A 226,193-nucleotide genomic window follows, 5' to 3' on the forward strand; every position below is an offset into this window, starting at 1 on the left:
CTCTTAATTCAATCACTTTTTGCTCTATGAACGGCAAAGGGCGTCTGGTTTTATATTTTGGCCCCCGCTTCTGCGGCAGCAGATCCAAAGGTTTTCCGCTCTGCTTATAGCGATTATAATACTTTAAGAAGCTTTTTCTGCACGTGTCGTTTGCTGTGTAAAAATCCATTGCTTTTTTATGCATTGGATGGGTCTTATTTTTTACCTGCTCATATTCTTTTATCAGAAAACGATACTTCTCTAAATAGTTCCTCTCTAATGTTGAATCTTGACTGTTATTTCTCATCGCAACAAAATTTATTAAAGTTAAATTTTGTTACCGAATTATCTAACCTTTACAGAAATGACAAGATTGGGGCGAATTATTAGGCTGAAAATCTGTTGAACTAAATTACTTAATCCTAACCAATTTCCCTTTCCCAACCACTTCATCAAGATAATTTGCAGAAGAACTTTTCTTATCATGCATAAAAAAAGGAATCGTATCTTTTTTGATTTGATCTTTTGAAATGCTGATAATTAAATCAGTATTAATGAAATTATCCAATAATATTACGTTGCCATATGAAATTTTCCCTTTCGGCATGAACTTATTATCAAAAATAAAAACGCTATCCTTAAAAGTAATTTTATCTTTTAGAATATAAGCATTGTCATCTTCAATTAAATAATTATAGCGGCCAGCAAGTTTGTCTGTTTTTTGGTTGAAGTTGATAAAAAACAAGGTTAGTAGTAAGGCAAAATATTTCATAAAGGTCAACTGTATTGATTCATAAACTGCTGCACAACTGCATCTGTATTCTCATGGCGTTTTTTTCTTTCTAAAACAATCGGTGGAGCAGCTCTTTCTAAACAATCTTTTACTGCGCAAGTTTCGCAAGTTACACCAACAATCCGTTTTACCAAAGGTTTTCCATCAATGAGTTTGAATTTCTTTTTCATTGTCGGATTAATCAAAATTCCAACAGAAATACTTCGAATAGTATCATGCAAAAAAGGATCTTTTGTAGCCGATGAAAAAACTAAATATTCGTTTCCGCTATTGGCATAACTCGAAATTTGAGCATCAAAAAAATGAGGTTTATTTTGTTTGATGGCTTCGTCAATTGTTTTTACCGAAACCCATCTTCTGCAATAATGCTCGTTCGTTTCGTTGGCGTGCGGCTCCTGCTGGTGCGTAATGTGTAATTCTTTATTTATCTGATAAAAATCAGAGCCGATTTTATGCGATAATCGTAAGAAGAATAAGTTTTTCAGCTGGAAATCTTTCGGTAACAAATTGGTCAATCGCTGATAAAAAGATTCAGGCGACACTTCAAAACTTTCAATTAATTGAACAAATTCTTCCGGTTTTGGGTTTTCGTTTTCCAAAAAAGAATTGATTTTATCTACCACTAATTTTCTAGGCAATATTAGAGCGCCAGCAAAATAAGAAGCGTAAAAATTATTTAAAACCTGATCGAAATTTTCAAACTTAATCCAGCTGAAAGTCAGCAGACGATCAGAAATTTTCAAATAATTATAGGCTATTTCTTTTGCTAAAATAAAGGCTTTCTGTGGAGCATCAATTTCGGTTGAAAGCAATAAAGTTTTGCTTTTCGGAACATAAATCGAACGTAAATCGCCCAATGCTTCCTGATCTGTAAAGGCGATTTCTTTGATGTTGTATTCGTGTTCTTCTTTTAAAATCGCTTCGAGTTCTTCAATGCTTATTTTCGAATCCAGATTAATCTGAAAGGATTTCGAAAACGCAATTACTTTCTCTTCTAAATCTTCAAAATAATTGCTGTGCGCTTCCTGATACGAACGCAAAGCTGCCAAAAAGAAACTTTCACGACTGAGATTATAATGTTGCGCAATTTCGATTATCGTACTAATAAACGCATTGACTTTGGCAGGAGCATTGGCAATGATGTCAATTAAATCAGCTTCTTGGATTCCGAAAAGCTCTAGCGGAATCTCTTTTAAAATTCCAGATTTTAAGATTTCCCCAATTGGAGAAAGATTATTGTCAAGTTTTAATGATACCATTTGGTCATAAGTCACGTCCAAATGTTTGCACAAAAGCAAAATTTTATCCGCTTTGGGGTATTTTTTTCCTTTTTCAATTTCATTTAAATATGATTTTGAAAGATTGGTCAGTTTGGCCAAGCCAAAAAGTGACAGGTTTTTTTGCATGCGAACCTGTTTCATTTTTAGCCCAAAAATCAGCTTTATATAGTCTTTTTCGATATCCATAATCCAAATGTAAGTATTCTAAAAATAATCGCCAAAAAAATATTTTTTAAATTTAGCGAACGTTCGCTTGTTTTGTAAAAAACTTTTTTATAACATTGTATCGTTGAAACTTGTTAATTATGAATTAGTTATGATTGAGTTGTTTTTGACGAAATGAAAAGCGTAAACAGAAAATCTGTTTTTTAAAATTTAAAATTAAAATCTGCAGCTATGAAAAACCAATTAGAGATCACTGAAATGGCTATAGAATTCCTAGCCGACAAAAAGCTTGCTTATCCAAAAATCTGGACAGAAGAAGCAACTGCGTTTATTATCGAATTACACAAAAAATTCGAATCGCAAAGAAAATTACTGCTTTTACAGAGAGAACAGAAACAAGTCACTTTTGATCAGGGAATTATGCCGGTTTTTATTCCAGAAACCAAAAGCATCAGAGAAAGTAATTGGACAGCTGGAGAAATTCCGAAAGATTTACTGGACAGAAGAGTGGAAATTACCGGGCCAGTTGACCGAAAAATGATTATTAATGCTTTGAATTCGGGTGCCAAAACTTTTATGGCCGATTTTGAAGATAGTACTTCACCAACTTGGCAAAACCTGATGGATGGACAAATGAATTTGATTGATGCCGTTAATAAAACCATCACGTTTACCGATTTGGTGAAACAGAAATCATATCACTTAAATGAAAAAATCGCAACGCTTATTGTTCGTCCAAGAGGTTTGCATCTGCCAGAAAAACATGTTTTGATTGAAGGAAATGAACTTTCGGGTTCTTTGGTAGATTTTGGTTTGTATGTTTTTCATAATCATAAACGACTTTTGGAAAACAATTCTGGACCCTATTTCTACATTCCGAAATTAGAACATTATCTGGAAGCAAGATGGTGGGATACTGTAATTGATTTTACAGAAGATTATTTGAATCTGAAACGAGGAACCATAAAAGTGACGGTTTTAATTGAAACCATAACGGCAAGTTTTCAGTTGGATGAAATCATTTATGAATTGAAAGAACATATTGTGGGCTTAAACTGCGGACGTTGGGATTATATTTTCTCTTACATTAAAAAGTTTAGAAAAAATCCAAAATTCATTGTTCCAGATCGTGATCAGGTAAATATGACTTCGCCTTTTATGAATGCGTATTCAAATCTGGTAATTCAGAGATGCCATAAAAGAGGAATTCATGCGATTGGTGGAATGGCAGCTCAAATTCCGATTAAAAATAATGAAGAAGCCAATGCGATCGCTTTCGCAAAAGTGAGAACCGATAAAGAGCGTGAAGTTCGAAACGGCCACGACGGAACCTGGGTAGCGCATCCGGATTTAGTTGCAATAGCAAAAGAAGTTTTTGATAAAGGAATGCCGTCTCCAAATCAGATTCATGTAAAACGAGAACATCGAAGAATCACAGAAGCCGACTTGATCGAACCGCCAATTGGATTAATCACAGAAAATGGTGTTCGAAAAAATATCAATGTAGCCGTTTTGTATTTGGCTTCATGGCTAAACGGACAAGGCGCGGCTGCTTTGCATAATTTGATGGAAGATGCAGCAACGGCTGAAATTTCAAGATCGCAATTGTGGCAATGGCTTCAGAATAAAGTGATTTTGGATAATGGGCGAAAATTAGATTTGGCGTATTACCATGAATTGGCTTTAGATGAATTTAGAAAAATCAAGGAAGAATTAGGAGAAGAAAATCACGAAAAACAACAGTTTCCTTTAGCTGAAAAATTGCTGGAAAGATTGGTTGTAAATCTGCATTTTGTGGATTTCCTAACGATTCCGTGCTATAAATATTTGTGAAAAATTAAAAATTGAGAATTAAAAATTAAATTTTTCACCCAGATTTGGCTGATAACGCAGATTTTTAATTCTCAATTTTTAATTTTTAATTGAAAGCTTACTAACCACTTTAACTATACTATTTATGAAAACAACAGAAGACAGAATTCAGGAATTGATTAACGATTGGATCACGAACCCGAGATGGAAAGGCGTTGAACGTCCTTACACTGCGAGTGAAGTTGTGACGCTTCAAGGGTCTTATAAAATTGAGCATTCTATTGCCAAAATGGGTGCCGAAAAATTATGGAGAAAGTTAAAAAGTCAGGATTATGTTGCGGGTTTGGGAGCGTTGACTGGAAATCAGGCGATTCAGGAAGTCGATGCAGGTTTAGAAGCAATTTATTTAAGCGGATGGCAGGTTGCGGCCGATGCAAATCTGGCGGGAGAAATGTATCCTGACCAATCGCTTTATCCTGTAAACAGCGTTCCGATGGTGGTAAAAAAGATCAACAACGCTTTATTGCGCGCCGATCAGATTCAGACTGTAAATAATATTGAAAATAAAAAAGATTATTTAGTTCCGATTGTGGCTGATGCTGAAGCAGGTTTTGGCGGAAACTTAAATGCTTTCGAATTAATGAAATCCATGATTGAAGCCGGAGCTTCTGGAGTGCATTTTGAAGATCAGTTAAGTTCTGCTAAAAAATGCGGACACTTGGGCGGAAAGGTTTTGGTACCAACACAAGAAGCAATCAATAAATTAATTGCAGCACGACTGGCTTCAGATGTTATGGGAGTTCCAACCTTGATCGTTGCCAGAACAGATGCTGATGCAGCTAATTTGCTAACAAGTGATGCCGACCCAAGAGACAGGAAATTTTTAACAGGAGAAAAAACAAGCGAAGGTTTCTTCTATGTGAAAAACGGAATCGAGCAGGGAATTGCTAGAGGTTTAAGCTACGCGCCATATGCCGATTTAATTTGGATGGAAACCAGTAATCCGGATTTAGATTATGCAAGAAAGTTTGCAAAAGCAATGAAAAAAGAATTCCCGGATAAGATGCTGGCGTATAATTGTTCTCCATCTTTCAATTGGGCGGCAAAATTATCAGTTGCCGAAATGGAAACGTTTAGAGAAGATTTAGCCGAAATGGGATATGCTTTCCAATTCATCACTTTAGCTGGATTCCATGCTTTAAATACAAGTATGTTTGAATTGTCTAAAGCCTATAAAGAGCGCGGAATGGCAGGTTATTCTGAGTTGCAGGAAAGAGAATTCGCATTACAACAAAACGGATTCAGAGCGGTAAAACATCAAGCTTTCGTAGGAACTTCTTATTTTGATGCCGTTCAAAATACCGTTATGTTAGGAAAATCAGCCATAACAGCAATGGAACATTCTACAGAGGTTGAGCAATTTTAAGTTTTTTTAACCATTAAGATATTAAGAAAGTTAAGCTTTATATTCTTAAAAATAAGACAGGTTAAGTCTCGCTTGATGAATCTTAATGTCTTAATGGTTTATTTTTACTTCTTCAAAAGGCGAGCTTTCATTTTGCTAAAGAATTCTGGTGTTACGCCAATGAAAGAGGCGATTTGTTTTTGAGGAACTTTGTGAACCAATGATCCATATTTTTTAGTGAATTTCTCAAAACGTTCTTCGGCAGGTAAACTCAAATTGTCCATTAATCTTTGTTGATTTGCAACTAGTGAATTCTCAATTAGAATCCTGAAAAAACGTTCCAGCTTCGGAATTTCAAGATACAATTGTTCTTGATTTTCTTTGGATAACGAAACGACTTCAGCTTCTTCTAAAACTTCAATAAAAAGCTGTCCCGGTTTTTGTGAAAAATAGCTGTACATATCACTCATCCACCAGCCTTCACAGGCAAAAGATAAAACATGTTCAACAATATTATCATTGATATTGAAGCTTCTTAAAATCCCTGAGTTTACAAAATACGAATGCTTGCAGACTTCGCCAGCATTCAATAAAAGCGTTTTAGCTTTGTAAGTGTTCGTTTCCAGTTTAGATAAAAAAAGCGCCTGTTCTTCTGGTGTCAGAGAAACGTGTTTAGCAATGTTTTCAAGAATTAATGCCATTATTTTTTATCGTCTATTAAAGTAAATGAAGTTGCTTTAAATCTGTCTCCTTTGATCTCTCCTGTAACTAAAGCTTTGCTGATGGCATTGCAGAAACCTTTTTCAGCGTGAGCATCTCCATGATCGTGAATCGTAGTTCCGTCAACGAAATACGATTTTCCGTCAATACGAACGGCTAAATCACAGCTTTTGCCTTTCATTCCGAATTGACATTCTCCGCAAGAAGCTTCAACGACTGTTGGTTTGTCAAATTTCTTTTTATCTTGTGCCTGTACTGCGATCCCAACAAAAAGGAAAGTCGCTAAAAGTATGTTTTTCATAGTTAAGAATTTACAGTTATTAATTTTGCCGTTTCTTTGGCACGCTCTGTTATTTCGTTAATTGGAGTCGAAAGTGAGTCGTGGCTTAAAACTACTCCCATTCTGCGGTAGGGTCTTGAAGTTGGTTTTCCAAAGATTCTGAAATCGGTTTTAGGTAAAGCAGCTACTTTTTCGATTCCAGTAAAAGTTGGATTTGCAGAATCTTCTGATGCTAAAATTACGGCACTTGCTCCAGCTTTTTCTAAATTGATTTCGAAAATTGGAAGACTTAAAATGGCGCGTAAATGTAATTCAAATTCGTTGAAATTCTGAGTTCCGGCCAAAGTAACCATTCCGGTATCGTGCGGACGCGGAGAAAGTTCAGAGAAATAAACCCCTTCATTAGTTAAGAAAAATTCGACACCAAAAAGTCCTGCGCCACCAAGTGCTTCAGTAATTTTTTCGGCCATATCTTGAGCTTCGTATAAATCTTTTTCTGAAACCAAAGCCGGTTGCCAGCTTTCCTGATAATCGCCACGTTCTTGTCTGTGTCCAATTGGAGCGCAAAACAAAGTTGGATTGTTATTTTGTGTAATCGTCAAAAGCGTAATTTCTGAATGAAAATCAACAAAAGCTTCTACGATCACTTCAATAACATCACCACGCGAACCTGCAACGGCATATTGCCATGCTTTTTCTATATCACTTTCGGTTTTGATGGTTGATTGTCCTTTTCCTGATGAAGACATTAAAGGTTTTACAACGCATGGAATTCCAACTTCCTGAACTGCTTTTTGCAGTTCTTCAGCAGAAGTAGCGTATTCGTATTTTGCTGTACGTAATCCAAGTTCTTTTGCAGCTAAATCACGAATGGCCTTACGATTCATCGTAAAGTTTGCCGCTTTCGCTGAAGGAACAACCGTGATTCCTTGTTTTTCGTAATCGTAAAAACGTTCGGTGCGAATGGCTTCTATTTCGGGAACGATAAAGTCAGGTTTATGTTTGGCTACGATTCGGTCAAGTGCTTCGCCGTCAAGCATATTGATGACTTCAAAACCGTGTGCGACTTGCATGGCTGGCGCATTTTCGTAACTGTCAACTGCGATTATAGTTTGTCCGATTCGTTGTGCGGCAATGACAAATTCTTTGCCTAATTCGCCTGAACCTAGGAGTAGTATTTTCATTTTGGAATGTTGTATTGTTTGAGTAGTAAAAGTAGATAAAAATGTTTTTAACCGCAAAGTTCGCAAAGAATTACGCGAAGAACGCTATATTTTTGTTTTTAAGTTAAAAAAGAGCACAAAGACTTTCTCTCGCAGATTTTGCAGATTCGGCAGATTTAATTTTGTAATTGATTTTAGTTTTAAGACAAAGTCACCATACAGTTTGTCATTTCGACGAAGGAGAAATCTCCACGAGTAGCTCTACAAAGATTGGCTTATTGGAACGGAGTTACTTGCGAAGATTTCTCCTTCGTCGAAATGACAAGATTGTGGAAATAACAGATTATTTAACCGCAAAGTCCGCAAAGAATTACGCAAAGAACGCAAAGTTTCGCTTTTAAAGTAAAAGAAAAGGTTCGCAAAGATTTTAAAATAATCTTTGCGAACTTTGCGTATTCCTTTGCGTCTTTGCGGTTAAAAAACTTTGCGGTAAAAATTAATGAAAATGATCTTCTTCAATCTCAAATTCAGCATCTTTTTCCCAGATTTCCATTTCGCAGGGTTTGCAGTTGAATTTTAGTTTATACTCCAATTCTCCCTGTTTCAATACTAATGGTTCTTTTACCTTAACACCTACAATATCTTTTTGGTGTATCGGACATTTTTTCAATTCGTATTTGATGCAATATTTAGTTGTCATTACGCGGGATTTTCCTGGATCCCATTGTAATTCGAATGCTTTTTCGATTTCGGTAACACCGTGACGTTCGTAGAATTTACGAGCGGTTTTGTTTGAAACGTTGTACATAAAATCCAGTTTCGTTTCTGGATAAGGATGTGACGTTTTTACTAATTGGTGCTCTTCACGAACATAATTTGCTAAACGAATTTCTGATAATTGTTCGAAAACATTTCTTCTCATTTCGTTGATTTTTGAAATAGGAAGGAACCAGTTTTTAGAGAACATTACATTAATTTCATCGGCGCTATAAGGCGTAAAACCTGTTTTTGCCAATTGAACTTTAATATTTTCTTCGATCGATTCGCCTGTTTTCGTTTTTTCTTTCGGATGCTCTAGTTTTACTGTACTTACATTTCCGTCTTCGTCGGTTGCGATTAATTCAAAACCGTTTTCATTTTCGGTAAGCAATAAAGTAGTTCCGATTTTACGGATGGCACTGTCTTCTCTTTCTACAATTTTGATGAAAGCAGCATCGTTATTTCTGTAAATAAAAGTTCCGTCTTTGATTTCTTTTAAAACGTTTGGATAAACTTTTCCGTTTTCGGCTTTGTTTACATAGATTCCGTCAGCTTCGTTATTTTCGTTGATGAAGCAAAGTCCGTCACCATTGTTTAATAATTCGCCGTTTTCGATTTCGTAAGCACCACCAACAGTTCGAATTAATTTACCAATATATTGCCCTTTAGATTTTGGGCTTTCCCAAGAACCAATACTATTGTGTCTGTCGTTTACAAAATAATCGGTATAGCCACGATTGAAAGTTCTACTCAAAGTAGAGTCGAAAGTATACGTACATCTTCCAGAAGAAGCTTTCGTGTATTTATCGCTTCCCTCTAAAAAGCTATCTAATTTTTGACGTAAATAAGAAACGTTGTTTTTAACGTAAGCTACATCTTTTAAACGTCCTTCAATTTTGAAAGAAACGATTCCAGCTTCGATCAAATTCGGAATCTGATCTGAAACATCTAAATCTTTAATTGAAAGCAAGTGACTGTTTCTGATTAAAGTTTCACCGTTTCCGTCAATTAAGTTATAAGGTAAACGACAGTTTTGTGCGCAAGAGCCACGGTTAGCGCTACGTTCTCCGTTTGCCACACTCATATAGCAGTTTCCGCTAAATGATACGCATAAAGCTCCCGTTACGAAGAATTCTAATTCAACATCAGCGTAATCGTAGATTTCTTTAATTTGATGTAGGTTCAATTCACGCGCTAAAACCACACGTTTGATGCCAGCATCTTTAAGGAATTTTATTTTTTCTTTGTCACGATTGTTGGCTTGTGTGCTGGCGTGAAGTACGATAGGAGGCAAGTCCATTTCCATAATAGCCATGTCCTGAATAATCAAGGCATCGACACCAATATCGTACAATTCCCAGATCATGGCACGACAAGTTTCTAATTCGTTATCATATAAAATAGTATTGATAACGACAAAAACCTGAGCATTAAATAGGTGCGCATATTTTACAAGTTCAGCAACATCTGCGATAGAGTTGTTGGCGTTTGAACGTGCTCCAAATTGAGGTGCACCAATATATACAGCATCGGCACCACTATTTATGGCTGCCATTCCTCCAATTAAATCTCTAGCAGGAGCTAATATTTCGATTTTCTTCTTCATTTCTAAAACTTTAGACTTTTGTGGTATTCCCGAAAAAAAGTGTGCAAAGGTCTAATAAATTATTTGAGTTTGCTAGTGATGAAGCGATTTTTTTGAAATTGTTAACTTAATATGGAATGAAGATAAATGAAATTTTTAATTTGAGAATTGAGAATATGATTAATCTAATGGAAAATTATATCCGATTGCAAATACTCCAGTCGATTGTTTTGCCGCTGGATGAAAGTATCCTGAAATCCCGATTTCAAAATTATTATGTCTGCCAACTGCCAATCCAATACTGAAAGGAATATGTAATAAAACTGTGCTTTTATTGAAATCAACATTTGGTGTAAAAGTTTCGAATTTGCCCATCGAAGTTCCAATGCCTCCTTCTATAAATGGAGCAACCCATGGAATAGGAGCGCAAAATCGAACTTTTCCTCCCATTAAAAAAGCATTTGTGGTTACTTTATACTGCGGTTGATTTTGTATATTTTGATTTTTGTCAACAGATTCAAAAATGGCACCAGCGTAAGGTCTTACGCTTAACCACGATTTTAGTCCTATAATGTATTCGCCTTGAAGATAAAGTCCACCTCCCATAACATCAACTTCATCTTGACTTCCATAATCTTCAATGTAATAAGAACTGCTAGATCCATAACCTATTGAGGCTTTTATGAAATTGCCAGTTGTTTGTGCTTGTGTTATTGAAGAAAGTAAAATTGCAAATAGTAAAATGATATACCAGCGTAAAGTTAATGTCATATGATTTTTAGTTTTTAATTGGTTGTGACGAATGTAAGATTTATTCTCAGTTTAACAAACAAAAAAACTGCCCAATCCGAAGACCGAGCAGTTCTCAAAAAAAAAGCATGAATCGATCGATTAATTTGCTCTCATTTTAATTTGTGATAAAGTATTTTGAATACTGTTTAGCTGTTTTGAAACAATATATACCTGATCGTGTTCTAGATGATTTTCTTCGAGTGCCATTTTATATTTTTCGATAGCGGCTTCTTCACCAGTGATGCAGGCATTTATGATAGCTTCTGTGTCACCACCGGTAAAGGCAGATTTTATATCAATCCAAGTACGGTGTAAAGCCCCAAGCGGACCTCCGCCAGAAGTATCTGTCGATTTTCCTAGTTTGTTGATTTGATTTTGTAACTCAACAATAAATAAAGCTCTTTCGCGGGCGTATTCAAGAAAATCGGTTTTCATTGCTGGATTTTCTACATGTTCCGCTGCATTTGTATATCCTAATTTTCCATCTTCAAGAATTGAAATTAATCCTTCTAAAGTTTTAATGGTTTCTGTTGTGGTTTCTTCTGCATGTGTCATGACCTATAATTTTTAAAAATTAATATGTTACAAAGTTTGTAATTATAACATGCTTTGTTTTACAGGATTACATTTGAAGTTTTATAATATTGTGGAATGGGAATTTTGAAAAGATTTTTTTGTTTGCCACGAATTTTTCAAATTTTGCCAATTTTAAATGCTCAAAAATTTTCTTTTGTAGAATGATGTTTCTTGTGTGCCGTTTGCGTGAGGGATAGGAGCGGTATCCTTTTATGGCGGGGTTCGCCATAAAAGATATAGCGGATAGCCTCCCGATAGCTATCGGGATGGGGACACGCCAAAAAAAACAGCTTAAAGTATAAAAGTGATGAAACTTTTGAACCTTAAGCTGTTTTAGTAAAACTTAGAATATGTTTATGCAGTCAAAGCTTCTTTGATTCTGCGTAATGCTTCTTTTAAAATATCGTTGCTTGTTGCATAAGAGAAACGAATACAGTTTGGATTTCCGAAAGCATCTCCTGTTACGGTTGCAACGTTTGCTTCAGCTAAAAGGTACATAGAAACGTCGCTTGCATCTTTGATTTCGTGTCCTTTTAAAGTTTTTCCGAAGAAAGAAGAAACGTCTGGGAATACGTAGAATGCTCCTTCTGGAACGTTAATTTTGATGCCTGGGATTTCTTGTAATAATCCAACCACTAAATCTCTACGACCGTGGAAAGCTTGAACCATTTCGTTTAATACGCTTGGATCAGCATCTACAGCAGTAATTGTAGCTCTTTGTGCCACAGAATTTGCGCCAGATGTTACTTGTCCTTGGATCTTTGTACACGCTTTTGCGATAAATTCAGGAGCTCCGATATAACCAATTCTGTATCCTGTCATTGCGAATGCTTTTGCAACTCCGTTTACAGTGATCGTTCTATCTAACATTCCTGGGATTGAACCGATACTGCAGAAAGTTCCTGAGAAATTAATGTGCTCGTAAATTTCATCTGAAACTACATAAATATTTGGGTGTTTTTCTAAAACTTTAGCTAAGGCTGTTAATTCTTCTCTGCTGTAAACAGACCCTGAAGGGTTACATGGAGAAGAGAACCACATCATTTTTGTTTTTGGTGTGATTGCAGCTTCTAATTGTTCTGGTGTCATTTTGAAATCGGTTTCGACAGAAGTTGGAACTTCAACTGGAACTCCGCCAGAAAGTTTTACGATTTCGAAATAAGAAACCCAGTATGGTGCCGGTAAAATAACCTCGTCACCGTCGTTTAACATTACTTGCGCAATGTTGTATAAAGATTGTTTTGCTCCTGTAGAAACTACAATTTGAGATGGTTTATAATCTAAGTTATTATCTCTTTTGAATTTTCTGCAAATTGCCTCTCTCAATTCAAGGTAACCTTCTACTGGAGAATAAGTGCTATAATTTTCGTTAACTGCTTTAATTACTGCTTCTTTGATAAAATCAGGTGTATTGAAATCTGGTTCACCTAAACTTAAGCTGATAATGTCTTTTCCTTGTGCTTTTAATTCGCGAGCTAAAGCAGCCATTGCTAATGTTTGCGAAGTCGCTAAGTTGTTGATTCTGTCCGAAAGAATATGATTCATTATGAAATTTTTGAATGTCCTTAATTTGCTGTGTTGATTAAGGAAGGTTAATTATTAATAGATTTCTTTTTAGTTCTTAAACTGCTAATTCTGGCTTCATTCCCAATTCGCGTAAATGCTTAAAGTGAGCAATAACAGCACTTCGCATTGTTTTATATTCGTAATAAGGCAAATTGCATTCTTTTGCTGTTTCTTTTACAATTTGAGCAATTTTACCGTAATGAATATGACTGATATTTGGGAAAATATGATGTTCAATCTGATGATTTAAACCACCTGTGTACCAATTTACAATTGCGTTTTTTGGAGCAAAATTGGTCGTTGTATATAATTGGTGAACTGCCCAAGTGTTGTCCATTTCTCCTAATTCATTTGGAGTTGGATTTGTTGTATGATCAACAACGTGAGCTAATTGAAATACTATACTTAAGATTAAACCTGCAGTATAATGCATTACAAAAAATCCTAAAAGCACTTTCCACCAAGTGATTCCAATAAGAATTGGAAGAACAATCCAGATCGAAAGATAAATGATTTTAGTAATGATTAAAGTGGTCCAAAGAATTTTTGGGCTTTTTGGCTCTCCATAAGATAATTTTCTTTTAAGGTAGTTACGCATCTGTTTGAAATCGGTTGTAAGTGCCCAATTGAAAGTCAATAATCCATATAAGAAAACAGAATAGTAATGCTGAAAACGGTGAAAACGATGCCATTCAGCATGTTTTGTAAAACGAATAATACGGCCCGCATCTAAATCTTCGTCGTGTCCAGGAATATTGGTATAAGTGTGGTGAAGCACATTATGCTGTACTTGCCAGTTGTATACATTTCCTGCTAGAACGTAAATGGTTCCGCCCATAAATTTATTGATCCAATTTTTAGTCGAATAAGAACCGTGATTTCCGTCGTGCATTACGTTCATTCCGACACCTGCCATTCCAATTCCGATTACGATTGACAAAAGCAGCATTACCCAAAACGGCATGTCAAGCGTAAGGATTAAAAAGTACGGAGTTAAAAAAACAGCAAATAGAATAACAGCTTTTAAATGTAATTGCCAGTTTCCGGTTTTTTTGATATTATTTTCTTTAAAGTAATTGTTAACGCGAGAGTTAAGCGTTCTAAAAAACTTTAAATTGTCTTGCCGTGCAAAAGTTGGAGCAGTGTTATTCATAATTAATTTAAATAGATTTCAAAGGTAATTATTATAAATTTTCAATTTGCAAAATTGAGTTAAATATTTCAATCGTAAAGTAGTACTTTTGTTAAAAAATTATAGCAATGGATGAGATATTGAAATATTTTCCCAATTTGACTGATCTTCAAATCGAACAATTTCAAAAATTAGACTTTTTATACCACGATTGGAATGAAAAAATCAATGTGATTTCGCGTAAAGACATTGATTCATTATATACAAAACACATTTTGCATTCATTAGGAATTGCCAAGGTCATGAAATTCGAACCTGGAGCAACAGTTTTAGATGTTGGAACAGGCGGAGGTTTTCCTGGAATTCCATTAGCGATTCTTTTTCCTGAAACCCGTTTTTATTTAATTGATGTTATTGCAAAAAAAATAAGAGTAGTTCAAGGTGTGGTTGATGCATTAGAACTAAAGAACGTAAAAGCAGAACAAAAACGTGCTGAATTGGTAAAAGGAGATTTTGATTTTATTGTTAGCCGTGCCGTTACTAATATGCCAGATTTTGTTTCATGGATTAAAGATAAAATCAAGAAGCAGCACAAACACATGTTAAAAAATGGAATTCTATATTTGAAAGGCGGTGATTTAACCGAAGAGTTAAAGGATTTTCCAAGCGCTACTTTATATGATTTGGATGAATTTTTTGAAGATGAATTTTTTGAAACCAAAAAAGTAGTCCATCTTCCTTTAAAATTTAAACCTTAAACTAAAATAACCCGAGTAGAACTTTCTAAACGGGTTATTTTTTTGAACACAACTAAAGTTAAAATTATGAAGCTTTTTTTGGAAGATTTAAAAAGCTGTTCGCCTTGTGATCTAAATTATCAATGAAACCATGAATTGCATTCTCTGACGCTTCAACTGAATATTGGAATGTTTCATCAAAGAAAAACTCTCTAGAGATTACCGGCTCATTTGATGAATCGTATACTGCTTCGTCGCTTTCGTCCAAAACATCATTTCTATACGGATTAGGATGAGAATGGGTTAAGTTTATAATAGTTTGGGCAAACCAATGGTCGAAGTTTTTCTTTTTTGGCGTAATATGACGCGCTAACAATACCAATCCGACAAGATCATTTTGTAAAAAGTAAGAGCCTTTGCGGTATCGTACATCGATCATTCTCACATTCATTAATGCAATCCATAGAGCGCCGTTGATAGAGCCAGTTGCTGGGATTTCGAATTCGGTGTCAAATAATAAAGGATTGGTCTGTTCGCGATTGTTGATAGAGCACCAAAGTGCTTCAATTCTTTTTTGCGTATCGTTTGTAGCTTGGCTATAACCTGTAAAACGCCAGTAAATCCATTCTAATAACGCAGCGGTCAAGCCAATAGAACCTTTATGATTGATTTGCATTAAAGCATTTTCAAGCTCTTCATTCCCTTCAATAGGGTCTAAAAGTTTGTTTATTTTCTTTTTTGTCCATTTATAATCAATGGCATGTCCAATGCTTTTAGATTCCATAATGACTTTGGGAACATTGTTTAAATTTCTCATACTTATGCTGTTAATTTATTTAGATCTTTTAATGTTGTTTAATATTGAAACAAATTTAGGCTGATGAGTTTTTTTTGAAGGTAACAATAAGTTTTTTAAATATTAAAATAAGACATTTTGTTTTTTTAAAGTCCTGATTTTTAAATAAATAAGAAAAGTATTACAAAAATATTTACAGAAGTCACGTGTAATAAAAATTTTAAGTCCTATTCTGAAAGAAATGACAGATAAAGGTGAAATCAAAATAATAGGAGAAGTAATTTTTCTATAAAAAGAAAACGCGTCTAATTTCTTTGAAAGTAGACGCGTTTTTATATTCTAAATCTGAACTCTAAAATCAGATTATCCCAAGAAAGGGTATCTGTAATCTTCTGGAGTTACAAAAGTTTCTTTAATAGTTCTTGGAGAAGCCCAACGCAATAAGTTTAATGCCGAACCTGCTTTATCATTAGTTCCAGAAGCTCTTGCTCCACCAAATGGCTGCATTCCTACAACAGCTCCAGTTGGTTTGTCATTGATATAGAAGTTACCAGCAGAGTTTTGTAATTTTGTTGTAGCTACTTCAATAGCGTAGCGATCTTGGCTAAATACAGCTCCTGTTAAAGCATACTCAGAAGTAGTATCAACTAATTCAAGAGTTTCTTCCCATTTAGCATCTTCATAAACATAAATTGTGATAACTGGCCCAAACAACTCAGTTTCCATTGTAGTGTATTTTGGGTTTGTTGTTACAATAACCGTAGGCTCAATAAAATATCCAACAGATTTATCATAATTTCCTCCAACGATGATTTCTGCTTCAGCATCTTTTTTAGCTTGATCGATATAACTTGCTAATTTGTCAAAAGAACCTTCGTGGATAACCGCTGTAATGAAGTTTCCAAAATCTTCTGGAGAACCCATTTTCATAGATTTTACATCAGCAATCAATTGTTCTTTTACAGCTGGCCATAAACTTTGTGGAATATAAGCTCTAGAAGCAGCAGAACATTTTTGTCCTTGGAATTCGAAAGCTCCACGAGTAATTCCCGTTACCACTTGTTTTACGTTTGCGCTTGGGTGAGCAATGATAAAATCTTTACCTCCAGTTTCACCAACGATTCTTGGGTACGTTTTGTAATTGTGGATGTTTGCACCAATTTTAGCCCAAATATCTTTAAATACGTGAGTTGATCCTGTAAAGTGAACACCAGCAAAATCGCGGCTAGCCAAAACAGTATCAGTAATCATTAAAGCGTCTCCGAAAACTACGTTGATAACTCCATCAGGAACTCCAGCTTCTTTGAAAACGTCGATAATGACTTTTGCAGAGAATACTTGGCTATCACTTGGTTTCCAAACCACAACGTTACCCATCATTGCAGCACTTGCAGGAAGGTTAGCAGCGATAGCAGTAAAGTTGAATGGAGTAATAGCGTAAACAAACCCTTCTAATGGTCTGTATTCTACACGGTTCCAAACAGAAGAATCTGATTTTGGCTGATCGTTGTAGATTTGAGTCATGAACTCAACATTATAACGTAAGAAGTCAATTAATTCACAAGAAGAATCAATTTCTGCTTGATGGATATTTTTAGACTGCCCAATCATTGTAGCAGCGTTGATACGAGCTCTGTATGGTCCAGCGATAAGTTCAGCAGCTTTTAAGAAAATAGCAGCACGCTGTTCCCATGCCATGTTTGCCCATTTTTTTCTTGCTTCAAGAGCATTGGCAATGGCTTTTTCGATATGTTGTTTTTCAGCTAAATGGTATTTTCCAACAACGTGTTTGTGGTCGTGTGGAGCTGTAATGTTTCTTGTATTTCCAGTTCTAATTTCTTCGTTTCCAATATATAAAGGAACGTCAATTTGAGAATTCCACATTGTGGTATAAGCAGCTTGAACAGCAGCTTTTTCTGGTGAGTTTGGTGCGTAGCTCTTTACAGGCTCGTTTACCGCTTTTGGTACATGAAAAAATCCTTTAAGCATGTTATTTAAATTTGTGAATTAGACAATTTAAAGTTAGACGATTTGTTTTGTTACGAATAATCTAACGCTGCACAAAAGTACAAAGGATAAATTAATAAATTGACAATTTTATGATTAAGATAACGATAAAAGCTATAGATGTAAACTATATCTTAATTTAGTGCAAAAGGAGCACACATTCTAAAAGTAGGAACAATAACTTTGAATGTCTTTGTTGTAGTAAAATTGATCATATTGAAATGACCTTTCATTGCGCCATAAGGAGACGATAATAAACAGCCAGAACTGTAAGTGTGGTTTTCGCCAGGTTTTAGAACTGGTTTTTTGCCTATTACACCTTCACCATCTACAACTTCTAAATCATTTAGAGAATCAAAAATTTCCCAATGGCGAGAAGTTAACTGTACAGAATCTTTACTATGATTTTCTATGGTAACTACGTAGCTAAAAGCAAAATGAATCTTGTAGTTTTTGAAGTATGTGCCTTCAAAACTAGTCAAAACAGATATTTTTATGCCTCGTGTAATTTGAGAAACCATACTAACGCCGTATATATGTGAGTGTTATAGAGGCAAAGCTACAAAAAAAAATCGTTTAATCTAAAACCTTAACATTGTTTTAATTGACTATATTGATAGAGTTTGCATTTCCTTTTCCGATTACACGCTGATAACGGTCAGTAGCTTCTTTGTAATAAACCAAGATGGTGTACTCGTTTTCAGTCTGATAAAAGTTTCCGTCAATGGCATTTTCAAAATCAACAACGCCTTTTTTATCGGCAACGGTATACTGAAAATTAGTAAAACCTTGCTTAATCATAATGGCTTTTTCAAAAACTCCTTTGTCGTTATTATAGTCCATTTTATATTCTGGCGAAAGACTGTAGTTATTAAACATTCCAGAAATATAAATGTCTTTGTTCATTCTAAAAGCAGGAGCAGAGAGGCTGAAATAAACCCAAGCATAATCGGCTTCAATATCGTTGTTAGAACCGTTGATGTTCTTTACAACAAAGTTTCCGTTTACATCTTCATAATTGGTATAAATCTGATTTCCTCTTGCGGCGTTAGTATACAGAAACGAATTGTAAATATCATTGTTAGAGCCTACTTTGGCTACATTATTACTAGCCGCCCTAATGTCTTTATTTTCAAAATATAAAAACTCATTTCCGCCCCAAAATTGGGTTTCTTTGTCGTATTTGTAAACTAGCTGATTGCCAATTGTATACTGAGGAGCAATATTTTTTATCTCAGTATGGAAATTTCCGTTTTGCAATAAAAGCACTTTCACATTTTGCAACGGGGTTTGAAATACAATATCATTAGATAAAATAGCAAAATCCAAATTCTGTTTGTAGTCAATATTGCTGAGGTTACGGCTTCTTTTTACTTGAACTCCAACTGTACAATGGTTTTCATATAAAATAAATTTTCTCGAAAAAACAACTTCTCGATCTTCATTCAGAATTCGCAACATATAATTTCCCGAAAGCTTCAATAATTGTGTAAACTGATTAGGGAAAGAAAGCCTATAATGTGTATAAACCTGCAGCGTATTGAATGAATTGGAAAAATCGGTAATTCTCTGATTATCCATTCCAAGAATATAGTCCGTTTTTGGAATTTGCGTTGGAATCCAATTATAATCGCAATGAAGAACTTCAAAATAATAATTGGCTTCATTGCCAAACAAATCATCAAATTGAAAGGTAAATGCAGAGCCTAATTCAAAAATTGGCGGGACATTACTGCCATTTTGAATGAAAGAAGCAGTTTTAATATTATATGGAGGGTCGATTTCTTTTTCCTGAGCTTTCGCTAAAGTGAAAATAAAAAGAAAAATAAAGCTTGTATATAAAAATTTCGGCATCTTTAAACGTTGTAAGATTGTAAATATAACAATTTTATATAACGAAAAAGATGCCGTTCTATTGGATTTAACGATTAATTTCCTAAAATATACTCTAAGTTGCCTTCAATTTCATCATTGATATAACTTTCTTCTAAAAGCGAGTCAGACAATAATTTTTTGTTTTCCTGCAGTTTGATGATTTTTTCTTCAACTGTATTTTTAGAAATAAAACGAATCACATTTACTTTATTCAATTGCCCAATTCTGTGTGCACGTGCTACACCTTGTTTTTCTGCAAAAGGATTCCACCAAGGGTCCAAGAATAAAACATAAGAAGCCTTTGTAATATTCAAACCAACTCCACCCGCTTTAAGCGAAATAAAGAATAATAGCGGATTTTCTTTTTCCTGAAACATTTTAACCTGCTGTTCTCTCTTATCTGCAGGAGTTTCGCCTGTAATTTCACAGAAATCTATTTTGTTTTTCTTACACCAATCGGTATAAAAATTTAAATTGGTAACAAACGAACTGAAAATGATGACTTTCTGTTTTGCTTTTACTAAGTTTTCAAGATAATTGGTAACCGCAATATATTTCCCAGAATCAACTTCAGATTCCTGATCGACCATTTTTGGATGGTTACTCAATTGTCTCAGCTTCATCAAAGTGTTAATGATGTTGATTTTGTCTGGACCAGAACCGTCAGTTTTAAGCAAGAAATTACGAGCTTTAGATTTTTCTTTCTCATATAATTTCTCCTGTTCAGGATCCATGTCGCAGTAATAAATCTGTTCTGTCAATTCTGGCAAATCTTTTAAAACCTGTTCTTTAGTTCTTCTTAAAATATAAGGAGCGATTAGATTTTTTAATTCAGCCAAAACTTCTTCATTTTGCTTTTTCTCAATCGGATTTTTGAAATTTTCCATAAAGAAAGCATAACTTCCTAAAATATCGGGATTGATAAACTGCATTTGCGACCATAAATCGTCAAGCGAATTTTCAATCGGCGTACCACTCAAAGCAATTTTATGACCTGTGCTGATTTTATTTATGGCTTTAAAAATCTTAGAGTTTTTGTTTTTGATGTATTGACTTTCGTCCAAAATCAGATAGCGGAAATCGTATTTTTCTAAAATAGAAATATCTCGATGAATGATGCTGTAGCTTGTAAAAATCAAATCGGTCGAATTGATTCTGCTCGCTAGCATTTTTCTGTCATTACCCACATATTGCATTTTCGAAAAGTGCGGCGTGAATTTGCCAGCTTCATTAAACCAGTTAAAAACCAATGAAGACGGAAGAACAATTAAAGCCTTAAGCGGTTCTCTTTCGACAATAGTTTCATTGGCAAACAAATCAAAATTGGTGGTTTTGGTTGTGAAGCCTAATTGTTCTTGTACAGAAACCAAAACAGATAAGGTTTGCAACGTTTTTCCAAGTCCCATATCATCAGCCAAACAAGCACCCATATTGGAATTGAAATGTCCTAAAAGCCATTTTACACCCTCAATTTGATAAGGTCTCAAAGTTGCTTTTATTAAGTCAGAACCAGTAAATTCGGCTTGATGGATTTGATCTAAATCACTGTCAATTTCAGAAATTCCGTCTAAAGTTGTAAAATTGCTTTTACGCAACAAAAGGACGCCATTTTCTGTTTTTGCTAATTTTGCGAGCGAACCGTATTTGCTGAACCATTCTAGCGGAATCAAAAAGTAGTTTCCGTCTGGCAATGCAAAAAGTCTTTCTTTGCTTTTTATGTTGGGAATAATTTCGCTGAAATTGATTTTATAATTTCCAACGGTAATTATTATTCTAATGTCGAACCAATCACCAGCTGTTTCTTTTGAAGCAGAAATGGTATAGTTTTCCGTGACAATTTCTTTGCTTTCCAGTTTTAGGTTGTCAATAGTAAAACCTAAATTTTTCAGTTCTTCTTTATGGTCAATAATCAGCTGAATGTTGATAAAAGGATCTGTGTTTTCTGCCTCTGAATTTAATCCAAACAACTCGTTTTTGATTTTGGTTAAACCAATTTCATTCAATTTTTCGATATATAAACTTTCTTCAGAACTTCTTTTAAACTGAATGATTTTGGGTTCATTGGCAACACTAAAATCTACAAAAGAATGTGTTTTTTTAGTTTTGCTCGCATCAAATGAATATCCGTTATAATCAAAATAAAGATTAAGATAATAACAGTTTTTAAAGAAATCATGAATAGGCTGAATTGTGCAGGAAATGATTTTGTCACGAAGTTCAATCTCAAAACCTGTCGCTTCAATATCAATTTTCTTTGCGATTTGCGGAATAAAGCTTTTAAAGTAATCATCAACTAATTTTGATGGTATTTCAATAGATTTTTTCTTTAAAAAAGGCATCAGTTTTTTGGAGTTTAACTCTTTTAGCTGTCCCAGTTTTTTATTGATAATAAGCCATCCTGGTTCGTCTAAAAGGATGTCAACTTTGCTGTCCATTGGAGAGAAAATTGTTTCATTTTCCTTTAAAGATAAAGTATAGGTAATGCCCTCGGAATGTTTGTCAAACTGAATCTGAGGCTCAAAATCAAGCGGGTCGATGCTGACTCTTGAACGGTAAAAATCTTTTTCAGGTCCAAGATTCAAAGACAGAGGAAATTGTTCTTTTACAATTAAATCGTAAAATGAACTTAAATTGAATTTAAGATGTTGACGAATGGCAAATTCAATTTTTGAATCTTTCTGTAAGTCAGCAATTGTTTTAGCGGACTTAATTTTAGCGCCAAATTTTTTAAAAATAAATTCAGGTTTAAGAGAATCGCAAGCTGTTAATATTCTTTTTGAATTGGAATCTAAATTATCAAAAGTGATTCCGAAACTTTCAAGTACATCAGGACTTGCTTTTTTGTCTAAATATTTGATTTCACTAGTATTCTCAACGATGTAGGCGGTTGGAATATAGACATTCAGATTTTTTTCCAAACTGATGTCAAAACAGAACTGAAATGATTTTGTAGGTTCCAAGATTTAGGGATTTGGTTAGGCTTGTAATTTAGATTTGGGCAAAAAAATAAAAGGAGTTTTCAAATTATTACTATTTTGAAAACTCCTTTTAAATGAACTTATAACTTATATGGTGAAAAAAATTAGTTTTCCTGTTTAAAGCAAAGCGGAATAATCTCGCCTTTTGCTAAACAGTATTTTTCAACCAATTCTGGTGCAATTTTGTTAGTGTAATCTTCTTCAATCACAATAAAACCAATACTCCTTAATTTATCGAAATAATCGCGTCCGTAAACACGAACGTGATCGTATTGTCCGAAGATTTTAGCGCGTTCTTTCTGATCTGTAATCGAATCATCTGCAAAAGTAACTTCGCGAGATAAATCTTGAGGAATTTGAAGAATCGCCATTCCGCCTGGTTTTAAAACTCTGTATAATTCCTGCATTGCTTTTGTGTCGTCTGGAATGTGTTCTAAAACGTGATTGCACAAAATAACGTCATATTCGTTGTCTTTGAAAGGCAAATTACAAATGTCTGCTTTTACATCGGCCAATGGCGAAAGTAAATCAGTTGTGGTGTAATCTAAGTTTTTCTGTTTGCGGAATCTTTTATAAAAAGCTTGTTCGGGAGCAAAATGCAATACTTTTTTAGGCGCTGTAAAAAAATCAGTTTGATCGTTTAAATATAGCCAAAGTAAACGATGTCTCTCTAAAGAAAGGGTGCTTGGCGAAAGCACATTATTACGTTGTTTTCCGTATCCATAAGGCAGGAACGATTTAAAGCTTTTTCCATCAATTGGATCTGTAAATTTATCTCCTTTTAAGGAGAAAGCTAAAATTGGTCGCGCCACGTAACTCAAACGAATTAATAATGGACGCGGGATGGTGTTAAGGACTAATTTAAAAAGTTTTTTCACAGGTTTGATTCGGGGTTGTATTTATACGATTAACGGAATTTGTCTGAATTCGTCTTCTTCATTGCTCTCAATTCCAAGAGCTTTATAGATGTATTTAAAAGTCGATAATAACTCAGGTTTTCCATCAACTAAGGCAACGTCATGCTCAAAATGCGCACTTGGTTTTCCGTCAGCAGTCAGGATTGTCCAGCCGTCTTTTAGTTGTTTGATATTTCTAGTTCCCATGTTGATCATAGGTTCAATTGCTACAACCATTCCTTCAACAAAAAGCTTTCCGCGTCCGCGTTTTCCGTAATTTGGCATTTCTGGCTCTTCGTGCATTTTTTGCCCAACACCATGTCCAACCAATTCACGAACTACTCCGTAACCGTGAGCTTCAGTATATTTTTGAATCGCATTTCCAACATCTTCTACGCGATTTCCTGCTTTAAATTCTCTAATTCCAACGTAAAGAGATTCTTTAGTTACCTGCAAAAGTTTTTTTACTTCAGGAGCAACTTCTCCAATTTCGAAACTGTAAGCATGGTCTCCATGGAAACCATTTTTAAAAGCGCCACAGTCAACCGAAATAACATCACCGTTTTTAAGAGGAATATTATTAGGAATACCGTGAACAACCTGAGCGTTTGGACTCATACAAAGCGAATTCGGGAAATCATACAATCCAAGGAAACTTGGAACTGCACCGTGATCACGAATAAATTCTTCGGCTAATTTGTCAAGATATAATGTTGTAACTCCTTCTTTAATTTCAGAAGCAATCATTCCTAATGTTTTTGATACGATTAAAGCACTTTCGCGCATTAATTCGATTTCCTCTCTAGTTTTCTGGATAATCATATTTTTCCCATTTTCAGTTGGCAAAAGTACAATTTTTAATTAAAATTTTTCGCCACGAATTCACGAATTATCTCAAAACAAAATTTTTAAAAAAGATATTTCACAAATCAATTAATTAATTTTTGAAGAAAATTCGTGAATTGCTTCGGCAGTCACTTCTTTCGAGTCGTGGCTATCAAAACAATCAATAGAGTTAACGTGTTTCAGAAAAAAGCCATAAATTAGTAATACAAACGCTTATAATTATGGAAACTATTATAAATCGAGATATTGCCAAAGTAAAAGCGCTGAAGAAAATGAAGCGAAATGCTTTGGGGCTTTTGGGCGTCGCAGTGTTGTTATTTATAATTGCTATTTACTTTAAAATTCCGATGCTTCAGGCTTTTAGTGAAGCCGCGATGGTGGGCGGAATCGCCGATTGGTTTGCTGTCGTGGCATTATTTCGCCATCCAATGGGAATACCGATTTGGCATACGGCAATTATTCCGACTAAGAAAAATGAAATTGGAGAGAACTTAGGAAATTTTGTATCTGAAGAGTTTTTAGATAGAGAAAAATTAGAAATAAAATTAGACGAATTCAATTTTGCAACTAAAGCTTCAGATTGGCTTTCGAAAGAAGAAAATGCAAATAAAATTGCCAATGCAGTTGCTGTAAATGTAATTCCGGGAATTTTACGAACGATAAAGGATGAAGATGTCAGAAGGTTTATTCAGGTTCAGTTTGCGGCAAAAATTGAAGGAATAAATTTTGGAGATTGGGTGGCGCTGGCATTAGAACCTTTGCAAAAAGGTAATTTGAAAAATCAGATGCTAACGAATCTTTTGGAAGTTATGAGCACCGAATTGACTAATAATAAAGATTTAATTAGACAAAAAGTTAAAGCTTCGACTCCGCTTCTAAGCTTTGGATTGGCTGATAAAAGTATTACAGAAGGGGTTTTTAATGGTTTGCAGGACTTTCTAAATGAAGCTAAAAAGCCAGAAAGTGCGGTGCGCTTAAAAATTGACGAGTACATTTTTAATTTCTTGGAAAAAGTAAAAAACTCAGAAGAAATGAGGGTTAAAATTAACGATGTGATTTTGGGTTTTGTGGGAAAAAAAGAAGTGCAGGATTATATCAATAGCATTTGGGATGAAATTAAATCGTCGATTACCAATGATTTAAATAAAGGTGATGATTCTTCAATTAAAAATAATATTGCAGGATTGATTCAGACTTTTGGAAATGGAATTAAAGAAGACCCTATTATGATTGACAAAATAAATGGTTTTATTAAAAACGATTTACTTTCGATGCTTTTAAACAACAAAAAAGTAATTGGAGATTTGATTTCGTCAACCGTAAAAAGCTGGGATGGAAAAGAAGTTTCTGAAAAGCTGGAATTAGAAATAGGAAAGGATCTTCAATATATCAGAATCAACGGAACTTTGGTTGGAGGAGTGATTGGACTTGTGATTTATGGCGTTGAGCAGATTTATCATTATTTTATTATTTGAGAAGCGCAATCTTGTCATTTCGACGAAGGAGAAATCTCCACAAGTAGCTCCACAACGAGAAGTCAATCTTTGTAGAGTTTCTCGCGGAGATTTCTCCTTCGTCGAAATGACAAAAACAGGCGTAAAAAAAGAGGCAAATTTTTAAAATTTGCCTCTTTTTTATGAAGAAAAATATTTTCTATAATAATGAATGACAAGTCATTGCATTTGGCTGCTGAATTCCCATCAATTCTAAAATAGTTGGAGCAATGTCGCCTAAAACACCATCTTGAATGCTTTTCAGCTGTTTGTCAACTAAAATAATCGGCACTGGGTTTGTCGTGTGCGCTGTATTTGGAGAACCATCAGGATTGATCATCGTTTCACAGTTTCCGTGGTCAGCAATTACGATTGTAGTGTAATCGTTAGCAAGCGCAGCGTCGATTACTTTTTTTGCGCAAGCGTCAACCGCTTCACAAGCTTTAATTGCCGCTTCCATAATTCCTGTGTGACCAACCATATCTCCGTTTGCGAAGTTTAAGCAAACGAAATCAACTTCACCTTTATTCAATTCAGGAACAAGAGCGTCAGCCAATTCGTAAGCGCTCATTTCTGGTTTCAAATCATAAGTTGCCACTTTTGGAGAGTTTCTTAAGATTCTTTCTTCACCTTCAAAAGGAGTTTCTCTACCTCCAGAGAAGAAGAAAGTTACGTGAGGATATTTCTCAGTTTCAGCGATTCTGATTTGTTTTTTGCCTGCTTTTTCTAAAACCTCACCAAGAGTTTCGGTGATATTATCTTTATTGTAAACTACTTTTACGTTTTGGTACGTTTCGTCGTAGTTTGTCAATGTTACATAATATAGGTTTAGTTTGTGCATGTTCTGCTCATGGAAATCTTGCTGAGAAAGGGCTTCAGTAAGTTCACGCCCTCTGTCAGTTCTAAAGTTAAAGAAGATTACAACATCGCCTTCAACAATAGTGGCAAGAGGTTTTGCATTTTCGTCCACGATAACTACAGGTTCGATAAATTCGTCAGTGACATCTTTTTCGTAGCTAGACAAAACACTTGCAACAGCATTTGTTGATGGAGTTCCAACACCGTTTACAACTAAGTCGTAAGCTAATTTTACTCGTTCCCAACGTTTGTCGCGATCCATTGCGTAGTAACGTCCAACGATAGAAGCGATTTTTACAGGAGTATTTTTAATATATTCTTCTAAATCGTGGATATATTTTGCTCCGGATTTCGGATCAACGTCACGTCCGTCTGTAAAAGCGTGAACATAAACCTGATCTAAACCGTATTCTTGTGAAGCATCAATTAATCCGCGAAGGTGAGAAGTATGTGAGTGAACACCACCATCTGAAACTAATCCTAAAAAGTGTACTTTTTTATTGTTGTCTTTAGCATATGTAAAAGCGTCAATTAAAACTTGCTCTTTTGCTAAAGTTTTGTGTTCTACAGCTAAATTTATTTTGGCTAAATCTTGGTATACAATTCTTCCTGCGCCTAGATTCATGTGTCCAACCTCGCTATTTCCCATTTGCCCTTCCGGAAGACCAACATTTAATCCGTCAGTTCTAAGCTGTGCGCTTGGGTAATTTTTATAAAGACTGTTTATAAAAGGAACATTTGCATTGTCTATTGCAGATACTTTAGGGTCAGGAGATTTTCCCCAACCATCCAAAATCATAAGGATAACTTTTTTGTTCATTGCATTTTTGTTTTCTACAAATATAAGGCATTTCTAAAGTTTGAAACCTGAGGAATGTTACATTTATATTTAATAAAATGAACTATAAAAAAAAATATTGATTTAATTGAAGAAGCCTTTATTTTTTAAAATTAATTCACGCTAAGCTCTTTTTCTGATCTTATTTTTGACAGCATTGTAGTCAATAAAGTATTTTACGCTAACAGAAAAGATATGTTTTAAGGCATCATTGTTTAATAGTCCTGCTACATTGTGTCTGAAATCTTTATCAATAACTCGTTCAAAATTAGAGGCATTGTTTCTGTATAAAGCAGAAATCTGGCTTCCTGGCGCGAACCACCAAGAATAAGACAAATCGGCGTTCCAAGAATAAAAGCTTGAATTTTTATTGGTAGTATATTGTGGATACGGACTAAGGTCTCCATTCGAATTTAAAGCCAGAATGTCTTTATTATCAGCATAAGACCAATATTGGCGGACAGCGAGATTTATAGTCATGGCGCTATTTATAGCATATTTGCCTCCTAAAGTGTTGGAATAGGTAATTACATTTCTATTAGCAAAAACAATATCATTTGGAGTGGCTTTATTGTCATCGCCATCAACCTGATCGATATAGCCTTTGTTATTGTTTTTTCTAATATAACTAAAGAAATAAGTCAGCAATAATTTATCGCTGAAACGATATCTTGGACCAATATCAAATCCGTATGTAATACGATCAGATTCATCAAACACATTAAAAGTTCCATTGAGATCAATTGCAAATTTGTGGTTGTAATTGGTTGAAATACTACCCCAAGTTTCTATTTTTCTCGGAATTGTTACATATCTGTTTTCTGCGCGCGGTTCATAATAATCATTAATTTCTAATGGGTAAAAAGTAATGCCAGTTCCGTAATAATTATTTTTTACTGTTGTTAAATTTAAATTCGCATTAATATTATTGTCTTGTAATTTTCCAGATTCTTTATTGAATTCGGTATACATATTATAGTTAATTCTAAACGTATTGAATTTTTTCGTCGGATTTAGAATTCTGTAATTTGCATTTCCATAAAAGTTGTAATAATTCGTATAGAAATTAATGCCCAGATCATTAGGGTCGTAATCTTTAGTTACAAAATCAGAACCTACGCTATATCTATAATTTCCGCTCGTTTCGGCCAAAGTTATTGTCGAAAAAACACCGCTTTTATCTTTGATGTCATTTATTAAACTGTATTTTACATTTCCGAATAGACTATAAGTATTGGCTTTTGTGTTTAAATCCCAAGCCAGACCTGTTACGTTGGCGTCTCTAGAATGTCCGTTGCGGCTAACATTTGTATTAATAAAAGTAACCGACGAATTTTTCCTGAAACGCTGGTCTAAAACCAAAACATTATAATTGGTGAGCGGTTCTACAATTACACGTCTTGTTTCTCCGCTTTCAGTATTTTTTATGGTAGCAAAAGTTTTTTCTGTAACGGCATTTAAAACACCAATTCCAAGTCCGTTTTTTGTTCTCCCTGATAATTTTAAGGCATTAACCAAATTTACAGCTGCGGGTAATTCTGTAATTTCTTCGTTTTCATTTAATGAAGGATCTATGGATGGTGCGCCTCCAATTCTTCGGGAATAAAATATATTTCCTTTGCTGAACAAATCTGTTCCTTCCGTAAAAAAGGCTCTATTTTCATTAAATTGCTGTTCAAAAGGCCCGAGGTTTAAAATCTGATCGTCATATTTTGTCTGTCCAAAATCTGGAATTAAAATGGCATCAATTGTAAAAGCATCAGTTATACCATATTTAATATCCATTCCTCCTTTAATTGTTCCATATGTTTTTTGTCCGTCGGCGGCATTTAGATAATACGATGCATAAGGCATAAAAAACAGTCGAGTAGGAGGTTTAATGTTTTGAATTCCTTCCAGAGTTCCGGCCTGTTGTGTAAAGGTTCCAATCTTTCTGTCAACAAAATTCCAAGTATATTTATAACGGTCACGTTTAATTTCCCTGAAAAAGTTGATTCCCCAGATTTGTTTATTTTCTCCAGAAAAACGCAGTGCCGAGTACGGAATTTTCATCTCAACAATCCATCCGTTATCTGCTATAGCTGCTTTACTGATCCAGACGGCATCCCAAGAATAATCTTCGCCATTTGCATCGGTCATAATGCAATCGCCTTGAACATCGGCTGCAGATACATAAAACATAAAATCTTGCTGGCCGTCATTAAAACCATTTATAAAAACACCAAATAGATCTGCGGTTCCAAAATTATCTCGCTGAGAGATTTCCTTTAAAATTTTTGAAGGTTCGTCATCATACATCATCGCGCCAATATAAACCGCATCATTATTATATATGACTTTAACTTCAGTTCGTTTTTCATATGGAATAGCTTTTCCGTTGTCTGGTTCGAGCATGATAAAGTCAGTAGCAACTGGTACACTTTCCCATGCAGATTCATCTAGTTTTCCGTCAATAGATATGGTATGTGAAGTTACTTGCGCCTGAATTGACTTTTTTTGGGCATAACTCCACATAGAGAATAGTAGAAAACAGAAGAATGTGATTTTTTTCATTGGTTTTTTGATGCGGAATAAAGTGCAAATATATTTTTTTATAGTAGCAATAGACTCAATTTTGTTCTACTTGTTACAGTTTAGGTTTCTAGATTGTTCATTTTTGTTTTACTTTTTTTAAGAAATGGCTTAAAATCTTGTGATTTTTAACAGAAGATAAAATCTTACAGAAAAAGCAAATTTGTGTTAATAATGTTAAAATTTCAGTAAAAAAGCCTTGAAAATCAGGCTTATATTTTGCGAGGCGTGATTTTTTTATATTTTTGCGATACCCAAATTTTTTGTTTAACCTAAAGAAATTCAATGATTTACAAAATTTATCCGTTATTTGTGTTTTTGCTATTGTCTTTTGGAAAAGATTCAAAAAACACAGCCGATCTTAAAAAAAATGCCATTGTAAAGTCGATTGCTAAAGTCGAAAAAGTTACAGTAGATTCTAAAATCGAAAGCGTTTATAACTCATTAAATTCAAACAACTTTAAAATGCCTGAGCTTAAAACTTTCTCAGAAGCTTTAAAAGGATTTTATTTGTTGAAAGAAAGAGGAGTGATCAAGAAAAATATCTTAACCTTAATTGATTTCAGTTTGTCATCAAACACTAAACGTTTGTGGGTGATTGATCTAACTAGCAATACCATTTTGTTTAATTCGCTTGTAGCTCACGGTAGAAATACTGGTGAAGAATTTGCTTCAGCATTTTCAAATCTCAATTCATCATTTAAAAGCAGTTTAGGTTTTTATGCAACTGGTGAAATTTATCAAGGAAAACATGGTGCTTCATTGCGTTTAGATGGTTTAGAGAATGGCGTAAATGACAATGCTCGTGAAAGAGGCGTTGTAATGCATGGTGCAGATTATGTGTCTGAATCTTTTATAAGAAATCATAAAAGATTAGGCAGAAGCCAAGGCTGTCCAGCAGTTCCAGTTGAATTGACAAACGAAATTATTCAATTAATAAAAGATAAATCGTGTTTGTATATCTACCATCCTTCAAGGAATTTTGCGATGGAAGAAAGGCTAATTTCTTAATTGCTTATATAAATCCGAATCTAAATCATAAATATCAGCTCTAAAAATGAGCTGATTTTTTTTGCTCCATGCTGTCCAATACCACTGATACAAAGCATATTTTTTGGTAATCTTGAAACTCATTGTGGTTTTACTCGCAATAATAGTGTCAATTCTATCTTGTGGCCAGTTTCCGTCAACATCTAATATATGTTGGGCAAGTTCAAGTGGGTTTTCGACACGAACACATCCAGAACTCATAGAACGGTTGTTGCGTCCAAAAATATTGCGGTGATTGGTATCGTGTAAATAAACACTATGGTGATTTGGAAATAAAATTTTCATTAGTCCTAACGAATTATCATAACCAGGACTTTGTACATAACGATAATTGTTTGGTTTGTTTTCATTCCAAGCCATTGGAGAGACTACCTTTCCAGCAGTATCATAAATAGTAATGTTTTTATTGGCTAGATAATTTCGATTTCTTTTCATAGCCGGAACCACATCTTCTTTTAAAATTGTCGGAGGAACGGTCCAAGTCGGATTAAAAACAACCGTTTTTAAAAAAGAAGTAATAATAGGTGTTCTTCTTTTGCTTGTTCCAACCACAATATTTCTAACTAAAGTTGTGTCCTTATTTTCAACAACATTTAAGCTGTAATCTGGAATATTTATAATGAAATAATTTTCAGCCAATTCTGACGGATACCATCTCCAACGCTCTAAATTGGCAATAATCTGTTTTTTTCTATCTTCTTTAGAATAGTTTAAAGCCCGAATAGTTCCAGCTCCGATAATTCCGTCAGAAGCTAAACCGTGCCTTTCTTGGAATCTTTTAACTGCTTCAAAAGTTTTGTGGTTGTAAATATTGTTAAGGCTGTCTTTTCCTGACATATCATTCCAATACAAGAGCCTTTTTTTAATGTTTGTTAAAGCGGGATTGGTATCGTTTAAAACAATTTTATCAGTTGCTTCAATGGTGTTTATATTGTCCTCTGGAAAAGTATTGATGATTTCCAGTGCTTTTAGTAACTCTTTATAAGTTTGTGTTTTAGGCTGAATATTTTCGACAATACTGTCTAATTTATTTTTGTTGAATCCTTTAATTAAAACAGAATTCACATCAAATTCTTTTTCGTCCAAATCCCAATTGGTATACAATTTCTTAGGATCTAGCTTTCCTTTATAGATATGGTTTAGAAATTTTTCAAAATTAAAAGTCAGCAAAATATCATACTTAGCTAAATCTTTATCGTTTAACGAAGCGACTTTACTTTCGAATTTTTTTAGTTGAGATATTTTATAATCTTCTGGTTCTAAGCCAAGTTCTTCAGATTTTTCTAATTGCGATAAAACAAAAGTCCTCTTTTTAAGATTTCCCCATACGGTTTGATTCTCAGATGCGGCGTAAAACTGTTTTAAGGTTTCATTTTTATAAGTTCCTATTAATGCTGTGTCTATTTCAACTGTTCTCTCGTCAGTAAGTATAATTGCTGGCACCTTTTTTTTGACAATAGGTGCGGGTTTCGGGTCTTCTTTTTTACAGCCCAGAAAAAGGCATATTACTACTAATGAGTAAAGTTTTTTCATTTTATAATTTTTTAAACATCAAATATGTTCTTCAACATCTTTAATCTCAAATGTTTCACCAAGTATTTGGTATTCATCTTTTGATGGGTTCCAAAACAGCCATCCCTCGAATCTGAGCTTGATTTTGAGCGGCAAATATAGGGTTGATTTTTTCAAATAACGAAATAATTCCTGTTAAATTTTTTATCCTCAAATAAACCAAAATGACGGGTAGATTCTAGATCGTCTCCTTTAAAGACGCAACTTTCTATAGGTTTTCCTTTTCTTGAAATAGTTTGACAAACGGCATAAGTTTCTTTTGATTGAATTTCTCTGGTTGTATCATGATTTTTTGAAAAAATATTGCTTTTATAACTTTTTAATTTTAAATAAGTTATAAAAAAATGTCGATTTTTATTGATTTTTTTTGTCCAAAAGCTTGTTTTGAACTGAACTTTCTTTTTATATTTGCACAACCAATGCGAAAGTAGCTCAGTTGGTAGAGCTCCAGCCTTCCAAGCTGGTTGTCGCGAGTTCGAGCCTCGTCTTTCGCTCTAAAAAGTAAACACGTTTTACTTATGTGAAAATAAATTTTTTGATTTTTATTTTGTTTTAAAAATTAAATTTTTTAGTTTTGCACCCGGTTAATGCGAAAGTAGCTCAGTTGGTAGAGCTCCAGCCTTCCAAGCTGGTTGTCGCGAGTTCGAGCCTCGTCTTTCGCTCTTCAAAAGCCTCAAACATTGTTTGAGGCTTTTTTTTTGAACAAAATGTAAATTCTAATATTTTTAAATTCCAAATCCCAATTTTCACATTTAGTTACTTTTTTATTTTGGAATTTGGAATTTAAAAATTGGGATTTTATTTCAAATCGCTCAAATCGCTTTCCGGTTCTAGTTCGATTGGGGCTTGGTTTTGTCTGAACAAACGAGCTTTTAGATCTCCTTTCAAAGTAATTTTTTCTCCTTTAACTTCTAGCCAGCTTCCTTCTCTTAAGCCTAAAACTGGAATTGAATTGAAAGCATGAAATTCTTTGATTCTTGTTTCGCGAGTTTCTCCCATGTGCTTAGATTGTAAGTCAGCATCTAGGTAATGCGGATTTAAGTTAAAAGGGATTAATCCTAAAGTTTGAAAACTCGGTGGATAAATAATAGGCATGTCGTTAGTAGTCTGCATTGACAAACCGCAAATATTGCTTCCTGCACTTGAGCCTAGATAAGGAGTGCCGTTTTTTACAGTTTCAGAAAGCAGTTGCATAATATTGTTTTTATAAAGCTGAGTAACCAGTAAAAAAGTATTGCCTCCTCCCGTAAAAATTCCCTCAGCATTTTTTATTGCATCTTGTGGATTCTCAAATTCATGAATTCCTTTAACATTGATATTGATTGTGCTAAAAGCCTCCGAAGCTTTTTGAGTATATTCATCGTGTGAAATACCGCTTGGGCGTGCATAAGGAATGAATAAAATTGTTTTGCAATTTTTAAAATGTGTTTTTAAAGTAGGTAAAAGATATTCTAAGTAGTTGCCTCCGTGCAAAGTAGAAGTGCTTGCAATGATAATGCTTTTCATGATTTTTAAACTCAAATTTTGTTTGTTAAAGGTATTAAAAACTCTGTTTTTGTTTGAATTTTTAATATTTTAATTAACATATTTTTACCATGTCGTTAATATTAAATTTGGAGTGACTTAAGATATTTTTACCGTTTTAAGAATATTTTTAAATTATTTTATTTTGTTTCAGAAAATTACTTGTTTTTTAATTGTTGTGGCAGGTCAGGTTTGCTGGTCGCAAAATCAGGATCGTTCTGTTTTTAATGGTAAAGTGGTTTCGAATACCTCTGATTTGGAAGGTATTTATGTAATCAATGCGCAAACAGAAGAAACTGTGACAACAGATGCTTCTGGATCTTTTTCGATCTTGGCAAAAGCAGATGATGTTTTGGTTTTCTCTTCAATAAGTTTTAAAGAAAAAAGAGTTTTGCTGAAACAAGAAGATTTTTCAAATCTTAATTTTTCTGTCAATCTTACTATGGTTATGTATCAGCTGCAAGAGGTTGTTGTAAAGCGATACGATAATATTAATGCTGAAAGTTTAGGGATAGTGCCTTTGGGGCAAAAGAAATACACTGCAGCGGAGCGTAAGTTGCAGACAGCGACTGCGCTAAATGCTACAGCAGATGCTGGTATGATGGCTGGAGGTTCTATTTCTGCAGATCCGCTGCTGAATTTTTTCTCGGGAAGAACTGCGATGCTTAAGAAAGAGGTTGCTGTTGAGAAGAAAGAATTTTTTATGAAACTTCTTGAAAACATGTTTAGTCTGGAGCATTTTATCGATCGATTAAAAATTCCGGCAGATTATGTAAAAGGCTTTGAATATTATGCTGTGGAAAATGACAAATTTACTGCCATTTTGAATTCAAAAAATAAAACTTCTACAGAATTTCTTTTAGGAGAATTGGCTGTAAAATATAAAGAAATGATTGCTGGTGAGAATAAGTAGTATTATATCGATTATTGTTCTTCTTTTTGTTCAGATAAGTTTTGGGCAAAAAAATGATGTTAAACTTTTAGTGGGAAAAGTGCAAGAGCAATCTAGTCCTGTTGAAGGAGTAAATATTATAAATAATGCTACTCAAGCAACTGCTGTTTCTGATTCTGATGGTAATTTTTCTATTGCCGTACGGGAAGGAGATGTTTTGGTTTTTTCTGCTGTAAACTTAGATCCTGTAAGGATTAGAATTGCTCAAGAACATTTGGCTAATACTTCTTTAGTTGTAAAAATGACTGCAAAAGAAGTGGAGCTGAAAGAGGTGGTTGTTAATGAAAATGCTAATATAACAGCCGAAAATCTTGGGATTATTCCGTACGGACAAAAAAAATACACGCCAGCAGAACGAAAAGTTTATACTGCGACTTCAACATCTATTGATAAACTATTAAATAAGATTTCGGGACGGACTGCAATGTTGAAAAAAGAAGTTAATGTAGAGAAAAAAGAAGCTCTTTTTAGAAAACTAGAATATCTTTTTGAGGAGAATTATTATACCGATAGATTGAAAATTCCTGTCGATGATATTAAAGGATTTCAATTATTTTGTGTGGATGATGCTGATTTTGCTGTATCTTTGAATAGTAAAAACAAAACAATGAGTATGTTTTTAATCACAGATCTAGCAAGAAAATATCTAACAATTCTCGAAAATGAAAAATAAATTAGGAGTACTCGTTGTCTGCTTATTTTGTCAATTTGTATTAGGACAAAACGGTTTCAGGAAACCATTACACGGTCAGGTTGTAAACGATTTTTTAGCCATTGAAAGTGGTTATGTAATGAATATTAATGCGAATGTTAGAACATTTATTGGTTCTGGCGGTTTGTTTGATATCATGGCACAACCTAAAGATACTTTGTTATTTTCTGGCTTGACATTTCAATCAAAAAAAGTGGTTTTGACTGAGAAAGATTGTGCTGAGGTTCTTTTGAAAATAAAGCTTGATTTGGTTAACAATCAGCTTAAAGAAGTTGTGGTTCATAAAGAATTAAAAGTAAAAGCATTGCAAGGCGGTTCTCAGAAATACGTCGATATGCAGTTTGAAGACGATAAACAGTCTACCGCAAAAAATAATGCTATGCTTTCTGATCAAACTATAAAATACGGAACTGATTTTGTTCGCATCTTTAAAGATGTCAAAAAACTTTTGAGCAAAAAAGAAGAAGTAAAAGAGGAGGAAATCACGGATATTGCTTTTGTAGAATATGCTAAAGATAACTTTACAAAAGATTTTTATTCTAAAACACTCAATCTTAAAGATGATGAAGTAGAATTGTTTTTGATGTATTGCTCAAATGATCCGCATTCGAAAGAATTAGTAGATCCAGATCAGAAATTCCAGTTGATGGATTTCATGATTAATAAGAATAAAGAATTTAAGAAAGCTGAGGCTGCCCAAAAATGAAAAAAAGAATAATTTATCCTTTGCTAGGAGTTTTGTTTGTATTGACTTCGGCATTTGCTTTTCATAAATTTTATGTAGGGGTTTTTCAAGTAAATTATGCTGCTGAAAAAAAGATGCTGCAGATTACTTCCCGAATTTTTATTGATGATTTAAATAATGCAATGGAGAAGAAGTATCACAAAAAGACATTTGTGGGTACGAGCAAAGAAACTCCGGCAGATGTTGAATTATTAAAAAAATATCTATCTGAACATTTTACAATTAAAGTAAATGGACAGCAAAAAGACATAACTTTTTTATCTAAAGAAGTCGAAACTGATGATGTTTTGGTTTGTTATTCAAGAATTAAGGATATAGATAAATTTAAAACCCTTGAAATTTCAAATACTATTTTAGTTGATTGGAACTCAGAACAGCAAAACATTACACATATTTCAGCATTTGATACCAAAAGAAGTGTTCTTTTTACAGAATCTTCAAGGAAAGAATTGTTAAAATATTAAAGTATTGATAAAATTAATGTTTTAATTACTATTTTCACAGCCTAAAGAAATTACCATTAAATTTTTATGAAAAAACTTTCATTATTATTGCTTTTTCCTGCAATGTTAGTGGCGCAGGATAAACCAGTAACAGCCCCTGCCAAACAACAAGGAAAGTACGACACAAACAAGTTTAGCCAAATGTATGATTTACTGGCGACACCAAATATGTTTCGTACAGCTTCTGGAGCTCCAGGACCTGCTTATTACCAACAACAAGCAGATTACAAAATCGATGTTGAATTGGACGATAAAAATTCAAAATTAAGCGGTTCCGAAACCATTACCTATACTAATAATTCACCAGATAGTCTGGAATATTTATGGGTGCAATTAGATCAAAATCAAGCGAAAGCAAATACGCAGACTTCATTAGCAGAAAGTGATAAAATTAGTCAAGTTTTACCGCTTGATGGTTTTTCTTCTAAATATTTGAAAAAAGATTTAGAGCGCGGTTTTAATATTGAGCAAGTTAAAGACGCTAAAGGAAGTCCAATGTCTTATACGATCAATGAAACCATGATGCGTATTAATTTGACTTCGCCTTTAAAACCAGGAGAAAAAATTTCATTCTCTATCAAATGGTGGTACAATATCAATAACTACAGAAAAGAGGGCGGTCGTTCTGGATATGAATTATTCGAGAAAGACGGCAATAAATTATACGTGATTGCTCAATTCTACCCAAGAATGGCGGTTTACAATGATGTTGAAGGATGGCAGAACATGCAGTTCTGGGGAAGCGGAGAGTTTGCTCTTCCTTTCGGAAACTTTGATGTAAACATTACAGTTCCTGCAGATCACGTAATCGACGCAACTGGAGAATTGATGAACAGAAGCGAAGTATTTACAGCTGAACAGGTAAAAAGATACGAACAAGCACAAAAGTCATTTGATAAACCTGTAGTTATTGTAACGCAGGCAGAAGCGGAAGCAGCTGAAAAAGGTTTCTCTGAAAAGAAGAAAACTTGGAAATTCAGCGCTAAAAATGTTCGTGATTTTGGAATTGCCTCTTCAAGAAAATTCATTTACGATGCAATGGCTGTGAAAATTGGAAACAGAACTGTTATGGCAGAGTCTGTTTATCCAAAAGAAGCAAACCCGCTTTGGGGAGAAACTTCTACAATGGTTGTGGCTCATACTTTAAAAAGCTATTCTTCTCATACTTTTGATTATCCTTATCCAAAAGCAGTTTCAGTTTCTGCAGAAGATCAAGGTATGGAATATCCAATGATTTGTTGGAATTATGGACGTCCTGACGAAAATGGAGTAACTAGCAAAGAAGTTAAAAACGGAATGATTGGTGTTATTATCCACGAAGTTGGACACACTTTCTTCCCAATGATTGTAAACTCTGACGAGCGCCAATGGACTTGGATGGATGAAGGTTTGAATTCATTTTTAGAATATTTGGCTGAACAGGAATTAGATTCAAATTTCCCTTCAAGAAGAGGACCTGCAAAAAATATTGTTCCTTACATGAGCGGTGATCAAAAGTTCTTGGAGCCAATTATGTCAAACTCTGAAACGATTCACCAATTCGGGAATAATGCGTACGGAAAACCAGCTACAGGTCTTAATATTTTAAGAGAAGTAGTTATGGGAAGAGAATTGTTTGATCATGCATTCAGAACGTATGCAAACAGATGGAAGTTTAAGCATCCAACTCCAGAAGATTTCTTTAGAACAATGGAAGATGCTTCTGCAGTAGATTTAGATTGGTTCTGGAGAGGTTGGTTCTACTCAACAGATTTCGTAGATATCGGAATTAAAGACGTAAAACAATATTACGTTTCAGATACTCCAACTACAGATATCAAAGACGTAAAGGTTAGAAAAGGACGTTTTGGATTCGAAAAAGGACCTTTTGTTTACTTAGTCGCTGGAGATAATGCAGAAGTGAGCGATTCTAAGAAAAAAGCTCTAAAAGTGCAAGATTTCAAACCTTTAGCAGATTATGTAGATCAGACTTTTACAGCTGAAGAAAAAGCAAGTATCAAATCTCCTAAGTATTTCTACGAAGTAGAATTTAACAAACCAGGCGGAATGATTATGCCGATTTTAGTTGAGATTACTTACGAAGATGGTTCTAAAGATAATTACAAATATCCAGCGCAAATCTGGAGAAAAAGTAATGATACGGCTAGAAAAGTATATGCTACAACAAAAGCAATTAAGAGTATTCAAATTGACCCGCAATTGCTAACGGCTGATATTGATGTAACCAATAACTCTTGGCCAAAAGCAGAAACAAAGTCAAAATTTGACTAAATAAATTAAAAACTTATAAAAAGCTCATCAGGTTTATAAATGCTTGATGAGCTTTTTTATTTTAATTAAATGCATTTTCAAGGACTTTTTAAGTTAATTTTAAAACTCTAAGCTGCAAAATTTAATATCTTTGCCACTACAAAATTAAAAGTTATGTTTGGTATAGGAGGAGGAGAATTAGTTTTTATACTGTTTATAGTACTAATGCTTTTTGGTTCAGATAAAGTGCCAGAAATTGCACGTACAATGGGTAAAGCTATGGCTCAATTAAAAAATGCAACCAATGATATTAAAAGTGAAATTCAGAAAGGAGCAGAGGCAAATGGTCTTGATTCTAAATCGCTGAATGATATTACTGGAAATATCAATGCAGAAATTAATAATGCAAAATCGAATTTACTTGGAGATACAGGAAATCTTTTAGGAGATACTGCCACTGAAATCGAAAAAGTAAAAGAAGATATTGACACTCTTTCTGGACCTATAAAACGCCAAATGTAATGCTTGAAAAAATACAGGAATTAGATAAAGATCTTTTAATCTTTCTTAACGGATTAGGTTCTGAAACATACGATAAATTATGGCTTATTATTACCAATCAGCTGTATTGGACGCCATTTTTCTTATTGCTATTCTATCTTATTTATAAAAAAATTGGAGGAAAACAAACCCTGTATTTATTACTTTTTGTAGCTGTTTTAATTGCTTTTACAGATCAGACCTGTAATTTGTTCAAACATACTTTTCAGCGGTTACGACCATGTAATGATCCTGAAGTAAACTCCATCATTCGAGTGGTTCAAGTTAGAAAATCATATAGCTTTTTCTCTGGGCATGCAGCTAATACTATGGCGGTTGCGACTTTCTTATTTTTGATTCTAAAGCGCTATTTCAAATATTTTGGTTTGCTGTTTTTGTGGCCTTTAATCTTTGCTTACAGCCGAATTTATTTAGGATTGCATTATCCAGGTGATATCCTTACAGGATATTTCTTTGGAGCTCTTTTCGGATTTTTACTTTATTTAGTTTATAGAAAACTAAAACCGCAGTATTTTCCGGGATAGTTTGTTTTTAAGATGCTAAGTTGCTAAGGCTCTGAGATGCTAAGATACTAAGGTTTTAAAGATATTATTATAAATTGCCTCCAGCTAGAGCTGGAGGTTTTTTTATAGGTTAAATAAAAAGGCTTTAGCCAAAAAATACAATTGTGTATTTGGCTAAGCCTTTTTTTGCTTTTAAAACAATTATCTCCAACTAAAGTTGAAGGCAAACTCACATAGTTTCAAAAACTTAAAACCTTAGCTTAGTATCTTAGCAACTCAGAATCTTTACATAAACTAATTCAAGATTGTTTTTTCACTCCATTCCAATCCATTTGGAAGCTGTTGTTTGCTAAATTCAATATGAATCACTCTTCTGCGTTCGTTGTTTGTAGTTTTATTGGAAGCGTGAAACAATAACGGTTTCATAATCATAATGCCACCTTTTTCGACTTCACAAATTGTTTCTTTTTCTTTTTCGAAATCAAGATTTTCAATTCGCAAAATTCCTTTTGAATGTGAATTATTGATCACTTTTAAAGCGCCATTGTTTTTAGTAGTTTTGTCAATATGAATTCTAATTGTAAAATTGTTTTCTAATATTTCTGTAGGTGGCTGAACTGCAAATTGATTTTGTTTTACCGTCCAGTTTTCAAAATTTTCTATTTCAATTTTTTGATCAACAGAAATCGTTAAATCTTGATGATAGGCTACAAACCAATTTGATTTTTCTGGTTTGTCAAAATAAATTGATTTTGTTATAAAAAAGCCTTTACCGAAAATAGACTCTATAATGTTCTGTAGCTTTTCATTAAAAATAAAAGGAAGAGTTTCTGGAACTTCTTTATGGAATTGTCTAATGGCAAACAAATCTTCAGATTTTCTAAAAGTCGAATTATCAGAATCATTTTTGGTTTTATTGTCAATCAATGAAATTAGATTTTCAATTTCATTTTCTGTAAAAACATTATTAATTATTGAAAATCCTTCGCTATCAATTTGTTTTGAGTGAATCATTATAAAATGTTTAAAATCTGAATAGAACTTTAGAATTTAAAAAATTATAGAACACGACTAACCGTCAATCCATCACGAATTGGCAATAAAACAGTCTCTACTCTAGGATCATCTTTTAAAAGCTGATTGTACTCTAAAAGCACTTTTGTACTGACATCATTTGGATGTACTGGTTCCAGAATTTTTCCGCTCCATAAAACATTATCTGATAAAATGATGCCTCCTTTATTCATTTTTGGAACAATCATTTCCCAATAATTGAGGTAATTTTCCTTATCTGCATCAATAAAAACCAAATCAAATTTTAAGTCTAAATCTGGAATAATGTTTACGGCTTCCCCTAAATGCTGAAAAATTTGTTTTCCCCAAGGCGATGCGTCAAAATACTTTCGCTGAAAATCGACTAATTCTTCTTTGATATCAATTGTATGAAGTTGCCCATTGTCTTGCATTCCTTCACATAGGCACAAGGCAGCATAACCCGTATACGTTCCAATTTCGAGAATATTGACCGGTCGAATCAGTTTTGAAAGCATACTTAAAACACGGCCTTGAAAATGTCCGCTTAGCATTCTTGGCAAGAGTATTTTCTGATAGGTTTCTTTATTTAGTTTCGCCAATAATTCTGGTTCGTTTTCAGAATGCTGTTCGATGTAGTCTTCTAATTCTTGAGATATAAAATGCATGTTGTAGTATCTTGTAATTTGAAGACAAAAATACAAAAATATCTGCTTGCGAATTGGCATAAAAAAAACCATCCGTTTTGCGAATGGCTTCTGTTTGGATTACTATGAATTTTATTTTTTCAAAGCTTCATTTACTTCTTTAGCTGTTTTTACGGTTCCGTCTTTTGCAGCTTTTGCGGCATTTTCTACTTTCTCAGCTCCTTTTTTAGCTGCTGCTTCTACATCATTAGCCGCTTTTTTAGTAGCATCTTTTACATCGTTTGCTGCATTTTCTGTAGCATCTTTTGCTTTAGTAGCAGCGCTTTCTGCTTTACTTACTGCGCTGTCTTTTACTTCTTTAATATCTGTTGTTAAAGAATCAACCTTGTTGCCAAGCGTTAATTCGTCTTCCGCAGGTTTGTTTTCTTTTTTCTCGCATGATTGAACAGCGAATGCTAATAAAGCAATTACAGCTAAACTCAAAATTTGTTTTTTCATAATTTCAATTTTTTTTAGGTTGATAAAACTTAAAGGTTAAATGGCTGAAAAATAAAATTACAAATTTTAAAATGATTGAGCTCTTTGTAAGATTATTTTTCTTTTAAGAGCTAGACAATTCTTGTGCCAAAATTTTGAAATTATGATGTTGAGCATTAATTTTTTTAGAAGAAAAATATTAGTTTTTGTATAAACTGAAATTAATAACAATATCGTCTTTTACTTTAATTAATCCAGCCATTTTTACTGGTGGTTCCAAATCGATATCAGAGAATTTCAAACTAAGAGTTCCTTGAATTTTGTCGTCAGTGTTGTATAGAATGAAGTCTTTGTATTTTAGTGTTTTATCAGTTATGAAGAAATTTAACCTGCATTTGTAATTTTTTCCAATTGGCTTAATGTCACTTATGCAAACTGTGCTGTTGGGGAATTTTTTCACTTTTACTGTTCCTTGTAAATCTTTCGTCATTATTTTATTGCCACAATCAAAGTTTGACATTTTGATGTCGGTATTAAAAGTATTTTTTTTAATTGAATTTACGTAAACAGTATCCTTTACAGTAAAAGTGTTTGAGCAATTGTATTTACCCACAGTTGATAGACCTGTGATTTCTATTTTTATTTTATTTATTGCCACAGCTGTATCTTCTGGAAAAAAAGTGGGTTTAGCACTTCCTAAGAAAAAGAAAACTACTAAACCCATAATTAAGATTGAAAATCTTGTTTTCATTTGTTTTTATATTAGAATGCAATTGTTGCTTCGAATACTAAACCTTCAAATTTACCACCATAAAAATTGTTTAGATTTCCTGTAGCAGGATCTCCAGTAAATTGTGAATAATCTTTATATTTTTGATTAACGTAGTTTAATTTCGCTAAAATGTTTTTAGTCATAAACCAGCCAGCGCTTGCTTCAAATTTATCTACGGTAACCTTTTTAGCGTCAGCATTCGATAATTTTCCAGATACGGTATTGTATTTTCCTCCAATATAGAATTGTTCAGTGTTTCCAAATCTGTAAATAAGTTCTGAAGCATATTGATTAGCAGTACGTTTATCATCACTTCCAGCTTTATCTCCCCCTGAAGCCAATTCGATTGTTCCGAAGAATTCAAGTCCTTTGTATTTTACAAAAGGGTTAATCATATATGTAGTAGCCCAATTTTTGAAATTAGGGTTGAACGTTGCCTCTGGAGTAGATGTTTTACTGAAACTAGTAGGAACATCAGAAGTAGTTGTAGAAATAACAGTACCATTAGCATCGGTCTTCGTAATAGTATTTTTATAAGCGTTATTATTCAATATACCCCAATAACCAAATCCTGATCTGTTAGCTGCATATATGTTTGCGTTACCAAGATTTGCATTATGGTAATAAGAACCAGTCAATCTTACTCTTAAATCTTCATTAAGCTGTTTATCATAACCCAATTTAGCTAAGATTGAAGGACTATGTGTGGTGTTTGTGTTAGGTCCAGTAGTATAAAAAACTTGTTCATTACTTTGATTTAAATTACCGTTTGTAACACCTAACATGCTAACCAATCCATTTCTGTTGTAGTAAACCTCCATACCCATTTCTGTAGTGAAAGAATACATGATGTTGTTTCCAACAAATGCATTTCTGATTGTATTACCATTATCAGAACCTCTAAAGTGAGCGTCACCAAAATTGTTCTCCATTTGTCCAATTTTAATGGTAGCATATTTCATAAAATCAGCCAAGAAGTCTTTTTTGATGAAGTCTAGCTTGTCAATTTGTAAGTATCCACCTTTTACATAAGAATCATTGTGATGTCTAGAAGCTAAATAAACATCTAAGTTTACTCTTACTCCATCAAATAATTGAGCTCCAATATACATATCAGCAGCAGGAAGAGTAAAATTGTTTTCAGTATTCATTAAACGATATCCTGTAATTGATCTAGTGGTAGTACCCGTAGCTGTAGTAGTTGTGGTCGTAATGTTATTAGGCTGGTCGTTGAATGAATTTGTTGCTTGGAAATCCATGTTGAATGCACCACCAAGGTCAATACTAAGACCTTTAAATTCTCTAGTATCTTTTTGTACATCGAAAACGTTGATACCGTCTTTTCCTCTAGAGATTTGGTTTTGCATGTTTCCAAAACTGACCTGTGCCTGAACAGCAAATGTGCTGATTAATGTGACGAATAGAATATAAATTTTCTTCATGGCGTTTATAAATTAAAGTTTAAATTGAATTTTATAGTTAGGTCTTGACCTGTTCTTATTGTTCCAAGCATTGCTGTTGGAGATTTCATTCCGAAATCTGTAAAAGTGATTTTGTTGGTTCCCTGAAGGTTTAAACCCTCTTTTGTAACCGTTGTTTTTACAGAAGTTTTGTAAACTTTGCTAACTCCAGCAATGGTGTAAGTTCCTGTAAGTTCCCAAGTTGTTTCATTTACTTTTTCAGCAGATTTTAAAACATATTTAATGTTTTTGTTTTTGTCCGTTTTCAAAGTTTCGTAAGCCACTTTATCCATGCTTTTTTTCTCGCTTTTTACACTTTCTGCTAAAAGAGTTACTGTCAAAGCGTCGATGTCTGTTAGTTTTCCGTTAGCAATATTTAAAGTTGCTGTTCCAGTTCCAGAAGTTGATTTCATTTCCCAGTCGTGAAGCGTCGAAGTACCCGCAACAGAAAAAGTTGATTTACTATCTAAAGTGTAAGATTTTTGTGCTGTTGCAAAAGAGCTGATTCCTAAAAATGCTGTTACAACGGCGAAAAGTTTTAATGTATTAGTTTTCATTTTTGTCATGTTTGTATTATAAAAAATAAGTTAATAATAGGCCAGTTTCTCTTTAGTACTAAGAATGTTGTTTTAACTTGAATCAAAGATCCTTCTATAAATCAGCTTTATACATGATAAAAATCATTGTTAAAATTTTATTAAATAGATATTTAATAACTACAACGTTTTCATTTTCTATAGAATTGATCATTTTAAGTAAAATGAGAGATTTAATTTTGTTGAATTGATTTTTTTAACATTTAATTCCAAGACTTAAAATGTTAAAAAAGGATGTTTTTTAACATCAAGATTTAGCTTAAGATGATATTGAAGATTACAGTTAGATCTTTTCCTGCTTTTACAACACCCAAAGCAGCTTTCGGAGGTGTCATTTCAAAATCGCCAAAAGTGATTTGATTTGAACCTTGCAAAATGAAGCTTCCTTTGTTAGTAGTTATTTTTACCTGAGTTTTGTATTCTTTGCTCACTCCTGCAATAGTGTAAATGCCAGTTAGGTTCCAAGTTGTTTCATCAACCTTTTCTGCAGATTTTAAAACATATTCAATGTATTTGTGTGTTTCGGTATCCATGGCTTCATAAGCCACTTTGTCCATGCTTTCCTTGTAGCTTTTTAAACTTTCTGCCAATAAGGAAACAGTCAAACTATTTATTCCAGCTAGTTTAGAATCTTTGACCATTAGATTGGCAGTTCCTGTTCCTTCTGTAGATTTCATTACCCAGTCGTGTACAGTAGAAGTTCCTGCTACTTCAAAAGTTGAATTTGCAGCTACTATATAATTTTTTTGAGCATTTGTTTGTAATGAAATTGTTGTAAAAATTACGGTAAGTAAAAAGGATTGAATTGTTTTCATGTTGATAGGGTATAGGTTAATCATTTAAATAAGGGAGCTTTAAAATTCAATTAGTGGTTAGAGAATGAAAACTATCCTTATTTCTTAGACCAAAATTATCGCGCGCGTGAAGAAAAAGAAATGATAAAAATCATGGCTAAAGCTTTATTAAATTGCTATAGTAAAGAGTGTAAAGTCTTGTTATTGCTAAGGATTTAATTTTTATAAAATGAAAGTTAGGGCTAACTGTTTGCTTGTTAGTTCGTTGTGTTTCTTTGTAAAAAGTATCGATATTATTTTTTGACCAGCTTTTTTTGAGTTTTAATTAAGAATGAATGTAAAAACCAAACAAAAAATGACAAAAGTGATTAACTTTGCAGCATGCAAATGGAGAAAAAAGACATACGAGCCTTATCAAAAGAACAGCTTCGCAATTTTTTTGTTGAAAATGGAGATAAAGCTTTTCGAGGGAATCAGGTTTATGAGTGGTTATGGAGCAAAGGCGCTCACAGTTTTGAAGACATGACAAACGTAGCAAAAGCTACAAGATCTATGCTTGAAAACAATTTTGTAATCAATCATATTAAGGTTGATACCATGCAGAAGAGTAGTGACGGAACCGTAAAAAATGCCGTTCGACTTCATGACGGACTTGTAGTTGAATCGGTTTTAATTCCGACAGAAACAAGAACTACTGCCTGTGTTTCTAGTCAAGTTGGGTGCAGTTTAGATTGTAATTTCTGTGCAACAGCACGATTAAAAAGAATGCGAAATCTAGAACCGGGCGAAATTTACGATCAGGTTCTGGCTATCGATAAAGAAAGCCGTTTGTATTATAATCACCCGCTTTCCAATATCGTTTTTATGGGAATGGGAGAGCCTTTAATGAATTATAATAATGTCATTAAAGCAATTGACATGATTACTTCAGAAGAAGGTTTAGGAATGTCTCCAAAACGAATTATGGTTTCGACTTCTGGAATTCCGAAAATGATCAAAAAAATGGCAGATGACGATGTGAAGTTTAAACTAGCAGTTTCATTGCATTCAGCTATAGACGAAACCCGTGCCCGAATTATGCCTTTCAGTAAAAACTTCCCTTTAAAAGATTTACGAGAAGCTTTAGAATATTGGTATAAAAAAACAAAAAGTAAGGTTTCATACGAATATGTAGTTTGGAAAGGAATTAATGACGATAAAGCTTCGGTTGATGCATTGGTGAAATTCTGTAAATATGTACCTTGTAAAGTCAATTTAATTGAATACAATCCGATTGACGATGGCGAATTTCAGCAAGCTTCAGAAGAATCAATTATGGCTTATATAAAAGCTCTAGAAAATATTGGCGTAGTGGTGAAAGTGAGAAGAAGCAGAGGAAAAGACATTGACGCCGCTTGCGGGCAGCTAGCCAACAAAGAAGCATAAAATATTTACCAGAATATACTCCGCTAGGAGTATATGATAGGTAGAAAAAAAAAATATTGACAATCGTACATATGTCCCATAGGGACATTTCGTAGGTTTTTAAACAAAAAAGCATTAACAACAAGATTTATCATGTTCTTAATGCTTTTTTTTTGGACAAAAAGGATGCTTATTTTTTCAAATCTATTTCTTCTGTAACTCCATCTTTTGTTACTGTTGCAAGAGTATCGCATTCTCCGCTTCCATAATCAATAATTGCTGAAGCGCCATTTTTGGTAATAGAAACAATCCCTTTAACTGCAATAGATTTTCTGCACGCGGCATTAAATTCTAAAGGAGTTGTGATTTCTGCTGAAAAAGTATCTCCGTTAGGAAAAGTTGTCGAACCGCTTCCGGTAACAACAAAAACATTATCATCCCAATCAAACCAAGTATCATAACCAGAAGTCATTTCTTTTACCAAACTACCTTTTCTGGTATACACTTTTCCATCATCAAAAGTAATTGTTAAATCTATCGAAGCCGTTGACACTGGGTGAGGCGTTACCAATATATTGGTTTCTTTAATCGTTCTCACAATGCTTTTACTTCCTTGAAGTTTTCTGCCATTATGATAAAACCCTTCAAATGTATAGCTGATGGTTTGGGTAGAAGAGCTAAAATCGTTTGAAAAAGACACAACCATTTTTCCTTTTACGGTATTTCCGTTATTCAGTGTACATCCTTCAACACCAAAATCTACGGTTTTTGTCCAAGTATTATTGGTTAAAACGGTAGTGATTGTGGCACAGCTTGGAAGGAAACTTTTTATTGGTCCACTAGGTTTTGAATTTATGTTAAGCTGAGCACTAAATTGATCTTCAGCAATATTCGTAACGTCTTCTACAGAGGCATCAATTTTAGCATTAGCTATAATTTCGTCATTTGTAATCGCAGCTGATGATCCGTCATTTGTTTTTTCATCAGAATTACAGCTAATGAAAAAAGACAATGTAATTATACATGTTCCAATTAATAAAAATTTTGTTTTCATAAATAAATAGTTTTGGGTTCTTTTTTAGTTAATGAATTCAAATCAGTATTAGTTAGAGCTATTTTTGGAGGGTGTTTTTAGATTATGATGTAAAATATTAAAATCCTAACCTAAAATACACAACGTATTTTTATTTAAAATAGTATATTTGAAACCTAAATGAATATTACGTCTCAAATAAAGCAGCCTATTTTTAACGAGATGGAACTTTTCGAGAAAAAGTTCCATGAATCGATGACTTCGAAGGTGGCATTATTAAACCGAATCACTTATTATATCGTAAACCGCAAGGGAAAACAAATGCGTCCGATGTTTGTTTTTCTTACTGCAAAAATGGTTTCTGGCGGTACTGTAAACGAAAGAACCTATCGCGGTGCTTCGGTAATTGAGCTCATTCACACAGCGACTTTAGTACACGATGACGTGGTTGACGACAGTAATCGCCGTCGCGGATTTTTCTCAATCAATGCGCTTTGGAAAAACAAAATCGCTGTTTTGGTTGGAGATTATTTATTGTCTAAAGGTTTACTGCTTTCTATAGATAATGGCGATTTCGATTTGTTGAGAATCATTTCTGTTGCCGTTCGTGAAATGAGCGAAGGAGAATTGCTTCAAATAGAAAAAGCCAGACGACTTGATATTACTGAAGATGTTTACTACGAAATCATAAGAAAAAAAACCGCAACGCTTATTGCAGCTTGTTGTGCGCTTGGTGCAAAAGCCGTAATAGAAGATGATATTCAGGTAGAAAACATGCGAAAGTTCGGTGAGCTGATCGGAATGGCATTTCAAATCAAAGACGATTTATTTGATTACAGCGAAGAAGCCATAGGAAAACCAACAGGAATCGATATTAAGGAGCAAAAAATGACTTTGCCTTTAATTCACGTTTTAAATACTTGCACTCCGCAAGAAAAAAAGTGGCTAATAAACTCCATCAAAAACCACAACAAAGACAAAAAACGCGTAAAAGAAGTTATTGCCTTTGTAAAAAACAATAATGGTTTGGCTTATGCCGAAAACAAAATGGTGCAATTCCAACAGGAAGCACTTTCTCTTCTAGAAAATTATCCAAATTCTGAGTTCAAAGCGGCACTTACCTTAATGGTAAATTATGTTATTGAAAGAAAAAAATAATCTTTTTAATTAGATAATCAAAAAAAATGTCAATTAGATAATTGGTTTACTTTGTTGTAAATCAGTTAAATGTGCTATTGGTTGGAATTTGGAATTTATTTTTTTTAAAAAAATTTAGACCTCATGCAACCATTTCAAATCGACAATCGTCTATGCTAATAGAAGTCTGTTTCTAAAACCAAAACCAAACCGAAAAGCTTATTAATGAAAATTATTTCGTTACATCAAGAAGAAACCAAAATCATAAAGTTGGCTGTCGAGAACAATCGTCAGGCACAGCAGCAGATTTACGGTAAATATTCTTCAAAAATGTTGAGCGTTTGTCGACAGTATATAAAAGACATTCAGTTAGCAGAAGATGTAATGATAACGGCTTTCATGAAAGTGTTTACAAATTTGAAAAACTTTGAGCACAAAGGAAGTTTTGAAGGCTGGATTCGAAGGATTATGGTTAACGAATGCATTTCGTATTTAAGAGTTCAGAAAAAAGTAAAATTTGCTGAAGATGAATTTTTTGTAGAAGAAAGTTTTAATGAGATCGATAGTCAATTTACAGTAGAACAGATTCAGTATTTAATTGATGCTTTGCCAGATGGGTACAAAATGGTTTTCAATTTATATGCAATTGAAGGATACAAACACAATGAAATTGCTAAGATGTTAGGCATTAATGAAGGAACATCAAAATCGCAATTATCGCATGCTAGAAAAATGCTGCAAACACAAATTACTATTTTAAAAAGACAAGATAATGGAACCGAATAATTTTGAAAAGGATTTCCGTGAAAAACTAAATCAACGCGAAATTGAACCAAGCAACAACGCCTGGGATCGATTGGATGCGATGTTGAGTGTAGCAGAAGAGAAAAAGCCAAAGAAAAACAGGAAATGGCTGTATATCGCAGCAAGTGTTGTGGGGCTTTTATTGGTTGGGACTTTGTTTTTCAATCAAAATAAAAAATCAGTTGCAACGCCAGAAACAGTAATTGTAGAAAAAGAAACGGAATCCAAAAACGAACGAATTGCAGAGCCTATTGTAAAAAATACTGATTCAGTAAAAACAGAAACTGTAATTGCTGAAAAAACTTCAGAAGAAATAGTAAATAAAGAAGAAAGAACTAATCCCAAAGCTTCGGGACAAATCTCAAATAAAACCATTAAAAATGCATCAAATCAAGTAGCGGAGTCTTCAATCATCATCAAAAACAATCAAGAAAAACAATCAGTTAACAATCAAACTCAAATTGCGGAAACTTCAAAAAAGGAAAATGTTGATCAGCTATTAGAAACAGCCGAAAATAAAGTTATAGCTCAAAATCAGACCAAAAAAGCAAAAGTAAAAATAAATGCCAACGATTTGCTGAATCAAGTAGATGGAGAACTGGAACTTTCTTTTAGAGAAAAAGTAATCACCAAAGTGAACAAAAATCTTCAAGAAGTTAAAGTCGCTTTGTCTAATAGAAATCAACAAGAGTGAAAATTCACAATTCACCATTTATAATTAATAATTAAAAAATCATCATCAATCAAATATTCAATCAATTTAAAACAATCAATCATGAGAAATTTTACCATTTATCTTATACTTTTCTTCTTTTTAATAGTAAGTAAAGTAGTAGGGCAAGAGACATTTGAATCTGAAGCAAAAAGGATTGCTAATAAAATCGAAAAAATTACCAAAGAGGAAAAAGAAGCTCTAAAAGAAGAGGTTGAAGCTGTAAATGTTCAGTTATCTGAAGGGAAAATTACCCAAGAACAAGCCGACAAGCGCAAAAAAGAACTGGCGGAAGCAAGAGCTGTAATCATTGAGGAAAAGGTGACTCTGGCCCAAAATGAGTTAAATGATTTGGTTCAGAAAAAAGTAGACGGAAAAATAAAAGAAGATTCCGCAAAGGTGTACATGATTCGCTGGAAGTCATATAGCCATCATAAAGATTCTATTCGCAGTGAAAAGAGAACAACATCTCAATTCGTATTTGCAATGGGATTAAATAATATGATGGTCGACGGAAAACTTCAGGACTCAAATTATAAATTTATGGGATCGCATTTTTACGAGTGGGGATTTACATATAATTCAAGACTGATGAAAAATGATAATCTGCTTCATGCCAAATACGGACTTTCGTTAATGTACAACAATATACGTCCAACAAATAACAAAAGTTTTGTGGTAGATGGCGAACAGACAAATCTGGTTGAAAATCCAGTGCATTTAACTGAGTCTCGTTTTAGAAATGTGTATCTGGTTGCGCCTGTGCACTTAGAATTTGATTTTACAAGACCAATAGAACGCGACGGGAAAACGTATTTTAAAACTCATAAAAGTTTCCGTTTCGGAATTGGGGGGTATGCGGGAATTAACGTAAAATCAAAACAGATTTTAAAATTTGAAGAAGAAGATTTAAAGTACAAAACCACTATAAAAGGCGATTACAATGTAAATAATTTTATTTACGGTCTGAGTTCGTATATCGGTTATAGAGAATTGAGTTTATACTTTAAATACGATTTAAACCCATTATTTCAGAATAATCTAGTAAAAGAGAATAACATTTCGTTAGGACTTCGTGTAGATTTGAACTAAAATTACTGGTCGTTTAGTTAGTGAAAAAAGCATCTATTTTTGAGATGCTTTTTTGGTTTAAAATGACTAAAATTCCAACAAGATTTGCGTATTTTTGCTAGCTCTCAACTTTTAAAATTTTAATATACTTTGATTTCACAAAGCACCATTGACGCTGTTTTCGAAACTGCTCGAGTAGAGGAGGTTATTGGCGATTTTGTCAATTTAAAACGTGCAGGAAGTAATTTTAAAGGTTTAAGTCCATTCTCAGATGAACGTTCGCCTTCGTTCATGGTTTCGCCCGCAAAAGGAATTTGGAAAGATTTTAGTTCTGGAAAAGGAGGAAATTCTGTAGCCTTCTTGATGGAGCATTCTCATTTTACTTATCCAGAAGCCATTCGTTATTTAGCTAAAAAGTACAATATCGAAATTGAAGAAACCGAACAGACAGAAGCAGAAAAAGCCAATACCGATATTCGAGAAAGTATGTATTTGGTTTCCGAATTTGCGGCAAAGTATTTTCAAGATGTTTTGTTGAATTCTGAAGAAGGAAAAGCCATCGGTTTGTCGTATTTCAAAGAAAGAGGATTTACCAACGAGACTATTAAAAAGTTTAATCTGGGATATTCTCCAGAAACTTGGGATGCTTTTACCAAAGAAGCGTTAGGAAAAGGCTATAAATTAGAATTTTTAGAAAGTACAGGTTTAACCATTCCAAGAGAAGACCGTCCTTTTGACCGATTTAAAGGGCGTGTAATGTTCCCGATTCAAAGTATGTCGGGACGTGTTCTAGGTTTTGGAGGGCGTATTTTAACCAATGATAAGAAAGCGGCAAAATATCTCAATTCGCCAGAAAGTGACATTTACCATAAAAGTAAAGTGCTGTACGGAATTTATCATGCAAAACAATCTATAGCCAAACAAAATAATTGTTATTTGGTTGAAGGTTATACTGATGTAATTCAGTTTAATCAGGCTGGAATCGAAAACGTTGTGGCATCCTCTGGAACAGCATTAACTCCAGATCAGATTCGCTTGATCAATCGTCTGACGCGAAATATTACAGTTCTTTTTGATGGAGATGCAGCTGGTTTAAGAGCTTCTATCAGAGGAATCGATTTGATTTTGGAAGAAGGAATGAACGTACGAGTTTGTTCTTTTCCTGACGGAGAAGATCCAGACAGTTTTGCCCGTAAAAATTCGCATGACGATTTAGTTGCCTACTTAGAAAGCAATAGTAAAGATTTTATACAATTTAAGGCTTCGATTTTGATGGGCGAAGCTAAAAACGACCCAATAAAAAAGGCTGAGCTGATTCGTGATATGGTTGGAAGTATTTCCAAAATACCAGACCGTATTCAGCGTGAAGTTTATATTCAGGAATGTGCCCGAATTATGGATATTTCGGAGCAGGTCTTGACGAGTACTTTAGCACAGCTGATTCAGAAAGATATAGCTGACGCCAATAAAAAGCAGAAGCAGGAACAAAGACCTTTTGAGGTGGTTAGAAATCAGCCTCCGCAAGCGGGGACATTTTCAGGAGGAGATCCAGAAGATCCTAGAACAGGTCCGCCAGAAGGTTATGATTATCCAGGAGATCCAGGATATTATCCGCAAGGGCAAACTCAAAAAGTAGATATTTTATATGGTTTTGAAAGGAAAATCATTGAGATTTTACTATTATATGGCAGTGTTGTAGAGAGTTTTGAGGATGTGTACTTAAAGGCAGACGAAGAAGGGAATGTAAAAGAAGTTTCGGAGAAGAGACAATATAAAGTTTTTGAAAAAATATATTTGAGTCTTCAAGAAGATGAGGTAGAACTGTCGAATACCTTGTTTCAGAATATTTACAATAACATTATTTCTTTTTACAATCAGAATGAGACTTTTAGTTTAGATAAATATTTGATGCATCTTGAGCCTGAATTTGCACAAGAGGTGACCAATATTTTAATGGAAGATGAAAGGCTGACCATTCATAATTGGGAAGGGCAGAATATTTTTCCAAAACATAAAAGCGAAACCATAGAACAGAATGTTTCTGATACGATATTTTCTATGAGATGGTATTTGGTGTCTGGAATTATCGCAGAATTAAAGAATTCTCTTTTGACCAATCCGCAAGAAGATAATTCAGAAATTTTAAGTATGGTGATCGATTATTCTAAACTGCTGAATAATTTTTCGAAAAAATTAGGCCGAGTAGTGGTGCCTTATCACTAAAAAGAGAAAAACTCTATCTAATCTGATTAATCAAAAAAGATAGAGTTTTTATAAAGTTTTGATTAGTTTAAATTTTAAGCTAATCGATTTTGTAATTAAATAATTTCTAAAGTCTTAGCTTTGTTTACTAAGTCAACTAAATTAGTAACATTTAATTTTGTTAATAATCTTAGCTTGTAAGTACTGATCGTTTTTTCGTTCAGATTTAAGATTTTAGAGATTTCATTGTTTTTCTTACCATCACTTAAGTAACGTAAAACCTCGATTTCTCGGTTAGAAAGTTTTCTGTACAGACGCTCGCTTTTACTTTGTTTAGCGATAAGTGCCATGTTTTTGCGTACTGTTTCGTTGATGATAATTTTTCCTTCGTGTACTTTAATAATAGAATGACCTAATGTTTCAAGTTTTTCTGTTTTGTGTACATACCCAGAAACTCCTGCTTTAATTGCATTTGGAGCATACATTTGCTCAGCAAGATCACTGAAAATAACAATTTTTGTTTTTGGGAAATTTTTCAGGATTGATTTAATTTCGAAGATACTTGAAAGACCTTCTAATTCTAAATCTAAGATTAGAATATCGATTTCCTTCGTTTGAAGAATATCTCTAACCATTGAAAAATTGCCTACGTTGGCAACAATTGAAATTTGATCGTGGTCTTTGAAATAAGACTTAACGCCAAAGTGCGTCACAGGATGATTGTCTGCTAGACATACTTTAATCATAATTTTTACCTTTTTTAGAATTGTTCATGTTTTTGGAACGGTAAAATTAATAAATAAATTCTGTAATAACTCGCAGAGAATGTTAAAATGTGTTATTTTAACGTTTTTGGTATCAAACAAACTGGAATTGGATCCATTTTATGCTTGTTGCTGGTGTTTAATCGTTTATAAATTTCAAAGACAGATTTTTCTCTCCCTTCAAAGTCAGATGCCGTCTTTCCTGACTCCGCGGCCAACATTGCCCATTCTAGTTCATCATAACTTGCTCCCAATTGGTCTTCATCGGTACGATTATCGCCAAATAATCCATCAGTAGGTGCAGCTGTTAAAATTGATTGCGGAATTTGCAAAAATTCTCCTAAAGCGTATACATCAGATTTCATTAAATCAGCAATCGGACTCAAATCTACGCCGCCATCTCCATATTTTGTGTAAAAACCAACGCCAAAATCTTCTACTTTGTTTCCGGTTCCAGCAACCAATAAACCATGAAGTCCCGCTAAATAATATAAAGATGTCATTCTAAGACGAGCACGAGTATTAGCTAAAGCTAAATTTACTTTTGCAGTATCTTCTGTTGATGGAACAGCGCTTTTGAAAGATTCAAAAACTCCTGTCAAATCAGTTTGAACCTCAGAAACATTCGGGAAACGTCTCTTAAGCTGTTCAATATGTTCTTTCGCTCTATTAACTTGACTTTCTGCCTGATGAATTGGCATTTCGACGCATAAAACTTTCAGTCCTGTCTGTGCGCATAAAGTTGAAGTTACTGCAGAATCTACACCTCCCGAGATTCCAATTACAAAACCGTTTACTTTTGCATTAGTAGCGTAATTTTTTAACCACTCTACAATGTGCGTATTTACCTTTTCTGTCTGAATTGTGCTTTTTTTAGCCATAATAGTTTAAGTTTTAAGATGCAGGGATGTATATTTGCAGAATTATTTTGAGTACGCAACTGCTTAAAATTCTGATAACACAAATCTAATTAAAATAAAATGAAAATTTATCGCTTTGCAGTGGTTCTGTGCCTGTTTTTTTTGTCTTGCAACCAAAAAAGTAAGGTTGAAAAAGAAGTAGAAGAAATTCCTGTTGATATTAAAGTAGAACGATTTGATAAGGTGTTTTTTGAAACTAAACCGCAAGATCTTCCAAAAATAAAAAAAGAGTATCCGTATTTCTTTCCTGGTAATGACGATAATGTTTGGATTCAGAAAATGAATGATCCGATCTGGAGAGAAGTTTACGAAGAAGTTCAGAAAAAATACAGTAATTTTGAACCTGTTCGCCAAGAGTTTAATGAGCTTTTTCAGCATGTAAAATATTATTTTCCTAAAACAAGAATTCCGAAGGTAATTACTGTTATTGGAGAAATGGATTATAATGCGAAATCAATTTATGCAGACAGTCTCGTAGTTGTAGCTTTGGAATTATATTTAGGGAAAAACCATAAATTTTATGAGTTTCCAAATTACTTAAAAGAGAACTTTGAAGAAAGACAAATTATGCCAGATGTGGTTTCTAGTTTTTCGTATCGAAATATTCCAAATTCTATAGATAAGAGTTTTGTCGCTCAAATGATTTTTGAAGGGAAGCAGCTTTACGCAAAAGATTTAATGATTCCTGAATATACAGACGCTGAAAAAATAGGCTATACGCCGGAGCAAATAAAATGGTGTGAAGAAAATGAAGCCTATATGTGGCGCTATTTTATAGAAAATGAAATGCTTTACAATGAAGATCCGAAATTGAAGGCACGATTTATAGCTCCAGCACCTTTTTCTAAATTCTTTTTGGAAATTGATAACGATTCTCCAGGACGAGTGGGAGCTTGGATTGGCTGGCAGATGGTACGTTCTTACATGAAAAATAATAGTGATGTTTCTTTGGCTGAGTTATTTAAGCTTGAGCCAAAAGAAATCTTCGAAAAATCAAAATATAAACCTAAGAAATAATGGCAAATATAAACTCAGAGATTAAATTTAATATAGAATTGGACGAAAACCGCGTTCCGGAAAAACTAACATGGAGTGCGCAGGACGGTGGAGTTCAAGCTGAAGAAGCAAAAGCAATAATGCTGTCAATTTGGGATAGCAAAGCAAAAGAAACCATGCGTATCGATTTGTGGACAAAAGATATGCCGGTAGACGAAATGAAAATTTTCTTCCACCAGACTTTAGTGGCTATGTCTGACACTTTCAAGCGTGCAACAGATGATGAAAAAATGTCTGATACCATGAAAGATTTCTGCGATTACTTTGCAGAGAAACTAGAACTTACGAAATAGTTAATTTTCAAATATAAGAAATCCCAAATTCCAATTGTAAGCTTGGAATTTGGGATTTTTTTATGATGAGTTTGTTTTTAATTTGGAATTTAAATTTTAAAATCCCGAGTTGTTTTTAAAAACTTCCTGATTCACTTGGTCAATATAAGATAAAAGCTCTTCTTTTCCGATTGATTCTGCAGATGAGGTTACAAAATATTGCGGCATTTCGGCCCAGTTGTTGGCGAACATTTGTTTTTTGTAAGCTGCGATATGCGAATCTATTTTAGTCTTGCCAATTTTATCCGCTTTCGTAAAAATAATGCAGAATGGAATTTCGCTTTCGCCCATATAAGACATAAATTCAATGTCAATATTCTGCGCTTCGTGACGAATGTCAATTAAAACAAAAGCACATACTAATTGTTCTCTGTTTTCGAAATAATCTGTAATGAACTTCTGGAAAACTGATTTTGTTTTTTTTGAAACCTTAGCGTATCCGTAACCTGGTAAATCGACCAAAAACCAATTGTTGTTGATTTTGAAGTGGTTGATTAATTGTGTTTTTCCTGGTCTTGCAGAAGTTTTTGCTAAGTTTTTATTGTTGGTAAGCATATTGATTAAAGATGACTTACCTACGTTTGATCTTCCTATAAAAGCATATTCTGGCAAAAAATCCTTCGGACATTTTGATGCGTCAGAATTGCTGACAATAAATTCGGCGGTATTAATTTTCATATTCCTTTGTTTTAAAACCTCCTAAAAAATAAATTTTAACGGCTATAATTTCTTTTCAATAAGCCATTTTTCAAGAATTTCATTAAATTCCTGAGGATGCTCCATCATTGCTGCGTGACCGCATTTGTCAATCCAGTATAAAGTTGAATTGGGTAGTAATTTGTCAAATTCTTCTGCCACATTTGGAGGTGTTACAGAATCATTTCTTCCCCAAATAATGCAAGTTTCAACGTCCATTTTTGGCAAATCTTTAGCCATATTATGGCGGATTGCACTTTTTGCAATGGTTAAAGTTTTAATTAATTTGATGCGATCGTTAGCCGTAGCGTAAACTTCATCAATCAATTCAGGAGTTGCAATTTTTGGGTCATAGAATACAGCTTCAGCTTTTGTTTTGATGTATTCATAATCGCCTCTTCGTGGGTAACTGTCTCCCATTGCGCTTTCGTAAAGTCCAGAACTTCCTGTGATTACAAGTCCGGCAACTTTTTCTGGATAAAGTTTTGTGTGATACAAAGCAATGTGTCCGCCTAGCGAATTTCCTAGAAGAATAACTTTGTCAAAACCTTTAAAAGTGATAAAGTCCTTTACGTATTTCGCAAAACTTTTTACGTTCGTTTTTAAAATGCTTTGAGTATATATTGGCAAATCTGGGATAACAACTTTATATCCTTTCGTTGGGAAATATTGTGCTACACCATCAAAGTTACTAAGACCTCCCATTAAACCATGCAGAATAACGATCGGAGTTCCTTCTCCAGCTTCAAAATAGCTGTATTTGCCTTCTTTTTTATAGTGTTTGTCCATCTAATCTAATGCCAATTTCAATTTCGACAAATATAGGGTTAATTCAACAAAAATGAATTTTTGATGCCATTTTTTAACTAGATAATTTGAGTAGAATTTGTAAATGGTTAAAAATCAGTAATTAAATGCATATTTCGCAAAATATTCAAATGTTAAGAAACATGCATTATAATCAATTTTTTAAGAAAATTAGCGCATTATTTTTTTGAATGATTAGCGTATTTGAGAATCCGTTAATTAATAGTTAAGGTATTGATTGATTGTTGATTATGAAAAGTGGTAGTAAAGTGGTTAAACTTATTAACAAAGTGGTATAAAGTGGTAAAATGTGGTAATATTTTTTATATTTTTGCTGTATAACATGTTAACTAGTTTTTTTGAACACAATTGTTGGAACATATGAGTGTAAAGTCGATGCTAAAGGAAGGCTAATGATGCCTGCTCCTTTAAAAAAGCAATTGACTGCTTCTCTTCAAGACGGATTTGTTTTGAAGCGCTCTGTTTTTCAGCCGTGTTTAGAGTTGTATCCTATGGTAGAATGGGATGCGATGATGAAAAAAATCAATAAGCTTAATCGCTTTGTAAAAAAGAACAACGATTTCATTAGAAGGTTTACTGCTGGTGTTAAAGTGGTTGAGGTTGATGCATTGGGAAGATTACTTGTGCCAAAAGACTTAGTGACTTTTGCAAGCATTTCTAAAGATGTGGTTTTTTCATCTGCAGTTAATATAGTTGAGATTTGGGATAAAGATTTATACGAAAAATCAATAAGCGGCGAAGATATGGATTTTGCAGATTTAGCCGAAGAAGTAATGGGAAATATTAATGACGACGAAGATGGAATATCATAATCCGGTTTTGCTTCATCCAACAGTAGATGGTTTAAATATTAAACCTGATGGTGTGTATGTAGATGTTACGTTTGGAGGCGGTGGTCATTCAAAAGAGATTTTAAGAAGATTGGGGCCAAACGGAAGGCTGTTTGCATTTGATCAAGACGAAGACGCGCTTGCAAATGCATTGCCAGACGAAAGGTTTACTTTGATAAATGAGAATTTTAGATTCATAAAAAGATTTTTACGTTTTCACGGAGTAAAAGCGGTAGACGGAATCTTGGCAGATTTGGGAGTTTCATCACATCAGTTTGATGTTCCTGAAAGAGGTTTTTCAACAAGATTTGATGCCGAGTTAGATATGCGGATGAGTCAAAGAAATGATTTAAATGCTTATCGAGTGGTTAACGAATATGAAGAACAGGATTTACGTCGTGTTTTTTTTGATTATGGGGAGTTGAAAAATGCACCGGTTTTAGCAAGAACAATCGTTGAGGCAAGAAAAGATTATCCAATCAAAACAACCGAAGAATTGAAAGAAGTTTTGAAAAGATTCTTGCCAGAAAAAGTTCGAAATAAAGTATTGGCTCAGATTTATCAGGCAATCAGAATCGAAGTTAACCAAGAAATGGATGTTCTAAAAGAATTTATAGAGCAGTCATTGGAGATTTTAAAACCAGGAGGAAGATTTTCGGTAATCTCGTATCATTCTTTAGAAGATCGTTTGGTAAAAAGATTTATTAAAAACGGAATGTTTGAAGGAGAGCCAGAAAGAGATTTTTACGGAAACTTTTCAGTTCCATTTAAAACTATCGGAAAACTGATTGTTCCAGATGATGAAGAAATCAAGATTAATAATAGAGCGAGAAGTGCCAAATTAAGAATCGCAGAAAAGCTATAATATATATTAAGGTAGGAAATAATGAAAAGTGGCGTATTTAGCATATTAAAAGCAAGATTCCTGATCCATGAAGATGCAGTAAAAAATTGGCGATTTATTGTCTTTATAATTTTGCTGGCCATTTTGATGATTGCCAATACACAGCGTTACGAACAAAAGGTTTTTGAAATCGCAAAATTAAATAATGAAGTAAAAGAATTGAGATCTGAATTTGTAGATCGACGTTCAGAATTGATGAAGTTAAAAATGGAGTCAACCATCTCGGATAAAATGTTAGAAAAACAAATTTTTCCGTCGACGGTTCCTCCAGTAAAAATAGAAGTTACAAAAGAAGAAGAAAAAAGTTTCTTTAAAAGAATATGGCAGTAGACGATAAACATATATCCTACAGAATTTACCTCGTAGCAGTTTTCATCTTTTTGATGGCAATTGCTATTGTTGTTAAATTAACCAATATTCAATGGGTTGAAGGAGATTATTACAGAAAACTGGCTAAACAACGTACGGTGAGAAACTTTGTGATTCCTGCCAATAAAGGAAATATTTACTCTGCTGACGGAAGTTTGCTGGCAACATCGATCCCGAATTATGAAATTCGTTTTGATGCCAAAGCGCCAAAAACAGAAACTTTCGAAAAGTATGTAAAACCATTGTCAGATTCTTTGGCAACAGTTTTAGATAAGCCAAGTAGCTATTTTCAGAAAGAACTGCGAAAAGCGCGCGAAAATAAAAACCGTTATTATTTGATAGCTCGTAAGCTGAGCTATACCGAATATGTAAAAATAAAAAGTTTTCCATTATTCAATCTAGGAGCTTTTAAAGGAGGGATTATTGTTGAGCAAGAAACAGTTAGAAAGCATCCGATAGGGAAAATTGCTGAAAGAACGATTGGTTATGATCGAATTGATCCTGCGACTGGAGTAGAAGTAGGAAAAGGAATTGAGTGGGCTTTCAAAAGTTATCTTAACGGAAAAGACGGCAAAATTCTAAAGCAGAAGATTGCAAAAGGGCAGTGGAAACCAATTCGTGATGTTAATGAAGTAGATCCAATTGATGGTTACGATGTGATATCAACTATAGATGTTTTCATTCAGGATATTGCACATCATGCTTTGTTGAAACAATTAGAAGATTACGAAGCAGATCATGGTTGTGTGGTAGTAATGGAGACACAAACAGGTCATGTAAAAGCAATTTCAAATTTAGGAAGAGCAGAAGACGGATCGTATTATGAAACGACAAATTATGCTATTGCAGAATCTCATGAACCTGGATCAACTTTCAAGCTAGTTGACTTAATGGCGATTTTAGAAGATAAAGTGGCAGATACAAGTACGGTTTATGACAGCCATAACGGTGTAGTCAAATATTATGGAAGATCGGTTCGTGACTCGCATAATGGAGGTTATGGAAAAGTTTCATTAGCGCGTGGATTTGAACTTTCTTCAAACACTGTAATGGTTCAAGCGGTTTATGATAATTACAAAAATAACCCTTCAAAGTTTGTTAATCATATCAACAGTTATGGATTAAACAAGACATTGGGATTGCATTTTAAAGGAGAAGGAAGGCCATATATTCCTCAGCCAGGAGACAAACATTGGTCAGGAACTACGCTTCCGTGGATGGCATTTGGTTATAACGTTTCGGTTACACCAATGCAAACTTTGGCATTGTATAATTCAATTGCAAATGATGGTGTGATGGTAAAACCGCAGTTTGTATCTGAAATTAAGGAATGGAACAAGACCATCAAGAAATTTGATGTTGAAGTTATAAATCCGAAAGTTTGTTCGCCAGAAACATTAAAGAAAGTGAAGGCGGTATTGCTTAATGTGGTAAAGAAAGGGACAGGTTCTAAATTGTATTCGAAGGATTTTTCGATGGCAGGAAAGACAGGAACAGCTCAAATGAATTATGGAGGGAAAGAAGGAAAATCAGCCTTGTATTATGCTTCTTCCTTTGTGGGATATTTTCCGGCTGATCACCCGAAATATTCTTGTATTGTGGTAGTTCATAAGCCGAATACGGCTAAGAATAATTATTATGGAGCTGACGTTGCAGGACCAGTTTTTAAAAGAATCGCTCAAAAGATTTTTACAGATGCGCCTTCGACAAATAAGATTAAAAAATTAGATACTAGAATTCCAAAACAGGATGCTAGTTATGATAAATATACGGCTGAGGCTAATAAAAAATTGAATCAGATTCCGAATTTAAAAGGAATGCCAGGAATGGACGCGATTGCTTTGCTGGAAAATTTAGGTTTGAAAGTAAAAGTAAATGGAATAGGGAAAGTAAAAAATCAATCGATTCAAGCTGGAACTAGTATAAGCAAAAACACAACAATTGTATTAGAATTATCGTGAAAGTATTAAAAGACATATTATATAAAGTAGCTATTGAATCTGTAAAAGGGTCAACAGATGTGGCTATTCAGAAAATTGAATTTGATTCACGTAAAGTTGAAACAAATGATGTTTTTGTGGCAATCAGAGGTTCGCTTTCAGATGGACATAATTATATAGAGAAAGCAATCGAGCTTGGAGCCAAAGCAATTATTTGCGATACGCTTCCTGCAAATACGGCTAATGATGTAACGTATATTCAGGTAAAAGATACCAATGCGGCTTTGGCTTTTATGGCGGCTAATTATTTTGGAGATCCTTCTGCAAAACTAAAATTGGTTGGCGTAACAGGTACAAACGGAAAAACGACAATTGCGTCATTGTTATTTCAATTGTTTGAAAAAGCGGGTTTTAAAGTTGGCTTGTTGTCTACTGTCAAAATTGTAGTTGATAAAACCGAATATCCTGCAACGCATACAACGCCAGATTCTCTGACTATTAACCATTATTTAAATGAAATGGTTGAAGCTGGAGTTACACATTGTTTTATGGAGGTAAGTTCGCACGGAATTCACCAGAAACGTACAGAAGCTTTGCATTTTGTAGGTGGAATTTTCACGAATCTTTCGCATGATCATTTAGATTACCACCCAACGTTTGCTGAATATAGAGATGTTAAAAAATCATTTTTTGACTCACTTCCAAAATCAGCATTTGTATTGTCAAACATTGATGATAAAAATGGTTCGGTAATGCTTCAGAATACCGTCGCTAAAAAATTGACTTATGCTTTAAAATCATATGCAGATTATAGAGCTCAGATTTTAGAAAGCCAATTGTCTGGATTATTATTAAAAATTAATGACAATGAAGTTTGGGTAAAACTGATTGGTACTTTCAACGCATATAATGTTTTAGCTATTTACGGAACAGCTGTAGAGTTAGGGATTGATAGTTTAGAAGCGTTACGATTACTGTCTGATTTAGAGAGTGTTTCGGGTCGTTTTCAGTACATTGTTTCAGATGGTGGGATTACGGCTGTTGTAGATTATGCACATACGCCAGATGCATTGGAAAATGTTTTGAAAACGATAAATGATATTCGCACTAAAAACGAACAGTTGATTACTGTAGTAGGCTGCGGAGGAAATCGCGATAAAACAAAACGTCCGATTATGGCAAAAATTGCTTCAGATTTGAGTGATAAAGCGGTTTTGACTTCGGATAATCCAAGAAATGAAGATCCAGAAGTTATTCTGGATGAAATGGAACAGGGAGTTGAGGCACACAACTATAAAAAAATGCTGAGAATTACAGATAGAAAACAGGCAATTAAAACAGCTTGTCAATTGGCTCAAGCAAAAGATATCATTCTAATCGCAGGAAAAGGACACGAAACTTATCAGGAAATAAGCGGTGTTCGTCATCATTTTGATGATATGGAAACGGTAAAAGAAATTTTAGAACAACTAAATAAATAAGAAAAAGGAAATTCCAAATCCCAATAAACTTTGGATTTTGGGTTTTAAAAAATTGGAATTTAATTCGAGATTGGAATTTAAAAAAATAAGAAAATATGCTGTACTATTTATTTGAATATTTTGATAAAACATTGGATCTTCCTGGAACAGGAGTTTTCCAGTATATCACATTTAGGTCAGCTTTGGCATTTATGCTTTCGTTGCTTCTGTCTACCATTTACGGTAAAAGAGTAATTAACTTTTTGCGTCGCCAGCAAGTAGGTGAAACAGTTCGAGAGCTAGGTCTTGCAGGTCAGAATGAGAAAGCAGGTACTCCAACAATGGGTGGACTGATTATCATTTTCGCGACACTAGTTCCTGTTTTGTTATTTGCAAGACTGCACAACATCTACATTGTTTTGCTGATTGTAACAACATTGTGGATGGGAACAATTGGTTTTGTTGATGATTATATCAAAATATTCAAAAAAGATAAGCAAGGTTTAAAAGGAATTTTTAAAGTTATTGGTCAAGTTGGTCTTGGGATTATTGTTGGTGCAGTTCTTTATTTTAATCCTGCCGTTACAGTAAGAACAGATACAGGCCGTACAGATGTATTTAAAACTGCAGCAAATTCGACAGTTATTGTGCCTGCTGGAGTTGAAGAAAAGTCTACAGCAACTACAATTCCTTTCGTAAAAAATAACGAATTTGATTATGCCGAAGTATTGTCTTTCATGGGAGATGGCTATGAGAAATGGGCTTGGTTAGTATTTATTCCAGTGGTAATTTTTATTATCACCGCAGTTTCAAACGGAGCAAATTTAACAGATGGAATCGATGGACTCGCCGCAGGGACCTCGGCAATTTCCGTCCTCGCGCTCGGGATATTCACATTCGTCTCAGGTAATATCATATTCTCAAATTATCTGAATATTATGTATATCCCCAATTCGGGAGAAATGACAGTCTTTATATCGGCCTTTGTAGGAGCATTGATTGGATTTCTTTGGTACAACTCATTCCCAGCATCGGTTTTTATGGGAGATACAGGAAGTTTAACTATTGGGGGAATCATCGCAGTCTTGGCAATTGCAGTTCGTAAAGAAATATTGATTGTTTTATTCTGTGGAATTTTCTTGGCAGAAAGTGCTTCAGTAATTATTCAGGTAACTTATTTTAAATATACGAAGAAGCGTTTTGGCGAAGGACGAAGAATTTTCCTGATGTCTCCGCTTCATCATCATTATCAGAAAAAGGGATATCACGAAAGTAAAATCGTGACCCGTTTCTGGATTGTTGCCGTAATGTTAGCCATATTGTCAATCATTACTTTAAAACTGAGATAAACTCAATTAAAAATTCAGAATTAAAAATTAAAGTTTACAATACGTTCTTATTAAAATGAAAGAAAATATTATTCAAGACAAATCATTTGATTTTGCTGTTAGAATTGTCAAACTGTACAAGTATCTAACTGAGATAAAAAAAGAGTTTGTTTTGAGTAAGCAAGTTCTGAGATCGGGAACTTCAATAGGAGCAAATATTGAAGAATCAATCGGAGGACGTTCTGATAAAGAGTTTTTATTCAAGCTTGAAATTTCATATAAAGAAGCAAGAGAAACAATTTATTGGTTGAAATTGTTAAAAGCAACAGATTATATTTCTGCAAACGAATTTAGCAGTATTCACTTAGAAGCTAATGAGATTTGCAAAATATTGGCGAAAATTATACTAACCTTAAAAGGAAAATAGAGTTAATTAAAAATTTAGATTAAGTGATTTTTAATTTTTAATTCTCAATTTTTAATTAAAAAAATATATGAGATTAGTTGTATTAGGAGGAGGAGAAAGCGGAGTAGGAACCGCGATCCTCGGTAAGAAACAAGGATATGATGTTTTTGTATCCGATTTTGGAAAAATAAAAGAGAGTTATAAAGAAGTTCTTATCATTAATAAAATAGCCTGGGAAGAGGAGCAGCATACAGAAGATTTAATTCTAAATGCAGATGTGGTGATGAAAAGCCCAGGAATTCCAGATAAATCTCCGATAGTAAAAAAGCTGGTTGCAGCGGGAGTAAAGGTGATTTCGGAAATCGAATTTGCAATACCTTACACAGAAGCAATGACCATCGGGATTACGGGAAGTAATGGTAAAACGACCACCACAATGCTCACGCATCACTTGCTTAAATATGCAGGATTGAATGTAGGATTGGGCGGAAATATTGGAAAAAGTTTCGCGTGGCAGGTTGCAGAAAACAAATATGACGCATACGTTCTTGAATTAAGCAGTTTTCAGTTAGACGGAATAATAAATTACAGACCCGATATTGCGATAATAACCAATATTAGTCCAGACCATTTAGATCGATATGAGTATAAATATGAAAATTATATCAATTCGAAATTCCGAATAACGATGAACCAGACTGAAAACGATTATCTCATTTACGATGCAGATGATGAAGCAAGTACAGAATGGTTAAAAAAGAACAAAACAAAAGCAAAATTAATTCCTTTTTCATTGACGAAAAAATTTGATGAAGGGGCTTCTATAAATAACAACAAAATGGAAATAAAGATCAACCAAGAAGAGTTTACAATGGATACAGAACACATTGCGTTAGAAGGAAAACATAATATGAAAAACGCCATGGCAGCAAGCTCTGTAGCTAAATTGATGCAAATTAGAAATGCAACGATTCGTGAAAGTCTATCTAATTTCCAAGGTGTTGAGCACCGTTTAGAAAAAGTATTAAAAATACAGAACGTTCAATATATCAACGATTCAAAAGCAACAAACGTAAATGCTACTTTCTTTGCTTTGGATAGTATGAATGCGCCAACAGTATGGATTGTTGGAGGTGTTGATAAAGGAAATGACTACAACGAATTAATGTCATTAGTGCGTGAAAAAGTAAAAGCTATTATTTGTCTTGGAATCGATAACCGCAAAATTATCGATGCTTTTGGAAACGTTGTTGATATTATGGTTGAAGTAAATAATATGAACGATGCCGTAAAAACGGCTCAAAGATTAACAGAAAAAGGCGATGTTGTTTTATTGTCTCCAGCCTGCGCAAGTTTTGATTTATTCGAAAACTACGAAGACCGTGGAAAACAATTCAAACAAGCGGTACACAATTTATAATTTTAGATTTTAGAGTTCAGATTTTAGATTGTTCCTAATCTTTGAATTAAAATAAGTTCTTTTTGATTATGACGACAGATGAAATGAAAATGAGGACCAAAAAGTTCTCTTTAATGATAATTGAATTGGCTGAAAAAATGCCAAGTACAAATGTGATTAGATCAATAACTAATCAAATAGTAAGAAGTGGGACATCTGTTGGAGCAAATTATAGAGCAGTTTGTCGAGCCAGAAGCGATAGAGAATTTATTGCTAAAATGAATATAGTCTTAGAAGAAGCAGATGAAACTTTGTTTTGGTTGGAGATTATTAAAGAAAAAATGTGGATTGCAAAAGAAGAATTGGAGACAATGCTAAAGGAAGCAAATGAATTAACAGCCATTTTTGTCAGCAGTTTAAAAACAGTAAATAAAAGAATCAACAAATAAAATCGAAGGTTTTGGAAAATAATCTAAAATCTAAAATCAGAAATCTACAATGAAGGAACTGGTAAATAAACTAAAAGGAGATAGAGTAATATGGTCATTCGTGGCCCTATTGGCGTTGTTTTCGTTTATGCCTGTTTTTAGTGCGAGTAGTAATTTAGCCTATATAGGTCATGGGACTGGGAATACATTGGGGTATTTGATAAAACATCTGGCTCACGTTTGTATCGGTTTCTTGATTATTTATTGGGTTCATAAAGTGCCGTATCATTATTTCAGAGCAATTTCAAAAATTGCGCTTCCAGTGGTTTGGTTATTATTACTGTACACTTTGTTGAAAGGGACTGTAATTGCGGGAGCAAATGCAAGCCGTTGGATTCAGGTGCCGTTCATTGGAATTACGTTTCAGACTTCGACTTTAGCGGCAAGCGTATTGTTTATTTACGTTGCACGTTATTTGTCGAAAACCAAAGAAGAAAATGAGCCGTTCCAAACCTCGTTTATTCAGCTTTGGATTCCTGTATTTATCACTTTGGCATTAATATTACCAGCCAATTTTTCAACCACAGCGTTGATATTTTCAATGGTAATGATGCTTACGTTCATTGGTAAATATCCTTTAAAATATATTGCTTTTATCATCGGATCGGGAATTGCAATGTTGGCTTTTTTCCTTTTGGTAGCAAAAGCATTTCCAGATTCAAGATTCTTCAGCAGGGTTTCAACGTGGGAAAGTCGTATTATGAACTTTACAACAGATAAGCCAGATGAAGATGATTATCAGATTGAAAAAGCAAAAATTGCAATTGCATCAGGAAGATTAGGCGGATTAGGGCCAGGAAAAAGTGTTCAGAAAAATTTCTTGCCACAATCATCTTCAGATTTTATCTATGCAATTGTAGTAGAAGAATATGGTTTAGTTGGCGGAGTTGCAATATTGGTTCTTTACTTGTTATTGTTGTTCCGATTTGTGATCGCTTCGCATAAAGCCAATACATTATTTGGAAAACTAGTCGTCGTCGGTCTCGGATTCCCGATGATATTTCAAGCGATGATTAATATGGCGGTTGCAGTAGAATTATTGCCGGTGACAGGGCAGACGCTTCCGCTAATAAGTTCTGGAGGTAGTTCTATCTGGATGACTTGTTTCTCTCTTGGAATTATCATCAGCGTAACCAAAAAAGAAGAAGAAATTGCTGAAGAACAAGAAGAAAAAGCAAGAAGAAAAGAAGCGCTTCAAAGATTAATAGATAAAGAATTGGCAGAAGATGATTTGCCGGTTGATGAAAAAGAAGAGATTTACGAAGAAGAAGCTTTGTATTCCATTGAAGATAATTCAAGAAATCCGATGAATGCGGTTTTTAACAAATAAGATTAGAATATAAAAAGTTTTTAAAAAGTTGTAATTTTTAGAAAGATGACAAAGTATAAATTCATACTTAGCGGAGGAGGAACAGGAGGGCATATCTATCCTGCAATTGCGATTGCAAATGAATTAAAATTACAATTTCCTGATGCAGAATTTCTTTTTGTAGGTGCCAAAGATAAAATGGAAATGCAAAAGGTGCCTCAGGCAGGTTACGAAATAAAAGGTCTGTGGATCGCAGGATTACAACGAAAATTGACTTTACAAAACTTAATGTTTCCGCTAAAATTGGCAAGCAGTTTATTGGAGTCAAAAAGAATAATTAAAAAGTTCAAGCCAAATGTAGTAATTGGTACGGGAGGTTTCGCCAGCGGACCTTTATTACAAGCGGCAGGTTCGGCAGGAATACCAACGGTTGTTCAAGAGCAAAATTCTTATCCAGGAATTACAAACAAATTGTTGAGCAAAAAAGCAAATGCAATTTGTGTAGCGTATCAAAATTTGGAGCGTTTTTTCCCAAAAGAGAAAATTGTTTTAACTGGAAATCCAGTTCGTCAGGATTTAATTGATATCGAAAGCAAACGTGACGAAGCAATCGTTTTTTATGGTTTAGATCCGAATAAGAAAACATTACTGGTCTTAGGTGGAAGTTTAGGGGCAAGAAGAATTAATCAGTTAATCGAAAAAGAATTGCAAAATTTTCTTTCTCAAGATGTACAGGTAATCTGGCAATGCGGGAAATTATATTTTGAAGAATATAAAAAATACAATCAGCCGAATGTAAAAGTGGTTGATTTTATTGAAAGAATGGATTTCGTTTACGCAGCATCAGATGTCATAATTTCACGTGCAGGCGCTTCGTCGGTGTCAGAATTATGCCTTGTTGGAAAACCAGTGATTTTTATTCCGTCACCTAATGTAGCTGAGGATCACCAAACTAAAAATGCGCAGGCAATTGTAGATGCAAAAGGTGCGATTTTGTTGAAAGAATCTGAGCTTGACAGCCAGTTTAGCATTGTTTTTGAAGCGCTGCTGAAAGATCACGGAAAACAAAAACAGCTAAGTGATAATATTAAAAAACTGGCCAAACCAAAAGCTACACAAGATATTGTAGCGGAGATTGTGAAGTTAATTAAAAAGTAAAATATAGGCGAGGGCTTAAAGCCTATAGCTTAATGCTTAAAGCAAATAAAAATGAATTTAAATCAAATACAAAACGTTTATTTTATTGGTATCGGCGGTATCGGAATGAGTGCCCTGGCTCGTTATTTCAAGTTTATTGGAAAGAAAGTTTCAGGCTACGATAAAACACCTTCTATGCTGACTAATGAATTGATTGAAAGTGGTATTGATATTCATTTTGAAGATGATATAAACTTAATTCCAAAAGATTATTATGTAGAGAACACATTGGTGATTTATACGCCAGCGGTTCCAAAAACACATTCTGAGTGGAATTATTTTATTGAAAGAAATTACGAGGTTAAAAAACGTGCTGAAGTTTTAGGAATCATTACTAAAGATACTTTCTGCTTTGCAGTTGCTGGAACACACGGAAAAACAACAACATCAAGTATTCTTGGGCATATTTTATTTCAAAGCGGTGCAGATGTAACAGCTTTTATTGGAGGAATTGTAGAAAACTATAATTCAAATCTAATAGGAAGCGGAAAAACTGTGACAGTTGTAGAAGCAGATGAATTTGATAGATCATTCCTGCATTTGCATCCCAATATTGCTTGTGTTACTTCTATGGATGCTGATCATTTGGATATCTATGGAACTAGCGATGCTATTCAGGCTTCGTTTAGAGAATTTGCCGCCAAAGTTGAAGATAAAAATAATCTCTTTATAACCAAAGAATTGCCTTTAGACGGTGTTCAATGTGCTATAAATGAAGATGCTGTATATAAGGCTTATAATGTTCGTATTGAAGATGGGGCTTATGTTTTTGACGTGCAAACGCCATCAGAAATCATGAAGGATTTACGTTTCGGACTGCCTGGAAAACACAATTTAATGAATGGATTGATGGCTATTGCGATGGCTAAAACTTACGGCACCCCGACCGATTCTATTGCAAAAGCCATTGCTTCATTCAACGGAATTAGAAGACGTTTTTCGTATCAGATTAAGAGCGAAAATTTAGTGTATATTGATGATTATGCGCATCATCCAACAGAAATAAATGCTGTTCATCAGGCAGTTAGGGAATTGTATCCAGGGCGTAAAGTTTTGGCAATTTTCCAACCGCATTTATTCAGCAGAACAAGAGATTTTGTTGACGGATTTGCAGAAAGCTTATCGCAGTTTGATGAAGTGTTTCTGATGGATATTTACCCTGCTAGAGAGCTTCCGATGGAAGGAGTGACTTCTGAGTGGCTTTTGGGTAAAATGACAAATTCGAACAAAAAAATTGTTGCAAAAGAAGATTTATTAGGTGAAATCAAAGCCAGTGATGCACCTATTATTGTAACAATTGGAGCTGGTGATCTGGGAGAAATGGTTCCTTCAATTAAAAAGATTTTAAATGAAAATATTTAATTGGACAAATATAAGATTAGTACTTATTTTCGGACTGGTTTTGTTTTTATATTCCTTCGCACAGCATCGAAATGGCGATAGAAAATTGAAAAAATCGATGGTCGTTTTTGTAGGAGAAAATACGCTTTTTGTGAAGCCAGAAACGGTTAATAAATTGTTGATAGAAAATAAAAGAGACGCTTCCAGTATTAGAAAAGATGAACTAGATTTGAATAAGATAGAGAAAACCCTCGATACGCAAGACATGATTGAGAAGTCAAATGTTTTTGTAAGTATTGATGGAGTTCTAAAAGCAGTAGTAAAACAGAAGACGCCCATAGCAAGAGTTTATGATGGCGGCGCTTCTTTTTATATTGACTATGAGGGTAATAAAATGCCCTTGTCGGACAATTTCACTGCGCGAGTTCCTCTTGTTTCAGGGGCAATAAATGAAAAAAATAACGAAGATTTAGCAGCTTTATTTCGCACAATTTATGACGATGCGTTTTTGAAAAAAAACATCATTGCTATAGAGATTATGCCGAATGGAAGCTTAAAAATGTTTAATCGTAACTATGATTACTTCATAGATTTTGGCAGAACGATGAATGTTGATAAGAAATTTAGAAACTATAAAGCCTTCTTTCAAAAAGCAGTTTTAGATAGTTCGTTATACAAATACAAAAAAATTGACCTTAGGTTTACGGAACAAGTAGTTTGCACTAAATAATAGAAAATGGAAAAAGATAACATTGCAGTAGGTCTAGATATTGGAACAACCAAAATCGTTGCCATGATTGGCAAAAAAAATGAATATGGTAAGTTGGAGATTTTGGGCATTGGCAAATCCAAAAGCTTGGGTGTTGCCAGAGGAGTAGTAAACAACATTACGCAGACGATACAATCGATACAGCAAGCGATTCTCGAAGCAGAAAATAATTCAGGATATAAAATAAAAGATGTGGTTGTGGGTATTGCCGGACAGCACATCAGGAGTATCCAACATACCGATTACATCAGCAGAAACAATCCAGAAGAAGTAATTGGCGAAAAAGATATTCAGCTCCTAATCGATCAGGTGAATAAACTGGCGATGTTACCGGGAGAAGAAATTATTCACGTTTTACCGCAAGAATTCAAAATCGATGGGCAATCTGAAATAAAAGAACCAATCGGAATGTACGGTGGAAGATTAGAATCTAGTTTTCACGTTGTAGTTGGTCAGGCTTCTTCAATCAGAAACGTTGGAAGATGTATCCAGAGTTCAGGAATTGAATTATCTGGATTGACATTAGAACCATTAGCTTCGGCTGATGCTGTTTTAAGCCAAGAAGAAAAAGAAGCTGGTGTTGCGCTTATCGATATCGGGGGCGGAACAACAGATTTGGCTATTTTCAAAGATGGCATCATTCGTCATACTGCAGTAATTCCTTTTGGAGGAAATGTAATTACAGATGATATCAAAGAAGGCTGTTCAATTATTGAAAAACAAGCTGAGCTTTTAAAAATAAAATTCGGATCTGCTTGGCCAGGAGAAAATAAAGACAATGAGATCGTTTCTATCCCAGGTTTAAGAGGAAGAGAACCAAAAGAGATTTCGCTTAAAAACTTATCTAAAATCATCCATGCAAGAGTTGTGGAAATTGTAGAACAGGTTTTTGCAGAGATTAAAGCTTATGGACATGAAGATCCTCGTAAAAAATTAATCGCTGGAATTGTATTAACAGGTGGAGGTGCACAATTAAAGCATATCAAACAGCTGGTAGAATACATTACAGGAATGGATACTAGAATTGGTTATCCGAACGAGCATTTGGCAGGAAACTCTAGTGAAGAAATCTCTAGCCCGTTATTTGCAACGGCAGTAGGATTAGTAATGAACAGTATAGAAAACAGTTCGCAAAGTGCTGTTAGAATGGAACTGGTTAAAGAACAGCCAAAAGTTGTTTACAGAACTGCTCCTCCAGTACAGCGATACGAAGTTGAAGAAAACTACGTTGAGAAAGTAGAAACCATTGAAGAGCCTAGAGAAACCGTAAGTCAAAAGGTGCCTAAAAATGAATCTACTGAAACCAAAATAAGAAGATCATTTTTTGATCGATATGTCGACAAAATCAAAGAATTTTTAGACAACGCAGAATAATAAAAAGAGAAGGATTATTTCTTGCCCCAAGTCAAGAAGTAAAAAATGTACTTAATAAGAATTTCAAAAAACCAAAAAGATGATGAGCAACTCAGAATTTGGAAGTATTTCATTTGATTTACCAAAAAATCAATCAAATGTAATCAAAGTAATAGGTGTAGGTGGGGGCGGAAGTAACGCAATAAACCACATGTTCAAACAAGGTATTAAAGGCGTAGATTTTATCGTTTGTAATACCGATTCGCAAGCGCTTCAAAATAGTTCAGTACCCAATAAGATTCAGTTAGGAGTTAATTTAACTGAAGGATTAGGAGCAGGAGCAAACCCAGACGTTGGACAGCAGTCGGCTATCGAAAGTATTTCGGATATTGAAAAAATGTTGGATAAAAATACTAAGATGGTGTTTATCACTGCTGGTATGGGTGGAGGAACTGGAACTGGTGCAGCTCCCGTGATTGCTCAATTAGCAAAAGAAAGAGAAATATTAACAGTTGGTATCGTGACAATTCCTTTTCAGTTTGAAGGAAAAGTGCGTCAAGAGCAAGCAGTTATTGGAATCGAGAAATTGCGTAAGCAGGTAGATTCTTTAATTGTAATCAACAATAATAAATTAAGAGAAGTATACGGAAATCTTGGTTTTAAAGCAGGATTCTCTAAAGCGGATGAAGTTTTGGCAACTGCCTCTAGAGGTATTGCCGAAGTAATTACGCACCACTATACTCAAAATATCGATTTACGTGACGCAAAAACTGTTTTAGCAAACAGCGGAACTGCGATTATGGGATCTTCTGTAGCAGAAGGCGAAAACAGAGCTAAAGATGCTATTGTTTCAGCATTAGATTCTCCATTGTTAAATGACAATAAAATTACGGGTGCCAAAAACGTATTGTTGCTTATCGTTTCTGGAACCAATGAGATTACTTTGGATGAAATTGGAGAAATCAACGATCACATTCAAGCTGAAGCGGGTTACAATGCTAATATTATCATGGGAGTTGGTGAAGACGAAACTCTTGGTGAAGCCATTGCTGTAACTATTATCGCTACAGGATTTGATGTAGAACAACAAAATGAAATTGTAAATACAGAACCAAAGAAAATCATTCATACGTTAGAAGATGAGCAGAGAAGTGTTCATAATTTAACGAATAAACCACTTGCTTCTTTCGACTTAACTGTTGATACACCGACAGCGAAAGTGGAAGATAAAGTTGTTTTTGATTTGATGGATGATGACGAAACTTTTACTCCAACTGCACAAGCTGTTGCTCCAGCAATCAATCAGGAAGAGTTGGTGGTGATGTCTGAGTTTATCAAAAATCTAGATGTTACTTTCGAAATCGTTTCGCCAATTACAGATATCGATTTTACAATTTCATCTCCAGAAACACCAGCTGTTCAGCAAGTGCAACAGCCAGTGCAGCAGCAAAGAGTTTTTGAAAGAGAAGAACAAACAACTTTCTCTTTTGATCTTCCGTTGTTTAAACAAGAGCCAGTAAGAAGAGAGCCAGTTGTTGAAGATAACAGAGTGCTGTTTGAATTGACAAATGAAACTCGTGATATTAAAGTAAACGATCCAGTCCAATTTGTTCCTGTAACTGAAGTTTCAGATAACGGAATCATTAAATACTCTCTAGAAGAGTACATGGAAGTTGAAAATGATTTATTGGCTTCTAAACCAGTTGAAAAAGTAGTTGAAGATACAATTCCTGAGGAATTAAACATTACGTTGAAACCAAGAGTAGATTTTGCAAGTCAGCCAGATATTACGACAACTTCTGAAGTTTCTCCTTTAGAATTGACTATTGAAGAAACATTGCGTTTAAGAGCAGAAGAAAGAAGAAAGAAACTAAAAGAATTTAACTACAAATTCCATAACAATGTTTCTAGAATCGATGAGTTGGAAAAAGAGCCAGCTTACAAAAGATTAGGAATAGATTTGTCTAATTCTCAGTCTAATAATACAAATTCTAGAATCTCTGTTGGAACAGACAGTAATAATGATTTACAATTACGTTCAAACAATTCATTTTTGCACGATAACGTAGATTAATTTTTAGAATCATAATATTGGGTAACCCGAAAATTGGATTTAATTTTCGGGTTATTTTTTTTATCTTCGCACAGAATTTCAAAATTTGACTTCCTAAATAGGTTTTTAAAGTGAATCTGATTGTCACCCTGAGCGAAGTCGAAGGGTCAAATTAATACATCAATTAATAAGCGTTAGCTTATTCTAATAAAATATAAACATGAGTTTACAAACACTAATCATGGACGAAATCAAAAACGCCATGAAAGCAAAAGATACAGTAGCTTTAGAAGCTTTAAGAGCTGTTAAATCTGAATTATTGTTGGCTTCAACAGCTTCAGGATCTAAAGAAGATTTATCTGAAGAAGATGAGATTAAATTACTTCAAAGATTGGTTAAAACCCGTAAAGAAAGCGCAAGAATCTTTACAGAGCAAAATCGTCCAGATTTAGCTGAACCAGAATTGGCTCAAGTTGCTGTAATCGAGAAGTTTTTACCAGCTCAATTAAGCGAGGAAGAAGTAGAAGCTGTAGTGGCAAAAATCATTGCTGAAACAGGAGCTTCTGGAATTGCTTCAATGGGTAAAGTAATGGGGTTAGCCTCTGCTCAATTAGGTGGAACTGCTGAAGGAAAAACCATTTCTACAATTGTGAAAAAATTACTTTCGTAAATATATTTTTAGATTTTAGACTGTAGATTTTAGATTCCAATCAGCAATCTAAAATCTATAATCTAAAATCATAAATAAACTGACCTCGTAGTTCAACTGGATAGAATATCAGATTTCGGCTCTGAGGGTTGGGGGTTCGAACCCCTCCGGGGTCACTTAAAAAATGAAAAGCCTGCAAAGTGTATACTTTGCAGGTTTTTTTATGGTTTGAAAATTTAGCGGATTTTTTTTAGTTTTGAAAATGCCTCTATTTACAGGGAATTTTGGTTCGAAGCCCATCGTGGATCTATAAAGGTTTACGATTCTCTTTCAACTTTTAAAGCTAATGTAGTTTTGAACTTAAACTAATGATGAGGTAGCATATCCATTATGCAAATCGACTAACCAGTTGTAGTAGCTGTCAAGTGTAGTTAATTTAGTTGTAACTCAATTTGATTTTTGTTGCTCCATTTTTTTTATAACACTTTAATATGTCTTTCAGTGTTTCTAAATCTTCCACTATAGCTCCACTACTTAAATATTTATTATCGTATGGATAACCATACATTGGATGATTTTCATATTCTTGTTCTTTAGCTTTAATCTTCTTCATTTCATTTGCATCAGAAGAAAACGCATATTCTGGTTTTATTGGATTGTATTTTACCTTTTCGTAATATTTTGGATTTGTATTAATTTTTAAAATTAATTTATTGATTACAGCTTCGAATGTGGTTATGTTTTTCCAATACTTATCTGGTGATTCTTCATTATCCATATAATCATAATCTTGAAATGTTGAGAGATCAATCTTTAGAATTTTTTCTACTTGAGCAACCATGCTTTTATCTCCAAAACCTCCAATTTGTTCAAAGAAGAATGATAATCTTGGAGGAAAATTATCTTTGCATTTTGTTTTCACATTAGCTTCAATTGAATAATCCATTCCAAGATTTATAAAACTAAAATTAATAAAGATTACTGCTATTATTATAAATTTCCTCATTGTTTTTTTTGGTTTTTCCTGTACATAACATTCTCGTACTACAAATGGTTTGAGATTAAATTAAGGCTTTTTTCGAATTTGGCACTCGAGAAATAGCTCTATTCATCTTCTTGTTCTTTAATTTCGTTCCATCGTTTTTCAAGTTCATTCAATTTCGTTAAGAACTCATCATCTTCAAGATAGAATATTTTTGGATTAGCTTCCTCAGGCTTTATTATGCACATAATAAGTTGTCCTAATCTAAAATCAGGATTTGAAAGCCACAGATTTTCAAGTTTTTCAATAATGGGTTTTATTCTGTTTTTATCTCGCATATTTTAAATTTCTGTTATACTTGCCAGTTTATGAAATGGCTTATAACGTTTTGACTCTACAAGAGGTTTACGGGCTATGAAAATGATTTTTTTTCGGTTTAACTAAAATATAACTAAAAACAAATAATCCCACTAAATCCTAAAATCGATTGAAAGAACTGTTATCTATTGATTTTTTAGTACAATTTTAAATTTTCAGCCACCATTTCATTGTTTTTATTTTTTCAGTTTGGATGTCATTCAATTTTTTAGCATCAAATTCAGTCAATGTATTTTTGAGTGATTCGAGTCCATAATTTTCTTTTAGCCAAAAAGGGAATTCTTTAACACTTTTGTTCCAATTTTCGATTGTAGATTTTAGGATAGTACTTAAATCATTTTGTGTTTTTGGCTTTAGCTTAATTAATATTATTCCAGCATATTTTTGGTCGGTATATTGAGTGCTTGGTCTATCTACATTTTCGAATATTTTAATTATGGCACTTACAATTATTTCATCCATAACGTTATCCAATCTATCAATAAGTTTTCTTATTCTTAAATCTCCTATTTTATCCATTAAGTCAATAGACAAATAAAATTCTTTTTGAAAATCATCTGTTGTTTTTGGTATGTTCATCTTGTTTAAGCTTGTTGCTAACTTATATGATCCGACATTCTACTTTTGGCTACACCTGATAAATCTAAGTATTTTCTTCTTTTCAAAAATAAGCTTTTTTAATTCATTACTTAGGAGGGATTTAGATTTACACTCGAACCTCACAAAATTAGACTTCATATAAAATTTTTAAATCGTCTAACAAATGGTTCGAATTCTGTACCGTCAAGGTCACTATAAAAGCGCATTCTTTTGATTATTAAAAGAATGCGCTTTTTAAATTATTATATTCCTGCAGTTTTCCCACAAACTTACAATTTACTTAGCCTGTTTTTTAGAATTTCTAATGATATAATAAACCGAAAATAAAAAGACAATACCGTAAATAACTGCCATTGCTGGATTCTCAAATTTTAAACTCTTAAAATCAAATTGCTTATATAAAGTTACGCCTAAAATGATGGCTACTATCCAAAAAACATGTTATAGGTTGGTTTTTATTTTCCATGGTTTTAAGTTTTATAGTTAATAATCTTCAAATGATTTGTCATCATCCCATTTCTTTTGGCTTAAATATTTTCCGCAGGAATCGTAAAGCTTTATTACTGCCTTTTTGGGATTTCTATTATATTGAAAAATCCATATTTCGTTTTCAATAATTTTAATTCTACAAAACTTTTTAGTGTCGCAGGCATCCATTGAACAAATGTATACGGATTTTTTCTTAAAAATTTTATTGCCATTTTCATCAATTACTTGATCAATGATAATGATTTTTTTATGACGCAACTTCCAAAAAATAAATTTCCGATCTTTCTCTGTTCTTTCTGATTTAAGTGTTGCATTTTTAAGAGAACATTTATGTGTTTTGAAAGTTACACTTTCATCTTCATTAGGTAATTTATTAGCGTTTGCCGTTTGAAATGAAATGATGCTAAATAAAATTAATATTCTAAGCATTAGTTGTAATTTACAATTTATCCTGTTCGGCTCTTAATAAATCGAAAATACTCTCGCTCTTAAAGTTCTCCATAAATAAATTAATTAGAGGTACAGTTGGGCTTTTGGGATATTTTTTCATGAATCGGTTAAATTCTTGAATGTTTTCTGGGTAAATATATTTTTCATCCGTCGCTCTTTCGGCAGTTGGAGTATTGTCTTGACCAACTAAATAATCCATTTGGTAATTTTTGTATTCGTCTTTTACAGATGAAATTAATTTTGAATCAGGATATTTGGTCATGAAATTTTCCCAAGAAATTACTCTGTCGCCTAGATCTTTAAATGAAATAACAAGTCCCGCATCTGCAGAATAAAGCGTTTTGTTTTCTTCACTTTTCAAGTACAGATACTCTTTGTAATCGCTCGTTACGTAATCTTTAAAAATTCTATAGTAAAAATCATGCACAGGCTCTATTTCTACATAACCTTCGCCAATTTCCCAAAACTCTAATTGATGCTTATTAAGTTTTTCACCTAAAAGCTTTACAGCTTTTTTATCAGCTTCATCTTCATTGTAAAATTTATCCAATATTCCAGATTCTTTTTCGGCTATCTGTCCCAACAAAGTATTGTTTTCTTCAATATACTTTTCGTATAGTGCGTTTCCAGCTTCTTTATTGGGTAATGTTTTTAATTTGAGAACAATTTCATTTTTGTTTTTAGAAAATTGCTCTAATAAATCAGAATTTGATTGTGCAGTTTGTGTAGAACTTTCGACTTTGGTGCTGTCTTTCTTTGTTGTCTCTTTGTTTTGAACGCTTTTATTATCTGTTTGTTTACATGAAGAAAGTAAAATTACGCAAGTAATTACTGTGAAGAATTTTCTCATTTTATATGTTGAATTTTTAAACTTTAGAAATGCTTTTTAAATGAAAAGGACAAAAAAGATAAAATTCTTCCTTGTCCTTTATTTTTTTAGAATTGATTTAGGATTTAAAGAACACTAGAAAGCGGCTTAAATTCGTTCATTCCGCTAAATTCTTTATACTCTGAATATATTTCAACACCAAGAATTTTCCATTTTCTAGTTCCTCCAATCTGATATTCAAAAGTTTTTTCCCTTTCCGTTTTATTGATATTAATATAGAGTGTAGACCATTCTGTACCACCTATAAATCCAGTTCTCTGAATTAATGCTGAACGAGCATTTTCACCATCACAAATTATATTCAATTGAAATTTTGTGCATAAGTCGTCTTCAAGAGTAATTTTTGAAAGATAAGTATTGCGATTTGAAGATTGTTTTTCGATTTCCCTATTTTCAAATTCAAATTTTTTATCTTTTTCTTCATTACTTGGCCTTGTGATAAAAGATAAAGCAAAAAAAGAAAAGAGAATGGCAACCGACAAACCCACTTTTGCACGAATCTCAGCTGCTTTTTTTGCGCAAAAAACAAGAAGTCCTAAAAACAGTATAACGTTTAATATTCCCCAGATTAATTCTAACATGATTTTTATTTTTGGTATATCAAAAGTACATTTTTATTTTAAAAATAAGAGAATACTTATGTTTAATTGTTCGTCAATAATGCAGTATTATTGTGGAAACTAACTGTTTATTTCCTAGAAAACAAATTCTCAACAACCCAAGCAGGGCCAATTAATAAAAACTGAAGATCTTTTAAGAAAGAAGGCTTTTTGCCTTCAATATTATGTCCGTAAAATTGTCCGATCCAAGCAATAACAAAAACGCCTATTGAGAATGCCCACAACGGAACAATTTGCCCGATATAATAATTGATAACCAAACAGATTCCGGAAAATACAGCGATTTTTAGCGCCATAGAAATCGATAATCTGATATAGAAAACCAGAACAAGAAGCAGAACCACGAAAGCCCAGTTTTCAATAATTGGAGCATTTAATTGTAAAGTATTTGCGATAATCGTGCTCGGAATACTCATAAGTAAACCTACGATAGAAAAGAAAATGGCAGGTACGCAAATGTAATGTATCGCTTTGTTGGTTGGGTTCTGATGACTTACGGCATATTCTGCAAACCATTGGTCTAATGTTCTCATTTTTGTGGTTTTAAGGTTAGATGCGTAAATCTAATGAAATTTCTTTTAGGTTGTTTGAGAATCAACTTTCTGGTTGTACTGAAAAACATTATCCCAAAGTTCATCAATTGCAATAAGCGCTTCATTAATCGGAATCACATTCCATTTTCCATTAGTTTCTATTCCGAGACCAATGCTTTTTAATTTTAATAAAGCGTCGTTTACGTCAAAATCCAAATCAGTATTTAGTTTGGTTTTAAACCAAGATTCAATTTGATGGTCCAGTTCTTCGGCCGTTAAAGAATCTTCGCTTTCGTGTAAAAATGTATAAGCTAGAATTGTTTCTTTTAAAGCTTCTTCTTCCGAAGAATTTAATAAAGAATAAAACGCACCGCTATTGTTCCCGACATTTTTGAAATACAAACTGTCAGAAAGTGTTTTAGAATACCTGATTTTCTTATTTATGAAGTTGTTGTATTGACGGAAACAATAGGCTCCTAAAATCCCAAGAGCAATTAAACCTTGATTTAAAGAGGTTTTACTGTTTAACAAATCGATGGTTTCGCCAGTCTGATAAGCATCATACATGTTAATCAAAGCAGGAATTACCTTGGCGCTTAATAACGAAAGTCCACCAAAAACACCTGGAACCCAAAGCAGCAATTTGTCCTTAAGAGACATTTTCGGAATGGCATTCGGGAAAATGGTTTCAAGATCATTTTTAGGAACACGTTTAAAGATTTTCAATGCAATAGACCCTGGATCGATTGGCATTTTGCCTAATTTGACTTTCTTTTTCTTGAAGTAATCTGCTTCGCTGTAATTGAGGTAAATCAGCACTCGGTCATAATATTCAATTTCGACTTCTTTGGTCCAGAAAAAGTATTTTTTGACTTTTTCTTTCGCCTTGTGATGCCCACGCGCATAAAGTTCGAAATCTTTAAAAGCATTAAAATCGATAGAAAGATTCAGTCCAATCAAATCAGATTCATGAAAGGCGTCGTTTAAAGCTTCCTGATTAATTCTGTAGTAATTGCCGCGTTCGAGAACTTTTAAGAGGGTTTCTTTAAAAACGGGAAAACTGCTTTTATTGATGAACTGTTCGCGTTCCTTTTCGCTTAAATCTGGATCGTAGAGTGCATAATGCTGTTTTAGATTTCGGTTAAGATTAAAAGATTCGTAATGGTAATAGTGTTCGATAATTTCGAACAGCTTCTTAAAATCATCAACCTTTTGCGGATTTTCAGCAAAAGCAGCAATTTGCTGTTCCAGTAAAAATTCTTTATTAAACGGAATATAATGTTCTCTAGTCATGCGGACTTAATTTCGTGGCTTTTACAGAACGCAAAAATAAGGCTTTTTTCTTAGGTGCAAAGATGCAGAGGTATAAAGCAACAGAGGTTTCTAAGAGTGATGTTTTTTACCACAAAGAGCGCTAAGAATTTTTAATGCGAGACTTAATAAAACCGCAAAGTTCGCAAAGCTTTGTGGCAACATAGTTTTCCCGCAGATTCTGCAGATTAGGCAGATAAAACAAAATCTCTTAGATCTGCTAAATCTGCGAGAGAAAAACTTAGCGAACTTGCGTGACCCTTTGCGCTCTTTGCGGTTAATTTTTTTTAACGCAAAGTACGCTAAGAATTTTTAATGCGAGACTTAATAAAACCGCAAAGTTCGCAAAGCTTTGTGGCAACATAGTTTTTCCGCAGATTCTGCAGATTAGGCAGATAAAACAAAATCTCTTAGATCTGCTAAATCTGCGAGAGAAAAACTTTGCGAACTTTGCGTAATCCTTTGCGCTCTTTGCGTTAAAAAACATCACGTTTAAGAACAAAAAAAAGTGAAATTTCCAATCGGTACCAGCGATTTGAAATCCCACTTTCTGTTCCAAAAAAAAAGTGACAAAAAATTAAAAAGCTCTCTATTAGAAAACCTGTCTAACTAAAAATTATTCGATACAATATTAGGATAAAATAATAGGGTGGCTATAGGTGTTTTTACCTGTTTTTGTAAACGGTCAAAGATTTTGAGTAGTTGTGGTGCAAAGATTATTGTAATACCGTTTTTTTGAGTTCGATTACACCTTGAATATATTTTATTAATTCTTCTTTGGTTACAGCAAAAGGAGCTTTTTCTGCCTCGAATTCTAAGTACAAATTAGCAATGTTTTCTGCATCGAGATTTTGAGTATGGTAATGATGCTCTGCGTATTGTATAAGATGATCTACAAAAAGTTCGCGTTGTTTTCCTTTTTCGATTGTTTCAAGATCGCCTTCTTTTATTTTTTCTATTACAGATTCGGGTAAATCGATTGTGAGGTACATGCAATCTACGGCAACTTTAGAAAGCATTTCTTTGCGGACCCTTCCCGTTGCATCGCAATAGGCGCATGGTGCAGGAACCCATTTCAATTGTCGGTTTAAACGGCGGATATCATCCCAATCAACAAATCTTTTTCCAAGACATCTCGGACATTTTATATCTGATCTTCTAAAAAAATTAAAAATGTTCATTGGTTCGTAAGTAGCTTAGTGGTTTGGTTGGCGCGAATTTAAAGAATTAAGTAAGAAAAGTTTCTTAGTTTGATATTTTTTTTAAGAAAATAATTCACAAAATCAAGAATTAAAGCAATTGTTGTAAGTTTTAAAACAGATAAAAATAATCATTGCCGAAATTTGAAATCCCAATAATTGCTTGCGTTGCGAGATTTTGGTGTTGTAGTGAATTTAGTGCAAAAACGAAGTGGTGAAGCTTTTTTAGTTGTGCGAAAAATGATACTTTTGTTGGATAGAAAGGTATTGTATTGAAATAAAAAACTTTGAAGAATTTTAAATATCTTTGAATTATGAGCACAGCAACAAAACCAAAACATATTGGCAGAAATATCAGCCGAATTAGAGAGTTTAGAGGTATGAAACAAGAAGCGTTAGCAATTGCCCTTGGCATGAGCCAGCAATATGTTTCTACTCTTGAAGGAAGCGAAACCATTGACGACGAAAGACTAAATAAAATTGCTGAAGCTTTAGGCGTTTCTGTAGAGGCTATTAAAAGTTTTAGTGACGAAGGAGTCATTAATTATTTTAATACTTTTAATGAAACTGATTTTAGTAATAGCCAAGGTGCATTCGGTCATCATGATCAATATACTTTTAATCCAATCGAAAAGCTTATTGAAGCTTATGATGAAAATAAGAAACTTTATGAGCGTTTATTAGAATCGGAAAAAGAGAAGATTTCTTATTTGGAAAAGTTGCTTAAAGAGAAATAGGATTTTATAAAATATTATATAAATGGAAAAAGAGACTTTTGTGAAGAAGTCTCTTTTTTTGTTTTTATATTTTTACCCAATATTGCTCTCGCTATTAAGGAAAATTAATCTCTTAATTTAAAATTAACTCCAAAGCTTAGACCACTTCCATAAGTTAACAGCCCTAATGGAGGTTCGGGAACAAAAGATTTTTCAAACCATGGGATTTCAGGAATATATTTTGACGCATCAAATATTTCCATAGGTTTAATTTTTTTATTAACGAGTGGAGCTAATGATATTGTTATTTTAAAGCCAAGGATATATTTTACTATTTTTAAACTTGTAAAATATGGTTCCGCAAAGTATTTAAGATTGTCTACTTTAAATTTTATATCTAAATCGGTATTTGGCATTTTAAAATTATCAGAAAATGAAATTCTTCCTCCTTTACCAAATATTTCGTATTTAACGGTGATTTTATAATCAATCTTAAGATAAACATCATTTACCTTAATTGGATTTGAAATTATTATTACAGGTCTTTTCTCTACTGTAACTAGAAATTTATCTAGCGTTACAGATTTAATTTTTAAAATTTTCTTTGCCTGTTTCTTTAACCAATTACTTGCTTTTTTTGCATATTTTTTAATTCTACCCCAAAGACTTTTTTGCTGCTCAAATGAATAATCACTTGAAAAACTTTCATCAGTAGGATCACGTTCTGTTGGATTAGCAGCTAAAAAGGCATCTATGGCTATTTTTGCTATTTCGTACAACTCTTCATCTTCTTGTATTTCCTCAGTAATTGTTTCATCCCTGTTCTCAGCATATTCAAGTGATTTTAGTGAGGCTTCAAATAAATCAGAAGCTAAAGATTCTTCAGAATCAATTTCAGTTTCTTCCCATGCTCCGGGATTAAAATACCTTGGGTTTAAAACATCTATTTTTAATGGAATTGTAAGACTTGCTACTAGCTTGTTTGCTAATTGTTGGTCTAGACTAAAAAAAATGTCATTTTGATTCATAAACAATATATTTAAAAATAACCTACTCTATAAAGTTTTCGGCATCCCTTTTTTAAAATAGAAATATATTGTTACAAGATTAATGAAATTTTGAAAGTTAGCGTTAAGTATTTGTACGGGTTTTTATTGTTAAATATTTTGTAATTATTTGGTTTTAAGTGTTTTAGTTTATCTCTTTAAAAAAACATTTAAAAGAATCTGATACTTCCTTCCCACAGGAATAGTATCGCCATTAGACATTGTGAGATTTTTGGTCGTAACAGCAGAAATTTTAGTTGTATTTACAATAAAAGATCGGTGAACTTGAACAAAATGTGCACAGTCAATTTCGGCACTTATGCTCGCGAGCGAACCGTAAATGACAATTGGAGATTTTAATTTGCAGTTGTACAATTTCATATAATTGCCTAGACTTTCGATATATAAAATATCAGAAAGAGGCGTTTCAATTACTTGTCCGTTAGAGCGGTAAGAAAGTACTTTTTCGTCGTCGTTGTTTTCTTTTTTAAGATTATTTCCCGAATGATAGGTTTTGGCTTTTTCTATTGCTTTTGAGAATTTATCAAACGAAATGGGTTTCATCAAATAATCAATCGCATCGTTTTGGTAAGCCGAAAGCGCAAAATCAGAATAAGCCGTTGTCACAATCGTAATTGGGCGTTTGGGTTGGAGTTCCATCAATTCTACACCAGAAATTACAGGCATATTAATGTCAAGAAAAATAATATCGTATTGGTTTTCGTTGAGCAGTTTTATGGCTTCCATACCATTAAAAGCGCTTCCGTAATGTTCCAGTTCGTCAAATTTGGAGATGTGCGAAATCAAGGCTTTGTGGGCCGGCGATTCGTCATCAACTATTAGACAGCGGTAGGTAAGTGCCATATATTTAATTTTACGATAAACATATTTTTGTCTTTTTTGCAGCTTAAAGTATGTTTTAAACCATATACTTCCAAACGTCTTTTTAGGTTTTCAATTCCGATTCCCGTGCTCGAAAGCCTTGATTCAGTATCCAAACAGTTGTTTTTTAAAGTGAAAGATACATTTCGGCAATCTACTTTCAAATCCAGATTGATAAAGGGCTCTGCAGTTTCGGCCGAAAACTTCACCGCATTTTCTACCAAAGGCAGAAAGAACAAAGGCGGAATCTCGATTTGATCATGCACGCCTTCAATGTTTTGCGTTACAGCCAGTCTTTCGTTTCTAAAGGTATAATATTCAATATACTTTTTAATAAACGCAATTTCTTCCTGCATTAAGACAAAATCTTTCTTAGAAGCTTCGATTTGATAGCGCAGCAAATCTGAAAGATTCAGTATTCGGTCTGGAACTTTTTCTGGTTCTGCTAATGCTTCTCCGTAAAGATTATTCATGGCATTCAATAAAAAATGCGGATTCAATTGCTGTTTTAAAAACGAAAGTTCCGATTTGAAATTCATAATGTCTTTATCGGCCTGACTCATTTTTTTGGTAATCACAATGTGCAGAAAATAGAAAAAACAGCCGTTTATGATCAATGATACAATCTGAAGTGCTTTTAAATTTCCTAACCCAACAAGCGGAAAAAACCAATTCATAAAAAAGTAAAAACCAGTCCAATAGACCGCAAGAAGCGTAAAAAAGATTTTAAATCTTTTGTGAAATAAAAAAGGATTGATGATGCAGATGTTAAAAACCGTAATCCAGACAATGCAAGGGAAATAACCCATGGCAATTTTGCTGAGAATATAAGACCAGCTATGTCCGTTGAGTCTTATTTCGTCGTAAATGCAGGCCAGAATGACCAAATAAACAAGTGTATTTACGATTAAGTTTCGTAGAAAAAAATTCTGGTAGATTTTTGCAATTGTCATAGCGGCAAAAATAATATAATCGTATAGTTTGTAAGCATTTATCAGGAATAATTTATACCAACGCCATTCGTATAAATCATACGCCATTGGTATAAAATTGCTGTTAAAATAAAGGCTTCTCCATTATTTTTGATCTGAGTTTCTATAAATCTTTTTAATAAAAATAAAATGTACCAGTTTAAAGAATTAAAAGATACTGATGGGGTTGTGGAAATTTTTAAAACAAATGTCCAGAAAGAATCTGATCGAGATTATATCCTAGCCTCTATAAAAAATCAGTTTCCAAATTATAAAATTAATTTTGATTTGGAAGATTGTGATAAAATTTTAAGAATTGAAGGTGTTGATTTACAATATGATACTATTGTGAATCATGTATGCGATTTAGGTTATGCCTGCGTGCGATTGGAATAGTTTTGCATTTGTAAAAACAGGTGTAAATACGCTAATATATTTCTGATTTTTGTAAGTATTTTGTGTAATATTCTAATTTCAAAACCAATCTGAAATGCTAAGTTTTATACTTTCTATTTTTCTTTTTCTTCTAGAGCAGTTAGCCTGATTTGACTGTTTTTCTTCCAGTGTTTTTCAATAACTTTTTATCGTATAAAAGGTTTACTCTTTTGCGTATTATTTTTCTAATTTTACGCCATGAAAAAAAAGTTCCAACTCTTCGATTTTAGCCAGAAAGTCAATTATAAAAACGAAATTTTAGCAGGTTTGACTGTTGCCATGACTATGATTCCAGAATCATTGTCGTTTGCTATTTTGGCTGGATTTCCGCCATTGGTTGGTTTATACGCTGCTTTTATTGCGGGATTGGTGACGGCTATTTTTGGAGGAAGACCCGGAATGATTTCGGGCGGAGCAGGAGCAACAGTAATTGTTTTGATTGCCTTGATGAAGTCGCACGGAATAGAATATGTTTTTGCCGCCGTTGCCCTCGGCGGTGTTGTCCAGATCTGCATCGGACTTTTTAAACTAGGAAAATTTATTCGATTAGTTCCACAGCCCGTTATGTTTGGTTTTGTAAATGGTTTGGCTGTTGTGATATTTATGTCGCAGTTGGAGCAGTTTAAAACGGTTGTTAATGGTCAGGTTGCTTGGCTTCAGGGAACTCCTTTATATATTATGTTAGGTCTGGTTGCTTTGACAATTGCGATTGTTTTGGTTTTTCCGAAGATTACAAAAGCAGTTCCAGCATCTTTAGTGGCTATTATGGTCGTTTTTGCAATCGTAATTATTTTTAATATCGAAACCAAAACCGTAGAAGATATCGCTTCGGTTCAAGGTGGATTTCCTCCATTTCATGTCCCGAATATTCCGTTTTCTTTCGAAACTTTAAAAGTGATATTTCCGTATTCGGTAATTGTTGCAGCGGTTGGTTTGACGGAAGGTTTGCTTACGCTAAATTTAGTTGACGAAATTACTGGAACACGAGGAAACAGCAACAGAGAATGTATAGCGCAGGGAAGTTCGAATATTCTAAATGGTTTTTTCTACGGAATGGGCGGCTGCCCAATGATTGCGCAGACTTTGGTAAATCTTGGAGCAGGATCAAGAGCCAGACTTGCGGGAATTATTGGCGCTTTGGCTATTTTAATGATTATACTTTTTGGAGCGCCTGTAATTGGAAAATTGCCAATGGCAGCCTTAGTTGGAGTTATGATGATGGTGGCCATTACCACTTTTGAATGGGCAAGTTTCAGGATTATTAATAAAATGCCCAAACATGATATTTTTGTTGGAATTTTAGTGGCTTTAATTACAATTGTATTGCATAATTTGGCATTGGCGGTTTTAATTGGTGTGATTATTTCGGCTTTGGTTTTTGCTTGGGAAAGTGCTAAAAGAATTCGCGCAAGACAGTATATTGACGAAAACGGAATAAAGCATTACGAAATTTTTGGGCCGTTATTCTTTGGTTCTACTACTGCTTTTTTAGAGAAATTTGATATTCAAAATGATCCGGACCATATTATAATCGATTTTAAAGAAAGCCGTGTTTCAGATATGTCGGCGATTGAAGCTTTGAACAATATTACTAAGAAATACAATCAGCTCAACAAAACTGTAGAGTTGGAGCATTTAAGCGCCGACTGCAGACAATTGCTAAAAAATGCTGATGCCGTTATTAAGGTGAATGTTATTGACGATCCTACTTATAAAGTGGTTAGTTAATTAGAAAATGTGACAATTTGATAATTAGATAATGATATTGGCACCGTGTATCTGTAGAGAGGCACTGCAGTGCGTCTAACGTTTTGTAACAACAAACCCGACAGATTTTAAAAACCTGTCGGGTTTGTTATGTTTATAGGTTTGTCGGGCGGATCGGAGTCGAAGCCCACATGCCAATTGGAGCGTCCTTCCCAAAGCCTCGGGATCGCTCAGGGTGACAATTAAAACATTATCCGAAATTATCGTATTTTCTAATTGACAAATTTTCTAATTATAGAATGTTTGATTTTTGTAACTTTGTAAAATGAAACTAACAGAAACTTTAGAGGATTTTTATACAGTAAAAATAAAAGGAATGCCCGAAAATCTAAAAAAAGAGATCGGACATTTTAATGTTTTTAAGCTGGATGATTACATTGGAAGTACTTGTAATCCTTTGCCTTATACGCGAAAAGACTTTTATAAAATCAGTTTAATTATTGGAAAAAATAAAGTGCATTATGCTGATAAAGTTGTTTCGATAGAAAATCAGGCTTTATTCTTTGCTAATCCCCAAATTCCATATAGTTGGGAACATATCGATGAAAACCAGACTGGGTTTTTCTGCATTTTTACTGATGCTTTTTTTAGCCAGTTTGGGAATTTAAAAGAATATCCGTTGTTCCAGCCAGGCGGGAATCCTGTTGTTCCAGTTTCTGTTGAATTGGCAGAATCTTTAAAAACGATTTATTTAAAAATGTTTGATGAAATCAATTCTGATTATGCTTTTAAATATGATGTGCTTAGAAATCTTGTTTTTGAGATTATTCACCTAGCTTTAAAAACGCAAACTGTAACTGCTTCATTATACAGTAAATCGAACGCTACAATTCGTGTTTCTTCTTTGTTTTTAGAATTGTTAGAACGACAATTTCCTGTTGAATCGATTTCTCAGCAGATTAATTTTCGCTCACCTTCGGAATATGCAAATCAGTTAAATGTGCATGTAAACCATTTGAATAAGGCATTAAAAGAAACAACTGGAAAAACAACCTCTCAGATTATTGGAGAGAGAATTGTTCAAGAAGCCATGATTTTATTGAAGCAAACTAATTGGAATATTAATGAAATTGCGTGGTGTTTAGGCTTCGAAGAATTATCTCATTTTATTAATTTCTTCAAGAAAAATGTTCGAGTTTCGCCAAAAAACTATCGTTTAGTAGAAATTGTTTGATTTTTGCAACTTCTTGTTTGATTGCTTCAATATTTGAGAAGTACTTCACTTGTAACTTTGTCCTATAATTATAACGTAAAAAATTAAAATCATGGACAATAAAAAAGTTTGGTTTATCACAGGTGCTTCAAAAGGACTTGGATTAGAATTAGCTAAAAAATTATTAGCAGAAGGTTATAAAGTAGCAGCAACATCAAGAAGTGAAGCTTCTTTAGTTAAAGAATTGGGCGGTTTGTCGGAAAGTTTTCTTCCTTTAGAAATGGACTTGATAGACGAAAAAAGTGTTAAAAATGCAATTGACAAAACCGTAAACCATTTTAAAACAATTGATGTTTTGGTCAATAATGCGGGTTATGGCTTATTAGGCGCATTAGAAGAATTAAGCGACGCAGAATCAAGAAAAAACTACGAAGTAAATGTTTTCGGATTATTAAATGTAATTAGAAATGCAATGCCAGTTTTTCGTGCCAATGAAAAGGGGCATATCTTCAATATTTCTTCTGTTGGCGGTTATTATGGAGAATTTCCGGGTTGGGGAATTTACTGTTCTACAAAATTTGCAGTTGCAGGCTTGACAGAATCTTTAGCGGCAGAAATAAAACCGTTTGGAGTTCATGCAACAATCGTTTATCCGGGTTATTTTAGAACCGATTTCTTAAAAGACAGTTCATTATTGTTGCCTGAAAATCCAATTGCAGAGTACAAAGAAGTGAGACAATCTGAAAGTGCGCACAAAGAAGATATCAATCAAAATCAGCCGGGCGATCCTGTGAAATTAGCGGAAGCTTTAATCAAAGTGAGTAACGACCAGAATCCGCCATTACACTTATTTTTGGGCGAAGATGCTTATAATATGGCGAATCAAAAAATAGCAAGTGTTCAAGCAGAATTGGAAAGCTGGAAATCAGTTTCTGTTTCAACGGCTTTTTAATTAGAGAATGTGGTAATTTGACAATTAGAAAATTCCAATTAGAAAACTCTAATATTGCAATAAACCCGACATGTTTTAAAACCTGTCGGGTTTGGTTTTCTATAATTAATTCAGTTTTGTCAGGCTAAGCGAAGTAGAAGCTTACATACTAATTGGAGCGACTTTCGACTCCGCTCAGGATTACATTCGATTATGGAATAGATAAATTGAGTTGCCCCAGCTTTAGCTGGAGGAATAAAAAGTGCATAAGAAAAAGGCTTTAGCCAAACTTGCTAGTTTGGCTAAAGCCTTTCAAGTTGTTTAAATACGTGAACCTCCAGCTAAAGCTGGAGGCAATTCAGTTTGTTAAATTATTCCAATTCAAAAATTATCTAATTATCAAATTGACACATTATCTAATTTTAGCGAAGCGCATTCTCAACATCGCTCAATTTTCCATCAATTTCACCTACTTGTAAACCTAAAATATGAGCAATTAAAGGGTAAACCGAAACATTCTGAAACGTTTTTATTTTTTTATTGACTTTAAACGCAGGACCTTTTGCGTAGAAAATGGCATGCATATCTTTTTCATTATTGTCATAGCCATGCGTTCCGCCATTTATATGAGTGCTTTCTTTGCTTACTAAACTCCAGCCTTTATCGGCTTCAATTACAAAATCGTGCACACGAGGATTTGTACCATAATGCAATCTTTTTGGAACCTCAGTTGATTTCCAGAATTTAATATGGGGCACTTTTTTCAAAGCATTGGCAATTGAATCCTGATAACCAGCTTTTGCCTGTATACTCATAATCGGATTAATTACGTCTTTATAACCCAACCATTCTGGTTTTAGGTAATCTAACACTGCTACTTTTTTATCATTGCTGATAGTGGCCATTCCGTGGTCTGAAACGACAATCAAATTGATTTGTTTTCCAATAGGCAACTGATCTAGTTTTTTAGATATTTCTCCAATAATGGAATCCATTTTGATTACTGTTTTTTCAGTTTTTGGCGAAAGCGGCCCAAAATTATGGCCTGTATGATCTGGTTCGTCGAAATACAAAGTCACTAGATGTGGGCGCTGTTTTTCTGGTAGCTGTAGCCATTTCATAACCGTATCTATTCTGGCTCCATATGGGACTTTACCATCGTAATTTTTGAAATAGCTCGGATTCCTTTTGTCAATGTCAGAACCTGGCCAAAAGAAAGAAGCACTTTTTACACCTTGCTGTTCAGCCAAATTCCAAATCGGATTTCCACCATAAAATCTTGAATCATTTTTAGCATTGCTTGATAATGAAAAAGACTGATTTAGAGAAGAATCGTAAAAAATATTATTGATAATTCCGTGATGATCTGGATAAAGTCCCGTAACGATAGAATAATGATTTGGGAAAGTCTTACTAGGATAAGACGGTTTCATTGATTTTGCATGAACACCCTCTTTTTCAATTTGCTTCAGATTTGGAAGATTATACATTTTGCCATAATCCCAACGAAATCCATCCATAGAAACTAAAACTACATAATTGTCTTTGCTGTTTTGGGCTTGTAAAAAAGTTGTAAGAAGTAAAAATGTAAAAGATAAAAGGTGAGTTGTAAATTTTCTCATTTTGCAATTTTAAATAGAATCGCAAAGGTATAGATAACAGCTTTTTTAAAGAAAAAGAGAATGTTAAATAAAGTGATAGCCAAGAATTCACGTATTATTTTTTTTCTAATCTTTGCGTTTGAAAATAGTTATCATTAATTATGGGAATGCTTTGTGTGAAAAAAAATGCCACGAATTCACGAATTATTTCTTCAAATCTTTGTGTTTAAAAAATAGTTGTAATTAATTACACGAATGCTTTGTGTAAAATAAGTTTAGAACAGATTTATAATTCTTTTAATCTGTGTAATCTGTGGCAGATAAAAGTATATGTAAAGATTAGAAAAAAATAATTCGTGAATTCGTGGCTATAAAAAAAAGCGCCAGATAAAAATCCAGCGCTTTAAAGTTTTAAGAAGGGAATGATTACATCATTCCTGGCATTCCGCCTCCCATTGGCATTCCGGCTCCGGCATTTTCTTCTTTAATATCAATTAATGCACATTCTGTAGTTAAAATCATTCCAGAAACAGATGCAGCGTTTTCAAGAGCCACACGAGTTACTTTTTTAGGATCGATAATTCCTGCAGTAAGCATATCTACATATTCGTCGGTTTTTGCATTGTATCCGAAATCACCTTTTCCTTCAGAAACTTTTGCTACAACAACAGATCCTTCAAGACCAGCGTTTTCAACGATAGTTCTTAATGGAGCTTCAACAGCGCGAGAAACGATTTGAATTCCAGTTGCTTCGTCAGCGTTGTCAGCTTTTAAGTCAGCCAAAGCAATTTTCGCTCTTAATAAAGCAACACCACCACCAGCAACGATTCCTTCTTCTACAGCAGCACGAGTTGCGTGTAAGGCGTCATCTACTCTGTCTTTTTTCTCTTTCATTTCAACTTCAGAAGCTGCACCAACATAAAGAACTGCAACACCGCCAGCTAATTTAGCCAAACGCTCTTGTAATTTTTCTTTATCGTAATCAGATGTAGTAGTTTCCATCTGACCTTTAATTTGGTTTACACGATTTTTGATGATATCAGCCTCACCAGCACCGCTTACGATAGTTGTATTGTCTTTATCGATAGAAACTCTTTTTGCATTTCCTAACATTTCGATAGTTGTATTTTCAAGAGTATATCCTCTTTCTTCAGAGATAACGGTACCTCCAGTTAAGATTGCGATATCTTCTAACATTGCTTTTCTTCTGTCCCCAAAACCTGGAGCTTTTACAGCAGCAATTTTAAGAGCACCTCTTAATTTGTTTACTACAAGAGTAGAAAGAGCTTCTCCGTCAACATCTTCAGCGATAATCAATAATGGTTTTCCTGATTGTGCAACTGGCTCTAAAACTGGAAGTAATTCTTTTAAAGAAGAAACTTTTTTGTCATATAATAAGATGTATGGAGAGTCTAATTCAACTTCCATTTTCTCCGGATTTGTTACGAAGTAAGGAGAAAGGTATCCTCTGTCAAACTGCATACCTTCAACAACGTCAACGAAAGTATCAGTTCCTTTAGCTTCTTCTACAGTGATAACACCTTCTTTTCCAACTTTAGCGAAAGCTGTAGCGATTAATTCACCAATAACTTCATCATTGTTAGCAGAGATAGAAGCAATTTGCTGAATTTTGTCAGAATCGCTTCCAACCACTTTAGCTTGTTTTGCTAAGTCAGCCACGATAGTTTCAACAGCTTTGTCGATACCGCGTTTCAAATCCATTGGATTTGCACCTGCAGCAACGTTTTTAAGACCTTCTTTTACGATCGCTTGAGCTAAAACTGTAGCAGTTGTAGTTCCGTCTCCAGCTAAATCATTGGTTTTAGAAGCCACTTCTTTCACCATTTGCGCACCCATATTTTCTAATGCGTCTTTTAATTCGATTTCTTTTGCAACAGAAACACCATCTTTAGTAACAGTCGGTCCACCAAATGATTTTCCGATGATTACGTTACGACCTTTTGGTCCAAGAGTTACTTTTACAGCATTTGCTAATGCGTCAACACCACGTTTTAAACCGTCACGTGCTTCAATATCAAATTTTATGTCTTTTGCCATTTTAATTTTTGTTTAAAGTTTGATTTGTTTCAAGTTAAATGAAGTTCTTAATTTGTAATACTCCGTACTTAATACAATATTTTTAGATAATCGCTAAAATATCATCCTCACGCATGATTAGGTAATCAGTGCCTTCTAGTTTTAACTCTGTTCCTGCATATTTACCATAAAGAACAGTGTCTCCAACTTTTACAGTCATAGTATGATCTTTAGTTCCGTTTCCTACTGCTACAACAGTACCTTTTTGAGGTTTTTCTTTGGCAGTATCTGGAATAAAAATACCTGAGGCAGTTTTGGTTTCAGCTGCAACAGGCTCAATAAGTACGCGGTCTGAAAGCGGTTTAATGTTTAAAGCCATGATTTTTATATTTATTAATAAGTTATACTTTTTTTTTTGTTCTATAAACTTTCAGAAATTGTGCCACGCTAGAAAAACTGACATTTTTTCTTAAAAAAAATGCCAGCTTTGACAGGCTGGCATTAGATTTTTATATCGAGCTACAATTATTTCGCTGCAGGTGCTGGTGTCGCAGGAGCAGGAGTAGTTCCTTGTGCTGGAGCTGCAGGTGCATTTACAGGAGCTTCAGTTTTGTCAATGATTTTAGATTCAGTATCGCTTAAAGATCCAGAGAAGCTTAAGCTTGAAAGTAAAATTAGCACAATTAAAACAGTAGCCAAAGTCCAAGTACTTTTATCTAAAAAGTCAGTTGTTTTTTGTACTCCACCTAACATTTGCGTTCCGCTGATAGTAGAAGACAATCCGCCTCCTTTAGGGTTTTGTACCATGATAACTACGATCAATAGAAAACAAACTATTGTGATTAAAACTAAAAAAATTGAAAATGTGCTCATTACTTAATTATTGTTATTGTTATTTTGTTGTAAAATCTTAATATCCGATATGCGGTCTGCAAAGAAAGTAATTTTTTCTGGATATTTCAAAATTAATATTTCATATGCCTGAATTGCTTTTGTATATTTCTTTTGTTCCAGATAAACTCTAGCCAAAGTTTCTGTCATTAAATATGAATTGTCCTCTATATTGGTCTCAATTTGAACTGCTGGAGCACTGTTGCCAGGTTTTATTGGAGAAATTTTTGGATTGTTTTCGATAAATTTATCGATAATTTCAGCCTTTTTCTGTCTTTCTTCTTCTTTTGCCGCTTCAATTTTAGCTTTTTCTTCTGGAGAAACTTCGTTTGAGCGGTCAATTGGTTCTGTACGAGATAATTGAAGCCATTCTTGGAATGAATGTTTTTCGTTAAGAGAAAAATCTAAAGGTTTTCCGATTTCTAAATGCTCTGCTGCGGTTTTTGCAGGTTCATTAGGTTCTTCTTCTTCTTCGATTATTTCTTCAATTGGTTCCTCATTTTCTTCCTGAATTTCCTCTTCGTCTTTATCCTCAGATTGCAGAACTTCTAGAATTTCTTCTTTTGGTTCTTCAGGTGTTTTTGTTTCAGCTTCTTTAATCGAAGAAAGTATAGATCGTTCAATGGTATTCATTTTAAATTCCGGAATGATCATTTCTTCGATAACGCTGTCATCTTCATCTTCTTCGACCGAATTTAAAACAGGTTCTTCTATAATACGATCAACTTTTATTTCCTCGGTTTTTGCAGACTGTTGTTCAGCAGTTGCAGCTTCTGATTCCTTAATCGAACTTAAAATAGAATTTTCAATACGATCAAATTTATGTTCTTCAACTGCAATTATAGATTCAGGATCGGTGACAGAAGGAGTTTCAGAAACTTTTATCGAGCTTAAAATAGAATTTTCAACACGATCAATTTTAGGTTCTTCCTTTATTATTGTTTCTTCTTCTATTTCTTCAACTAAAGCTTTAGTTTCTTCTTCCTCTTTTTCAATATTTGAAATTGAATCTGCAGAATCAACCTTATTTTCGGTTTCGATTACCGGTTTTTCAAAAGTAACCGAATGGGCTTCTTTGATTGCAAGAAAAATAGACGGATCTATTTCTGGAAGTTTTTTAGGCTCTTCTTCTATTACTGGTTTCTCAAAGGTAACCGAATGTGCTTCTTTTATGGCAAGGAAAATAGAAGGGTCAATTTCAGGAACTTTTTTAGGTTCTTCAGTAATTATGGGTTCTTCAGCTTTTATTGTCTCCTGAGTTTTTATTGGTTCTTCGATTTTTATAACCGAAGGAGTTTCAATTGAAGAAATTGCAGTTTCTTTAATTGTATCTTGAACAGGCTGTTCCTCAAGTTCTGTCTTTATTTCAATAGCTTTCTGGATTTGCTCAGGCGAAATAATTTCACTATCAAAAACGGTAATTTCGAGAAGATCTCTCAATTTTTGTTCGTAGAAATCATTCTGAATAGAAGTAAAAGCTTCAGAAGTAATAAAATCAAATAAAACAGAACGATCTGCAGTATATGCAGCAGTTACCTTTAAAGCATAATTATACTTAAAACTATTTTGATTGTAAAGTCCTTTTAATCGCAATGCACGCGCACTTTGAAAATACGGAAATTCATTCAAAACACTGCCTAATGCATCCGCTTGCTTTTCTGTAATAGCATCGGGTTTGTTCATTAAGTAGGTATAATCGCTAACGTTCATTCTTTATTTTTTGGTTTAATTGGTTAATTGTTTAATCATTGATTTGTTTTTTAGCTGTTTAATCGATTAAACGATTCGACAAGCAAGTAAAACTACCATTTTGCCAATGACTCATTAAAGATGTCCTGTGTGATTCTTTCAAAAATAACTCTAATTGCTTCAGTTAAAACAGAACCTGTCGGTAAGTCTCGTCCAGGGAAATCATAATAGAATTCAAAAGCCTTTTCAAAATCATCTGTTTCCTTCTTTTTATTCATAAATCTTACATTGACACGAATCGATAAACGGTTTTGGGCTGCTCCTGCTTGGCCATTTGCATCTACAGCAGTTGCCGTCATGGGCGTTATTCTGTAATCAATAATTTCTCCTTCATAGACCAAATCACCGCCATTGCTAACCAAGTTTAAGTTCGTTTGGTTCATAATCAAATCCTGTAAAGCCAAGGTGAAAGTCCTATCGATTCCAGGTTCAATTAAATCGGCATTATTCTGAAAAAAGTTGACTTGAAATGTTTTGGCATCGATTTTTCCAGTTCCTGTAAAGTTGTAAACAGAACAGCCACTTAACATAAAAAGGCTTAATAATGCGAAAAGAGAATATATTTTTTTCATAATATTTAAGAGGGAATCCCAATTTTTAAATTCCAAATTCCAATTGAGCCAAATATAGGTAATTGGAATTTGGAATTCGAAATTGTAATTTAATTATTTTTATAAATCGAATTGCTTGATTTTGCGGTATAAAGTTCTTTCGGAAATACCCAATTCATCTGCTGCCGCTTTGCGTTTTCCTTTGTTTTTCTCTAATGATTTTTTGATCATTTCGATTTCTTTTTGTTCCAAACGTAAAACCTCTTCTTCCTCGATAGTTTCAGCAAATAAATAATTATCATCCTGTATCTGATAGTTATCTTCGCGAACAGTAGGTGTTGTCATAACAGCAGTTCTAGGTTCTTCTTCAAAATCAATTTCGCTGTCGTTCTGCTGATTTCCGTATATTTTCTGAATTAGATTTGGATTAATATCTTGTACTTTAGAAGATCCGTTTTTCATCAATTCTAAAGTGAGTTTTTTCAGATCGTTCAGATCGCTTCTCATATCAAAAAGCACCTTATATAATATGTCTCTTTCTGTACTAAAATCGCTTTCTTTTTTGCTGTCGCTGATAACAGAAGGCAAATTGCTTCCTTCAGCTGGCAAATAAGATTGTAAAGTCGCAAGATTGATATCGCGATTGGTTTCTAAAACAGAAATCTGTTCAGCCACATTTCGAAGCTGACGAATATTCCCGCTCCATCTGAATTTTTGCAAAAGCTGAACAGCATCGTCGTCAAGTCTTAAAGGTGGCATTTTATATTTATGAGCAAAATCTGCCACAAATTTCCTGAATAACAAATGAATGTCATCGTTTCTTTCGCGCAAAGGCGGCAAAGTAATTTCGACTGTACTTAAACGATAGTACAAATCTTCACGGAATTTACCTTTTTCTATAGCATTAAATAAATTCACATTGGTTGCAGCAACAATGCGGACATTGGTTTTTTGAACCTGAGATGAACCTACTTTTATAAATTCACCGTTTTCTAAAACACGAAGTAATCTTACCTGAGTAGTCAGTGGTAATTCACCAACTTCGTCAAGGAAAATTGTTCCGCCGTCTGCCACTTCAAAATAACCTTCACGTGTGCTTGTTGCGCCCGTAAAAGCACCTTTTTCGTGTCCAAAAAGTTCACTGTCAATAGTTCCTTCTGGAATTGCACCGCAGTTTACGGCAATATATTTACCATGCTTTCTATGTGAAAGCGAATGTATAATTCTTGGAATATTTTCTTTACCAACACCACTTTCCCCAGTTACCATAACCGAAATATCAGTTGGAGCAACCTGAATGGCTTTTTCGATAGCGCGATTTAATTTCGGATCATTTCCAATAATCTCAAATCGCTGTTTTATTGCTTGAACTGTTTCCATATAGTTTTTTGTTTCAAGTTTTTTTGTTTCAGGTTTCAAGTTTTTGATTTGACCTTTAACGTTTAAACTTTTGGCCTATAATTTTTTATCTTTTGCCACAGATTAAAATGAGTAATACGGATCTTTTTTAAAATCGTTAGAAATCTTTATTACTAATTAACCACAAATTACACAAATTAGCGCAAATTTTATTTATGAATTTATTAATCTTTTGTGCACTAATGATTTGTTTTGAAAATTTGCAATTATTCCAACAGGGGTATCTGCTAGTTTCATATAATTTAAAACCTGTGCAAGATGATCATTACAGATTTCTTTTACAGATTTTACTTCTAATATTATGTCATCATAAACAACAAAATCGGCATAGAATTTATGAGGCAAAATAGTTCCCTTATATTCAATTGCAAATTCTTTTTCTCGATGATACGGAATGTTGTTATTTTTAAATTCAATTTCTAATGCATCTTTATATACAATTTCAAGTAATCCAGGCCCCAATAATCTATGTACTTCCATGCATATGCCTACAATTTGATAATTTTGATCTTTCTTGTAGTAATATTCGTTGCCATCAATCATAAAAAAAATAATTTGCGGAAATTTGTGTAATTTGCGGTTAAAAATTAATTCATTTCAGAATATCCTACAGCTTCACCTTTCAGTGTTCCAGAAGTACAGCTTGTAATTTTTACGTTTACGAAATCTCCAATTTTGTAATTTTCTTTTGGGAAAACAACCGTAATGCTCTGAGAGTTTCTCCCTGAGAATTCATCTTTAGATTTTTTAGAAACTTTTTCAACTAAAACTTCAACTGTTTTTCCAACAAATTCCTCACTTCTAAACCAAGCATGTTTTTGCTGTAAATCAACAATTTCCTGCAATCTTCTGGCTTTTGTTTCCTCTTCCACATCATCTTTCATTTTTCTTCCAGCCAAAGTTCCAGGGCGCTCAGAATACGAATACATATAACCGAAATTATATTTTACATATTCCATTAAGCTTAACGTATCTTGATGATCTTCTTCTGTTTCTGTTGGGAAACCAGCAATCATGTCCTGCGAAATCGAAGCATCAGGAACAATCGCCCTAATTTTATCAATCAAAGCCATATATTCTTCACGGCTGTGAAGACGATTCATCTCCTTCAAAATTCGGTTACTTCCAGATTGAACCGGCAAGTGAATATGTTTGCAGATATTAGGATATTTCGCAATAACATGCAAAATGCTCTCATGCATATCCTGCGGATTTGAAGTCGAAAATCGAATACGCATTTTAGGAAAACCAGCCGCCACCATTTCAAGCAATTGCTCAAAATCTACTGCAGTTGCTTTTTGCATTTCAGAAGCATTTACAAAATCTTTTTTCAATCCACCACCGTACCAGAGGTAACTGTCAACGTTTTGGCCAAGAAGCGTAACTTCTTTATAGCCTTTGTTCCATAAATCCTGAATTTCAGCCATAATACTTTGCGGCTCACGGCTACGTTCGCGACCGCGCGTAAAAGGCACAACACAAAATGTGCACATATTATCGCAACCACGAGTGATCGAAACCAAAGCTGTAATTCCATTACTCATTAAACGAACAGGGGATATGTCTCCGTAAGTTTCTTCTTTTGATAAGATTACATTTATGGCGTCACGTCCTTCTTCAACTTCTGCCAATAAATTTGGAAGATCTTTGTAAGCATCAGGACCAACAACAAGATCAACTATTTTCTCTTCTTCCAAAAACTGACTTTTCAAACGCTCGGCCATACAGCCCAAAACGCCCACTTTCATTTTAGGATTGGTTCGTTTTACGGCATTATATTTTTCAAGGCGCTTACGAATAGTCTGCTCTGCTTTGTCACGAATAGAACATGTGTTCACCAAAACCAAATCAGCTTCTTCAAGAACTGAAGTTGTGTTATATCCTCCGTCAGACAAAATGGAAGCTACGACTTCGCTGTCCGAAAAATTCATCGCACAGCCGTAACTTTCTATAAAAAGTTTTTTAGTATTCTCAGGTTTATTTTCCAGAACAAGACTTTCACCCTGTTTGCTTTCTTCAATAATCTTTTCCATTGTAAAAATTCAAAGTGCAAAGATAGGGTAATTGAAATGAATGTGACAAGATGTCAGATAAAGAATTAACAATGTTTTAAAAAATTTAGATTACAGATTTTAGATTTATATTGTGAGGTGTTTTATTAATTTAATTTCTATGGAAAAAAACTGAAATCTAAAATTTTCAATATTAAATAAAGGAATTTCTCGGTCAGAAATCACTAAAAGTTATACCTATATATATAATCGAGATTATTACAGATAAATCTGCAATTTTAAGTTTCATAATATCAAAATACTTCAAAAATTCAATCGTAAGGTTAATATTTAAAAAAAATAAATACTTTTGTTGCAGAAAAATAGAGCAATGGCAAAGAATTTAGTAATAGTGGAGTCACCTGCAAAGGCGAAAACGATCGAGAAATTTCTTGGGAGTGATTTTCAGGTGGAGTCAAGTTATGGTCACATAGCCGACTTACCATCAAAGGAAATAGGAGTAGATGTAGAAAATGGTTTTAAACCTAAATATGAAGTTTCTCCGGATAAAAAAGCCTTGGTAACGAAACTAAAATCACTTTCTAAGAATGCCGAAACGGTTTGGTTAGCATCCGATGAGGACCGCGAGGGAGAGGCTATTTCATGGCACTTGGCGGAAGAACTAAAGTTGGATACAAAAAAGACTAAACGTATTGTTTTTCATGAGATAACAAAATCTGCGATTCTTAAAGCAATCGATAATCCTAGAGAAATTGATTATAACTTAGTAAATGCACAGCAAGCACGCCGTGTCTTGGATCGTTTAGTAGGTTACGAATTATCTCCAGTTTTATGGAGAAAAATCAAAGGCGGACTTTCTGCAGGTCGTGTGCAGTCGGTTTCTGTGCGTTTGATTGTTGAAAGAGAACGCGAAATACAAAGCTTTAATGCAGTTGCAACTTATTCAATTGTTGCAGAATTTGTAAACGAAGCAGGAAAAGCTTTCAAAGCAAAACTTCCAAAAAACTTTAATACTAAAAAAGAGGCCGAAGATTTCTTAAATCAAAACATCGGTTCTAAATATAAGGTAGCCGATTTAGAAACTAAACCTACCAAAAAATCTCCAACAGCACCTTTTACAACTTCGACACTTCAACAGGAAGCTGCGAGAAAATTGTATTTGCCGGTTGGAATTACCATGCAGTTGGCACAGCGTCTTTACGAAGCGGGGCTTATTACTTATATGAGAACCGATTCTGTGAATCTTTCTAAAGAAGCAATGGATGCAGCACAGGCAGAAATCATCAAATCTTACGGAAAAGAATTTTCTAAACCGAGAGTTTTTGCCAATAAAAACAAAGGAGCTCAAGAAGCGCACGAAGCAATTCGTCCAACAGATATGTCTCGTCATACAGTAAATATCGACCGTGACCAAGCTCGTTTATACGATTTGATCTGGAAAAGAACTTTGGCTTCGCAAATGAGCGATGCACAGCTTGAAAGAACAAATGTGAAGATTGAAGCTGATAATCATGATGAAGTTTTTACAGCTTCTGGAGAAGTATTGCTTTTTGAAGGTTTCTTAAAAGTGTACTTAGAAGGCCATGATGATGATGAGGAAGAGCAAGAAGGAATGCTTCCAGCTTTAAAAGTAAATGAAAAACTGGCTAATAACTATATTACAGCTACAGAACGATATTCAAGACCGCCTGCACGTTATACGGAAGCGTCTTTGGTTAAAAAATTAGAAGAACTTGGAATTGGCCGTCCTTCTACTTATGCGCCAACCATTTCAACAATTATCAATAGAAATTATGTTGAAAAAGGAACTCTTGAAGGTGTTGAGCGTAATTATACACAGCTTACTTTACAGAATAATAAAGTAGGAGAGAAAGTTCTAAAAGAAAATACAGGTTCTGATAAAGGGAAATTGGTTCCAACAGATATCGGAACCATTGTGACTGATTTCTTGGTAAAGAATTTCGGAAACATTTTAGATTATAATTTCACTGCAAAAGTAGAACAGGATTTCGACGAAATTGCCGAAGGAAATATTGACTGGGCAAAAATGATGCAGGACTTTTACAATCAGTTTCATCCAAATGTAAAAGAAGTTGAGGCAAATGCTGAGCGCGAAAGCGGTGAAAGAATCTTAGGAAAAGATGCAGACGGAAGACAAGTTTCTGTTCGTTTAGGAAAATTTGGACCAATGGCTCAAATTGGAGAAGCAGATGATGAGGATAAAAAGTTTGCTAGCTTGATGGCAGATCAAAATATTGGAAACATTACGCTTGAAGAAGCATTAAATTTATTCTTGCTTCCAAAAAGTTTAGGAGAATATAAAGGAGAAGAAGTTGAAGTAAACAATGGCCGTTACGGACCTTATGTTCGCCATGGAAATGTTTTTATTTCGTTGCCTAAAGGTGAAGATCCGCTTAATGTTTCGAAAGAAAGAGCTCAAGAATTGATTGACGAAAAAGCACTTGCTGATGCGCCAATTGCAGTTTATAAAGGAGAAGCTGTTCAAAAAGGAGTGGGGCGTTTTGGACCATTTATTAAATGGAACGGTCTTTTTGTAAACGTAAACAAAAAATACAATTTTGATAATCTTTCTCAAGCAGATGTTGAGGAGTTAATTGAAGAAAAACTTCAGAAAAACATCGATAAAGTTATTCATAACTGGGAAGAAGAAGGAATTGTAGTAGAAAAAGCCCGTTGGGGACGCTCTGTAATTCTAAAAGGAAAAATAAAAATTGAATTAGGAAAAGATGTTGATGCGACAAAATTAACATTGGCACAAGTTCAAGAAATGATTGCGGCTAAAACGCCTGCTAAAAAAGCGCCTGCAAAGAAAACTGCAGCTAAAACAACAACGGCTAAAAAAGCTCCAGCTAAAAAAACAGCTGCTAAAAAGAAATAAGTATATAAATGGAATTTGATTTTCTAGAACCAGTTAATGATGGAATTATAAGATTCGTCGGAGGACTGTCTTCACAAGAGCTTGGAAGTAAAATTGTTTTTCATACCCAAGATCAGTTTCCTGATATTGCGCAGATTAGTATTGCTATAATTGGTGTGTTGGAAGACCGTACAAACATCAATATGATTAATGAAGTTAATCTTTCTGCTGTACGTAAAAAGCTTTATAGTATGTTTCCAGGAAATTGGGATGCGTCAATTGCAGACTTGGGAGATATACTTGCGGGCGATTCTGTAGAGGATACTTATTTTGCATTAAAGAAAGTTACTTCTACATTAATCAAGAATAAAGTCATTCCTATAGTTCTAGGAGGTTCTCAGGATTTGACCTATGCTTTATATCGCGCTTACGATGACTTAGAGCAGATGGTAAATTTGGTTGCAGTTGATAATAAATTTGATTTTGGTAAAGAAAATGAGTCAGTTTCGGCTAATTCGTATCTTACAAAAATTATTATTGATGAGCCAAATAATCTTTTCAATTACTGTAATATAGGATATCAAACCTATTATAATTCGCAAGAAGAAATCGATCTGATCGAGAAGCTGTTTTTTGATGCTTATCGTTTAGGTGAGATTTCAAATAAAATTACATTGGCTGAGCCGGTTTTCAGAGATGCAGACTTGGTAAGTATAGATTTAAACTCTGTAAAGTCTTCTGCTTCAGGTAATATGGTGACTTTTGAGCCAAACGGATTTAACGGAAAAGAAATTTGTGCTTTGTCTAGATATGCAGGAATTAGTGATAAAGTTTCTGCTTTTGGAGTATTTAATCACAATAGCACACTTGCTGAATCGGTTATTATTGCTCAGATTGTATGGTATTTTATTGAAGGCTATCACTATCGATCAAAAGAATATCCATTTGGAAGCAGAGCAAACTATTTAAAGTATATTGTTCCGTTGGATGATGAAGAATTAATATTCTATAAAAGTGATAAAACAGACCGTTGGTGGATCGAAATTCCATATGAATCAAATGGCAGCAATAAATTGAAAAGAAATACGTTATTACCTTGTTCTTACGAGGAATATTTGTCGGCTTGCAATCAAGAATTGCCAGAAAGATGGTGGAAAGCGCAAAGAAAAAATGCTTTATAGATCAAAAATTTAAGTGAAATCTTAAATTTTTAAAACTCGTAAAAAAAAGTTAAAATTAATTAGTAAGAAAATATGTATAATACATAAAAATTAACGTTTTACATCGATTTTTTAAAGCAGTTTATCGATAAAATATTTTTTTTTTATTTTATTTAACATTATTTTTGAACGGTAAAATAAATTCGCAAGTAGTATTGTTTTTTAGATAAATAATAAATACGTTTACGGACTTTTAATAATGAATAGATAATCCCAAATTTATATGAAGAAGTTTATTGCATTTGCAGCAATGTTAACACTAGTAATCGGCTGTGGTAAGTCTGGTGACAAAGGTGAATTAGTTGGTGTTACAGGAGGGAAATGGCATCCCGAGAAGCCTTATGGAATGACATTAGTTCCGGGTGGATCTTTTATTATGGGTAAATCAGATGCTGATTTAGCTAACGTAGAAGATGCTCCAACTAAAACTGTAACCGTTCGTTCGTTTTACATGGATGAAACTGAGATTACAAATAGTGAGTATCGTCAATTTGTGGAGTGGGTAAAAGACTCTACAATGAGAGTTCGTTTAGCAATTTTAGCTGACGAAACCGGGCAAAAAGCTACTGATGGAAAAGGTAAAAAAGGCGGAAGCATTGCTGACTACGCTTTTAATGATTCTGATCCAGAAAAAATGACAGCTTATGACAAATACATGTACGACAACTATTATAGTGTTGGTACAAAAGATGATCCATATGCTGGAAGAAAATTAAACAGAAAAGTTAAGTTAATTAAAGATACAAAAGCATATCCAGATGAGTATTACGCTGAAGTAATGGATTCTATGTATTTGCCAATTGAAGAATCATACAATGGTTTAAGAACAATTGACGTAAATAAATTGAAATTCCGTTATTCTTGGATGGATATTCAAGCTGCCGCAAAAGCAAAAGTTGGAAAAAGAAGTGACTTTGTAAAAACTGAGCAGGTAAATGTTTACCCTGATACTGCAGTTTGGATTAAAGATTTCGCTTATTCATATAATGAGCCAATGCATAATGATTACTTCTGGCACAAGGCTTATGGAGATTATCCAGTAGTGGGTGTAACTTGGAAACAAGCTAAAGCATTCTGTGCTTGGAGAACTTTAAACAAAAACAGCTACATTAAATCTAAGAAAAAAGGACGTGATTTAGTAAATGCTTTCAGATTACCTACTGAAGCAGAATGGGAGTATGCAGCTAGAGGAGGTCTGGAGTCTGCAACTTACCCATGGGGAGGTCCTTATACTAAGAGTGATAGAGGTTGTTTCTTAGCAAACTTCAAACCAAGTAGAGGAGATTATGCTGCTGACGAAGCGCTTTATACGGTTGAAGCTAAATCATACGATGTAAACGGTTACGGATTATACAACATGGCAGGAAACGTTTCTGAGTGGACAGATTCTGCATACAATCCAAACGCTTACGAATATGTATCAACAATGAATCCAAACGTTATCGATGGTAAAAACCAAAGAAAAGTGGTTCGTGGAGGTTCTTGGAAAGACGTTGCTTATTTCCTACAGGTAAGCACTCGTGACCACGAATATGCTGATTCAGCAAGAAGCTACATCGGATTCAGAACTGTACAAGATTACATGGGTACTCAAGTTACAGGAAACAGAAAAAAGTAAATTTAAATTAATTCAATATCCAACAAATCTATTTTAAACCTAAAAAAAAAGTATTATGGCATTATTAAGTAAAAAAGCAATGAATTTCGCTTATGGTATGGGAGCGGCAGTGGTAATCGTTGGAGCTTTATTCAAAATTACTCACTTTGAAATTGGACCATTAACAGGTACAGTTATGCTTTCAGTAGGATTGGTGACTGAGGCGTTAATTTTTGCGCTTTCTGCTTTCGAACCAGTTGAAGAAGAGCTAGATTGGACTCTAGTTTACCCAGAATTAGCTAACGGACAAGCTAGAGAGAAAAAAGCTAAAGCTGAAACTCCAACTGACGCTCAAGGATTATTATCTCAAAAATTAGACACATTATTAAAAGAAGCTAAAATTGACGGTGAATTAATGTCAAGTTTAGGAAACAGCATCAAAAACTTCGAATCTGCTGCAAAAGGAATTGCTCCAACTGTAGATTCAATCGCGGGACAAAAGAAATATTCAGAAGAATTATCTGTTGCTGCTGCTCAAATGGAATCATTAAACAGTTTATATAAAGTACAATTAGAAAGTGCTTCTAGAAACGCTGAAGCTAACAAAGAAATCGCTGAAAATGCTTCTAAATTAAAAGAGCAAATGGCATCTATGACTGCAAACATCGCTTCTTTAAACAGCGTTTATGGTGGTATGCTTTCTGCAATGAGTAACAAAGGATAATTAGTTTTTAACTAAATATTAAATTTATTAATAAGAACTAATTAAAGAAAAATGGCAGGAGGAAAATTAACCCCTAGACAGAAGATGATTAACCTGATGTACCTGGTTTTCATCGCAATGTTAGCAATGAACGTATCAAAAGAAGTAATTTCTGCTTTTGGTTTGATGAATGAAAAATTCGAAGGAGCTAATACTACTTCAAATACGGCTAATGCTGGTTTATTAACAGCATTAGATCAAAAAGCATCTGAAGCAAAAGGAGAATTTGCTATTGCTGCAGTAACAGCTCACAAAGTTGAAACAATTACAAAAGATTTTTATGATTATATAGCTACTCTAAAAGCTCAGGCAGTTAAAGGTTTCGAAGTTGATAAAGCGACTGGAAAAATGCCTTATGAGTCTATGGATAGAGGAGATAATATCGACGACTGGTTTACAGGAGACGGTTACACTAAAAAAGGTAACGAAATTATTTCTAAAATCGAAAAATATAAAGCTGATATTAAAGCTGCTTTAGGAACAGATAAAAAATACGCAGCAATTATTGCTGAGGTTGACAAGAAATTTGATGTTTCTGATGTTAAAAACAAAGAGGGAATTAAAGAAAAATATTTAGCGTATCACTTTAAAGGATTCCCTGCAATTGCTACAGCTGCAAAACTTTCAGCTTGGCAAAATGACGTTAAAAAAGTTGAAGCTGACGTTTACAACAGCGCTTTAGGTAAAGCTGCAGTTGCTGCTGCTTCTTACAGCAACTACCAAGCAATCGTTGTTTTAGATAAAAATGCTTATTTCCAAGGAGAAAAAGTTACTGGTAAAGTTGTTTTAGGTCGTTATGACGAAAACACTACACCAACTTCTTTCCAAGGTCCTGGACAAATTGTTAACGGACAAGCTGTTATCTCTTTAACTGCTGGTGGAGTTGGAGAACAAGACATCAACGGACAATTTACTTTCTTAGAGGATGGAAAAAATATTCCTTTAAAATTCTCTGGTAAATATGTTGTTGTTCCAAGACCAAATGCTGCTACAATTTCTGCAGACAAAATGAACGTAGTGTATAGAGGAGTTGTTAACCCAATCTCTGTATCTTTTGCTGGTGTTGATGCTAACAAAATTGTTGCAAGTGCTCCAGGTTTATCTTCTGCTGGAAAACCAGGAAAATATAACATGAGCCCAGGTCAAGGTACTGAAACTACAATTTCTGTAACTGGTACTTTGCCAAACGGTGACAAAGTAACTGATAAGAAAACATTCAGAATTAAAGGTATTCCTGGTCCAACAGGAACAATTAGAGGTGAGATGGGAGTTGTTAAAGGTCCTAAATCTAACTTAGAGATTGCTACTATTGGAGCTAAACTTCTTGATTTTGATTTTGAAGTTGGTTTAGATGTTGTTGGATTCAATATGAAAATTGCTGGACAGCCTACAGTTGTTGTTACAGGAAACAAAATGAATGCACAATGTAAACAAGTACTTTCAAGAGCAGGTAAAGGAGACCAAGTTACTATTTCTGAAATTAAAACTAAACTTGTTGGAGCTGGTAGTTATTTATTGCCAAGAACTGCTCCTGTAATTTACGAAATACAATAATAAAGTAGTGTAAACTACATTCAATATCTTATAACGATACCACGATGAAAGTAAGAAATTTTTTAATAGCTATTGTTTCTATCGCTGGAGGTTTTGCTTCTAATGCGCAATCTAATTTGCTAAACGCAAAGACTCCTGCTCAGATTGGACTTAAAACTCCTGCTCAATTGATATCTGACAATGATAAGCCTTTGGCTTATGGTTATGTAGATGATAGAGATATCTTGATGGGGAAAACAACATGGGAAATCATTGATTTGAATGAAAAAATCAACTTTCCATTATATTTTCCAGTAGATACAGCTAATATTGGTCCTAACAGACGTTCTCTTTATGACGTTTTAACTAAAGCTATTAAAGGTGGAAAAATTACTGAGGTTTATACTGACAGTTATTTTAACACTAAAAAATCTATGAAGGACATCGAAGGATCTTTATCTCGTATTGATACAACTGATGCAGGTAGAGAGTTAATTAACCAATACCCTGATGACTACAAATCACGCGTTGTGAAGAAAAAAGTAGTTTCTGGTAAAGGTAAAAACAAATCGGTTTCTTACGTAGAAGAAACAGTTGGGCCAACAAGAACGGTTCCTGCTGAATACATCTTGAAACAAGATCTTACTGCCGCTGATGTTAGTCAGTATAAAATTAAAGGATACTGGTATTTTGATAAACGTCAAAGTGAATTGAAATATCGTTTACTAGGAATTTGCCCAGTAACTCCAGACGTTTATACAATGAATAGTGATGAAAAGGATTATATTGAATTGTTTTGGGTATTCTTCCCAAATGCCAGAGAAGCGCTGCATGAAGCAAAAGCTTTCAATGACAACAATTCAGCTCTTCCAATCTCATTTGATCAGATTTTAAATTCAAGACGCTTTAATGCTGTTGTTTACAAAGAGGAAAACCTTTACGGAGACAGAGCAATTAGTGATTACATGAAAGACAACGCTCAAAATCAGTTGTTGGAATCTGAAAGAGTGAAAGAGAAAATTCGCAATTTCGAACAAGATATGTGGAACTACTAAGTTGATACATAGTTCAATAATTAAAAAACTCTTACTACATTTGTAGTAAGAGTTTTTTTTATGTCAAAAAGTTAAAAACAATATGATGTATATTAATATTTAATTTCTTTTTGATTATGTAAGAAAAATAACAATATTTGTAATAAAATTTCGTTTAATGTTCTGTAAAAATTATCATGATGAAAGTAAGAAATTTATTAGTTGCTATTGTTGCTGTTTTCGGAAGTTTGTCTTCTTATGCTCAATCTAATTTGCTTAATGCCAAAACCGCCGATCAGATCGGAATTAAGACGCCAGCTCAAATGATATCGGATAACGATAAACCTCTAGCTTATGGTTATGTTGATGATAGAGATGTTTTGATGGGAAAAATGGTTTGGGAAATAATCGATTTAAATGAAAAAATAAATTTCCCATTATACTTTCCAGTTGATACAGCCAATATAGGTCCAGATAGGAGATCCCTTTATGATGTTTTAACTAAAGGAATCAGAAGCGGTAGAATAACAGAGGTTTATACAGATAGTTATTTTAATACAAAGAAGACTTTAAAAGATATTCAAGGGGCGTTATCTCGTGTTGATACCACAGATGCTGGGCGTGAGCTTATCAATCAATATCCTGATGATTATAGAACACGTGTTGTTAAGAAAAAAGTGGTTACAGGCACAGGAAAGAATAAGAAAGTTACTTATGTTGACCAAACAGTTGGGCCTACAAGAACAGTTCCTGCTGAATATATTTTGAAGCAAGATCTTACGGCTGCCGATGTGAGTCAGTATAAGATTAAGGGATTTTGGTATTTTGATAAAAGACAAAGCGATTTAAAATATCGTCTTCTTGGAATTTGCCCAGTAACTCCTGATGTTTATACGATGAATAGTGATGAAAAGGATTATATAGAGTTGTTTTGGGTTTTCTTCCCTAATGCACGTGAAGTCCTGCATGAAGGAAAAGCTTTTAATGATAAAAATTCAGCCCTGCCTATTTCATTTGATCAGATTTTAAATTCAAGACGTTTCAATTCTGTAATATATAAGGAAGAGAATGTTTATGGCGATCGCGAAATCAAAGATTATATTAAAGATAATGCGCAAAGTCAATTATTAGAATCAGAAAGAGTAAAAGAGAAGATTCGTAATTTTGAAGAAGATATGTGGAATTACTAAGTTTATAAACTCATTATAAGAAAAACTCTTGCTACCTTTGTAGTAAGAGTTTTTTTATTTTATCTATACTTCACAATGCTTGATTATTTAATTGTCGGATCTGGATTGGCTGGAATTTCTTTTGCCGAAGTCGCCCTTAAGAATAACAAATCAATTTTACTTTTAGATGACAAATCTCAGAATTCTTCGAGAGTTGCCGGCGGTTTGTACAATCCTGTAATTTTAAAACGTTTCAGTGAGGTGTGGAATGCAAAAGAGCAGCTTGTATTGATGAACGAGTTTTATGATAAAGTTGAAGAAAAACTAAAAGAGAAATTCAACTTTAAAATGCCTGTTTTAAGAAAGTTCTTTTCTATTGAAGAACAGAATAATTGGTTTGCAGCTTCAGATAAAATTAATTTAGCTCCTTTTTTGTCGACTAAATTAATTTCAAAAAAATATAACAGCATTGATTCTCCATACGATTATGGAGAAGTTTTGCATACTGGTTATGTTGATACAGCTCTGTTGTTGGATAATTACCAAAAATATTTACTTCAGAATGATTTATTAAGAGAAGAATCTTTTGATTTTAGTGCTATAGAATTTTTAGACTCAGGAATTCAATATAAAAACATTGAGGCTTGCCATATTATTTTTGCTGAAGGTTTCGGAATGCATAAAAATCCATTTTTTAATTATCTTCCACTAGACGGAACAAAAGGAGAGTTGTTTATCATAAAAGCGCCAGATTTAAATCTTGATATAATTGTAAATACAAGTGTTTTTATCTTGCCTCTTGGAAATAATTTATTCAAAGTTGGAGCAACTTACAATTGGCATGATAAAACTTCCGAACCAACGGAAGAAGGCAGACAGGAGCTTTTAGAGCGTATAAGAGAAATCATTACTTGCGACTTCGAAATAGTAAAACACTTTGCTGGAGTCCGTCCAACAGTTGCAGACCGAAGACCTTTGATTGGAACGCATGAAGAGCATAAATCTCTGCATATTCTTAACGGATTAGGAACTCGTGGTGTTATGCTTGGTCCAGCAATGGCGAAAGCGCTATATGATCATATCGAAAATAATGTTCCGCTAGATAAAGAAGCTGACATTAAACGATTTCATAAAAGATATTTGAAAGGCCTTACTTTTGGCCAGCCTTAGGATCGTAAGAAACAAACATATTGATATATAAGTTTCTTGAAAGACGCAAAACGAATGGGAATAAAATAACCAACGTTATAATTATTGCTAAAAATGACTGTTCGATTGTGGTGTTAAAAAATACAAATGAAACGATAAAGGCAGCAACACCTACGGCTACGTTTAAAGCATAACTCACATACATCGCGCCATAAAAGAATGAAGGTTCAATCTGGTATTTAAATCCGCAGTGGTTGCAATGATCGTTCATTTTGAGAACTTTACTCAAATGAAGCGGATTTTTGTCTTCATACATGCTTTCTTTTTGGCATTTTGGACAACTTCCCGTTATTATGCTGTTTAGTTTGGAGCCTCTTTTGAACATTTTAAGTAAATTTTATAGTCTTTAATCCACCTCGATTGTATTTGGATACCGTGTGAATGGGAGTAATTATTTAAAGCAAATATAAGGTATTTTCAGGCTTTAAGCTATTTAATTAGGATAAAAACTTACAGCTTATTTTGATTTGATTCGAGTATAATGTTTACCGCTACAATATTCCTTTTTTTTTATAAATGGGATTTAAAAGTATATTTTCAATCCACTAATTTTCGATTTAATTAAAGAAGAAAAGTTCAGAATTAAATAAGGTTTTAAGTTTTTGAATTTTATAAAAGCTATTGTTTTACAGTATAAAAACTTCAATTAAAAGTTATACTTTTGCACTTTCAAAATTGTAACACGATAATTAGCTTGTTTGCAATTTATTTATTTAATGAATAATAAAGGTTTTCTAGCCTTTACATTTACAGCAATACATTATGCTTAATATACACAATCTTTCCGTTTCTTTTGGAGGAACCTATTTATTTGAAGAAGTTACTTTTCGTTTGGGTGCCGGCGACCGCGTAGGTCTTGTTGGTAAAAACGGAGCAGGTAAATCTACCATGCTAAAAATGCTAGCAGGCGATTTTAAACCTGACTCGGGAGTAATTTCTCAAGAGAAAGATATCAAAATGGGATTCTTGCGTCAGGATATTGATTTTGAACGGGGAAGAACTGTTTTGGAAGAAGCATACGAAGCTTTTACAGAAATTAAAGTTGTTGAGAAAAAACTCGAAGAAATCAATCACCAGTTGGTGACTAGAACCGATTATGAAAGCGAAGAGTATGCTAAGATTATAGAAGATTTGTCTGATTATACGCATCGTTTTGATCTTCTTGGAGGATATAATTATGTGGGTGATACAGAAAAAATTCTTTTAGGCTTAGGTTTTAAAAGAGAAGTTTTTAATAACCAAACCGAAACTTTTTCTGGCGGATGGAGAATGCGTATTGAGTTGGCAAAACTTTTATTGCAATCGAATGATGTCTTGCTTCTGGATGAGCCAACGAACCACTTAGATATAGAAAGTATCATTTGGTTAGAGAATTTCCTTCGCAATTATCCTGGAGTTGTGGTAATTGTATCGCACGATAAAATGTTTTTGGATAATGTAACCAATAGAACAATTGAGATTTCGCTAGGAAAAGCATACGATTTTAACAAGCCATATTCTCAATATTTAGAATTACGCCATGAAATTCGTGAAAAGCAATTAGCGACGCAAAAAAATCAGCAGAAAAAGATTGAAGAAACTGAAAAATTAATCGAGAAATTCCGTGCAAAAGCTTCAAAAGCTTCAATGGCGCAATCGCTGATTAAAAAATTAGATAAAGTAGAAAGAATCGAAGTTGACGAAGACGATAATTCTGTTATGAATATCTCTTTTCCAGTTTCTAAAGAGCCAGGAAAAGTAGTTATTGAGGCTGAACATGTAACAAAAGCTTATGGAGACAAAACGATTCTAAAAGATATTAGTTTATTGGTAGAAAGAGGAAGTAAAATTGCCTTTGTTGGTCAAAACGGACAGGGGAAATCTACTTTTATAAAAGCATTAGTAAACGAATTTGAATACGAAGGAAATATCAAATTAGGCCATAATGTTCAATTGGGATATTTTGCTCAAAATCAGGCTGAATATTTAGACGGAGAAATCACCTTGCTTCAAACCATGGAAGATGCTGCGACCGACACAAACCGAATGAAAGTTCGTGATATGTTAGGTTCATTTTTATTCCGTGGAGATGATGTTGAGAAAAAAGTAAAAGTGCTTTCTGGAGGAGAACGTAACCGTTTGGCTCTTTGTAAATTGTTGTTACAGCCAATCAACGTTTTGCTGATGGATGAGCCTACAAACCACTTAGATATTAAATCTAAAAACGTTTTAAAAGCAGCGCTTCAAAAATTCGGCGGAACTTTATTATTGGTTTCACACGACAGGGATTTCCTTCAAGGAATGTCGAACATCGTTTACGAATTTAAAGATCAAAAGATTAAAGAATATTTAGGAGATATCAACTTTTTCTTAGAGCAACGCAATTTGGAAAATATGCGTGAAGTAGAGAAAAAAGATGTTGTGAAAAATACGCCAGCTCCAAAAGAAAAAGAAGCGAGTAAATTATCTTACGAAGATCAGAAGAAAGGAAAAGCGCTTCAGAACAAATTAAGTAAAATTGAAAGTCAGATTCAGCAGTTGGAAAAACAAATCCAGCACGACGATAAGATGTTAGAAACCAATTACGACAAACACATCGAAGATGCTTCCTTTTTTACGGCTTACAATAAAAAGAAACAAGACTTAGAGCAATTATTAATCGACTGGGAAGTAGTTTCAGAAGAGATTGATAGTTTTAATGCTTAGTTTTTTTGTTTCAAGTTTAAGGTTTCAAGTTGCTATCTTGATGAGTAATTTTTTACCGCAAAGCACGATAAGTTTTTTGTAGTTTGCATACAATATAAAAAGTTCGCAAAGCTTTATTAATAATAGCTTTGCGAACTTTGCGTTTTTAAAACTTCAAAGATCAAAGAACTTAGCGTGCTTTGCGGTTAAATATTTATTCAGTTCAGCTTAAAACATGAAACATGAAACATGAAACAAACTACTTAATAATACCAATCGATCGAGAATGTTCAATTGCTTTGCTGCTTTCTTTAAAATAGCATACAGAAACATTTAAGCTTTCTAAATTCTTCAAGATTTTTTTTACTTCTTTTTTCTTAGATTTTCCAGTTTGCCTTATATAAACGGCTATAACTGTAACTGGAAATATTTTGCAGATTCTTTCGTAGAGTTTTGGGTCATGCTGAGAGTCATCGCCCATTAAAACATATTTAAGCGTTGGATAGAACTCGACAACATGCTTTATTTTTTCAAATTTATGATCGTGATTTCCTCTTCCACTCATAAAGAAATCGGTAATGCCTCTTTTAATATTTTTTAGCAAAAAAACGGCTTTGGGCAGTTTGTTAATTCTGGTAAATTTGGCAATAAATCGATATAAATTCCATTCGCTGCTGGAGATGTAAAAAAAGGCATTCCCTTCTTCCGGATTGTTTCTTCCTGCTTGGCTCAGAGCCTGATAATGTGCGACAACATCATTGAAGACTTTACGATCATTAACGTTTTTGAATAATAAAATGTAAATTTTTCGAAAGATATTATTCGTATGCGAAATCAGAAAAGTATCATCTATGTCCGATATGATTCCGAGTTTTCCTTTATGTGGTCTTATAAAACTGCCTTTGCAAGTTGTGGTTTCATGGCGATATTTTAAGCTGACTTCATAAGTCATCCATCCAAAATGTGTTTCTTTTTCTAATGGGATACAGAATTTGAAGTAGCCATCATCTAATGTCTTGGTGTGAATGACTTCGTTATTGTAGTGAAGGTAAACATCAAAATTTTTAATGGTTTTTATTCTAAACAATTTAAGGATAGAAGTGGCATTTTTTAATTTCCTCTTCTCAAAATTGTATTTGTTTTCCCTTTTTAAAACGTGTCCCATTACAATTAACTCTTGCTCATTTGCATAACCTCGATATAATTGTAGAATTGGTTTCATTAATTACGTATATTTATGTAACTGTAATTTACTTAATTTAATTGGTTTTAAAAATAAAATTTTGAAAAAGAATATTCTGTTTGTTGTAAATCCGATTTCTGGAGATTTAGATAAATCTGATTTAATTGATGCTGTAGAAGAGTTTGCGGCAACCAATCATTTTAATTTAGAGGTATATGAAACGACTGGGAAAAATGATTTAAGAGCCATACAATCTTTATACGATGAATTTCAACCAGAACGAATTATTGTTGCTGGAGGAGATGGTACCATAAAAATGGTGGCTGAAGCAATGGAAGAGCAAGATGTTATAATTGGGATTTTGCCCGCAGGTTCTGCAAACGGGCTTTCGGTAGACTTGAATCTTCCAGACGGAATAGAGGAAAACCTTAAAATAGCGTTTTTGCATCATTATATCGAAATGGATATGATTTGCATCAACGGCAAAAAAAGTATCCATCTGAGTGATCTTGGCTTGAATGCCAATCTGGTTAAAAACTACGAGCAAAGTGATGTTCGTGGATTTTGGGGATACGCACTCCAGGCTTTCACGACCCTTAAAGAATCAGAAGAGCCTTTTGTGGCAACAATTTCAGCAAATAATAAAACAGTTGAACATGTAGCGCGAATGATTGTAATTGCCAATTCTCAGAAATACGGAACAGGCGTCATCATCAATCCAAATGGTGCAATGAATGATGGAAGGTTTGAGCTCGTTATTTTAAAAAGTCTTGATTTGCTTTTAATTGGAAAAATAATTACCGGAAATATGCCTATTGATTCTGATGATATTGTAATTATCTCAACGGATAAAGCTGAAATTAAAACAGATTATCCCGTTAACTTTCAGATTGATGGAGAATATTGCGGAGCGCAGACTTCATTAGAAATTCATATTTTACATAAACAGATGAAAATTGCTGTGCCTTGATTTGATTGAAGAATTCTTGGTGTGCCAGATATATCGCTCCGCCAGAGCTTTTTATCTTTTTGCTATTTTTTTTCTATAAATATTTTGCTTTTCCAGAGCTTAAAAAAAAGCTCCGTAGGGAGCGAAATATTTATAGAAAATAGTTTGATTCAAAAGTGCCATAAGCTCCAACGGAGCGACATCTTTTATTTAAATGGATTTCTCTCCTGCCATTCTGTTTTGGGTTCCAAATAATTAAAAAATCTAGAAATATTGTGATTGATTAAAGCGTTGCTATGTGTAATTAGACCGTACATTTTTACAGGTTTTGCGCCAACAGAACTTTTAATTTCAAGAGCAGTTCTGGCAAAGACGATTTCACGGAAACCTTTTTTGATAGAATATCCAATCATGTCGTAGAGCATATTTAAGTATAACATTTTTTCGCGCTGAATGCTTTCGTCATAACCCAAAAAGTACGTGTCCATTACTTCACCATTTTTGATTAAAGTATTGAAACCGATTAGTTTTTCATCTAAGAAATAACCGTACAGAAGAAAATTATCGCCCATTATTTCTTTAAAAAAACTAAAATGATTCCGAGCCAGAAAAAAAGTGTTGAAGGGAGCATTTTTAGCAACATGAAAATACAAATCGTAAATAACGTCTTCATATTGTTTAATATCAGAGAGGGACATTTGCTGTTTTACAATTCCCTCTGATTTTTTTCGTGCTCGTTTGTATTGATCGCGATACTTTTTGGATAAAGCATCAATATAATCTTGTTCTGTCTTCCAGTTTTTACTGATTTCAAAAATCATATTAGGTTGAGTGGAAAACGTATAATTATTTTTGAATTCAGTCTGAAGCGGTTCAATTTCTTTTGCCGTAAAATCTTTTATGCTGGTGATGTGCACCTTTTTTCCGCTTTCTTTTAAATCTTTTTTAAGCTGATTAATTGCTTTGTGAAGTGTTTTAATGGCTTTTGATTCCTTGATGCTTTTGTCAAAAATAAAGGCATTTTGCCCTGTAAGCATATTGTTGCCAACGAATAAAACGTGAGAAGCAAAATTCTTTAAAGCAAAATTACGCACCGAAGTTTTTAAGCATTTGTCGCGTTCTCCAAAAGATTCGAGTTTTTCTGCAAATAAGAACTGTGTTAATGCAATTCCGATTAGTTTTTTCTCTTCAAAAAGACCAACAAAATGACAAGTCATATTTACTGGACATGAATTTTCCAGTACTTCGAGATATTCTCGTGTCAAAAAAATATTATTTGCTGCGAGCGAGTTCCATTCTAAAGGCAGTAATGATGCGCTTTTGTAAATCTGGAAAGAATATGTTGTATTCAAAAGAGTGAGCTAATTTCTTCAAAATTAGATAATATTTGTAATAACTAAACTACTTTAAGTTATTATTAAGAAAACCCGTTTGAGAATTTTTCAAACGGGTTTTTTATAATTGATGTTAGGCAAATCCGCAGATGATTCCGCCCATAAGCGTTAAGGTAAGAATCCAATAGCCGCTGTGGATAAAAATATATTTCCAAGATTTTCTTTCAAACAAACCATTGATTCCAATTAAAGGAAAAGCAAAAAATAATCCTGACATAAAACCGTGAAGCGCGCCATGTTTAAAAGTCCTGTATGCCATTCCGTAATCTGCCATAAAAGCGGCAAATGAAGGTTTTGCGCTATCAATCAACGGTGGTCCGCCAACCATTCCGACTGCGCCAGACTGATGGATGGTCAGCGACATTAAAGTCATGGTAATCATTAATGAGAAAATATACGTAAGTCCGAAGATTTTAAGCATATTTCCTTTTCTTAGCTCTTCTTGAGTAAAATTATTTTCCTTCATCCAGATAGTTCCGAATACTTTTGGGCTGTACCAGATAAAACCGGTTACGAGTGTGACGATGGCTGCTATAAACAAAGCAACGAAGTTAATTTGCATGATATGAGGTTTTTAGAATTAGTTAGTCAAATGTAATCAAAAAAAATGCAGGTTTTAGAAAATAATTAAAAGTAATATAAGTCTTACGAATAAAATTTTTTTCAACAGTTTGTCGATATTTAGTGTATTATAGCTTTGAATTGCATAATTTTACGCTAATAACAAATCCCCAAATCTGTTATGAAAATTTTAGTAACCCTTTCTTTATTATTTGCTTTTTCGCTAAACGTTTTGGCAGATACCGTTTCGGATAAAGAAAAAGAGGCGCTTATAAAATTGTATCATGCAACAAATGGTTTGCAATGGAAAAACAAATGGGACTTAAGTCTGTCTGTTTCTACCTGGTACGGTGTTAAAGCAGAAAACGGAAAAGTTGTGGCGCTGAATCTGGCAGATAATAATCTGCAGGGAGAATTGCCTGAAGCTCTTTACGATCTTACAAATTTAGAATCGCTGAATCTGGAAAAGAATAAAATTGAAGGAAGTTTGTCTTCGTCAATTTTTAATTTGAAGGAATTAGAATTGCTCAATCTTGGTGAGAATAGATTATCTGGCGTAATTCCGTCTTCCATTTGCCAATTGGTAAAATTGAAAGATTTAGAGCTTTTTATGAATAATATTTCAGGAGAGCTTCCGTCAGAAATTGGAAAACTGAATCAGTTAGAAATTTTAGCTGTTTTTGATAACGAAATTAATGGAAAACTGCCTGTTTCGATTTATAAAATTTCAGGACTAAAAGTATTGCTGCTGAATAATAATAAATTGTCAGGAAATTTGACAAATGAAATTATTAATTGGAATGTATTGCAAAATTTTAGTTTATTTGACAATGATTTTACTGGCACAATTCCGAAAGAAATTGAAAAGCTTAGCAAGTTGCAAGAATTGAATCTTTCGTACAATAAATTTACAGGCGAAGTTTCAAAGAAGACAGCATTATTAGATGCTTTAAATATGACCATGATGGACGAAAACGGAAATCCGTTTTTATTAGAAATAAACCAAGAAAATAAATTACAATAGTTTACCCAAAAATTAATCGATGCTTATGAATGAATTTTACACTCGTTAAACAAGTTGATTAAATATATTTAGTTAATTGCCAAAACCGTAACCTTGTTACGGTTTTATGGTTTTTAGAGGTTACTTTATCACAAAAAATAACATTTAATTTAGAATTGAATTTTTTAAGTTTGTCCAAAATTTTATAATTTTAATAAAAGTATCCAGAGAACCAAAAACCGATTAATCAGCGGTATTACTAATCACTTAATAAGAAGAAATCATGACATTGCAATATCAGGGAGAACAATACGGAAAATCAACAACTTTTACACTTAGAATTATTGGTAACAACTTATCAAAAAGTAGTTCAAACTACCAAATTGATCTTTTGGTAGGCGACAAAAAACTGCCAACTTTTACAAGTGAAATTCACCAGAGTCTTTCTAATTGTCTGAAAGAAATTTATTTGTTTAGAAAACATAACGGAATTACGTTCAATGAATCATCAGAGAAAATAGTTTCGCTTTATGTTCCTTATGATAAAGTTTTGTACAACTACAATAAATATGCTTTGTTTAGAGCATAAATTTTTCTCAAAAGAGCATAAAAAAGACCATTTGAAAAAATGGTCTTTTTTTTTTTGAAAAGCGGGAAGTTATTATCTAATTATCTTGATAAAAGCACTGTATGGGTTGTCTGTAAGAGAAGTGCGCATATAATATACGTTTTCGTCTTTTTCCTTTAAATCAAATTGAATTAAACCGGCATCGCAATAATAGTAAAGCAAGTTGTCATCGGCAGGAAATTCAATGTTTGAAATAGGCAAAGTGGTTAGTTTTTCTTCAAAAGCAATTTCTCCGTTTGATAAATCCAATTCAAAAAGTTTTTTGTTAAGAGTATACCCCCAAAGATTATCAACTTCTTTAACGATGTATTGGACATTATCACCTTTAAAATCTGTTTTCCAAAGCTGCGTTCCTGTTTTAGAATCAACAGCATAAATAGATGAAACTTCTGGGCCTTGTGCCGCAAAATATAGTTTTTTGTCGTGGCAAACGATGCGTTCTTTTACATTGTTCTGGTTTTCTTCTATTTTAAATTGCCATAAAACATCTAAGCTATTTGGTTTTAAAGCGTATAGCCAATTTTTGTCGCCGGCAATAAAAACACTTTCACCATCTGTAACAGGTTTTCCGGTCATGGTTTCATCAAAACTTTTCTGGTAAAGCAATTTTCCAGTATTAGCTTCAAAACAGTACACATTTGTTCCGCTTTGGGTAAAGATCTTATTATCGAAAAATAATGGCTCAATATCGCTGTTTGGAGTGTCAAATTTGTAGTTCCAAGCCAAACTTCCATCTTTTAAGTCCAAAGCATATAGATTACTGCTCTGATTTTGATTTTGAGCTGTTATAAAAAGTTTTCCGTTAGCTATAATTGGAGTTTGGTCTTTTAGGACAATCTTGTCTGTGATGTTTCCTATTCTAGATTTCCAGAAAATAGTTCCCGTCCCATTATCGACCGCATAAATTTCTCCATTAATAAACGGAATATACACAACTCCGTCCTGTAGGGTTATTTTATTGGCGCACATTTCAGTATGAGCATCTGAAGCTTTTACAGTCCAGACAATGCTTTCAACTTCTAAGTCCCATGAAAAAAGTGAACCGTCATAATCGTAGATTAAAAGGGAAGTGTCGTCTAGAGAAATCTTTTTAAGCGGTTTTAAAGATTTGCTGGTAACAGCTTCTTCTGCTGGCAAATTGCTGTTTGTGTAGTTAGTTTTGCTGGCGGGCGCTTGGCCAGACATATTTGCAAAGGCGAATACAAATAAAAGGGCTATTAATTTGTGTTTCATTTTAAGATTTGGGTTGAGTTTTTGACTGTCTTCTTTTAAAACATTTAACGGAGTAAATATAAACAAAAAAAGCTCCAGATTTCTCTGAAGCTTTGTCTTAGTAAGTAGTCCGTGGGGGAATCGAACCCCCCTTACCAGGATGAAAACCTGGCGTCCTAACCGATAGACGAACGGACCTGCTTTGCTATTGCGGGTGCAAAAGTGCGATTATTTTTGAGATATCCAAAGCATTTTTGAAAAAACTTTTTGATTTTTTTTGACGGAAAATTATTTTGAACATCAATGTTTGCTTGTTAACTTAGTTAATGAACTTGTATTTTATTGATTAATAAATGGTTGTTTTGCGTGTATGTGAAGAGGTTGTTTGTTTTTTTAAGAGGAAAATAATTTTTAGAAATATTGAGTAATTTTGTTTTTGAAAGAATATTTTTATAGGTTTTTCTCGTGGTTTATGTTCTAAGTGAGGGTAATTGTGTTTTCTGGAATTTCAGTCTTTCTTATTTTTACTATTGTTTGAATCTGAAAGTTATAAGTTAGTAAAAAAAACTCTGAACTGAAAGTGGAGAATGGTTTAGTAGCTTGCCTAGACTCTTCGAAGTGCTCAATTGAAAAGCAAATGTATTTGACTTTGAGCAATTTTTATTTTTAGATATCAATTTCCTTTGCTAGCGAAAAGTCCGATCGTAAACATACGAGTATAAATTTTTAGTTTTGGTTATCTAGTTTATAATGAATAAATTAGAGGTTTGAAGTTGTAATAATGACAAAAGCACAAGAAGAAGTAATTTGGATAACTGGCGCTTCATCTGGCATTGGAAAATCAATGGCTTTTGAATGCGTAAGATTAGGATATAAAGTAGTTCTTTCTTCAAGACGTGAAGAACTATTGGATAAAGTTGCTGACACGATTAGACAATCAGGCGGAGAAGCATTGGTAATTCCTTGTGATATAATGGAAGAAGCTTCTATTGAAAATGCAGTCCAACAAATTATTAAAGATTGGGGACGTTTGGATGTGGTTGTAGCTAATGCTGGTTTTGGCATTTCTGGAAGTATCGAAAATCTAACAGCCAAAGATTGGAATAGGCAATTGCAAGGCAATGTTACAGGATTAGCCTTAACGGTAAAATATGCATTGCCACATTTAAAGAAAAACAAAGGAAGAATTGGTTTGGTCGGAAGCGTAGGTGCTTATCTTCCTAATCCTAATGTTGGTGCATACGGTGCTTCAAAAGCTGCTGTAAATTCTATTGGTCAGACTTTGCAGGTTGAATTAATGGGAACAGGTGTGAGTTGTACTACGTTGCATCCCGGATTTGTGGTTTCTGAAATTGCAAGAATTGACAATGACGGAATTTGGTATCCAGAACAGTCAGATCCACGACCGTCAAATTTAATGTGGCCGACAGATAAAGCGGCGAAGGTGATGATAAGTGCTATTTTGAAACGAAAGAGAAATTACATTTTTACAGGTCATGGTAAACTGGCTGTCTGGTTGCAGAGATGGTTTCCTGGAGTGATGAGATCTATAATTTCAAAAGGTTCAAAGCCTGTTTATAATTAAAAAGTTGAATTAATCTAGGTTAAAAGAAAGGCTTTGTTTCAATATTAAGCTGAAATTTATGAAATGTCTAATTAACAACGAGATAATATGGAAGGACAAATTATAGAATTGGAAAAAAAATACTGGCAAGGAGTTGAGAATAATGACTACGAAATAGTAAGGAATTTGACATTTTTTCCTTGCATAGTTGCCGGAAAAAATGGTATTCAGAGCATCAGCGAGACTGAGTTCAAAAATATGTTTGACTCTGGACAGACCAATAAAATAAAAGTGCTGAACATCTATGATGTAAAAGAAAAGCTAATTGCCGAAAATACTGCTGTAATAGGGTATTATCTCGATTTTGAGATAGTAGATCAAAGTCAAAAAGCACCTGTAAAATGCGTCTGCACTTCGACTTGGATTAAAGAGAATAACAATTGGGTGTGTGTGATGCATACAGAAACAGAGCTGGAAATAAAATCGTAATTTAGTATTGCTTTTAATAATGAAATTAACCGCATTTTATGGGTACGACATTCAATTATGAAATTTATTTTGACAAAAAAATGACAGATGAAGAATCAACAGCATTCTGTAATTTAATGGAAGAAGCGACGACTAGTCCTAAACTGATAATTTGGCAAGCGGTTGGTGAAGATTTTGTGAAAGGATTTGTAGAATATGGTTTTAGTGGAATGGATAAAGAAAATTCGATAAAATATTTTATTGAACAAATCAATACATTGGATTATAAGCTTGAAATAAAAAATTGTAATTGAGGTAGCGTTCGTCTGTTTCTCCCGTTGCTAGCACTAGTGTCACGCTTGTGAACACAACGAGTATAAAAGTTATAAAAACAAAAAAGCTCCAGATTTCTCTGAAGCTTTTTTGTTTAGTAGCGGGAAGCATTCAAATATCTAACCAATTTTTTGGAGATTTTTATGAAGTTATAATAGTGTAGTTTAATTTTGATATTATTGTTTGTTACTTTATTAGTAAATGAAAAAATCATCTACTTTTGAAAAATAATAATTTTAAAGCTAAAAATGAAAAATATTTTTTTAATATCAATAGTTGTATTTCTTACTTCATTTAAATCTACTGAGACAGATTCATATTTGAATTTCGATTATGAAGTAAAATATTTAATTAATAAAAGAGAATGTTCTGTTTTTATATGCAAATCAAATCCAAAAGATTTTTTTATAATTTATGATAAATCGTATTTGTTTGATCTTTTGCGAAATGATAATTTATTTAAAATAAGTTTCACTAAAAATGAAATTGATTATGATTTATCTAAATATCAACCATCATCAAAAAATGCATTTACTGAAATAGTTGAAACTAAAGAAACAAAAAATATAGGAGGAATAGTTTGTACTAAATTTATCGGAGAGATAAAATCTAGAGATTTTCAAACCATTGAAGTTTTTATTGCAAAAAACAATAAAATCAACAATGTTAATTTTTTGACTATTCACGGTGTTAAAGTTAATTCTGAGGTCAAAGGTTTAATTGTAGAAATAAATAAGGTAAATAATAAAACGAAAGAAATTAAATCGGACTTATCATTAAAGGATTTTAATAAAAATGAAAAATCTTTAAAAATTAATGATGAGATCTTAAATAAAATGGTCTACAAAAATAAAGTAGATTCTGAATTGCTTAAAAGAGAGTGGGATAAAGAAATAAGCGGTGGTAATAATGGTGTTTCTATTTCTGTTGAAGATGCTATTGTTCTCAATGACGCTGCTTCGGGTAATAAAAATCAATTAATATCTCGAAATAAGAGCGATGAAAATAAACAGAAGTACATAAATATTGCTGAACGAAATCATAAATATTTTAGGTTTAAAGATGGAAATTGGGATCAGTATGTCGCAGCCAATTTTAAGTTTACAGCAAAACTTGCTAGTGGATCTACTTATAATTTTAAAGCATATTGCACAATTTCTAAAGATGGAATTATTACAAAAATAACTGATGTACAGCCAGAAGAATATAGAGAAGAGTATACTAATTTTTTAAATTCTGTAAAGGACAAGTGGTTTCCTGATGAAGAGTACGGGGAAAAAGTTGAAAGTTCATATTATATTTCAGCAAAAATTGTCAAATAAAATAATGTAATACCATTTGAAATTTATACAGATAAAAAATAAACCTTGCTGTTCGAAGTGCACTTATGAAAAGCTGTGCGAATGTCTCCTGACTTCGCATCCATAACCGGATCAATTAACAAACATTATTACAATCAAAATAAAAATACAAAAGCTCCAGATTTCTCTGAAGCTTTTCGTCTGTGTAGCGGGAACAGGACTCGAACCTGTGTCCGCGGCGGCGGATATGAGCTCGACGAACCGTAAAGATTTAAAAACAAAAAAAGCTCCAGATTTCTCTGAAGCTTTTTTTCTTAGTAGCGGGAACAGGACTCGAACCTGTGACCTTCGGGTTATGAGCCCGACGAGCTGCCTACTGCTCTATCCCGCGATGTTTCGGGTGCAAAGATACACACTAAATACGGTTATGCAAATAATTTTTGTACTTTATTTTCTATAATTTCTAAAAGAGACGATTTTTCTTAGACTTTATAATCCAATAATTCCTGGTAAACGTTTCCGTTTAAGCCTAGTAGCAAGCCAAATGCAGGTTCGGTTTTTATGCCGCTTTCTTTCAGTTTTATAATCTCTAATCTAAAGTTTTCGTCTTTAGAACGCAGAATTTGGTCTTCAATTACCATATGTCTGTAGCCATTTTGAAGTTCTGTAGGGATATTTTGCCCGAAGATTTCGATTTCAAAAGCCTCAATAAAGAAGTTTGCTACTATTGATTCTTGATTATCAATTACAATTTCTCGAATCGAAAAACGGTTTTCCTTTTCAAATAGATATTTAATTCTCTCAATAAAATCGGATTTATTTTTCCAATAACAGACAATATCCAAATCACTGTTTTTGACATCAATATTTATCGGAATCGTGCCAACTAAAATAGGATCAAATTCGGCAAGATTTTCCAAAATATGATGTTTGGTCAAAATATGAAATGCCGCATGCTGTTTTGAATTTCCCGTTTTTAAATACGATATGTCTCTGAAATTAATCATTTATGATCTTATTTTTTTCTTCGTTGATTTCCTGCTCTAATCTTTTATTGATGTCAATTTTAGCATTCGTAAAAACAAAAATTCTAGCGCGGTATCCTCTAGCATATTGATTTGTAACTTCACCACCAATAACTGAAGATTCAAAATACGGACTCGTTTCTTTCATTTCTTTATCGTTTTCTTCAAAATCCTTAACGCGAATCAAGTTTTTGTATCTAATGCTGAGGTCAAACCAATTGAGATAATCAGCGTTGAAAGAAACAGCTTTTATTCCTTTTTTAGTATAATAATTAATTGCTCCGGCTTGTCCGTAATTATCGCAGATGACAATAGTTTCTTTTTGGTTGGGCAGTAACGCGTAGAGCGAATCTGTTTTTCTGGCTAATTCTTTCCAACCCAGCATATCGGCAAAATCTTGAGGCAAATGATGGTCTTTACCATCTTCCCAACGAAGCATTCCCATTTTTTTGTATTTCTCTGAATGCGCTACAATATATTCAGGACTTTTATTTGGAAAGGCAATATCATACATCGGAATAAAAAACAATATCGGAATCAAGATAAAAACAGGTTTCAGAAAACGTTTCCATCCGTTGTTTAAGATTTGAGATAAAAATACAGCTCCAAAAGCAATGTAAATTGGATATAATCCGATTGCGTAATACGCTTTTGCTTTAAAATAAATAAAAATTAATAGTGTGAAAACAAACGTCCCAAAAAAGAGCTGGTATTTTTTGAAAGGCTGATACAGTAAAACCGCATAAAGTCCAGCTAAAATCACCAATAAGCCACCAATAAAAAAGAGAATTTGTTCTTTTAGGAAATTGGCTCTATCGACATTCACCAATTGGGTTTCTGCCAATTCTTTCATGTGGTGCACAATCGGAAAATGATTGCTGTACTGCCAATAAAGATTTGGCAGAATTAATATTAAACCTAAAATCAAGGCAAAATAAAACTCTTTTTTTGCGAGTATTTTTCGCTGTTGTGAAAGTAAAATGGCTGGAACTAATCCGAGGAATAAAAACACAATATTGTACTTGTTCAAGAAGCCAAAGGCGAAAACGACGCCTCCTATAAAGAGCCATTTTGTATTTTCGGCAGTAATGTACTGTATTAAAACATAATAAAATGCAGTCCAGCATAAAACGTCAAAAGAGTTTGGCTGATACAGTGTATTTAAACGAAGCAAACACGAAAACAATACACATAAAGCACCAAGAATTAGAGCATAAAGATTACCTTTTAAAAGTTCTATTGTTTTCCAGACAATCAAAAGCGTCAAGGCGCCAAATAGGGCAGGGAAGAACTTTACCCAGAAAACCGAATTTCCAAGCAGCAGAATAAGATACGAAAACCAAGAAGTGACAGGTGGAACCGATAAATAGCCCCAAGCCAAATGATTTGCCTGATCGAGATGCAAATATTCATCACGCTGCAAATCGTATTCTGGACTAATTAAAACATATTGTAGAATGAATTTTAAAATAATAAACCCAATTAAAATAAATGTTTTTTTGTTCATGCAGATTTTGGTTATGTTGGTTTTGGCTTTTGTGTTGTAATTGGTTTCAAGTCAACACATAATTCTGTAGCTAAGATAGAACTTATTTTGATTTTTGAATAGTATGAATGTTTCTTGTTGGAACTGTGTAAAATACAGATTATTAGATATTTATGGTTTTGGAATGTCAATTGAATTTACATTTTTATTACCTTTAGTATCAAGCAAATAACTTTAAAAGAAAATACCATGAAAAAGAAATTATTTATTTTAGTTGTCTTTTTGGGGACAATTTCATTTGCAAATGCACAAAGTATAGGAGACGTAACAAAGGCGGCCAGTAAGGCTTCAACAACGGCTGTGCCCGCTTTTGATGTTGCTAGTATTGCAAATCAGGTTATGGGAGTTTTATCTCCAAAATTAAAATTAACCGATGCTCAAAAGCCGATTGTAAATTCCTTGGTAAATGAAACTTTAAATAAAAAGAAGAACATTTTGCCCACAATGGCCACCGACAAGGCAGGTTATACTTCTAAAATGACGACTACTAGAGAGTCTTTTATATCTAAAATGAAAAAAAATATCAGTCCAACACAATTTGATGCACTTACCGCTTTATTGCCAAAATCTGCTTCTGCAGTAACACCATTGGCAAAAATGTTGTATTAAAATAGTTTAAAATAAAAAAAGCAAAATAGAATTCTATTTTGCTTTTTTATTCCAATTTTTCATGGATTTATTCCTCGACAGTCTCAAATTCCATGTGGTCAATTATTTCTGCTTCTGGCTTTTCTGGTTTAGAAGCTTTTAGGGCATTAAATCTTTCCAACATTTCTGTTTCGCCTTCTTCACCGCTGAAATAAGGGAAAACATCCATAATTGCTGTTTCCGAAATAGCCGGAATGGAATATTCGCCCATTGTATTTTTCATTATGTGAAGTGTATTGTCATAAGCTTCGCGAACATCATTGGCCTGAACCAGCATATACATACTAGTTTTTCTTTCTTTACCGCTTTCTTCATCATAAGCGATTAAAGTGATTTTAGATTTAAACCATCTGTCTGCATTTTCAAAAGGATGAATTTCGGCATAATTTGCCACTTTGATAGCCGTGATTTTAAATTCTTCACTGGTATAAGCGGCCATTTCCTCAGTCATTCTTTTTTCAGCTTCTGTATAAGACAAAGCATCCACCAAGTAAGGCTCGGTTAAAACTTTTTGTCCTCCAGTTTCATCTGTTTTTCTATATTTTACTTTGCATTCGTACCAAACTGCGCTCATCTCTATTTAAATTTTAAGGATGTCAAAGATAAATTTTACAGCAGAAATAATAGTTAAATCTTTAAATAGATATTCACAATTTTAGATGATTTTAGCTAATGTTTTGAGAGTCTGAAAGTTGTATGTTTTACAGATAGCTTAGCTTCACTTAGTATGTCTTTTGTGTAAAATGCTGTAAAACAATTAGTTGTTTTTTAAAGAGAGAGGCGTTAGAAAAAATATGAATTTTCTTAAATCCAAAAAATCAATTTGTACGTAAGTATCAATAACAATGGCTGGGAATGGGGCAAATTCAAATGGTATTGGTTTTTGGAGCATATTGAATAGTATTACATTTCCAGCTATTGTTTTTATAAATGTTAAAAAAGAAGGATTGGGAAAATTAGACGTACAAAAGTTAAAAGAGACTTTAAAATATCTGGAAAGTAAACAGCGAGAATTAAAAAGACAAAATCAAAATGATACTAGAAGCCTGGAATCGATGATTAAATATTTAAAAAAAGATATGATGGAACAGCACGCTTTAGCTGATCATCATCAGTTAATTAAACAGGAAATCAAAGACACCGAAACTTTTATCGAAAACGTCAAAAATATCATCAAAATCAATTCATAAGACAGTTTAGTATTATAGAATTTATTTTTTACTCCAATTTGAATTTTTCGTTTCTGCAATCCAAAATCAATTTGTGATTCAGAAAAAGTTTGTTGCCAATCATTCCCTGCATCCCCGAGCGTTTCATTAAGAATTTTTGAAGGCTTGACGTGCCTTCAATGTAAGTCACTTCAGATAAATTCAATGTTGTATTTTTAAATTGTATTTTCTTTTTCGCGGAAGCGGAATAAACGCTCAGAGTGTTTCCCCATGAATTTCCTTTTTCGGTTTTTATCGCACTGTTTTTATTGCGGTATTGTTGCCAGATTTCTTTTGTTGTAATGAGTTCGTAACCGCTCGTTCCGGTATCGTACAGTAGTTTTAGGTTCTCATTTTCGATAACTGAAGGAATAAGAATTTTACGTTTTTTGAACTCAAAATCGGTAAAAGCATCTTCTTTAATTTTTTCAATAAACGAACATTGGTTGTTTTTGAAATCTAAAATGGTAATTCGCTTTTCTAATAAATCGGTTCCGATTGTACCAATTATATTTTCGGCATCTGGATTATCGAAACTGATTTTTTCGCCATAATCTAAAACTTCAAAATCACTTGAAGCCACATTCATTTTTCCGATTCTAAAAACACTAGAAATGGTATTGTTTTCTGCATCAATTTTAACCTGATTTTGGAATTTTTCAGCAATTGATTCTAATGATTTTTTGTAGAAAACAGTAACAGGAGAACCTGAGTCAAACTGCATATGGAATGTTCGATTGATTCCTTTTATTTCTACAGGCAAAAGCAAAGCTGAATGAGAGTTTTCGTCGCTAGAAATCCATTTTATCGGGATATTTTCGGCAATTCCTGAAATCTTCAAATAGTTTTCTGGTGGAGTGAATTTCTTTTGAAAATAAAAATATCCTCCCACCAAGAATAAAACGATAATAACTAAAAATACGGTTGCAATTTTCTTAAACAATTTCATGGTCTGTTTTTTTCTGCAAGATTCGGATTTCGTTTCCAATTTTTGTGCAAAAACAATACGACAGTTTTACGTCATTTTCATGACTTGTGTTATAAGAAATTGTTTTTCAGTTTTATAGCTAGCTCTTGTTTTTCATTTAAACTGATTCCGTTTAGAATAATGATAATGAGTTTTAAGCTTAAAATTACAATTAAAGGAATAATGAAAAGCGGAAACTTTAGCGGAAATGAATTTTGGATGAACGGACATGCAATCATTAAAACTGAAAGGATAAGACTTAAAATAATTTGAATGCTTACAATTTGCTTTCCTAATTCTTTATTTTTTGGATCTTGCGTTTTGTAAGTTAACACTAAAGGAAAAATAATGCTCCCAAACGGAATAATAAGTCCTGATAAAACAGAAAGATTAATGAGTTTGGCTCTTTCTATCTGAATATTTTCATTTTTTAAAATGAGGTTTTCGGGATTAGTTTCCAGCGCTTCGGCAATGGTTTTTAAGGTAAAGCCTTTGAGAATGCTTCCCGCTTCGATTCGTTGAATGGTTCGCAATGAAAGACCCGATTTTTCGGCAAGTTCATTTTGAGTCATATTCTGTTCTTCTCTCAAAAATTTAACTTTATTTTTCATTGGTTTTAAGCTGCTGATGTAGAGACGAAATTAAGAAAAAACTTTTGATGAAACTGGCATAAAAAAGACTTCGATTATTAGACCAATTCAAAGTTTTAATAAAAAATTAAGTTTTTTTCTTTAACAAAAATTATTAACTTGTTGTGTAATAAAAGATTCCTTAAATGTTATTGTTATAAAATTTTCCAGTTATGCGAGTATCCGTTGTCCGAAAAAATATAAAACTATTACCAGATTCAAAAAGAGTTGTTGCCCGATATTTTATGAATGGGCAAGAAAGAACCCAGCAAATGGTACTTCGGATAATGATGCTGGATGAGAAACAGGTGTTGCAGACTTTAGAGCAGACGCTTCGTGAATTTGCGAGAAGACACCGAAATATTTCGGCAGTTTTTTTTAGACACTGTGAAAGAATTCGTCCTATAATTGAAGGCATGCAGATTGATTACGAAGCCATGTCTCTAGACCGTAAAATGCTTATTGGATCTTATTGTACGATGGAGTACGCCATAGAATCGGCGGCGATTTTTAATCCGTCAATTGTAGAAGATTTTGATCAGACCGGATTGGAGGCAGGAGAAAAACGCGTTATAATTTCTTTTCGAGCCACTGGTGAAGGTCATATTTCGTCAATTGTTTTTAGAAGAGCCATTTTAGACCGTGATAACAATCTGCATATTATGAAAATAGGAAATCATATTGATAAGGCAGAAATCGAACATAAAACCTTATTTAATAAAGAGCGATTCCTTAGTAAGCTGTACGAAATGCACACAGCAGACAAATATATTGCTCAGATTATGCAGGATCTTCCAGATGAGTTTGAATTTGCGGTCCTTAAAAATTTGCTGATTGAGTCTTTAAAAGATCCTTTAATTCGCGAAGAAAGAAAAGTAGCACTGGAAGAAATACTGTGGTTGGCTAATTCTTTTTACGATTTGCAGTTCAAACATGATTCGGATATTACAGAACGTGTCATTTTTCCGATTTCTGATTCGGAGAGCCGTGGAATAGAAGATGCTCGTTTTGTACGTTTTACAGATGATAACGGTTCTTCGCGTGTTATGGCAACGTATACGGCTTATAACGGACATACAATTTTGCCGAAATTAATTTCTACCGAAGATTTTTATAGTTTTAGAGTTATGCCGCTTCATGGAGAAGGAGCGCAGAATAAAAATCTGGCTTTGTTTCCTCGAAAAATAAAAGGCAAATATGCTATGCTAGCCAGAATTGACGGCGTAAACAATTATATTATGTATTCTGATCGAGTAACGCAATGGAATACTCCAATTTTACTGCAAGAACCACGCTATACTTGGGAGTTGACACAGATTGGGAACTGCGGATCTCCGCTTTGGACAGAAGAAGGATGGCTTGTAATTACGCATGGAGTTGGAGCTATGAGACGCTATTGCATTGGTGCCTCATTGTTTGATCTCGACGATCCTTCAAAAGAAATAGGAAGATTGACAGAACCTTTGCTTTCTCCATTGGAAGATGAAAGAGAAGGATATGTGCCAAATGTGGTGTATTCCTGCGGAGCGATTATTCATAATAACAGTTTAATTCTGCCTTATGCTGTATCTGATTATTGCTCAACTTATGCTGTAGTTGATATGGTTGAATTGCTGGATGCGCTTAAGAAAAGCAAGTAATATCTTTGTCTAAAGTATTTTAACACATAGAGATATAGTTTTTGAAGTCTTTAAAAAAGGCGTTTCATTAATTTTAATGCACATAGCTTATCTATGTGTTGAAACTTGTTTCTCTTGTCTTCTTTTTTAGTGTAAAAAAATCTATGATTCTATGTGTTAAAAGCATATTCTTGATTTAGACCTATCGGATTTGGTAATATCATCTTTTGTTGAGGTTTGGAATTTTTTCTGTTAGGTTTTTCCAATATCGTTTTGGCATGTGTTTGATATGAAGTTTGGTGTTTTTTCTCGATTCGATATTGACACTCTTAAAATAATTGCGCCATAAATTCTCAAAAAATTCTTCGTTTTCATCATTTATTTCAGCCAAAGAACGGGAAGAAGGATTGGACTCAAACTGCATTTCGACAGTAGAGACATTTTCAAGATCATAATAAATTCCGTATTTGCGTTTAGCGTCGTAAATGAGCCAGCGTTGGTCTGCATATCGGTTTTTAAAATGCTGTTCAATAAGCGGTAAAACATCACAATCGGGTTCTATAATGGCATAATATAAATTGTCTTTTGTTAGTTTAAAACGAACAAAAGCTTTCATTCTATGGCTTTCTTTCCCTGTTAAATGTGCTGCTTTTTTTACGTTCAATACTTCGTTTCGGCTTAAATCTCCTTCGATATTCATTGGACTCGAAAAAACATATTCGACAAAGCGAAACAAGATTTCTTCAATCTGACCCATTTCAGATAAAAAAGCAAAATATAGGTTATTAAAACCATGATGAGAGAGGCGTTGCTCCAAACCATTTAAAACTCGGTTTGCTTTAGCATTATCAGTTATTACAAGCTGAATTTCTGAGAAAAGCAAAGTATTTGAAATCTCCTCTTTGGCAAAAACAACATCTTTGAGTTTGTATTCGTAGATTTCAAAAACAGCTGTAAGCCAGCCTTCATAACTTCCATCATAAAGCAGTTGTATCATCAGAATTAAAATAATGCGAGCTGGTTCGAAAAATTGTTTTTGTATTTGCTATTCTGTAAATTTAAAATCTGACTTTTTATTTGAATAGGCGTCAGATCTTTCTGCATATAGAAAGGCGACGAAAAAGCCAAAAAGAATTTTGAACGGCTGTAGGCAATTCCTAATTTCTTTAAATCTTCAGGCTGTAATTTTTTAAATCTTCTGGCAGCGACAATTTTTTTTGCGCTCAAAAATCCGATTCCAGGAATGCGCTGAATCAATTCTAAATCGGCTGAATTAATATCAACTGGAAACTGATGCAGATTTCGCAAGGCCCAACCTAATTTTGGATCAATGTCCAAGTCAAGATTTGGCTGATCAAATCCCACAATTTCATTTACATTAAATCCGTAATAGCGAATTAGCCAATCGGCCTGATACAAACGGTTTTCACGAATCATAGGAACTGGAGTTCCAATAGCGGGAAGTCTGTTGTCATAACTTATAGGCACATAACCAGAATAATACACCCGACGCATTTTCATTTGTTCGTAAAAATAATTGGCCATTCCGAGAATTTCCAGATCATTTTCTTTTGTTGCGCCAATTACCATTTGCGTGCTTTGTCCTGCTGGAGCAAAAAGCGGTGTTTTGTAATTGGATTTTTTCTCTTCTTGATAACCAATGATTTCGTTTTTAAGATATTGCATTGGTTTTATGACATCTTTGTGATTTTTATCGGGAGCCAACAGTTTAAGGCTTTGTTCTGTCGGCATTTCGACATTTACGCTCAGACGGTCGGCATATAATCCAGCTTCTTTTAGTAATTCTTCACTTGCGCCAGGAATCGCTTTGAGATGAATGTAGCCATTAAAATTTTCTTCTAATCGCAGTTTCTTTACAATCCGAACCAGACGTTCCATTGTATAATCGGCATTGTCAAAAATTCCAGAACTCAGAAATAATCCTTCGATGTAATTTCTTCGGTAAAAACCAATCGTCAAGTCAACCACTTCTTGTACCGTAAATGCGGCACGTTTGATATCATTGCTTTTTCGGCTGACACAATAGGCACAGTCAAAAATACAATGATTGGTAAGCAGAATTTTTAGTAGAGACACACATCGGCCGTCTTCTGTAAAGGCATGGCAGATTCCGCCTCCCGTGTCACCCAATCCTTTGTTTTTATTTTTGCGTGTGCTTTGTCCCGATGAGCAAGAAACATCATATTTTGCCGCATCTGCTAAAATTGCCAGCTTTTCCATCACTCTTTCCTGTTCCATTTTGCTCTTTTTTTAGTTGTTTTTGAAAATGAAAATTCATTCTCTCAAAACTAGGAATTCATGCTAAAAAAGAAGTAAAAGAAGCTGTTCTAAATTGTATCATTTTTTTTTGCAAGGTTATTTTTACATTGAAAAAATTACTATATTTAAGATTCAAAAAACAGGTATAAATACGGGTTTGTAGATTGTAAAAACTTTATACATTCGCCGAAATAGAAAAACTGATTTCCCCCCTTAACATTAGTTTTTCAGATTTAGAAGTATTAGCAAATATTAGGAACAAACGGCTAAAACAATGAAATTTGTAAAAGGACAAGATGTTTCCTACACGGCATGGAGTGGGATATCTTATAAGGGAACCATAATTGAAAGAAAAATGGATTTTAAAAAGGGGTTAATCATAAAATCGACTTCAAAAGAAAGAGATTTTCACTATCTCATTGAAATACAAAAAAACGGCATGACCGAGAAAATCTTATGTGCCGAAAATCAGCTGAAATTATTAGAAAAGAAAAAACGAACAGCGAAGAAAGTGGCCTAAAAGCTAATCTTTCCAGTTTTTTGTTTCTAATTTAAAAGATCATCTTTTAGTCCAATTCTTTTCAAGCTGTTTACCATTCTAAAAACAACTTCATCAGAAAAAATAAAGCTAGAAAGTATTTCTTTAATTTCTGTTGCAGTTTGAGGTTGTAGTTCTAGAAGGTTATTTAATTGTATTTTCGCTTTTGCATCCTCATTCAATAGCGATAGAGAAATTGCTTTTAGCAAAGAATCCCAGATAGTTTCGCTAAAATCCATTTTATCAGCCCAATACAGAGACTTCTGATAATCCTTTTTATGAATGTAATAACAGCAATAGCCAATGGTAATCCACCAAGGGTGTGAAGGATTTATGCGGATTGCATTTTCTAACAAATTGAAGCCTTTCTCAAAATACGCGGCAAAAATAAGCATGCAGCCTACTCCTGAAGCAATTCCAGATGAATTAGGATTTATTTTTATGCATTGTTCTGCAGCGGCAAGACAATTATCCTGATCTTTTTTAAAGCAGTTTAAAAGTGTCAGCGCATGCCATGCCTGCTGGCAATTGGGATCGATTGTTAAGGCTTTTGAGACGCAATGACTGCTTTTTTCTATTGTTTTTTTGCAATTGTCTAATCCCAAGGCAAGAGAAGCCAAATGCATTTCGCCAAGCATTGCCCAAACAATGGCATGGTTTGGGGCTAATTCTACAGCTTCGTTTAAATGGGACAGAGCATTAGCATAATTTTGGATCGAATAATAAGACTGATATTCATTGTAACTGCAAATTGCCTTTAATACACTGGAGTTGTCTGCTATTTTAGAAGGTGCGGTTTTTATTATTTCTTTAAAAATAATGCCATAGTATCCGCCCATAGAAGCCACAATATCCTTTACGATTTCATTCTGGATTCTTATGCCATCATCTATTGTAGCGGGTGTAAATAACTTTGTCAATACAAATTTGCCCGAAGAAGAATTTATCAGATTTATCCTGATCTGCAGCTTGTTATCGATAATTTGGATATGACCAGTAATGATAAAATCTGCTCCGACCAGTTGAGCAGCCTCAAGGATATTTTCATTAATTTTTGAAATAATTTCAGAAGGAAAATGGCCAATGACAGATATATCCTGAAAACGGGAGAGTTCGGCACTGATTTCTTCAGAAAGAATCTGCGAAAAAGCTTCCAAATCTGGACGAAGAACCATTGATTTAAAAGGAAAAACTGTAATCACCGGATTTGTTTTTTGGATGCTGGCGAGGGCATCAGCATGCCTAATTTTATTATTATGAATAAATTCTGGGACATAACCGCCTTTTGGGACATGAATAATTACAGAATTATCTTTTCCGTCTGTTGAATAATACTCATGAAGTAATTTTCTTAATCGTCCTGCATGAATTCGAACCATTGCGTCATCATGAGGGTTAAAATGAGAGGGTCTGCTTAAAGCATTTACTGCTATAGAATATTCTTTGATGAACTGCTGTCTTTCGTCTATAGTTTCTGTGACAATATAACGAAGAAAATTAGTTAATAGCGTTGAGTTCTTAAATGAATAAAACTTTAAAACATTTTCCAGTTCATCATAGATTTTATCCGAGGGGATTTTTTTTATTTCCATAATAAATTATTTAAAATTATTAATATAAAAAAAGTCACACGGCGTATAAAATGTTAAAAACCAAATATTTATGAAGATATAAATTTATGAAAATTTTTAACATGTTAGTATTATTAATCTGATATTTTTAACCGTTAAATGTAACGGTTATTAACTCTAATCGAGTCCCAGTATTATCTATATTTGTTTGATAATCAGTGTAAATGCCAGTCGAACAACTCTTTTTTTTAATAAGAATTGGTTTAATATTTAGTCTGAAAATGTTTTGAATCCTTTTTTTTCAAAAAAGTGCATTTGTAAAAAGATGGTTTAGTTATAAAAAAGCAGACTGAGTAACCCGCAGATTTCTTTAATAATAAGGAGTTTTATTTTATGCCAGAATTGTAAAAAGCAGATGAAAAATAGTATCCCACAACAAACAAACTATAATCATTATGAAGAAAAGGTTTTTACAAATGGTAACGATGAAGCATCGGGCCATTATAATTTGTTTTCTCATTTCAGCTTTTGCTCAGGCACAAGACGAAGGGAATAAAAGTATGGAAATCTACGGATTTATTATGACCGATATCGGCTATAATTTCAATCAGATACAATCAGATTGGTATGATGTGGTAAGGCCGACTAAACTGCCTTCCTTTAAAAATGAATATGGACCAGATGGCAGTTACTACGCTTCGGTTCGTCAAACCAGATTAGGTTTTAAAAATTATTTTGATACTGGGATCGGAGAATTAAAAACACACTTTGAGTTTGAATTGTTCGGTACGGGTGTAGACGCTGGACAGACTACTTTTCGTCTGCGTCACGCTTACGCCGAATTAGGAAAATTTGGAGCAGGACAAACTTGGAGTCCTTTTATGGATATTGGTGTGTTTCCAAATTCGCTTGAATATTGGGGGCCAACCGGAATGGTATTTTTTAGAAATATTCAAATTCGCTACATGCCCATTCAAGGCGATACCCGTTTAACCATTGCATTAGAGAGACCTGGAGCAAGTGCCGATCAGGGTGATTATGCCAACCGTGTGGAACTGCAGGGGGTAAAAGCAAGATTTCCGTTGCCAGATCTTTCAGCAGAATACCATCATGCTACAAAATGGGGGTATATTGAGTTAGCCGGTATAGTTCGAAAAATTGAATGGAAAGACCAAAATAATGACCAGTATGACTTGTCTGGCGATGCTGTAGGATGGGGGCTTAATTTAAGCACCAACATTAATTTTAGTAAAAATGATGTTTTTAGAGGGCAGGTCGTTTATGGCGAAGGAATTCAGAACTACATGAATGATGCTCCTGTCGATGTAGGTATCGAAAACAATTTTGGCAATCCGGTAACTCCGGTAAAAGGAGTTGCCCTTCCTCTAGTTGGAGTTGTAGCCTTTTTAGATCATAACTGGAGCGATAAGTTTAGCACTGCAATAGGGTATTCTATGATTGATATCGATAACTCAGACGGACAGACGGATGATGCTTTTAAAAAGGGGCAGTACGTTCTAGGAAACCTTTTGTATACTCCTGTAAAAAATTGTATGGTCGGAGTTGAATTTCAGTGGGGTAACTGCGAAAATTTCAACGATGGCTGGAGTACTTCAATAAATAAAATACAGTTTTCTTTTAGATATAATTTCTCACAATCATTTTATAAAAGAAATCAGTAAAAGCCTTTTGTTTTTAATCAATAAAAAAGAAAAATATGTATAAAACTGTACAATATCTGCTATTGTTCGGATTGTCTTTAGGCACTCTTAATGCTCAGACCCGAACCGAAAAAGATCTTCTAGGAGAAAAACAAATTCCTGCAAATGCTTACTATGGCGTGCAGACAGCTCGTGCGTTAGAAAACTTTCAGATAAGCGGGATGACAACGCAATTTTATCCTGAGTATGTTAAGGCTTTTGCAATGGTAAAACTTGCTGCGGCACGTGCGAATGCTGATGTGGGTCGACTCAAAAAAGATAGGCTTGCTGCTATTGAAAAAGCTTGTCAAGCTGTAATTGACGGCAAATATCATGATCAATTTCTTGTTGATTTGTATCAAGGTGGCGCTGGTACTTCGGCCAATATGAATGTGAACGAAGTTCTCGCCAATATTGCATTGGAATTAAGCGGACATAAAAAAGGCGAATACCAATACATTGAACCTCACGATGATCTGAATATGGGGCAATCAACAAACGATGTCTACCCAACAGCAATAAAAGTGGCATTATTGCTTCATAACGATAAACTGCTGAAAGAAGCCGATCTTTTGGCAAAAGCGTTCCATAAAAAAGGAGATGAATTTAAAGACATCATAAAAATGGGACGAACTGAAGGACAGGATGCTGTGCCAATGACCGTTGGACAGGAGTTTCATGCTTTCGGAAATCAGCTTGATGCGGAAATTAACGCTTTAAAAAAATCTGAAGTTTATCTATGCGAACAAAATATGGGAGCGACAGCTATAGGTACAGGAATTACTGCCTCTCCAGGTTATGCAGAAAAAGTAGCCACGCATCTTGCAAAAATTACAGGTAAACCAATCGTAATGAGTAAAGATCTTATTGCCGCTACAACTAGCCAGCAAGGTTTTGTAATGTACTCTTCTACGCTTAAGAGTATGGCAGTTGCATTGGCAAAAATAAGCAGCGATTTGATCATTTTGGCTTCTGGCCCTCGTACTGGTTTCTTCGAAATTAATCTGCCTGCACTTCAGCCAGGATCTTCCATTATGCCAGGGAAAGTAAATCCCGTTATGCCAGAACTTATGAATCAATTGTGCTTTAAAGTTATGGGGAATGACTTGACCGTAACGATTGCCGCGCAATCTGGTTTATTGCAGTTAAATGCTTTTGAACCTGTTCAAGCCATTGCCATGATGGAATCGCAAGGATTGTTTTTTAAAGCCATGCCATTGTTTAGAAAAAATTGTATTGATGGCATTACCGTAAACAAAGACATTTTAGCCCATTATATGGACAGAAGTGTTGGAGTTGTAACGGCTTTGAATCCTGTTTTGGGTTACGAAAAAACAACTGAACTGGCCAAAGAAGCACTGGCAACCAATAAAGGTATTCTAGAACTTATACGTGAAAAGAAATTGCTGACAGAAGACCAAATTAAGAAACTGCTTGATCCAGCAACCTTAACAGGCCAAAAATAACCTCAACCTTAAATAAACAAAACATGAAATTAAATATCAACTTTTGCAATAAAATCCTTTTGCTTGTGATGTTGTCACTAAGCATAAGCATGTTCGGACAAACAAAACCTAAAGTCCTAATATTGGCAACAGGCGGAACGATTGCCGGTTCTGCTAAGACGGGAGTACAGTCAGGATATACTTCGGGTCAAGTTACCATTGATGCAATGGTAAATGCAATTCCAGATGCTTTGAAAGTAGCTGATATAAAAGGGGAGCAAATTGCTAATGTCGGATCTCAGGATATGTCCTTTGAAATTATGCTGAAAGTAGCCAATCGAATTAATGAATTAGCCAATAGCAATGATGTAGACGGCTTTGTAATTACACACGGAACCGATACGATGGAGGAAACGGCTTATTTTTTAAATCTAGCTACCAAAACAGATAAACCAATAGTGCTTGTGGGGTCAATGCGTCCATCAACAGCAATTAGTGCAGACGGACCTTTAAATCTTTATAATGCGATTGCAGTAGCTGGCGATCCTAAAGCAAAAGGACGCGGAGTGCTTTTGGTGATGAACGACTGGATTCATTCAGCTCAATCTCTAACAAAAGTGAGCACGACGGCTGTCCAGACTTTTATGTCCCCGCTTCGTGGACTTATAGGTATTACTTCCTACGGAACTAATGATTTCTTTAATTACCCTAGTCAAAAATTTGGAAAAAACTCAGAATTTGATATTAAAGGCGTTAGCTCTTTTCCACGAGTAGATATTATTTATGCTGATGCGGATATGAAACCAGATTTGATTGATGCCTCGATAGAACGCGGTGCTAAAGGAATTGTAATTGCTGGAGTAGGAAATGGAAATATGAATAAAGCTTCTCTAGATGCTTGCGCAAGAGCCAGCAAAAAAGGAATTATCGTAGTTAGAAGCACTCGCGTTGCAACTGGACTTGTAAGCCGAAATGTAGAATGCAATGATGATGAACTCGGGCTAATTGCTTCATATGCTTTGAATCCGCAGAAATCTAGAATCTTATTGTCAGTAGCATTGCTGAAACAGAGAAGTTTAGCAGAACTCCAAAGAATATTCGAAGAATATTAATCTTATTTTTTAAGCAAATCTAAACTTATGATCCTAATATTATTATTGATGCTGATAAAATCATTGCTAAAGGCAACAGCTGCTTTTGTGTCTATTAGTAAAAGGGAATAATGTAATATCAACTTGAAAATTTAATGTGTATGAAAAATAAAATAGTTATAAGAGCGGTTCTCGCAGGACTCTCTGCTTTATTGGTTTCCTGCAATACAAAAAAGGATGAAAACGCTGTAGTTGACCTAAAAGAAATCAAGAAACAGATTCAGGCAAAAGAGAATGAATATGCTGCGACATACAATGCAGGCCAGCTCAAAGAAATAGGGTATTATGCAGATGATGCGATAACTTTTTATCAGAACAGACCACCGATTATTGGCAAAGAAGCCAGATATGAATTTTTAAAATCAGATTTGACCAATAATACCAATATTATATCATTTGAAACCAAAGAAGTTTTTGTTTCTAATGACGGGAAAATGGTTGTAGAAGTAGGATATTATAAAGTAACAGATTCTACCAAAACGCCAATTAATACAGGAAACTACATGAGCTTTTTTGAAAAAAGAGATGGCAAATATGTATGCGTAAGAGATATGAGCGCTTCTGATGGATTGGTAGAGTAAATGCCTTTTACAAAAGAGTATTCTGTACATTAAAAACCCTATAAAATTAATATTATGAAAAAAATACTATTTATACTGTCGATAGCTTTTGCATTGAATGCCACAGCACAAACTTCTGTTGATGAGATTAATTTAATCCAAGATCTTTATGGAAAATCAAAAGCCGATGTAGTCAACGAATATTTAAGCTTATCTGATGCGCAAGCTGCAGCATTTCAGCCTATTTATGATAAATACGAAACGGAACGTAAAGCTTTGAGCCAGCAAAAGATTCTGATTTTAGAAGATTACGGAAAGAATTATGCAACCTTAAGTGATGCCAAAGCGACAGAATTAACTTCAAAAAATTTGAAATACAATCAAGACTCTGAAAAACTCCTTGCCAAAACACATTCTAAATTGGTAAAAGCTATTGGCGGAATCAATGCCGCAAAATTTGTACAGCTTGAGCAGTATCTACAAGTGACCATACGAGCAGAAATTCAAGATGTTATTCCTTTTATTGGAGAATTGGATAAAACCAAAAAACACTAGACGATTTCTGCGTACAGAGTAGAAAGTATAAAAGATCATTTTCTACTCCCTCTTATTAATATTTTATACTCTTACTATGATAAAGATATTTACAAAATATTTGACAATCGCATTAATCATGTCTGCCCAGTTGATTTTTTGCCAATCGGATAATGATGGTCCAGAACTTGGGCTGCCTGGCGATAATCTTGATTTGTATGCCGTGATGACCCTGTTTCAGAAATCAAAAACCATTGAGGAATTTGAGAAAAACTTAAATTTGGAGAAAACAGGAATCAATAACCTGGATTTGAATCTGGATAAAAAAGTTGACTTTATAAAAGTAATTACAAAGAAAAATGGCAATTCATTTACTTTTATTCTTCAAGTTGCTGTAAACAAAAATGAGAATCAGGATGTTGCAGTTATTTTGGTCGACAAAGATAAAAACGGCAAAGTAAAAATGCAGATTGTAGGCGACGAACTGCTATATGGAAAAGATTATGTTATTGAACCAGTAAGCAAGTCCTCACCAGCAAAAACAGCAAATCCAGCCTATGCAGGAGACGATCCTGTGCAAAGTTCGCCAGCCGTAACAGCAGTTGTGGTAGAAACGGTGCCAATTGTACAATATGTATATTCTCCGGCTTATGTGCCATATTATCCACCTTATTACTATGGATTTTATCCACCGTATTTCGCCGCTTTTACGGTAATGGCTGTAGGGATTTATCGTCACAACCATTATTACCATCATCATGGTTATCACGGTGGACATTATCATGGCGGAAACAATGTATATATTAATAACAGAAACAGTTTTAATAATTACAACAATAATAAAATGCGTTCTAATACCGTACGCGACAATTCTGCCAATAATAGATACAATACCAATCGAGGCAATTCACGTCCTTCAGCAAGCACGCGTCCATCAGCAGGAAATACTGGTGCATCTGGAAGAACTCGCCAGAGTGCGTCGCCAAGTGCGGGAACTTCAAACCTCAATAGAGGAAGCTCTTCAGGATCTAATTTTAATAGAGCAGGAGGTTCTTCGTCAAGACCAAGTGCAGGACAAATGGGAGGCGGTTCTCGTGGCAGTTTCGGAGGTGGCGGAGGCTTCGGCGGAGGTGGCGGAAGAAGAAGATAGACACTTATTAAAAGCAATTTTGAATATGTCAAAAGTATATTGTTTACTCGTTAAATGAAAGATTTTGCAAACAGTTTAAACTAACTTAAATTATTAATGAAAATGAAAAGTAAAAAGAATCTATTTTTATGTCTTGGAGCATTCATTTCGCTCATTAGCTGCCAGATTGAAGGACCTGACAGTTATTCGGATTTAGATGTGGTCTACACTGATTATATCTCCGAATATGATTTTGCTGCCCAAGCCACTTATGCAAGACCTAACAAAATTGTTGTCGATGTTAAAATATCTCAAGGCGATACCACTTTTGTTTATATGGAAGATCAATATGCGACACCGATATTTAATCAAATTGATAAAAATATGACCGCATTAGGTTGGACTAAAGTAGACATTAGCGGCAATCCAGATGTATTGTTTACACCAGCTTTTATGAAATCTACAACAGTATTCTACTCATATTGGTATGACTGGTGGTATGGTGGATATTATCCGCCATATTGGGGCTGGTACTATCCGCCCTATGTTTCGGTAAGTTCTTATACAACAGGAAATTTATTGATGACAATATCAGATCCTTCAAGTGTTGGGCCTGGCGGAGTGAGTCCAGCGGTTTGGGTAGCTTCGGCTGCGGGGCTGGTAACTTGGGATTATGATGTTTCAAGAGTAACCAAAGGAATCGATCAGGCTTTTACACAATCACCTTATCTTAAAACTAATTAACCATGAAAAAGATTATAGCAAGCCTAATGTTATTAGGAACAATTAGTTTGAGCGCGCAGAATTCTGTAGTCAATGTGGCATGGTCATTAGGATTTTCCACAGGCGATCTTTCAGATTATATAAGTGATGTAAGCGCACGCGGATTTTCTTTAAGTTATGCAAGATTTGTAAAACCAGAGCTAACAGTTGGTTTCAGCACGGGCTGGAATGTTTTTCATAGCAGTCTTGCTTATGATACTTATACAGAAGGAACTTCTTCTCTTTCGGGAAAACAGTGGAGAACCAATAATGCGATTCCGATTTTGGCCAATGCAAATTATTATTTCAAAAAAAGCGATAAAATAAATTCGTACGCAGGAATGGGAATTGGTATGGTTTACAACCGAAGAAATACAGATATGTATATTTATACTCTAGAAGAAGAATCTTGGAATTTTGCTTTGCAACCTGAAATTGGTTTGGAATATAAAATAGATTCCAAAGTAGCTTTAACCGCTGCTGGTAAATATTATTACTGTTTTGAATCGGGAGAAATTCCCTATCCAACATCCTATTTTGCACTCAATATTGGAGTTTCATTCTTAGGTTGGTAAACGGCGTTTTTTTATAATGTTTCATCAAAAAAATGCGTAAGTCCTTTTGGGTTTACGCATTTTGGGTTTTTATATTTGATAATATACACGAGATTTTGCATCTATTCATTCCGTAGGAATCTCTCGTCGGTAGAAACGAAATTTGAATTCCGAATACAGGTTCCGTAGGTTTGATTGGTTAAAATGTTTCGCAAATCAGATGTCCCTACAGGACACAATGTGATGCAATATTTTTTTTCTACCGACGAGATATTCCTAGCGGAATATTAACAATTGTTATCATATAAGATAACCTTTTATTGAAGGTATATTCTGATATTTGAATTGTTGAAAAATGATATAAAATTGAAAGAATGGAAACGGCAGAAATAGAGAAAGTAAATTATCTAAAAAAACAATCAGCTCAATATTTAAATATTTTAAAATCGGCTGAGAAAGGTTACAATGCAGAAATCAATGTTTTAAATTACTCCGAATTAGGCTGTGTGATAACAAACATGCTAAAGCTGTGTATTTTGGCATTAGAAAATGATAATTATAAAAAACCTTTAATAGATGTCGGATTGGTTTTAGAACAAGCACTTCAGTTATTTCCAACCGATGAAATGGAGCTTTTGGATATTATAAATGAAATGCGGACTAAAGAACTTTGCGATGAGGTGAAATAATAAAAAAAGCTCCAGATTTCTCTAGAGCTTTCAGCTTTTATAATATTATATTTTATTTAACCTCAACAGCCTCAGGAAATTTCCATGTGCCATTAAGTATTTCTTTATGCGGACGATAAAGTCTAACCCAATAATTCCAGCCATCAGTAACTGGAATACAGTTTGGTGTTTTTCCGTCACAGCCTCCAAATTGAATAGTGATCGATCCGTCAGCATCTTTTTTTGCCGTAATATTGTTTAAAGTATACATATTCAGATCGTTTTTCTCAAAATATCCCGCTTTATTGTATACACTCACAGACCAAAATCCGTCAACTGGAACATTCTTTATTTTAAGTTTGTAAACTGTTTTTCCATCATTTTTTTTGGGGTTTACAGAAAGATACAATGCATCTTTTTCAGGATTTCCGCCCCAACCTGTAGCACTTCCAAGTAAATGAAGGGTTTCGTCAACTTTACCTCTAGAGCCAAACATTCCTTTGGTGTCAGACAATTTTTTAGAAACCTCAATTAAAGAATCGCGAACTTTCTTCTGACTCGTCTGATCCCAATTTGGAATATCAAATGTTCCTTTTTCTTTCTGGTCAATTTTAATGGCGTCTTGAAGACCCGTTACAACAGGAAGATCTTTAGGATTATTTGGATCAATAAATGTTCGTATAGCCAACATCAAATAACGTGTGCCGACTTTTTCTTTGGTAAAAGTAAAAGTTCCAGGGGCATAATAGGTTTCAGAATATTGATCTTCGTCGATTGTTTGCATAGACATAAAACGTTTTCCTGGGTTAGGAAGCGTTATCGTTACAGGTCCTGCATCGAGATCAAAAACGCCAGAAGAATACAAAACATCACGATTGGCACGAATAACAGTCTGTTTGTCAATTGGCATTAGTGTTTTGTAATGGTGCATGTTTCCAACACCACCTGATTCTTTGACAGAGGTTGAAAAATAAAGATCAGTTTCTGCGCGGTTAAAATTTGCTGCTGTTACAGTAGTGCTATTTTTCTGTGCCAAAGAATCTGTTTTCACAACAGTCGAATCTTTTAATGCTTCAGAATCACTGTTTGATTTTTCTTTTTTGCAAGCCGTTAATGCTAAAAGTGCAATAATAAAAAAAGCGGTTAAATTTTTCATAATCGGTGGTTTTATTTCACGTAAGATTTTCTTTGATTTTAAAATTAGAGTTTAAAAGAAAAACTCCGCCTCTTTGGATGGCAAAACTGGTTGCAAATTATAAGTTGCAACCATTTTGAAATATATTACGCTAAATGGAAGGAAAAAAAAGCCTCAGATTTCTCCGAGGCTTATAAAATTTTAAAAAATACTTCTAGAAGTTAGTATTTATTTTTTTCGAACGGTCAGCAATATAAGAGATCAACCAGATTACTTGCCCTTCTTTTACAAAGTAAATTTTCTTTGTTGCGTAGTCTGGAATACTTTCAAGACAAGTTACAAGAATGTTGTTTGCCGAAATCAAATACTTTTGATCGTAAGTGCTTAAAACTCTAGCAGCTTCTTTGTTTGTTTTTGCAAGGTTGGTAAACTTACCAAAGTTGTTTTTAAGAATTGCATCATAATCGATAACATCTTGAAGCGTTAAAGCAACGTAATGATCTTTATTAACATTTTCGTCATAAAAAAGAGTTGAAAACGCCCAAACAGCACCACCAGATAAGTATAATTTATCCTTTTTAGCTAAAGGTGGATTTGCATCAAATAATTCTTTAGTCTTTTTACGTAGAATGACATTATAATCAAAAGATTTTTCTTGATAAGTCGACATGTCGTTTACTTGGCTTTTGTTTACCACTGTTTTTTCTACAGCATCAGTAAGAGTCATGGTTCCGAAATTAAGTTCTAACGGAACAAATTCTAATTTACCATCTTTAAGTTCGTCGATATAACCTCCTTTTGTAGTTTGAGCACCAATATCAAGAAGGAAAGCATTAGCAAAATCAACAGGAGGAATAGCACCTTTTACAAGCGTTTTTGCTTCTTCGTTAACATCTAATACCTCTAATTGTTTTCCAGTTAAAAGAGCAATTTTGTTTTTTAGCACATCTAAATTACGAGCAGATGCAAAAACAGGAGCCGCTACAATAAAGATGTTTTCTTCAAGAAGTTTATTTTCAGCTCTAATTTTTTGCAATTGGTTGGTAACCGTTACGGTAGTCTTAGTGATGTCTTCTTGAGTAAGTTCGCCATTAGCAGTAATATGATCGGCAAATGGAATTCTCTCAGTCCAGAAAGAAAGGATTTTATAATCGGCTTTTCTGATGTTGTTTACATCAATTACAGAAACTTTTATGGCTCTACGTCCAATTTCGATTCCGGCGTAAACACTTTTTTGAGAAAAAGTATTGACAGAAAAAAATAATGTTAAAAGGGTAAAAAATAAAAATTTGGGGTTGTGTTTTTTAAGCATTGTGTTGAATTGTAATTATAGTGTAAATTGTTTTTTAGAGATTATAAAGTTTCTTTTTGTGGTATTTCTATGAAAATCATAATTTTAGAATGAAAAAAAATGGTTTCATTACGGAATTGCGAATTTAAGAAAACATTTAATAATATAAAATCAGTTATTGAGAAAACATAATATTAAATAATTGTAAAGCAATAACGGGTTTTATTTCGATAAAGTATGTTTATAAAAAAAGCTTCAGAGAAATTTGAAGCTTTTTGATTTAGTAGCAGGAAGCTCAAATATATAACCTACTTGTTACGCATCATTTAGGGAAAAATTTTTTTGGCCACTACACTTTATTTGGACGTTTGAACAAAGTAGCAGATTAATATATTTAAGAAATTTGTATCAGATAAAAATGAGGAGAAAATGGAATCAAAAAAAGGTCAAACTCTTTCAGAGCCAAAGGTTATGCAGAACTTCTATTTGGGAGATAATGTCGAAAGTGAAGCTTTTGTGTCCGATCACATCTTTAGTTATATCATAAGTGGCAGACACGATGTATGGATAGGACATAAGAAATATACTTTTACTGCTGGTGATTACCGCTTCTTTAGAAGAAATCAATTAACAAAATCGATTAAGCATACAGAGGCTGACGGTTTCAAGTCAATAGCTATTCATTTTGACCAAAATACTCTTAAAGAAATTTCGAAAGAAATCGGTTTTAAATCAGAAAGATTTCATGGTGAAGGAGTGAAGATTATCAGGGCAGATAGCATGTTGAAAAAATCTGTAGCTCTATTCATTGAATATACCCAAAGAAAAGAGGTTGACAGTGAAACTTTACGAATTAAAATTAAAGAACTGGTTTTAATACTTGCTGACATTGATCCTGAAATTAAGCAAATGCTGTTTGAATTTAATGAGCCCGGAAAACTGGATTTAGAAGGTTTTATGAATGGCCACTATAGATATAATGTTCCATTGGAAAAATTTGCCTTTCTAACTGGGCGCAGTTTGTCAGGCTTTAAAAGAGATTTTGCGAAATTGTTTAAGATTACTCCCAGCAGATGGCTTACTAAAAAACGGCTTTCTGAAGCAAGATACTTAATAGAAAATTGCAAGCATAGCCCAAGTGACATTTACTTAGAAATAGGTTTTGTTAATATGTCTCATTTCTCTTACGCATACAAAAAAGAATTTGGTATATCTCCTTTACAAAAAAATAAGAATAATTAATTATAGATAAAATGGATTTAAAATTAAAAGGAAAAAGAGCGCTTGTAACGGGTTCGAGTTCGGGACTTGGCGAATCAATAGTTAAAATGTTGGCAAATGAAGGAGCGACTGTTATAGTTCATGGTAGAAATAAAGATCGTGCTAATGTTGTGTGTCAGGAAATTATTAGCAATGGAGGAAGTGCTGAAATAGCTTTAGGAGATATTAGTACCGATAGTGGAGCTGATGAGGTTGCTTCTGCAGCTCTTAAAAATGGTCAAATTGATATTTTAATTAACAACGCAGGGGCAACATCCCATAAATCTTGGGGCGAAGCAACAGCAGATGATTGGGCTGAAATTTATAACAATAATGTCGTTTCATATGTAAGAATGATTCAGCGTATAGTGCCGCAGATGAAAACATTAGGTTGGGGACGAGTTATTCATATAGGTGGAGGACTAGGCATACAGCCTATTAAGGAGCAGCCACATTATAATGCGACCCTTGCTGCAAGACATAATCTTTCTGTCTCACTTGCGAGATCATTGAAAGAAACTGGAATAACCTCAAATATTGTTTCTCCTGGAGCAATTATAAATCCTATGGTTGAAGATTGGCTTGTAAATTCTGCACCTAAGTTTAATTGGGGGACAAATTTAGAAGAAATAAAATCTAAGGCTGTAGAACAGTTAATTCCAAATGATACCGGACGATTTGGAGAGCCTGAAGAAATTGCTGGTACAGTTGCATATCTCTGTAGTACTTATGCTAATTACATTAGTGGAGCTACCATTAGGGTAGATGGCGGTACGATTAAATGCATGTAAAAGATCTTTGTAAAATTTTCTAATAAACTAAATGCTTGTATACAATTGGACAGTATTTATTCAAGTAAAAAAAAGCTTCAGAGAAATCTGAAGTTTTCCTTATTAGTTTGGAAAATCATGCCTTACACAAATTTGATTATTTCATCTTTTTTGATGTATAAGTTTGTATAAACTATTTCCCTAAAGCATAGGTAATTCCTCCGAGTAAATGCTGTACAAAAAGAGGATCGCTATAACTTTCAGAGCTGTGTCCTAAAGCAGTGTAAAATACTCTGCCTCCATCATATTCATGACACCATGCCAGAGGATGATTATCGCCATGCTTGCCGCCTTTATATGAAGATTCATCAATTTTTATAAGCACATTTACGTCTGGATTCAAATATTTAAAATTGTACCATTCGTCTTTTCGTTCCCAAATTGCTGGAAGATGTTTTGTAGACGGATGTTCGTTATTTACAATTATAAGTTTAGCATTTTGTGGTTCAGGATGTCCTTCAAAAATTCCGCCGATCATTTGGGTGTACCAAGACCAGTCAGGTTCGCAATTTGTAGCCGAATGAATGCCGACAAAACCATTTCCATTTTGTATAAATTTTTGGAAAGCTAATTTTTGATTTTCGCCTAAAACATGACCTGAAGCACTTAAAAATATAACGGCTTGGTATTGTTTTAAGTTTTTGGAATTAATTGCCAGAGAATCTTCAGTAGCGTCTACAATAAAATGATTTTCTTGTCCCAGTTTTTTTATCGCTACAATTCCGGAGGGAATGCTTTCATGTCTAAAACCGTTAGTTTTAGAAAAAATCAGGACTTTTTTGGTTTTATAAGAAGTGCTCTGTTCTTCGTTTTTTATATGGAAAGAAACCAAGAAATAGCTGGTTAGTACAATGAAGCTGAATAAAAATGATTTTTTTATTGAAAACAGGTGGCTCATTTTATATGATTTTATTTTGGGAAGATAGAAAAAAAATATTTTTGAAGACTGTGTTTTTTAGGTTATTGCAAAATAGCTAGTTCTGAATAACCAGATTGCTTTATTATTACTGTTGTTGACAGTTGAAAAGTTTCATAAATGTCTCGAAATTTGCGTTTTGGAAAATTTTCAGATATTTGATATATATAAAATCGGTAATCACAATAATATGAACTATCAAAATATTGTTCCCGAAGACTCTATTTCTCTTTTTGTGAAAAATATATGGGTGTTTGAAAATGAAAATAAAAATATACATACAACATTGCCTTTTTTTGCAGATGGTTGTCCAGGTTTAATGTTTCAGCAAACCGATCACGGATTGATCGTAAAACCTCACGATAAAAAGATGCCGGAAGTTTTTCTTTATGGCCAAACCATTTTGCCAATTGAGCTTGAGATTTCGGGCGCATTTCTTATTATCGTTTTTCAGTTGTATCCCTACGTTTTGAAGACATTTTTCGATATACAGCCCCAGAGCATAAATGATAATTGTTACTACTTTGATGATACTGAAGAAGATATAAGCTGGCTTAAAAAACAATTAGAATTGAGCGAAAGCGTAAAAGATAAAATTGAAATTATATCAAAATTGCTTTTACGGTATTTTGAAAAGAAAAAGGAAAACCTTGATTTTGAAATACGGCAAGGTATAGAATACATTTTTCAAACAAAAGGTCAAGAAAGTATCCGCTCAATTGCTGGTAAATTAAAGTTCAATATTCGCACCTTTGAGCGAAGATTTCTAACTGAAACAGGGCTTACTCCCAAGCAATTTGCCAAGATTATCCAATTTCAAGCCTCATTAGATCAATTAACAGTTAAAGATTATGAAAAACATACCGACATTGTATATCAGAATGGGTTTTCAGATCAATCTCATTTTATAAAAGTTTTTAAAGCTTTTACTGGTAAAACTCCAAAATCATTTGAGAAATAATTATCACTGTCGCTTTTATTCTATTTTAGGACATTTATCTATTGCAATTTTGTATCACTAATCTTAAATATTGATACAATGAAAGTTATAATCTTTGGAGCCACAGGTACAGTTGGCATTGAGATCGTAAAACAAGCATTAAAAAATGGTGATGAAGTAACAGCTTTTGTTCGTGATCCTCAAAAACTACAAAGCATTTCTCATCCTAACCTTTATATTCATGTGGGTGATGTTTTGAGTTTGAATGATGTTGAAAACGCCCTGCAGAATCACGAAGCTGTTTTTTGTGCCTTAGGCGATGGTAGAAAAGGTAAAATACGTGCAGAAGGAACAAAAAACATTATTGAAGCCATGAGAAAAAAAGGATTAAATAGGCTGATTTGCCAAACGACTCTCGGCTTGGGCGAAAGCTATGGAAATCTTAATTTTATCTGGAAACACGTCATGTTCGGAATGTTGCTAAAAAAAGCATTTCAAGACCATAAGTTGCAAGAGAAATATATTTTGAACAGTAATTTGGATTATACAATTGTTAGACCCAGTGCTTTTACTGATGACCAAATTACCAATACGTATCGTATCGGTTTTGACGGAAGTTATAAAGAACTCAATCTAAAAATTGCCCGTAAAGAAGTTGCAGATTTTATGATACGTCAACTAAATACCAATGAATATTTAAAAAGAACCGTTAGTATTTCCAATTAAAATGAGAGCATCAAATATTCTACTAATTGTTACGGCAACGACAACAGCATTAATGGCTGGGCTTTTCTTTTCGTACTCGATTTCGGTGAGCTTAGGATTGGGAAAACTAAACGATAAGGAATTTCTAAATGCCATGCAGAACATCAATCGAGAGATTCAGAATATACCATTTTTCATTTGTTTTTTTGGAACGTTGATTATGCTCCCAATTACCAGTTTTGTTCACTACAAACAGCCGTCGTTTCTTTTGCTCTTGACAGCTACACTATTTTATTCGCTTGGTGTGTTTGCTGTAACGGCGTTTGTAAACGTTCCTCTGAATAATAAACTGGAGTTGTTTGACCTTACAAATACCACAAATGCAAGTGCGAAGCAAATGAGAAATATCTTCGAAGACCGTTGGAACTTTTGGAATAACATAAGATCGCTATCTTCCTTATGTAGCTTGTTTTTCGTTATTTTAGCTTGTGTTTATAATTCGCCTAAAACTAGAAAGATTGCTTTTGATAGATGAAATGTTAACAAATAGATTTAGTATTGTGCAATAAAGCAGCTCTAGAAAAAACTGAATCTGTTTTTATTTTTAGTTGGCTTGTAATAAAGAATATCTCATTTTTAATGATGTCTATTGATTTCAAAATAAAGCTCAGGTAATATAACTTTGATATCCTGTGCAGTTTCTTCTTTAAACCAATGCAATATGAAATTTACCTTCGCGCTTTTTAATTCGTACTGTTTTGATTTCATTATTTCGATTTTCTCAATGAAATGTTTTGAGAATTTCAACACAGATTGACCACTTGAGTTTAAGCATTCGTTACTTTCAACAAAAAGTATTTCTCCACACGTGAGTTGGGAAACTAAAGTTTGTCTTTCTATAAAGAAGTCAAGCCAAATATCTTTTAAGGTTGCATGAACAGCAATTTTATCAGGAGGCATATAAATTTCAAGATCATTTTTATGTTCAAGATTTTCAGCAGTTAAAAAATTGAGATAATCTCCATTTAAATGGATATTTAGATTGCGTTTGGCTCGAGTCATGGCTACGTACAATTGACGTTTAGCTTCATCTGTAATTGCATTAAAGTTTTCAAGTAAGAGATATACATTGTCAAACTCTTTTCCTTTAGCTTTATGAATGGTTGATACAAAAATTGTTTCGCCATTTTCACTATAAAAATCCTCCAATTTAGATTCCCTAATTAAAACTTCCAAATCAGATTTGTATTTTCTATTAGGATTAGTAGTTTCAAAATCTTTTATGATATTCTGACAAATCTCCAGTTTGTTGCTTTTACGGAAAGTGTTATTTAACTCAATTTTTGCCCTATCCCAAATTTCATCACTAATGGTGTAAACACCCGATTCTGAATCTATTTTATTCAATAAAAATCTAACTTCAACAAGATTGGACAAATTAAAACCATCATTAGATTGTATTAATTTTGCCATTATGCCATTTTTTAAAAGCAATCCTGCAACTTTTATAGCTTCTTCGTTAGTTTTCGTAATTACACAAGTAGTTCCAGAAAGATCTGCGTTGCATACGTCGTGTACCAAAGGTGTTATCAAATTGCCATTTTGGTGCGTAACAATCTTGATTTTTCCATTATCAGTTTGATTTGCAATAATTTGTGTTTCTTTTAGACGGTGCTGGATTTGTTGAACAAATTGATTTGTAAACATAACCAAATTGTTTTTGCTGCGATAATTTTCGACCAATTCATGTTTTATTGCTTTATTTTGATAGATGAACTGTTCAAGATATTTAGAACTCGCGCCTCTAAATTCATAAATATTTTGATCATCATCTCCAACTGCAATAACTCTCATATCCTCATTCTGCTCAAGCAAAGCGTTTATTAGTGCAAACTCATCAGAATTCATATCTTGGGCTTCGTCGATGACCAAAACAGTTTTAGTTATTTTATTAGTTTCAACATCACCGTTTTTAATTTTTTCGACTGTAGTGTTTAAAATATCGGTAGATTTTTCTAAAGTGCCAACCTTGCCTAAAAGATCAAAACAATAAGAATGAAATGTCTTAATTTCAATAAAATTGGCTGCATTACCTATAAGCTTTAATAAACGCTTTTTAAATTCGATAACGGCAGCTCTTGAGAACGTCAACATGAGCAATTGTTCATGTTTTACATCTTCCATTAACAATAGCGAAGCCAATTTATGGACCAATACCTTCGTTTTGCCACTGCCTGGACCTGCAGCAACAACGATATGTTGTGTTTCATTGTCTTTTATAATTTTTAATTGTGCGGGAGAAAGTTCTCCAAATAGCTGTCTAAATTTTGCTGGAGTAATATTTCTTTTAATCTCGTTCTGTCTTTCGCTTCCTTTAAAATATTTATTTAAAAAGGAACTGTAGTTGAGCTGAAAATAATCTTCTACAAACTGAAGTGCATTTTTGTAATCATTAATCATTCTTTGAGCATATTCGCCCACTATGTGAATTTGCTGGACTTTGCTTTCATAAAATTGATTGAGTTTTTGATAATCGTCTTTAGTATATCGTTTTTTATTATCCTGTTCAGTTCGCTCGATTGTTAAAGCATTATAAACCACAAGAAAACCGCCTTCGATCTTTATTGCTTCGATGCGCGAAAGATAGAATAATGTATCTTCAATGTCATAAATAGTTATTTCTTTTTTGAAAAGATTGGAGCTGTTATCATAAGCAACTTTTAGTTCGTGTACTGAAAACTCGACCAAAATTTCATCTTTATCTGTCTGGTTTTTTGCAGTTTCGGAACTGGTTTTGTTAAAAAAGAAGTCAACAATAAACTTTGCAAGTTCGTATCGTATTTCAAGTTTATCAGTTAATTGCTTCTTGCTTTGAAGGCAAAGTATTGCAATATGGTTCTTAAAATGATCTAAGTTTTTTCTTTTAATCCAGTTTTTAATAGACCAAAAGTTAATTATCGTTTTTATTTTATTGGTGTTTACACCTTCACAGCCCACTTTTTCAGCAAACTCATTTAATTCTTTCAAATGAAAAATACTCTCATCTTCTTTTAATATCGACAATAAAAACTTTTCAATTTTGCTGTATGACTCTACAATGGCTAAAGACCGATTTTTATTGTCTGTATTTTTTATAAATGCAGTCAAATCTTTGGCATCGGCCAGAATATTTTCTTCTCGCAATAAGCTTATAATATTGATGACTTCTTCTCGTACAATGCCTAAATGATCACTAATATAGTCTACTCTCGATTCTGGAGTTTCGCTGTTAGTTTCTTTTCTGCTTTTACTAGAAAAGAGTTTTTTCATAATGCGTACACCTTGTTCCTTTTGCTTTTCTTCAAATTTTTTCGAAGCTTCTATTTTGTTAATAGCTTCCTGTGCATTTTTAGATAAAATGCTGCTTGCAAACACCCTTGGCATGTTCTGTCCACGCTTTAAATAACCTGCATCTTCCAAGGCTGCTATTGCTGTAGTTACACGTGTTTCAATTTCTGCAACATTATCATCCCAACCTGCTTTTCGGGCAATTTCTAATGCAGAATTAGATACCTTAGATCGAAATCTAGTAATATCCTTTATTGCTTTCCAGACCTGCTGGATTTCTTTTATAGAAAGTTTGGTTTGGTTAAGAAGAATAAAATGTTTGCTGAGGTCTTCCTCATTAAACAATACAAAACAATCGCCTGATATATTTTCATCCCTGCCTGCACGTCCAGCTTCTTGAACATAATTTTCGAGCGAATCGGAGATTTCATAATGAATGACTAACCCTATATCTTTTTTGTCTACTCCCATACCAAATGCAGAAGTGGCTACCATAATTTGAGTTTCGCCATTTAAAAAGGAATTCTGGTTTTCATTCTTCTCCTTTTTGTCCATTTTCCCATGGTATGGTTTAGCATTAAAGCCATCTTTTAATAGCTGGTCAGCTAACTTATTGGCTTTAAGTGTTCTGGATACATAAATAATTGTTGGACAGTTTTTCTCTTCAATTAAGTCTCTCGTAGCCAAATATTTTTCTTCTTCATTTTGCTTTTCAAAAACTCTATACTGAAGATTAGTTCTTGATGCTTTTGATGTAAATAATTCAAGTTCGATTGATAATTTTTCTCTAAAATAGTCTCTTATGTCTTCAATTACCTTTTGTTTGGCTGTTGCGGTAAAGCAGGATACTGGTATACCTTCGTCTAGATTTTTCTTTTCTTGAATTAATTTTATAAAATCGCCAATATATAGATAATCAACCCTAAAATCTTGTCCCCATGATGAAAAACAATGAGCTTCATCAATTACAAAACGGGCTATTTTTCTTCCTAAAATTAACTTCTCGATAGTCTTTGAGCGAAGAGATTCAGGTGAAATGTATAGAATAGAAGCAGAGCCATCTTCAATTCTTTCAAATGATTTTGCTCTTTCAATTGGGTCTAATAGTCCATTAATAGTTACCGCTTGCGTTATTCCATTTTTTTCAAGGTTGTCAACTTGATCTTTCATTAAAGACTGGAGTGGAGAAATTATAATAGTTAGTCCTTTTGAGTTTTCGGCACTCATAAGTGCTGGAACTTGAAAAGTAATTGATTTTCCTCCGCCAGTTGGAAAAACAGCCAGAACCGACTTATTATTTACAGCTGCATTAACAGCTTTTTCTTGAAGAGGTTCGCCTCCATAAGTGCGATAAGAATCAAAACCAAAAAATTTTTTTAACCCTTTGTGGATGTTCAGAGCATTATTGCAATAATTGCATCCAGTTATGCAAGGTTTGCTTCGTAATAATAACATTATGCTTTCTACCTCAGGATAGTTCTTTAGAACCCAGGGAGGCGTAATGGAGTAAACGTTTCTGTGAACTATAAATGAATTAATAAGCGATAGGCAGTAAGCCAATTCAATGGGATGTTCAGCCTTTATTTTGCTAATATTTGAGTGTTCGCAAATTTCACCTTGGAATTTTAATCTAATCTGCGCTTCCAAATTGGATCTAGTACTCTTATAATTTATAAAACGAAAAAAAGCACCAAATTCTTTTGTGGGATGTAAAAGAGAATAAAAAATTTCTTTAAGTACTTCATCAATTTGTGAAAAAGCGGCAACTTCACCATTAAATAAATCACGAGCCTTAATGGAATCGTTTAATGGATTATTAAGTTCTTCTGTCTGAAGTTTATCATCTTTTAATAAAGCATGGTAAGGTTTTGTTGGAAATAGTAGGGGAGATAAATATAATGTATCAATTATGTTTCTAGGAGGAACACCAGCTTCATTGATAGTTTGGTCAATAAATTTAATATCATGATTTAAGATATTGTGACCACAGATATACTCGCTTCCTTTCAGAAACTGGGTAAAATTTCCTAGGGAAACACTATGAAAGCGATTACCATCTTCTTTAATTGCACCTATATCAAGGATTTTACCTTTAGCCGATTCGATTTCGGTATCTATAAAGGTAATTAACGAGGTGTTATTTTGTTTGTCTATTGCCATTAAACACAACGAGATTATATTTGGATTTTCTAATGAGAATAAATAGGCAAATATTTAAATAAGAGGATGATAGATAGCTAATTTAGCATTTAATTTCTAAAATCAAAACACTTTTGTAAATAAGCTTTTTTTTGTTAAATCGGGAGAAGCCATGGATGCGTTTTTGGTAAAAACAAAAAAGCTTCAGATTTCTCTGAAGCTTTTTGTCTGTGTAGCGGGAACAGGACTCGAACCTGTGACCTTCGGGTTATGAGCCCGACGAGCTGCCTACTGCTCTATCCCGCGATGTTTCGGGTGCAAAGATACGGCGATTTTTTAAAAATCCAACGAAAACTTTAAAAAATGTTTTATTTTCTGTATTGAGTTGATATGACTACCTTTGCATCTTAAAATATCATGCAAATGTCACATAAAGCAGGTTTCGTAAATATTATCGGAAATCCAAATGTTGGAAAATCAACATTGATGAACGCTTTCGTTGGAGAACGATTGTCGATCATTACATCAAAAGCACAAACTACACGTCATAGAATTCTTGGAATCGTAAACGGAGAAGACTTTCAATTGGTTCTTTCTGATACGCCTGGAATCATTAAGCCAGCATACGAAATGCAGGAATCGATGATGAACTTTGTAAAATCGGCTTTTGAAGATGCTGACATTTTAATCTACATGGTCGAAATAGGGGAGCAGAACTTGAAAGACGAAGACTTCTTCAAGAAAATCATTCATGCTAAAATTCCGGTTTTATTGCTTTTAAATAAAATTGATAATTCAAACCAAGAACAATTAGAACAGCAAGTGGCTTTTTGGAAAGAAAAAGTACCAAATGCAGAAATTTTCCCAATTTCAGCTTTGCAGAATTTCAACGTTCCAGAAGTTTTCGGAAGAATTATCGAATTATTGCCAGAATCTCCAGCTTATTACCCGAAAGACCAATTAACGGACAAACCAGAACGTTTCTTTGTTAATGAAACTATCCGTGAGAAAATCTTATTGAATTACGCTAAAGAAATTCCATACGCAGTTGAAATCGTAACAGAAGAATTTCATGAAACAGACAATATTATTAGAATCCGTTCGGTAATTATGGTGGAACGCGACACTCAAAAAGGAATCATTATCGGACATAAAGGTGCAGCTTTGAAAAAAGTTGGAACCGATGCCCGTGCTGATTTAGAGAAATTCTTCGGAAAACAAATTCATATCGAACTTTATGTAAAAGTGAACAAAAATTGGAGAAGCAACGCAAATATGCTGAAACGATTTGGGTATAACCAGTAAAAAGAGTTTTCAGTCTCGGTTTACAGTCTCAGTCTGAAAACTGTAACTGAATTGTAAACTAAAATATATCAAAAAAATAATTGCTAAAAAAGTAGTATGCTTTAGTTTGGAGTCCCATTTTGATCAGTTTTTTTGACTGAATACTTAAAACTGTGACTGCAAACTAAAAAAGATTACCTTTGCAAAAAATTTAAATAAAGCATTTTGGATTATAAGTGATTAGGTTTTTAGGAAGCTAAGAATCTGAAATCTAAAGTCTAAAATCTAAAATTCAATAAAATGAGTAATAACATTGTTGCGATAGTAGGAAGACCTAATGTAGGGAAATCGACCCTTTTTAATAGGCTGATACAAAGAAGAGAAGCTATTGTAGATTCAGTATCTGGGGTTACCCGTGATAGAAACTATGGTAAAAGCGAGTGGAACGGAAAAGAGTTTTCTGTCATTGATACAGGTGGATATGTTCGAGGATCTGATGATATTTTCGAAGGTGAAATCCGTAAACAGGTGGAGCTTGCTATCGACGAAGCAGATGTTATCATTTTTGTGGTTGATGTTGAAGAAGGGATTACGCCAATGGATGAAACCGTTGCAAAATTGCTTCGTAAAGTTACAAAACCAGTTTTATTGGCTGTAAATAAGGTAGATAATGCGATGCGTGAAAAAGACGCTGTAGAGTTTTATAACCTTGGTTTAGGTGACTATTATACTTTTGCAAGTATTTCTGGAAGTGGTACAGGAGATTTATTGGATGCCTTAATTGAAGCTTTCCCAGAAAAACCAGAGCCAGTTACACCAGAAGTTGAATTGCCTCGTTTTGCAGTTGTAGGTCGTCCGAATGCTGGGAAATCTAGTTTTATCAATGCTTTGATTGGTAAAGACCGTTATATTGTGACCGATATTGCTGGAACAACTCGTGACGCTATTGATACTAAATTTGACCGTTTTGGTTTCGAATTTAATTTGGTGGATACCGCAGGAATTCGCCGTAAAGCAAAAGTAAAAGAAGATTTAGAATTTTACTCTGTAATGCGTTCTGTACGTGCGATTGAGCATGCGGATATTTGTATTCTAGTAATCGACGCAACTCGCGGATTTGAAGGTCAGGACCAAAGTATTTTTTGGTTGGCGGAGAAAAACCGTAAAGGCGTTGTAATCTTGGTAAACAAATGGGATTTGGTCGAAAAAGATACCATGTCAACTCGTGATTACGAAGAGAAAATCAAAAAAGAATTGATGCCATTTACAGATGTGCCAATCTTATTCGTTTCGGCTTTAACCAAACAACGTTTATTGAAAGCGCTTGAAGCAACTGTTCAAGTTTACGAAAACAGAAAACAGAGAATTCCGACTTCAAAATTCAACGAATACATGCTGAAGGTGATTGAATCTTATCCGCCACCAGCAATGAAAGGGAAGTATGTAAAAATTAAATATTGCATGCAGTTGCCAACTCAAACGCCGCAATTTGTGTTTTTTGCCAATTTACCGCAATACGTTAAAGAACCTTATAAACGATACTTGGAAAATAAAATTCGTGAGAAATGGGATTTTGCAGGAGTTCCGATCGATATTTACATCAGAGAAAAATAAAAAAAAAATCCCCTTGAATAGGGGATTTTTTTATGTTTGGTGTCTTGATTATTAAAAGATCGGTTTTTGTATTGGCATCATATTTGGTTAAATGTAAAAAACACAATTAAACCTTTTCTGTTTTTTTTAGTCTTACCGATCTAACTAACCTAATTTTATGACCAGAATTTATTCATTTCTATTGTTTTTAGCTTTTGTTTATTCGGCAAACGCCCAAAATAATATCGTTATTAAAGGGACCGTAGTCGATATTAACTCGCAGCTTCCGCTTGAACTCGCCACGGTTTACTTCACAGCAGTAAAAGATTCAACCATTATTGAATATGCTACAACCGATAAAAACGGAAATTTTATTATCAATACTAAAAAGTTTGATAAGCCAGTTTTCTTAAAAGTAAATTATACAGGATACCAAGCCTATTTTGAAGAGCAAAAAGGGCTTACAGAAAGTAAAGATTTCGGAAAACTGTATATGCTTGAAAACGCCAATGTTTTAAATGAGGTGGTAATTAAAAGCGAAGCACCGCCAATTACCATTAAAAAAGACACTTTAGAATTTAATGCAGGCTCTTATAAAGTGCGTCCTGATGCAAATGTGGAAACATTACTGAAACAGTTGCCAGGATTTGATGTTGATAATACCGGAAAAATTACGGTAAATGGGCGAGAAGTCAATCAGGTTTTAGTCAACGGAAAAGCATTTTTTGATAAAGATGGCGCTATTGCCATTAAAAACCTTCCGGCTGATATTATTAAAAAAGTTCAGGTTTCTGATTTTAAAACCAAAAAAGAAGAACTGGCCAAACAAGAATCGACTTCAGATTATTCGAGTATAAACATTACCATTGACGAAAAGAAAAATAAAGGCTATTTCGGTAAAGTGCTTGGAGGATATGGTTCAGACGAACGCTATGAAAGCAGTTTAATGATGAACTTTTTCAAAAATAAACAAAAAATAAGCGTATTGGCTTCTTCAAACAATATCAACTCAACCGGATTCTCTATGGATGAGGTTTTTGATAATATGGGAGGCGGACGAAATGCTAAAGGCGGAAGTCAAGGCGCTAGTAGTGGAGGAAAAGGAATTACGCAATCTACTTTAGCCGGAATTAATTATTCTGATGATTGGACCAAAGATTTGGAGTTTATGAGCAGTTATAATTTTACAAATGCCGTGACTAAAAATGATAGCAAATCGAATCAGCTTAGTCTGTTGCCAACAGGGAATATTTTAACCGAAGCAGATTCTAAAACCAGAAATGAAAATACAGGAAACAAAGTCAATTTCGAGTTAGAATACAAAATCAATCCAACTATGCAGATTGTTTTTGCTCCTAAATTGAATTTATCTGAATCAAACAGCAATTCCTCTTCTTCGACTTTTTCTGAAAATGAAAATGGCGATGCGTTGAACGAAAGTACCGCGACATCTCATTCAGAAAGTTCTAATACAAGTTTTGCAAACAGCATTAATTTCAATAAAACTTTTAAGAAACAATCGCGAAATTTAAGTGTGGTTTTTAATAACAATAACACTAAAAATGATTCGAACGGAATCAATATTTCTGAGACTATTTTTTATCAAGATAATAAACCAAATGATGAAAGAAATCAGAATGCAAAAAATACATCAAAAAGCGATGCGTATTCGCTTGACTTAGAATACACAGAGCCTGTGACAGATTCGCTGAGATTGCGTTTTGGAACCGATTTTGATTGGCAGAGTTCTATGAACGATCAAAAGACATTTAATTTTGATGATGCGTCGCAAGAATATTCAGATTTAAACTTATCACTGACCAATTATACCACATCAAAACAAAATTCGATTACGCCAAAAGTGGGGATTACTTGGCAGAAAAGTAAATTTACGCTGAATGTAAATTCGAGAACATCAATTGTAGAGTTTGATAATCATTCCTTTTATTTAAATCAGGCTACAGATCTGAATAAAAGATATATGCTTCCGTACGGAACAGCCCAGCTTCGATACAAATTTAACCGTTCTAAAAACTTAACTTTCAAATACGATTACTCTAATGCGCTTCCGTCGGCAACACAATTAATGCCAGTTGCAGATTTAAATAATCCGTTAAACAGCGTAATCGGAAACCCAAATCTTAATCCGATTGAAAAAAGTACTGCGGGTATCGATTTTAAGAATTTTGATTTTAGAACGCGCTCAGGCTATAGTTTGTTTCTTAAAGGAGATTATTATAACAATGATATTGTTTCTACTTCGATTTATGATGATAGCGGAAAAAGAAATACAACTTACGTAAATATTTCAGGAACTTACTCGGCTTCGGTTGGAGGAAACTGGAATCAGCAGATTAAAAAAGATGCACACACTTTAAGATACGGGTTGCGTTTAAGCGGTAACTATAATTTTGATAAAGGATTCACTAATGCGGTTTTATATTATGCAAAATCCGTTGTAGTTACGCCAAGTGTTTACGCTTCTTATGATTATGGCGAAGTGCTTTCTATTGCGCCATCTTACAGTTTATCATACAACGAAACGCGATATGAAAATTTTTCAAGAGACGCGACTTCAAACGTAATTCACAGAATTAATATGCAGACAACTTCATATTGGCCAGCTAATTTAATTTTCGGAAATGACTTTGGATATACTTATAATTCGAATATTTCAGACGATTTTAAAAAGGATTTCTTCCTTTGGAATACAAGTTTGTCTTACGGATTTTTAGATAAAAAACTTTATGCTAAAGTGAAAGTATATGATGTTTTAAATCAAAACCAAAGTGCAACAAGAACCATTTCGCCAACTTCTATTCGAGATGAAGAGAATACAGTTTTAAAACGATATGTGATGTTTTCTTTAGCTTATAAAATTGGAAATTTTGCTGAAAGCAAAAAAGGAGGAAGGAGACAGAGAGGATCTTAGTTTTTAAGGTGCAAAGGTTCTGAGGAACAAAGGTTCAAAGGAGCAGAGGTTCAAAGGGACAAAGATTAAAAAAAACCGAAAATCAAATTTTTGATTTTCGGTTTTTTTATTAGAAAATCTAAAATCTAAAATCTAAAATTTCCGATTAATCCTATGATAAATCGTAAATCGAATAATATCACGATCATAGAAATCTACGCCGCTAGCGCGTCTTTGAAAGTTTTTTATGTAACCCAATTCTAAACCAAGATTTGGATTGAAATGATAACGCAAAGCAACGTAGAAACGATTTTGATCGAATGTATTTCTGCGATTATCTTTTCCGAAATTAAATAAAACTTCGTCAGAAATAGTGCCTTTTATGCTTCTCTCTTCTTTTTCCCAGATTGTAAACATAGATTGCAACCGGTATCTAAATCTATATGCAAATGAAAATTCATCCAAAAGTCCGTTTTTGTCTGTTTTTTGAATGAAGCGTTCTTCCAATTGAAAGCGGTTATGAAAGGTAATTTTAGCAATATCATTAATCAATGTTACATCTTGCTGAGCGCGGTATTCAGGAACAGAATAATCTGGATCGATGTTTGGATTTTGAGTATTCACACTAAAAAAAGCAAATCCAGCACCCAAATCTATCATTTTAGTTGCCCTGTAACGAGCTTGAGATCTTATAACAAAAAGATTTTCATGAACAGGGTTTACAAAGCTTCGATTGTCAAATTCAGAATGAATAGCCCACTTTTCAGATAATGGAAAAATATTGTAGTATCGAATCCAGGTCAAAGTCTGATGGTCGATATTTCTTTGGTTTTGCCCTGTAACCGTCTGGCAAACAAAGAGTATGGTGAAAAGTAATTTAAAAGATCTGCTCAAGAAAGATAAATTCAGGCTGCGAATTTATACAAATGATCTTATTTCTTTCTATTTTAAAATTTGTTTTGAAGGTTTTTTTGTGAAATAAAAAAAGGGACACATTTTAAAATGCATCCCTTTTTAATACTAAAACTAACTAACCACCTTACAGCGAATACTTAAATGTAACTCCGTAAGTTCTTTGATCACCAAGAACTCCAGCATATTGCCCTGTGTTACCACTTGCAGGCAATAATTGCTCATAGTAATCTTTGTTGAAAAGGTTTCTTCCCCAAATCTGAATAGATAAACCTTGCGAAGCACGGAAGCCTAAACGAGCATTAAAGATTGCGTAACCTTTTACAACTAAATATTTTGAAGCCGAAGGGCTTGAAGAAAATTCAGAACGAGCGTATCCGTCAGCAGCAAAGAAAATTTTTCCAGCATTACCAAAGAATCTTGCATTATCAGAAAGCTCACCTCCAAGTGAACCTGCCCATCTTGAAGCACCTGGCAATTCTGTTCCAGAAACATCTTTGTAAGATACTTGAACCCCATTAACAACAAGTCCTGTTTCTTCTAACGGAAGTGGCGCATTTGTAAATTTAACATATTTACCATCAGTATAAGTTGCAGCACCATTGATCGTTAAGTGCGAGCTGATAACAAAACTTGCGTCCAATTCTGCTCCTCTTACACGTACTTTATCTGCGTTAGCAAGATAACCGCGATTTACTCCTAACTCAGCTGCTTGAACGTTGGTTTGGAAATCTTTGATATCAGTATTAAAGAACGTTAAGTTGAAGATTGAATTTTTGAATGGAGAAGTTTTTACGCCAACTTCATAATGATATACTTTCTCAGGTTTAATCACCGCAAGTTCAGTCATTGGTTGTCCCGCAGAGTTTGATGGAAGCCCTGCTACGTTAACTCCAACAGGTTTGTAACTTTTAGCAGCTGTTGCATAAATATTGATTTTGTCTGATGCTTTATAAGTAAGCGTGATGTTTCCAGAAAAGTCTGTATTGTCTGTATCTGAATCAAATGCCTGATCAGAGTAAACTGATTTTTTCAAAGCCAATAGGGCTGGATCTGTAGTTTGAAGACCTCCATAAGTTTTACGAGAATAATGAGCGTCTTTTTTATCAAAGTTATATCTTAAACCTGGTAAAACATGGAAACGTTCTGTAAGTGCCCAATCAATCTGACCAAATACGGCAGCACTAGAAGCTCTAATTCTTGCATCAGTATGAATTCCGTATCCTTCAAAAAGACCTGGAGTTTTCCATAGTGGACTAGTTGAGCTTTGAGAGAATCTCCATTGTGCATTTCCAGATTCTTCTGTACCATTTGTTTGAGAAGTCTGATCAATAAAGAATACTCCTGCAACACCACTAATTTTTGAAGTTAATTGTCCAGCATAACGAACTTCTTGTGTAACCTGAGTTTGTCTTGTTGGATTCTGAGATTTAGCTAAAACTTGTAATCCTGTGAAATCTCTGTCATTAGATGGATCCCAGTTCCAAAAACGCCAAGCAGTTGTAGAAGTAAGCGTACCGCCACCAATTTTAGTGTCAATGTTTAACGAAATCCCTCCTAAATCTTGTCCAGAACGCCAAGGAGTGTCATGATCAATCTTACGGTCAAAAGCATTTAAACTTGGCAGCTGATAGTTTAAATCTTTAATAATAGCATCAAACTGACGGTATGCAGCTCTTTGAGTAGGAGCAACACCAGCAACAACCTGAGCATATCCGTCAGGACGCTGTGTTGTAAGATCTCCTGCAAAAGTAACGTTTGTGTTTTCTGTCGGAGTCCATAATAATTGTCCTCTAAAACCTTGATTGTTTAAAGTGTTTGTTGGTCTTCCTGTAACAACGTTGTCAATTAGACCATCACGCTGAGTTCCTGAAAAAGATAAACGACCAGCAACTTTTTTTCCTAATGCTCCTGTTATAGAAGCTTTAGCTTGTAAAAAAGCATAATTTCCATAACTAATTTCGAAATCTGCTCCTGGTGTAAAACTTGGTTTGCGAGAAGTGATATTAAAAGCTCCTGAAGTAGTATTTTTTCCAAATAAAGAACCTTGTGGCCCGCGCAATACTTCGATTTGCTCTACATCGATAAAATCTAAAGTAGTTGCTGCTGGACGAGCGTAATAAACACCGTCTACGTAGAAACCAACTCCAGGATCGATACCATCATTGGTAAGCCCGAATGGTGAACCTAAACTTCTGATGTTGATTCCAGTATTTCGAGGGTTTGAAGAATACAATTGTACAGAAGGAACCAATTCTTTAATACGGTTAACGTTAAAAGCTCCAGCTGCTTCGGCTTGTTTTCCTGTAACAACAGAAACGGCAATTGGCACATCTTGAACCTTTTCTATTCTTCTTCTTGAAGAAACGACAACCTCAACAAGTTTGTTTTCTTCACGTAAAGTGATTAATAATGGAGAAGCTGGTATAGCTGTAATTTCAAGTTCGGCAGTATTGTAGCCAATATATTGAACTAGAAGTGTAAGAGGTAATTTTCCTTGAGATTCGATTGAAAATCGTCCTTCAGAATCTGTAATCGTGCTAAAAGTTGTTCCTTTAATTACCACATTGGCTGCTTCTAAAGGGATATTTTGATCAGTAGTGACAACCCCTTCAATTTTTTGGGCAAAAGAGATTGAGAACGTTAAAACTGCAAGTATTGTAAATATGTTTTGTAAAGATGTTTTCATTTTTATATTAAGTATATGTGATTAGTAGAATTTAATATTAAATTTTTTTTACCAACACATACACATCATAGATGAAACAGTATTCACAGTTGTGAAATTATAATTATGTTTTTTTTGCAAAAGATTTTGTCCACCTGATTTACTAGAATGTACTTTCATGAGTTAAAATTTTGTAAATGATTAGTTAATTATTTTTGGCAAATATATAATTAATTCTATCGATTTACTAGACTTTAGAAAATATTTTTTTATTTTTTTACAAGTGAAGCGATTGTGATGCCTTCCATGGCTTTCAAAGTTTTGTCTCTAATAAGCATCAAACCGTGACGCAGACTGCATTCAGACTCGGTTTTGCAATCAGAACAAGGCTCGTAAAAATTAAGAGAAGCGCATGGCAAAAGTGCAATTGCACCGTCAAATAATCGGTGAATTTCTGCCAAAGTGATGTCATTTTTAGATTTTATCAGATAATAACCTCCAAATTTTCCCTGCTTACTGCTCACAAAACGACCGCGTTTTAGATCTAATAAAATCTGTTCTAAAAACTTTTTGGGAATATTAGCTCCTTCAGCTATTTCCACAGTTCTGGAAATGTGATTTTCGTCTTGTTCTGCTAAATAAAGTAAGGCCTTAAGGGCGTATTTTGCTTTATGTGATAACATCTATTAATAAATTGTAAAATGTAAATGTATGATTTTTTAATATTGAAACCTAAACTTGAAACGTGAAACAAATAAAACTTTAAACAAAAGAATTTACCAGCCTCCGCTTGATCCACCGCCAGAGAAACCTCCACCGCCAAATCCGCCGCCGAAGCCACCGCCTCCGCCAGATGAGCCACCACCGAAGCCTCCAAATCCGCCTCCGCCGCTTCTTCCAAGATTACTTAGAATAATAACGTCGAGTAGGCTAGGACCTCCACCGCCATTGTTGCCAGAATTTCCTCCTCCGCCTCTTTTATTTCGAGAGAGTAAAATTAAAACAATTACGACAATTACAATAAAAGGCAGAATAGGAAAGTCTTGTCCTTTTTTTGTTTGTTTACGTTCGCCTTTAAATTTTCCTTTAAAAACATCAATAATAGCATCAGTTCCTTTATCAAGACCATTGTAGAAGCTTCCTGCTTTAAACTCTGGTATAATAATATTTCTGATGATTGTTCCTCCAATTCCAGCCGTTAAACGGTCTTCTAATCCGTAACCAGGATTAATCGCAATCTTTTTTTCGTTTTTTGCCAAAAGAATAACAACTCCATTGTCATCTTCCTTGGTTCCTCCAATTCCCCAAGTTTGACCCCATTTTGTTGCTAATTGGCTTACATCTTCTCCTTTTAAACTTTCAATGGTAATAACTACGATTTGAGTTGTAGTCGAGTCGGAGTAGCGAATCAGTTTTTCCTCTAACTGAGCTTTTTCAGTAGAACTTAAAATATTAGCATAATCGTAAACAGAAGTCTGAAAACTAGGTTTTGGCGGAATCTCAAATTGCGCAAAAATAGTATTGCTGATAAAAAATGCGATAAACAAAAGAGTAATCTGAAAAATTCTATTAGAATTTGAGATTTTAATTTGGGAATTTTTCATTATTTATCCTTTTGATATTTCGTTAGATAATTCGTTGATATCGCCTTCCTGAGATGGAAAGTATTTTTTGAGTTGTTCTCCGGCATTCAAAATACCGTCAACAATTCCTTGTTTAAAATTGCCGGCTTTAAAATGATTCACCATAATATCTTTGGTACAATCCCAAAAATCATTAGAAACTAAATCATTAATTCCTTTGTCTCCACAAATCACGAAGTTTTTGTCTTCAACTGCAAAATAGAGCAATACTCCATTTTTTAATTTAGTTTCATCCATTCGCAATTCATGAAAAACTTCTAAAGCCCTATCAAAATGGACTTTAGAAGTTGTTTTTTCTATATGTACTCTAATTTCGCCAGAAGTATTACTCTCAGCCATACGAATAGCTTCAACAATTTCTTGCTCTTCTTCTTTGGTTAAAAAATCTTCTACTTTTGACATGGAAATTATTTTAGAGTTTAGATTGTAGATTTTAGATTACAGATTAAATCTGAAATCGTTAATCAAAAATAATAATCTTTAGAATTTTACTTCAACAGGTTTGTCCGCTCCAGTAGAAGCTTCAAAATATGGTTTTTCTTTGTATTCGCTCAAGAACCAGTTGTTTGGAATTTTCAAAACATAGCCGTTATACGTTTGTACTGATTCATTGAAACGAGTTCTAGCCGTTAAAATTTGGTTTTCTGTGCTTGCTAATTCATCTTGTAGTTTCAAGAAGTTCTCATTAGTTTTTAAAGTTGGATACTGTTCAACAGAAACTAATAATCTTGATAAAGAAGAGCTAACGCCACTTTGAGCTTGATTAAATGCCGCTAATTGTTCAGGAGTTACATTGCTTGGATCAATTGTTACAGATGTAGCTTTTGCACGCGCTTCAATAACTGCTGTTAAAGTTCCTTTTTCAAAGTCAGCAGCACCTTTTACAGTGTTTACTAAATTCCCGATAAGATCATTACGTCTTTGGTAAGCCGTTTGAACATTTCCCCATTCTTTATTTACAGCTTGGCTGTGTTGCAAAGCAGTATTTTTAATACCAATCGACCAAAATGCGATAATAGCAATAAGTGCTACAATAATTCCTACAGGGATTAACCACTTTTTCATATTTGTTTTGATTTAAGTTTATTTCTATTTTTAATTACAATTCGTTTTTTATCTCGTTCAGTTGCGTTTTTATCGACTCTAATTTACGTATTATTTCGAATTTATCTAACGTTTTCTTCTGACCCTCTTTTAAGTGTATTTTGGCGCCTTCAAGCGTAAATCCTCTCTCTTTTACTAAATGATAGATTAGCTGAAGGTTGGTAATGTCTTCTGGTGTGAACATCCTGTTTCCCTTTGCATTTTTTTTAGGTTTTAGAATGTCAAATTCGCTGTCCCAAAATCGTATCAAAGAGGCATTGACATTAAAAGCTTTGGCTACTTCGCCAATACTGTAATATCTTTTGTCTTTAGAAAGTTCAATATGCATGGTTCGTTTTTTCTATTTTATTTCAAAAATACTATTTTTTGTACTATTAATCTAATGATTGATTTTCTTGGTTTGCCATTTGAGAAATTGCCACATATTCTACAGCCGAAATATTTCCATAATAGAAGTTCAGCGGGTTAACCACTTTTCCGTCTTTATGCACTTCATAATGACAATGAGGACCTTCAGATCTTCCTGTGCTTCCCACGTATCCAATAACATCTCCGCGTTTTACCTTTTGTCCTGGTCGGCAGTTGTATTTGCTTAAATGCGCGTACAAACTTTCATATCCAAAACCATGCCTGATTACGACATGATTTCCGTACCCAGAGGCCGTGTTGTCAGCTCTTTGCACCACGCCATCTCCAGTTGCGTAAATTGGAGCTCCTGTATTGGCGGTGAAATCCATTCCGTTATGCATTTTTCTCACTTTCGTAAAAGGGTCAATGCGGTATCCAAAACCTGACGCGACGCGCTTTAAATTTTCATTTCGCACTGGCTGAATGGCAGGAATCGCTAACAATAAATTTTCTTTAGCTCCAGCTAATTTTAAAATTTCGTCTAGAGATTTAGACTGAATCGCCAATTGCTTCGAAAGTTTGTCAATTCTTTTTGTGGCATTCAAAACCAATTGAGAATTATTGTACCCTTCTAGAGCTTTGTATTTGTCAGAACTTCTAAAACCAGCTTTTCGAATCGAATCTGGAATTTCAGCTTTGTTGAAATAAACACGATAAATATTATTGTCACGTTCTTCTAAAGCATCTGCCGCTTCATCAATTTCATCCAGTTTTTTATTCAAAATGGCATATTGAAGCTTTAAATTTTCAATTTCGCGTGCCTGCAAACGATCTTTTGGAGTTTCAAAATAAGGCGTATTAATTAAAAGGACAAAAACTAAAAAGCCAAACAATGCCGAGGCTAATAAAAACAGTAAGGCGTAACCAATTTTAATTCTTTTTCTGGTTTTTATTTTCGTATAGGCCAGATTTTCTGGGTCGTAATAATATTTTACTTTCGCCATATTTTAAAATACGCTATTTTTGCTCCCTGTAAAATAAGTTAGTCGAATAAAACTGATAAATGTTTCAGCTCTTCGACACTTTTTTTACGAGGATTAATGATTAGATATTGGGGCTATTTTATCATTAGATAATGCGCAAAATAGGCAATTTATTGTTTAAATTATAAGTTTTTTAATCACATTATAAAAAACTTAACGTATCATCAAATGAATGGATTATCTAATCGTCTAATTATCAAATTAACACATTAAACAGACACATTTTTCTAATTTAAATATGAAATCACAAGACGTACGTAAACAATTTTTAGATTTTTTTGAGAGTAAAGGGCATACTATTGTTCCTTCAGCTCCTATTGTTCTTAAAGACGACCCAACCCTAATGTTCAATAACTCGGGGATGGCCCAGTTTAAAGAATTTTTCTTAGGAAACGGAACTCCAAAAAGTCCAAGAATAGCCGATACGCAAAAATGTCTTCGTGTTTCAGGAAAACATAACGACCTTGAAGAAGTAGGTATCGATACGTACCACCACACGATGTTTGAAATGCTTGGAAACTGGTCTTTTGGCGATTACTTCAAAAAAGAAGCGATCAATTGGGCTTGGGAACTATTGACAGAAGTGTACAAAATTCCAAAAGAAAATCTTTATGTTTCTGTTTTTGAAGGAAGTAAAGAAGATAACGTTCCGTTTGATCAAGAAGCTTGGGACATCTGGAAAACTTTAATCGACGAAGACAGAATCATTCTTGGAAACAAAAAAGATAATTTCTGGGAAATGGGAGATCAAGGACCATGCGGACCTTGTTCTGAAATTCACGTTGATTTACGTTCTGAAGAAGAAAAAGCTTTGGTTTCTGGAAAAAGTCTAGTGAATAATGATCACCCGCAAGTAGTTGAAATCTGGAATAATGTATTCATGGAATTCAACCGTAAAGCTGATGGTTCATTAGAAAAACTTCCGGCACAACACGTAGATACCGGAATGGGATTTGAGCGTTTGTGTATGGCTTTACAAGGAAAAACATCAAACTACGATACTGATGTTTTCATGCCTTTAATAAGAGAAATTGAAACGATTACTGGAGCAAAATATACAACTAATGATGTAACCGGCATTAGTGAAGAGCAAAATAAAATGAATATTGCGATTCGTGTAGTGGCAGATCACGTTCGTGCGGTAGCTTTTGCTATTGCTGACGGTCAGTTGCCTTCTAACACGGGAGCAGGATATGTTATTCGTAGAATTCTACGTCGTGCAATTCGTTACGGATTTACTTTCTTAGGAACAAAAGAGCCGTTTATTTTTAAATTGGTTGAGACTTTAAGCGAGCAAATGGGAGATTCTTTCCCAGAAATCAGAACACAGAAAGCACTTTGTTCGAATGTAATTCGTGAAGAGGAGAATTCATTCTTGAAAACATTAGATCAAGGATTAGTTCTTTTAGATGCTGTAATTTCAAATAACAATACAGATACTGTTGATGGTAAAAAGGCATTTGAATTGTATGATACTTACGGATTCCCAATCGATTTAACAGCTTTGATTCTTTCTGAAAGAGGATTGAAATTAGACGAAGAAGGGTTCCAAGAACAATTGCAATTACAAAAAGAGAGATCTCGTGCGGCATCGAAAGTTACGGCAGGAGACTGGAATGTAATTGTAGAAGATGATATTCAGGAATTTGTTGGTTACGACAGATTATCCCAACAGGTTAAAATCACTAAATACCGTAGAGTAGAAAGTGCAAAAGACGGGGAGATTTTCCAATTGGTTTTCAACGCAACGCCATTTTATGGAGAAAGCGGAGGACAAACGGGAGATAAAGGATATTTGGAAGCTCAAAATGGTGATATTGTTTACATCATAGACACAAAGAAAGAAAATAACCAAACGATACATTTAGCAAAATCGTTACCAGAAAACCTTACGGGAACTTTTAACGCGGTTGTTGATGCAAATCAGAGAGCAAAAACTTCGTCAAACCACTCAGCTACACACTTGTTGCACCAAGCGTTACGTAAGATTTTAGGAACTCATATTGAGCAAAAAGGTTCGATGGTAAGAAATGCTTCATTGCGTTTTGACTTTTCTCATTTCGCTAAAGTAAGTGATGAAGAATTAGTAGAAGTAGAAAACTTCGTAAATGCTAGGATTCGAGAAAGTTTACCATTAATTGAAAAAAGAGCTATTCCGAAAGAACAGGCTTTAGAAGAAGGAGCAATTGCTTTATTTGGAGAGAAATATGGTGATTTAGTTCGTACCATTAAATTTGGAGATTCTGTCGAATTATGCGGAGGAACTCACGTTGCCAATACATCAGATATCTGGCATTTTAAAATTATTTCTGAAGGAGCTGTAGCGGCTGGAATCAGAAGAATTGAAGCCATTACAAGTGAAGCAGCAAAAGAATATTTTGAATCTCAAGCTGTTTCTTTAGCTGAAATTAAAGAAGCTCTTAAAAATGCTCAAGATCCGGTTAAATCAATCTTGGCACTACAGGATGAAAATGCCCAATTGAAAAAACAATTAGAAGCTTTATTAAAAGATAAAGCTAAAAACATGAAAGCTGATTTGGCTAAAGAATTGCAAGAAATCAATGGAGTTCAATTCTTGGCAAAACAAGTAGATTTAAACCCAGAAGGCGCAAAAGATTTAGCTTACGAATTAGGTGGTTCTTACAATAACTTATTTGTAGTTTTCGCAACCGCTCATGAAGGAAAACCAATGTTGACTTGTTATATTTCAAAAGAAATTGTAGCTGAGAAAAACCTAAACGCTGGACAAGTTGTTCGTGAATTAGGTAAATATATCCAAGGTGGAGGAGGAGGACAGCCTTTCTTCGCAACCGCAGGAGGTAAAAATGTTGATGGAATTGCTGAGGCTTTGGATAAAGCAGTGGATTTTGTGAAATAAAGATTCTAAGGTTTTTTTATAATATTCAAAAAAGCCGAGAGATTGTAAAATCTCTCGGCTTTTGTATTTTATGGTATTTCTCTTTTTATGTCATTTCGACGAAGGAGAAATCTCCACGAGAAGCTCGACAAAGATTGGATTTTCGTTGCGGAGTTACTTACGGAGATTTCTCCTTCGTCGAAATGACAAATAGTACGTGTATAGATTGTTTAAAAAACTTAAAATCTTAGAATCTTAGAGCCTTAGTGGCTAAAAAAAACTATTTTCGCTCCCCAATCTGCTGGCGCCACATAGCGTAATACAATCCTTTTTCGACAATCAAATCTTCATGTTTGCCTTGTTCAATGATTTTACCTTGTTCTAGGACAAAAATTCTATCAGCATGCATTACGGTTGATAAACGGTGAGCAATTAAAACTGTAATTCTATTTTTGTCTGAGATATTTCGAATAGTGTCATTAATTTCTTCTTCTGTAATAGAATCCAAAGCAGAAGTCGCTTCATCAAAAATCAATAAATTCGGATTTCTAAGAATAGCTCTTGCGATAGATAAACGCTGTTTTTCTCCGCCAGAAACTTTGATTCCGCCTTCGCCGATTGTGGTATTTAAACCGTCTTCAGCACGTTTAAGGAGTTTGTCGCAGCTTGCGCGTTTTAAAGCATCATAAAGTTCTTCGTCGGTTGCATTTGGTTTGACGAATAATAAGTTTTCGCGAATTGTTCCTGAGAATAATTGTGCATCTTGAGTCACAAAACCGAGCTGTTTTCTTAAATCTAGCAAATCAATTTCGGTTGAATCGATATCATTGTAAAGAATTTCTCCTTCTTCTGGAGTATACAATCCAACTAATAATTTTACTAAAGTTGTTTTTCCAGATCCAGACGGACCAACAAAAGCGACGGTTTGTCCTTGTTTGATTTCGAAATTGATATTTTCGACTGCTTTGAATTTAGCTGTTTTATGTTGAAAACTCACATTAGAAAATAGCAATTTCTGGATTGCTCCAACATGTTTTGGAGTTTTAGGACGGAATTCTTTAGGAGCATTCAATAAGTTTTTGAAATTCTCCATAGAAACTTTTGTTTCGTTCAAAGCAATAATAAAGTTTCCTAATTCTTGTAATGGACCAAAAATAAAGAACGTAAAAAATACCATTGTCAATAAATCACCAACGATAATTTTTCCTCCAAACAAGAAGTAATATAAGGCAAAAACAACGCAAGTTCTCAAGAAATGAACCGTTGTTCCCTGAATAAAACTTAAACTTCTTATAAAACGGATTTTCTGTAATTCTAATTGAAGAATTTTAAACGTATTTAAGTTTAAACGTTTTTCTTCTTGATATGTTAAACCAAGACTTTTTACTAACTCAATATTTCGTAAACTTTCGGTAGTAGAACCAGCCAATGCATTAGTCTGATTCACAATTTTTCGAGAAACGATTTTAATCTTTTTTCCCAAATACAAACTAACCAAAGCAATAATTGGCGCTGTAATTAAGAAGATAATCGAAATCCTGAAATCGATTCGAGCAACATAAACAATTACGAATATAAAACCGATAATAGTCTGGAAAATTAACGAAATGGAAAGTGTAATCAGTTTTTCTGAATCGATTCTAACTTTTGTCAGTTTGCTTAAAGTTTCACCGCTTCGCTGATCTTCAAATTCTGCATAAGGAAGATCCAGAGATTTCTTGATTCCGTCAGTATACATTTGAGCGCCGGTACGCTGAATAACCACATTGGTAAAATAATCCTGAAAGTTTTTGGTAATTCTCGAAATCATAGCAGCGCCAAGAGAAAGGCCAAGCCAGAAAGCTAAAGATTTTATAAATCCAATTTCGTTTCCTTTGTATTTTGAGATTCCAACACCACAGTCCTGCATTAATTTTCCTGTGATTACTGAGTCTGACAAACTGAAACAAATGTTGATAGTAGCCATTATCAACGCAAAAAACAAGAGCATTTTGTGTCTGATAATGTAGGTATATAGTAATTTCATATAAGATTTTAAAAAAATGGAAGATGCAAAAATAAGGAATTGTTTTAGTTTCTAGAGTTGGTTTTTGTTATTAAAAATCTAAATTTTTTACAGGTGAAATTGCTGATAGCGTTTTTAAAGTTTTTATGTGTTTCACTTTTTTAATTTGAATATAAGAAGTCATAAAGGCTGATTATTTTTCCATATTTAAGTTTTTTTTGAAAATTTTATTATTTAGTAAACTTTTATATTGTTTGCTATTAGTGTTTTAATAATTGATTTAATTGAAAAATGTGTTTCGATGTGGAATCACGTAAGGTTTTGAATTTCGGTTATATTACGTTTGCACCATTAACAAATTTTAACCAAATCAATATGAAAAAATTATTATGCCTTTTTGGTGCTTTAGCACTAGTTTTAACATCTTGTTCAAGCGATGATTCGTCAAGTTCTTCAGATCTTGTTTTGCTTAAAAAAACTGTTATTACAAGTCCAGAAGGTGATAAAGCTACCGTTAATTTTAAGTACGATGGTAACAAAATAGTAAGTGTAACAGATGATACTGGATTTTTCAATCTGTATTATACTTACACTGGAGATTTAATTACAAAAATTGATTACAAGCTTCCTAATGGAAAGTCAGAACAAGTAAATACTTTTACATACACTAATGATGGAAAGCTATCAACTTTTTTAAGAGTTGAATATGAAGAAGAGGAAGGTGTAGCGGTATTAAGAGGTTACAAGGAAGTTTATACTTATAATGCAGATGGTACAATTTCAGTAAAAGGGTATTCAGGAAGTGATGTTTCTCAAACGGTTGCTTCGGGAACAGCTACAATTAAATTTGTAAATGGTGAAGTAAGCGAAATTATAAGTTCTAACTCACCAAATCATAAATATACTTATGATAATAAAAATAATCCAACAAAAAATATTTTGGGAATGGATAAAATTGCATTTGTTGATGGAGAAGCAAATGGCGTTAAATTCAATATCCTTACAGATACATCAGATGGTAATTTGTGGACAAACAGTACTTTTACATATAATGAGCAAGGATATCCAACTAAAGAAGTTGATAACGGGTCTGACAGTCTAGGTACTACGGAATATTTTTATTAATAATTGAAGATTCTTATTAATAATATTAAGCCAGTTGCAAATGCTTCTGGCTTTCTTAATTTTGAAAAGTATAACAAAATCTCTCAATTATGAAAAAACAATTATGGCTTTTTGGCGCTATAGCTTTAATCCTATCATCATGTTCAAGTGATGAAAATTCTCCTTTGCAAGAAATTGATTCTACATTGCCAAAGACGATTTCTTATGTTTACCCTTCTATTTACTTAGGAACAAATAGTAAAGGAACTTTAACTTACGATGGTAATAAAATTCTAAATATCATTAAAGAAGATTCAAAAACAATATTTACATACAATGGAGATGTGATAATTAAACAAGAAGAGTTTGATATAGAAAATGGGAAAGAAATTAAAAATGAAGAAGTTTCATATAGTTATGAAAATGGAAAACTAAAAACTAAAGTTTTTAGAGAAGACATAAGTGTCGAATATCCCGACGGTTATTATATTGAGAAAGTGGTTTATACTCATAATTCTAATGGAATAATTTCTTACATTGATTACACCGTTGATAATATAAAGAAAACCGAAACTAAAAGTGGAGAAGGAACTTTAACGTATAAAGATGGAAACTTAATAAAAGTGGAAGAAAAGTCTGGTTCTTCAACTGCAACATTAGTTTTTGAATACGATTCCAAAAAAAATCCCCTGAAAAATATACTAGGTTTCAATTTGTTATTAAACGAAATTGATGGATTTGGAACTAATAATATTGTAAAAACTACAAGAACAACAACTGAATTTCCGAATCCATCGGTTTATTTAACGACTTATATTTATAATGATGCTTCGTACCCAACAAAACATACTTCATTTGATGGAGGAGGAAAAAATATTGAGTATGAAATTGAATATACGTATTAACATTAAGTAATATTTAAATTTATAAAAAAGCCAAATACTTCTGTATTTGGTTTTTTTATTGATTAAAATTGGTGAAATTCGTATTTAATTTCAAAATCATGCAATTCAGAACCCAAATTTCCATTTCAAAAAGTAGTAGTCCAATCAATTACGATTCGAAAATACTTTCTATTGGGTCTTGTTTTGTAGAAAATATGGCGGAGAAATTTGATTATTTTAAATTTCAGAATGAAACCAATCCGTTTGGGATTATTTTTAATCCGGTTTCAATTGAAAAATTATTTAGCAGAATTTCTAAACAAGATTGGTTTGAAGAAAAAGATGTTTTCTTCCATAACGAGCGTTGGCATAGCTTTGAAGTACATTCAGATTTAAGCAATTCTGACCGTCAAGAATTATTAGAAACTCTGAATAAAGCTGTAACAGAAACCCATAAACAACTTAAAGAAGCGACCCATATTATCATTACTTTCGGAACTTCTTGGATTTATAGAAATCTTGAAAAAGATGAAATTGTAGCCAACTGTCATAAAGTGCCTCAAAAACAATTTTCAAAAGAATTATTGTCGGCAGAAGCCATTCAAAAAAGTATTCAAAATACAATTGAAATTATTCAGACTGTAAACTCCAATATAAATTTCATTTTCACTATTTCCCCAGTTCGACATATCAAAGACGGATTTGTAGAAAATCAATTAAGCAAATCACATTTATTTACAGCTTTACATCAAGTTTTAAAAACACATAATTCAAAACTCATAATTCATAACTATTTCCCTTCTTACGAAATCATGATGGATGAACTTCGCGATTATCGTTTTTATAACGAAGATATGTTGCATCCCAATCAGATTGCGATAGATTATATTTGGAAACTTTTTAGCGAAAATTATGTTTCAGAAGAAAGTGTTCAAGTAATGAAAGAAGTAGACGAAATTCAAAAAAGCCTGCGCCATCGAAGCTTTAATCCAGAATCAGAACAGCACCAGAAGTTCTTATCAAAACTACAGCAGAAAATAAACATCATAGGAGAAAAACTGCCGCATATTAAATTCTAACTATTAGAATAACCCTCATAAAAAAGTTATCAGTTAATATAAAAAACTTCGTGTCTTAGTGCCTTCGTGGCAAATGCAACAATAAAATTTTAGAATAATTGCTCATAATTATGTAAATTGTTAAGGTTTAAATTTTACATTTTTGTAAAATGTGTAACCCTGCTTTTTTCAGAAGCAATTTTAATCTAAGCGATTTTATTGACGTATGAATAGGAAACCAGTTTATTTTCTTAAAAAAACACTTCGTATCGTAATGTGGTGCGTGGTTTCTGTAGTTGCGCTTTTATTACTTCTCATAATCTTAATTCAGGTTCCGTCGGTTCAAAATTTCGTTAAGGACAAAGCCATTACCTATCTTGAAGGTAAGATCAAAACCAAAGTTTCTCTTGATAAAATTCTAATTAAATTTCCCAAAGATGTAGTTCTGGAAGGTTTTTATTTTGAAGATCAAAAAAAAGATACGTTGCTGGCTGGTAAACGATTAGAGGTTGATGTTGATCTTTTTAAACTCGTAAGCAGCGAACTCGAAATCAATTCGGTTTCATTAGAAAATGTAAAAGCCAATATTTCCAGAAACAAAGACGGCGTTTTCAATTTTGATTATATTATAAAAGCATTCGAATCTAAAGAACCAAAAGTAGAAGATCCTGATGCAAAACCGTTTAAAATTTCTGTAGTAAAAGTAAATCTCGATCAGGTTAAATTCAATTTTAAAGATAATTTTTCGAAGAATGATATCAAAGTCAATTTGACGCATTTTGATACTAAATTCAAAAGGTTTGATCTTGATAAAATGGACTTTAATATTCCCACAATTAATTTAAATGGATTGAAGATAGTTTTAGATCAAGATGTTGTAGAGAAAATTGCTGAAGTTTCAGTCAAAACAGTGGATACAGTTTCGAAACGTCCAGATTTTAAATTGGCATTGGATAAAATCACTTTATCTAAAATAGATATTTTATATGATAATAAAGACTCGAAATTAAATTCGGGTATTAGTTTAGGAAATTTAAATTTAGTAGTAAATGAGATCAATCTTAATGAACAGTTTTTGGATTTTAATACTTTTGAAGTTAAAAATCTTAAAGGAAATTTACGTCTTGGTGCAAAAGATAAGCAAATTCAAGCCCCTGACTTAGATTCAACAGCCATAAAACAAGCAGGCTGGAAAGTAAAACTCAAAGAAACCAATCTAGAAAACATCGCTTTCAAGTTTGATGATGAACAGTCAAAACCTAAAACAAAAGGAATTGATTATGCACACTTGGATTTGGATAAATTCAATTTTAAAGCAGAGAAGTTATATTATGGAAATGATACGATTTCAGGAAATATTAAAACGCTAACCGTAAACGAAAAAAGCGGTTTGCAGATTCAGTCTTTCAAAACCGATTTCTTTTACGGACCGAAAAATGCTTCGCTGGAAAACCTGTATTTAAAAACACCGCAGACTCTCGTTCAGGATAAAGTTAAAGCGAAATATACATCACTTGAATCAATTCAGAAAGATTTAAGAAATCTTGCCCTTGATGCCAATTTGAAACAATCTAAAATTGGTTTTAAAGATATTTTATTGTTTGTTCCCGATCTTCAAAATACAAATCCGTTTAAAAGTAACCCGAATGCGATTTTGTATGTGGACAGCCGTGTGAGCGGAAAAGTAAAAGATTTGAATATTTCGAAGTTTGAAATGAGCGGAATTGGCGCTACAAAAGTTTCCCTTTCGGGGAAAATTGCTGGATTGCCAGATGCACAAAAAGCGTATTACGATTTGGATATCAAAAAAGCTTCGACGACTTCAAAAGACATTAATATGTTTGTGCCAGCAGGAACAATTCCGAAGAATATTCAGTTGCCATCTCAATTAAGTTTGCAAGGAAAATTTAAAGGTTCGGTTCAGAATTTTAAAACCAATATGGCTTTAACGAGCAGTTTTGGAAATGCAAAAGTCGATGCTTTATTTGATCAGCGTGTTAAAAAAAGAGAAAAATACGATGCGCAAGTTTACTTGTTGGATTTTGATTTAGGGCGTTTAATTAAAAACGATTCAATCGGAAAAATTACGCTTAAGGCGAAAGTTAAAGGAAACGGCTTAGATCCTAAAACCGCAAATGCAGCGATTGATGGTTTGGTGCAGAAAGCAGTTTTTAATCGATATACTTATAGAGATTTAGCATTAAAAGGAAATATCGAAAACGGTTCTTTTGCAGTAAAATCTGGAATGCAAGACCCAAATTTGAATTTTAATTTAACTGCTTCTGGCGACACAAAAGATAAATATCCAACCATACAATTAAAGCTGAATCTTGATATTGCCGATTTAGAAAAACTAAATCTGCACGCTGGACCAATGAAGCTTCGCGGAAATGTCGATGCAGATATTGCCAACAGTAATCCTGATTTCTTAAACGGAAAAGTGTTTCTTTCAAATATTCAAATTTTGCAAGAAGCAGAACCAATTGTTTTAGATTCTGTTCGAGTTTTGGCTTTTGCAGATAAAGACAGCAATTCGATCAAAATTTCGTCTCAATTTTTAAAAGCCGAAATGATCGGAAAATATAAATTGACAACTTTGGCAAATTCAATCCAAAAATCATTATCAAAATATATTGATCTCAAAAATCCAAAAGTCAATGCAGAATCAGATGAGCAACGATTGGCTTTTATGCTCAAAGTAGACAATGATCCTGTTCTTTTTAAATTGTTGCCAAAATTAACTGGATTAGAGCCTTTTACGATAAATGGAAATTATAATAATAAAACAGATTCTTTAACTGTAAAAGGAACGATTCCAAGAATTGTTTATGGTGGCAATACCATTTCAGATGGGAAAATCAATATCGAAGCCAAAGAAAATGCGCTGGAATATTTAGTTTCTGTAGCGACAATTGAAAGCGGTTCTTTAAAAATTCCGTTTACAAGTTTGAGCGGAGAAGTTCAAAACAATACTTTGACCTATGCGCTTGAAGTTCAAGATGCAAAACAAAAACAGCAATATTTTATTGCGGGCGAATTTAAAGCAGAAGATTCTAAAAATATTGTAAAACTAGATGCAGACAGCTTTATTTTAAATTATGATAAGTGGAATGTTGATCCTGAAAATGCAATCGAGTTTGGAGAGAAAAGACTTTATGTCAATAAATTCAATTTGAGTAATAATGGAAACGAATTGAAAGTTCAATCGAAAGGAAATCAGGATAATGCGCCTTTACAAGTTGATTTTGTCAACTTCAAAATTGAAACCATTATGAACATGGTTAAAAAAGATGAATTATTGATGCAAGGCTTGATTAACGGAAATGCGTTGGTTGAAAATGTGATGACAAATCCAACTTTTACATCCGATTTGAAAATTGATGATTTTACTTTTAAAGGTTCAAAAGTAGGAGATTTAGAAATAAAAGTTGACAATAAAACTGCCAATACACTTGCCGCAAATGTAGCCTTGAGCGATGAAGGAAATGACTTAAAACTTACGGGAGATTATCAGTTAGATTCAGGAAATTTTGATTTTGATGTAGCCATTAACAAATTGTATATCAAAAGCGTTCAAGGTTTCAGTATGGGAAATATTACTGAAGGACAAGGCTTTCTTTCAGGAAATTTCAAGTTGACAGGAAATACTTCTGCTCCACAAATTAATGGAGAATTGAATTTTAATGACGCTGGTTTTAGAGTCACACAGCTCAATTCGTACTTTAAAACCAAAAACGAAAAAATCACTTTCAATAACGAAACAATTTCATTTGATAAATTCTCTCTTTTTGATGAAAATGACAATGAACTGTTTGTAAACGGAACCATTCAGTCGCCAGATTTTGTGAAGTATAATTTCAATCTGCTGGTTGAGGCAAACGATTTTAGAGCGATTCACTCGCAAGCAAAAGACAATGATTTATTTTATGGCGATTTGTTTTTAGATACAAAACTAAATATCAAAGGAAATCTAGACAGTCCAGTGGTTGACGGAACGATCAAAATTAATAAAGAAACCAAGTTTACAGTCGTAATGCCACAGTCAGATCCGTCAATAGCAGACCGAGAAGGGATTGTAGAATTTGTTGACGAAGATAATCTGTACTTGAAGCAAACGGTTGATATGCAGAACAAACTAAATCAGTCGGAATTGAAAGGAATGGATGTAAATGTAGCTATTTCGATCAATAAAGAAGCAGAATTGACTTTGCTGATTGATAAAGGAAATGGCGATTATTTGAATTTGAAAGGAGAAGCAGAATTAGTTGGAGGAATCGATCAATCAGGAAAGACAACTTTGACTGGGAAATATGAATTTTCAGACGGTTCTTATCAAATGAATTTCAACGGAATTAAACGAAAATTTGATATTCAAAAAGGAAGTTTTATCACTTGGAATGGCGAACCGACAATGGCAACTTTAAATATTACAGCGATTTATAAAGTAAACACAGCGCCAATTGATTTATTAGGAAATCAGATAAAAGGTGAACCTCAAGCGGTGCAAAACACCTACAAGCAAAAGCTTCCTTTTCAGACCTTATTAAAAATGAATGGAGAATTGCTGAAACCAGAAATCTCATTTGGAATAGTGCTTCCGGAAGGAAATTATAATGTTTCTACAGATGTCGTAGAAATGACTCAGACAAAACTTAAACAGCTGGAACAAGATCCAGCTGAACTGAACAAACAAGTTTTTGCCCTTTTATTATTGAACAGATTTGTGGGCGAAAATCCTTTTGCAAGCGAAAGCGGCGGTGTAAGTGCAGAATCTTTTGCCAGACAGAGTGTGAGCAAAATACTTTCGCAACAATTGAATAATCTGGCTGGAGATCTTATTGAAGGATTTGAAGTCAATTTTGATTTAGAATCGACAGAAGATTATACAACAGGAACCATGCAAAACCGAACCGATTTAAATGTCGAAGTTTCTAAAAAATTACTCGATGATCGATTGAAAATTACTGTTGGAAGCAGTTTTGGAGTAGAAGGCCAGGAACGTGCCAATGAAGAATCTACCAATATTGCAGGTGATGTCGCTTTAGATTATCAATTAACAAAAGATGGCCGTTACATGATTCGTGCTTATCGTAAAAATCAATATCAGGTTGCGGTTGAAGGTCAGGTAATCGAGACAGGAGTTGCATTTGTAATTACAATGAGCTACAATAAATTTAGAGAGCTTTTTCATCGCACAGAAGAAGAAAAAGAGTTGATAAAAGAAGAAAAAATTCGCAAGGAAAAAGAAAAGCAAAAAAAGAAAGAGGACAAAGAAAAAGAAAAACTGCAGGAGAACGAAGACGAAAAAACTATTGAAGGAAATGAGCAAAAAACATAATCATAGAAATATATATTTACAGTATATCGCGCTGCTTTCCTTATTTTTTGTTTTAGGATGCAGCAATACAAAGTATCTTCCTGAAGGCGAGTTGCTTTATACAGGCGGTTCTGTTACCATAAAAGATTCGATTATGAAGAAGAAAGATCGAAAAGCGTTGGAAAATGAACTAGAAGGCCTGCTACGCCCAAAACCGAACAAACAGTTTTTGGGTCTTCGACCTAAATTATTGATATACAATCTTGCTGGGGAACCTAAAAAAGATAAGGGAACGAGATATTGGCTGCGTAACAAAGTGGGAGAACCGCCCGTACTTTTCAGCCAGGTTGATTTGGATTATAATGCTTCGGTTTTGCGAAATTTTACAGAAAACAGAGGATATTTCAAAACCCGTGTCAGCGCCGATTCAACTGTTCGAAATAAAAGAGTAACCGCAGAATATATTGTGACACCAAGAAAACAGTATATTATAAAAAGCGTAACTTTTCCAGACGATTCTCTTAAAATGTCAAAAATTATTGCGAGAAGCCATAAAAGAAGTCTTCTTAAAGTTGGAAATCCTTATGATTTAGACGTCATAAAGGCAGAAAGAGAAAGAATTGATGCAAGATTAAAAGAAAAAGGCTATTTCTATTTTAATCCAGATTATATTTTGGCAAAAGTAGACAGCAGTAAAGGGGATCACGAAGTACGAATTAGATTGGTAATAAAGGATGATACACCTGTAAAAGCCTTGACCGCTTATAAAATTGATAAGATTTTTGTGTACCCAAATTATTCGCTTACCAATGATAGTGCAGTTTATAGAAAAAGAAATATCACGCAATACAAAGATTTTACCATAATTGATACAGCAGATACTTTTAAACCAAGAATTTACGATCGAACAATTTATTTTAAAAGAGGAGATGTTTACAATCGAAAAGACCACAATTTAACCTTAAACCGATTTGTAAATCTTGGAACTTTCAGTTTTGTGAAGAATGAATTCAAACCCTCAGATTCAATTCCTAACGCTCTAGATTCGTACTACTATTTGACTCTTTTGCCTAAGAAGTTTATTCGTGTAGAAGTTATCGGAAAAACCAATTCTGCAAGCTATACAGGTACAGAATTAAATCTAAACTGGAACAACAGAAACTTTTTGCGAGGTGCAGAATTGTTTACCGCTTCTGTTTTTGGTGGCGCCGATTTTCAGTTGGGAGGAGTCAATAAAGGGAAAAACATTTACAAACTGGGAGCAGAAGTTAGTTTGACTTGGCCACGATTTATAACGCCTTTTCATATTGAAGGGAACAGCGAATATGTGCCAAGAACCAAAGCAACGCTCCGTTATGAATATCAAAAACGAACGCAGTTATATGCTTTGAATTCTTTTAATACTTCTTTTGGGTATATGTGGAAAGAAAATATTCGTAAGGAACATCAATTAAATGTTGTTGATGTGACTTATGTGAGTCCGAATCACGTTACACCAGAATATCTCGCAGACATTGACGAAGATCCAGCTTTAGGAAAAGTAATTGAAAAACAGCTGATTTTTGGCCCAACCTATAATTATACGTATACCAATACGATGCAGAAGCGTAAAAAGCATACCATTTATTTTAATGGTGAATTAGATTTAGCTGGAAATTTAACAGGGTTATTTACTGGAGCAGATTATCCGAATAACGTTAAGACCATATTTGATGTTCCGTTTAGCCAATACGTAAAAATTAGATCCGATTTCAGACATTATTTAAAACTCGGAAAAGAAAGCGAATTAGCCAGCAGATTAATTGTCGGTGCGGGATTTGCTTACGGAAATTCAAACACGCTTCCGGCATCGAAACAATTTGTAGTGGGAGGAACCAATAGTATTCGCGCGTTTAGGGCACGAACTTTAGGGCCAGGAAGTTATGTTATTCCGCCACCAACAAACAATAATTACACTCCCGATCAATCAGCTGATTTGAAACTGGAATTCAATACCGAATACCGTGCAAAGCTTTTCAGCATTGTAAGAGGTGCAATATTTTTAGATGCTGGTAATATCTGGCTTTTACATGCCGATCCAAATAAACCTGGAGCGGAAATTTCAAAAGATTTTATGAAAGAAATCGCCGTTGGAGCCGGAGCTGGTTTACGTTTCGATTTGTCGTTTTTGATTTTAAGAACCGATTTAGCTATTCCGCTACGTAATCCTGCATTGCCTGACGGACAACGTTGGGTGATTGACGATATTAATTTCGGAAGCAGTTCTTGGAGAAAAGACAACCTAATTCTGAATATCGCTATTGGATATCCTTTTTAAAGTTTTTTCCGCCACGAATTCACGAATTATTATAATCTATGTGTTGCTCATAATTGAATTAAAGGGATTTTTTAATTTGTGAAATTGGAAAAAATAATAGACAAAGAATTAGCGAAAATTCGTGAATTCGTGGCAGGAAAAAAGAATAAAAAGAAGTAAATTGGTCTAAAATATTTTAGAGGAATGCAAAACTTGATTAAAAGAATTATAGGTGTTGGAGTTATTGTTTTAGTAATTGTTCTGGGGTTTAAATATTGCCAGTTCAAAAAAGACGACGATTCAGATATTCGATACAATACCAATTTAATTCAACAGCAGATTCTTAATGTTGGAAAGCTGGTTGTTACCGAAGGACATTTTTCAGAAGTCATTACCTATAAAAATCAGCAGAAGTATTTGATGGATATGATTTCTTTTGAGAAAAAAGCACTCATTGTGGTCAATGCCAATGTGACGGTGGCTTACGATCTCCATCAAATGAAATATGACATTGATGAAAAAAACAAAACCATCACAATTTTAAATATTCCGAAAGAAGAAATTACCATAAATCCAGATATTCAGTTTTACGATGTTGAACAAAGCAAACTGAATCCGTTTACGGGTGACGATTACAATAAAATCAATAAATCGGTAAAAGCGAATCTGGCTAAAAAAATCGAAAATTCTACTCTTAAAACCAATGCTCAAAATAGACTTATTAGCGAATTGTCTAAGATTTTAATCATGACCAATTCAATGGGCTGGAAACTGCAATACAACGGAAAAACTATTGAATCTGAAACTGAATTAAGTCAGGATTTGGGGTCAAAGCTATAAAAGAATCTCGCAAAGACGCAGAGTCGCAAAGAATTTTTGCCACAGATTAAAGGATTAAAATGATTTAATACCAAATTCTTGGCTAGTTTTCATAAACAGATTTTCCACAATTTTGTCATTTCGACGAAGGAGAAATCTCCACGAGAGGCTCGACAAAGATTGGATTCTCGTTGCGGAGTTACTTGCGGAGATTTCTCCTTCGTCGAAATGACAAATATTATGTTATTTACTTAATAAAAAACTTCGCATTTTAGTCCCGATAGCTATCGGGATTGTGGCAAATTATCAAAAATCAAATCCAAACCGCCAGAAATCAAATGCGCAATTTCAGGACGTTTTACTTTCAATTGATCTAAATGAACCAATACTTCCTGTAAAAGCTGTTTCTCTTCAGAATCTTTTAAAAGCTCAGCAATTTCAACAGACAGTAACCAATCGTTTTGATGATTATTTTTTAGCTTTTCAAAAACTGATTTTAATTCTATTTTAGCACCTTTATTCGTTCTAATATCTCTAACGGTTGCGTATAAATGTTCTAATTCGTCACGCTCATCAGTATGTTTGGCTTTGATGGTTTTGGTTGACGGAACAATATTAATTAAATCAAAACTATTGACATCAGCCGGACCAGAGAATGCAGAAATTACTTTTTTGCCAATTGCCATATCATAATTGCCCCATTCAGGTTGGAATAAAACCGTCTCGCCATGAGTAACAGTGCAATTTTTGAAACTAATTAAAATAATTTCTCCGTGAAGATTTCTAGAACCTGTAATAATTTCTCCTTCAACAATAATATTGCCTTCGAATTCTAATTTTATTTTTTCGCCTTCAATGATATTATAAGCCTGTAAATCTTTCGGACTCATATCTTCAATCGCAAGATTAAAACCTTTCAATTTTCCAATCGGACTTCCAAATCCGTGTGGATGCGTTAAAGTTCCATGGCCAACTAATTCTTTTTCACGATAAGCCAAAGCTGTTTTTCCTGTTGTTTGGATGTAAACTGGTTTTCCTTCTTCTTCAATGACATTGGTAAAAACTCCTGAAATTTGCAGACCAGTGCTCAATTCAATAGTTCCCAAAGCATTTGATTGAATTAGTTTTTTAATTCCGGAAAGACCTCCAGTTCGCAGAGCCATTTTATTAGCAAATTCTTCTAAAATCAAACTCAAATGAGAAAAAGTTGGCGTTACATAAAGCTGTGGCTGTAATTGTGTAATATCAAAATTCTGATTGGCTGCCGAAATATCGTAAGGGATTTTCTTCACATTATCGGTCATGCAATGGGCACTTTCGCCAATTGAAGAAAGCAATCCCGCACCATATATTTTCGGATTTTCAACTGTTCCAATCAAGCCATATTCAACTGTCCACCAATGCAGATTTCTAATTTGAGCCATTTCAGACAATTCGCCCATATCATTTTGCAAATCGGCTACTGCTTTTTCGGCTTCATCAATTTTTTCTTGTGGAGTATCTTCAGCTTCTTTTAATATAGAAAGCAAACGAATCGCTTCATACATTTGATAATCTTTGTGAGAAGAAATCGCTTTACAGCCAATTTCGCCAAAACGTCTCAAATATTCAGCATATTCAGGATTGGCAATAATTGGAGCGTGGCCGGCACCTTCGTGAATAATATCTGGAGCAGGGGTATATTCAATATGTTCCAATTGTCTGATGTCAGAAGCAATAACCAAAACATTGTACGCTTGGAATTCCATAAACGCATTTGGAGGAATAAATCCGTCAACGGCAACCGCTGCCCAGCCAATTTCGCTAAGAATTCGGTTCATTCCGTACATGCTCGGAATAGAATCAATTTCGATACCAGTTTTACGCAAACCTTCCAGGTAAGAATCGTGCGCAACTTTAGAAAGGTAATCTACATTTTTACGCATCACATATCGCCAAACCGCCTGATTGATAGGAGTGTAATCGCTATAATCTTGAGGTTTAATAAATTGCTGTAAATGTTTAGGCAATCGCTCTAATAACGGATTGGTTTCAATATTTGGATTCATTTCGAAAACGTTGTAGATTTAAAATGTAAAATTACGAATTTATGCCTCGATTTTTTACCATCCATCACAAAATTTTTATTCGAAAGTGAGTTTTATTGCATTTTTGTAGATTTTATAAAGATAAAAGAAATGCTGTTTAGCAGTCATTATTTTCATAATTCACCTTTTCCATTGTCTTTTCGAAATTTTCAATTTCTTTTTTAGTCATTGCAGCTTCTTTGAGATCAACTTTTAATTGTTTCTTAGTGTCTGGACTAATCCATAAACCGGTAAATGTATTTCCATTTTTCTGCAAAATTAAAACACCGCTAAAGCCATGTTCTACCATAACAAATTCGTTTTCTTTCTTTTTGCCCTGAGTAATATTCAGCTGAATCCAATTGTTAGATTTATTATAGCGGTACATTGAAGTAAACATTAAATCTGCAGTACAGGGATTTTCTTCTGTTTTAATGTAAACTGTTATGGGAGTTTTTCCGTCAACAGTTCCTTTATATAAATTAGAAACTGAAGTTTGAGATTGTGCTGATAATTGATTTAAAAATGAGAAGCAGATTGCAATAAAGAAAATTACTTTTTTCATAAATAGATTTTGGGTTGATTCATTTAATCAAATATAAAATTCTGCTTTGTATTTGAAAGAAATTCTTTAAGATTTTTTTACTGTATTTCTCATTTCATTTTCTGCATTTCTAAAATATTCAATTTTATGGCTGAACATAAAGGCCATATTCGTAGCACGCATTTTAGCTTCTTCAGTTATTGGTCCCGCAAATTGCGAATCGATTGTTGAATTAAAAATAGCAATCCATCGGTCAAAGTGCGTTCTGTCTACAGGTAATTGTTTATGCGGCGGAAAAGGTGTTCCAGAATAAGCGCGAACATCAAATAAAATGGTTTGCCAGAAATTGTACATTTTTTGCAGATGGGGTTCCCAGCGATCTTGTAATTTATCATTAAATATTGGCCCGATTAGATCATCCTTTCTAACATTTGCATAAAAGCTATTAACCATTTGCTGGATGTCTTCTATTGTCGAAATATCTTTTAAAGCTGTCATTTTATTGTATTTTAAATAAACTGCAAAAATACAATATATCTTTCTTTTGCTTTCCTGATAATTGTCATATGTCCTTTAATTGCTAGGCAAAATCGTGTTTTGTAAGGAATTGTATAGATTTTATATTTTATGATGAGTTATTTCGATTTTTACAAGTAAGTTTTTTATGATTTTTAATTTTTTAAAATACTGTTTTACAATGTATTGAAAAACAATAAGATCAGTTTTTGTTATAGCTGTTTTTTTAATTTGATGTGTATTTGTAAAGTTAAAAAATTGACAATTTTATAAAAATACTAATAATATTGTGTTGTTTTAGTAAAATAAAACTGAATAAATAAGAAAAAGCTAATTATCAAACCAAAACCACAAAAGAATGCACAAAACTACTCAAACACCTACAATTCGGGTACGTAAAGCGTTAAAACTATTATGTTGCAGTACGCTTTTATTCATGAACAGCTTAAATGCTCAGACGGTAACTCCGTGGATGACTACAGGAGATCAAAGTAAATTATTACAGCAGCAGGGAACTGTAAGCTTCGGAACCAATTCAGGAACAAACCCTTCCACCGTAACAGTAAATGCAGGAACGACCTATCAAACCATGGACGGATTCGGTTATACACTTACCGAGGGAAGCTGTGAAGTTATTTCTGGAATGGCAGCGACTCAGCAAAACCAATTGTTGAATGATTTATACAATCCGACAACAGGATTAAATGCAAGCGTTGTTCGTATCAGTATTGGAGCTTCAGATTTAAGCAGTTCTTCCTACAGTTATAACGAAACTTCGGGAGATACGAACATGAACAATTTCAGTTTGAATGGACCTGATTTAACCTATTTAGTTCCAATTCTTAAAAAAATCCTGCTAATTAACCCAAACATCAAAATCTTGGCAACGCCTTGGTCTGCACCGAGGTGGATGAAAACCAATGGTTCTTGGGTTGGAGGATCTCTACAAACGCAATATTATGCAGCGTATGCGAAATACTTCGTAAAATATTTTGATGCAATGAAAGCACAAGGTATTAATATTTGGGCAATCACACCGCAAAATGAACCAGAAAATCCGCATAATGAGCCAAGTATGCTGATGAATTCTACCGAACAAAAGAATTTCATCAACCAGCAACTTGGTCCGCAAATGGCTGCCGCTGGTTACGGAAACATTAAAATCATTGCCTTTGACCACAATTGTGATAATACGGCATATCCTATTGATGTTTTAAACAATAGTTCTTATGTAGATGGAGCGGCATTTCACTTGTATTTAGGAAACATCTCAGCAATGTCAACAGTAAAAAATGCTACTAATAAAAACGTTTATTTTACGGAACAATACACGGGTTCTGGCGGAAGTTTTAGCGGCGATTTTGGCTGGCATATGCAAAACGTTGTTATTGGAAGCACCAATAACTGGTCTAAAACAGTTTTAGAATGGAATGCTGCCAACAATTCAAGTTTAGGACCACGCACTCCAGGAGGATGCAGCACTTGCTTAGGTGCTATTACAGTAAATAGCAGCACAAGTTATACTAAAAATGTAGCGTATTATATTATTGGTCAGATTTCAAAATTTGTGAAACCGGGTGCTGTGCGAATTGGGGCTTCAAGCACAAACAGCAGTATTCAGTCTGCTGCTTTCAAAAACCCTGACGGGTCAACTGCACTTGTAGTATACAATTCTGGCGGCTCATCAAATACAATAAAAGTGGTTTCAGGATCTTCGGCATTTAATTATGCTGTTCCAGCTTCATCAGCAGTTACTTTTACTTGGAGCTCCGGAACACCACCTACTACCGAATTTCCTGGATATTATAACATTATTTCAAGAAACAGTAACAAAGGTTTAGATGTGGCTGACAATGCCACTACGAGCGGAAGTAGAATTCAACAGTATGATGTAACGAATGGTGGAGGAAGTAATCAGCGTTGGAAATTTGTTTCTGACGGAAGCGGTAACTATTACATTATCGTAAAATCGACTGGAATGTATTTGGCTGTTGAAAATAACGGAACAGCTGATGGATTAAAAGTACAGCAGAAAACATTCTCGTCTTCAAATGAATTCAAATGGACGGTAACAAGTCTTGGCACAGGTTATTATAAAATTATAAACGTAAACAGTGGCAAATCGCTTGATGTTGAAAATGTTTCTACAGCAAATGGTGCTAATATTCAGGTTTGGTCTTATACAGGAGGGTTAAATCAGCAGTGGCAGTTGGTGCAGGTTGAATCTTCTACAGCAAAAAGTGCTTTAGCAGCACAAACGACTGTAGTTGAAAATACAAGCTCAAATGATATGACTATTTTTGTAAATGAAACTGATGATTCTCTAAAAATTGATACGAATCATGAGGGAGATGCTGAAGTGCAGGTTTTCAATATTACTGGACAGCCAGTTTTAAAGAAGAATGTAAAATTTATAAAAGGAAATCAAGCAGAAGTAGAAATTTCTCGATTGCCAAAAGGTGTTTACATTGTAAAAGTTAACGATAGTAAAGGTTCGTATTCGAAAAAAATCTTGAAGCAATAATTACATCCACAATTCAATTAGTAATTTGTATTGAATTTGAAAAGGCTGTCATCCCATCTGACAGCCTTTGTTTTTTATTTTATCCAATTAATTGCGTAAATAAATCCTGATTGTCGTTCAGATATTGAAACTCAAAACCATTTTCGGTCATTTTCAATTTGATTGGCATAATGTCGTTTTTGTTTTTCAATTCTAAACCAACCACAACAGAACCTACTTCGCGACTATTTTTCTTAGCAAATTGGAAATACGTGATGTCGTCATCTGGACCTAAAATATTATTGACAAACTCTTTTAAAGCTCCTGGACGTTGTGGAAACTGAATCATAAAATAGTGCATTAAACCTTCGTAAAGTAAGGAGCGTTCTTTTATTTCGGCAGTTCTTTCAATATCATTATTGCTTCCACTTACAATGCAGACCACATTTTTGTCTTTAATTTTATCTTTATAAAAATCCAAGGCAGCAATTGTTAAAGCCCCAGCAGGTTCAACCACCATGGCTTCTTCATTATACAATCTTAAAATTGTGGTGCAGACTTTTCCTTCTGGAACCAGAATAATATCTTCTAAGTTGTATCGGCAGATTTCAAAAGTTTTGTCGCCAACTTGTTTAACCGCTGCACCATCAACAAATTTATCGATTGTTTTCAATGGCGTATTTTTGTTTTCTTCGATTGATGTTTTCATCGAAGGAGCACCTTTTGGTTCAACACCGATTATTTTGGTATGTGGACTTAAATGTTTAAAAACTTCAGACAGACCAGAAGCTAATCCGCCGCCGCCGATAGGAACAAAAACATAATCGATTGGTTCTTTAAAACTTTCTAAGATTTCTAATCCAACAGTTCCTTGTCCAGCGATTACTTTTTCATCATCAAAAGGATGTATAAATGTTTTATGATTCTTGATGGCATCGGCAGTTGCAGAAGCATAAGCATCATCAAAAGTATCTCCAGTTAAAACAATTTCAACAAATGATTTTCCGAATAGTTGAACTTGTTTTACTTTTTGTTTTGGAGTGGTTTTTGGCATGTATATTTTACCATGGATCTTTAAGAGATTACAGGAATAAGCAACACCTTGAGCATGATTCCCTGCGCTGGCGCATACAATTCCGTTTGCTTTTTCTTTTTCGTTTAACGAAGAAATTTTATTATAAGCGCCTCTAATCTTATATGAACGAACAATTTGCAAATCTTCTCTTTTTAGTAAAATAGTCGATTCAAATTCGTCTGAAAGATTCAAATTTTGCGTTAAAGGCGTTGCGGTAACTACATTTTCAAGATGCTTTTGGGCATTAAGTACTTCTTCAAATAAACTCATGATGTTTTGTTTTTTTTGCCACGAATTCCCGAATTATTTTTTATATTCTTTGAACAGATAAATTTTCGAATTCGTGGCGACTTTTTAATTATCCTTAAAATAAAAAACCTCCCAATTGGGAGGTTTCTAATAAATTATATTTTACAAACTTATATAGCACCTCGCCATTATTGCTGAATTGCAATAATGCTAATAATAGCGATAATGCTGTTAAAGTTTGTCATTTTTTTTACTGATTGAAAGGCAAATGTAAAAATTATTTTTTTACTGGCGGATATTGAGCTAAAATTTTGCCTACAAACTCAGCAATTTTTTCATCTTTTTTGTCGATGTTTCTTGTCAAAGTTCCAATTCCTTCACCTTGCCAAATCATTTCTTTCTTTTTAGCATCGATCAAATCAATGTATAAAGTTCCTTCAGTAGAAGTAGAAACTGTAGTTTGTCCTCCGTACATCATGTAAGGATTCCAACCCCAACCCCAGCCATAACCCCAGCCAGCGGTAAATTGGTTTACATCAACTTGCTCTCTTGACTTAGTAAAGATGTTTATTAACAAATCTGGATTATCGCTTTTTGTAAAACCTTTAGCTTGCATTTGATCATCAATTGCACGTAGAATTCTTCTTTTGTCTAAATCTGATATTTCGACCTTGTCAATTCCGGGCTTAAAATAGGCGTACGTTTTATAAGGCGTAAAATCGACAGTTTTGTCATAATCAGAATAAACAGTCACGGTACTGCAAGAAGTAAGTATCAGCAGTAGCAAAAACGGAATTAACTTAAGTGTTTTCATATTTCTAAGAATTAATGTTCTTTTTTAAGTCTGTCAGGCTGAGTAGAGTCGAAGCCCTTTCATTTCTATAAACCTTCGACTTCGCTCAGGATGTTATGTTATTTTAAAGCAAACTTTCATCAACTAAATTAGGCAAAGTTACTTTCAATAATGGCTCAACTTCCATAGCTCTTTTTATGGCAAAAACAGCACCTTCATTTCTTGCCCAGCTTCGTCTTGAAATTCCGTTGTTAACATCCCAGAAAAGCATTGAAGCTAAACGCTTTGAAGCCTCTGTAGAACCATCAAGAACCATACCAAATCCGCCATTTATGACCTCTCCCCAGCCAACTCCGCCGCCATTATGTATTGATACCCAAGTTGCTCCTCTAAAGCTGTCTCCAATCACGTTATGAATTGCCATATCGGCTGTAAAACGAGAACCGTCATATATGTTTGAAGTTTCTCGATAAGGAGAATCTGTTCCAGAAACGTCGTGGTGATCGCGTCCTAGAACCACAGCGCCAATTTCTCCTTTTGCAATGGCTTGATTAAAGGCTTCGGCAATTTTGATTCTTCCTTCGGCATCGGCATATAGAATTCGAGCTTGTGAACCAACAACCAATTTATTTTCTTGTGCACCTTTAATCCATTTAATGTTATCCTGCATTTGCTGCTGAATTTCATTTGGAGCAGTTTCTGCCATTTTTTCTAAAACTTGACAAGCAATAGCATCTGTTTTAAATAAATCTTCAGGCTTTCCAGAAGTACAAACCCAGCGGAAAGGTCCAAATCCGTAATCGAAACACATTGGCCCCATGATATCCTGAACATAACTTGGATATTTAAAATCAATATTATTTTCAGCCATTACATCAGCTCCGGCACGTGAAGCTTCCAATAAAAAGGCATTTCCGTAGTCAAAAAAGTAAGTTCCTTTTGCAGTGTGTTTGTTAATGGCATCTGCATGACGGCGTAAGCTTTCTTGAACTTTTTCTTTAAATAAATCTGGATTTTCTGCCATCATTTTGTTAGCATCTTCAAAAGAAATTCCAACCGGATAATAACCTCCAGCCCAAGGATTATGAAGTGAAGTTTGGTCTGAACCTAAATCAATTTTAATGTTTTCTTGATCAAAACGTTCCCAAACATCAACCACATTTCCTAAATAAGCGATTGAAACCGTTTCTTTGTTGGCTTTCGCCAAAGCTACTCTGGCAACTAATTCGTCAGTAGAAGTTACGACTTCGTTAATCCATCCCTGATCGTGACGGATTTTTGTGATTTTCGGATTTACTTCGGCACAAACCGTAATACAACCTGCAATATTTCCAGCTTTTGGCTGTGCGCCCGACATTCCGCCAAGACCAGAAGTTACAAATAAACTTCCTTCTGGATTTTGTTTTATTTTTCTGAAACCATTTAAAACCGTAATGGTTGTTCCGTGTACAATGCCTTGAGGACCAATGTACATGTAACTGCCCGCAGTCATTTGTCCGTATTGCGAAACTCCCAAAGCATTCATTTTTTCCCAATCATCAGGTTTTGAATAATTCGGGATTACCATTCCGTTTGTAACCACAACTCTTGGCGCTTCTTTGTGCGAAGGAAATAATCCCATTGGGTGGCCAGAATACATCGTTAAAGTTTGCTCATCTGTCATTTCAGACAGGTATTGCATTGTCAATAAATATTGCGCCCAGTTTTGGAAAACAGCACCGTTTCCTCCATACGTAATTAATTCATGTGGATGTTGCGCCACAGCATAATCCAAATTGTTCTGAATCATGTGCATAATTGCTTTTGCCTGCAAAGATTTCCCTGGATATTCGTCAATTGGTCTTGCGTACATTCTATAATCTGGACGAAGACGATACATATAAATACGTCCATATGTTTCTAATTCTTCTGAAAATTCAGGAATTAATTCAGCGTGATGTTTTGGATCGAAATAGCGTAAAGCATTTTTAAGAGCCAATTTTTTTTCTTCTGCCGAAAGAATTTCTTTTCTTTTTGGAGCGTGATTAATAGCTGGATCGTATTCCTTTTTTGGTGGTAATATAGATGGTATTCCTTGTTGTATTTGTTCTTTGAAAGTCATTTTCTTTTGGAGATGCTAAGTTGCTAAGGTTCTAAGATGCTAAGATATTTTAGCTAGATTAACAACAGATTAATTTTTTGTTTTTTTATAAAATTATGTCGCTCCTCTCGGAGCTGATAAAATAAAGCCTTGGAAAGGCGTAATATTTATAGAAAATAATAATCATCCAATATAGAAGCTCCAGCGGAGCGAAATATTAGCCAACGTAATTGGGCCAGAGCGTTAGCGAACAGGCGTAGCAATTTGGAATTTATTTTAATTGTCTCATTTTCAAATTGACTCATTGGCAAACTGACACATTTTCTAATTAAAAAAACTAAGGATAACGGATATCCGACCTATGATAGGACTTGTGGATTTTAATCCTGAATTTTCGTGAATGGATATCCATATTAATATTTTAGATTGTTGATTTTAGATTTTAGATTAGAATTTGGAATTTAAAAATTGGAATTTATTTAAACTATCTAATTCATTTCTTTCTTATTTCTCCTGTCCTTTTATCAAATCCATACGGGCAATGACGACAGCCGCTTTTACAGCAATAACCACGTTTTAAATGATGTTTTTCGGTAAAGCATTTATAACCTTCGGGCGTATAGTAAAAATCTTCTCCTTCGATTAATTTATTTTCATTACTTTGCTCTTTCATAAATCTGTTTCGCGTTCTTTTTCGAATAATTAAAATCAAAAATAAAAATATTTGATTATGATTTTATTGAAATCGAACAATTTTATAGCTACAAATTTATAAATTTTACAGCCAATGTTTCTGATTGTTGCCAAATATTTAATTCCGAAAGGGTATCGAGGAATGGCTGTATTTCCGTTTGTTTTGGTAAAATATGATTTTGATAAAGCAAATGGAGTTTTTGTTAATCATGAAAAAATACATTTACGTCAGCAATTAGAAATGTTAATTCTTCCATTCTTTATTTGGTATGTTTTTGAGTTTTTAATTCGGTTAATTCAATACAAAAACAAAGATTTAGCGTACCGAAACATTAGCTTTGAAAGAGAAGCGTATACAAACGAAACTAATTTGAACTATCTCAAAAAGCGATCATTTTTTCAGTTTCTGAATTATATCATATTAAAATGAATCCAGTTTTCAATCAATCCATAAATATTCAATTTCCGAATAATATTTCGCTGACAATAAAGCGCGAAGATCTCATTCATCCTTTTGTTTCGGGAAATAAATTCAGAAAGCTGAAATACAATTTGCTTCAGGCGAAAGCTGAAAATAAAGACACTTTATTGACTTTTGGAGGAGCATTTTCGAACCATATTGCAGCTGTGGCTTATGCAGGAAAAGAGCAAGGTTTTAAAACTATCGGAATCATTCGCGGAGACGAACTTTTCGATAAAATTGAAGAAAATCCAACGCTTAAATTTGTTCAAGAAAACGGAATGGAGTTTGAGTTTGTTTCCAGAGAAGAGTATCGTTTAAAAAGCGAAGCATCTTTTATTGAGAAAATGAAAGACAAGTTTGGTGATTTTTATTTAGTTCCAGAAGGCGGCACAAATGAACTCGCTGTAAAAGGTTGTGAAGAGATTTTAACAGAAGAAGATTCGGTTTTTGATTACGTTTGCTGTGCGGTTGGAACTGGCGGTACGATTTCGGGATTAATTAATAGTGTGTTGCCAAATCAGAAAATTTTGGGTTTTCCAGCGTTAAAAGGTGGCTTTTTAAACGATGAAATTCGTATTTTTGCAAAAAAAGATAACTGGAATTTAATTTCTGACTATCATTTTGGAGGTTATGGCAAGATAAATTTAGAATTAATTGAATTTATTAATGCTTTTTTTGAAAAAACAAAAGTGCCCTTAGATCCAATTTATACAGGAAAGATGGTTTTTGGCGTTATAGATTTAATCAGCAAAAATTATTTTCCTGCCCATTCAAAAATTTTACTCATTCACACAGGCGGATTGCAGGGAATTGACGGAATGAATATAAAGTTGAAGCAGAAGAAATTACCAATACTCAAAACCAATGATTAAAAAAATTGTATTACTTCTCGTAATATTAGCTTTAGCAAGCTGCTCTTCTAGTAAGCCTGCCATCGCGACGACTAAAAAAGCGGCAGCTGTTCAAACCCGAACGGCTTCAACAAAAAGAAGTACTCCTGCTAAACCCATCGGTAAAAATTACCCTTCTACAAATAATACAACTGAGGTTATTCAATCTACATCCAAAACAGTTGTTACCAGCGATTTGATTAATAATTATGTGTTGCAGTATAAAGAAATTGCAATGGGTAATATGAAAACGTACGGAATTCCAGCGAGTATTATTTTGGCGCAGGGAATTTTAGAATCTGGTGCAGGAAGAGGAGATCTAGCTGTAGATGCTAATAATCATTTTGGAATAAAATGTCATAATGATTGGTTGGGAGAAAGTGTCCGCCACGACGATGACTCGGCTCAGGAATGTTTTAGAAAATACCCTCAAGCATCAGAATCGTATAGAGATCACGCTTTATTTTTGGTTGGAAAAAAACGATACGCTAGCTTATTCACTTACGAAAAAGACGATTACAAAGCTTGGGCAAAAGGACTTAGAGCTTGTGGATACGCAACAGATCCTAAATATCCTGATAAATTGATCAGTTATATTGAACGATACAATCTGCATCAATACGATTGTCAGGTTACAGGAAGAAATTATGTGCCAATAAATACTTCGACAGCTCCACCAAAAAAATCATCTTATGATGTCGCTTCTGATCCAAAGATCAATATGGATCAATACGATCCGAATATGTATGAGGTTCAAAAAGGAGATACGCTATACTCCATTTCAAAGAAATTCAATCTATTGGTTGAAGATTTAAAAAGAAAAAATAATCTTACTGATAATGCAATTTCGATCGGACAGAGGTTGAAAGTGAAATAAGTTTTCAGTTTTACTGTTCAGTTGCAGTTTTCAAACAATCTAAAATCTAATATCAGAAATCTAATATTATAATGTTATATAAAAGAAGTAGTCAGCTTTTTGCTGAAGCAGAAAAAGTAATTCCGGGAGGAGTAAATTCACCAGTAAGAGCGTTTAAAGCGGTTGGCGGAACTCCGATTTTTGTAAAAAGTGCTAAAGGCGCTTATTTATATGATGAAGACGGAAACAAATTAATCGATTACATCAACTCTTGGGGACCAATGGTTTTAGGTCATGCGTATCAGCCAGTTGTTGATGCTGTTATTGAAAAAGCTAAACTAGGAACTTCATTTGGGATGCCAACAGAATTGGAAACTGAAATTGCAGCTTTGGCTGTTTCTATGGTTCCGAATATTGATAAAATTCGTTTTGTAAATTCTGGAACAGAAGCTTGCATGAGTGCGATTCGTTTGGCTCGCGGATTTACAAAAAGAGATAAAATCATCAAATTTGCAGGCTGTTACCACGGACATTCAGATTCATTTTTGATTCAGGCGGGAAGTGGAGCTGTAACTTTTGGTTCGCCAAATAGTCCAGGAGTTACACAAGGAACAGCAAAAGATACTTTGTTAGCAAAATATAATGATTTAGAGAATGTAAAAACTCTAATTGATGCTAATAAAGGAGAAATTGCAGCCATTATTATCGAAGCAGTTGCAGGAAATATGGGTTGTATTCCGCCTGCAAAAGGTTTTCTAGAAGGTTTAAGAGAATTGTGTACAGCAAACGGAATCTTATTGATTTTTGATGAGGTTATGACAGGTTTCCGTTTAGCGCGTGGTGGAGTCCAGGAATTATACGGAATTGATGCAGATATCGTGACCTTCGGAAAAGTTATAGGTGGCGGACTTCCAGTTGGAGCTTTCGCAGCTCGTGAAGAAATAATGAATTATTTAGCGCCTCTTGGACCAGTTTATCAAGCAGGAACATTGTCTGGAAATCCGTTGGCAATGGCTGCTGGATTAGCAATGTTAAAAGCACTTGATTCTGATAGAGAAATTTTTACCCGTTTAGAAGAAAAAACGGCTTATTTGGAAGCAGGAATCGATAGAGTGTTAAAAGCCAATAATGTTGTGTTTACAATCAATAGAGTAGGTTCTATGATTTCTGTTCACTTTGACGCAGATCCTGTTACCGATTTCCAAACGGCTGCAAAAGGAGATAACGAAACGTTTAAGAAATTCTTCCATGGATTATTGCAAGAAGGCGTTTATATCGCGCCATCTGCATACGAAACGTGGTTTATTACAGATGCATTGACTTACGAAGATTTAGACTTTACCATCAATGCGATAGATAAAGTATCAAAAACATTTTAAATAAAAAAAGAGGCTTTTAAAAGCCTCTTTTTTTATGCGCCAAATTATATTTTATCTTGTTTGCGCTCTTTCATTTTTTCCCTCATTTTGTCTTTCTTCTCCTCTTGAAGAGCTTTCCATTTTGTGTATTGGTCAGCTTTTAAGATTGATTTCATTTTAGCATCATTTGCTGCGACTTCTTCTTCCATTTGTTTTTTGAAAGCTGCCTTTTCTTCAGCAGTTGGTTTTGTGTTGCTGTCTTTTTTTTCTTTTCTAGCTTCTCTAAATTTTTCGGCTTTTGCGCTTCTATCTGCTAAAAGCTGTTTTACCTGTGCTTGCTGGCTAGCATCTAAATTTAATTCTGTAGTCAGTTTTTGAAGCTGTTTCTCATTACGCTGTTCTGGGGTCATTCTTTCCCTTTGCTCACGCGCTGGTTTTTGATCCATGTCTTGTGCAAAACTTGCTATTCCAACAAATAACATAGCCGCAATTAATAATTTTTTCATGTGTTAAGTTTTTTAATTGTTATACAGAGTTAGACTTTTTTAAATAAAACAGGTTTAATGAACTTTGAAAAATTATATCTTTTTTAACAAATTGAAAAGTAGTTGATTAGCAATTTAGTTAAGTGTGAATTGAAAATATTTTCTTATTTTTAAGGAATAAAGAATTTGAAATGAATTAATTCAAAAAACATGAATAAAATTGCCTTTTTCTCTACTCAACCCTACGATAAAACGTTTTTTAATAAATACAATGAAGATTTTGGTTTTCAGTTGGACTTTTTTGAGACACAATTGAATCCGCAAACTGTAGCTTTAATTGAAGAATGCGAGATTGTTTGTGTCTTTGTAAATGACATCGTAAACGAAACGGTTATCAATCAATTAGCAGAAAAAAAGGTAAAAATAATTGCTTTACGCTGTGCTGGATTTAATAATGTTGATTTGGAAGCGGCTAAAAAACATGGAATAAAAGTTTGCCGAGTTCCCGCTTATTCTCCGCAAGCAGTTGCGGAGCATGCTATGGCGATGATTTTGACTTTAAACAGAAAAACGCATAAAGCTTACAATAGAGTTCGTGAGCAAAATTTTTCTTTAAACGGATTATTGGGTTTTGATTTATTCGGAAAAACAATTGGAATTATTGGAACTGGAAATATAGGAAAAGCATTTTCTAAAATTGTATTAGGTTTTGGCTGTAATGTTTTGGCTTATGATATTGTCGAAAATGAAGAAATGAAAAAGGACGGCGTTTCTTTTGTGGGTTTAGAAGAAATCTTTAAAGCAAGTGATATTATTTCGCTTCATTGTCCACTAAATGAACAGACTAAACATGTTATCAATACCACTTCTATTTCTTTTATGAAAGATAGTGTTATGATTATCAATACAAGTCGTGGTGGCTTGATAGAAACGTCTTCAGTAATTGAAGGTTTAAAAGAAGGAAAAATAGGTTATTTAGGAATTGATGTTTACGAACAGGAGGAAAAATTGTTTTTTAGAGATCTTTCTGCAGACATTATTCAAGATGATGCGATTCAGCGTTTGATGAGTTTTCCGAATGTTTTGGTAACCGCACATCAGGCGTTTTTTACCAATGAAGCTTTGACGCAGATTGCTTTGGTGACTTTCAATAATATAAAATCGTTGCTGTCGCAAAATGATATTGAAAATAAAGCTGCATTGCTGGTGTAAATTATGACGAATTTAAAATTTCAAATGATGAAAAATAAGATTTTAATTCTAATCGCAATTTTGGCACTGAGTTCTTGCCAGAATAAAGAAAATTCGAAAAATATTGTAAAAACGGTTGTTCAAGATACATTGTCTAAAACACTTGGTGGAACGGCAAATTTGAGTGAAGCTACTCCAAAAGAAGATAAAGCAGTAGACTTAATACGCAAACAATTATTGATTTTATTGAAGAATGATATTCCCGCAATGACTAAAGACGATCGCTATTTTTATTATGATGCTTTCGACTTAAATAATGATAAGAAAAACGAATATTTGGTTGGTTTTTCAAATTCTTATTTCTGCGGAAGTGGAGGCTGTTCGGGTTATATTTTAAATAATAACGGTACTGTAATAAATCGCTTCACGGTAACCGATTTCCCAATTTATGTAACCACTTCATCAACAGAAAAATTTTATGATCTTATATTTGAAAGCGGAGGAAAATTTCATCTTCTAAAAATGAAAAACGGAAAATATCCTTCCAATCCATCAGTTCAAGAAATCATAAGTGATATTCCAAAAGAGAGTACAAAAGTTTTGGATATTCAAGGAGAGAAATTGGAGAAGTATTCGTTTTAATCAGATTATTTTAAATAGAAAACCCGACAGTTAAAAAATCTGTCGGGTTTATTTTTTATTTTTTTAGAATTTTAGAAAGGATTTTGGGATTTCTTCTGTTATCCCAAAATGCTATAACAATTAATTCTTTTGGAGTTACTTTATAAAAGATATTATAATGGCCTAACGTTGAGGATCTGATATCTGGAAAGCTGGTTTTAACATAAATCTCAGGATTTTCAACTAAGAATTTAGTTCTTTGTGTTATTTCTAAAACTAATTTTCTTGAATACGTTTTTGACTTGTTTCTTCTGTTCCAATAATTCAATATTTTTCTTCTTTGATTAACTGCGGCATTAGTCCAAATTATTCTGACAGCCATTCTAGATCTTCTTTATCTAAATCTTCTTGAGAAATAACCCTTCCATATTTTATATCTTCTTCACTTTCTCTCAGCATATCTAATTCATAGTCTTCAAATTGATAAATACCTGATGTATCTGCATTTTTTAGAAGATTTCTAATTTTCTCCAGAAGACTGACATCTTCAATATTTTTTAGTTTATCAAAAATTTCTAATTTTATTTCTAAAGTGCTCATAATAATGCATTTTAATTAATCAAAGTTATGTAAATAAAACGAAAAACCCGATAAGTTATAAACCTATCGGGCTGTATTTATAATAAAATAGGACAAAATTACCCCACCAATTCTACAAACTTAAACTCACCATCCACAACAACTTTAGTTAAACCGTGTTTAGATAAGTTTTTCATAGAAGCATCCCATTTTTTACCGCTAAGATTAGCTGAAACTTTTAGCTGAGATAAATCCATTTTATTCTCGTTTCCTTTTAATAAAGTCACGATTACTTTTTCTTCTTCTGTCAATTCGATCTGAGCTTGTTTTTTCTCAGGACGCATTTGAGGGAATAATAAAACTTCCTGAATAGAAGCGTTATTCGTCAAATACATAATCAAACGATCCATTCCAATTCCCATTCCAGAAGTTGGAGGCATACCGTACTCAAGAGCTCTTAAGAAATCTTCGTCGATAATTCCATTTGCTTCATCATCACCTTTTTCAGAAAGACGCATTTGATCTTCAAAACGCTCTCTTTGGTCAATTGGGTCATTTAATTCAGAATACGCATTTGCGATTTCTTTTCCGCAAACCATTAATTCAAAACGCTCAGTCAAATCTGGATTATCGCGGTGCTCTTTACAAAGCGGAGACATTTCTTTTGGATAATCTGTAATGAAAGTTGGCTGAATATAATTTCCTTCACATTTTGCTCCGAAAATCTCATCGATTAATTTTCCTTTACCCATTGTTTCGTCAACCTCGATTCCCATTCCGCGTGCTGCTTCAAACAATTCCTGTTCTGTTTTTCCAGAAATATCAAAACCTGTAAAATGTTTGATAGAATCTGTCATGGTAACACGTGCATAAGGTGCTTTGAAGTTGATTTTGTGCTCACCAAAAGTTACTTCGCTCGTACCATTTACAGCAATTGCACAGTGCTCCAATAAACCTTCGGCAAAGTCCATCATCCAATTGTAGTCTTTGTAGGCTACATATATTTCCATTGCAGTAAATTCAGGATTATGCGTTCTGTCCATGCCTTCGTTACGGAAGTTTCTAGAGAACTCATAAACACCTTCAAATCCACCAACAATTAATCTTTTTAAGTATAACTCATTGGCAATACGCATGTAAAGCGGAATATCAAGCGAGTTGTGGTGCGTAATAAATGGTCTTGCCGAAGCCCCACCAGGAATTGACTGTAAAACCGGAGTATCTACTTCAAGATATCCTGCATTGTTAAAGTACTCTCTCATAGCAGTGAACAATTTAGTTCTCTTAAGGAAAGTTTCTTTAACTTGCGGATTTACAGTTAAATCTACATAACGCATTCTATAACGTAATTCAGCGTCATTGAAAGCATCGTGCACTTTTCCGTCTTCATCAACTTTTGGTAATGGTAACGGACGTAATGTTTTACTCAAGAAAGTAAAACCAGTTACACGAATACATTTTGCACCCACTTGTGTAGTAAACAATTCACCTTCAATACCAATAAAATCTCCTAAATCGGTTAATTTTTTGAATACTTGGTTGTATAAAGTTTTATCGTCACCTTCGCACAAAACATCACGATTCACGTACAATTGAATACGTCCTTCGCTGTCTTGCAATTCAGCAAAACAAGCTTTACCTTGATCACGAACACTCATCAAACGTCCTGCAACGATAACCTTCTTACCTTCCTCAAAAGTTTCCTTTATCTGCTTTGATGTATGATCTACAGGAAAAAGATTAGCTGGATAAGGATTGATTCCCAGATTGCGTAAGTTTTGAAGTTTTTCTCTTCTGATGATTTCTTGTTCTGATAATGCCATTTTTTGTGCTATTTTTTTAAGTGTGCAAAGATAAAGAAAAGAATGCAGATTTTAGAATGGACTTTTTAGATTTTTTGTGACATCAATTTATTGGCTTTCAACCATCTTTAGCAAACATTGATCGCTATAAGAATAAATTCGTTTTTAACAAATATAAAACATGGTTTAGTGTTAGTTATTTGATTTACATCTATTTGTATGTGGTCATAAATAGCGAATTTGAAGTTGTTTTAAAACACGATTCAAATAATTCTTAAAAGAAAGTATCTTCGCTTGAACAACTTAAACCTCAATTATGAAAAGAATTTTACTTTGCTTTTTTATTGTACTTTGTATTACAAGCTGTACGCTTAAGGAAAAAATGGTTATGAATGAAGATGGATCGGGAACTTTTTCTTACGGCTTTGACATGTCACCGATGTATAAAATGGGTATGAAAAAAACAGATTCGACTAAAGTTAATAAAGTCTTAGACACTACTTTTACCTTCAAAGATGTGCTAGCCAAAATAAAAGACAGTATTTCTAAATTGTCAGATGCTGATAAGGAAAAAATTGAGCAGCTCGAGAAAGAAAAAGAGAAACTTGAAATTCTAGAAGATTTTAAAGTAAGCATAAAGGTAAATGATGAAAAAAAGCAATTCGAATATGCTATGGCATTTGATTTTCCTGCCGGAACAGATTTTAAAACTATTGCCACACCCACTGAAAGTTTAGAAGCTCTGGCGGCTACTGACAAAAAAAGATTAGGAGCTTTAAGCGCTGCGCCAAAATCTGAAGAAAAGTCAAGTACTACTATTTTTTACGATGGCAAAGTTTTTATTAAATCGGTAACACCTTCTAAAGAAGATAAAAAAGCTAAAAAGAAAAAAGAAGCTAAGAAAGAAAAGAGTGATGATCCATTTTCAAAACAAATAGAAGAAATGATGAAGGAATGTAAATATACAGTCGAATATCATTTTCCTAAAAGGATTAAAACGGTTTCTATCAAAAATGCAGTAGTAGCAGCAGATAGAAAAAGCTTTATTGCCGAAATGCCATTAGGCAATATGCAAGAAAGCAGCGTGGATTTTGGGTTCAAAGTAGAATTTGAATAATAATTGGTGGTTTTTAATAAAGTGTATTTTTAAAAATAGTCTTTGTATCTTTGATAAAAATATACTGCGATGAAATTATATAAATTACTTAGTTTTTCTTTTTTAATAGCAACTTTAACTAGCTGTACTTTTACTGAAAACATTTACATTAATGATAACGGAACCGGAAAATTTTCGGTAGACATGGATGGTTCTGCCTTAATGGAAATGGCTGGAGATCAGATTGCAGGTCAAATGGGAGATGCTAAAAAAGATATCGATACGACTTTTACTTTCAAGCAACTATTTGAAGAAAAAAAAGACAGTATTGCTAAGTTATCACCAGAAACTCAGAAAGAGCTTAAAAAGCTTGAGAATTTTGTGGTTTCAACAAAAATGAGTTCTGAAAAAAAACAGTTTTTAATGAACTTAGGAACAGATTTTAAAAATGTCAATGAGCTTCAGGATATTTTACAAACTTTAAGCACCTTTCAGAAATTAGAAGGAGGAGCAAATGCATCTCCACTTGGAAATGGTTTTGGAGATAATGGCAGTAAATTAAGCTATACTTACGACGGAAAGAAATTTACAAGAAAAGCAGTAGTCGATCAACAAAAATTACAGGCTGCGAAGGCAAAAGATACGGCTGCAGATATGACCAAAATGATGTTCGCATCATCTAGCTATATTGTAAACTATCATTTTCCAAAAAAAATTAAGAAAGTTTCTAATCCAAATGCATTGTTTAGCGACGATCGAAAATCAATCACAATTCAATACTCTTTTACGGATTATATGGAGAATCCTGACAAACTGAACTTCGATGTTGAGTTTGAAAAATAATTAAAATGAATAAAAAAATCCAACTTCAGGATCTGGGCAAAAGAGATTATAAATCGACCTGGGAATATCAAGAAGAAATTTTTAAGGATATTGTCGATTTAAAAATTAAGAACAGAAGAGAAGAACTTGATCTGCCAACGCCAAATTATTTATTGTTTGTTGAGCATCCGCATGTTTATACTTTAGGGAAAAGCGGTGATCTTGAAAATTTATTATTAAACGAAAAACAGCTGGAAGCTAAAGGAGCGACATTTTATAAAATTAATCGTGGCGGTGATATTACCTATCATGGACCAGGACAAATTGTAGGTTATCCGATTTTAGATTTAGAAAATTTCTTTACCGATATCCATAAATACCTTCGTTTGTTAGAAGAATCTATTATTCTGACTTTGGCCGAATATGGTTTAGAATCGGGTAGAAGTGAAGGAGAAACGGGAGTTTGGCTAGGTGTAGGAACTCCGTTTGCTCGTAAGATTTGTGCAATGGGGGTTCGCGCTTCACGTTGGGTTACCATGCACGGATTTGCCTTAAACGTAAATGTAGATTTGGGTTATTTTGATAATATTATTCCATGCGGTATTCGCGGAAAAGGTGTCACATCTTTAAATGTAGAACTTGGTGTGGAGAAAGTAGATGAAGAAGAAGTAAAATCTAAAATCATCAAACATTTTACCGAACTATTCGAAGCTGAATTTGTTTAAAAGATTCAAAATAATTCGAGTATGGAAAATGAAGACAAAAAATCATTTTTGAAGCATTTAAATCTTCCAGAAAAAGAATTACAGGAGTTATTGAGTATTGCACAATATGGTAAAATAGCTAAGGCAGGCTATTTTATTCGTGAAGGTCAAGTGCCTCGTAAAATGGCTTTTGTGGTAAAAGGTTTGTTTCGATATGTTTACACTCACGAAAACGGAAACGAATTCACTAAAAATATTATAGCCGAACGGAATTTTATAAGTTCTTATTCGGCTATGATTTATAATACTCCTTCCTATTTTTCGATAGAAGCTTTAGAAGATTCCGAGATCTTGGAAATTGATTATTCAAGCTGGATAGAAATAAAAGGAAAAAATCCATTTTGGAATGTCTTTCTTGTTCAAATTCTTGAAAAAGCATTTTCTATAAAAGAAAAACGAGAAAGAGAACTGCTTCTTTTAGATGCTGAAAAGCGATATGAAATTTTTATTGCTGAATTTCCTGATATCGAAAATCGTGTTTCACAACAAATTATAGCTTCTTATTTAGGTATTCAGCCAGAATCTTTCAGCAGACTCAAAAGAAAAATTAAGACTTAACATAGGTCAATGCAAGTCCATAGCAGGAGAACTATTTTTGATTTCTAATTTAAAAAATGAAATTATGGAAATCTCAAATAATACTATTGTTATTACTGGAGGAAGCTCAGGTTTAGGATTTGAAATGTGCCGACAGTTTATAGAAAAGGACAATAACGTGATAACTTGTTCACGTTCTTTGGAAAAGCTTGAAGAGGCCAAAAAGCGATTGCCCAATTTAGTCATTTACAAGTGTGACATTGCTCGGGAATTAGAATGCGAAGATTTTGCAGAATGGCTTCGTATTAATTATCCTAAGGTCAATGTTTTAATTAATAATGCTGCTATTGCCAATAAAGCTCATTTTGTAGAAGACCGATTTTTGTTAGAAAAAATGAATGAAGAATTCTCGGTTAATCTAAATGCACCAATTCGTTTAATCAAGCTTTTGTATCCGATTTTAATCCAAAATCAAAATCCTAAAATAATAAATATTACCACAGGATTGGTTTATGTTCCAAGAACAATTTACCCGTTTTATAATGCCTCAAAATCGGGTCTGCATTCTTTTACTCAAGTTTTAAGAGAACAGTTGAAAAAAGAAAAAATCAAGGTTATAGAAGTGTTATTTCCAGTAGTAGATACTCCTTGGCACAAAGGAAATGTTTCTAAAATTGCAATTTCACCTCAAGATGCAGTCTCAGAAATGCTTGAAAGTATATCTCAAAATCAGACTGAAATAAGAATTGCAAAAGTAAAACTGCTTTATTTTCTTTTTAGAATAGCTCCTCGATTTGCATTTCGTAAAATAAATAGCCTTTAAATATGAGTGTTGTTAAATGCAAATCAATTTTTCTTGGAATAAATGCATAGTTACATTGTTTTTAAAATCCAAAACAGGAACCTTATTTTTAAATAGAAAGCGTTTTTTTTCTTAAATTTATATTCAAAAAAGAGAAAAACCATTTCTCAAAAGTTAAGATTTTGAAGGGATGGCAAATTCTAAACTCCTTGTAATTCTCTTAGCTATTTATGCTAAATTTGATTTTATACTATTAAATTAAAATTTCATTTTATTTCCAATTGCTTATGAGAAAAATCTACTTATTCTGTTTCCTTTTTGCGCTTAACGGTCTTTTTGCCCAAAAGAAAGATAAATTATATCCAGTTGCAGTTTATGAAAAAGTGTGGCAGGAAAAAAACAGCGATACCAGATTAAAGATGATTAAATCTATTTGGTTAGAAGACAGTACTTTTGAAGATCCTTCGGCTTCTATAAAAGGAATTACGGCATTTAATAATGTAATCAACGAATTTTACAAGAAAAATCCAGATGCGATATTAACATCAGGATCCAAAATTGTAAAAGATAACTATGTAACCTGGGAATGGAAAGTTTTGGATTCCAAAAACAACCTAATAATGGCAGGACGTGATTTTGCACGTTTAAACGGTAAAGGACAAGTGAGCAAAATTATTGGTTTCTGGGATAAAGGAGCGACTTTGTCTGAGGCTGATATTCTGAAAAATCTGGAAGCTGATAATTTGAAAGTAGCAGCTAAATATTACGAAAGCCTTTTTAAAACAAGAGATTTTGATGCTGTGGCTACTGTAGTTGCAGACGGTGCAGTTTACAATCAAGCTGTTGGATTACCGTATGGAGGAACTTATACAGGTTTTAGCGAATGGACAAAGATGTTTACAAAATCAACAGAATTTTTTGATCTTCAGATAGAAAAAGAACCAACCTATTTTAGTGATGCTTCTAAAAATGAAGTGATCATTTATTTTATAATGAGCTGTAAATCAAAGAAATCAGGCAAAACCATGTCAGTTCCAATTTCAGAACATATCGATCTGAAGGACGGAAAAATTACAGATGTGAGATCTTTTTATTATGATACAAAACAGTTTGCAGAATTCTTAAAAAGCAAAAAATAAAAAAACGACCTTTTTAGGTCGTTTTTTTTATTCAAAAAAATCAAGTTCTAACTGCTCTGGCAAAAGTCTAAAACTCATTCTATGATATTTTGTAGTTCCAAATTCCTTAATAGCTTCACGATGTTCTTTAGTTGGATATCCTTTGTTTTGTTTCCAATTGTACATCGGAAATTCTTCGTGAATTTTGTCCATATATTCGTCGCGATAGGTTTTTGCTAAAACAGATGCCGCTGCAATGCTAAGATATTTGCCGTCGCCTTTTATAATACTTTGGTTCGGAATCGATTTTAAAAGAGCAATTTCATCTTTAGAAAACTGCCTTCCAAAAGTGTTTTTAAGTCCGAGTTTAGCATTCAAGGAACGATTTCCGTCAACTATAATATATTCAGGAACATGTTTTAGTTTCAAAATACATTCCTGCATTCCTTTCATCGAAGCATTTAGAATGTTTATTTCGTCAATTTCATCTGGAAACAAATGTGTTACAGAAAAACATACAGCTTCTTTTTCGAGAATTGGCCTTAATAAGGCTCTCGTTTTTTCAGACAATTGCTTACTGTCATTCAGAATTGTATTCTCAAAATGTTCGGGTAAAATTATAGCTGCGGCAGTAACCGGCCCGGCTAAACATCCTCTGCCGGCTTCATCAGTTCCAGTTTCTAGAACAAATCCTGAGAAATTTTTTTCGAGCATTTTTTAGGGTTTAAATAACAAATGAAATGAAATTTTCAGCAAAAATATTCGTTTTCGTACTGTCAGCCAAGGCAATTGTATAAAATGAAGTGTTTTTTTATTTATTTGTTTTTATAATTTACCTTTGCTTAGCAAAATTTTGAAAAAATAAATTTATATAAAGCCATCAAATGAGAATATTCATTTTTCTATATCTATTAGTTGTACCAACTTTATTGTTTTCGCAAGAAAAAAAAACTGCTCCTAAAAATAATTTAGATATGAATACGGAATATTCAAGTATTACTGATTCCGTAAAAAAGAAAAAACAAAAAATAGCCACGATAGATCAGTATAAAATTGTGACTTTAGAACATGATACAATTTATGCAGATACTTCGCTAACTATTAAAAGTGCTTATAGACAGAATCATCTTAGAAAAGATCTTTTCGGACTCCAGGAGCTGTCTAATATTGGACAGCCACTAAATATGTTACAATATAGCTTGACGAGTTTTTCTCCTTATCCAGAAATTGGTTTTAGAGGAAAACATTCTCTTTATATGCAAGCAGATCAAATTAGATATTATTCTGTTGCAACTCCTTTTACAGAATTGTTTTTTAATACAACAATAAAAAAAGGACAGAATGTGGATTCTTTTATCACATTAAATGCTTCTAAAAATCTTAATTTTTCTATTGCTTATAAAGGTCTAAGATCTGAGGGAGATTATAATAATCAATTGGTTAGTGCCGGAAATCTGAGAATTACAACTAGTTATGCTACAACCAATAAGCGTTATGCAATAAACGCGCACTTCACGAATCAGGATATATTGAATGAGGAAAATGGCGGTATTACAAACGATGCTGATTTTGAAAGTGATAATCAAGATTATAAAAATCGACAAAGATTACAGGTTTATTTAACCGACGCAGAATCCTTTTTAAAAGGAAGAAGATTATTTTTTGATCATGCTTTTAGAGTAAATCCAACTGATGGGAGTAATAATTTATACATAACGCATCAGTTTAATTATGAATATAAAGCTTATGAATATAAACAGCCAACTGTAATGTCGACTTTAACTGCTAATGATGGATCAACTACGCGTATACAGCGATTTGGAGACTCGTATGCGGCAAGTAATATTAACGATCAGACTAAATATGAAAGGTTGTATAACAAAGTGGGAGCGGCTTACGAGAATTCGCTTTTAGGAAAATTTATATTCTTTATCGACGACTATAGATCGAATTATAAATATAACCGAATTATTGTTGATGCTGACGGAAATGCAGTTCCAGATAATTTGTTTTTGCAGTTTAACAATTTTGGTGCTCAATATGAATATCAGAAAAACAAATGGAATGGTAGATTTTTATATTCAAGATCAATAACCAACGAATCGCTTTCAGATTTGGATGCTAAACTGCGATATGATATGAGCGAAAAAATCAAATTTGATTTCAGATATCGCAACATTAATAAATTGCCAAACAACAATTATAATTTGTACCAAAGCAGTTGGATTTCGTACAATTGGTCGAATAATTTTAAAAACGAAAAAATTAATTCCTTAAGTGCAGAGATTACAACTCCTTGGTTGACAGGACAAGTTCAGTATACAGTGCTGAAAGATCATTTGTATTTTACTGATATGGCTACAGATGCAGAAAAAGCGGCAAGTCAACAGATTGTGAAACCAATGCAATACGGAAATGTGATTAATTATTTAGAAATAAAAGCAAGCCGGGAGTTTAAATTTGGTCCTTTTGCGCTAGATAATACACTTTTGTATCAGAAAGTAGATCAGTCAGATTTAGTTTTAAATGTGCCTGATTTTGTAACTAGAAATACATTCTATTATTCGAATCATTTCTTTAAAAAAGCATTGTTCATGCAAACAGGGCTTGTATTTAATTATATGACTAAATACTATGGAGATGATTATAACCCTGTTATTGCAGAATTTTTTGTGCAACAGGATAAAAAAATCGGTGGTTTTGCAACATTCGATTTCTTTGTGAATGCCAGAATACGCCAGACCCGTTTTTATTTAAAAGCGGAACATTTTAATGCTTTATTTACGCAAAGCAACTATTATGCAGCGCCTCATAATCCGTATCGTGATTTTGCATTGCGTTTTGGTCTGGTTTGGAATTTCTTCCAATAAAAACTGGCTTACTTTTTATTTAGAACCACTAATAAAACTTAAATAAAAATGGACTTTTCAAATAACATTTTAGAAACAATTGGTAATACACCATTGGTAAAACTCAACAAAATTGTTGCTGAAATTGATGCGTTAGTATTGGCAAAAGTCGAAACCTTTAATCCTGGTAATTCTGTAAAAGACAGAATGGCTGTAAAAATGATTGAAGATGCTGAGGCAGATGGCCGACTAAAACCGGGGGGAACTATCATTGAAGGAACTTCCGGAAATACAGGAATGGGACTTGCACTTGTTGCAATTGTAAAAGGATACAAATTAATTTGTGTGATCTCAGACAAACAGTCTAAAGAAAAAATGGATATTCTTCGTGCCGTTGGAGCAAAAGTTGTCGTTTGCCCTACTGATGTTGAGCCTACAGATCCGCGGTCTTACTATTCGGTTTCAAAGCGTTTAGCAGAAGAAACCCCAAATTCTTGGTATGTAAATCAGTATGATAATATGTCAAATTCTCTGGCGCATTATGAACAGACTGGACCTGAAATCTGGAAACAGACAGATGGGAAAATCACGCATTTTGTTGTGGGAGTTGGAACAGGCGGGACTATTTCTGGGGTTGGAAAATACCTAAAAGAGAAAAACCCGAACATCAAAATCTGGGGAATTGATACTTATGGTTCTGTCTTCAAAAAATACCACGAAACAGGAATCTTTGATGAAAATGAAATTTACTCTTATATAACAGAAGGTATTGGAGAAGATATTTTGCCTAAAAATGTTGATTTTTCTCTAATTGATGGTTTTACAAAAGTAACCGACAAAGATGCTGCAGTCTACACTAGAAAAATTGCTCTTGAAGAAGGTATTTTTGTTGGAAATTCTGCAGGAGCCTGTATAAAAGGTTTATTGCAGTTAAAAGAGCATTTTAAGCCAGATGATGTTGTTGTGGTATTATTTCACGATTCTGGAAGCCGATATGTGGGTAAAATGTTCAACGATGATTGGATGCGTGAGCGAGGATTCTTAGAAGAAAATGTAACAAAAGCAGAAGACGTTATCAAAGATCATATTGATAAGGAGCTGATTGTAGTACGTACTGAAGAATTAGTTTCGCATGCAATTGAGCGTATGCGTAAATACAAAATTTCGCAGATTCCGGTTGTTGACATTAACGGCTTTGTTGGTTCTGTAGATGAAACTGATTTATTTAGAAGCTATGTTGCTGATAAAAATGTTGCCGAAAAACCAATTAAAGAAGTAATGGGCAAACCTTTTCCAATTGTAAAATTAGGAACACCAATTGAAGAAGTTTCAAAACTATTCAGCAAAGAAAATGATGCTGTTTTGGTTGATTTAGGAAACGGACACCATCATATTATTACAAAATATGATATTATTGGTTCAATAAAATAAGCCTTTACAAATAATAACAATCCATAAACCTAATTGTTTTTTTGCGATAAGGTTTATGGATTTGTCTTTTAAAAAGAGAATATGAATTTTACTGCTATTGATTTTGAAACGGCAACTGGCTATCATCCGTGTTCGGTGGGAATTGTTACGGTCGAAAATGGAGTTATTGTAGACGAGTATGTATCATTAATTAAACCGCCAAATAACGAATACAATCCTTTTACAATTCGTGTTCACGGAATTTACCCGAAAGATACCATTAATGCAAAATCTTTCTTCCAAATCTATCCTGAAATTGAAAAGAGGTTAAAAAACAGAGTTGTAGTAGCACACAATGAAAGTTTTGACCGGAATGTTTTAATAAAAACCATGTTGCTTCATGGCCTAAATTATGATGATTTAAACATTGCTGAAAAATGGGAATGCACGGTTAAAATCTACAAAGCAAAAGGAATAAAGCCAACCAAATTGAGTGATTGCTGTCGCGAAATGAATATTCATCTCAATCACCATGAGGCATTGTCAGATGCAAGAGCCTGTGCTAAATTATATCTGCTTCGCTAAATAATTCAAATATTTGTAAGAATAGTATTAAAATTTAATTACTTTTAGATTTTGTAATTACACTATAAAAATCTAAAATGAAAGAAGACTTCCTTCATTATCTCTGGAAATTCAAGAAGTTTGATGGCTTGAATTTAAAATCTGTTCAAGGAGAAGAAATAACCATCATTAAAACAGGCGATTATTTGGAGCTTGCTGGGCCTGATTTTTTTAATGCTCATATAGAAATCGGAAATCAGAAGTGGGCCGGTAATGTAGAGATTCATCTAAAATCTTCAGACTGGTATTTGCATAATCATGAAAAAGATGCCGCTTATAAAAATGTGATTCTTCATGTTGTGTGGGAAAATGACACGGCCATTTTTAGAGAAGACAATACAGAGATACCCGTTCTAGTGCTTAAATATTATGTTTCAAAAGAAATTATTGATAATTATAATGCTTTGGTTTCTCCAAAAACATGGATTTCTTGTGAAAGGCAATTAAAAGAAATTGACAAGTTTGTGTTTAAGAATTGGCAGGAAAGATTATTTTTTGAACGTTTAGAGCGAAAATCAAAGTTTATAGATCAATTATTAGAAGAAACGAATCAAGATTGGGAAGCTGTCTTGTTTTGTCTTCTAGCGAAAAATTTTGGTTTAAATACCAACGGAAATTCCTTTTTGCAGATAGCAAAAGCAATTCCTTTTTCAGTAATTAGAAAAGAAAGTTTTGAAGTCGAAAATCTTGAAGCGCTCCTTTTTGGAACTTCAGGATTATTGGAAACAGAGAAAGAAGATGTTTATTATAAAGATTTAAAGTTTCGCTACTTCTATTTATTGCATAAATATCAAATAGAAAAGATTTATGCAGATCCTCTTCAATTTTTTAAGCTTCGTCCAGATAATTTCCCTACTATTAGACTTTCTCAGTTAGCATCTTTATATCATAGACATCAAAACTTATTTTCAAAAATAATTGATTTGAAATCTATTGGCGAAGTGTATCGTTTGCTGAATATTTCTGCAAGTTCATATTGGCAAAACCATTATCAATTTGATAAAGAAAGTCCAAATAAATCTAAAATGCTTTCTAAGCCATTTATAGATTTAGTGGTAATTAATACTATAATCCCGCTTCAATTTGCTTATTCTAATATAAGGGGCGAATCAATTGCGGAAGATTTGATTGACTTTATAAATGAAGTTGACTCAGAGAAAAACGCCATTATTGACAAGTTTAATTCGTTTGGAATAAAGTCTCAATCCGCATTTGAAAGTCAAGCCTTGCTCGAACTTAAAAATGAATACTGTGAGCGTAAAGCATGCTTAAAATGTGCTATCGGATTAGAACTACTCAAAAATAATTAGATAATTTGTACTTTTGTAATCGCGAACAATCAGAATCTTAAATCTAAAGTCATAAATCTAAAAGAGATGTCAGCAATTTTAAAACTTAAATTCTTTTTTGAAAAATATGGTTTTCATGTTTCTTCAAGATTAGCAGATAAACTCGGAATGCGCGTAACAAGTGTAAGACTGTTTTTTATCTACATTTCTTTTGTTACAGCAGGTTTAGGCTTTGGAGTCTATTTAACACTTGCTTTTTGGATTAGACTGAAAGATTTAATCCGTTCAAAAAGAACATCAGTATTTGATTTATAAAAAAAGCTCCAAATTTAATTTGGAGCTTTTTTATGAAGTGATATTTTATTATTCTTCAGTACCATCATTAAGTCTTGATCTCTTTTTGCTGTATCCAAAATATACAACTATTCCAAGAACAAGCCATCCAAGAGATAATAATTGAGCATCTTTACTCAAATTGAAAATTAAGTAGCTATTAATTGCAATTCCTAATACCGCAATAATTGGTAAAGCAGGAACTTTAAAAGTCCTGTTTAATCCAGGTTGTTTTACTCTTAAAATCCAAACAGCGATACAAACCATTGTAAAGGCGAATAAAGTACCAAAACTTGTCATATCAGCTAATTTATTGATTGGAGTAAAAGCAGCAACTGTTGCAATAATAGCTCCAAGAATCATTAAATTTGTTTTTGGAGTTCCAGAAATAGGGTTTACTTTAGAGAAAACTTGTGGAATTAAACCGTCTTTAGACATTCCTAAGAAAATTCTAGATTGTCCCATAATCATTACCATTAATACCGAAACTAAACCAATAGTAGCTGCAACAGTAATAATAAAGCCAGCCCAACCCTGTCCAGCGATATCAAAAGCATAAGCAACAGGAGCTTTAATAGCTTCAGGATATTTTCCTAGCGGGTTAAAATCTTGGTAGTTCATCATTCCTGTTAATACTAAAGAAACAAGAATATATAAAGTTGTACAAATCAATAATGAAGCAATAATTGCAAACGGAACGTCTTTTTTAGGATTGATAGCTTCTCCAGCTTGTGTAGAAACGGCATCAAAACCAACATAAGCAAAGAAAATTGCAGCGGCTCCAGAAATGATACCTCCAATTCCGTAAGCATTGTGCGTAGTTTCTTTTTCAACGATCTGAGTTGCTTCAGGAATAAATGGGCTCCAGTTTGCAGTATTGATGAAGAAAAGACCAGCAACAATTACAAAGATTACTGCAGAAACTTTAAGGATAACAATAGCATTGTTTGCTTTTGCGGCACTTTTTGTTCCTTTAATAAGTAATGAGATAACTAAGATAACGATTAAGAAAGCAGGAAGATTCATTGAGAAACCTTCGCCAGTATAACTCGCAGGATCTGTTGTAAGCCATTCAGGGAGTTTTATATGAAATAATTTCAGTAATTTATTAAAGTATCCAGACCAGGAAACTGCTACGGTCATAGACCCCATTGCATATTCGAGAATTAATCCCCACCCAATTATCCAGGCAAAAATTTCTCCTATAGTACCATAAGCATACGCATAAGCAGATCCTTCAACAGGTAAAATAGAAGCAAATTCAGAATAGCAAAGAGCCGCAAAAACACACGCAATACCTGCGATGATAAACGAAATTGCTAATGCTGGACCGGCATGATAATAAGCCCCAGTACCTGTAAGTACAAAAATTCCACCGCCGATAATGGCACCAACACCAATCGCAGTAAGACTCCATTTTCCTAGGACTCTTTTTAAATCACTTTTTTTCATATCGGCCTCAAAGGCTGATATAGGTTTAACTCTCCAAATTGACATATTATTTTATTGGTTTATTTGTTATTAAGTGCCAAATGTATTGTTTTTTGTAAAAAATAAAAACAATTATCATGTTTTAAGTTATAAAATCTTTGTTTTTTTTACAGTTGTCGTAAGAAAGATTCTTTAAGTATTGACATTCATTAAATTAATTGGCCTTTTACAAAAGATTCGATAATTTTTTGAAAACTACTTTTCTTACTAATTTTCTTAATAAATTTGAGAGATTTTTCTTAACTTATTCTTCAAAAGTATTTTTAAACATGAATTTTAAGCCTCTAAACAAGTATTTTTATTTTACAAAACAGCAACGCATTGGTATTTTTATTCTCTTTCTTATTATGATAGGATTACAGATGTTTTATTTATTATCTGATTTTAATATTTTAGACATTAAGAATACAGAAAAAGAACAGTGGTTTGCACTTCAATCAGAAATTGATCAGAAGAAATTGATAGATAAAAATGCAAAACCATCTAATTATCTTTTTAATCCTAATTTTATTTCTGATTATAAAGGATATAAACTAGGGATGTCGGTTGAAGAAATTGATCGTTTAGTGGCATTTAGAAAGGAGAATAAATATGTAAATTCTGCAGAAGAGTTTCAAAAAGTTACTGGGATTTCAGATTCTCTACTAAATAAAATTTCTCCTTTGTTTAAATTTCCAGATTGGAAACAGAATAAACCTATTTATAGTAGTGAGAAAAAAGATTTCAGCATAAAAAGTTTTCCCAAAAAAGAAAAGATTGCAATTTTAGATATTAATCAGGCTACTCAGGAAGATTTAATGAAAATTTATGGAATAGGAGAAGGGTTATCGTCCAGAATACTTAAGCAAAAAGAAATTCTAGGCTCCTTTGTTTCTATGGATCAGATGAAAGATATTTGGGGACTTTCGCCTGAAGTTATAAATGAGTTGAATAGCCATTTTAAGGTTGTGATTCCGCCAACTTTGAAGAAAATAAACGTAAATGAGGCGTCATTAAAAGAATTATCTCAATTTTCATATTTTAAATATGGACTCGCAAAGCAAATCGTAACATATAGAAGTATGAATGGAAATTTTAATAATATTGAGGATTTAGCAAAAATTAAAGATTTTCCTGTTGAAAAAGCAAAAATAATTAGTTTATATTTGGAGTTCTAAAAGAAACTAACTCATGAACTTTGATTACAACGAAACGCAGATAATGATTGCACAGTCTATAAAAGACTTTGCAGAAAAAAATATTAGACCTTATATAATGGAATGGGACGAAGAACAAATTTTCCCGATTCCTTTATTTAAAAAACTTGGAGAAATGGGCTTCATGGGAGTTTTGGTTCCTGAAGAATACGGAGGATCAGGTTTGGGTTATCATGAATATGTCACAGTAATTGAAGAAATTTCAAAAGTAGACCCTTCAATTGGATTATCTGTTGCGGCGCATAATTCTTTATGTACGAATCATATCTTAACTTTCGGAAACGAAGAGCAAAAGAAAAAATGGTTGCCAAAATTGGCTACAGCAGAATATATAGGAGCATGGGGATTGACAGAGCACAACACAGGTTCTGATGCTGGAGGAATGAATACAACTGCTGTAAAAGATGGCGATCATTGGATTGTCAATGGTGCGAAAAACTTTATTACGCATGGTATATCTGGAGACATTGCCGTTGTGATTGTTCGTACCGGAGAAAAAGGCGATTCTAAAGGAATGACGGCTTTTGTCTTTGAAAAAGGCATGAAAGGGTTCTCGTCTGGTAAAAAAGAAAATAAATTGGGAATGAGAGCAAGTGAAACGGCTGAATTGGTTTTTGATAGCTGTCGTGTTCCTGATGCAAATAGATTGGGGGAAGTCGGACAAGGTTTCGTGCAGGCTATGAAAATTCTTGATGGAGGAAGAATTTCTATTGGAGCACTGTCTTTAGGAATTGCAAAAGGGGCGTATGAAGCGGCATTGAAATATTCAAAAGAAAGACATCAATTTGGACAGCCAATCAGTAATTTTCAAGGAATCTCCTTTAAGTTAGCAGATATGGCAACAGAAATTGAAGCGTCAGAATTGCTTTTGCATAAAGCGGCCTATTTAAAGCAACAACATAAACCTGTAACAACATTAGGTGCAATGGCAAAAATGTATGCATCAGAAGCATGTGTTAAAATTACAAATGATGCCGTTCAGATTCATGGCGGTTATGGCTACACTAAAGATTTTCCAGTAGAAAAATTCTATAGAGATTCTAAATTATGTACTATAGGAGAGGGAACAACAGAAATCCAAAAGCTCGTTATTTCTAGAAACTTATTAAAATAGTAGCTTATTTTGGGCGTGCCCCTAAAAACAAAAGCCATTTAGCAAGCGCAGAGAGGCTTTTGTTTTTAGGGTCGGGCTTTTCATTCCAATCTTTTTGTTTTTAAAGAAAAAACAAAAAGGATTTCCATTGCAATCCCTCACGCATACACAAAATAAGAAATTTTTGAAAATAATTCAAAATTTATAATTCATAATTCATAATTAATATATACATTTGCAGCCTTAACGAAAGGAGGTGTCTATATTATGTTAATTATACCAATTAAAGACGGAGAAAATATCGATAGAGCATTAAAGCGCTATAAAAGAAAATTTGATAAAACAGGAACTGTTCGTCAATTAAGAGCACGTACTGCTTTTATTAAGCCTTCTGTTATCAAAAGAGCTCAAATCCAAAAAGCGGCTTACATTCAAAGCTTGAAAGACAGTTTAGAAAGTTAATATCGGCTTTTCGAAAATAATTACCGTTAGTGGTCAAAATGTTTTAATTTTGATGCTAACGGTTTTTTTTATGCTTAAATTTTAGATTTTATGAAAACAAATAAAGAGGCTTTTTCGGATTATCTTTTGTTGGAAAAAAAATATTCTCCGCATACTGTTGGTGCTTATTTGAATGATATAGTTTCTTTTGAGTCTTTTGTAAAAGAATCTTTTGAGCAGGAAAGTATTGATTTGGTAAACTATAGTCAGGTGAGAAGCTGGATCGTTTTTTTAGTGGATCAAAATATTTCAAACGTTTCTATAAATAGAAAAATGGCTTCCTTGAAGGCTTTTTATAAGTTTCTTTTAAGATCAAAGCAGATTGAGGTTAATCCGATGCTGAAGCATAAGTCTTTGAAAACTCCAAAAGTAGTTCAGATTCCTTTTTCGGAAAAAGAATTAAAGGATTTGCTGGATGTAATGGAAGCTCCTGTCGGTTTTGAAGAGATTCGGGATAGGCTTATTGTAGAGATGTTTTATGTTACAGGAATGCGTCGTGCTGAATTGATTCATTTAATGGTTAGAAATGTTGATCGTTCAAGTAATACAATTAAAGTTTTAGGGAAAAGAAATAAAGAACGCATTATTCCTATTTTGCCGATTATTGGCGGTCAAATTGATTCGTATATAAAGGAAAGAGGTGGTTTAGAAAGTTTGGTTGATTCGGACTATTTTTTTGTTTCGAAAAAAGGGTTAAAATTGAGCGAATCTTTTGTTTATCGTTTAATAAATTCATACTTTAGTAGGGTCTCAGAAAAGGTAAAAAAAAGTCCGCATGTGCTACGTCATACTTTTGCAACACACCTTTTAAATAATGGGGCAGATTTGAATTCAGTTAAAGAATTGCTAGGGCATTCTAGTTTGGCATCTACACAGGTTTATACTCATAATAGTCTTGCGGAGCTTAAAAAAGTATATAAAGGTGCGCATCCAAGAAGTAAATAGCGGTTCTAAGTGTTAATCCTAAAATTTTTATTATGAAGGTAGATGTTCATGCAGTTAATTTTACTGTCGACAGAAAATTGGTCGATTTTATCCAAGAAAGAATGGGTAAGCTAGAGAAATACTACGATCGTGTGGTTTCATCAGATGTTTTTTTAAAAGTAGAAAGAACAAGTGATAAAGAGAATAAGGTGGTGGAGATAAAGATTAATGTTCCTGGTGATGATTTTTTGGTAAAAAAACAGTGTAAAACATTTGAAGAAGCAGTTGAGCTTTCTGCAGAGTCGTTAGAACGTTTGCTTGTAAAAAGGAAGGAAAAAATAAGAGCGCACATTTAATTGAAATTTTTTTCGAAAAATGTTTTGATTAAAAGATAAAATAGCTACATTTGCAGTCCGTTAGAAATAGCGGACTTTTTTAATGTATTCGCCGATGTAGCTCAGCTGGCTAGAGCAGCTGATTTGTAATCAGCAGGTCGTGGGTTCGAGTCCCTCTATCGGCTCAATAAATTCAAATGCGATTTGGATTGGTTCTTTAAAATATTGGATTTTAAAAATT

Annotated in this window: 202 protein-coding genes and 7 tRNA genes; 112 read left to right on the forward strand and 97 right to left on the reverse strand. The window is 33.7% G+C overall.

The features are described from left to right. The 3 genes from BLP44_RS20450 to BLP44_RS20460 form a co-directional block, all read right to left on the reverse strand. Positions 1-286, reverse strand: a 286-nt coding sequence (locus BLP44_RS20450) for a hypothetical protein (RefSeq protein WP_139159170.1), incomplete at its 3' end; no start/stop codon positions are given. Positions 287-391: 105 nt separating this feature from the next. Beyond that, complete coding sequence (locus BLP44_RS20455) at positions 392-751, reverse strand: hypothetical protein (RefSeq protein ID WP_091135706.1); 360 nt, start codon at positions 749-751, stop codon at positions 392-394. 5 nt (positions 752-756) lie between these two features. Further along, positions 757-2,238, reverse strand: a complete 1,482-nt coding sequence (locus BLP44_RS20460; RefSeq protein ID WP_091135711.1) for a helix-turn-helix domain-containing protein — start codon at positions 2,236-2,238, stop codon at positions 757-759. Between the two features lie 210 nt (positions 2,239-2,448). Between BLP44_RS20460 and aceB the strand changes: the two genes are divergently transcribed. Further along, positions 2,449-4,050 (forward strand): malate synthase A, encoded by a 1,602-nt coding sequence (aceB, locus tag BLP44_RS20465; RefSeq protein ID WP_091135714.1) that lies wholly within the window; start codon positions 2,449-2,451, stop codon positions 4,048-4,050. Positions 4,051-4,174: 124 nt separating this feature from the next. Beyond that, the gene (gene aceA, locus BLP44_RS20470) at positions 4,175-5,455 is read left to right on the forward strand and encodes an isocitrate lyase (protein WP_091135717.1); all 1,281 of its coding nucleotides are present in this window, start codon (positions 4,175-4,177) and stop codon (positions 5,453-5,455) included. 104 nt (positions 5,456-5,559) lie between these two features. On the opposite strand, the gene BLP44_RS20475 is transcribed toward aceA, so the two are convergent. From BLP44_RS20475 to BLP44_RS20510, 8 genes are all read right to left on the reverse strand, one after another. Beyond that, positions 5,560-6,135, reverse strand: coding sequence for a Crp/Fnr family transcriptional regulator (locus BLP44_RS20475; RefSeq protein ID WP_008467238.1), 576 nt, complete (start codon positions 6,133-6,135; stop codon positions 5,560-5,562). Further along, positions 6,135-6,455, reverse strand: coding sequence for a DUF6370 family protein (locus BLP44_RS20480; RefSeq protein WP_066032733.1), 321 nt, complete (start codon positions 6,453-6,455; stop codon positions 6,135-6,137). The genes BLP44_RS20475 and BLP44_RS20480 overlap by 1 nt, the downstream gene beginning before the upstream one ends. 2 nt (positions 6,456-6,457) lie before the next feature. After that, positions 6,458-7,618: a formate-dependent phosphoribosylglycinamide formyltransferase gene (gene purT, locus BLP44_RS20485; protein ID WP_091135720.1), complete on the reverse strand. Its 1,161-nt coding sequence runs from the start codon at positions 7,616-7,618 to the stop codon at positions 6,458-6,460. Between the two features lie 475 nt (positions 7,619-8,093). Next, complete coding sequence (locus BLP44_RS20490) at positions 8,094-9,962, reverse strand: peptidase U32 family protein (RefSeq protein ID WP_091135724.1); 1,869 nt, start codon at positions 9,960-9,962, stop codon at positions 8,094-8,096. A gap of 159 nt (positions 9,963-10,121) precedes the next feature. Next, positions 10,122-10,712 carry a hypothetical protein gene (locus BLP44_RS20495; RefSeq protein ID WP_091135728.1) on the reverse strand — a complete coding sequence of 197 codons (591 nt, stop codon included), beginning with the start codon at positions 10,710-10,712 and terminating at the stop codon, positions 10,122-10,124. A gap of 120 nt (positions 10,713-10,832) precedes the next feature. Then, complete coding sequence (locus BLP44_RS20500) at positions 10,833-11,288, reverse strand: ferritin-like domain-containing protein (protein WP_066032728.1); 456 nt, start codon at positions 11,286-11,288, stop codon at positions 10,833-10,835. Positions 11,289-11,663: 375 nt separating this feature from the next. Further along, positions 11,664-12,854 (reverse strand): pyridoxal phosphate-dependent aminotransferase, encoded by a 1,191-nt coding sequence (locus BLP44_RS20505; protein WP_091135732.1) that lies wholly within the window; start codon positions 12,852-12,854, stop codon positions 11,664-11,666. Between the two features lie 76 nt (positions 12,855-12,930). Continuing rightward, positions 12,931-14,028: a fatty acid desaturase family protein gene (locus tag BLP44_RS20510; protein WP_008467230.1), complete on the reverse strand. Its 1,098-nt coding sequence runs from the start codon at positions 14,026-14,028 to the stop codon at positions 12,931-12,933. Positions 14,029-14,135: 107 nt separating this feature from the next. Between BLP44_RS20510 and rsmG the strand changes: the two genes are divergently transcribed. Beyond that, a complete protein-coding gene (gene rsmG / locus BLP44_RS20515) occupies positions 14,136-14,765 on the forward strand; it encodes a 16S rRNA (guanine(527)-N(7))-methyltransferase RsmG (RefSeq protein WP_066032727.1) in 630 nt (209 codons plus the stop codon). A 64-nt stretch (positions 14,766-14,829) separates the two neighbouring features. Here the strand turns inward: rsmG and BLP44_RS20520 are convergent, their stop codons facing one another. From BLP44_RS20520 to map, 7 genes are all read right to left on the reverse strand, one after another. After that, positions 14,830-15,561 carry a hypothetical protein gene (locus BLP44_RS20520; RefSeq protein WP_066032726.1) on the reverse strand — a complete coding sequence of 244 codons (732 nt, stop codon included), beginning with the start codon at positions 15,559-15,561 and terminating at the stop codon, positions 14,830-14,832. Positions 15,562-15,903: 342 nt separating this feature from the next. Further along, complete coding sequence (gene pruA, locus BLP44_RS20525) at positions 15,904-17,529, reverse strand: L-glutamate gamma-semialdehyde dehydrogenase (protein ID WP_091135736.1); 1,626 nt, start codon at positions 17,527-17,529, stop codon at positions 15,904-15,906. Between the two features lie 152 nt (positions 17,530-17,681). Further along, entirely contained in the window at positions 17,682-18,068 is a 387-nt protein-coding gene (gene apaG, locus BLP44_RS20530; RefSeq protein ID WP_008467225.1) for a Co2+/Mg2+ efflux protein ApaG, read from the reverse strand. 79 nt (positions 18,069-18,147) lie between these two features. Continuing rightward, complete coding sequence (locus BLP44_RS20535) at positions 18,148-19,401, reverse strand: type IX secretion system plug protein (RefSeq protein WP_008467224.1); 1,254 nt, start codon at positions 19,399-19,401, stop codon at positions 18,148-18,150. Between the two features lie 74 nt (positions 19,402-19,475). Beyond that, positions 19,476-22,382 (reverse strand): DEAD/DEAH box helicase, encoded by a 2,907-nt coding sequence (locus tag BLP44_RS20540; RefSeq protein WP_091135741.1) that lies wholly within the window; start codon positions 22,380-22,382, stop codon positions 19,476-19,478. A gap of 122 nt (positions 22,383-22,504) precedes the next feature. Beyond that, positions 22,505-23,278, reverse strand: a complete 774-nt coding sequence (locus BLP44_RS20545) for a class I SAM-dependent methyltransferase (protein ID WP_008467221.1) — start codon at positions 23,276-23,278, stop codon at positions 22,505-22,507. Between the two features lie 21 nt (positions 23,279-23,299). Next, on the reverse strand, positions 23,300-24,118 hold the full coding sequence (gene map, locus BLP44_RS20550; protein WP_008467219.1) for a type I methionyl aminopeptidase: 819 nt from the start codon (positions 24,116-24,118) through the stop codon (positions 23,300-23,302). A gap of 245 nt (positions 24,119-24,363) precedes the next feature. Here map and BLP44_RS20555 point away from each other — a divergent pair, with 245 nt between their 5' ends. Next, positions 24,364-25,617, forward strand: a complete 1,254-nt coding sequence (locus BLP44_RS20555; RefSeq protein ID WP_008467217.1) for a DUF445 domain-containing protein — start codon at positions 24,364-24,366, stop codon at positions 25,615-25,617. 178 nt (positions 25,618-25,795) lie between these two features. Here the strand turns inward: BLP44_RS20555 and gpmI are convergent, their stop codons facing one another. Both gpmI and BLP44_RS20565 read right to left on the reverse strand, forming a co-directional pair. Continuing rightward, entirely contained in the window at positions 25,796-27,313 is a 1,518-nt protein-coding gene (gene gpmI, locus BLP44_RS20560) for a 2,3-bisphosphoglycerate-independent phosphoglycerate mutase (protein ID WP_066032719.1), read from the reverse strand. Between the two features lie 141 nt (positions 27,314-27,454). After that, the gene (locus BLP44_RS20565; RefSeq protein WP_091135744.1) at positions 27,455-29,884 is read right to left on the reverse strand and encodes a DUF5916 domain-containing protein; all 2,430 of its coding nucleotides are present in this window, start codon (positions 29,882-29,884) and stop codon (positions 27,455-27,457) included. Between the two features lie 303 nt (positions 29,885-30,187). Between BLP44_RS20565 and BLP44_RS20570 the strand changes: the two genes are divergently transcribed. Further along, positions 30,188-30,913 carry a murein L,D-transpeptidase catalytic domain family protein gene (locus tag BLP44_RS20570; protein WP_066032717.1) on the forward strand — a complete coding sequence of 242 codons (726 nt, stop codon included), beginning with the start codon at positions 30,188-30,190 and terminating at the stop codon, positions 30,911-30,913. Here BLP44_RS20570 and BLP44_RS20575 read toward each other — a convergent pair. Further along, a complete protein-coding gene (locus BLP44_RS20575) occupies positions 30,902-32,485 on the reverse strand; it encodes a L,D-transpeptidase family protein (protein ID WP_008467208.1) in 1,584 nt (527 codons plus the stop codon). The genes BLP44_RS20570 and BLP44_RS20575 overlap by 12 nt on opposite strands. 460 nt (positions 32,486-32,945) lie before the next feature. Here BLP44_RS20575 and BLP44_RS20585 point away from each other — a divergent pair. Both BLP44_RS20585 and BLP44_RS20590 read left to right on the forward strand, forming a co-directional pair. After that, positions 32,946-33,018: transfer RNA gene (locus tag BLP44_RS20585), tRNA-Gly, on the forward strand. Positions 33,019-33,113: 95 nt separating this feature from the next. Further along, a tRNA-Gly gene (locus BLP44_RS20590) sits at positions 33,114-33,186 on the forward strand. A 136-nt stretch (positions 33,187-33,322) separates the two neighbouring features. On the opposite strand, the gene pepE is transcribed toward BLP44_RS20590, so the two are convergent. Further along, positions 33,323-34,030 carry a dipeptidase PepE gene (pepE, locus tag BLP44_RS20595; RefSeq protein ID WP_091135752.1) on the reverse strand — a complete coding sequence of 236 codons (708 nt, stop codon included), beginning with the start codon at positions 34,028-34,030 and terminating at the stop codon, positions 33,323-33,325. Positions 34,031-34,193: 163 nt separating this feature from the next. Between pepE and BLP44_RS20600 the strand changes: the two genes are divergently transcribed. From BLP44_RS20600 to BLP44_RS20630, 7 genes are all read left to right on the forward strand, one after another. Next, the gene (locus tag BLP44_RS20600; protein ID WP_008467203.1) at positions 34,194-34,961 is read left to right on the forward strand and encodes a carboxypeptidase-like regulatory domain-containing protein; all 768 of its coding nucleotides are present in this window, start codon (positions 34,194-34,196) and stop codon (positions 34,959-34,961) included. Between the two features lie 70 nt (positions 34,962-35,031). Continuing rightward, positions 35,032-35,673: a carboxypeptidase-like regulatory domain-containing protein gene (locus tag BLP44_RS20605; protein ID WP_236940417.1), complete on the forward strand. Its 642-nt coding sequence runs from the start codon at positions 35,032-35,034 to the stop codon at positions 35,671-35,673. Next, the gene (locus BLP44_RS20610; RefSeq protein ID WP_066032712.1) at positions 35,663-36,418 is read left to right on the forward strand and encodes a BamP family beta-barrel-assembly machinery protein; all 756 of its coding nucleotides are present in this window, start codon (positions 35,663-35,665) and stop codon (positions 36,416-36,418) included. Before BLP44_RS20605 ends, BLP44_RS20610 begins: the two co-directional genes overlap by 11 nt. Further along, positions 36,415-36,921: a DUF6702 family protein gene (locus BLP44_RS20615; RefSeq protein ID WP_091135755.1), complete on the forward strand. Its 507-nt coding sequence runs from the start codon at positions 36,415-36,417 to the stop codon at positions 36,919-36,921. The genes BLP44_RS20610 and BLP44_RS20615 overlap by 4 nt, the downstream gene beginning before the upstream one ends. A 66-nt stretch (positions 36,922-36,987) precedes the next feature. After that, positions 36,988-39,231, forward strand: a complete 2,244-nt coding sequence (locus BLP44_RS20620) for a M1 family metallopeptidase (RefSeq protein ID WP_091135758.1) — start codon at positions 36,988-36,990, stop codon at positions 39,229-39,231. Positions 39,232-39,384: 153 nt separating this feature from the next. Continuing rightward, positions 39,385-39,732 carry a Sec-independent protein translocase subunit TatA/TatB gene (locus BLP44_RS20625; RefSeq protein ID WP_008467194.1) on the forward strand — a complete coding sequence of 116 codons (348 nt, stop codon included), beginning with the start codon at positions 39,385-39,387 and terminating at the stop codon, positions 39,730-39,732. Beyond that, positions 39,732-40,295 carry a phosphatase PAP2 family protein gene (locus BLP44_RS20630; RefSeq protein ID WP_008467192.1) on the forward strand — a complete coding sequence of 188 codons (564 nt, stop codon included), beginning with the start codon at positions 39,732-39,734 and terminating at the stop codon, positions 40,293-40,295. The genes BLP44_RS20625 and BLP44_RS20630 overlap by 1 nt, the downstream gene beginning before the upstream one ends. 273 nt (positions 40,296-40,568) lie before the next feature. Here BLP44_RS20630 and BLP44_RS20635 read toward each other — a convergent pair whose 3' ends face one another. From BLP44_RS20635 to BLP44_RS20665, 7 genes are all read right to left on the reverse strand, one after another. Next, a complete protein-coding gene (locus BLP44_RS20635; RefSeq protein WP_008467190.1) occupies positions 40,569-41,288 on the reverse strand; it encodes a phytanoyl-CoA dioxygenase family protein in 720 nt (239 codons plus the stop codon). A 44-nt stretch (positions 41,289-41,332) separates the two neighbouring features. Continuing rightward, positions 41,333-41,974, reverse strand: a complete 642-nt coding sequence (locus BLP44_RS20640; protein WP_091135761.1) for an O-methyltransferase — start codon at positions 41,972-41,974, stop codon at positions 41,333-41,335. Between the two features lie 111 nt (positions 41,975-42,085). Then, positions 42,086-42,451 (reverse strand): hypothetical protein, encoded by a 366-nt coding sequence (locus BLP44_RS20645; protein ID WP_008467188.1) that lies wholly within the window; start codon positions 42,449-42,451, stop codon positions 42,086-42,088. Positions 42,452-42,629: 178 nt separating this feature from the next. Continuing rightward, positions 42,630-43,181, reverse strand: a complete 552-nt coding sequence (locus BLP44_RS20650) for a hypothetical protein (RefSeq protein WP_066032707.1) — start codon at positions 43,179-43,181, stop codon at positions 42,630-42,632. A gap of 11 nt (positions 43,182-43,192) precedes the next feature. Beyond that, positions 43,193-44,644 (reverse strand): hypothetical protein, encoded by a 1,452-nt coding sequence (locus tag BLP44_RS20655; protein WP_091135765.1) that lies wholly within the window; start codon positions 44,642-44,644, stop codon positions 43,193-43,195. A gap of 5 nt (positions 44,645-44,649) precedes the next feature. Then, positions 44,650-45,219: a YceI family protein gene (locus BLP44_RS20660; RefSeq protein ID WP_237718555.1), complete on the reverse strand. Its 570-nt coding sequence runs from the start codon at positions 45,217-45,219 to the stop codon at positions 44,650-44,652. 293 nt (positions 45,220-45,512) lie between these two features. Then, a complete protein-coding gene (locus BLP44_RS20665; protein ID WP_008467180.1) occupies positions 45,513-46,073 on the reverse strand; it encodes a YceI family protein in 561 nt (186 codons plus the stop codon). Between the two features lie 360 nt (positions 46,074-46,433). On the opposite strand from BLP44_RS20665, the gene rlmN reads away from it, so the two are divergent. Beyond that, positions 46,434-47,477, forward strand: a complete 1,044-nt coding sequence (gene rlmN / locus BLP44_RS20670) for a dual-specificity RNA methyltransferase RlmN (RefSeq protein ID WP_091135768.1) — start codon at positions 46,434-46,436, stop codon at positions 47,475-47,477. Positions 47,478-47,646: 169 nt separating this feature from the next. On the opposite strand, the gene BLP44_RS20675 is transcribed toward rlmN, so the two are convergent. After that, entirely contained in the window at positions 47,647-48,510 is an 864-nt protein-coding gene (locus BLP44_RS20675; RefSeq protein ID WP_008467176.1) for a hypothetical protein, read from the reverse strand. 159 nt (positions 48,511-48,669) lie between these two features. Between BLP44_RS20675 and BLP44_RS20680 the strand changes: the two genes are divergently transcribed. The 5 genes from BLP44_RS20680 to dnaG all read left to right on the forward strand — a co-directional run bounded on the left by BLP44_RS20680 (position 48,670) and on the right by dnaG (position 54,436). Next, the gene (locus BLP44_RS20680) at positions 48,670-49,647 is read left to right on the forward strand and encodes a polyprenyl synthetase family protein (RefSeq protein WP_091135772.1); all 978 of its coding nucleotides are present in this window, start codon (positions 48,670-48,672) and stop codon (positions 49,645-49,647) included. Positions 49,648-49,851: 204 nt separating this feature from the next. Further along, positions 49,852-50,412 (forward strand): RNA polymerase sigma factor, encoded by a 561-nt coding sequence (locus BLP44_RS20685; RefSeq protein ID WP_008467173.1) that lies wholly within the window; start codon positions 49,852-49,854, stop codon positions 50,410-50,412. Continuing rightward, positions 50,399-51,124, forward strand: coding sequence for a hypothetical protein (locus BLP44_RS20690; RefSeq protein ID WP_091135776.1), 726 nt, complete (start codon positions 50,399-50,401; stop codon positions 51,122-51,124). The genes BLP44_RS20685 and BLP44_RS20690 overlap by 14 nt, the downstream gene beginning before the upstream one ends. A gap of 81 nt (positions 51,125-51,205) precedes the next feature. After that, positions 51,206-52,234 carry a hypothetical protein gene (locus tag BLP44_RS20695; RefSeq protein WP_091135780.1) on the forward strand — a complete coding sequence of 343 codons (1,029 nt, stop codon included), beginning with the start codon at positions 51,206-51,208 and terminating at the stop codon, positions 52,232-52,234. 129 nt (positions 52,235-52,363) lie between these two features. Continuing rightward, entirely contained in the window at positions 52,364-54,436 is a 2,073-nt protein-coding gene (gene dnaG / locus BLP44_RS20700) for a DNA primase (protein WP_091135784.1), read from the forward strand. Positions 54,437-54,531: 95 nt separating this feature from the next. Here dnaG and BLP44_RS20705 read toward each other — a convergent pair whose 3' ends face one another. Then, positions 54,532-55,161 (reverse strand): response regulator transcription factor, encoded by a 630-nt coding sequence (locus tag BLP44_RS20705; RefSeq protein WP_008467169.1) that lies wholly within the window; start codon positions 55,159-55,161, stop codon positions 54,532-54,534. A 92-nt stretch (positions 55,162-55,253) separates the two neighbouring features. Continuing rightward, on the reverse strand, positions 55,254-56,060 hold the full coding sequence (gene nadE, locus BLP44_RS20710; protein WP_008467168.1) for an NAD(+) synthase: 807 nt from the start codon (positions 56,058-56,060) through the stop codon (positions 55,254-55,256). A 99-nt stretch (positions 56,061-56,159) separates the two neighbouring features. On the opposite strand from nadE, the gene gldB reads away from it, so the two are divergent. Together gldB and gldC are read left to right on the forward strand one after the other, a co-directional pair. Further along, the gene (gene gldB, locus BLP44_RS20715) at positions 56,160-57,116 is read left to right on the forward strand and encodes a gliding motility lipoprotein GldB (protein WP_091135787.1); all 957 of its coding nucleotides are present in this window, start codon (positions 56,160-56,162) and stop codon (positions 57,114-57,116) included. After that, positions 57,116-57,448 carry a gliding motility protein GldC gene (gene gldC / locus BLP44_RS20720; RefSeq protein WP_008467164.1) on the forward strand — a complete coding sequence of 111 codons (333 nt, stop codon included), beginning with the start codon at positions 57,116-57,118 and terminating at the stop codon, positions 57,446-57,448. Before gldB ends, gldC begins: the two co-directional genes overlap by 1 nt. Positions 57,449-57,544: 96 nt before the next feature. Here the strand turns inward: gldC and yihA are convergent, their stop codons facing one another. Both yihA and BLP44_RS20730 read right to left on the reverse strand, forming a co-directional pair. Beyond that, positions 57,545-58,165 carry a ribosome biogenesis GTP-binding protein YihA/YsxC gene (yihA, locus tag BLP44_RS20725; protein ID WP_008467163.1) on the reverse strand — a complete coding sequence of 207 codons (621 nt, stop codon included), beginning with the start codon at positions 58,163-58,165 and terminating at the stop codon, positions 57,545-57,547. A 42-nt stretch (positions 58,166-58,207) separates the two neighbouring features. Beyond that, positions 58,208-58,972 carry an alpha/beta fold hydrolase gene (locus tag BLP44_RS20730; RefSeq protein ID WP_008467162.1) on the reverse strand — a complete coding sequence of 255 codons (765 nt, stop codon included), beginning with the start codon at positions 58,970-58,972 and terminating at the stop codon, positions 58,208-58,210. Positions 58,973-59,349: 377 nt separating this feature from the next. Between BLP44_RS20730 and BLP44_RS20735 the strand changes: the two genes are divergently transcribed. From BLP44_RS20735 to BLP44_RS20815, 17 genes are all read left to right on the forward strand, one after another. Then, positions 59,350-59,823, forward strand: coding sequence for a division/cell wall cluster transcriptional repressor MraZ (locus tag BLP44_RS20735; RefSeq protein ID WP_035691746.1), 474 nt, complete (start codon positions 59,350-59,352; stop codon positions 59,821-59,823). Beyond that, positions 59,798-60,706 carry a 16S rRNA (cytosine(1402)-N(4))-methyltransferase RsmH gene (gene rsmH, locus BLP44_RS20740; protein WP_170830261.1) on the forward strand — a complete coding sequence of 303 codons (909 nt, stop codon included), beginning with the start codon at positions 59,798-59,800 and terminating at the stop codon, positions 60,704-60,706. Before BLP44_RS20735 ends, rsmH begins: the two co-directional genes overlap by 26 nt. Before the next feature lie 21 nt (positions 60,707-60,727). Next, a complete protein-coding gene (locus BLP44_RS20745) occupies positions 60,728-61,075 on the forward strand; it encodes an FtsL-like putative cell division protein (RefSeq protein ID WP_066032697.1) in 348 nt (115 codons plus the stop codon). Further along, a complete protein-coding gene (locus BLP44_RS20750; protein WP_091135795.1) occupies positions 61,066-63,075 on the forward strand; it encodes a penicillin-binding protein in 2,010 nt (669 codons plus the stop codon). The genes BLP44_RS20745 and BLP44_RS20750 overlap by 10 nt, the downstream gene beginning before the upstream one ends. Beyond that, positions 63,072-64,535 carry a UDP-N-acetylmuramoyl-L-alanyl-D-glutamate--2,6-diaminopimelate ligase gene (locus BLP44_RS20755; RefSeq protein WP_091135798.1) on the forward strand — a complete coding sequence of 488 codons (1,464 nt, stop codon included), beginning with the start codon at positions 63,072-63,074 and terminating at the stop codon, positions 64,533-64,535. The genes BLP44_RS20750 and BLP44_RS20755 overlap by 4 nt, the downstream gene beginning before the upstream one ends. Positions 64,536-64,630: 95 nt before the next feature. Then, complete coding sequence (mraY, locus tag BLP44_RS20760; protein ID WP_008467153.1) at positions 64,631-65,863, forward strand: phospho-N-acetylmuramoyl-pentapeptide-transferase; 1,233 nt, start codon at positions 64,631-64,633, stop codon at positions 65,861-65,863. Positions 65,864-65,918: 55 nt separating this feature from the next. Further along, complete coding sequence (locus BLP44_RS20765) at positions 65,919-66,269, forward strand: four helix bundle protein (protein ID WP_091135802.1); 351 nt, start codon at positions 65,919-65,921, stop codon at positions 66,267-66,269. 67 nt (positions 66,270-66,336) lie between these two features. Beyond that, on the forward strand, positions 66,337-67,668 hold the full coding sequence (murD, locus tag BLP44_RS20770; protein ID WP_008467152.1) for a UDP-N-acetylmuramoyl-L-alanine--D-glutamate ligase: 1,332 nt from the start codon (positions 66,337-66,339) through the stop codon (positions 67,666-67,668). 89 nt (positions 67,669-67,757) lie between these two features. Beyond that, entirely contained in the window at positions 67,758-68,096 is a 339-nt protein-coding gene (locus BLP44_RS20775) for a four helix bundle protein (protein ID WP_083847513.1), read from the forward strand. A gap of 49 nt (positions 68,097-68,145) precedes the next feature. Further along, on the forward strand, positions 68,146-69,465 hold the full coding sequence (locus tag BLP44_RS20780) for an FtsW/RodA/SpoVE family cell cycle protein (RefSeq protein ID WP_091135812.1): 1,320 nt from the start codon (positions 68,146-68,148) through the stop codon (positions 69,463-69,465). Between the two features lie 45 nt (positions 69,466-69,510). Further along, positions 69,511-70,602, forward strand: a complete 1,092-nt coding sequence (gene murG, locus BLP44_RS20785; RefSeq protein WP_091135816.1) for an undecaprenyldiphospho-muramoylpentapeptide beta-N-acetylglucosaminyltransferase — start codon at positions 69,511-69,513, stop codon at positions 70,600-70,602. A 51-nt stretch (positions 70,603-70,653) separates the two neighbouring features. Beyond that, positions 70,654-72,003: a UDP-N-acetylmuramate--L-alanine ligase gene (murC, locus tag BLP44_RS20790; protein ID WP_066032693.1), complete on the forward strand. Its 1,350-nt coding sequence runs from the start codon at positions 70,654-70,656 to the stop codon at positions 72,001-72,003. Continuing rightward, the gene (locus tag BLP44_RS20795; protein WP_008467144.1) at positions 71,990-72,712 is read left to right on the forward strand and encodes a cell division protein FtsQ/DivIB; all 723 of its coding nucleotides are present in this window, start codon (positions 71,990-71,992) and stop codon (positions 72,710-72,712) included. The genes murC and BLP44_RS20795 overlap by 14 nt, the downstream gene beginning before the upstream one ends. A gap of 6 nt (positions 72,713-72,718) precedes the next feature. After that, positions 72,719-74,125 carry a cell division protein FtsA gene (gene ftsA, locus BLP44_RS20800; RefSeq protein ID WP_008467141.1) on the forward strand — a complete coding sequence of 469 codons (1,407 nt, stop codon included), beginning with the start codon at positions 72,719-72,721 and terminating at the stop codon, positions 74,123-74,125. A gap of 79 nt (positions 74,126-74,204) precedes the next feature. Beyond that, a complete protein-coding gene (gene ftsZ / locus BLP44_RS20805) occupies positions 74,205-76,178 on the forward strand; it encodes a cell division protein FtsZ (RefSeq protein WP_091135820.1) in 1,974 nt (657 codons plus the stop codon). Between the two features lie 199 nt (positions 76,179-76,377). Then, positions 76,378-76,827, forward strand: coding sequence for a GatB/YqeY domain-containing protein (locus BLP44_RS20810; protein ID WP_066032690.1), 450 nt, complete (start codon positions 76,378-76,380; stop codon positions 76,825-76,827). A gap of 81 nt (positions 76,828-76,908) precedes the next feature. After that, positions 76,909-76,982, forward strand: a tRNA-Arg gene (locus BLP44_RS20815). A gap of 260 nt (positions 76,983-77,242) precedes the next feature. Here the strand turns inward: BLP44_RS20815 and BLP44_RS20820 are convergent. The 9 genes from BLP44_RS20820 to BLP44_RS20860 all read right to left on the reverse strand — a co-directional run bounded on the left by BLP44_RS20820 (position 77,243) and on the right by BLP44_RS20860 (position 84,239). Beyond that, on the reverse strand, positions 77,243-77,812 hold the full coding sequence (locus tag BLP44_RS20820; protein ID WP_139159225.1) for a hypothetical protein: 570 nt from the start codon (positions 77,810-77,812) through the stop codon (positions 77,243-77,245). Positions 77,813-77,910: 98 nt separating this feature from the next. Next, positions 77,911-78,126, reverse strand: a complete 216-nt coding sequence (locus BLP44_RS20825) for a hypothetical protein (protein ID WP_091135828.1) — start codon at positions 78,124-78,126, stop codon at positions 77,911-77,913. A 187-nt stretch (positions 78,127-78,313) separates the two neighbouring features. Further along, a complete protein-coding gene (locus tag BLP44_RS20830; protein ID WP_091135831.1) occupies positions 78,314-78,745 on the reverse strand; it encodes a hypothetical protein in 432 nt (143 codons plus the stop codon). A gap of 504 nt (positions 78,746-79,249) precedes the next feature. Then, complete coding sequence (locus BLP44_RS20835; RefSeq protein ID WP_091135834.1) at positions 79,250-79,684, reverse strand: hypothetical protein; 435 nt, start codon at positions 79,682-79,684, stop codon at positions 79,250-79,252. Positions 79,685-79,694: 10 nt separating this feature from the next. Further along, positions 79,695-80,555: a tol-pal system YbgF family protein gene (locus tag BLP44_RS20840; RefSeq protein WP_091135837.1), complete on the reverse strand. Its 861-nt coding sequence runs from the start codon at positions 80,553-80,555 to the stop codon at positions 79,695-79,697. Between the two features lie 104 nt (positions 80,556-80,659). Then, positions 80,660-81,175 carry a hypothetical protein gene (locus BLP44_RS20845; RefSeq protein WP_091135841.1) on the reverse strand — a complete coding sequence of 172 codons (516 nt, stop codon included), beginning with the start codon at positions 81,173-81,175 and terminating at the stop codon, positions 80,660-80,662. Between the two features lie 107 nt (positions 81,176-81,282). Continuing rightward, a complete protein-coding gene (locus tag BLP44_RS20850) occupies positions 81,283-81,747 on the reverse strand; it encodes an Mpo1 family 2-hydroxy fatty acid dioxygenase (protein WP_008467130.1) in 465 nt (154 codons plus the stop codon). A gap of 45 nt (positions 81,748-81,792) precedes the next feature. Then, the gene (locus tag BLP44_RS20855) at positions 81,793-83,040 is read right to left on the reverse strand and encodes a TMEM143 family protein (protein WP_091135845.1); all 1,248 of its coding nucleotides are present in this window, start codon (positions 83,038-83,040) and stop codon (positions 81,793-81,795) included. A gap of 734 nt (positions 83,041-83,774) precedes the next feature. Continuing rightward, the gene (locus BLP44_RS20860) at positions 83,775-84,239 is read right to left on the reverse strand and encodes a hypothetical protein (protein ID WP_091135848.1); all 465 of its coding nucleotides are present in this window, start codon (positions 84,237-84,239) and stop codon (positions 83,775-83,777) included. A 332-nt stretch (positions 84,240-84,571) separates the two neighbouring features. Between BLP44_RS20860 and BLP44_RS20865 the strand changes: the two genes are divergently transcribed. Next, complete coding sequence (locus BLP44_RS20865) at positions 84,572-84,994, forward strand: helix-turn-helix domain-containing protein (protein WP_091135851.1); 423 nt, start codon at positions 84,572-84,574, stop codon at positions 84,992-84,994. 104 nt (positions 84,995-85,098) lie between these two features. Here BLP44_RS20865 and BLP44_RS20870 read toward each other — a convergent pair whose 3' ends face one another. The 3 genes from BLP44_RS20870 to BLP44_RS20880 all read right to left on the reverse strand — a co-directional run bounded on the left by BLP44_RS20870 (position 85,099) and on the right by BLP44_RS20880 (position 87,941). Then, positions 85,099-86,001 (reverse strand): hypothetical protein, encoded by a 903-nt coding sequence (locus BLP44_RS20870; RefSeq protein WP_066032680.1) that lies wholly within the window; start codon positions 85,999-86,001, stop codon positions 85,099-85,101. A 168-nt stretch (positions 86,002-86,169) separates the two neighbouring features. Then, on the reverse strand, positions 86,170-86,883 hold the full coding sequence (locus tag BLP44_RS20875; protein WP_091135856.1) for a LytR/AlgR family response regulator transcription factor: 714 nt from the start codon (positions 86,881-86,883) through the stop codon (positions 86,170-86,172). After that, complete coding sequence (locus BLP44_RS20880) at positions 86,859-87,941, reverse strand: sensor histidine kinase (protein WP_008467116.1); 1,083 nt, start codon at positions 87,939-87,941, stop codon at positions 86,859-86,861. Before BLP44_RS20880 ends, BLP44_RS20875 begins: the two co-directional genes overlap by 25 nt. Positions 87,942-88,022: 81 nt before the next feature. Here BLP44_RS20880 and BLP44_RS20885 point away from each other — a divergent pair, with 81 nt between their 5' ends. From BLP44_RS20885 to BLP44_RS20900, 4 genes are all read left to right on the forward strand, one after another. Beyond that, the gene (locus BLP44_RS20885; RefSeq protein ID WP_091135859.1) at positions 88,023-88,268 is read left to right on the forward strand and encodes a hypothetical protein; all 246 of its coding nucleotides are present in this window, start codon (positions 88,023-88,025) and stop codon (positions 88,266-88,268) included. Positions 88,269-88,505: 237 nt separating this feature from the next. Then, positions 88,506-90,035: a SulP family inorganic anion transporter gene (locus BLP44_RS20890; protein WP_091135863.1), complete on the forward strand. Its 1,530-nt coding sequence runs from the start codon at positions 88,506-88,508 to the stop codon at positions 90,033-90,035. 304 nt (positions 90,036-90,339) lie between these two features. Beyond that, positions 90,340-91,248, forward strand: coding sequence for a helix-turn-helix domain-containing protein (locus tag BLP44_RS20895; RefSeq protein ID WP_091135866.1), 909 nt, complete (start codon positions 90,340-90,342; stop codon positions 91,246-91,248). Between the two features lie 91 nt (positions 91,249-91,339). Then, complete coding sequence (locus BLP44_RS20900; RefSeq protein ID WP_091135869.1) at positions 91,340-92,179, forward strand: oxidoreductase; 840 nt, start codon at positions 91,340-91,342, stop codon at positions 92,177-92,179. Positions 92,180-92,580: 401 nt separating this feature from the next. Here BLP44_RS20900 and BLP44_RS20905 read toward each other — a convergent pair whose 3' ends face one another. The 9 genes from BLP44_RS20905 to miaB form a co-directional block, all read right to left on the reverse strand. Beyond that, positions 92,581-93,780 carry an alkaline phosphatase family protein gene (locus BLP44_RS20905; protein WP_091135872.1) on the reverse strand — a complete coding sequence of 400 codons (1,200 nt, stop codon included), beginning with the start codon at positions 93,778-93,780 and terminating at the stop codon, positions 92,581-92,583. Between the two features lie 405 nt (positions 93,781-94,185). Further along, on the reverse strand, positions 94,186-95,817 hold the full coding sequence (gene groL / locus BLP44_RS20910) for a chaperonin GroEL (protein ID WP_091135876.1): 1,632 nt from the start codon (positions 95,815-95,817) through the stop codon (positions 94,186-94,188). A gap of 82 nt (positions 95,818-95,899) precedes the next feature. Beyond that, the gene (locus BLP44_RS20915; protein WP_008467105.1) at positions 95,900-96,175 is read right to left on the reverse strand and encodes a co-chaperone GroES; all 276 of its coding nucleotides are present in this window, start codon (positions 96,173-96,175) and stop codon (positions 95,900-95,902) included. Between the two features lie 146 nt (positions 96,176-96,321). Continuing rightward, positions 96,322-96,669 carry a preprotein translocase subunit SecG gene (gene secG / locus BLP44_RS20920; protein ID WP_066032672.1) on the reverse strand — a complete coding sequence of 116 codons (348 nt, stop codon included), beginning with the start codon at positions 96,667-96,669 and terminating at the stop codon, positions 96,322-96,324. Between the two features lie 3 nt (positions 96,670-96,672). Beyond that, positions 96,673-98,397 (reverse strand): tetratricopeptide repeat protein, encoded by a 1,725-nt coding sequence (locus BLP44_RS23075; protein ID WP_211516898.1) that lies wholly within the window; start codon positions 98,395-98,397, stop codon positions 96,673-96,675. A gap of 92 nt (positions 98,398-98,489) precedes the next feature. Continuing rightward, positions 98,490-99,008, reverse strand: coding sequence for an LptE family protein (locus BLP44_RS20930; RefSeq protein ID WP_091135879.1), 519 nt, complete (start codon positions 99,006-99,008; stop codon positions 98,490-98,492). Between the two features lie 99 nt (positions 99,009-99,107). Next, positions 99,108-100,367, reverse strand: coding sequence for a sigma-54 interaction domain-containing protein (locus BLP44_RS20935; RefSeq protein WP_008467100.1), 1,260 nt, complete (start codon positions 100,365-100,367; stop codon positions 99,108-99,110). A 192-nt stretch (positions 100,368-100,559) separates the two neighbouring features. Continuing rightward, on the reverse strand, positions 100,560-100,949 hold the full coding sequence (locus BLP44_RS20940) for a GxxExxY protein (RefSeq protein ID WP_091135883.1): 390 nt from the start codon (positions 100,947-100,949) through the stop codon (positions 100,560-100,562). A 44-nt stretch (positions 100,950-100,993) separates the two neighbouring features. Continuing rightward, complete coding sequence (miaB, locus tag BLP44_RS20945) at positions 100,994-102,439, reverse strand: tRNA (N6-isopentenyl adenosine(37)-C2)-methylthiotransferase MiaB (protein ID WP_008467098.1); 1,446 nt, start codon at positions 102,437-102,439, stop codon at positions 100,994-100,996. Between the two features lie 349 nt (positions 102,440-102,788). Between miaB and topA the strand changes: the two genes are divergently transcribed. The 8 genes from topA to BLP44_RS20985 all read left to right on the forward strand — a co-directional run bounded on the left by topA (position 102,789) and on the right by BLP44_RS20985 (position 113,782). Beyond that, positions 102,789-105,317 carry a type I DNA topoisomerase gene (gene topA / locus BLP44_RS20950; protein ID WP_066032667.1) on the forward strand — a complete coding sequence of 843 codons (2,529 nt, stop codon included), beginning with the start codon at positions 102,789-102,791 and terminating at the stop codon, positions 105,315-105,317. 8 nt (positions 105,318-105,325) lie between these two features. Beyond that, positions 105,326-106,477 (forward strand): formimidoylglutamase, encoded by a 1,152-nt coding sequence (locus tag BLP44_RS20955; RefSeq protein ID WP_091135886.1) that lies wholly within the window; start codon positions 105,326-105,328, stop codon positions 106,475-106,477. A 262-nt stretch (positions 106,478-106,739) separates the two neighbouring features. Further along, positions 106,740-108,134 carry a T9SS ring complex lipoprotein PorK/GldK gene (gene porK / locus BLP44_RS20960; RefSeq protein ID WP_008467094.1) on the forward strand — a complete coding sequence of 465 codons (1,395 nt, stop codon included), beginning with the start codon at positions 106,740-106,742 and terminating at the stop codon, positions 108,132-108,134. Positions 108,135-108,189: 55 nt separating this feature from the next. Next, positions 108,190-108,837 carry a type IX secretion system motor protein PorL/GldL gene (porL, locus tag BLP44_RS20965; RefSeq protein WP_008467092.1) on the forward strand — a complete coding sequence of 216 codons (648 nt, stop codon included), beginning with the start codon at positions 108,190-108,192 and terminating at the stop codon, positions 108,835-108,837. Between the two features lie 51 nt (positions 108,838-108,888). After that, positions 108,889-110,430: a type IX secretion system motor protein PorM/GldM gene (porM, locus tag BLP44_RS20970; RefSeq protein ID WP_091135890.1), complete on the forward strand. Its 1,542-nt coding sequence runs from the start codon at positions 108,889-108,891 to the stop codon at positions 110,428-110,430. A gap of 44 nt (positions 110,431-110,474) precedes the next feature. Next, the gene (gene porN, locus BLP44_RS20975; protein WP_008467088.1) at positions 110,475-111,464 is read left to right on the forward strand and encodes a type IX secretion system ring subunit PorN/GldN; all 990 of its coding nucleotides are present in this window, start codon (positions 110,475-110,477) and stop codon (positions 111,462-111,464) included. Positions 111,465-111,643: 179 nt separating this feature from the next. Next, entirely contained in the window at positions 111,644-112,633 is a 990-nt protein-coding gene (gene porN, locus BLP44_RS20980; RefSeq protein WP_066035095.1) for a type IX secretion system ring subunit PorN/GldN, read from the forward strand. A gap of 75 nt (positions 112,634-112,708) precedes the next feature. Further along, complete coding sequence (locus BLP44_RS20985) at positions 112,709-113,782, forward strand: NAD(P)/FAD-dependent oxidoreductase (RefSeq protein WP_091135893.1); 1,074 nt, start codon at positions 112,709-112,711, stop codon at positions 113,780-113,782. On the opposite strand, the gene BLP44_RS20990 is transcribed toward BLP44_RS20985, so the two are convergent. Then, positions 113,763-114,146, reverse strand: a complete 384-nt coding sequence (locus BLP44_RS20990) for a DUF983 domain-containing protein (RefSeq protein ID WP_091135897.1) — start codon at positions 114,144-114,146, stop codon at positions 113,763-113,765. The two genes, BLP44_RS20985 and BLP44_RS20990, sit on opposite strands and share 20 nt — an antisense overlap. A gap of 437 nt (positions 114,147-114,583) precedes the next feature. On the opposite strand from BLP44_RS20990, the gene BLP44_RS20995 reads away from it, so the two are divergent. Further along, complete coding sequence (locus BLP44_RS20995; RefSeq protein ID WP_091135900.1) at positions 114,584-116,506, forward strand: ABC-F family ATP-binding cassette domain-containing protein; 1,923 nt, start codon at positions 114,584-114,586, stop codon at positions 116,504-116,506. Between the two features lie 238 nt (positions 116,507-116,744). On the opposite strand, the gene BLP44_RS21000 is transcribed toward BLP44_RS20995, so the two are convergent. Continuing rightward, positions 116,745-117,707, reverse strand: a complete 963-nt coding sequence (locus BLP44_RS21000) for an App1 family protein (RefSeq protein WP_091135905.1) — start codon at positions 117,705-117,707, stop codon at positions 116,745-116,747. A 61-nt stretch (positions 117,708-117,768) separates the two neighbouring features. Between BLP44_RS21000 and BLP44_RS21005 the strand changes: the two genes are divergently transcribed. Next, positions 117,769-118,638, forward strand: a complete 870-nt coding sequence (locus BLP44_RS21005) for a diacylglycerol/lipid kinase family protein (protein WP_091135909.1) — start codon at positions 117,769-117,771, stop codon at positions 118,636-118,638. A gap of 185 nt (positions 118,639-118,823) precedes the next feature. On the opposite strand, the gene BLP44_RS21010 is transcribed toward BLP44_RS21005, so the two are convergent. Both BLP44_RS21010 and BLP44_RS21015 read right to left on the reverse strand, forming a co-directional pair. Continuing rightward, a complete protein-coding gene (locus BLP44_RS21010; protein WP_091135913.1) occupies positions 118,824-119,969 on the reverse strand; it encodes a GNAT family protein in 1,146 nt (381 codons plus the stop codon). Positions 119,970-120,084: 115 nt separating this feature from the next. Then, the gene (locus BLP44_RS21015; RefSeq protein ID WP_008467071.1) at positions 120,085-120,573 is read right to left on the reverse strand and encodes a DUF1761 domain-containing protein; all 489 of its coding nucleotides are present in this window, start codon (positions 120,571-120,573) and stop codon (positions 120,085-120,087) included. A 180-nt stretch (positions 120,574-120,753) separates the two neighbouring features. On the opposite strand from BLP44_RS21015, the gene BLP44_RS21020 reads away from it, so the two are divergent. Together BLP44_RS21020 and BLP44_RS21025 are read left to right on the forward strand one after the other, a co-directional pair. Next, positions 120,754-121,596, forward strand: a complete 843-nt coding sequence (locus BLP44_RS21020) for a leucine-rich repeat domain-containing protein (protein WP_091135916.1) — start codon at positions 120,754-120,756, stop codon at positions 121,594-121,596. A gap of 262 nt (positions 121,597-121,858) precedes the next feature. After that, positions 121,859-122,164 (forward strand): hypothetical protein, encoded by a 306-nt coding sequence (locus BLP44_RS21025; RefSeq protein ID WP_091135920.1) that lies wholly within the window; start codon positions 121,859-121,861, stop codon positions 122,162-122,164. A 72-nt stretch (positions 122,165-122,236) separates the two neighbouring features. On the opposite strand, the gene BLP44_RS21030 is transcribed toward BLP44_RS21025, so the two are convergent. Continuing rightward, positions 122,237-123,436 carry an outer membrane protein assembly factor BamB family protein gene (locus tag BLP44_RS21030; RefSeq protein WP_091135924.1) on the reverse strand — a complete coding sequence of 400 codons (1,200 nt, stop codon included), beginning with the start codon at positions 123,434-123,436 and terminating at the stop codon, positions 122,237-122,239. 105 nt (positions 123,437-123,541) lie between these two features. Next, positions 123,542-123,613: transfer RNA gene (locus BLP44_RS21035), tRNA-Glu, on the reverse strand. 583 nt (positions 123,614-124,196) lie between these two features. Here BLP44_RS21035 and BLP44_RS21040 point away from each other — a divergent pair. The 4 genes from BLP44_RS21040 to BLP44_RS21055 all read left to right on the forward strand — a co-directional run bounded on the left by BLP44_RS21040 (position 124,197) and on the right by BLP44_RS21055 (position 127,102). After that, positions 124,197-125,000: an SDR family NAD(P)-dependent oxidoreductase gene (locus BLP44_RS21040; RefSeq protein WP_091135930.1), complete on the forward strand. Its 804-nt coding sequence runs from the start codon at positions 124,197-124,199 to the stop codon at positions 124,998-125,000. An 87-nt stretch (positions 125,001-125,087) separates the two neighbouring features. Further along, positions 125,088-125,468 (forward strand): nuclear transport factor 2 family protein, encoded by a 381-nt coding sequence (locus BLP44_RS21045; RefSeq protein ID WP_091135933.1) that lies wholly within the window; start codon positions 125,088-125,090, stop codon positions 125,466-125,468. A gap of 80 nt (positions 125,469-125,548) precedes the next feature. Next, positions 125,549-125,761, forward strand: a complete 213-nt coding sequence (locus BLP44_RS21050; protein WP_139159226.1) for a hypothetical protein — start codon at positions 125,549-125,551, stop codon at positions 125,759-125,761. A gap of 267 nt (positions 125,762-126,028) precedes the next feature. Further along, positions 126,029-127,102: a hypothetical protein gene (locus BLP44_RS21055; protein WP_091135938.1), complete on the forward strand. Its 1,074-nt coding sequence runs from the start codon at positions 126,029-126,031 to the stop codon at positions 127,100-127,102. Between the two features lie 297 nt (positions 127,103-127,399). On the opposite strand, the gene BLP44_RS21060 is transcribed toward BLP44_RS21055, so the two are convergent. The 3 genes from BLP44_RS21060 to BLP44_RS21070 all read right to left on the reverse strand — a co-directional run bounded on the left by BLP44_RS21060 (position 127,400) and on the right by BLP44_RS21070 (position 129,613). Further along, positions 127,400-127,472, reverse strand: a tRNA-Met gene (locus tag BLP44_RS21060). 91 nt (positions 127,473-127,563) lie between these two features. After that, complete coding sequence (locus tag BLP44_RS21065) at positions 127,564-128,088, reverse strand: DUF4269 domain-containing protein (RefSeq protein ID WP_066032653.1); 525 nt, start codon at positions 128,086-128,088, stop codon at positions 127,564-127,566. Further along, positions 128,081-129,613: a glycosyltransferase family 39 protein gene (locus BLP44_RS21070; protein WP_091135942.1), complete on the reverse strand. Its 1,533-nt coding sequence runs from the start codon at positions 129,611-129,613 to the stop codon at positions 128,081-128,083. The genes BLP44_RS21065 and BLP44_RS21070 overlap by 8 nt, the downstream gene beginning before the upstream one ends. 228 nt (positions 129,614-129,841) lie before the next feature. On the opposite strand from BLP44_RS21070, the gene BLP44_RS21075 reads away from it, so the two are divergent. Beyond that, on the forward strand, positions 129,842-130,261 hold the full coding sequence (locus BLP44_RS21075) for a hypothetical protein (protein WP_091135946.1): 420 nt from the start codon (positions 129,842-129,844) through the stop codon (positions 130,259-130,261). Between the two features lie 67 nt (positions 130,262-130,328). On the opposite strand, the gene BLP44_RS21080 is transcribed toward BLP44_RS21075, so the two are convergent. Beyond that, positions 130,329-130,874, reverse strand: coding sequence for a DUF4494 domain-containing protein (locus BLP44_RS21080; protein ID WP_066032650.1), 546 nt, complete (start codon positions 130,872-130,874; stop codon positions 130,329-130,331). Positions 130,875-131,145: 271 nt separating this feature from the next. Between BLP44_RS21080 and BLP44_RS21085 the strand changes: the two genes are divergently transcribed. Further along, a complete protein-coding gene (locus tag BLP44_RS21085) occupies positions 131,146-131,490 on the forward strand; it encodes a hypothetical protein (protein ID WP_066032649.1) in 345 nt (114 codons plus the stop codon). Between the two features lie 28 nt (positions 131,491-131,518). Here BLP44_RS21085 and BLP44_RS21090 read toward each other — a convergent pair whose 3' ends face one another. After that, entirely contained in the window at positions 131,519-132,457 is a 939-nt protein-coding gene (locus tag BLP44_RS21090) for a hypothetical protein (RefSeq protein ID WP_091136147.1), read from the reverse strand. An 89-nt stretch (positions 132,458-132,546) separates the two neighbouring features. Further along, positions 132,547-133,086 carry a helix-turn-helix domain-containing protein gene (locus BLP44_RS21095; RefSeq protein WP_091135950.1) on the reverse strand — a complete coding sequence of 180 codons (540 nt, stop codon included), beginning with the start codon at positions 133,084-133,086 and terminating at the stop codon, positions 132,547-132,549. 191 nt (positions 133,087-133,277) lie between these two features. On the opposite strand from BLP44_RS21095, the gene BLP44_RS21100 reads away from it, so the two are divergent. Continuing rightward, the gene (locus tag BLP44_RS21100) at positions 133,278-134,744 is read left to right on the forward strand and encodes a glycoside hydrolase family 130 protein (RefSeq protein ID WP_066032646.1); all 1,467 of its coding nucleotides are present in this window, start codon (positions 133,278-133,280) and stop codon (positions 134,742-134,744) included. Between the two features lie 199 nt (positions 134,745-134,943). Here the strand turns inward: BLP44_RS21100 and BLP44_RS21105 are convergent, their stop codons facing one another. Together BLP44_RS21105 and BLP44_RS21110 are read right to left on the reverse strand one after the other, a co-directional pair. Next, on the reverse strand, positions 134,944-135,720 hold the full coding sequence (locus tag BLP44_RS21105; RefSeq protein WP_091135954.1) for a TIGR03915 family putative DNA repair protein: 777 nt from the start codon (positions 135,718-135,720) through the stop codon (positions 134,944-134,946). Positions 135,721-135,725: 5 nt separating this feature from the next. Then, positions 135,726-136,982, reverse strand: a complete 1,257-nt coding sequence (locus BLP44_RS21110; protein ID WP_091135957.1) for a putative DNA modification/repair radical SAM protein — start codon at positions 136,980-136,982, stop codon at positions 135,726-135,728. A gap of 295 nt (positions 136,983-137,277) precedes the next feature. Between BLP44_RS21110 and BLP44_RS21115 the strand changes: the two genes are divergently transcribed. Further along, positions 137,278-137,523: a hypothetical protein gene (locus BLP44_RS21115; RefSeq protein WP_066032643.1), complete on the forward strand. Its 246-nt coding sequence runs from the start codon at positions 137,278-137,280 to the stop codon at positions 137,521-137,523. Between the two features lie 26 nt (positions 137,524-137,549). Here BLP44_RS21115 and BLP44_RS21120 read toward each other — a convergent pair whose 3' ends face one another. Next, positions 137,550-139,133: a tetratricopeptide repeat protein gene (locus BLP44_RS21120; RefSeq protein ID WP_091135961.1), complete on the reverse strand. Its 1,584-nt coding sequence runs from the start codon at positions 139,131-139,133 to the stop codon at positions 137,550-137,552. 434 nt (positions 139,134-139,567) lie between these two features. Here BLP44_RS21120 and BLP44_RS21125 point away from each other — a divergent pair, with 434 nt between their 5' ends. The 9 genes from BLP44_RS21125 (at position 139,568) to BLP44_RS21165 (ending at position 147,636) form a co-directional block, all read left to right on the forward strand. After that, positions 139,568-140,794: a DcaP family trimeric outer membrane transporter gene (locus BLP44_RS21125; RefSeq protein WP_244511829.1), complete on the forward strand. Its 1,227-nt coding sequence runs from the start codon at positions 139,568-139,570 to the stop codon at positions 140,792-140,794. Positions 140,795-140,829: 35 nt separating this feature from the next. Then, positions 140,830-142,278, forward strand: coding sequence for an aspartate ammonia-lyase (locus BLP44_RS21130; RefSeq protein WP_008467036.1), 1,449 nt, complete (start codon positions 140,830-140,832; stop codon positions 142,276-142,278). Positions 142,279-142,301: 23 nt separating this feature from the next. Beyond that, the gene (locus tag BLP44_RS21135; RefSeq protein WP_008467035.1) at positions 142,302-143,369 is read left to right on the forward strand and encodes a type II asparaginase; all 1,068 of its coding nucleotides are present in this window, start codon (positions 142,302-142,304) and stop codon (positions 143,367-143,369) included. Positions 143,370-143,509: 140 nt separating this feature from the next. Next, positions 143,510-143,989 (forward strand): YybH family protein, encoded by a 480-nt coding sequence (locus BLP44_RS21140; protein ID WP_091135968.1) that lies wholly within the window; start codon positions 143,510-143,512, stop codon positions 143,987-143,989. Between the two features lie 54 nt (positions 143,990-144,043). Next, complete coding sequence (locus BLP44_RS21145; RefSeq protein ID WP_091135972.1) at positions 144,044-144,523, forward strand: hypothetical protein; 480 nt, start codon at positions 144,044-144,046, stop codon at positions 144,521-144,523. A 76-nt stretch (positions 144,524-144,599) separates the two neighbouring features. Beyond that, positions 144,600-145,652: a hypothetical protein gene (locus tag BLP44_RS21150; protein WP_244511830.1), complete on the forward strand. Its 1,053-nt coding sequence runs from the start codon at positions 144,600-144,602 to the stop codon at positions 145,650-145,652. A gap of 102 nt (positions 145,653-145,754) precedes the next feature. After that, the gene (locus BLP44_RS21155; protein ID WP_202802109.1) at positions 145,755-146,375 is read left to right on the forward strand and encodes a DUF4136 domain-containing protein; all 621 of its coding nucleotides are present in this window, start codon (positions 145,755-145,757) and stop codon (positions 146,373-146,375) included. Positions 146,376-146,377: 2 nt separating this feature from the next. Continuing rightward, complete coding sequence (locus BLP44_RS21160) at positions 146,378-146,968, forward strand: outer membrane beta-barrel protein (protein WP_091135980.1); 591 nt, start codon at positions 146,378-146,380, stop codon at positions 146,966-146,968. Between the two features lie 353 nt (positions 146,969-147,321). Beyond that, complete coding sequence (locus tag BLP44_RS21165) at positions 147,322-147,636, forward strand: hypothetical protein (protein ID WP_091135984.1); 315 nt, start codon at positions 147,322-147,324, stop codon at positions 147,634-147,636. A gap of 52 nt (positions 147,637-147,688) precedes the next feature. Here BLP44_RS21165 and BLP44_RS21170 read toward each other — a convergent pair whose 3' ends face one another. Together BLP44_RS21170 and BLP44_RS21175 are read right to left on the reverse strand one after the other, a co-directional pair. After that, positions 147,689-148,771, reverse strand: coding sequence for a DUF1214 domain-containing protein (locus tag BLP44_RS21170; RefSeq protein WP_091135988.1), 1,083 nt, complete (start codon positions 148,769-148,771; stop codon positions 147,689-147,691). A 193-nt stretch (positions 148,772-148,964) separates the two neighbouring features. Then, on the reverse strand, positions 148,965-150,062 hold the full coding sequence (locus BLP44_RS21175; protein ID WP_091135992.1) for an exopolyphosphatase: 1,098 nt from the start codon (positions 150,060-150,062) through the stop codon (positions 148,965-148,967). A gap of 408 nt (positions 150,063-150,470) precedes the next feature. On the opposite strand from BLP44_RS21175, the gene BLP44_RS21180 reads away from it, so the two are divergent. Together BLP44_RS21180 and BLP44_RS21185 are read left to right on the forward strand one after the other, a co-directional pair. Further along, positions 150,471-151,283, forward strand: a complete 813-nt coding sequence (locus BLP44_RS21180; protein ID WP_091135995.1) for an AraC family transcriptional regulator — start codon at positions 150,471-150,473, stop codon at positions 151,281-151,283. Between the two features lie 11 nt (positions 151,284-151,294). Beyond that, complete coding sequence (locus BLP44_RS21185; protein ID WP_091135999.1) at positions 151,295-152,092, forward strand: SDR family NAD(P)-dependent oxidoreductase; 798 nt, start codon at positions 151,295-151,297, stop codon at positions 152,090-152,092. A gap of 172 nt (positions 152,093-152,264) precedes the next feature. Here the strand turns inward: BLP44_RS21185 and BLP44_RS21190 are convergent, their stop codons facing one another. Next, complete coding sequence (locus BLP44_RS21190) at positions 152,265-153,029, reverse strand: ThuA domain-containing protein (protein WP_091136003.1); 765 nt, start codon at positions 153,027-153,029, stop codon at positions 152,265-152,267. Positions 153,030-153,186: 157 nt separating this feature from the next. On the opposite strand from BLP44_RS21190, the gene BLP44_RS21195 reads away from it, so the two are divergent. From BLP44_RS21195 to BLP44_RS21205, 3 genes are all read left to right on the forward strand, one after another. Further along, complete coding sequence (locus BLP44_RS21195) at positions 153,187-154,008, forward strand: helix-turn-helix domain-containing protein (RefSeq protein ID WP_244511831.1); 822 nt, start codon at positions 153,187-153,189, stop codon at positions 154,006-154,008. Positions 154,009-154,086: 78 nt separating this feature from the next. After that, on the forward strand, positions 154,087-154,713 hold the full coding sequence (locus tag BLP44_RS21200; RefSeq protein WP_091136006.1) for an NAD(P)-dependent oxidoreductase: 627 nt from the start codon (positions 154,087-154,089) through the stop codon (positions 154,711-154,713). A 1-nt stretch (position 154,714) separates the two neighbouring features. Then, positions 154,715-155,227 carry an anthrone oxygenase family protein gene (locus tag BLP44_RS21205; RefSeq protein ID WP_091136008.1) on the forward strand — a complete coding sequence of 171 codons (513 nt, stop codon included), beginning with the start codon at positions 154,715-154,717 and terminating at the stop codon, positions 155,225-155,227. Between the two features lie 101 nt (positions 155,228-155,328). Here the strand turns inward: BLP44_RS21205 and BLP44_RS21210 are convergent, their stop codons facing one another. Together BLP44_RS21210 and BLP44_RS21215 are read right to left on the reverse strand one after the other, a co-directional pair. After that, the gene (locus BLP44_RS21210) at positions 155,329-160,179 is read right to left on the reverse strand and encodes a RecQ family ATP-dependent DNA helicase (protein ID WP_091136012.1); all 4,851 of its coding nucleotides are present in this window, start codon (positions 160,177-160,179) and stop codon (positions 155,329-155,331) included. Between the two features lie 212 nt (positions 160,180-160,391). Continuing rightward, positions 160,392-160,464: transfer RNA gene (locus BLP44_RS21215), tRNA-Met, on the reverse strand. 117 nt (positions 160,465-160,581) lie between these two features. Between BLP44_RS21215 and era the strand changes: the two genes are divergently transcribed. From era to BLP44_RS21230, 3 genes are all read left to right on the forward strand, one after another. Beyond that, positions 160,582-161,463 carry a GTPase Era gene (gene era, locus BLP44_RS21220; protein WP_091136015.1) on the forward strand — a complete coding sequence of 294 codons (882 nt, stop codon included), beginning with the start codon at positions 160,582-160,584 and terminating at the stop codon, positions 161,461-161,463. 279 nt (positions 161,464-161,742) lie between these two features. After that, complete coding sequence (der, locus tag BLP44_RS21225; RefSeq protein WP_008467015.1) at positions 161,743-163,056, forward strand: ribosome biogenesis GTPase Der; 1,314 nt, start codon at positions 161,743-161,745, stop codon at positions 163,054-163,056. Between the two features lie 157 nt (positions 163,057-163,213). After that, positions 163,214-165,967: an outer membrane beta-barrel protein gene (locus BLP44_RS21230; protein WP_066032628.1), complete on the forward strand. Its 2,754-nt coding sequence runs from the start codon at positions 163,214-163,216 to the stop codon at positions 165,965-165,967. A 132-nt stretch (positions 165,968-166,099) separates the two neighbouring features. Here BLP44_RS21230 and BLP44_RS21235 read toward each other — a convergent pair whose 3' ends face one another. From BLP44_RS21235 to BLP44_RS21270, 8 genes are all read right to left on the reverse strand, one after another. Further along, a complete protein-coding gene (locus BLP44_RS21235) occupies positions 166,100-166,840 on the reverse strand; it encodes a DUF2490 domain-containing protein (protein WP_244511832.1) in 741 nt (246 codons plus the stop codon). Positions 166,841-166,985: 145 nt separating this feature from the next. Then, positions 166,986-169,547, reverse strand: coding sequence for a TonB-dependent receptor (locus BLP44_RS21240; protein ID WP_091136019.1), 2,562 nt, complete (start codon positions 169,545-169,547; stop codon positions 166,986-166,988). Positions 169,548-169,795: 248 nt separating this feature from the next. After that, the gene (locus BLP44_RS21245) at positions 169,796-170,209 is read right to left on the reverse strand and encodes an RrF2 family transcriptional regulator (RefSeq protein WP_008467009.1); all 414 of its coding nucleotides are present in this window, start codon (positions 170,207-170,209) and stop codon (positions 169,796-169,798) included. Between the two features lie 93 nt (positions 170,210-170,302). Further along, positions 170,303-171,130 carry a TPM domain-containing protein gene (locus BLP44_RS21250; RefSeq protein ID WP_091136022.1) on the reverse strand — a complete coding sequence of 276 codons (828 nt, stop codon included), beginning with the start codon at positions 171,128-171,130 and terminating at the stop codon, positions 170,303-170,305. Between the two features lie 3 nt (positions 171,131-171,133). Beyond that, complete coding sequence (locus BLP44_RS21255) at positions 171,134-171,571, reverse strand: TPM domain-containing protein (RefSeq protein WP_008467007.1); 438 nt, start codon at positions 171,569-171,571, stop codon at positions 171,134-171,136. Positions 171,572-171,649: 78 nt separating this feature from the next. After that, complete coding sequence (locus BLP44_RS21260; RefSeq protein WP_008467005.1) at positions 171,650-172,234, reverse strand: LemA family protein; 585 nt, start codon at positions 172,232-172,234, stop codon at positions 171,650-171,652. Positions 172,235-172,268: 34 nt separating this feature from the next. Further along, on the reverse strand, positions 172,269-172,601 hold the full coding sequence (locus BLP44_RS21265) for a MerR family transcriptional regulator (RefSeq protein ID WP_008467004.1): 333 nt from the start codon (positions 172,599-172,601) through the stop codon (positions 172,269-172,271). Positions 172,602-172,647: 46 nt separating this feature from the next. Next, positions 172,648-173,625 (reverse strand): M23 family metallopeptidase, encoded by a 978-nt coding sequence (locus BLP44_RS21270; RefSeq protein WP_091136025.1) that lies wholly within the window; start codon positions 173,623-173,625, stop codon positions 172,648-172,650. A 277-nt stretch (positions 173,626-173,902) separates the two neighbouring features. Between BLP44_RS21270 and alaS the strand changes: the two genes are divergently transcribed. After that, positions 173,903-176,542, forward strand: a complete 2,640-nt coding sequence (alaS, locus tag BLP44_RS21275) for an alanine--tRNA ligase (protein ID WP_066032622.1) — start codon at positions 173,903-173,905, stop codon at positions 176,540-176,542. Between the two features lie 259 nt (positions 176,543-176,801). Here alaS and BLP44_RS21280 read toward each other — a convergent pair whose 3' ends face one another. Continuing rightward, the gene (locus tag BLP44_RS21280; protein WP_008467001.1) at positions 176,802-178,547 is read right to left on the reverse strand and encodes an ABC transporter ATP-binding protein; all 1,746 of its coding nucleotides are present in this window, start codon (positions 178,545-178,547) and stop codon (positions 176,802-176,804) included. Between the two features lie 354 nt (positions 178,548-178,901). On the opposite strand from BLP44_RS21280, the gene BLP44_RS21285 reads away from it, so the two are divergent. The 6 genes from BLP44_RS21285 to BLP44_RS21310 all read left to right on the forward strand — a co-directional run bounded on the left by BLP44_RS21285 (position 178,902) and on the right by BLP44_RS21310 (position 190,025). Beyond that, positions 178,902-179,651 (forward strand): hypothetical protein, encoded by a 750-nt coding sequence (locus BLP44_RS21285; protein ID WP_139159227.1) that lies wholly within the window; start codon positions 178,902-178,904, stop codon positions 179,649-179,651. Positions 179,652-179,740: 89 nt separating this feature from the next. Then, entirely contained in the window at positions 179,741-180,535 is a 795-nt protein-coding gene (locus BLP44_RS21290; RefSeq protein ID WP_091136033.1) for a hypothetical protein, read from the forward strand. A gap of 98 nt (positions 180,536-180,633) precedes the next feature. Beyond that, positions 180,634-181,593, forward strand: coding sequence for a GSCFA domain-containing protein (locus BLP44_RS21295; protein WP_091136036.1), 960 nt, complete (start codon positions 180,634-180,636; stop codon positions 181,591-181,593). A gap of 205 nt (positions 181,594-181,798) precedes the next feature. After that, positions 181,799-186,910, forward strand: a complete 5,112-nt coding sequence (locus BLP44_RS21300) for a translocation/assembly module TamB domain-containing protein (RefSeq protein ID WP_091136039.1) — start codon at positions 181,799-181,801, stop codon at positions 186,908-186,910. After that, positions 186,894-189,206, forward strand: coding sequence for a translocation and assembly module lipoprotein TamL (tamL, locus tag BLP44_RS21305; RefSeq protein ID WP_091136042.1), 2,313 nt, complete (start codon positions 186,894-186,896; stop codon positions 189,204-189,206). The genes BLP44_RS21300 and tamL overlap by 17 nt, the downstream gene beginning before the upstream one ends. Positions 189,207-189,389: 183 nt before the next feature. Further along, positions 189,390-190,025 (forward strand): DUF4230 domain-containing protein, encoded by a 636-nt coding sequence (locus BLP44_RS21310; protein ID WP_091136046.1) that lies wholly within the window; start codon positions 189,390-189,392, stop codon positions 190,023-190,025. Positions 190,026-190,288: 263 nt separating this feature from the next. Here the strand turns inward: BLP44_RS21310 and BLP44_RS21315 are convergent, their stop codons facing one another. The 3 genes from BLP44_RS21315 to BLP44_RS21325 all read right to left on the reverse strand — a co-directional run bounded on the left by BLP44_RS21315 (position 190,289) and on the right by BLP44_RS21325 (position 193,112). Beyond that, a complete protein-coding gene (locus BLP44_RS21315; protein WP_091136049.1) occupies positions 190,289-192,052 on the reverse strand; it encodes an aromatic amino acid hydroxylase in 1,764 nt (587 codons plus the stop codon). A 136-nt stretch (positions 192,053-192,188) separates the two neighbouring features. Next, positions 192,189-192,635, reverse strand: coding sequence for a hypothetical protein (locus BLP44_RS21320; protein WP_008466993.1), 447 nt, complete (start codon positions 192,633-192,635; stop codon positions 192,189-192,191). A gap of 66 nt (positions 192,636-192,701) precedes the next feature. Continuing rightward, entirely contained in the window at positions 192,702-193,112 is a 411-nt protein-coding gene (locus BLP44_RS21325; protein ID WP_091136051.1) for a group III truncated hemoglobin, read from the reverse strand. Between the two features lie 376 nt (positions 193,113-193,488). Here BLP44_RS21325 and BLP44_RS21330 point away from each other — a divergent pair, with 376 nt between their 5' ends. Continuing rightward, complete coding sequence (locus tag BLP44_RS21330) at positions 193,489-195,654, forward strand: RICIN domain-containing protein (RefSeq protein ID WP_091136055.1); 2,166 nt, start codon at positions 193,489-193,491, stop codon at positions 195,652-195,654. Between the two features lie 79 nt (positions 195,655-195,733). Here the strand turns inward: BLP44_RS21330 and ilvA are convergent, their stop codons facing one another. The 4 genes from ilvA to BLP44_RS21350 form a co-directional block, all read right to left on the reverse strand. Further along, positions 195,734-196,978: a threonine ammonia-lyase IlvA gene (gene ilvA, locus BLP44_RS21335; protein WP_091136060.1), complete on the reverse strand. Its 1,245-nt coding sequence runs from the start codon at positions 196,976-196,978 to the stop codon at positions 195,734-195,736. A 256-nt stretch (positions 196,979-197,234) separates the two neighbouring features. Continuing rightward, on the reverse strand, positions 197,235-197,771 hold the full coding sequence (locus BLP44_RS21340; protein WP_091136063.1) for a DUF4136 domain-containing protein: 537 nt from the start codon (positions 197,769-197,771) through the stop codon (positions 197,235-197,237). 103 nt (positions 197,772-197,874) lie between these two features. After that, on the reverse strand, positions 197,875-199,851 hold the full coding sequence (locus BLP44_RS21345; RefSeq protein ID WP_091136067.1) for a urocanate hydratase: 1,977 nt from the start codon (positions 199,849-199,851) through the stop codon (positions 197,875-197,877). Between the two features lie 472 nt (positions 199,852-200,323). After that, the gene (locus BLP44_RS21350) at positions 200,324-200,503 is read right to left on the reverse strand and encodes a C1orf53 family protein (RefSeq protein ID WP_066032608.1); all 180 of its coding nucleotides are present in this window, start codon (positions 200,501-200,503) and stop codon (positions 200,324-200,326) included. 114 nt (positions 200,504-200,617) lie between these two features. On the opposite strand from BLP44_RS21350, the gene BLP44_RS21355 reads away from it, so the two are divergent. The 4 genes from BLP44_RS21355 (at position 200,618) to hemL (ending at position 204,111) form a co-directional block, all read left to right on the forward strand. Further along, positions 200,618-200,953: a hypothetical protein gene (locus BLP44_RS21355; RefSeq protein ID WP_091136072.1), complete on the forward strand. Its 336-nt coding sequence runs from the start codon at positions 200,618-200,620 to the stop codon at positions 200,951-200,953. Then, positions 200,950-201,858 carry a 1-aminocyclopropane-1-carboxylate deaminase/D-cysteine desulfhydrase gene (locus tag BLP44_RS21360; protein ID WP_091136077.1) on the forward strand — a complete coding sequence of 303 codons (909 nt, stop codon included), beginning with the start codon at positions 200,950-200,952 and terminating at the stop codon, positions 201,856-201,858. The genes BLP44_RS21355 and BLP44_RS21360 overlap by 4 nt, the downstream gene beginning before the upstream one ends. After that, on the forward strand, positions 201,851-202,753 hold the full coding sequence (locus BLP44_RS21365) for a glucosaminidase domain-containing protein (RefSeq protein WP_091136079.1): 903 nt from the start codon (positions 201,851-201,853) through the stop codon (positions 202,751-202,753). The genes BLP44_RS21360 and BLP44_RS21365 overlap by 8 nt, the downstream gene beginning before the upstream one ends. Positions 202,754-202,824: 71 nt before the next feature. Next, complete coding sequence (hemL, locus tag BLP44_RS21370; RefSeq protein ID WP_091136083.1) at positions 202,825-204,111, forward strand: glutamate-1-semialdehyde 2,1-aminomutase; 1,287 nt, start codon at positions 202,825-202,827, stop codon at positions 204,109-204,111. 44 nt (positions 204,112-204,155) lie between these two features. Here the strand turns inward: hemL and BLP44_RS21375 are convergent, their stop codons facing one another. Beyond that, the gene (locus BLP44_RS21375; protein ID WP_091136087.1) at positions 204,156-204,596 is read right to left on the reverse strand and encodes a hypothetical protein; all 441 of its coding nucleotides are present in this window, start codon (positions 204,594-204,596) and stop codon (positions 204,156-204,158) included. A 189-nt stretch (positions 204,597-204,785) separates the two neighbouring features. Between BLP44_RS21375 and BLP44_RS21380 the strand changes: the two genes are divergently transcribed. After that, positions 204,786-205,787 carry a 2-hydroxyacid dehydrogenase gene (locus BLP44_RS21380; RefSeq protein WP_091136090.1) on the forward strand — a complete coding sequence of 334 codons (1,002 nt, stop codon included), beginning with the start codon at positions 204,786-204,788 and terminating at the stop codon, positions 205,785-205,787. A 27-nt stretch (positions 205,788-205,814) separates the two neighbouring features. After that, entirely contained in the window at positions 205,815-206,408 is a 594-nt protein-coding gene (locus tag BLP44_RS21385) for a hypothetical protein (RefSeq protein WP_091136158.1), read from the forward strand. Between the two features lie 55 nt (positions 206,409-206,463). Here BLP44_RS21385 and BLP44_RS21390 read toward each other — a convergent pair whose 3' ends face one another. The 3 genes from BLP44_RS21390 to lysS form a co-directional block, all read right to left on the reverse strand. After that, positions 206,464-206,769 (reverse strand): type II toxin-antitoxin system RelE/ParE family toxin, encoded by a 306-nt coding sequence (locus BLP44_RS21390; protein WP_008466960.1) that lies wholly within the window; start codon positions 206,767-206,769, stop codon positions 206,464-206,466. Beyond that, positions 206,754-206,987, reverse strand: coding sequence for a hypothetical protein (locus BLP44_RS21395; RefSeq protein WP_091136094.1), 234 nt, complete (start codon positions 206,985-206,987; stop codon positions 206,754-206,756). Before BLP44_RS21395 ends, BLP44_RS21390 begins: the two co-directional genes overlap by 16 nt. A 98-nt stretch (positions 206,988-207,085) precedes the next feature. Further along, a complete protein-coding gene (lysS, locus tag BLP44_RS21400) occupies positions 207,086-208,789 on the reverse strand; it encodes a lysine--tRNA ligase (RefSeq protein WP_008466958.1) in 1,704 nt (567 codons plus the stop codon). 295 nt (positions 208,790-209,084) lie between these two features. On the opposite strand from lysS, the gene BLP44_RS21405 reads away from it, so the two are divergent. From BLP44_RS21405 to BLP44_RS21430, 6 genes are all read left to right on the forward strand, one after another. Next, positions 209,085-209,885 (forward strand): hypothetical protein, encoded by an 801-nt coding sequence (locus BLP44_RS21405; protein WP_139159228.1) that lies wholly within the window; start codon positions 209,085-209,087, stop codon positions 209,883-209,885. A 69-nt stretch (positions 209,886-209,954) separates the two neighbouring features. Continuing rightward, the gene (locus tag BLP44_RS21410) at positions 209,955-210,707 is read left to right on the forward strand and encodes a hypothetical protein (RefSeq protein WP_066032598.1); all 753 of its coding nucleotides are present in this window, start codon (positions 209,955-209,957) and stop codon (positions 210,705-210,707) included. Positions 210,708-210,712: 5 nt separating this feature from the next. After that, positions 210,713-211,411, forward strand: coding sequence for a lipoyl(octanoyl) transferase LipB (gene lipB, locus BLP44_RS21415; protein WP_091136102.1), 699 nt, complete (start codon positions 210,713-210,715; stop codon positions 211,409-211,411). A gap of 21 nt (positions 211,412-211,432) precedes the next feature. Next, positions 211,433-212,008: a Crp/Fnr family transcriptional regulator gene (locus BLP44_RS21420; protein ID WP_091136105.1), complete on the forward strand. Its 576-nt coding sequence runs from the start codon at positions 211,433-211,435 to the stop codon at positions 212,006-212,008. 64 nt (positions 212,009-212,072) lie between these two features. After that, a complete protein-coding gene (locus tag BLP44_RS21425) occupies positions 212,073-212,810 on the forward strand; it encodes an SDR family oxidoreductase (protein ID WP_091136109.1) in 738 nt (245 codons plus the stop codon). 266 nt (positions 212,811-213,076) lie between these two features. Next, a complete protein-coding gene (locus BLP44_RS21430; RefSeq protein WP_091136113.1) occupies positions 213,077-213,928 on the forward strand; it encodes a nuclear transport factor 2 family protein in 852 nt (283 codons plus the stop codon). A 27-nt stretch (positions 213,929-213,955) separates the two neighbouring features. Here BLP44_RS21430 and BLP44_RS21435 read toward each other — a convergent pair whose 3' ends face one another. Next, positions 213,956-214,621, reverse strand: a complete 666-nt coding sequence (locus tag BLP44_RS21435) for a ribonuclease HII (RefSeq protein ID WP_091136116.1) — start codon at positions 214,619-214,621, stop codon at positions 213,956-213,958. Between the two features lie 170 nt (positions 214,622-214,791). Between BLP44_RS21435 and BLP44_RS21440 the strand changes: the two genes are divergently transcribed. The 5 genes from BLP44_RS21440 to BLP44_RS21460 all read left to right on the forward strand — a co-directional run bounded on the left by BLP44_RS21440 (position 214,792) and on the right by BLP44_RS21460 (position 220,394). Beyond that, positions 214,792-216,777, forward strand: coding sequence for a putative porin (locus tag BLP44_RS21440; RefSeq protein ID WP_091136119.1), 1,986 nt, complete (start codon positions 214,792-214,794; stop codon positions 216,775-216,777). A 48-nt stretch (positions 216,778-216,825) separates the two neighbouring features. After that, positions 216,826-218,187: a pyridoxal-phosphate dependent enzyme gene (locus BLP44_RS21445; RefSeq protein ID WP_091136124.1), complete on the forward strand. Its 1,362-nt coding sequence runs from the start codon at positions 216,826-216,828 to the stop codon at positions 218,185-218,187. 81 nt (positions 218,188-218,268) lie between these two features. Next, positions 218,269-218,751 carry a 3'-5' exonuclease gene (locus tag BLP44_RS21450; protein ID WP_091136127.1) on the forward strand — a complete coding sequence of 161 codons (483 nt, stop codon included), beginning with the start codon at positions 218,269-218,271 and terminating at the stop codon, positions 218,749-218,751. Between the two features lie 77 nt (positions 218,752-218,828). Further along, positions 218,829-220,100 carry a DUF2851 family protein gene (locus BLP44_RS21455; protein ID WP_091136131.1) on the forward strand — a complete coding sequence of 424 codons (1,272 nt, stop codon included), beginning with the start codon at positions 218,829-218,831 and terminating at the stop codon, positions 220,098-220,100. A gap of 66 nt (positions 220,101-220,166) precedes the next feature. Beyond that, positions 220,167-220,394: a PspC family transcriptional regulator gene (locus BLP44_RS21460; protein ID WP_008466940.1), complete on the forward strand. Its 228-nt coding sequence runs from the start codon at positions 220,167-220,169 to the stop codon at positions 220,392-220,394. A gap of 48 nt (positions 220,395-220,442) precedes the next feature. On the opposite strand, the gene BLP44_RS21465 is transcribed toward BLP44_RS21460, so the two are convergent. Beyond that, positions 220,443-221,909, reverse strand: a complete 1,467-nt coding sequence (locus tag BLP44_RS21465; RefSeq protein ID WP_066032589.1) for an APC family permease — start codon at positions 221,907-221,909, stop codon at positions 220,443-220,445. A 263-nt stretch (positions 221,910-222,172) separates the two neighbouring features. Here BLP44_RS21465 and BLP44_RS21470 point away from each other — a divergent pair, with 263 nt between their 5' ends. From BLP44_RS21470 to BLP44_RS21495, 6 genes are all read left to right on the forward strand, one after another. Next, positions 222,173-223,060: a helix-hairpin-helix domain-containing protein gene (locus tag BLP44_RS21470; protein WP_170830262.1), complete on the forward strand. Its 888-nt coding sequence runs from the start codon at positions 222,173-222,175 to the stop codon at positions 223,058-223,060. A 13-nt stretch (positions 223,061-223,073) separates the two neighbouring features. Further along, positions 223,074-224,213, forward strand: coding sequence for an acyl-CoA dehydrogenase family protein (locus BLP44_RS21475; protein ID WP_091136138.1), 1,140 nt, complete (start codon positions 223,074-223,076; stop codon positions 224,211-224,213). A gap of 246 nt (positions 224,214-224,459) precedes the next feature. Further along, on the forward strand, positions 224,460-224,654 hold the full coding sequence (gene rpsU / locus BLP44_RS21480; RefSeq protein WP_008466933.1) for a 30S ribosomal protein S21: 195 nt from the start codon (positions 224,460-224,462) through the stop codon (positions 224,652-224,654). 90 nt (positions 224,655-224,744) lie between these two features. Further along, positions 224,745-225,638, forward strand: coding sequence for a tyrosine-type recombinase/integrase (locus BLP44_RS21485; protein ID WP_091136140.1), 894 nt, complete (start codon positions 224,745-224,747; stop codon positions 225,636-225,638). 32 nt (positions 225,639-225,670) lie between these two features. Further along, positions 225,671-225,973 carry a ribosome hibernation-promoting factor, HPF/YfiA family gene (hpf, locus tag BLP44_RS21490; protein ID WP_008466930.1) on the forward strand — a complete coding sequence of 101 codons (303 nt, stop codon included), beginning with the start codon at positions 225,671-225,673 and terminating at the stop codon, positions 225,971-225,973. Between the two features lie 90 nt (positions 225,974-226,063). Beyond that, positions 226,064-226,137 (forward strand) — tRNA-Thr (locus BLP44_RS21495). The last annotated feature ends 56 nt before the right edge of the window (positions 226,138-226,193 follow it).

The sequence above is a fragment of the Flavobacterium anhuiense genome, assembly GCF_900101855.1.
GTDB classification, from domain to species: domain Bacteria; phylum Bacteroidota; class Bacteroidia; order Flavobacteriales; family Flavobacteriaceae; genus Flavobacterium; species Flavobacterium anhuiense.

Coding starts and splice junctions, on each gene's coding strand:
- BLP44_RS21325 (WP_091136051.1), bottom strand. CDS start 193,112: ATGACAGCTTTAAAAGATATTTCGACAATAGAAGACATCCAGCAAATG.
- BLP44_RS20935 (WP_008467100.1), bottom strand. CDS start 100,367: ATGGAAACAGTTCAAGCAATAAAACAGCGATTTGAGATTATTGGAAAT.
- BLP44_RS20855 (WP_091135845.1), bottom strand. CDS start 83,040: ATGACTAGAGAACATTATATTCCGTTTAATAAAGAATTTTTACTGGAA.
- BLP44_RS20575 (WP_008467208.1), bottom strand. CDS start 32,485: ATGAAAAAACTTTACTCATTAGTAGTAATATGCCTTTTTCTGGGCTGT.
- BLP44_RS21310 (WP_091136046.1), top strand. CDS start 189,390: ATGCAAAACTTGATTAAAAGAATTATAGGTGTTGGAGTTATTGTTTTA.
- BLP44_RS21165 (WP_091135984.1), top strand. CDS start 147,322: ATGGAAACGGCAGAAATAGAGAAAGTAAATTATCTAAAAAAACAATCA.
- BLP44_RS20880 (WP_008467116.1), bottom strand. CDS start 87,941: ATGGCGTATGATTTATACGAATGGCGTTGGTATAAATTATTCCTGATA.
- BLP44_RS21345 (WP_091136067.1), bottom strand. CDS start 199,851: ATGACTTTCAAAGAACAAATACAACAAGGAATACCATCTATATTACCA.
- BLP44_RS21155 (WP_202802109.1), top strand. CDS start 145,755: ATGAAAAGTAAAAAGAATCTATTTTTATGTCTTGGAGCATTCATTTCG.
- BLP44_RS20680 (WP_091135772.1), top strand. CDS start 48,670: ATGAATATTACGTCTCAAATAAAGCAGCCTATTTTTAACGAGATGGAA.
- BLP44_RS21465 (WP_066032589.1), bottom strand. CDS start 221,909: ATGTCAATTTGGAGAGTTAAACCTATATCAGCCTTTGAGGCCGATATG.
- BLP44_RS20665 (WP_008467180.1), bottom strand. CDS start 46,073: ATGAAAACAATTCAATCCTTTTTACTTACCGTAATTTTTACAACAATT.
- BLP44_RS21385 (WP_091136158.1), top strand. CDS start 205,815: ATGAAAAATAAGATTTTAATTCTAATCGCAATTTTGGCACTGAGTTCT.
- BLP44_RS21380 (WP_091136090.1), top strand. CDS start 204,786: ATGAATAAAATTGCCTTTTTCTCTACTCAACCCTACGATAAAACGTTT.
- BLP44_RS21485 (WP_091136140.1), top strand. CDS start 224,745: ATGAAAACAAATAAAGAGGCTTTTTCGGATTATCTTTTGTTGGAAAAA.
- BLP44_RS20730 (WP_008467162.1), bottom strand. CDS start 58,972: ATGGACAAACACTATAAAAAAGAAGGCAAATACAGCTATTTTGAAGCT.
- BLP44_RS21340 (WP_091136063.1), bottom strand. CDS start 197,771: ATGAAAACACTTAAGTTAATTCCGTTTTTGCTACTGCTGATACTTACT.
- BLP44_RS21140 (WP_091135968.1), top strand. CDS start 143,510: ATGAAAAATAAAATAGTTATAAGAGCGGTTCTCGCAGGACTCTCTGCT.
- aceA (WP_091135717.1), top strand. CDS start 4,175: ATGAAAACAACAGAAGACAGAATTCAGGAATTGATTAACGATTGGATC.
- BLP44_RS20775 (WP_083847513.1), top strand. CDS start 67,758: ATGAGGACCAAAAAGTTCTCTTTAATGATAATTGAATTGGCTGAAAAA.
- lysS (WP_008466958.1), bottom strand. CDS start 208,789: ATGGCATTATCAGAACAAGAAATCATCAGAAGAGAAAAACTTCAAAAC.
- BLP44_RS20630 (WP_008467192.1), top strand. CDS start 39,732: ATGCTTGAAAAAATACAGGAATTAGATAAAGATCTTTTAATCTTTCTT.
- murD (WP_008467152.1), top strand. CDS start 66,337: ATGAGATTAGTTGTATTAGGAGGAGGAGAAAGCGGAGTAGGAACCGCG.
- BLP44_RS20765 (WP_091135802.1), top strand. CDS start 65,919: ATGAAAGAAAATATTATTCAAGACAAATCATTTGATTTTGCTGTTAGA.
- BLP44_RS21365 (WP_091136079.1), top strand. CDS start 201,851: ATGATTAAAAAAATTGTATTACTTCTCGTAATATTAGCTTTAGCAAGC.
- BLP44_RS20820 (WP_139159225.1), bottom strand. CDS start 77,812: ATGAGGAAATTTATAATAATAGCAGTAATCTTTATTAATTTTAGTTTT.
- BLP44_RS21000 (WP_091135905.1), bottom strand. CDS start 117,707: ATGAAACCAATTCTACAATTATATCGAGGTTATGCAAATGAGCAAGAG.
- ilvA (WP_091136060.1), bottom strand. CDS start 196,978: ATGAGTTTATTTGAAGAAGTACTTAATGCCCAAAAGCATCTTGAAAAT.
- BLP44_RS20885 (WP_091135859.1), top strand. CDS start 88,023: ATGTACCAGTTTAAAGAATTAAAAGATACTGATGGGGTTGTGGAAATT.
- apaG (WP_008467225.1), bottom strand. CDS start 18,068: ATGGTTTCTCAAATTACACGAGGCATAAAAATATCTGTTTTGACTAGT.
- BLP44_RS20480 (WP_066032733.1), bottom strand. CDS start 6,455: ATGAAAAACATACTTTTAGCGACTTTCCTTTTTGTTGGGATCGCAGTA.
- BLP44_RS21150 (WP_244511830.1), top strand. CDS start 144,600: ATGATAAAGATATTTACAAAATATTTGACAATCGCATTAATCATGTCT.
- BLP44_RS21255 (WP_008467007.1), bottom strand. CDS start 171,571: ATGTCAAAAGTAGAAGATTTTTTAACCAAAGAAGAAGAGCAAGAAATT.
- BLP44_RS21290 (WP_091136033.1), top strand. CDS start 179,741: ATGAAAAAACAATTATGGCTTTTTGGCGCTATAGCTTTAATCCTATCA.
- BLP44_RS21040 (WP_091135930.1), top strand. CDS start 124,197: ATGACAAAAGCACAAGAAGAAGTAATTTGGATAACTGGCGCTTCATCT.
- BLP44_RS20930 (WP_091135879.1), bottom strand. CDS start 99,008: ATGAAAAAAATATATTCTCTTTTCGCATTATTAAGCCTTTTTATGTTA.
- BLP44_RS20475 (WP_008467238.1), bottom strand. CDS start 6,135: ATGGCATTAATTCTTGAAAACATTGCTAAACACGTTTCTCTGACACCA.
- murC (WP_066032693.1), top strand. CDS start 70,654: ATGAATTTAAATCAAATACAAAACGTTTATTTTATTGGTATCGGCGGT.
- mraY (WP_008467153.1), top strand. CDS start 64,631: ATGCTGTACTATTTATTTGAATATTTTGATAAAACATTGGATCTTCCT.
- BLP44_RS20870 (WP_066032680.1), bottom strand. CDS start 86,001: ATGAATCAAAATGACATTTTTTTTAGTCTAGACCAACAATTAGCAAAC.
- BLP44_RS20520 (WP_066032726.1), bottom strand. CDS start 15,561: ATGAGAAATTTAAACAATGTTCCCAAAGTCATTATGGAATCTAAAAGC.
- BLP44_RS21085 (WP_066032649.1), top strand. CDS start 131,146: ATGGCTGGGAATGGGGCAAATTCAAATGGTATTGGTTTTTGGAGCATA.
- topA (WP_066032667.1), top strand. CDS start 102,789: ATGGCAAAGAATTTAGTAATAGTGGAGTCACCTGCAAAGGCGAAAACG.
- BLP44_RS20690 (WP_091135776.1), top strand. CDS start 50,399: ATGGAACCGAATAATTTTGAAAAGGATTTCCGTGAAAAACTAAATCAA.
- BLP44_RS21460 (WP_008466940.1), top strand. CDS start 220,167: ATGTCAGCAATTTTAAAACTTAAATTCTTTTTTGAAAAATATGGTTTT.
- BLP44_RS20795 (WP_008467144.1), top strand. CDS start 71,990: ATGAAAATATTTAATTGGACAAATATAAGATTAGTACTTATTTTCGGA.
- BLP44_RS20645 (WP_008467188.1), bottom strand. CDS start 42,451: ATGAAAAAACAAATTTTGAGTTTAGCTGTAATTGCTTTATTAGCATTC.
- BLP44_RS20745 (WP_066032697.1), top strand. CDS start 60,728: ATGAAAAGTGGCGTATTTAGCATATTAAAAGCAAGATTCCTGATCCAT.
- BLP44_RS20845 (WP_091135841.1), bottom strand. CDS start 81,175: ATGTTAGAATTAATCTGGGGAATATTAAACGTTATACTGTTTTTAGGA.
- BLP44_RS21320 (WP_008466993.1), bottom strand. CDS start 192,635: ATGAAAAAAGTAATTTTCTTTATTGCAATCTGCTTCTCATTTTTAAAT.
- BLP44_RS21355 (WP_091136072.1), top strand. CDS start 200,618: ATGTTTCTGATTGTTGCCAAATATTTAATTCCGAAAGGGTATCGAGGA.
- BLP44_RS21045 (WP_091135933.1), top strand. CDS start 125,088: ATGGAAGGACAAATTATAGAATTGGAAAAAAAATACTGGCAAGGAGTT.
- BLP44_RS21050 (WP_139159226.1), top strand. CDS start 125,549: ATGACAGATGAAGAATCAACAGCATTCTGTAATTTAATGGAAGAAGCG.
- BLP44_RS21120 (WP_091135961.1), bottom strand. CDS start 139,133: ATGGAAATAAAAAAAATCCCCTCGGATAAAATCTATGATGAACTGGAA.
- rsmG (WP_066032727.1), top strand. CDS start 14,136: ATGGATGAGATATTGAAATATTTTCCCAATTTGACTGATCTTCAAATC.
- BLP44_RS20995 (WP_091135900.1), top strand. CDS start 114,584: ATGCTTAATATACACAATCTTTCCGTTTCTTTTGGAGGAACCTATTTA.
- BLP44_RS21065 (WP_066032653.1), bottom strand. CDS start 128,088: ATGATTAATTTCAGAGACATATCGTATTTAAAAACGGGAAATTCAAAA.
- BLP44_RS21450 (WP_091136127.1), top strand. CDS start 218,269: ATGAATTTTACTGCTATTGATTTTGAAACGGCAACTGGCTATCATCCG.
- porN (WP_008467088.1), top strand. CDS start 110,475: ATGAAAGTAAGAAATTTTTTAATAGCTATTGTTTCTATCGCTGGAGGT.
- BLP44_RS21080 (WP_066032650.1), bottom strand. CDS start 130,874: ATGAGCGCAGTTTGGTACGAATGCAAAGTAAAATATAGAAAAACAGAT.
- BLP44_RS20505 (WP_091135732.1), bottom strand. CDS start 12,854: ATGAATCATATTCTTTCGGACAGAATCAACAACTTAGCGACTTCGCAA.
- BLP44_RS21435 (WP_091136116.1), bottom strand. CDS start 214,621: ATGCTCGAAAAAAATTTCTCAGGATTTGTTCTAGAAACTGGAACTGAT.
- BLP44_RS21375 (WP_091136087.1), bottom strand. CDS start 204,596: ATGAAAAAATTATTAATTGCGGCTATGTTATTTGTTGGAATAGCAAGT.
- secG (WP_066032672.1), bottom strand. CDS start 96,669: ATGAGCACATTTTCAATTTTTTTAGTTTTAATCACAATAGTTTGTTTT.
- BLP44_RS20625 (WP_008467194.1), top strand. CDS start 39,385: ATGTTTGGTATAGGAGGAGGAGAATTAGTTTTTATACTGTTTATAGTA.
- BLP44_RS20860 (WP_091135848.1), bottom strand. CDS start 84,239: ATGAACATTTTTAATTTTTTTAGAAGATCAGATATAAAATGTCCGAGA.
- map (WP_008467219.1), bottom strand. CDS start 24,118: ATGATTATCCAGAAAACTAGAGAGGAAATCGAATTAATGCGCGAAAGT.
- BLP44_RS21230 (WP_066032628.1), top strand. CDS start 163,214: ATGACCAGAATTTATTCATTTCTATTGTTTTTAGCTTTTGTTTATTCG.
- BLP44_RS21070 (WP_091135942.1), bottom strand. CDS start 129,613: ATGAACAAAAAAACATTTATTTTAATTGGGTTTATTATTTTAAAATTC.
- BLP44_RS20955 (WP_091135886.1), top strand. CDS start 105,326: ATGGAATTTGATTTTCTAGAACCAGTTAATGATGGAATTATAAGATTC.
- yihA (WP_008467163.1), bottom strand. CDS start 58,165: ATGAAAATTAATACCGCCGAATTTATTGTCAGCAATTCTGACGCATCA.
- BLP44_RS21390 (WP_008466960.1), bottom strand. CDS start 206,769: ATGGCTGTCAGAATAATTTGGACTAATGCCGCAGTTAATCAAAGAAGA.
- BLP44_RS20835 (WP_091135834.1), bottom strand. CDS start 79,684: ATGCTTAGAATATTAATTTTATTTAGCATCATTTCATTTCAAACGGCA.
- BLP44_RS21200 (WP_091136006.1), top strand. CDS start 154,087: ATGAAAGTTATAATCTTTGGAGCCACAGGTACAGTTGGCATTGAGATC.
- murG (WP_091135816.1), top strand. CDS start 69,511: ATGACAAAGTATAAATTCATACTTAGCGGAGGAGGAACAGGAGGGCAT.
- BLP44_RS20495 (WP_091135728.1), bottom strand. CDS start 10,712: ATGACATTAACTTTACGCTGGTATATCATTTTACTATTTGCAATTTTA.
- BLP44_RS21285 (WP_139159227.1), top strand. CDS start 178,902: ATGAAAAAATTATTATGCCTTTTTGGTGCTTTAGCACTAGTTTTAACA.
- BLP44_RS21405 (WP_139159228.1), top strand. CDS start 209,085: ATGAAAAGAATTTTACTTTGCTTTTTTATTGTACTTTGTATTACAAGC.
- pruA (WP_091135736.1), bottom strand. CDS start 17,529: ATGCTTAAAGGATTTTTTCATGTACCAAAAGCGGTAAACGAGCCTGTA.
- rpsU (WP_008466933.1), top strand. CDS start 224,460: ATGTTAATTATACCAATTAAAGACGGAGAAAATATCGATAGAGCATTA.
- BLP44_RS21395 (WP_091136094.1), bottom strand. CDS start 206,987: ATGAGCACTTTAGAAATAAAATTAGAAATTTTTGATAAACTAAAAAAT.
- BLP44_RS20695 (WP_091135780.1), top strand. CDS start 51,206: ATGAGAAATTTTACCATTTATCTTATACTTTTCTTCTTTTTAATAGTA.
- BLP44_RS21455 (WP_091136131.1), top strand. CDS start 218,829: ATGAAAGAAGACTTCCTTCATTATCTCTGGAAATTCAAGAAGTTTGAT.
- BLP44_RS21170 (WP_091135988.1), bottom strand. CDS start 148,771: ATGAAAAATTTAACCGCTTTTTTTATTATTGCACTTTTAGCATTAACG.
- BLP44_RS21410 (WP_066032598.1), top strand. CDS start 209,955: ATGAAATTATATAAATTACTTAGTTTTTCTTTTTTAATAGCAACTTTA.
- BLP44_RS20865 (WP_091135851.1), top strand. CDS start 84,572: ATGAGCACAGCAACAAAACCAAAACATATTGGCAGAAATATCAGCCGA.
- hpf (WP_008466930.1), top strand. CDS start 225,671: ATGAAGGTAGATGTTCATGCAGTTAATTTTACTGTCGACAGAAAATTG.
- BLP44_RS21430 (WP_091136113.1), top strand. CDS start 213,077: ATGAGAAAAATCTACTTATTCTGTTTCCTTTTTGCGCTTAACGGTCTT.
- BLP44_RS21020 (WP_091135916.1), top strand. CDS start 120,754: ATGAAAATTTTAGTAACCCTTTCTTTATTATTTGCTTTTTCGCTAAAC.
- alaS (WP_066032622.1), top strand. CDS start 173,903: ATGAAATCACAAGACGTACGTAAACAATTTTTAGATTTTTTTGAGAGT.
- BLP44_RS20830 (WP_091135831.1), bottom strand. CDS start 78,745: ATGAACATACCAAAAACAACAGATGATTTTCAAAAAGAATTTTATTTG.
- BLP44_RS21315 (WP_091136049.1), bottom strand. CDS start 192,052: ATGAATCCAAATATTGAAACCAATCCGTTATTAGAGCGATTGCCTAAA.
- BLP44_RS20915 (WP_008467105.1), bottom strand. CDS start 96,175: ATGGCTTTAAACATTAAACCGCTTTCAGACCGCGTACTTATTGAGCCT.
- BLP44_RS21330 (WP_091136055.1), top strand. CDS start 193,489: ATGCACAAAACTACTCAAACACCTACAATTCGGGTACGTAAAGCGTTA.
- BLP44_RS20750 (WP_091135795.1), top strand. CDS start 61,066: ATGGCAGTAGACGATAAACATATATCCTACAGAATTTACCTCGTAGCA.
- BLP44_RS21270 (WP_091136025.1), bottom strand. CDS start 173,625: ATGGCGAAAGTAAAATATTATTACGACCCAGAAAATCTGGCCTATACG.
- BLP44_RS20875 (WP_091135856.1), bottom strand. CDS start 86,883: ATGGCACTTACCTACCGCTGTCTAATAGTTGATGACGAATCGCCGGCC.
- BLP44_RS21055 (WP_091135938.1), top strand. CDS start 126,029: ATGAAAAATATTTTTTTAATATCAATAGTTGTATTTCTTACTTCATTT.
- BLP44_RS21445 (WP_091136124.1), top strand. CDS start 216,826: ATGGACTTTTCAAATAACATTTTAGAAACAATTGGTAATACACCATTG.
- BLP44_RS20565 (WP_091135744.1), bottom strand. CDS start 29,884: ATGAAAAAAATCACATTCTTCTGTTTTCTACTATTCTCTATGTGGAGT.
- ftsA (WP_008467141.1), top strand. CDS start 72,719: ATGGAAAAAGATAACATTGCAGTAGGTCTAGATATTGGAACAACCAAA.
- BLP44_RS20895 (WP_091135866.1), top strand. CDS start 90,340: ATGAAACTAACAGAAACTTTAGAGGATTTTTATACAGTAAAAATAAAA.
- BLP44_RS21110 (WP_091135957.1), bottom strand. CDS start 136,982: ATGGAACAGGAAAGAGTGATGGAAAAGCTGGCAATTTTAGCAGATGCG.
- BLP44_RS21210 (WP_091136012.1), bottom strand. CDS start 160,179: ATGGCAATAGACAAACAAAATAACACCTCGTTAATTACCTTTATAGAT.
- BLP44_RS21160 (WP_091135980.1), top strand. CDS start 146,378: ATGAAAAAGATTATAGCAAGCCTAATGTTATTAGGAACAATTAGTTTG.
- BLP44_RS21440 (WP_091136119.1), top strand. CDS start 214,792: ATGAGAATATTCATTTTTCTATATCTATTAGTTGTACCAACTTTATTG.
- BLP44_RS21245 (WP_008467009.1), bottom strand. CDS start 170,209: ATGTTATCACATAAAGCAAAATACGCCCTTAAGGCCTTACTTTATTTA.
- rlmN (WP_091135768.1), top strand. CDS start 46,434: ATGCAAATGGAGAAAAAAGACATACGAGCCTTATCAAAAGAACAGCTT.
- hemL (WP_091136083.1), top strand. CDS start 202,825: ATGTTATATAAAAGAAGTAGTCAGCTTTTTGCTGAAGCAGAAAAAGTA.
- ftsZ (WP_091135820.1), top strand. CDS start 74,205: ATGATGAGCAACTCAGAATTTGGAAGTATTTCATTTGATTTACCAAAA.
- BLP44_RS20780 (WP_091135812.1), top strand. CDS start 68,146: ATGAAGGAACTGGTAAATAAACTAAAAGGAGATAGAGTAATATGGTCA.
- gldC (WP_008467164.1), top strand. CDS start 57,116: ATGGCAAATATAAACTCAGAGATTAAATTTAATATAGAATTGGACGAA.
- gpmI (WP_066032719.1), bottom strand. CDS start 27,313: ATGAACAAAAAAGTTATCCTTATGATTTTGGATGGTTGGGGAAAATCT.
- BLP44_RS21295 (WP_091136036.1), top strand. CDS start 180,634: ATGCAATTCAGAACCCAAATTTCCATTTCAAAAAGTAGTAGTCCAATC.
- BLP44_RS21190 (WP_091136003.1), bottom strand. CDS start 153,029: ATGAGCCACCTGTTTTCAATAAAAAAATCATTTTTATTCAGCTTCATT.
- BLP44_RS21300 (WP_091136039.1), top strand. CDS start 181,799: ATGAATAGGAAACCAGTTTATTTTCTTAAAAAAACACTTCGTATCGTA.
- BLP44_RS21475 (WP_091136138.1), top strand. CDS start 223,074: ATGAACTTTGATTACAACGAAACGCAGATAATGATTGCACAGTCTATA.
- tamL (WP_091136042.1), top strand. CDS start 186,894: ATGAGCAAAAAACATAATCATAGAAATATATATTTACAGTATATCGCG.
- BLP44_RS20555 (WP_008467217.1), top strand. CDS start 24,364: ATGGAAACTATTATAAATCGAGATATTGCCAAAGTAAAAGCGCTGAAG.
- rsmH (WP_170830261.1), top strand. CDS start 59,798: ATGACGACGAAGATGGAATATCATAATCCGGTTTTGCTTCATCCAACA.
- BLP44_RS20890 (WP_091135863.1), top strand. CDS start 88,506: ATGAAAAAAAAGTTCCAACTCTTCGATTTTAGCCAGAAAGTCAATTAT.
- era (WP_091136015.1), top strand. CDS start 160,582: ATGTCACATAAAGCAGGTTTCGTAAATATTATCGGAAATCCAAATGTT.
- BLP44_RS20500 (WP_066032728.1), bottom strand. CDS start 11,288: ATGACACATGCAGAAGAAACCACAACAGAAACCATTAAAACTTTAGAA.
- BLP44_RS20455 (WP_091135706.1), bottom strand. CDS start 751: ATGAAATATTTTGCCTTACTACTAACCTTGTTTTTTATCAACTTCAAC.
- porL (WP_008467092.1), top strand. CDS start 108,190: ATGGCATTATTAAGTAAAAAAGCAATGAATTTCGCTTATGGTATGGGA.
- BLP44_RS20510 (WP_008467230.1), bottom strand. CDS start 14,028: ATGAATAACACTGCTCCAACTTTTGCACGGCAAGACAATTTAAAGTTT.
- BLP44_RS20825 (WP_091135828.1), bottom strand. CDS start 78,126: ATGCGAGATAAAAACAGAATAAAACCCATTATTGAAAAACTTGAAAAT.
- BLP44_RS20900 (WP_091135869.1), top strand. CDS start 91,340: ATGGACAATAAAAAAGTTTGGTTTATCACAGGTGCTTCAAAAGGACTT.
- BLP44_RS21185 (WP_091135999.1), top strand. CDS start 151,295: ATGGATTTAAAATTAAAAGGAAAAAGAGCGCTTGTAACGGGTTCGAGT.
- BLP44_RS20660 (WP_237718555.1), bottom strand. CDS start 45,219: ATGAAAACTAATACATTAAAACTTTTCGCCGTTGTAACAGCATTTTTA.
- BLP44_RS20850 (WP_008467130.1), bottom strand. CDS start 81,747: ATGAGAACATTAGACCAATGGTTTGCAGAATATGCCGTAAGTCATCAG.
- BLP44_RS21025 (WP_091135920.1), top strand. CDS start 121,859: ATGACATTGCAATATCAGGGAGAACAATACGGAAAATCAACAACTTTT.
- BLP44_RS21135 (WP_008467035.1), top strand. CDS start 142,302: ATGAAATTAAATATCAACTTTTGCAATAAAATCCTTTTGCTTGTGATG.
- BLP44_RS21360 (WP_091136077.1), top strand. CDS start 200,950: ATGAATCCAGTTTTCAATCAATCCATAAATATTCAATTTCCGAATAAT.
- BLP44_RS21095 (WP_091135950.1), bottom strand. CDS start 133,086: ATGAAAAATAAAGTTAAATTTTTGAGAGAAGAACAGAATATGACTCAA.
- BLP44_RS20655 (WP_091135765.1), bottom strand. CDS start 44,644: ATGAAGAAAATTTATATTCTATTCGTCACATTAATCAGCACATTTGCT.
- BLP44_RS20675 (WP_008467176.1), bottom strand. CDS start 48,510: ATGAAAACAAAATTTTTATTAATTGGAACATGTATAATTACATTGTCT.
- BLP44_RS21470 (WP_170830262.1), top strand. CDS start 222,173: ATGAATTTTAAGCCTCTAAACAAGTATTTTTATTTTACAAAACAGCAA.
- BLP44_RS21075 (WP_091135946.1), top strand. CDS start 129,842: ATGAAAAAGAAATTATTTATTTTAGTTGTCTTTTTGGGGACAATTTCA.
- BLP44_RS21205 (WP_091136008.1), top strand. CDS start 154,715: ATGAGAGCATCAAATATTCTACTAATTGTTACGGCAACGACAACAGCA.
- BLP44_RS21265 (WP_008467004.1), bottom strand. CDS start 172,601: ATGCATATTGAACTTTCTAAAGACAAAAGATATTACAGTATTGGCGAA.
- BLP44_RS21240 (WP_091136019.1), bottom strand. CDS start 169,547: ATGAAAACATCTTTACAAAACATATTTACAATACTTGCAGTTTTAACG.
- BLP44_RS20535 (WP_008467224.1), bottom strand. CDS start 19,401: ATGCCGAAATTTTTATATACAAGCTTTATTTTTCTTTTTATTTTCACT.
- BLP44_RS20650 (WP_066032707.1), bottom strand. CDS start 43,181: ATGAAAACAAGATTTTCAATCTTAATTATGGGTTTAGTAGTTTTCTTT.
- purT (WP_091135720.1), bottom strand. CDS start 7,618: ATGAAAATACTACTCCTAGGTTCAGGCGAATTAGGCAAAGAATTTGTC.
- BLP44_RS20490 (WP_091135724.1), bottom strand. CDS start 9,962: ATGAAGAAGAAAATCGAAATATTAGCTCCTGCTAGAGATTTAATTGGA.
- BLP44_RS20615 (WP_091135755.1), top strand. CDS start 36,415: ATGAAAAAAAGAATAATTTATCCTTTGCTAGGAGTTTTGTTTGTATTG.
- BLP44_RS20810 (WP_066032690.1), top strand. CDS start 76,378: ATGAGTTTACAAACACTAATCATGGACGAAATCAAAAACGCCATGAAA.
- BLP44_RS21425 (WP_091136109.1), top strand. CDS start 212,073: ATGGAAATCTCAAATAATACTATTGTTATTACTGGAGGAAGCTCAGGT.
- BLP44_RS20570 (WP_066032717.1), top strand. CDS start 30,188: ATGATTTACAAAATTTATCCGTTATTTGTGTTTTTGCTATTGTCTTTT.
- BLP44_RS20985 (WP_091135893.1), top strand. CDS start 112,709: ATGCTTGATTATTTAATTGTCGGATCTGGATTGGCTGGAATTTCTTTT.
- der (WP_008467015.1), top strand. CDS start 161,743: ATGAGTAATAACATTGTTGCGATAGTAGGAAGACCTAATGTAGGGAAA.
- aceB (WP_091135714.1), top strand. CDS start 2,449: ATGAAAAACCAATTAGAGATCACTGAAATGGCTATAGAATTCCTAGCC.
- BLP44_RS20635 (WP_008467190.1), bottom strand. CDS start 41,288: ATGATTCACTCAAAACAAATTGATAGCGAAGGATTTTCAATAATTAAT.
- porN (WP_066035095.1), top strand. CDS start 111,644: ATGAAAGTAAGAAATTTATTAGTTGCTATTGTTGCTGTTTTCGGAAGT.
- porM (WP_091135890.1), top strand. CDS start 108,889: ATGGCAGGAGGAAAATTAACCCCTAGACAGAAGATGATTAACCTGATG.
- nadE (WP_008467168.1), bottom strand. CDS start 56,060: ATGGCTAAAAAAAGCACAATTCAGACAGAAAAGGTAAATACGCACATT.
- BLP44_RS21090 (WP_091136147.1), bottom strand. CDS start 132,457: ATGAAATTGTTTAAGAAAATTGCAACCGTATTTTTAGTTATTATCGTT.
- BLP44_RS20460 (WP_091135711.1), bottom strand. CDS start 2,238: ATGGATATCGAAAAAGACTATATAAAGCTGATTTTTGGGCTAAAAATG.
- BLP44_RS20940 (WP_091135883.1), bottom strand. CDS start 100,949: ATGATTGATGGCAACGAATATTACTACAAGAAAGATCAAAATTATCAA.
- pepE (WP_091135752.1), bottom strand. CDS start 34,030: ATGAAAAGCATTATCATTGCAAGCACTTCTACTTTGCACGGAGGCAAC.
- BLP44_RS21105 (WP_091135954.1), bottom strand. CDS start 135,720: ATGATACAACTGCTTTATGATGGAAGTTATGAAGGCTGGCTTACAGCT.
- BLP44_RS21015 (WP_008467071.1), bottom strand. CDS start 120,573: ATGCAAATTAACTTCGTTGCTTTGTTTATAGCAGCCATCGTCACACTC.
- miaB (WP_008467098.1), bottom strand. CDS start 102,439: ATGGAAAAGATTATTGAAGAAAGCAAACAGGGTGAAAGTCTTGTTCTG.
- BLP44_RS21180 (WP_091135995.1), top strand. CDS start 150,471: ATGGAATCAAAAAAAGGTCAAACTCTTTCAGAGCCAAAGGTTATGCAG.
- porK (WP_008467094.1), top strand. CDS start 106,740: ATGAAGAAGTTTATTGCATTTGCAGCAATGTTAACACTAGTAATCGGC.
- BLP44_RS21250 (WP_091136022.1), bottom strand. CDS start 171,130: ATGAAAAATTCCCAAATTAAAATCTCAAATTCTAATAGAATTTTTCAG.
- BLP44_RS20705 (WP_008467169.1), bottom strand. CDS start 55,161: ATGATTAAAGTATGTCTAGCAGACAATCATCCTGTGACGCACTTTGGC.
- BLP44_RS23075 (WP_211516898.1), bottom strand. CDS start 98,397: ATGAACGTTAGCGATTATACCTACTTAATGAACAAACCCGATGCTATT.
- BLP44_RS21130 (WP_008467036.1), top strand. CDS start 140,830: ATGTATAAAACTGTACAATATCTGCTATTGTTCGGATTGTCTTTAGGC.
- BLP44_RS20685 (WP_008467173.1), top strand. CDS start 49,852: ATGAAAATTATTTCGTTACATCAAGAAGAAACCAAAATCATAAAGTTG.
- BLP44_RS21100 (WP_066032646.1), top strand. CDS start 133,278: ATGCGAGTATCCGTTGTCCGAAAAAATATAAAACTATTACCAGATTCA.
- BLP44_RS20620 (WP_091135758.1), top strand. CDS start 36,988: ATGAAAAAACTTTCATTATTATTGCTTTTTCCTGCAATGTTAGTGGCG.
- BLP44_RS21420 (WP_091136105.1), top strand. CDS start 211,433: ATGGAAAATGAAGACAAAAAATCATTTTTGAAGCATTTAAATCTTCCA.
- groL (WP_091135876.1), bottom strand. CDS start 95,817: ATGGCAAAAGACATAAAATTTGATATTGAAGCACGTGACGGTTTAAAA.
- BLP44_RS20840 (WP_091135837.1), bottom strand. CDS start 80,555: ATGAGAAAATTCTTCACAGTAATTACTTGCGTAATTTTACTTTCTTCA.
- BLP44_RS21125 (WP_244511829.1), top strand. CDS start 139,568: ATGAAGAAAAGGTTTTTACAAATGGTAACGATGAAGCATCGGGCCATT.
- BLP44_RS21115 (WP_066032643.1), top strand. CDS start 137,278: ATGAAATTTGTAAAAGGACAAGATGTTTCCTACACGGCATGGAGTGGG.
- BLP44_RS20610 (WP_066032712.1), top strand. CDS start 35,663: ATGAAAAATAAATTAGGAGTACTCGTTGTCTGCTTATTTTGTCAATTT.
- BLP44_RS21350 (WP_066032608.1), bottom strand. CDS start 200,503: ATGAAAGAGCAAAGTAATGAAAATAAATTAATCGAAGGAGAAGATTTT.
- BLP44_RS21145 (WP_091135972.1), top strand. CDS start 144,044: ATGAAAAAAATACTATTTATACTGTCGATAGCTTTTGCATTGAATGCC.
- BLP44_RS21030 (WP_091135924.1), bottom strand. CDS start 123,436: ATGAAACACAAATTAATAGCCCTTTTATTTGTATTCGCCTTTGCAAAT.
- BLP44_RS20990 (WP_091135897.1), bottom strand. CDS start 114,146: ATGTTCAAAAGAGGCTCCAAACTAAACAGCATAATAACGGGAAGTTGT.
- BLP44_RS20640 (WP_091135761.1), bottom strand. CDS start 41,974: ATGCATTTTATATCTCAAGAATTAGAAGACTACATCGAACAGCATTCT.
- lipB (WP_091136102.1), top strand. CDS start 210,713: ATGAATAAAAAAATCCAACTTCAGGATCTGGGCAAAAGAGATTATAAA.
- BLP44_RS20905 (WP_091135872.1), bottom strand. CDS start 93,780: ATGAGAAAATTTACAACTCACCTTTTATCTTTTACATTTTTACTTCTT.
- BLP44_RS21175 (WP_091135992.1), bottom strand. CDS start 150,062: ATGCTTAAAAAACACAACCCCAAATTTTTATTTTTTACCCTTTTAACA.
- gldB (WP_091135787.1), top strand. CDS start 56,160: ATGAAAATTTATCGCTTTGCAGTGGTTCTGTGCCTGTTTTTTTTGTCT.
- BLP44_RS21280 (WP_008467001.1), bottom strand. CDS start 178,547: ATGAAATTACTATATACCTACATTATCAGACACAAAATGCTCTTGTTT.
- BLP44_RS21260 (WP_008467005.1), bottom strand. CDS start 172,234: ATGAAAAAGTGGTTAATCCCTGTAGGAATTATTGTAGCACTTATTGCT.